This is a genomic window from Aquibium pacificum (genome assembly GCF_040839445.1).
GTDB classification, from domain to species: domain Bacteria; phylum Pseudomonadota; class Alphaproteobacteria; order Rhizobiales; family Rhizobiaceae; genus Aquibium; species Aquibium pacificus.
Map to the genome: position 1 here is coordinate 113926 of NZ_JBDPGJ010000002.1, position 224246 is coordinate 338171.

The window sequence follows — 224246 nt, forward strand, 5'->3', positions numbered from 1 at the left end:
TCGCGGAAGCTGAGCACCTCCGGGCCGCCCAGATCGTAGACCTTCCCGCCCGCGACCTTGCCGTCCACCGCGCGCGCCACGGCCTCCGCCACATCGCCGACATAGACGGGTTGGAATTTTGTCTGGCCGCCACCGATCATCGGAAGCGCCGGCGAGAAACGCGCCATCTCCGCGAAACGGTTGAAGAAGCTGTCCTCGGGTCCGAACATGATCGACGGTCTCAGCACGACCGCTTCCGGGACGGTTTCCATGACCGCAGCGACGCCGGCTGCCTTTGTCCTCGCGTAGCCGGACTCCGAGACCGCGTCTGACCCGATAGCGGAGACCTGGGTCATGCCGATCCCGTTCGCGCGCGCCACTTCGGCGATCGCGCGCGCGCCGAAATCCTGCACTGCCGTGAAGGTCTGGCGTCCGTTTTCGGCCAGGATGCCGACGCAGTTCACGGCATGATCCGATTCGGCCAGCGCGCGCTCGATGGACCAGCGGTAGCGCAGATTGGCCTGGATGGCCTGGATCTGCCCCACATTGCCCAACGGCTGCAAGTGTCCCGCGAGATCCGGCCGGCGGCAGGCCACGCGGACGAGATAGCCGCGCCGTGCCAGGGCCCGCACGACGTGCCGGCCGAGGAAGCCGGAGCCTCCGAAAACCGTCACCATCTTCGGCGTGGATGCGATCAGCGCCATCGGAAAATCCCCGTCAAAATTCCGGCCGTTCGTTCCCGCCAAACCTGGCAGGGCAAGTCAGCGATGTCATAGTCGGTTTCGCACCAAAGGCAAAGCGTGGCGAAGCGATCCTCGCCGCGGCACGATGCGCGCGGAAATCCCTCCTTCAGGCTTGGAGACGGGCGGGAGAAAGCGCCCGCGGATCGAGCCCCTCGTCGATGATGTCGCCCGGCAGGGTCTCGCCACCCACCAGGGCGGCGGCGAAACGCGACAAAGCCGGCGCGGTCTGGATACCGTAGCCACCCTGCCCCGCCAGCCAAAAGAATCCGGGCAGGCGGGGATCGAATCCCGCCACGGGGGTCTTGTCCGCCACGAAGCTCCGCAGGCCCGCCCACTTGTTCTCCACCCGGTGAATCGGGAAATCGAATGCCGTCCCGATCCGGTCGATGCAGATGGCCACGTCCAGCTCCTCCGGCTGGGCGTCGCATGGCTCGGAGGGCGTCTCGTCGGCGGGCGACATGAGGAAGCGTCCGGCATCCGGCTTGATGTAGAACTCCTCGTCCACATCCACGACCATCGGCCACTGGCCGATCGCAGCGCCGTCCGGTGCGGCGACGATGAGCGCGGTACGGCGCTTCGGCACGAGCCCGATCGGGTGCGCGCCCGCCTGCGCGCCGATCGCGTCCGCCCATGCGCCGGCGGCGTTGACGACGATATCGGCCCGTATGTCGAGATCGCGAGTGTGGATGCGCCAACCTCCCGCATCCCGTTCGATGCCGAGGATTTCCGCATCGGTCGCAAGCCTTCCGCCCGCGGCGCGGAACTGGCGAAGATATCCGTGGTGGAGCGCATGGACGTCGATGTCGCGTGCGCTCGTGTCGTGGATCGCACCGGCGACGTAGCTGTCCCGCAGCAAGGGCATCAGTTTCGATGCCTCGGCCGCGGACACGCGTCGGACCTTTTCCCCCACTGGAAATGATGAATACTCTCGTTCGAGCGCCTCGACCTGATCGCTGCGAGCAACCGTCAGCACGCCACGCGGCGACAGGATCCGGTCAGATGTGAAACCGGCCGGGGGGCCGTCGAAGAAAGCCCTCGATGCGCGCGACAGCGCCCTGATCTGTGGCGGCCCGTAGGTCTCGGAGAACAGCGCCGCGGAGCGTCCGGTCGTGTGATATCCCGGCTGGCTCTCACGCTCGGCCAGTATCACGCGATGCTTCCTAGCGAGTTCGAAAGCAACCGATGCCCCGGCCATCCCCGCGCCGATGACGAGAATATCGCATGTTTCGACAGATGCTGCCGCCAATGGCCGAACTCCCCTGTTGGAAGACCAAGCACTAGCAGAGATTTTCCGATCGGAAAATGAGATGGACGAACCGTGCTGGCCTTCGTACCTTGAGCGGATGGATCAACAGGCTCCACGACGGACGGACGCGGCGGACCGGCGAGTGCGCATGGGAGAAAGGCTGCGGCAGCTCCGGCGCGGTCGCGGGCTCACGCTGAGCGACGTCGCGCGACTCTCGGGGCTCGCCGTCTCGACCGTGTCCAAGGTCGAACGCGGCCTGATGGCCCTGACCTACGACCGTTTCAGCCAGCTGGCGGACGGTTTGGGCATCGACCTGATGGAACTCTTTTCCGAACATGGCTCCCGGTTCCGGCCCGGCGAGGTCGCCATCGCGCGCGAGGACGAATTCCGGCTTCACGTGACGGAAAACTATTCCTACGAGATGCTGTTTCCGGAACTGCGGGGCAAGGCGATGACGCCGATGCTGGGCACGCTCCAGCCATTCGAACGCATGCGCTTCGATCGTTTCGTCAGCCATGCCGGCGAGGAATTCCTGATCGTGCTCGCAGGAAGCGTGACCGTTCATCTGGAGAACCGCTCGCCGGTAACTCTCGGGACCGGCGAAAGCCTCTATTTCGATTCGAGCCGCGGCCACCTCTACGCTTCAGCGGGGCCGCAGGACGCACGCATCCTCGTGGTCTGCACCCGATCGAGGGATGCCGGGCAAGCCGCGGAGCCGCAGGAAGCGGTCGCGGTGGTTCCTCCCGAAGCCGTCTAAGGCAAATTTAAGGTCTCCCGCCTATTTTCCCGTTGAGGCAGGAGAAGGCTCCCGGGTTTTGTTTTCAACGTTGCGAGCGTGCGCTTCGAAATTTTCGACCCTGGTCCGCCGCCCGGCCAATGCCACGGCAGCAATCGCATTCGTCGTGATCATCGCGGCGGGCATCTTCGCGGAATACCAGAACCAGCAGGTGTTCGAACGCGAGCTCCGCGCCAAGGTGTTCAACGAAGCCAGCCTGGTTCGCGCCCGGCTCGAAGGCAACATCAATGGCAATGTGCAGCTGGTGCGTGGGCTCGTGGCCACCTTGTCGGCCAATCCTGACATCGATCAGGAAGGGTTCTCGCTGCTCGCCGCGAAGCTGATGGCGGAGCGGTCGCAGTTGCGAAACATCGCAGCGGCGCCTGATCTCGTCATCTCAATGATGTATCCGATCGAGGGCAACGAGCGCGCAATCGGGCTGGACTACAGGGAATCGAAACCGCAACGCGAAGCGGCATTTCGTGCCCGCGACACCGGCGAACTCGTGCTCGCCGGCCCTCTCGATCTCGTCCAGGGAGGGAAAGGACTGGTTGCCCGCTTTCCAGTCTTCGTCGACGAGCCGGAAGACCGCCACTTCTGGGGCATTGTATCGGCCGTCATCGACGTTCCCCGCCTTTACGCCGACAGCGGTCTAAATGCTTCGGACCTCTCGATCGAAATCGCGATCACCGGCACGGATGCTCTCGGCGCCGACGGGACGCGGTTCTTCGGAAGCGGGCAGATCACGCAGGACAATCCGGTCGAGCTCGACGTCGAACTGCCGTCGGGGGGCTGGCGCATGGCCGCGATCCCGAAAGGCGGCTGGGATTCCTCGCCCCCGAACGTCTGGTGGCTCCGTGCCGTCATGTTCATCGGAGGCGCCTTCATCCTCGTGCCGATCTTCGCAAGCGGTCGTCTCATGGAAGAACGGCAGCGGAACATCGGAGAACTTCATCGCCGCGAAATGCAGCTCGCTCGCCTGTCCCGGCGGCTCAGACTGGCATTGGACACCTCGAAGGTCGGTGTCTGGGAGATGGATATCGAGTCCAGGAGCCTGTTCTGGGACGACCGTATGAACGAGATCTACGGTTATCCGGCGGACGGCGAGCCGCGGGACTACACGTCCTGGGCGCGGCGCCTGCATCCGGAGGACACCGACCGGGCGAAGGAGGAGTTTCGCGACGCGATCGAAGTGAGCGGGAAATATCTGTCCGAATATCGCCTCGTCCTGCCCGGCGGCGAAATCCGCCATATCCGGGCGATCGGTGCGGTGTACCGGGATTACGGCGAACCTGCCCGGATTGTGGGGGTCAACTGGGACGTATCGGCCGACGCTGCCCTGAACGACGAACTCAAGCGCGCCAACACGCTCACCGAGGCGCGCAACCGGGAACTGGTCGCAGCAAAGGAACGGATCGAGTTCATCGCCCTCCATGATGCGCTGACGGGACTGCCGAATCGCCGCTACCTCGACCACGTGCTTGCCGAACATGCCGCATTGTTCGGTGCCGGGATCGAGACGGCCGGGTTGCTGCACATCGATCTCGACCGATTCAAGCAGATCAACGACACTCTGGGGCACTCGGCAGGCGACGCCATGCTCGTCCATGCCGCCGGAGTCCTGCGAAGCTGCGTCCGAAGCGGCGATTTCGTGGCGCGAGTAGGCGGGGACGAGTTTGTGATCGTGTGCCGCCGCACCAGGGCGGGCGAAGAGGAAGGGACGCACTATCTCGCGGACCTGGCCGAGCGCCTGATTGCGGAAATGCAGCGTCCTGTCCCCTACGAAAGCCACGAGTGCCGGTTCGGGGTCAGCATCGGCATCGCCAGCGACACCGATTCCTACGCTGATCCGACGCAGCTCCTGGTACACGCGGACATCGCCTTGTACCGGGCCAAGAGCAGGGGACGGAATCGCTATCAGTTCTTCAACGACGCGCTGCGGACGGAAATCGTTACCACCAAGCGGGTCGCCGACGACATCCTGTCGGCGATCGAAAAGACGCAGTTCGTCGCCCACTACCAGCCGCAATTCGATTCCGACACGCTGGAAATCGTCGGTGTCGAGGCGCTTGCCCGATGGGAGCACCCGACGGAAGGCCTTCTCCAGCCTTCCGCCTTCATGAAGATCGCCGAGGAACTCAACGTGGTCGACGTCATCGATCGCATCATCCTCGAGCAGACGCTCGCCGATCTGAAGGATTGGGACGCACGCGGGCTGGCGATCCCGAAGGCTTCGGTGAACGTGTCGGCGCGGCGGCTGCACGACGAGGAACTGGTCAGTAGCCTGCGCGAACTGGCGATCGAGCCCGGTCGCATCTCCTTCGAACTGGTGGAATCAATCTTCCTGGACGAGCAGGACGAGTTGGTCGCCTGGAACGTCGATCTCATCAAGGAACTCGGGATCGATATCGAAATCGACGATTTCGGCACGGGCTATGCATCGATCGTCAGCCTGATGAAGCTGAAGCCCAGCCGGCTCAAGATCGACCGGCAACTGGTGCTGCCCATCTCGCAGTCCCGCGCGCAGTGCCAGCTCGTCGGCTCGATCATCGAGATCGGCAAGTCGCTGGGCATCGAGGTCCTGGCCGAGGGCGTGGAGACGATGGAACATGCGCGCATTCTGAACAAGCTCGGCTGCAATGCGCTGCAGGGATATGCATTCGCCCGGCCGATGCCGTCGCGGGAACTCTCCGAATTCGTTACTAGCCGGCGCTGGCGCCGCGCTTCCTGACGCCGTCCCATGTCCGGGACCGACGGTCAGCTCTCAAGCATCCGCGCCAGGCGCTCCGCCTCTTCCAGATCGCCGGGCGAATTGACGTTGAGAAACGGATCGATAGGCCCCTCGACCCATGGCACCGACACGGTGCGATAGCGGGAGGTCCACAGGGCGACCTTGCGCAGACGTTCCGCGACGATCGCCTGGCGCAGGTGGTCGCGCAGAGCGACGGGCCAGAGGCCCACGACATTATGCGTCCGTCCACCGGACGCGGCCAGCGCGATGTCTGCGACCTGCGCGCGCCGTGCTTCGGACAGGCGCGACACGAGATCGCGCGGCAGGAACGGGCAGTCGCCAGGTACGGTCGCGATCAACTCCGCGGCCGGGAGTTCCCGCGCCGCCCAGTCCATCCCCGCGAGGATCCCGGCGAGGGGACCGACGAAACCCGTGACCGGATCAGCGACGACGGGCAGCCCGTAGTTCGCGAAACGCGCGGGGTCCCCGTTCGCGCTCAGCACCATCCGGCTGCATTGCGGGGCAAGGCGTTCGAGAACGCTGTCGAGCATTGGGCGTCCGGCTAGGGTGAACAGCGGCTTGTCACCGCCGCCCATGCGACTCGCCATGCCGCCGGCGAGGATGACGCCGACCACTGCCTCGCCGACGCTAGTAGACATAGATCTTCTGCGGGCCCTCGAACCCCTTGAACGGGACTTCCGCGACGAGTTCAGGGCTGGTGCATAGGAATCCCGCGATGTCCGCCGAGGCGACGCGTCGTAACGACAGCGCCGATGCCGCCGCAAGCAGCCGCGCGGCGTAGTTCACCGGGCGGCCGATCGCCGTGAAGTCCAGCCGGTTGGCTCCGCCAACGTTGCCGTAATGGAACCGTCCGGCATGCAGGGCGGATCGGAAGGCGACCGTTTCTCCGACCCGCGACTCGGCGAGCCTGGCTTCTCCTTCCAGGACCGTTTCGCTGGCCGCCTTCGTCGCTTCCTCGAGGCGCATCGACTTCCCGAAGGGGAAGATCGCGAAGAAACCGTCGCCGAGGAACTTCAGGATCTCGCCGCCATGCGCCTCCACAGGCGGCACGACGATATCGAACGCATCGTTCAGCATGGTCACGATCTGCGGCCCCGAGAGCCGGTTGGAAAGTTCCGTGAACCCGATGAGGTCGGTGAACAGGATCACCGCGTCGATCTCCTCCCCGTCGCCGCGATGGACGCGTCCCTGCAGGATCTGTTCGCCGCCGCCGCGCCCGACATAGGTCGACAAGATGGAAGCCGCATTGAGCCGCAGGAGGTAGACCTCCACGAGGCGGGCCAGCGGTTTCTGAACGCGTTCGAGCGCCTCGATCTGCGGTTCGGAGAATCCGTCAGGATCTTTGGTCGAGAAGGTCGCGGCATGCGTTTCACCGGTGGTGAAGATCAGCGGCTGCGCCAGATAGTCCGTAAAACCCTCGGCCCGCAGTTCGCCCAGGATGATGAACTCGGCCAGCGCATCGGGGTCGGTCAGCCGGCGACGTATGGTCACCTGTCCGGCGGTCACCGTCGGCAGCGGGTTCCTGATGTACTGGTCCTCCGAGAAGAGGCCGATCGCCCCCTCCCCCATCTTCACGCCGTCCGCCGCCGTCCAGGTGAAGCGGCGGGCGGCGACGTTGGGATGCAGCGTGTTGATGAAGAGCGCGAAGCGGTCGATCGGAACACCGGCCGCCACCAGCCGGCGGCAGATGCCGTCAATGATGGTATGCGCGCTGGCACTCGGACGCGCACCGTCGATCATCCAGTTGACGAGCGATTCCACGGCGCGGGAATCGACCTGCCGGCTCCGTTCGCGTCGAACGGCAGCGTTCCTGGTTCTGGCGACTTTGGTGGTCGAAATCATCCGGATGCCTCAGCCGGCTAGATACCACGGCCGGCAAGGGAGGACCAACAGCCGCGGCAAGCGCGGGGCCGGGAAGTCCGTTGATGGAGCGTCACCGGCTTTGATACGAGTGGGCCTACGCCGCCTCGCGCACCTGATAGTCCTTGATCGCCGCGAAACGGATCATCTTCCATCGCTCGGCCTCGTAGTTAAGCCCGAATTCGTGCGGGGCGAGGAACACCGGGTCGCCGTCGAGATCGCGGGCGATGTCGCCCTTGTGCGCGTCGACGAAACGCTCGAGCTCGGCGCGCGAATCCGCCGAGATCCAGCGGCAGACCGAAAACCGGGCCATTTCGAAATCGACCGGCAGGCCGTATTCGGCATCGAGCCGCTCCTTGAGCACGTCGAGCTGCAGCGCGCCGACGACGCCGACGATCGCCGGAGAGCCGTCCTCGGGCGTGAAGAGCTGGACGACCCCCTCCTCCGCCATCTGCTGCAGCGCCTCCTTGAGCTTCTTTGCCTTCATCGGATCGCCGAGCCTGACGCGGCGAAGGATTTCCGGCGCGAAATTCGGAACCCCCCGGAACAGGAGTTCCTCGCCCTCGGTCAGCGTGTCGCCGATCCTGAGCGTGCCGTGGTTGGGGATGCCGACGACATCGCCGGCGAAGGCCTCGTCGGCGGTCACGCGGGTGCGGGCGAAGAAGAACTGCGGCGCGGACAGGCTCATCGGCTTGCCGGTGCGCACGAGCTTGGCCTTCATGCCGCGCTCGAGCTTGCCCGAACAGACCCGGACGAAGGCGATGCGGTCGCGGTGGTTGGGGTCCATGTTGGCCTGGATCTTGAAGACGAAGGAGGTCATCTTGTCCTCCGTCGCATGGATGGTGCGCGTGTCGGCCTCCTGGTCGCGCGGACTGGGTGCCCAGGCGCCGAGCGCCTCGATGAGATCGCGTACGCCGAAATTCCGCAGCGCCGAGCCGAAGAAGACGGGGGTCAGATGCCCGTCGCGGAAAGCGGAAAGATCGAAGGGCCGGCACGCCTCGCGCGCCAGTTCCATCTCCTCTACGAAGGCGTCGCGCTCGTTGGCCGGGAGCATGCCCGATACCTGCTCCGACTGCGGGCCGTTGACCTTGATCCAGTCCTTGTCGGCGTCGCCGTGACGGATGGCATTGTCTGCCAGATGATAGGTGCCGCCAAAGCTCCGGCCGCGGCCGATCGGCCAGGTGACTGGCGCGGTGTCGAGCGCGAGCTTCTCCTCCACCTCGTCCAGGATTTCGAACGGATCGCGCGTCTCGCGGTCCATCTTGTTGACGAAGGTGACGATCGGTATGTCGCGCAGCCGGCAGACCTCGAACAGCTTCAGCGTGCGCGGCTCGATGCCCTTGGCCGCGTCGATGACCATGACCGCGCTGTCGACGGCGGTCAGCGTGCGGTAGGTGTCGTCAGCGAAATCCTCGTGGCCCGGTGTGTCGAGCAGGTTGAAGACGTGATCGCCGTACTCGAAGGTCATCACCGAGGTGACGACGGAAATGCCGCGCTCGCGCTCGATCTTCATCCAGTCGGAACGCGTCTGGATCTTGTCCTTCTTGGCCTTGACCTCGCCGGCGAGCTGGATCGCTCCGCCGAAAAGCAGCAGCTTTTCGGTCAGCGTGGTCTTGCCCGCGTCGGGGTGCGAAATGATCGCGAAGGTGCGGCGGCGCGCGACCGCCTTTTCTATGGCTTCCGTCATGTCTGCGATGTCCGTTGATTGCGCGGGCTTATAGCGGGGCGGAAAAGGACTGTCGAACGCGAATTTGGCGGGGGCATCATTCGCGTCGGCCGGTGCGCGGCCGGGAGGTCAGTCGAACGTGCAGGGCCAGGAAGCGGAAGGCGAAAGTCCGGCCGGGAGCTTCGTATCGCCGTCGCCGCAGGTGAGATCTACCTGCGCCTGGGCAAGACCGCTGGCGGACGACAGATCCAGACCTTCGATCCTCGTCAGGTACATGAAGGCGTTCTCGAAATCGACTGCGCCGTCCAACTCGGCACCGACGAAGTTGGCGCGCGAAAGGTTGGCCAGCGTGAAGCGCGCTCCCCCCAGGCGGCTTTTCTCGAAACTGGCGCGTCCGAGCTCCGCCTTCTCGAAATTCGCGTTTGCCAGTATCGCGCCGGAGAAATCGGCGCGCTGCAGTTCCGCGCCGGCGAAGCTCGCACCGTCCGCCTGCATTCCGGCGAAGCTCGTCCGATAGGCCTCCGCCCGTCCGAAGTTCGCACCCGCCGCATTGGCGCCGGCGAGCGAGGAACGCACCAGGGTGGCCTTCTGGAGGTCGGCTTGCCGCAGATCCGCGTCGCGCAGGTCGGTCAGGGTAAAGTCGCCACCGGCCAGGGTTGCGCCCCCGAGCTTCGCCCCCCTCATGACGATATTGCTCTTGGTGCAATCCTCCCAGTTAACCTGCGGAGCGGGCATGCTCTTGCAGTCCGCCGCCATCGCGGAAGCGCCGGGGTAGACAAGCGCCAGCAGCAGGACGGCGAACCACCCGGCCTTCACTCCTGCTCCCGACGACGTCGAGGCCTCTGCGTGGGGCATGGCAAACGATCCCGTTCTATCGGCGGTCCCACCGGCCGCCGTTCGCCATCGTCTCATACATGCAAACGGCACCAACCGGAAGCTGCCCATCGCTCGGGATGGAGTAGGTGCCGCGACCGCGAGGCGGTTCGGACCGCGTCTGTCCGGGGAACCGGCGCGATGAAGCGCCCTTTCCGAGACCGATCCATTTTTTGGTCGGCGCCCGCAAGAATGCCGAAACCGGACGGATCGAGGCCCTCCTGCTCGACGGGAACCGCGAAGCGGCGGGTGATTTCTTTATCGACTGCACCGGTTTCAGGCGAAGGCTTATCTGCGGCGAGATGGGCGCAGAATGGGTCTCCTACCGGTCGACGCTGCCGGTAAACCGCGCCATGCCGTTCTGGCTCGACCACGAGGACGGGTCGGAGATGTCTCCCTTCACGCTTGCTTTGGCGCAGGAGGCGGGCTGGATGTGGTCGATCTCGACGCAGGACCGGATCGGCTGCGGCTATGTCTACTCCGACCATTTCCGGACGCCGGACGAAGCCAAGGCCGAGATCGAACGGACGCTCGGCCGAAAGATCGAGCCGGCTCGGGCGCACCAGTAGCAGGGTCAGTCCATGTGGGCTGCGGCCGGAGCGGCGGCGACGGCCCTCGGCTTGCGCAGGAGCAGGGCCAGTGGAATGGCGCACAGCGTGACGATCATCATCAGCTTGAAATCGTCGATGTAGGAAATCATCAGAGCCTGGGCGTTCACGAGCTGGTCGATCTGCGACAGCGCAGCGGGATCACCGTTGGCCGCGGCCGGCGAAATGGCGCGCAATGCCGGGCTGAACGGGTTGATGGCGGTCGACAATTCCGCATGGTTCACCTGCACGTTCCGCGTGAGCATGACGGTGACGACGGAAATTCCGATCGACGAACCGATGTTGCGCACGAGGCTGAAGAGGCTCGCGGCGTCGGTGCGGAACCGCGGTTCGAGCGTGGCGAAGGCAACCGTCGACAGGGGCACGAAGACCAGCCCCAGGCCGAGCCCCTGGACGACGCCGGAAACGATGATGAGCCGGTCGTCCATCTGGGGCGAAAAGCCCGTCATGTCGTGCAGCGACCACGCCGTCAGAGCGAGGCCGGCCACGACCAGCAGGCGTGCGTCGACGATCCGCACCAGCCGCCCGACGAGGATCATGGAGATCATCGTGCCGACTCCGCGCGGCGCCATGACCAGGCCGGTGCGGATGGTCGAGTGGTCGAACAGCCGCGACAGCATCGGCGGGAGCAGCGCCAGGCTGGCCAGCAGGATGATGCCGACGATGAAGATGAAGACGAGGCCGGTGACGAAGTTGCGGTCGCGGAAGATCGCGGGATCGATGAAGGTCTCGCTGCCGGTAAGCAGGTGGATCGCGAAGATCCAGAATCCGGTGATCGACAGGCCGAGTTCGATCCAAATCTCGGCGGCCGAGAACCAGTCCACCTCGCCGCCCCGGTCCAACATGAGCTGTAGCGCTCCGACGCCCAGCGAAAGCATGGCGAAGCCGAAGAAATCGAACCCGCGAAGCCGCTTGGCCACCCGCGGCAGGTAGGCGGCGCAGCCGAGGAAGGCGATGATGCCGACCGGCAGGTTGATGAAGAAGACCCAGCGCCAGTCGAGCGTCTCGGTGAGCCAGCCACCGAGCGTCGGGCCGATGATGGGGCCGACCATGATGCCGGCGCCCCACATGGCCATCGCCGAGCCGTGGCGTTCCTTCGGATTGATGTCGAGCAGGAAGGTCTGGGAAAGCGGCACGATCGCGGCGCCGAAGAGCCCTTGGGTCACCCGGAACAGCACCATCGACTCCAGGTTCCAGGCCAGGCCACAGGCCATGGAGGAGACGGTGAAGCCGACGATCGTGACGAGGAAGAGTTCGCGCCGGCCGATCCGGTCCGAGAGCCAGCCGGTGACCGGCGTCATGATCGCCGCGGCCACGATATAGGACGTCAGCACCCATGTGATGGTGTCCTGGCTCGCGCCAAGATCGCCCGTCATCGTCGGCAACGCGACGTTGGCGATCGTGGTGTCGAGCACCTGCATGATCGTGGCGAGCATGATCGATAGGGTGATCAGCCCGCGATGCGGCACCTCGGTGAAGGAATTTTCCATCGTTCTCTGCCCTCGTTCCCTCCTGAGAGGGAAACGGCGCTACTCGGCGGCGACCGCGCTGCCGAACAGGGAGGCGAAGTCCGGCAGGCCGCGCGCCTTGCCGGTGTCGACCTCCACCGTGGCGCTCATTCCCGTGCGAAGCGCGGCGGCCAGGTCGTCATTCGCTTCGAGCCTGAGACGGACCGGGATTCTCTGGGTTACCTTGACCCAGTTGCCGGTGGCATTCTGCGCCGGCAACAGCGAGAATTCCGCGCCCGTGCCCGCGCCGATCGAATCGATCGTCGCCTCGAGGGGACTGTCCGGGAAAGCGTCGATCCAGACCTCCGCCTTCTGGCCCTTTTTCATGTGGGTCAGCTGGGTTTCCTTGAAGTTGGCGTCGATCCACGAATCGCCGGTCTCGACCAGGGTGAAGAGCGCCGTCCCGGCCGAAACCATCTGGCCTTCCTTGAAGGACGACGCCTGCGCGATCACGCCGTCTCCGGCCGCGACCACCGTCGTCAGCCCGAGCTTCCATGCGGCATTCTCCCGCGCGGCGAGCGCAGCCATCACCGCCGGATGATCGTCGGTCTCGATGTCCGGATTGCCTGCAAGGGCTGCCCTGGCGCTTGCGATGCCTTGTTGAGCAACGGCGTACTGTTCCTTTGCCTTGGTGAGATCGTGACGCGCGGAGTCGAGCGCCGACTTGGTGCCGATACCCTTGTCGGTGAGCGATTCCTGACGCCCCAGCTCGCTTTGCAGGTAGTCGACCTCGTTGCCGGCCACATCGGCCTCCGCGACGGCCTTCTGGTATCCTGCCCGAAGCTGCTCGACCTGAAGCCGCGCGGCCGCCAGGGCGGCATCCGCCTGCGCCAGCGCGATGCGATAGGGCTCGGGATCGATCTCGAACAGAACGTCGCCGGCCCGCACATGCTCGTTTTCGGAGACGTTGGCCTCGATGACCCGGCCTGAAACCTCGGCCGTCACCGAAATCCGCGCCTGGCGCAGATTGGCGTTCTCGGTCTCCTGATAGCGCCCGCCGGTGGCCCAGACATATCCCCCGCCCACCACGAGTGCCGCGGGAACGGCAATCATCAGGAGAAGGCGCGAAGCACGACGCTTCTTCTTCGGTGTCGCGGCTTCGGGCGTTTGCGGGGTGCTCGCCTCGTTCATCTTCAACTCGATTTTTTCCGCCGTCTCGTCGGCCTTCGTCCTGGCGTTCATCCGTGTGTACCTTCCTCTGCTTCCGGCACCCGCTCGCCAACCGTCTTCTGCTCCGCCGGTACCGGCTCGCACCGCGCTCCCGACTCGCCGTCCGCCAGGTTGGCGAGAATCGTTTCCAGGCCACGCACGAGTGCGCTCCGCTCGGCCGTGGACATACCTTCCAGTGCCTCCTGATAGATGGTCCCCGCCACCTCCTTGACGGCGCCGAACGTCGCGCGGGCCTTCCCGGTCGGATAGACGACGCGGACGCGGCGATCCGAGGCCGACTGACGGCGCTCGATCCATCCGCCCTCTTCCATCCTGTCGAGCAGACGCGAGACGCTGATGGGTTCGATCTCGAGCAGTTCCGCCAGTCTCGCCTGGGCCATTCCCTCTTCCTTGACGAGACGGAACAGGAGCCGCCACTGGGCGGCCGACAGACCGTGTCCGGCCGCCCGCATCTCGAACCGCTTCCGCATCAGGCGCGCCGCATCGTGGATGAGGAATCCGAGTCGTTCCGTGCCGTCACCGTGTTTCATGAGCGCCATATATAATGAGCATGCTTACCTTTCAAGTTCGGCGACATTGGGGAGCCATGCCGGACGGACAGGTGAGACATGCAAGTGGTGCATGGCGGACGCCGAACGTTCCGGGAGCTATTGACGCATGCACGGACCCCGGCCAAATGACGCCATGTCCATCGTTCTCCCGATCGTCCGTCTGCCGCATTCGCAAGGCCTCACCTTGCCCGCCTACGAGACCGCGGGCGCGGCCGGCATGGATCTGCGGGCGGCGATCCCGGAAGACCGCAATCTGATCATCCTGCCGGGGCGCCGCGCCCTCGTCCCCACCGGTCTGGTCTTCGAGATTCCTGCCGGTCACGAGGGCCAGGTGCGGCCGCGCTCGGGGCTGGCGCTGAAGCATGGGATCACCTGTCTCAACACGCCCGGCACCATCGACAGCGACTATCGGGGCGAGGTGCAGGTTCTGCTGGTGAACCTGGGCGACGAGGATTTCGCGCTCACCCGGGGCATGCGCATCGCCCAGCTCGTCATCGCGCCCGTGGTCCAGGCGACAGTCGAGGAAAGCGTGGTGGCGCAGGAGACGCCGCGCGGCGCGAGCGGCTTCGGCTCGACGGGCGCCCGATGAGGCCGCCCGGCCTCGTGATCTTCGACTGCGACGGCGTCCTCGTCGACACCGAGACGCTGGCCAACCGCAAGCTCTCCGAATGGCTGACGCAGGCCGGATTCCCCGTCACCTACGAGGAATGCCGGGGCCGCTTCTGCGGGCGGTCCATGCGATCGGTGCAGGAGGAGATCGAGGCGGCGGGCGTCGATCTCGGCGCCGATTTCGTCGACCGGTGGAACGCGGGACTACCGGACCTTTTCGCGAACGGGGTCGAGGCCGTTCCGCATGTGGAAGCATTTATCAGAGCGCTCGGCGCGGCCGGAATTCCCTTCTGTGTCGCATCCTCGGCGCGCCTCTCCAAGATGCACATAACGCTCGGTGCGACCGGACTGCTGCCCCACTTCGAGGGTGCAATGTTCAGTTCCACCATGGTTGCCCGCGGAAAGCCGTTCCCGGACCTCTTCCTGCACGCCGCCGCGACGATGGGATTCTCTGCCGAGAACTGCATCGTGCTTGAGGATTCCGTCGCCGGTACGGCTGCCGGCATCGCGGCCGGCATGCGCGTCTACGCCTATTGCGGCGACCCCCTTTCGGACCGCGAAGGTCTGGCAAGGGCCGGCGGCATTCTGTTCGACGACATGCGGCGGGTGTCAGGAATGATCGGCCTGGACCAACCGACCGGCTTTGCCGCGCCCGGCGCGAGCGGCTAAAATGCCGCCTGCGGGTTCACGGATTCAGGAACGGCCATGGACAGGAGCAGGGACATCGGCGCGGTCTTTCGCGCGCTGCATTCGTCGGCGGACGCATTCGTCATCCCAAATCCCTGGGATGTCGGCACCGCGAAATTCCTGGCCTCGCTCGGCTTCAAGGCGCTCGCCACCACGAGTGCCGGCTACGCCTTCTCGCGCGGACGGCCGGACGGCGGCATCGCGTTCGACGAGATGATCGCCCACTGCAAGGAACTCGTCTTGGCCACCGACCTGCCGGTCTCGGCGGATCTGGAGAAGGGCAAGGGAGACGCGCCGGACTTCGCTGCCGAGACGGTGTTCGCCGCCGAAGCCGCCGGTCTCGCCGGCTGCTCGCTCGAGGATTTTTCGGGCGACGAGACGAATGCGATCTACGATTTTTCGCTCTCGGTCGAGAGGGTCGCCGCCGCAAGCGAAGCGGCACGGTCGCTCCGGCGCGACTTCGTGCTGACGGCGCGCGCGGAGAATTTCCTGCACGACCGTCCCGACCTCGACGACACGATCCGCCGTTTGCAGGCATTCGAGCAGGCGGGAGCCGACGTGCTCTACGCGCCGGGACTCACCAGCATCGAGCAGGTGAAGGCGGTCTGTTCGGCTGTCACGAAGCCGGTCAACATCCTCGCGGTTCCGAGCTTTTCCGTGCAGGAGCTCGCCGAAGCCGGTGCCAAACGCATCTCGCTCGGGTCGAAGCTCACCACTGCGGCCTTCGGCGTGGTGGAAGCGGCGGCGCGCGAGATGCTGGATCAGGGGACATTCGAGTTCTCGCGCAAGGGCTATTCCTTCGCCCGGCTGCAGGCGCTGTTTTCGGACTGACCCCCGCCCCTCGCAGAGGCGCCGAACAAAAACGCATCTGGGGCGTTCTCCTGCGTCACCATTCAGCAGGAGCAATATCATGCCCGACATCGCGCAATCGAGGATCGCGATCCTCGCCACCAACGGCTTCGAACAGTCGGAACTCGAGGTCCCGCTGTCGAAACTGCGGCAAGCGGGCGCAACCGTCGAGGTCGTGTCGCTAGAGAGCGGCGAGATCAAGGGGTGGGACAAGAAGGACTGGGGCGAGCCCGTTGCAGTGGACCGCGTCCTCGATCAGGCGAACGCTGCCGACTATGACGCCATCGTCCTGCCGGGCGGACAGATCAATCCGGATCTGCTGCGCGTCGAGAAGAAGGCGGTGGATTTCGTGAAGGCCTTCTCGCGCGCCGGCAAGCCCGTCGCGGCCATCTGCCATGCACCATGGCTCCTCATCGAGGCAGACCTGGTCAAAGGCAAGCGGGTGACCTCGTACCACTCGATCAGGACCGACATGATCAATGCCGGTTCGAAGTGGGAAGATTCCGAAACCGTGCGCGACGGCAACCTCATCACCGCGCGCAATCCCGGCGATCTCGACGCCTTCGTCAAGGCGATCGTGGCCGCCGTCGAGGGGATTTCGGAAAAACGTTCCGCCGCGGAGTAGCGGATCGACTCCAGCGGCGGCGGATGCGGCGCCGAGGCTTTTTCCTCGGCGCCGTCTTCGCTTTGCCGCGCATCTTGAGAAAACTATTCCTTGCCGAACGCTGGTCATTGAGGTTTCGTAGCGCAGGTTGACCTCCCGCAGGTCGATGGAGGAGCAGAGCCATGAGCGAAATCGACAAGGCCGCACGCAAGCCGGGGCGGGGACGGATCTACTCTTCCATAACCGAAACGATAGGCGACACACCGATCGTGCGGCTGGACAAGTTCGCCAGGGAGAAGGGGATCGTCGCCAACCTGCTGGCAAAACTCGAGTTCTTCAACCCCATCGCCAGCGTCAAGGACCGCATCGGGGTCGCCATGATCGAGGCGATGGAAGCGGACGGCCGCATCAAACCAGGCGAGACGACACTCATCGAGCCGACGTCGGGCAACACCGGAATCGCGCTCGCCTTCGCGGCGGCGGCAAAGGGCTACCGCCTGATCCTGACGATGCCGGAGACCATGTCCATCGAACGCCGCAAGATGCTTGCGCTGCTCGGCGCCGAACTCGTGCTGACCGAAGGTCCCAAGGGCATGAAGGGGGCGATCGCCAAGGCCGAGGAACTCATGTCCACCATTCCCGGCGCGGTCATCCCGCAGCAGTTCGAGAACCCTGCGAACCCCGAAATCCACCGCAGAACGACCGCCGAGGAGATCTGGAACGATACCGGCGGCGAGGTCGATATCTTCGTCTCCGGCATCGGCACCGGCGGGACGATCACGGGTGTCGGTCAGGTGTTGAAGCAGCGCCGGCCGGGGCTGAAGGTGATCGCGGTCGAACCCGAGGCGTCGCCGGTACTGTCCGGCGGACAACCCGGACCGCACAAGATCCAGGGCATCGGCGCCGGCTTCGCACCGAAGATCCTGGACACGTCGGTCTACGACGAGGTGATCGCCGTCTCGAACGAGGACGCTTTCGCAAATGCGCGGCTGCTTGCCAGGATCGAAGGGGTGCCGGTCGGAATCTCTTCGGGTGCGGCGCTTCAGGCGGCGGTCGTGGTGGGAAGCCGCGCCGAGAACGCCGGCAAGACCATGGTCGTCATCATCCCCTCCTTCGCCGAGCGCTATCTGTCGACCGCGCTCTTCGAAGGATTGGGCTGATCCGCGGCTATCAGGAGAATCTCACCCGTGAATCGACGGTAACCGGCCGCTGGCGGCGCGCGCATGCAGGCCCCGGACCGCGCATGTAGTGCCGTTCCGGCCGATAGCTCGGCATCACGAATTCGCGGATTGCGCAGGCGCAACCGAAGATGCTGCTCAAGAACGTCATTGTCCCGTGTCCCGATGTCCGGATGTCCCTTCCGAAACATGCACATCCTACCAGCCGATTCTGAACGCCCGGTGAATCGCGCCGGTAACGAATGTGTCCGTGCTGACGAATCGTAGCTTTTTCGTGAACGCCGGACGGATTTCCGAGGGCTCCGGCGGCGCCCTTCCCAACCGGCGGTACGCATCCTAGAAGGCGTGCGGCGCCAGCGAGACAGAAACGGAGCCTTCCAATGCCGAAACAGACCCTGACGTTCGAATCCATGGGCGGTCTCCTCGGGGAGGAACTCGGCGTCTCGTCCTGGATCGCCGTCGATCAGGACATGATCGACCGGTTCGCCGACACGACACAGGATCGTCAATGGATCCATGTCGACGTCGACCGCGCCCGCCGCGAAAGCCCGTTCGGAACCACGATCGCTCACGGATATCTGACGTTGTCGCTCATTCCGGTCATGAGCTACGAGATCGGCGCCCGCCCCGCGGGCGTCGCGGCCACGCTGAACTACGGCCTGGACAAGGTCCGGTTCCTGACACCGGTTCGTGCGGGATCTCGCGTGCGCATGCGCACGAGGCTCTTGTCGTTCGAACCGAAGGGCGCCGGTCAGTTCCTGATGAAGTCGCTGAACACGATCGAGATCGAGGGCGAAGAGAAACCTGCCCTGATCGCCGAAACCCTTGCCCTGCTCATACGGGACGCCGCGACATAACGGCGCGGCCCGGTCTTCCCCCGGCCGTAACCGCCCGGCGGGGAAGTCGCGGAAAACATGACATTTCCACTCAAGTCAGTTTAGAATTGTTCTAAACTATTGATTTGAAAACATTTTATCCCCCCGCCTGGAATTGACAGGAGTCGGAGGTGGAGTCTTTATGCCGCGACCACGGGTTGCTCGCGGCGCCACGCAGCGTGCGGCCGCCTGTTTCCACCCGCAACCTAGGAGGAGACAATGCCTAGCTCTGCAATCTATACGACGCGTCGCATGGCGGCTTGCGCCGTCGCCGCGATCATCCTTTCGCCAGCCGCGAACGCGCAGACGGACTATCGCCCGGTCCTCGAGACCTACTCGGACATCGCGCTGGCAAAATACGAGGATTCGCTCGCGGCCGCGAAAGCGCTCGACGAAGCGGCGGATGCGCTCATCGCGGAACCGTCCAAAGAGACGATGGAGGCGGCGCGGTCGGCCTGGAAGACCTCCCGCATCCCCTACCAGCAGACCGAGGCCTATCGCTTCGGCAACCCGATCGTGGACGACTGGGAAGGCCGCGTGAACGCCTGGCCGCTCGACGAAGGCCTCATCGACTACGTGGATGCGGGCTATGGCACCGAATCCGACGACAACGCGCTCTACACCGCCAACGTGATCGCCAATCCCGCCATCGAAATCGGCGGATCGGCGGTGGACGCAAGCGAGATCACGCCCGATTTCCTGGCGGCAACGCTGCAGGAAGCCGGCGGCGTCGAAGCCAATGTCGCCACCGGCTACCACGCGATCGAGTTCCTCCTCTGGGGCCAGGATCTGAACGGCACCGGACCCGGCGCCGGGGACCGGCCCTACACGGACTTCGACACGGCGAACTGCACCGGAGGAAGTTGCGAGCGCCGGGCGCAGTACCTCGACGCCGCGACGGACCTCCTTGTGTCGGATCTGGAGGAGATGGTCGGCAACTGGCAGCAGGGCGGGGCAGCGCGCCAGAACCTTCTGGACGGCGATCCGAAAGCGGGCGTCGCCGCCATCCTCACCGGGCTCGGCTCACTCTCCTATGGCGAACTGGCCGGCGAGCGCATGAAACTCGGCCTCCTGCTGCACGATCCGGAGGAAGAGCACGACTGCTTCTCGGACAACACGCACATCTCCCACCTCTACGACGCGGTAGGCATCCGCAACGTCTACCACGCCAAATACTCGCGCACGGACGGCAGCACGGTGGAGGGTCCTTCCGTGTCCGATCTCGTCAAGCAGGTCGACCCCGCGCTCAACGAGGAGCTTTCCGGAAAACTCGACACGACCGTCGCCGCGATGGAGGCCATGGAGGAGCGCGCGAAGGGCGGCGAGGCCTATGACCAGATGATCGGCGAGGGCAACGAAGAGGGCAATGCCGCCGTGCAGGCGGCGATCGACGCGCTCATCGACCAGACCCGATCCATCGAACGCGCCGTGGCCGCCCTGCAACTCGACGGCATAGCGTTCGAGGGGTCGGACAGCCTTGACAATCCTGACGCCGTATTCCAGTGAGCGAGCGTGGTAATGTTATTACATAACATACTGCCAGATTCATCGGGGAACGTTCGGGCATGAGGATACTTCGCACCACTTCGCTGTCGGCCGCCTGTGCCGCGGCTTGCACGATCCTGCCGGGCAGCGTTCTCGCAGCCGATCCGGCGAAAGTCCCGATCGTGGTCGAGACCTACCGTTACATGGAGGGGACGCTCGATCTGGAGTTCGGCAACGACTGGGTGTTCCGTGCCGACGATCCCGGCGCGGAGGTCGATGACCTCTATTTCCTCGGCGAACTCGGGGTCAGGCTTGGACTGACGCCGATCTTCGCGATCAACCTCGGGCTGACCGCCGAATCCGTTCTCGATCCGGAGCCCTTCGAGGGCCGGGCCTTCGGCGACATCGGCCTTTACGTCGACACGCTGAACCTCGAAGCGCAACTCGGCGCGGCAAAGCTGTTCGCCGGAAAGTTCGGCCCGGCTTTCGGCACCGCGTGGGACATCACCCCGGGCGTCTACGGGACCGAGTTCGCAGAGGACTACGAGCTTTCCGAGCAGATCGGCTTCGGCGCGGCGTACGAGTTCGACGCCGGAACCGCGGGAAAGCACACGCTGGGCGGTCATGTCTTCTTCGTCGACACGACCTTCCTTTCGGATTCGATCTTCACCCGCCGCGGCAGGGTCGGTATCGACGACGGCGGGATCGCAAACACCGAGACGCTGAACAACTTCTCGATCACGCTCGACGGCACCGAGATCGAGGCCCTGCCCGGCTTTTCCTACAATCTCGGCTACCGCCACCTCTCGGCCGGCGCTACCGAGACGGCGGACGAGGACGGGTTCGTGGCCGGTCTCGCCAAGGAGACCGCGTTCGCGAACGGCATGGTCCTTGGCTTGAACGGCGAGATCGCTTATTTCTCGGATGCGGCCGGCGTGGCCGGCGACGACGCCGTGTACACCACTGTGGGGCTCTCGATCGCGAACGGACCCTGGCATGGCGAACTGGCCGGAACCGTCCGCAGGTTCGATTTGGCCGGGGCTGGATCGACGAGCGATCATATCGCCCAGGTCTCGGCCGGATACGGGTTCGAGAACGGGATCGACGTCAGCGCCGGCTACGCACATGTGCGCGAAGCCGACCTCGACTACGACATCATCGGACTGAGGTTGACGAAGAGTTTCGAGTTTACGAGCCGCAAATAGGAAGACCATGCTCGTCTGTCATTGCAACATGATCACCGAAAAGGAGATCGAGCAGACCATCGTCGGCCTGCTCGATGCCGATCCGTGGCAGCTGATCGTGCCTGCGAAAGTTTACCACGCGCTCTCGAAGCGCGGACGCTGTTGCGGCTGTTTCCCAAATGTGGTGGAAACGATCATCCGGGTAACCGAGGACTACCACACGCGTTCGGAGGCGAACGCCGTGGAAATCGTTTCACACCTAGACCGCGTACGCGGATTGCGCGGTCAATACGGGAGCAGGCGTCATGAAGGGCGAACCACAAATCATAGAGCGGCTTAACGAGGCCCTGTTTCTGGAACTCGGTGCCGTCAACCAGTACTGGCTCCACTATCGTCTACTGGAAGACTGGGGATATCTGAAGCTCGCAAAGAAGGAGCGCGAGGAATCGATCGAGGAGATGCATCACGCCGACAAGCTGGTCGCGCGCATCATCTTCCTCGAAGGCCACCCGAACCTCCAGTCGGTCGGGCCGCTCCGGATCGGCGAGAACGTCAGGGAAGTGCTGGAATCGGACCTTGCCGGGGAATACGACGCCCGCACCTCCTACAAGAAGTCGCGCGAGATCTGCCAGGAACTGGGTGACTACGTCACCATGAACCTGTTCGAGGAACTGCTGAAGGACGAGGAAGGCCATATCGACTTCCTCGAGACGCAACTCGACCTGATGAAGTCGCTCGGCGAGGAGAAGTACGGCCTCCTCAATGCCGGGCACGCCAACGAGGACGACTAGGACGTGAGCGCATGCGGCCCCTGAGATCATATGCGTGCCGCACGCGCTTTTCCGTCTCGCGCCTGGACCAAATCCGGGTTTCTGCCGGAACGACCGGCTTCGCCTTTGCCGTCGCCGCCTTAGCGGTGGCGGCAAGCGCCTTCGCGGCGGAGATCGCTGCCATTCCTTCGACGCGCGGCGATCTTTCCGCCGAGGATATCGCCCGCGTCGAGAGGGTGACGCGTCCGACGGACGACTTCTCCGCGCCGGAGAAATTCGAGAACATGCAGGGCGGCGCGGCAACCTCGCGCAAGCTCGTCAACGCCGACGCCTTCTCCAATTTCTCGGCCAACCTCACCTTCGCCGAAGAAGAGACGTTCAAGCTCGGCAACGCCCTGTTCCGCAAGCTGTGGGTATCGTCGCCCTCTTCCACACAGGCCTCCGACGGCCTTGGACCGCTGTTCAACGCCCGCGCCTGCCAGAGCTGTCATCTCAAGGACGGTCGCGGCCATCCACCGGCAGGCGGCGACGCAACCTCCATGCTGCTTCGCCTGTCGCGGGCGCCGCGAACGCCTCAGGAGCAGGCGCTCCTGAAGGACAAGCAGCTCCTCAACCTGCCGGACCCGGTCTATGGCGGCCAGCTGCAGGATCTGGCGGTTCCAGGCCTCAGATCGGAGGGCAAGGTCGATGTCGCCTACGAAGAAGTCGCGGTCACCCTCGGCGACGGAACCGTGATTTCGTTGCGGCGGCCGGACTATTCGGTCTCCGATCTCGCGTACGGCCCGATGGACGTCAGCACGACGCTGTCGCCGCGCGTCACGCCGCCGATGATCGGCCTTGGCCTCATTGAGCAGATCCATCCGGCCGACATCCTGGCGCTGGCCGATCCGGACGACGCCGACGGGGACGGCATCTCCGGACGGCCGAACGTCGTGCGCGATGCGGCCGGCCAGCTGACCCTCGGGCGCTTCGGCTGGAAGGCGCAGACCGCCTCGATCCGGCAGCAGGCGGCGAACGCGTTCGCGGGCGACATCGGCATCTCGACGCCCGACGTGCCCAACCATTGGGGCGAATGCACGGAGACGCAGACCGATTGCCTCGCAGCGGCGAGTGGCGTGCAGGAGCGTCTGGGCGATACCGAAGCGCCGGATCCGGTGCTCGACCTCGTGACCTTCTATTCGCAGAACCTGGCTGTGCCGGCGCGCCGCGACGTCGCTGTTGTGCAGGTGCTGCGTGGCAAGGAGATGTTCTATGCCCTTGGCTGCACTGGCTGCCACACGCCGAAATACGTCACCCGGCGCGACGCGCCCAACAAGGCGCAGGCGTTCCAGCTGATCTGGCCCTATTCCGACTTCCTGCTGCACGACATGGGGGCCGGCCTCGCGGACTGGCAGCCGGTGGGCGACGCGCGCGGCGGCGAATGGCGCACGCCGCCGCTCTGGGGCATCGGCCTTACCGAGACCGTCAACGGCCACACCTTCTTCCTGCACGACGGACGGGCGCGGAATCTCACCGAGGCGATCCTTTGGCACGGCGGCGAAGCGGAAGCGGCGCGCGACGGCTTCAAGGCTATGCCGAAGCAGGACCGCGAGGCATTGATCCGGTTCCTGGAGTCGCTCTGATGCGTTTGCGTTTCCTGGTTGCCCTGGCCGGCCTCGGGCCGGCCTTCTCCACGCCCGCCTTCTCGCAATCCCAGGACGACGCCGTGGCAATGGTCACCGGCGCTCTCCACGGCTACATCCAGCCCGCCTACCAGGCCTTCGCGACGGCGGCGGACGAGTTGCACAAGCAGATCGGAACGCTCTGCCAGGATCCGTCCGCAAAAACGTTGGAAGCGGCGCGCGCCGGTTTTGACGAAGCGGTACAAGCCTGGGCCGGCATCGAACTCGTCCACTTCGGGCCGGTGACACAGGACAACCGTCTCGAACGCATCTTCTTCTGGCCGGATCGCCGCAGCATCGGCCTCAAGCAGGTGCAGGGTATTCTCGCCACCGAAGACGCGTCCGCCACCAGCCTCGACACGCTGGTGCAGAAGAGCGTCGCCGTGCAGGGTTTCGGCGCCCTGGAGTTTTCGCTGTTTGGAACCGGCAGCGAGAACCTGGCGGAACAGGCTGGCTTCCGCTGCGATTACTCGCGCACAGTCGCCGCCAATCTGGACGAGATCGCCGGCAAGCTCAGCGCCGGCTGGAACGACGGGGAAGGCATCGCCCGGCTGTGGACCGAGCCCGGCCCGGACAATCCGCTATACCATAGCGGCGAGGAATCGCTGTCGGACCTGATCGACATCGCCATCCACGGTCTCGAACTGGTTCGGGACGTGCGGATCAACGGATTCCTCGCCGAACTATCGGACGAGGACCAACCCAAGCAGGCGCTGTTCTGGCGTTCGTGGCAGACGATCCCGGCAATACGATCGAACCTCCGGTCTATCGGCGGGCTGCTCGACGCGGCCAGGATTGAGGAGCACCTTCCGGAAGACAATAGCTGGATCGCCGGTTCCATCCGGTTCGAACTCGCCAATGCCGACCGCGCGCTTGCGGCACTCGGTGACGAACCGATTGCCGACATCCTTGCCGATCCGGAACGGCGCGCGAAACTCGACTACGTGCGCATCGTCACCTCCGGCCTGTCGGACCTGATCGGCCGACAACTGAGCGGCGAGTTCGGACTGACTGCGGGCTTTTCCTCGCTCGACGGAGACTGACCGTGCGCGCGCCGAAGCACGGGTTGATCGACCGCCGCCTCTTCCTCAAGGCCGCTGGTGCCGGGTTCCTCGCGAGCCTCGCGCCTGAAGCGGCTATGGCCGCCCTTTCCGCCGACGCGGTGTTCGCCACCGCCTTCGTCGATCGCGACCAGCGCTACGGCGTCGCGGTTCTCTCGGAACGCGGCGAGATCCTGCACCGCCTCGACCTTCCGGACCGAGGCCACGATGTGACCTTCGATCCCGTCACCCGCCGCTCCGTCGCCTTCGCGCGGCGGCCGGGCACATTCGCGGTCGTGTTCGACCATGCCGGCCGCACCGAACCCGTGACCATCGCCAGCGCTGCCGGCAGGCACTTCTTCGGCCACGGAGTTTTTTCGCCGGACGGCCGGCTGCTCTACGCGACGGAGAACGATTTCGACGCGGCAGCGGGGATGATCGGCATCTATGACGCGACGGATGGTTTCAGGCGGATCGGGGAGTTTTCCACGCACGGCATGGACCCGCACGAATTGCTTCTCATGCCTGACGGGCGCACGCTCGCCATCGCCAACGGCGGGATCGAGACGCATCCGGATTTCGGCCGCGCCAAGCTGAACATCGCCACGATGGAGCCATCGCTCGTCTTCATCGACCGCGAGACGGGCGATCTCGTGGAAAAGCACAGGCTTCCTTCCGCCCTGCACAAGCTGTCGATCCGGCACATTGTGATCGACAATGCGGGATCGATCTGGTTCGGCTGCCAATACGAGGGGCCGGCGCTGGACCAGCCGCTGCTGGTCGGAACCGCGCGGCCCGGCGACGAGATGCGCCTGATCGACATGCCTCCAGACGTGCTCGCCGGCTTCCGGAACTACATCGGTTCGGTCGCGGCCAATGGCGACAGCGGCACCGTCGCCGTCTCCTCCCCGCAGGGCAACCAGATGGCCGTCATCGACGCCGTGACGGGCAAGATTGTCGCCCGGCGGGACATGTCCGAGGTCTGCGGACTGGCCCCGGACGGCGCTGATTACCTCGCCACCACTGGCGAGGGCCGCGTGGTCTGCGCGTCGTCGGGCGGCGACCGGACGCTGCCCGAATACGTCTGGGACAATCACATCCTGCGGATCGGCTGATATTTCCGGCTCGGTGCCGGAGGGGTCAGAGGTCCAGCGGCGCCATCGAGAGTTCGGCAGCGGCGCTGATCGCGGAAATCAGCGCCTCGCCCGCGTCCTCGATGGAGCCATCATTGGCGATCGTAGCGAACGCGCCGGAAACTCCCAGGCTTGGTTCCGTGCTGCGCGAAAGGCGCGCCGCCACTTCCTCCGCGCTTTCGCGGCCTCGCGCCATCAGACGGGCGGAAAGCGTCGCATTGCTGGCGACGACAGCCACGACCGAGACGTTCCGGTAGCGCGTCCGCAGCGCCGGTATCGCCTTGCGCGACAGGTTGGCGACGACCGTATCCCCGGCCGAGATATGCCGGTCGACGCTTTCCGGCAGGCCGTAGCGCAGTCCGTGCGCCTCCCAGGAGAGCGCGAAGGCGCCATCAGCCTCGGCCCGCTCGAACGCCATGGGAGAGAGCGTGTCGTGGTCTTCGGTCGATCCGTCCGCCGCCCGCGTGATGACGCGCCGCACGAAGTGAAACCGGCCCCGGCCCTTCTCCGCAAGCCGCGCCTTCGCATAGCCGATCAGCGTGTCCTTGCCGGCCCCGCTGGGTCCGACGACCGCCACGAACGCGCCCTGCCGCTCGCGCGCGTCGAGACCGTTCCTGCCTCGTGAAGCCGGACGTTCCATCAGGCGACGCGGCGTCCTTCCCGCCAGACCGAACGAACCACCGGGATATGTTCGTCGACGCGCACGCGTACGAGGTCGGCCCGCTTGCCGATCGCGATCTCGCCCCGGTCGTCCAGCCCCGTCGCCGCGGCCGGGTTCCTGGAAACCATCGCCACCGCCTGCGGCAGCGAGATCTGGTCGACCACTTCCCCAAGGAAGAAGGCAGACTGGATCAGGCTGAAGGGGATGTAGTCCGACGAAAGAATGTCCAGGCAGCCGCGTTCGGCGAGTTCGCGGGCCGAGACGTTGCCGGAATGCGAACCCCCGCGCACGACGTTGGGCGCGCCCATCAGCACCCCCATGCCGGCGCGCTTGGATGCGCTTGCCGCTGTGAGCGTCGTCGGAAACTCGGCGACCGCTATCCCCTGCCCGATTGCTTCCTCGACGTGCTCGGCCGTCGCGTCGTCATGGCTCGCCAGCACGATTCCCCGCGACTGGCACGCCTGCGAAAGCGCGACACGGTGGCGTGCAGAATTGCGCGCAGACTCGTTCATCCGCTTCTGGCAAAACGCTTTGAACGCCTCATCCGTCAGCTTCAACTTACCTTGATAATAGGAGGCGTAGTTTTCCAGGTTCACGAACTGGCGCTGGCCCGGTGCATGGTCCATCAGGGAGACGAGCCTGACGCGCTCGTCGCCATCAAACAGCGCGAAACCTTCCAGGCAGTCGTCGGCCGAAACCTCGCACCGCAGATGGAGAAAATGGTCGGCGCGCAGGCGGTCCTTGCGCACTCCGTCCTCGATTGCATCGGCCAGATGGCGCACCTCGGCGGCGTCGATGTCGGCATCCTCGCCCAGCCCCACACGCAAGGCATCGAACACGGTCGTGATGCCGGACGTCGCCACCTGCGCATCGTGCGCCAGAACGGCGGCGAGCGGATTCCAGCGAACCTTCGGGCGCGGCGCATAATGGCCTTCAAGGTGATCGGTGTGGAGTTCGACCAGCCCCGGGATCAGGTAGTCGCCACCGAAATCCTCGCCTGACGCCACCTTGCCGGGCGAGACGTCTGCGACCAAGCCGTCGCGGATGACGACCGATCCATCGACGATCTCGTCGGCGAGAACGATCCTTGCATTGGACAATACGGTTTCGGCGGTCATTCAGGCGGACTTTCGTTGCTGCATCTGCCCCAACGGGCGGTGCGCCAGCACGGTGAACGGCGCGCCCGGTTCCGGCTCCACGAAGAGCGCGAGCGATGCGATGTCAAGCGGCTCGCCCAGCAGGGGACCGAAGAAGGCTTCCACCGCTCCGCTGAAGCGCGGGGCATCGGCATCCGATATCCGGCCCGAGAGGGTCATGTGGAAGAAGAAGGATTCGAAGACGTACGGGTATCCCCACTGGTGGAGGTACTTCAGTTCGGCCGGCTTCAGCGATTCGGGATTGCGCCGCGCGATGTCCGCATCGGTCATGGGCGCGCGAAAGCGATCGAATGCGACGACGACGTCGCTCGCCAGACGCTCCAGCGCCGGGCTCCGGTCGGCAGGCGTCAGTGCGAAGAAGCGGCTGATCTGCCTCAACTTCATGGCCGGGAGATATACTGGTTCGACGCTGGCGGAAAAGGTATCGAAGGCGGCAAGAAGTGCAGGCTCGCTCTCGCCTGGGGCCAGGGCAAACGGCGCCTTGAGCGTGGCGTGGAAACCGTAGCGACGCGCAGACGCCGTATGGTAGGCGAGTTCTTCCGCCGAAAGTCCGGGCACCGAAGGAGCCGGAACAGACGCGCCGGTGAAGGGATCGCGCCCGAGCCAACGCGCCGCCGCCTGCGTCAGCGGGTCGTCATGAGGCGGCGTGAAATAGATGGCATAGCGCATGGGAAACGGTCCTCGCCGAAGGCGACGGGATAGGCGATTTTCGTGACAAAATGACGAAGCCGCCGACGGCTACGGCCAGATAGCAAATCGGTCCGGCAAAGTCATCAAGAGCGGGACGAGCCCTCCATCAGGCGCTGGCGGAAAAAGTTCGAGATGTTGTCGAAGACGAAGACGACGATCAGGATGAGCACGACCATGTAGGCGACGTTCTCCCAGTCCTGGTTGGTGCGCATCGCCTCCCACAACTTCAGGCCGATGCCTCCCGCGCCGACGGCGCCGATGATGGTCGCCGAGCGCGTGTTCGATTCCCAAAAGTAGAGAGACTGACTGAGAAACACCGGAAGCACCTGCGGCAGGACGCCGTAGCGCTGCACCACTGCCGGGGCCGCGCCGACCGATCGGACGCCCTCGCGCTGCTTGTCGTCGATGTTTTCCAGCGTCTCGGAATAGAGTTTCCCGAAGGTGCCGGTGTCGGTGAAGAAGATCGCCGAGATGCCGGCCAGCGGGCCGGGGCCGAAGGCACGGGTGAAGAACAACGCCCATATCAGCATGTCGACGGAACGGAGAAAGTCGAACAGGCGCTTGAAGACCTGATTGGCGAAGAAGTTGGGCGTGATGTTGCGCGCCGCCGCGAAGGCGAGCGGAAATGCCAACAGCGACGCGAAGACCGTCCCCACGAAGGCCATGACGATGGTCTGCAGCAGCTTGATCCATACGTCGGCATGCTGCCATTCGGCATTGTAGAGGATGTTGTTCACGGCAAGAGCAAAGTTGGATATTTCGGGGACCAGCCGCGGTCCCGCCGCGATCAGCGACACGACTTCTCCGAAGGATTTGCCCCAGAAAGGCGAGTTCGTGTCGAAGACGAAGTTCTCCCAGCCCCAGAAACGGTGGCGGATCTTGACTTCGTCGCTCTCGATCTCGGCACGTCCCGAGAAACCGAAGCTGACGATGATCTTCCCACCGGTCGCGCGCTGCTGGGCCCAGGCAGGCAGGGGAGCGCGTGGGATCACGCTCTCGTTGCGCACGATGTCGACATCGAGGATTTCGGTCCCGCGCGTGACGGTGACGCGTCCTGGGCGGATATCGATCGCGGCCGTCGGACCGATCTCGACGACGGTCCGCACGATCTCCTCCTCGCGGACGGTTTCCGGCCCCCGTTCCGGGCTCTCTGGCGTCGCCGCCGGTTCGCGTTCCGCGGCGGGCGCGGTGTCCCCTCCGACCGGCCCGAGCAGGCTGCCGAACGAACTGTCCTGCCCGCCACCCGAACCTTTCGAGGTGTCCGGACCATTCACGACGCGTTCGACGACGGCGCGTTCGGTGGTCACCCAGCCCGGCTGCGGATTTTCTCCAAGCGGAGAGAAGCGCGGATAGGATATCACCAGGTGGCTTTCCGCGAATTCCACGTCCGGCCGGACTTCGTAGGAAACCCAGTCGGCGAGGTAGTTGCCGGCGATGTCCCAGTTGCCGTTCGACAACACCGTCCCGATGGAGAAGAACCACCAGGCGAAGACGAGGTAGAGCGCGATCCCGGCGGCGACCAGCGAGCCGGTGAACCGCTGCGCGAACGAGCGCTTAAAGAGCGCGGGATGGCGCGCAGCCACTTTGCCTATCTCGGATGCGGACAGCAGCGCCATGGTCTCAGGCCCCCCGACCGAACTCGAAGGCTTGCGAACCAACCAGGCGCTTGCGCATCCAGGCGGAGAACTGGTCGACGACGACGATCGTGGTGAAAAGGAGAAGGACGATGGCGAGCGTCTTGGCCTCGTGGCCGCGGCTGATCGAAAGCCTCAGCGCCTCGCCGATGCCGCCGCCGCCAACGGCGCCGATAATTGTCGAGGCGCGCACGTTGATCTCGAAACGCAGCAGGCCGTAGCTCAGGAAGTTCGGCAGCACCTGCGGGACGATGCCGAACCAGACCCGCTCGGTCCAGTTGCCCCCGGCGGCGCGCAGGCCCTCTTCCGGGCGCATGTCGGCGTTTTCGACCACCTCGAAGAACATCTTCCCCAGGGCCCCGATGGTATGGATCGTCACCGCGATCATCGCGGGTACGGCACCCAGCGAGAAGATCGCGAGAAAAAATCCCGAAATGACGATCTCGGGAAAGGCGCGCAGGATTTCCATGAAACGACGCACGAAGAAGCGCAGCCAGCGGTTCGCCACGAGGTTGCGCGCAGCGAGGAAGCAGAGCAGGAACCCCGCGCCGAAACCGATCAGGGTCGAGACCGCCGCGATATTCAGCGTTTCGATCATCTTGTAGAAATATTCGGGAAGATAGAGCGTCTCCGTGAGGTAGACCCGCCCTTCCGGATAGTCGAACTTCAGGCTTCCGTCGAAATGGGGCGAGGGCAGATCGAACATCGCCCGCCAGACTTCCCATCCGTCGCGCGGGACGAGCATGGAAATGAAATCGAAGAAATAAGGCAGCCGGTCGAAGAATTTGCCGGCATTGGTCTCGTTCGCGAACCAGAGCGACGCCGTCATGGCGGCAATGAAGACCCCGAACCCGAGCAGGGTGTACATGCGGCGGCGGCCCGCCAGTTCCCGCCAGTGGCGCTCGACGAGATGGCCCGTCTCGGAAAGCGGCGTCGCCGTCATGGTGGCCGTCATTTCGATCCCGCGCTGAACATACCTTGTCCGAACATGCAAGACGCGCCGCCCGCTGGTTCGCGGACGGCGCGTCCGGTTGGCTGATGCTTACGAGCCGATCTGCGCCTTACGGACGTCGATGATCGGCTGATAGAAGGCCGGAGTCACTTCCGTGAAACCCTTGAAGTCGCCGCCCTGGATGGCGGAGAAGCAGGCCGGATCGCTCTCGGGCAGCGCCAGCATGAAGTCCTTGAACTTGGTCTTCATGTCGTCGTTCATCGACGTGCGAACGACGATCGGGCCGTTCGGGATCAGCGGCGACTTCCAGATCTCGACGAGATCGTCCATGTCGAGGATGCCCTTGTCGACCATCTTGCGCAGGTTGCCGGAGGTATAGCCGTCCTTGAATTCGCCGACGCCCGAAGCCCAGGTGGTGCCGGCGTCGAAAGTGCCCTTGACGACTTCGAGAACCAGGTTCTCATGGCCGCCGCCGAAACCGGTCTCGGCGAAATAATCCTTCACGGCGACGCCGCCGAGGTCCTTCGGCAGGGTGACGACCGGCACGAGGTAGCCGGAGGTGGAGTCCGGATCGGCGAAGCCCAGCTTCTTGCCCTTGAGGTCGTTGAGCGACGTGAGGCCGGAATCGGCTCGGGCGACCATCACGGAGTGGTAGCCGGTGGAACCGTCGGTCTGGATCGTCGTCAGGATCGGGTCGACCGCTTCCGGGTTCTCCAGATAGACCTTGGCATAGCCCGAAGCGCCGAGTTCGGCGTAGTCGAGCGTGCCGCCGAGCAGACCCTGGATCACGCCGTCATAGTCGGCCGCCGGGAACAGCGACACCTTCTCGACGCCGAGAACGCCCGGGAGCTTGTCGACCATGCACTGGAAGTTGCGCAGCCGATCGGCCTCGTTCTCGCCGCCGAGAATGCCGATGCGGAAGTCCTTCAGATCCTCCGCCTGCGCCGAACCGACTGCGAGGGCGGCGAGCGCGACGGCGCCCATCAGTGCCTTTTTGAACATCGATGTCTCTCCTGTTGGATCCGGCTCGCGCCGGTTGCCTGGATTTCGTGGAGGCCCGTTACGCGGGCTACTCGATCCCGCCCGTCAAAAGCCAGCCAATGCCGGTTCCAGCGATGCGGTGGATGCCTTGACCTTCGGCCGGCGCGTATCGATGCTGGTCGAGGTGATTTCTTCAGAGATGTCCGATCCGTCGCTAACGGCGCCATAGATCATGCGGACGGCTTCGGTCGTCAGGTCCTCGGCCGGGCCGTCGAAGACGACCTCGCCAGCGGCCATTCCGACCACCCGCTCGCAATAGTTCCGCGCCGTGTCGAGCGTGTGCAGGTTGGTCACGACGGTGATGCCTTCGCGCCGGTTGATGTCGGCGAGCGAATCCATGACGATCTTGGCGTTCATCGGATCCAGCGACGCGATCGGCTCGTCGGCCAGGATGACCTTCGGCTGCTGCATGAGGGCGCGGGCGATCGCCACGCGCTGCTGCTGCCCGCCCGACAAGGTGCCGGCGCGCTGCAACGCCGCCTGCGCGATCCCGAGGCGCTCAAGCGCTGCTATCGCCGACGCGCGTTCGGCATCCGAGAAGATGCCCATCAGGTTGAGCGCGGTGGAACGGTGATTGAGACGCCCAAGGAGGACGTTGGTCAAAACGTCGAGCCGGGGCACGAGGTTGAACTGCTGGAAGATCATGGCGCAGTCGCGCTGCCACGCACGCAGCTTCGCACCCCGCAGGGCCGAGACTTCGACGCCGGAGAACTTGATGACGCCCTCGGAAGGGTCGATCAGGCGGTTGATCATGCGCAGCAGGGTCGACTTGCCCGCCCCCGAGCGCCCGATGACGCCGACCATCTGGCCGTTGGGTATGTCGAGCTCGACATTCTTGACGGCGACGTTACCGCCGAAGCGGCGCGTCACCTTGCGCATTTCAAGCATACGGCTCCCCGTTGTCGCGCTTTTTCGCGTCTACGGGAGAACCGGGTATCGAAGTTGGATGAAGCGGGGATGTCAGGCGGATGACGGTTTCGTTACAGTCCACAGCCGCGAGGGGCTGACGGTCAGCCGCCGTGCTTCTCAAGGAAGGCCTCGGCCGACAGGGCGCGAAAGTCCTCGAGTGCCGTGCGAAGCCGGTCGTGATCCCAGTTCCACCAGGCCAGCGCCTGGTAGCGCTCCGCGGTTCTGCGGTCGAAGCGCTCGCGGATCGGTTTCGCGGGGACGCCGCCGACGATCGTATAGGGCGCGACATCCTTCGACACCACCGCTCCGGCGCCGATCACCGCCCCGTCGCCGACGGTGACGCCGGGAAGGACCGTCGATCCATGCCCGAGCCAGGTGTCGTGGCCGATCGTCACCTTGTTGCCGCGCCGCCATTCGAAGAAGGCTTCCTCGTGGCCGGCGTCCTCCCAGTAGTCGGAGGCGCGGTAGGTGAAGTGGTGCAGCGTCGGCCGCCAGGTCGGATGGTTGGTGGCGTTTATGCGGACGGCGGCGGCGATGTTGGAGAACTTGCCGATCTCGGCGCACCAGACGCCGCAATCCTGCATCAAGTAGGAATAGTCGCCGATCACGCTCTCGCCGATGCGACAACGTTCGGCGACCTCCGTATAGCGGCCGAGCGTCGTATCGCTGACCTCGGCGGTGGGATGGACCAGGGGTTCGAGGGAAAGCCTGGTGCTCATGCCGCCACTTTTCCGGGTGCGAAGCGGGTGACGTCGATGACGGCGTCGGCGACCGCGTCGCGCACGTCCTGGTCGTGGAAGATGCCGAGCAGGGCGACGCCGGCCGCCTTCTTCTCGCCGATCATCTCCATCACGACGGCGCGGTTCCTGGCGTCCAGAGAGGCGGTCGGCTCGTCCAGCAGGAGCACCGGATGATCGGTGATGAAACCCCGCGCGATGTTGACGCGCTGCTGCTCGCCGCCGGAGAACGTGGCGGGCGGCAGCGACCACAGCATCTCGGGCAGGTTCAGCCGCGCAAGCAGTTCCCGCGCCTTGGCACGCGCATCCTCCCGATCAACGCCCCTGACCGCGAGCGGTTCAGCTACGACGTCGACCGCGGAGACGCGCGGGACCGTTCTCAGGAACTGGCTGACATAGCCGATCGTGTCGCGGCGCACTGCGAGTACCGTGCGCGGCGAAGCCGAGGCGAGGTCGATGAGGCGGCCGGCATGCTGGACGATGATCTGGCCGGTATCGGCGGCGTAGTTACCGTAGAGCATCTTGATGATGGAACTCTTGCCAACACCCGAGGGTCCGCCGAGCACGGCGCATTCGCCCGTCTTCAGGGCGAAGGACACGTTTTCCACGACCGGAAGCCGCAGCCCGCCGCGCAGATGCATGAAGAAGCTCTTGGAGACTTCCGAGACGACGAGGGGCGTTGGCATCGTCACACCTGCAGGATCGAGGATACGAGAAGCTGGGTGTAGGCCTCGCGCGGATCGTCCAGCACCCGGTCGGTGAGGCCGGTCTCGACCACGCGCCCGTCCTTCATGACCATCATGCGGTGCGACAGCAGCCGCGCCACCGCGAGGTCGTGGGTGACCACGATCGCCGCCAAGCCGAGATCGGTGACCAGTCCCCGCAGAAGATCGAGCAGGCGCGCCTGCACGGAGACGTCGAGGCCGCCGGTCGGCTCGTCCATGAAGACGAGGCGTGGACCCGTGACGAGATTGCGCGCGATCTGCAGGCGCTGGCGCATGCCGCCGGAAAAGGAGCGCGGCTCGTCGTCGACCCGGTCCGCTTCGATCTCGACTCGACCCAGCCAGTCGAGCGCGGTGGCGCGGATGTTGCCGTAGTGCCGGTCGCCCACTGCCATCAGCCGCTCGCCGACATTCGCACCCGCCGAGACCGTCATGCGGAGACCGTCGGCGGGGTTCTGATGGACGAAGCCCCAGTCCGTTCGCATCAGGAAACGCCGCTCGGCCTCGCTCATGCGATAGAGTTCGCGCCAGTCCCCGCCGCGCATGCGGTAGGAGACCGTGCCGGATGTCGGCAGCAGGCGCGTCGAGATGCAGTTGAGCAGCGTTGTCTTGCCGGAGCCGGATTCGCCGACCACGGCCAGGACCTCGCCGGGCCACAGTTCGAACGAAACGTCCTGGCAGCCGATGCGCTGCCCGTAGGACTTTGAGACGGCGGAGACGCGCAGAAGGGGCGTATCGGCGGTCATGGCAGCACTACCTTCTTCTCCTCCTCCTCCCTGGCGGGGGAGGAAAGCCGCCTCTCCTCGCAGAAGTCGGTATCGGAACAGACGAACATCCGTCCGCCGCGGTCGTCGAGAATCACCTCGTCGAGGTAAACCCCCTCGGCGCCGCAGAGCGCGCAGGGGCGGTCGAATTTCTGGATCTCGAAGGGATGGTCCTCGAAGTCGAGACTGACCACCCGGGTGTAGGGCGGGACGGCGTAGATGCGCTGCTCGCGGCCGGCGCCGAAGAGCTGGAGCGCGGCCGACATGTGCATCTTCGGATTGTCGAATTTCGGCGTCGGCGAGGGGTCCATCACGTAGCGCCCCTCTACCTTCACCGGATAGGCATAGGTGGTGGCGATGTGCCCGTTGCGGGCGATGTCCTCGTAGAGCTTGACGTGCATGAGCCCATATTCCTCGAGCGCGTGCATCTTGCGCGTCTCGGTCTCGCGCGGTTCGAGGAAGCGCAAGGGTTCGGGGATTGGCACCTGGTAGACCAGCACTTGGCCCTCCTTCAGCGGACGCTCGGGGATGCGGTGGCGCGTCTGGATGATCGTGGCTTCGGCGGTGTGGGTTGTCGTCTCGACGTCCGCGACCTTGCGGAAAAAGGCGCGGATCGAGACGGCGTTGGTCGTGTCGTCGGCGCCCTGGTCGATGACCTTGAGGACGTCGTCAGGCCCGACGATCGAGGCGGTCACCTGCACGCCGCCGGTACCCCATCCGTAGGGCATCGGCATCTCGCGGCTGGCGAACGGCACCTGATAGCCGGGAATGGCGATCCCCTTGAGGATCGCGCGTCGGATCATGCGCTTCGTCTGCTCATCGAGATAGGCGAAGTTGTAGGTGGCGAGGGCGCTCATGGAGTCACACGGTATTGCCGATCGCACAAAATTGTGCGAATTTGCTCGGAGGTGGAGACGGATGCGGATGAAGCGGGAAGCGCTGATCCGGGAACTGCGCGCCCTGGCCCGCAGGCGGGGGCTCGCCTTCGAGGTATTCACCGACAAGGGCAAGGGTTCGCACTACCGGGTTCGCCTTGGCGACCGCATGACCACGATCTAGTCGGGAGAACTGTCGAAGCTGATGGTGCGGACGATCAAGCGACAGCTCGGTATCGACTCCGACTGAGCCCACACGATGGAGGTCGCTATGGAATATGTGTATCGCGCCAGGATTGAAACCGATCCCGAAGGCGGGTTCTTGGTCACCTTTCCCGATGTTCCGGAAGCCATCACTAGCGGGAACACGACGGAGGAAGCGCGGGCCAATGCCGTCGAGGCACTCGGCCTTGCGCTTCGCGGCATCGTCGCGATGGACCGGCGATTGCCCCAACCCGTGGCAGGAAGCACCGCGCTGGTGCCCATCGCCGTCGATCCGGCGACGGCGCTGAAGCTGGCCGTCATCGACGCCTTTCGAGACTCGGGACTGACCAAGAGCGAGCTTGCCCGAAGGATCGGCCGCGCCGAGAACGAGGCACGACGCATCCTCGATCCGGATCATCCCAGCAAATTGCCGTTGCTCAGGGCCGCGCTGTCGGCTTTCGGCAAGGACATCGTCGTATCGGTGCGCGACGCCGCCTGATCTCCGCACGCCGCTCATTCGGCCGCTTCCTTGCGATCGTCCGGCTCGCTCGTGCCCCGCTCCTCGAATTCCCGGCGCATGCGGCGCACGAGGTCTAGCTCGGCCTGGAAGTCGACGTAGTGGGGCAGCTTCAGGTGCTCCACGAAGCCGGTCGCCTGGAGGTTGTCGGAATGGGCGATGACGAATTCCTCGTCCTGAGCGGGCGCCACCAGATCCTCGCCGAACTCGCTCGCCCTGAGCGCCCGGTCGCAGAGCGACATGGCCATGGCCTTGCGCTCGGACTGGCCCATGACCAGTCCGTATCCGCGGGTGAATTGCGGCGGCGCCTTCATCGACCCCTTGAACTGGTTCACCATCTGGCACTCGGTCACCCGGATGCGGCCGAGCGAGACCGGGAACGGCAGTTCCGGCACATCGAGCTCGATCTCGACCTCGCCGATCCTGATCTCGCCGACGAAGGGATGTGAACGGCCGTAGCCGCGCTGCGTGGAGTAGGCGAGCGCGAGCAGAAACCCCTCGTCGCCCCGCGAAAGCGCCTGAAGGCGGACGTCGCGCTGCATGGGATACTCCGCCGGCCTGCGCGTGATGTCGCCCGGCTCCTTTTCCGACGACATCGCACCGTCTGGTTCGATCAGCCCCTCGCCGGCCAGGATCTCCGTCACGCGCGGCATCGGCCCCGGTTCCGCCTCGCGCGTGGCCGGTTCGTCGACCGGCGCGTCGGTTGCGAGTAAGGGATCGAGGAGCCGGTGCGTGTAGTCGAAGGTCGGCCCGAGCACCTGCCCGCCGGGCAGATCCTTGTAGGTCGCCGACACACGGCGCTCGACCAGCATGGCCGCGGTGTCCACCGGGCGCGAGTAGCCGAAGCGCGGCAGCGTCGTGCGGTAGGCGCGCAGCAGGAAGATCGCCTCGATCATGTCGCCGCGTGCCTGCCGGATGGCGAGCGCGGCGAGTTCCCGGTCGTAGAGGGAACCCTCGGCCATGACCCTGTCCACCGCGAGCGCCAGTTGCTCGACGATCTGGTCGAGCCGGAGCCCCGGCACCTGCCGGTCGCCGCGGCGCCGGTCGGCCAGCAGGCGGTGGGCATTGGCGATGGCGGCTTCGCCACCCTTGACGGCGACATACATGGCGTCAGCCTTCCGTTGCGCGGATGCGTGTGGTGCGGGGTAGGCAGGCGACGCCTTCCGGCGACGCCAGGATCAGGTCGACGCCGCGCGGGAAGCGGGCATTGTTCTGCCGCCACTGCTCGCAGAAGTGCCGGGGGAGCGGGGTCGGCGCCAGGCTCGCAACCTCCTCAATGCCGGGTCCCTCGAGCCGGAGATCGCGACCGGCCGTAAGGCTCTCTACCTGGAGGATCAGCGTCGTCGACCGGTCGGGATATTCCTGCGTCCCCTGCGAGAAATTCTCCAGCGCGATCATTTCGGCAGGATTGGCAATCAGCGCGAAATGCGCGTCGGCGGGTATGCGGGCGGTCGGAGAACCGCAGTGGAACCCAAGCCAGCCCCGGACGTCGGCGGACGCCTCCAGGGCCGGATCGAGCCAGAGAGGCGTGTCGTGGTCGCAAAGGGTGAGCACGACCGCTCCGGCCGTCCCCGACAGCGGAGCCGGGGGGACGACCCGCGCCGTGACCGGGCGGAGCGTGCCCGGCCTCGCCATGGCATCCATGATCGCGCGGAACACCGACTGCGAGGCGAGCGGCGGATTGTCGAAGCCGCCCTCCACCGGCGCGGCCTCGAAAGACGGCACTGGACGTTCCATCAGTCTTCGCCTCTCACCATGGTGAAGAAATCGACCTTCGTGGCCGCGGTTTCGGCGCTTCGCCTTGCATCGGCCTCGGCCAGCCGGAACCGCAGCGGCGCAAGGATCCGCGTTTCGATTTCCGCCCGGCTCTCGGCACGCTGCCAGAGCGCGTCTATGGTCGCCGATATGCTGGCTTTTTCCTTGTCGGAGCCCAGAGCGTAGGAATGCCCGATCTCGCCGGTCGGCAGCTTGACGGTCGCCCGGGTCACGGTGGCTTCGCCGAAATTGAACGGCACGCCACCGCCGCCGATCCGCCCCCGCAACGTCACCAGTCCCGTCTCGGGACCCCGCAGCGGTTTCGCCTCGATCTCGATGTCGATGTCTCGCCAGACCTCGAAGAGCATCTCTCCGGGCGCGGCCGCAAGCGTCGCCATAGCCTTGCGGCGGCGCGCATTCTCGTCTCTCTCGCGGCCTCTCTCGTTCATGCTCGCCTCGCGCAATATTTGTCTATTGATATAGACAAGTAGACAACATATACCGTCTCTTATCGATTGTCCATGACGCGCGCGTGACAGAGGTGACACCATGCCGGCAAACACCGCCAATGCGATGGAGAGGAAAACCGGCATCGCGCTCTGGCGCCAGGTCGCCGACCGCATTCGCCAGGGTATCGGGTCGGGCGAGTTCGACGGCGACGGCCGCCTCCCTCCGGAAACGGCACTGGCCGAGAGGTTCGGCATCAACCGCCATACGGTTCGCAGCGCCATCGCAGCGCTCGTCCAGGAAGGCGTCCTTCGCGCGGAGCAGGGGCGCGGTACGTTCATCCAGCGCCGCCGCCGCTTCACCTACCCGATCAGCGCCCGCACGCGCTTCTCGGAAGGGCTTCGCGACCAGGCGCGGGATCGGCGCGGCCATCTGCTGGCGCATGCGCGCGAGACGGCGAGCCCCAGGGTCGCCGAGGCACTCGGTATCCCGGAAGACGACCCGGTGATCCGGCTCGAGACCCTGAGCGAGGCGGACGGCAGGCCGGTGTCGCGGGCGACGAGCTGGTTCCAGGCGGAACGGTTTTCAGGCATCGCCGATGCCTTCGCCAGTTCCGGATCGATCACGGTTGCCCTGCGCGACCACGGTGTGGCGGACTACCTGCGCAAATCCACCATCGTCTCGGCACGGCATGCCGAAAGCGCCGATCTCGCCGACCTGAAGCTGGCGCCGGGCGCGATAGTGCTCGTCGCGGTCGCTCTCAACGTCGATCCGGATGGGCGGCCGGTCCAGTTCTCCGAAACCAGGTTCGCCGCCGACCGCGTGGAACTTTCGGTCTCCGAATGAGCCGTCGGCATCCACGCGCGATCAGGAATTGTCCGAATGTCCTTCAGGCGGGTCCTTCCAGGCGATGAAGAAGCTCCATACGCCGTAGGCGGTCACCGCCGCGGCGATAGCCGCCCAGCCCTGCTGCCCGCTGAGCCACTCCAGAACCGCCCAGCCGGCGCATGCGGCGACGATGGCGATGCGCCGCCACCGCGGGCGGAAGAATGCCTGCCCCGAACCCTGCATCCCTTTCCCCGCTTCCGAATCCTTCGTCCCGTTGTGTATAGCGGGCTCACGACCGAGTCACGGTGAAGTGACGCGGCGTGTCTCCCGCTTGATTGACCCTATTTGGCCACCCATGCTCAATCCGGCGAAGGGAATTCCGCCCCAGGAGGACGAGCGTGAAGACATCGCTTCTTACTGCCATCTCACTCGTCTCCCTGACGCTCGGGGCCGTCGCGGCCGACCCCGACCCGAAGGGCTGGGACGAGATTCTCGCGGATGCCAAGGGCGAAACCGTCTACTGGAACGCCTGGGGCGGCTCGGAGAATATCAACGCCTACATCGAGTGGGCCGGCGAGGAACTGAAGCAGCGCTACGGCGTCGAACTCGTGCACGTGAAGCTCGACGATACCGCCAATGCTGTCGCGAAGGTGGTGGCGGAGAAGGCGGCTGGAAAGAACCAGGGCGGCTCGGTGGACCTCATCTGGATCAATGGCGAGAATTTCGCATCCATGAAGGAGCAGGGCCTGCTGTTCTCGCCCGGCTGGGCGGAAGACCTGCCGAACTGGCGGTATGTCGACATCGAGAACAAGCCGACCATCCGGACCGACTTCACCATTCCGGTCGAAGGCCTCGAAAGCCCGTGGGGCATGGCCAAGCTGGTCTTCTTCTACGATCAGGCGCGAACGGACGCCGCGGCGCTGCCGACGGACGCGCGTTCGCTGCTCGAATGGGCCAAGGCCAATCCCGGGCGGTTCTCCTACCCTCAGCCTCCGGATTTCATCGGTTCGTCCTTCCTCAAGCAGATCCTGTCGGAACTGGTGGAGGACCGCTCGGTCTTGATCCAACCGGTGGACGATGCGACGTTCAACAGCACGGTGGCGCCGCTCTTTGCCTATCTCGACGAACTCCATCCGCTCATGTGGCGGTCCGGCCGCGCCTATCCGCAGAATTATCCGGCCATGAAGCAGATGCTCGCCGACGGCGAGATGGACATCATATTCGCCTTCAACCCCTCGGAAGCCTCCAGCGCGATCGCCAATGGCGAGCTGCCCGACACGGTGCGTTCCTTCACCTTCCCGGCAGGCACGTTGTCGAACACGCATTTCGTCGCGATCCCCTACAACGCCGCCTCGAAGGCCGGCGCGCTGGTGACCGCCGACTTCCTGATCTCGCCGGAGGCGCAGGCGCGCAAGCAGGCTCCGGAGGTCTGGGGCGATCCGACGGTGCTCGCGATGGACAAGCTCGGCCCGGCCGACCGGGCGCGTTTCGCGGCGCTCGACCTCGGCGTGGCGACATTGCTGCCGGACGAACTCGGCCCCGCGATCGACGAGCCGCATCCCACCTGGCTGGAGCGCCTTGAAGGCGAATGGAAACGGCGCTACGGCATCGGCAATTGACGACCGCCGGTCCTTCTTCCTTAATCGGGGAGGACCGCGCTTGCTGACCCGCGTCGGGCCGCCGCTGGCGGTCCTTCTCCTTTCGGGACCGATCCTCGCCGGACTGGCGGGAACGGTCCTGCCCGCCGTCGGCTACTTGCCGGCGCTCGGCGGCTCGGCATTCTCGCTTGCGCCCCTGCGGGAACTCGCAGCGGCGCCGGGCATACCGCACTCCGCCCTTCTCAGCCTCTTCGCCGGCCTCGCTTCCGCGGCGCTCTCCCTGGTCGTGGTGATGCTCTTCGTCGCCGCATGGGCCGGTACGACGCTGTTCTCCCGCATCCAGCACCTGATTTCCCCGCTCCTGTCGGTGCCGCATGCGGCCGCCGCCTTCGGGCTGGCCTTTCTCATCGCTCCCAGCGGATTCCTCGTCCGTCTCGTCTCGCCGGAACTGACCGGCTGGACCCGTCCGCCGGACTGGCTCCTGGTCAACGACCCCATGGGCCTGTCGATGATCGCCGGGCTGGTCGTGAAGGAAATTCCGTTCCTGCTCCTCGTCACCCTCGCCGCCCTGCCCCAGGTGCCGCTGGCGCGCACCCGGATGCTCGCAGCCTCGCTCGGCTACGGCCGCGTCGCCGGCTTCCTCTTGTGCGTCTGGCCGGCGATCTACCGGCAGATCCGGCTGCCAGTCTTCGCAGTGATCGCCTTCGCCTCCTCGGTCGTTGACGTCGCGATCATCCTCGGCCCATCCGCGCCGCCGACACTGGCGGTGCGGCTGGTGGAATGGATGAACGATCCCGACCTCTCCATGCGCTTCCTCGCTTCGGCCGGAGCCCTGCTGCAGCTCGCCGTATCCGCGCTCGCCATTCTTCTCTGGATCATGCTGGAACGCAGCGGCGCCGTATTGCGCGACAGGCTCGCAACCGCCGGCAGACGATGCGCGCGCGATCTCCTGGTCAGGATCGTCGCGCTGGTCTCGATGCTCGCCTCGGCCGCGGTGGTGTTCGCGGGTCTCGCGACACTCGTCATCTGGTCGATTGCCGGGCTCTGGCAATTCCCCGACGCCTTGCCGCGAAGCGTCACGCCGCGCACATGGGCCGCGGCCCTCCCGCGCGTCATCGAACCGATCGCCACGACCGTCGCGGCAGGACTCGTCTCGACGCTGATAGCCCTCGTCATAACCCTGCTGTGCCTGCTGCGCGAGGATGAGACCGGCAGGGTCGGGCGCGGGTCGGCGCTGCTGATCTATCTCCCCCTTCTGGTTCCGCAGGTCGCCTTCCTGTTCGGCCTGCAGCTGCTGTTCCTTCTCTCCGGTGCCGTCGCCGGCCTTCCCACGCTGATCTTCGCCCACCTGATCTTCGTCATGCCCTACGTATTCCTGTCCCTTTCCGACCCTTGGAGGGCCTTCGACCGCCGCTACGAGGCGATCGCGGCCGGGCTCGGCAAATCGCGGCTGAGAACCTTCCTTTCGATCCGCCTGCCCATGCTGACCCGTCCGGTCCTCACCGCACTGGCGGTCGGGTTCGCCGTCTCGGTCGGTCTCTATCTGCCGACCGTGCTGATCGGCGCGGGGCGGTTGACGACGATCACGACCGAAGCCGTGGCGCTCGCATCGGGCGGCAACCGGCGCGTCATCGGGGTCTACGCCTTCCTCCAGATGGCGCTTCCCATGATGGGCTTTGTCGTTGCCACTCTCGTCCCGGCGCTGCTATTCGGGCGCTTCCGTGCGATGCGGGTGTGAACGGCAGGGCTGATGGGAGACGGACTGAGACTGGAAGGCGTGACGATCGCGCTCGGCGGCCGCGTGCTGATCTCGATCACACATGAGGTCGAACCGGGCGAGGTGCTGACCATCATGGGGCCGTCCGGTTCCGGCAAGTCGACGCTGCTCGCCTATGTCGGCGGCTTTCTCGACAAAGCCTTCGAGGCAAGCGGCAGGGTCAGCGTCGGAGACGTCGAACTGACTGCGGCCCCTCCCGAAGAGCGCCATGTCGGCATCCTCTTCCAGGATCCGCTTCTCTTCCCGCACATGTCGGTGGCCGGAAACCTCCTGTTCGCCATCCCCGCCGCCTTAAGGGGAAAATCCGAGCGGATGAGACTGGCCCGGGAAGCGTTGGCGGGAGTAGAACTCGACAGTATGGAAAGCCGCGATCCCGACACGTTGTCGGGGGGCCAAAGGGCACGTGTCGCGCTGGCCCGTGTTCTCCTGTCCTCGCCGAGGACCCTGCTGCTCGACGAGCCCTTCTCCAAGCTGGACACGGATCTGCGCCAGCAGATGCGCAGGTTGGTCTTCTCCAAGGCCCGCGAGCGCGGGCTTCCGGTCCTTCTGGTGACACATGACGAGGCGGATGCGCAGGCGGCCGGCGGTGCCGTCGTGCGGATCGGCGGCTGATGAAAGCCGGCCTGCCGCAACTGCCCGTCACCGAGGCGCTTCCTGAACTTCTTTCGGCGCTCGCGAACGGCAATTCCGCCGTCCTGGTTGCCCCGCCGGGAGCGGGAAAGACCACGCTTGTTCCTCTCGCCTTGCTGGACGAGGCCTGGCGCGGTGACCGCACGATCCTGCTCCTGGAGCCCCGCCGCCTCGCCGCCCGAGCCGCGGCCCGGCGCATGGCGGAACTCCTCGGCGAGGAGCTAGGCCGCACCGTCGGCTACGCGATGCGAATGGAAAACCGCACCTCCAGAGACACCAGGATCCTGGTCGTCACCGAAGGCATCCTGTCGCGCATGATCCTCGACGATCCGGAACTGCCGGGAATCACAGCCGTATTGTTCGACGAGTTCCACGAGCGTTCGCTGGACGGCGACTTCGGCCTCGCGCTGGCCCTCGACGTCCAGGGCGCGCTCAGGCCGGACCTGCGGCTCCTGGTCATGTCGGCCACGCTCGACGGCGCGCGTGTCGCCCGCCTGCTCGGCAATGCGCCGGTGATCGAGAGTGCGGGCCGCAGCTTTCCAGTCGACATCCGCTACCAGGAACGCCTGCCCGAAACACCGGTCGAGGACGCGGTCGCGCAGGCAATCCGTGGCGCGCTCGCCGGCGAGCAGGGCAGCGTGCTGGCCTTCCTGCCCGGCCAGCGCGAGATCGAGCGCACGGCGGAGCGTCTGGCCGGCAGGGTCTCCGCCGATACCGACGTCATCGCGCTCTTCGGCAACATGGAAAGCCGGGCGCAGGATGCGGCGATCCGGCCCGCGCCGGCCGGGCGGCGCAAGGTGGTGCTGGCGACGTCGATCGCCGAGACGTCGATCACCATCGACGGCGTTCGTGTCGTCGTCGACAGCGGACTGTCCCGCCTGCCGAGATACGAGCCGGCGACAGGATTGACGCGACTGGAGACGGTCCGGGTCTCCCGTGCCTCGGCAGACCAGCGCGCGGGCCGTGCCGGCCGCACCAGCCCCGGCATCGCGATCCGTCTGTGGCGCGCCGAGCGGACGGCGGCGCTGCCCGCCTTCACGCCGCCGGAAATCCTGGAGGCCGATCTTTCCGGCCTCGTGCTCGACGGCGCCGCCTTCGGCGTCTCCGATGTGCAGACGCTCTCGTTCCTCGACCCGCCGCCCAAGGCTGCGCTCGCCGAGGCGCGGACCCTGCTCCTCGATCTCGGCGCGATCGACAAGGACGGCCGCGTCACGGCGGATGGCGAGGCGATGCGCCGGCTGGCCCTGCCCGTCCGGCTGGCGCATATGGTCGCCAAGGCCGCGAGCAGGGGCGAAGCCGCCATGGCCGCCGAACTCGCCGTCCTGATGACGGAGCGCGGCCTGGGCGGCAACAGTGTCGATCTGGAAACGAGGCTTTCGCGGTTCCGCAGCGAACGCGGCCCGCGCGCCGACGGCGCACGATCCCTCGCCCGGCGCCTGGCCGGCACCGCGTTCACCGCCCAGTCCGACGCGTCGTCAGGCGCAAGCATCGGCGCCCTCCTTCTCGACGCCTGGCCCGACCGCGTCGCCAGGGCGCGCGGCGCGCGCGGCCGCTTCGTGCTCGCCAATGGCAGGGGCGCCGTCATCGACGAGACGGACCCACTCGCCGGGCAGGAGTTCCTGGTCGTGGCGGACTTGCAGGGAAAGGCGCAGAACGCCCGCATCGTCTCGGCCGCCGTCGTGAGTGAAGCCGACATCCGGCAGAAACTCTCGCACCGGATCGAGCGACAGATCCGGTCGGGTTTCGATCCGGAGAAGAAGGCGGTGCGGGTCCGGGAGACGGCGCGGCTCGGCGCGATCGTCCTGTCGGAACGCCTCCTGCCCGCTCCGCGCGGAGAAGAGGCCGACCGGGCGGTGCTCGACGCAATCCGCGAGAACGGGCTGGCCATTCTTCCCTGGGGAAGGCCGTCGACGGCGTTGCGGCACCGGCTCGGATGGCTCTTCGAGGGCCTGGGCCCGCCGTGGCCGGACATGGCCGACGATGCACTGCTCTCGGTGCTGGATACCTGGCTCCTCCCCTTCCTGCGCGGCGAGGCGAAGCTTGCCGCCCTGCCTGAGCAGGCGCTCTGCGACGGGCTGCGGTCGCTGGTTCCCTACGATCTCCAGCGGCGGATCGATGAGCTCGCGCCGACGCATTTCGACGCGCCGAGCGGCAGCCGCGTTCCCATCGGCTACGAAGGCGAGCACCCGGTGCTGTCGATCCGCGTCCAGGAACTGTTCGGGCTGGACCGGCATCCGTCGATCGCCAGCGGCACCGTACCGCTGACGGTGGAACTCCTGTCGCCGGCGCATCGCCCGATCCAGACGACGCGCGACCTGCCGGGTTTCTGGCGCGGCTCGTGGGCCGACGTCCGGTCCGACATGCGCGGCCGCTATCCCCGGCACGTGTGGCCCGAGAACCCGCTGGAAGCGCAGGCCACCTCGCGCGCCAAGCCCCGCGGCACCTGACGACGGAATTTGCACGGATGACATTCCAATGGCGGCGCTCCCCGGCGAGATCGTTTCAATCCGGACCGGAATGGCATTATAGCTTTCCGATGCCGAAAGACCCCCGGACCCTGAACTACCAGCAGAGCAGACGTCTTCGCCTCAACACGCTGATCAGGCTCCGCTGGCTGGCAATCATCGGCCAGAGCGCGGCCATCCTCGTGGTGGCCTACTGGTTCGAGTTCTCGACGCCCGTCGGCGCCTGCTTCGCGCTCATCGCCGCTTCGGCGTGGATCAATCTCTATCTGGCCTTCCGCTATCCGGCGACGCATCGCCTCCAGCCGGTGGCCGCGCTGGCGATCCTTGTCGTCGATGCGCTGCAGTTGGCCGGGCTGCTCTACCTGACGGGCGGACTGGCCAATCCGTTCGCAATCCTCATGATCGTCCCGGTCGTCATTTCGGCGACTTCACTGCCGCTGATGTACACGGCTTTGCTGGGACTTCTCGTCGGCGCGGCTGCGTCGCTGCTGGTCGGATATCATCTTCCGCTGCCATGGTACGAGTTGACCGGGCTCGCAGTTCCCTTCCTCTATGTGATCGGAGTGTGGATGGCGATCCTGTCGACCATCGCCTTCACAGCGATCTATGCCTGGCGCGTGGCCGAGGAGGCGCGCCAGCTCGCGGCGGCGCTGTCGGCGACCGAACTCGTCCTGCAACGCGAGCAGCATCTCTCCGCGCTCGACGGCCTCGCCGCGGCAGCCGCCCACGAACTCGGGACGCCGCTGGCCACCATAGCCCTCGTGGTGAAGGAGATGCAGCGCACCCTGGAGCATGATCCGAAGCTGCACGAGGACCTGGCGCTGCTCCGCTCCCAGAGCGAGCGCTGCAAGGAGATCCTGAAGCGGCTGACCAGCCTGTCATCGCAGAGCGAGGAACACCTGGCACGGCTGCCGCTCACGTCGCTGATCGAGGACGTGATCTCGCCCCACCGCGATTTCGGGATCGAGATCCGGCTGGAGCCGGGCAAGACGATCGGGCCGGAACCCGTCGGAAGGCGCAATCCGGGCGTCATCTACGGGCTCGGCAATCTCGTCGAGAACGCCGTCGACTTCGCGCGCGAGAGCGTTGCCGTCCGCTGGGACTGGGATCAGGACCGCGTCAGGATCCGCGTCAGCGACGACGGGCCGGGATTCCCGCCGGAGATCATGGATCGCATCGGCGAGCCCTACATGACGACCCGATCCGGCGCGCAGCTCGAAGGCGGCGGCGGCTTGGGGCTCGGCGTCTTCATCGCCAAGACGCTGCTCGAACGATCCGGCGCAGCAGTCGCCTTCCGCAACGGCTCGGAGCCCGGACAGGGCGCCGAAGTGGAGATCACCTGGGCACGCGAGGTCTTTCTCAGCCAGGGAGGACTGGCGGAAGCAGCCGGATGACGACTGCCCGAATGGACATAGGGCAATTTTTGAATACATAAGGGGCAAAGCTTCCGGATGACAAAATCATGACCGCAGAAACAGACGAGGCACTCGGCGAGGATCGTTCGCTCCTGATCGTCGACGACGACAAGCCGTTCCTGACCCGCCTTGCCCGTGCGATGGAGAGCCGGGGATTCGTGGTGGAGACGGCCGAGAGCGTCGAGGAGGCCCAGGCGAAAGTGAAAGCCGCCGCGCCGGCCTACGCGGTCGTCGACATGCGGCTGGGCGACGGCAACGGGCTCGACGTCGTCTCGGCGATCCGCGAGAAGCGGGCGGATTCCCGCACGGTCATCCTCACCGGCTACGGCAACATCGCAACGGCGGTGACCGCCGTGAAGCTCGGCGCGATCGACTATCTCGCCAAGCCCGCGGATGCCGACGAGGTCTATGCGGCGCTGACCCGGACGAAGGGCGAGAAGATCGAGCCGCCGGAAAACCCGATGTCGGCCGACCGCGTGCGCTGGGAACACATCCAGCGCGTCTACGAAATGTGCGACCGCAACGTCTCCGAGACGGCGCGGCGGCTCAACATGCACCGCCGCACGCTGCAGCGCATCCTGGCGAAGCGGGCGCCCCGCTGAGGCCGGAACGGACGGTACTTCCTACCGCGCCTTTTCGTAGATCCCGGCATACTGCTCGCGCAGCACGTTCTTCTGCACCTTGCCCATGGTGTTGCGCGGCAGATCCGCGACGAAGATCACCCGCTTCGGCTGCTTGTATCGCGCGAGCCTGTCCTGCAGGCTCGCGATGACGGAGGCCTCGTCCAACACGGCGCCGGCTTCCCTGACCACCACAGCCGTCACGCCTTCGCCGAAGTCGGGATGCGGAACGCCGATCACCGCGCTCTCGACCACGCCGGGAAGCTGGTCGATCTCGGTCTCCACTTCCTTCGGATAGACGTTGTAGCCACCCGAGATGACGAGGTCCTTGCCGCGCCCGACGATCTGGACGTAACCGCGCTCGTCGATGGTGCCGAGATCGCCGGTGATGAAGAAGCCGTCGTCGCGGAACTCCGAAGCGGTTTTCTCCGGCATGCGCCAATAGCCCTTGAAGACGTTGGGACCCTTCACCTCGATCATGCCTGTCTCGCCCTGCGGTACCGCCGCGCCGCTCCCCGGATCGACGATCCGCAGATCGACGCCGGGCAGCGGAAAGCCTACCGTCCCGGCGATCCGGTCCCCGTCATAGGGATTTGACGTGTTCATGTTGGTCTCGGTCATGCCGTAGCGTTCGAGGATCGCGTGACCGGTCCGGTCCTCGAACTGGCGGTGCGTTTCGGCCAGCAGCGGCGCGGAACCCGACGTGAAGAGCCGCATGCCCGCCGCCGTTTCGCGGTTCAGGCCCGGATGCTGCAGGAGCCGCGTGTAGAAGGTCGGTACGCCCATCATCGTCGTGGCAGCCGGCATGAGGCGCAGCACCTCGTCGGGATCGAATTTTTGCAGGAACACCATCGAACCCCCGGAAAGCAGCACCACGTTCGACGCGACGAACAGGCCGTGCGTGTGGAAGATCGGCAGCGCATGGATGAGATGGTCATCCGACGTGAAGCGCCAGTAGTCGACGAGGGTGACAGCATTCGACAGGAGATTGTCGTGCGTCAGCATCGCGCCCTTCGAACGGCCGGTCGTGCCGGAGGTGTAGAGGATGGCCGCCAGATCGTCGGCGCCTCGCGCGACATCGCGGAAATCGCTTGCCGACCCGTCCAGCCCGTCCAGCAGCGAACCGCCGCCATGGACGTCGAGCGTGTCGAGACGGGCGCCATGTCGATCGGCCACCGCATTCGCACCGGCCGCCTTCTCCGGCGCGACCACGAGCAGGCGCGGTTCGGCGTCTCCGACGAAGTAATCGAGTTCGGAAAGCGTGTAGGCGGGGTTGAGCGGCAGGTATACGGCGCCGGCCCGGAGGCAAGCCAGGTAGAGCATCAGAGCCTCGACGCTCTTCTCGGTCTGCGCGGCGACCCGATCACCCGGCCGCACCCCACGCTCGATCAGCCGGCCGGCAAGCCGGCCCGCATCCGCCAGCATGTCGCCATAGGTCCAGCGGCGGCCGTCGGTCGTCTCCACGAAGAGCGCCCGTGGCTCCGTGGCGGCCTTTCGGATCGCGTCGAACATGTGGTTCGTCATTCGGATCTCCCCCGCGACCGGCAGTTCCCGGCCTCACATCACATCGGCCGCAAGACCTACAGCAGGAACGCCTTCCTTGAAAAGGCAACGGCGAACCGCTGCCGGGCCAGGGAGACATCCGCGCGCCATCCGGCCGCTGAACCCAATCTGAACGGCGGGTTCAGGTTTGGTTCCGGACCGCTCCTCTAGAACTCGGACCGTCAGCAAGCGGTAACGGCCGCACCAACGAGAAAGAGGAAATCGAGATGACCCGCAAGTTCTTCATCACCACCGCAGTCGCCGCCGTCATGGGCATCGTTTCGGCTCCCGCCATGGCGAACCAGGTCAAGATCCAGCAGTTCGGCTGGGGCCATGCCGCCGGTGGAGCGCAGACCGGCAAGCACAACCAGATCGGCGTCTACCAGAAGGGCGGCCGCAACACCGGCATCGCCAACCAGACCGGCCGGCGCAACCTCTCCGCCATCGGCCAGGAAGGATACAACAACTACGCCGACACCTGGCAGCGCGGCAGGGCCAACGCGGCCGGCATCGGCCAGTTCGGCAACAACCACAATGCGATCATCACCCAGGACGGCAACGGCAACATCGCCGCCGGCGTGCAGGTCGGAAACGGCTGCGACGCCAACGTCTCGCAGGGCGGCAACGGCAACGTCGCGGCATTCGTCCAGACCTGCCCGTGACGGCTTCGAACGAAGCTTCGCTGGCCGGGGGAAGCGAACGGCTTCCCCCGGCATCACCGATGACGAAAGGAGACAGGACAATGTATTCGACAGGCAGACGCATGCTCATTCCCGCCGCTACGCTGCTGATCGCGGCCGGAGCCGCCGCGACGACCGTCGGCGCCGGGCAGGCCGGCTCGTCCGGCGGTTCGGTCCGCTGCGAGATACAGGCTACGACCTCCGGCGGCATGGTGACGCTGCAAGGCGTCGTGCGCGCGGACAAGGCCGTCAGCGGCTCCTACGCCTTCCGGGTGGAGAGCGCAGGCGGATCGGGCAGTTCCGATATTTCGCAGGGCGGTGACTTCTCCGCGAAGGCCGGCAGCCCCACGACCCTCGGCCAGGTAATGCTCGGCAGCCATGGCTCGGTCTACGACGCCAGGCTGGAAGTCACCGCCGGCGGCAAGACCTATCGCTGCGACGAGCGCGTCGGCGGCGCCACCTGAGCGACCATGTCGGCTCCTTCGCGAGGGCTCCGGGACCACCCGGGGCCCTCTTTCTTGCGTCCGCGGCCTACTCGATCCGAATCGGGGTCCGGCGTCATGAACGCCTCCTGAATGCGCGGTTCCGGTTCGGTTCAGTGAAAGCGGGGCAAACTCCCTTCATCGACTGGACGAGAACCGGCACCAGCAAAAAGCGACTGTAGCGAAAAGGAGAGAAACCATGACCAAGCTCATCAGGACCGCCACGGCAAGCCTCGTGGCCCTCACCATCGGCACGGCCGGCCTGACCGTCCCGGCTTCCGCGGGCGGCTCGGTGTCGTTCAGCATCGCCCCCGGCAATACCCAGGATGCGCAGGCGCTGCGTGCGGGATTGCAGATGTACTCGCTCTACAACGGCATCAAGAACGGCGGCATCAAGCAGCGTGGCTCCGGAAACATTGCGGGCCTGCTTCAGAACGGCGGCGGCAACCTCGGTATCATCCATCAGGAGGGCAGCGGCCACAACGGAACCGTTCAGCAGAACGGCAGCGGCAATTCCTACGGCCTGTTCCAGTTCGGCAGGAACACCAACGGCCATGCCGTCCAGAACGGCAACGGGCGCACCGGCGCGACCATCCAGTTCGGCTGGTAGATCGTCTTCAAGCCGGCGCGAACATCACGCGCGGCGGCCGATCCGGGGCCTCGCCGCCCGGAGGCGGCGGAGGTTTCCCCAATGGACGTCAGCCGGAGCATTGCTGCAATATTTTCCTCCTGCGGAACAAACTGCGACGATTTCATCCTCCTCCGCGCCGAATTCCGGCTCAGCCGGCCTCGCGGACTTCGCCGAAAGCGCTATTATCCGGCGAATGCATCCGGGCCGCAGATGCGGCCCCACAGAGAAGGAGACGCACCAATGGGCCTGCGCATCAACGACACCGCGCCGGACTTCACGGCCGAGACCACCCAGGGAACCATCGACTTCCACGACTGGATTGGCGACGGCTGGGCCGTCATGTTCTCGCATCCGAAAGATTTCACGCCGGTGTGCACGACGGAACTCGGAGCCATGGCCGGCTATGCGAAAGAATTCGAGAAGCGCGGCGTGAAGATCATCGGCATTTCCGTCGACCCGGTCGAGAGCCACCAGAAGTGGAAGGACGACATCAAGGTGGCAACGGGCCACGCCGTCGACTATCCGCTGATTGCCGACAAGGACCTCAAGGTCGCCAAGCTCTACGACATGCTTCCGGCCAGCGCGGGCGACTCCTCCGAGGGCCGCACGCCGGCCGACAATCAGACGGTGCGCTCCGTCTTCGTCGTCGGGCCGGACAAGAAGATCAAGCTCACGCTGAGCTATCCGATGACCACGGGCCGCAACTTCGCCGAAATCCTGCGGGCGATCGATTCGATCCAGCTGACGGCCAGGCACCAGGTCGCCACGCCGGCCGACTGGAAACAGGGCGAGGACGTCATCATCACCGCCGCGGTCTCGAACGAGGACGCGAAGAAGCGCTTCGGTTCCTTCGATACCATTCTTCCCTACCTCAGGAAGACGAAGCAGCCGTCGGCCTGACGGCCTGCGCCGCACTCTCGATCGGAAACTGCGGGGTGAAACGGAAGGCGGGCCCGAAGGGGCCCGCCAATCCGTCAGCTCACATGATACCGGGATATCTGGTCAGGCGACCTGTTCGACCTGCTGGACCTCGGGGACGAAGTGGCGGAGCAGGTTCTGGATGCCGTGCTTGAGCGTGGCCGTCGAGGACGGGCAGCCAGCGCAGGCGCCCTTCATGTGCAGGAAGACCGTGCCGTTCTCGAAACCGCGGAAGGTGATGTCGCCGCCATCCTGGGCAACGGCGGGGCGCACGCGCGTATCGAGAAGCTCCTTGATTGTGACGACGATCTCCGAATCGGCCTTGTCGTAGAATTCCTCGCCGCTCTCGGCATCCCCGGTGCTTTCGGGTGTGGCCATTACGGGAGCGCCGGACATGAAATGCTCCATGATGGAGCCGAGGATCGCGGGCTTCAGGTGCTGCCATTCCGGCCCGTCCTTGGTGACGGTGACGAAATCATAGCCGAAGAAGACGCCGGTCACTCCCGGGACGTCGAAGATGCGGGCCGCCAGCGGCGACGCCACGCGGGCGGTGTCGGCGTCCCGGAAATCCGCGGTTCCCTCGTTGAGGACGACCTTCCCCGGCAGGAACTTGAGCGTCGCCGGGTTCGGCGTGGCTTCCGTCTGGATGAACATGGCGGGATCTCCTGCCTTTGTAGTTTTGAATAGTTCTAAATAGGCGCAACGGCCGGTCTTATCAAGCAATTCCGCACCGCTCCGGACGGGCGAAGCGGAATGTCTTTTCAGGCGAGGCTTTCGATGTCCTCGTCGGTCAGGTTCGCCGGAACCACCGTCACCGGGATCTGGAACGACGCGCCCTTGCCCGAAATCGACGAGACGAGCGGGCCCGGACCCTCCTTGGAGGAGCCCGCGGCGAGAATGAGAATCGCGATGTCCTGATCTTCCTCGATCAGCGCGTGGATCTCCTCGGAAGGATCGCCTTCGCGGATGACGAGTTCGGCTTCGATGCCCGACCTCGCCCGCACCTTGGACGCCGCCGCGTCCAGCGCCGCCGATGCCGTCGCGTTCGCTTCCTCCCGCATGATCTTTTCGACGCCGAACCATTGCTGGAAATCGCCCGGTTCGATGACGAAGAGGAGGACGAGCGCTCCGCCCGTGCTGACGGCGCGACGGGATGCATACGCCACCGCCCGCTCGCATTCGGGCGTGTCGTCCACGATGGCAAGGAACTTGCGCCGGTGTCCGGCTTCCCGGCTCAGTCGTTTCGAGACCATTCAGTCATCCCGCATCGTTGACGACGACCGCAATCTGCCATCGCGGTCGGGTAGCCGCAAGCTGCCGCAGGAACTCTCCTGTCGCGGTCTCAATCCGTCAGGAGCCCTATGATCTCCCGCACGCCCTTCATCGTGGCTTCCGCCTGCGCGCGAGCGCGCTCTCCGCCGTCGCGCAGGACGCTGTCGACGAAGGCGCGGTCTGCGGAGATGCGGCGCATCTCTCCGGCGATCGGAGCGAGCTTCTCTACCGCGAGGTCGGCGAGCGCCGGCTTGAAGGCCGAGAACTGCTGGCCGCCGAACTCGCCGATCACCTTCTCGCGCGGGCATTCCGCCAGCGCCGCGTAGATGCCGACGAGATTTTCTGCCTCCGGCCTGCCCGTGAGCCCCTCGAGGTCCGACGGTAGCGGCTCGGGGTCCGTCTTGGCTTTCCTGATCTTCTTCGAGATCGTATCCGCATCGTCGGTGAGATTGATGCGGGAGAGGTCCGACGGGTCGGACTTCGACATCTTCTTCGACCCGTCACGAAGACTCATGACGCGCGTGGCCGGGCCTTCGATCAGCGGCTCCGTCAGGGGGAAGAAGCCGTTCACCGTCTCCTCGCCCACTTCCATCTCGACGCCCAGACCGAGCGAAGCGATCCTGGCGGAGAAATCATTGTTGAACTTGGCCGCGATGTCGCGCGTGAGTTCGAGATGCTGCTTCTGGTCGTCGCCAACCGGCACGTGGGTCGCGCGATAGACGAGGATGTCGGCCGCCATCAGGCTTGGATAGGCGAGCAGGCCGAGCGAGGCGTTCTCGCGGTCCTTGCCGGCCTTGTCCTTGAACTGCGTCATCCGGTTCATCCAGCCGATGCGCGCCACGCAATTGAATATCCAGGCGAGTTCGGCATGCTGCGGGACGCGGCTCTGGTTGAAGACGATGTGCTTCTGGGGATCGATACCGGAGGCGAGGAACGCCGCCGTGATCGAACGGGTCTGTTCGGCGAGATCGTCGTGGACGAGCTGCGCCGTGATCGAATGCAGGTCGACGACGCAGTAGATGCAGTCATGCGTCTCCTGCAGCGCCACGAACTTGCGGATCGCGCCGAGATAGTTTCCGAGATGGAGGTTTCCGGTCGGCTGGACGCCGGAGAAGACGAGCGGCTTGAAGGCGGACATATATTCCTCGTGGCTTGTGGAGGGCCGTTTCGCGCGCGGCGAAAATCGAGCGGGCTTATGGGCCAAGGCGAGGAGGGGCGCAAGGGGGCGATTGCTTTCCATAACGCAGTGCGTTATACATGAGATCGATGATCCGCAGCTTCGCCGATCGCATTACTGAGAACCTTTGGCGTGGCCTAGGATCGCGGTGATTGCCGCCCGAGATCGCGGACAAAGGCTTGGCCAAGCTTCGCGTGGTGGATGCCGCAGTTTCCCTTGACGACCTGCGCAGCCCTCCGGGCAACCGCCTCGAACTGCTGAAAGGTGAGCGAAAGGGGCAGTACTCGATCCGGATCAATGACCAATGGCGTATTTGTTTCCGCTGGAAAGATGGTGGCGCGAGCGATGTCGAAATCACCGATTATCACCGATGACGGGCACAGGGTGCACAACCCTCATGCCGGCGAAATTCTCCGGTCCGAATTCCTGGAACCACTGAGTTTGTCCCAGAATGCGCTGGCTCGCGCAATTGGGGTCTCACCGCGACGCATCAACGAGATCGTGCTCGGCAAGCGCGCCGTGACCGCCGATACCGACCTGCGGCTCGCGCGCTATTTTGGCATGTCCGAGGGGTTTTTCCTGAGACTGCAGACGAGCTACGATCTTCTGGAGCGCAAACGCGCCCTGGGCGACACGCTCGACAAGATCACGCCCCGGGCGGCTTGATCCGGAATCACCTCTTCCGCCGCCGCACCATGCCCATCAACTGCCTGCGGTCTAGCGCGCCCGTCGCAATTACAATCCCGAAATAGACGATCGCACCCGCAGCGATGATTCCGAGCACGGTCGCGAGCCTTACGATCAGCGTGCCTTCGAGCCATGGTGCCAGCGTCACCTGCAATACCCAGAGGGCGCCGCCCATGACCAGGCCCGCGAGGACGATCAGGCCGCATCGCCGCAGCGTCGCGGGCGAGGGGCGAAAGGCGTCGCGGCGCCAGAGCGTGACGGCAAGCAGTATCACGTTGATCCAGGCCGAGATCGACGTGGCGGCCGCGAGGCCGACATGGCCGTAGAACGGGAACAGCATCAGGCTGCCGGCAATGTTGACCGCGACCGCGATCATCGAAAACCACATCGGCGTCCTCATATCCTCTCTTGCGAAGAAGCCGGGCGAGAAGACCTTGATCAGGACGTAGGCGGGAAGACCGGCCGCAAAGGCGGCCAGTGCCGCCGCCGTCAGCCGTGTCGTCTCACCGGTAAAGGCGCCTCGCTCATAGAGCAGGCTGACGATCGGCTCCGGCATGACAATGAAGCCGACGGCGGCGGGGAAGGTGAGGCCGAGGGCGAATTCCAGCGAGCGGTTCTGCAGGTGCTGCACGTCCTTCTCGTCGCCCGCACCGAGTGCGCGGGAAAGCTCCGGCAGCAGAACCACTCCCACGGCGATGCCGATGACGCCGAGTGGCAGTTGGTTGATGCGGTCGGCATAGTTGAGCAGCGCGATCGCCCCGTCCTGCGCCGATGCGATGATCTGGCCGACGAGCAGGTTTATCTGCGTCACGCCGCCGGTCAGCATGGCCGGCCCCATCAGGAGAAGCAGGCGCTTGACGCTCGGCGTCATCCTCGGACGGCGGAAGCCCATGGAGTAGCCCTCGCGCCCGACTCCCAGGATCAGGAACAGGAGTTGAGCGATGCCGGAGGCGAGCACGCCCCAGGCGAGCCAGACGCCGGTGGTGCGCGAGCCGATGCCGGCGTAGAGCGCCGCGATGAGCACCAGCGACAGGATGACGTTGAGGAGCACCGGCACGATGGCCGCGAGGAAATAGCGCCGCATCGAATTCAGTATCCCCGACAGCATCGCCACCAGCGACATGCAGAAGAGATACGGAAACATGATCCGGGTCATCAGGACCGTTAGGTCGAATTTCTCCGGCGTATCGGCGAAGGCCGGCGCGACGATCGTCCCGACGAGGGCGGGCATGAAGAAGATGGCGAAGACGGAAAGGACCAGCAGCGCGACGACCAGCACCGACAGCACCTCTTCCGCGAAACGGCGCGCGCCGTCCATCCCGTCCGCTTCCAGCTCCTTTGCGAAGAGCGGGATGAAGGCGGTATTGAACGCGCCTTCGGCAAAGAGCCGTCGGAAGAGATTGGGAAAGCGGAAGGCGGCATAGAAGGCGTCAGCGACCGGACCGGCGCCAAGGGCCGCTCCGATCAGCGCCTCGCGCACGAAGCCGAGGACGCGGCTTGCCATCGTCGCCCCGCCGACGCTGGCGAACTTGCCGACGAGGCTCATGACCCTGTTCCGCCTCCCGTGGCGATTTGCCGGACCTGCAGCATCATTCGGCGGCGAGCTTCAGCTTCTGCCCGCGACTGGCGCCGCCGAGTGTTGCGATGAGCCGTTCGCGGATGGCGTCCTGGCGAGTCGGGTTCTCGACCTTCTGGCCGGTCAGATCCGTCACGTAGAAGGTGTCGATCACCTTCTCGCCAAAAGTCGTGATGTGCGCCGAGGTGATGTCCAGCGAAAGGTCCGAGATCGCCCCGGTGATCTCCGACAGCAGCCCCGGGCGATCCAGGCCTTCGACCTCGATCACCGAGAAGCGGTTCGAGAGCGTGTTGCGGATCTCGGCCCGCGGCTCGATGCGGAACGTCTTGTGGCTGCGCTTGGGTTTGGCGCGTTTCTCGATCATTTCGGGCAGCTGGCTGCGGCCCGAAAGCACATCCTCGATGAGCCGTCCGACGCGCGCCCCGCGACGCTGTTCGTCCTCGTCGCGCTCGAATTCGCGGTTGATGAGGATGGTGTCCAGCGCACGGCCGTCCGTGGTGGTGAAAACCTGCGCATCCACGATGTTTGCGCCGGCCGCCGCGCAGGCACCCGCGACAACGGAAAGCAGGCGGGGATGATCCGGCGTCAGGACCGTTATCTCCGTCACCGCCTCGAACGCACGCATCGTCACCGCGGCGTTGAACACCTTTCTCTCCCCATCGGCATGCCGGATGAACTCGGCGTGCCGTACCTGATCTGCCAGATCCACCGTCAGAAGGTAGTTGTCGTAGTGGAGCCTGAGGACGTTCGCACGTTCCCGCTCCGGCCAGCCCGAGAGCGCTTCCGCGAGCTGTTCCCGCGCCTGCTCGGCCCGCTTGGCGCGCGAGACTTCCGAGAACCCGCCGGTCAGCAGGAGTTCGGTCTCGTAGTAGAGAGTGCGCAGCAGCTGTCCTTTCCAGCCGTTCCAGACGCCTGGCCCCACGCCGCGAATGTCGCAGACGGTCAGCACGAGCAGCATCTTCAACCGCTCCACCGACTGCACGACGTCGGCGAAGTCGTCGATGGTCTTGCGGTCGTTGAGGTCCCGCGTCTGAGCCGTCATCGACATCAGGAGGTGATGCTCCACCAGCCAGGCGATCGTCTCGGTCTCGGAGGCCGAAAACCCCATGTGGGGGCACAGCTTGCGGGCGATCTTGGCACCCGCTTCCGAGTGGTCCTCCGGGCGGCCTTTCGCGATGTCGTGCAACAGCAAGGCCGTATAGAGCATCTCGCGCTGCGGCTTCAGGCCGGGCATCAGCTTGTGGGCGAGAGGATGGGCTTTCCCGCCCTCGCCCCGCTCGATCTCGGCCAGCACGCCGATGCAACGCAGCAGATGCTCGTCGACCGTATAGTGGTGATACATGTTGAATTGCATCATCGCGACGATCTTGCCGAAATCGGGGATCAGTTTTCCGAGCACGCCGGCCTCGTTCAAGCGCCTCAGGTTCAGTTCCGGGTTCCGGCCGGAAGTCATCACGTCCATGAACAGCCGGTTCGCTTCCCGGTCGCGGCGAAGGTTGCGGTCGATCAGGTTCAGCGAGCGCGTGACCAGCTTGAGCGCGTCGGGGTGGAACTCCAGCCCGTGCTTGTCGGCGAACCAGAACAGGCGCAGGAGATTGACCGGATCGCGCTCGAAGACCCCCTCGCTGGCGATATTGATGCGATCATTGTCGATGATGAAATCCGACGTTCCCGCGAGCTTGCGCCGCCGGCGCTGGAAGCTCTGGAGCAGGCGGTTGAAGCCCGGGACGTGCTTGGCCTGCTCCTCCTCGAGCGCGGCGCAGAAGATGCGGGTCAGGTCGCCCACCTCCTTGGCGATCAGGAAGTAGTGCTTCATGAAACGCTCGACCGCCGACAGCCCGGGATGGCTCGTGTAGCCGAGCCTTTCGGCGATATCGCGCTGGATGTCGAAATGCAGGCGCTCCTCCGCCTTGCCCGTCTGGAAATGGAGGTGGCAGCGCACCGCCCAGAGGAAATCCTCCGCCTTGCGGAACTGGAGATATTCCTTGCGCGTGAAGACGCCCTTCTCCACGAGCTCCTCGCCGGTGCGGACGCGATAAAAGTACTTTGCGATCCAGAACAGCGTGTGCAGGTCGCGCAGCCCGCCCTTGCCGTCCTTCACGTTGGGTTCGACCAGGTACCGGCTGGCGCCGACCTTGCGGTGACGCTCGTCGCGTTCGGCGAGCTTCGCCTGCACGTATTCGGCGCCCGTGGAACTGACGACCTCCCGGTCGAAGCGCTTCACAAGTTCTTCGAACAGACCGGTGTCGCCCCAGATATAGCGCGCCTCCAGCACGGCAGTGCGGATGGTGACGTCCGTGCGGGAAAGGCGCACGCATTCGTCGATGTTGCGGGTCGCATGGCCGACCTTCAGGCCGAGGTCCCACAGCATGTAGAGCAGGTATTCGACCACCTGTTCGCCCCAGGGCGTCTGCTTGTAGGGCAGGAGGAAAAGCAGGTCGATGTCGGAACCTGGTGCCAGTGTACCGCGGCCATATCCACCCACCGCAACGACCGTCATCCTCTCGCCTACCGACGGGTTCTTGGACCGGTAGACGTGCGTGACCGCGAAGTCGTAGAGGGCACGAATGACCTCATCCATCAGGTGCGACAGCCGGGCGGCGCAAGCCGTTCCGCCACCATCTTCCATCAGCATCGCCTCGGCCTTGCGATGACCCGCGGCCAGTGTCTCGCGCAGCTTCAGGAGAACGGAGGCGCGTATTGCGGGCGTCGATCCGTCGCCGCTGTCCGCCACGGTCAGCGCGGTCAAATCGCGGCGAAGCGCCTCACCGTCGATCATTTCTTCCAGCTTGAGGGATGTCTTCGCCATCAGTGCCGCGTCGTCCGAATGTCTGGGCGCGGTCTATAGCGCGAAACATGGAAGATGGATACGGGAGGGGCCGGCGCGTCAGGCGGCGTTTCGACGGGGAACGGTTTCGAAGGACCTGGTGCGCACGAAGCGCGAAAAGCGATCGCAATCCAGCGGACACGAGATGAGATACCCTTGCGCGAAGTCCACGCGCGCGGTGTCCGCTTCCAGTTGCGCCAGCCGTTCTGCGGTCTCGACACCTTCCACAACGATTTTCCGGCCCGCCGCGTGAACCATGTCGATGGCGTGCCGAAGCATCTCGGACATGATGCTGCCGATGGGAGCCATGGCGAAGGAGCGATCCAGCTTGACGCCATCCACGTCGAGTTCGGCGAGGTGCCTGAGGGTGGAATAGCCGGTGCCGAAATCATCCATGTAGACCTTGAACCCCGCCTGGCGGAGCGCGCGGATATGTGACTGACCTTCTCCGATGTCGACGTCATCGCACTCGACGATCTCGAGCACCAGTTCGAAACGGTCCTTCGCCGCCTCGAAAATGGAGAAGGTGCGTATGAGTGACGCGGCATCCAGTTCACGGGGGAAGACGTTGAAATTCACCTGAAGACAGCGGTCGCCGAACGGCGCCTCGCTCAGATCGCGGTACGCCCTGTCCACGACGAGACCGGTAAAGTGTGACGTGAGATTGTGCTTCTGCACGAATGGCAGGAAGCGATCCGGGGAGACGATCGTATCGTCGATGTCGCGCCAGCGGGCGAGCACCTCGCACCCGACCACCGCCCTGGTCTTCACCTCGATGATGGGTTGGTAGACGCAAACGATCGAGCTTTCGTCCAGGGTTCGCAGGAAACGCGCCTCGAACGACCAGTAGCGGCGCAGGAACCCGAGCGAGATCCGCGTGATCCAGCTGGCGATGGTGCCGGCAAGAATAAGGAGGACCGCCACCGGAAGCTTGCTGTTCGCCACCAGTTCCGCGACCGACGCCCGCGTCGCGATGCAGTGGAACCCTTCGGGCACGCAGACAGTCTGGCGCAGGGCGGAAAGCCCGTCGATCCATCCCAGCCGTTGCGAAAGCTGTACGTCCTGATGGACCCACTCGTGACCGCTTCGATGCCACCAGCGACCATTGGGCGCGACAAGGACCGCCTCGGCCTTGATCCAGGTAGGCAGCGGAAGCTTGAGATCCTGGCGCGGTACCACGGTGGCGAACTGATCCTGGAGGACGATGGTGCCGGCCAGCCCCGGCAGCCCGGCGAAACTTACGTCGCGATCGATCCAGAACGCCTTTCCGTCCCCGGTCGTGAAGTCGGGCTCGCCAAGTTGCACCGGTTCGGTAAAGCGATTGGCGTTCAAGGAGCAGTGGACCTCGCCCCCGGGCGCGTAGAAGAACTCGTTGAGCCCGTCCGGCAGATAGGCGACCTTCCTCATATGCAGATAAAACTCCGGCGAGCACGGCGTGGCCGTGACATCCGCGCGAAGCGCCTGGAAGGCGGATTGGATGCCTTCTTCGAGGCGGGCGAACTGCTCGAGCCCCACCTGCGCATCCTGTCGCATCGCCTCGCGGACCTGCATGTAGCTGAACGCCGCGAGCAGCAGGGCGACGCCGATGAATGAGGCGACCCACACGGCCAGCCCGATCAGCTTCAGGTTGCGCGTCGAAACGAATATGCCGGCGAGCTTGGCCATCAAGAAATCCCCTGCCGGCGAGCCTGCCCCGAAAGGCTCAAGACCGAGTTAATGTCTGAATGTTCTCGCGCTGATTGAAATTGCCCGGCAGATGCGGCGCCGGGCGGTCTTCGGACAGCTCGCTCAGGGCCGAGCCAGATTCCAATCACGCGTCGCTCATAAAGAGTTGAACGCCGTGCGGTCGCCATCGGAGCGCGACCGCCTACCCTTAGCGCGAGGGGATTGATGCCGCCCGGCAACGGCCCCTGGACATTCAGCCAACGGAGTACGCCATGCACATCACCCGACGCGGAACGCTCTTGCTCGGACTATCCGGTCTTGCGACGATCGGCGGGACGACCATCATGCCCTACGCGGCACGCGCCCAGGACGGTCTGGGCGACACCTATGAGACCGACAGCGGCCAGATCACCATCCGCCCGATCTCGCACGCCTCGTTCGTCATGACCACGCCTGGCATGACGATCTACAACGATCCCGTGGGCGGAGCGGCGGCCTACGAGGGACAGCCCGCGCCGGATCTCATCCTCATTACCCACGAGCATGGCGATCACTACGACGCGGAAACGCTTTCCGCGATCGTCGCCGACAATACCCGCCTCGTGACGAACCCTGCGGTCTACGACATGCTTCCCGAGGGCCTTAAGTCGAAAGCCACCGCGATCGGCAACGGCGAGAGCACCACGGTGGACGGCATGGAGATCAACGCGATCCCCGCGCACAACACCACGGAAGGCCGACTCCAGTACCATCCCAAGGGCCGCGACAACGGCTACGTGCTCTCGATCGACGGGCGGCGCGTCTACATCGCCGGCGACACGGAAGACATTCCCGAGATGCGCGCCCTGGAAGACATCTTCATCGCCTTCGTACCCATGAACCTGCCCTATACGATGGATGTGGACCAGGCCGCCTCTGCGGTTGCCGAGTTCGCACCGCAGTATGTCTATCCCTATCACTATCGCGACAGCGATCCCGATGCGTTCGCCGCGAGGGTCAGGGAGTCGGAAGCGGAAACAGACGTCGTGATGGGACCCTGGTACGGTTGACGAGGCTGGCCGGCGGAACGGCGTTCGCCGCCGTTTCGCCTGCCGCTGACTGAAAGCTTTTCAAGTACCTGCGCAAAAAACCGGCCACCCAGCGGTTGCCGCGTTCGGAACCGCCAGGGCTCCCAGTCTGTTGTCCACGGCAACAGGACAAGGAGCCCTTTTCAATGGACGTGATCAGGATATTGGCAGCCATCATCCTCCCGCCCCTAGGCGTTTTCCTCCAGGTCGGGATCGGCCTGCATTTCTGGCTCAACATTCTCCTCACGCTCCTGGGCTACATACCCGGCATCATCCACGCGATCTGGGTGGTCCTGCGCAAGTAGCGGGAGCGACAGCCGGCGAGCGCGGGCTCAGCGACGATCCTCGTCGGGGCGGAGCCAGACGAAATCGTATGGTGCGAGACTGAAGCTCTCGCCACACGTGACTGGATTGCGGCCGCTCGAGCCGGTCAGGATCGGCACCAGCCGCTCGCCGCCTTCCATGACGTCGATCTTTGCCTCGATCGTCTCATCCGACAGGTTGTGGACCGTCACGATACTGTTGCCGCGCCACGAACATTTCAGCCCCAGCAACCGCGAATCGAGTTCCAGAACCTCCCATTTCCCCCAGCCGATATCCGGCACCGCCCGGCGGGTCCTGATCAGGCTGCGGATGAAGTTCAGCAGCGAATCCGCGTCGTTGTTCTGGGCGTCAATGTTGACGCGGGCGTAGCCGTAGTCGCCCTCTTCCGTCATTTCACGAACGAGTTCGTCGGGTCGGCAGACGGAAAAGCCGCCATTTTTCCGGGACGACCACTGCAATGGCGTACGGACCGCCTCGCGCTCCTTGAGATCGAGGTTCTCGCCCATGCCGATCTCCTCGCCGTACCAGATGACGGGCGTACCCGGCAGGGCGAACATCAGGCTGTAGGCGAGCCTGAGCCGGCGCGGGTCGCCTTCCAGCATCGGCGCCAGCCGCCTGCGAATGCCGCGATCGTAGACGGTCATGCCCGGATCGGGCGCCATCGCATCGAAGACCTCCTGACGCTCCAGGCTCGACAGGCGCCCGAGATCGAGTTCGTCGTGGTTCCGCAGGAACGTGCCCCACTGACCCTCGACCGGCAGGTCCGGCATCATGGCAAGGACACGCCGGATCGGCTCGGCATCCTTGCGGACGAAGCCGAGGAACATGTGCTGGTTGAGCATGAAGTTGAAGACCATATGCATGCGATCGCCGTCCGCGCCGAAATAGTCGGTGACCTCCTTCATGGTCACGTTGGCTTCGGCAAGCATGACCGACTCGGCGCGGCGCCACGAGAGCAGGCGGCGCAGGTCGGACAGGTAGTCGGCGGGGTTTCCCTCGGGCCGCTCCTTCAGCCCCTTGTACTCGATCAGGAACGGGACAGCGTCTATCCGAAAGCCCGAGACGCCGAGCTGGAGCCAGAAGCCCATGATCTTGTCGATCTCTTCCCGCACTTCGGGATTGGCGGTGTTGAGATCGGCCTGATGCCTGTAGAAGCGGTGCAGGTACCAGCTCTTCGCCTTGCGGTCGTAAGTCCAGATCGCCTTCTGTACGCCGGGGAAGACGACGCCTTCGTGGATGTTCTCCGGCTTTTCGTCCGACCAGACGTACCAATCCCTGTACGGCGAGTTCGGGTCGCCGCGCGCGCTCTGGAACCAGGGATGGTCGATGGAGGTGTGGTTCACGACCAGATCGACGAGGACGCGCATGCCCCGGTCGTGTGCCGCGCGGGTGAAGGCTACGAAGTCGCCCAGAGAGCCGAGCCGCGGATCGACGCCGTAGAAATCCGAGATGTCGTATCCATTGTCCCGGTTGGGGCTCGGATAGAACGGCAGCAGCCAGATGCAGTTGGCGCCGAGCGACTCTATATAGTCGAGCCGGTCCGCGAGCCCGCGGAAATCGCCGACGCCGTCGCCGTTCGAATCCATGAAGGCGTCCACGTCGACGCAATAGATGACCGCGTTCTTGTACCAGAGGTCCAGCATCGGCAAACCCGTCCCGTTTCAATGTGGCATGACAACGGTTCCCGCGCGGTCACGTTCCGGTGCTCGGAGGGCACTTCGATTGGTCAAACCTCACCGAGCGTCACCAGAATCCCCTCGTTCGGCCGCAGCGCCACCGAACCATCCAGTTCCTCGCCGGTGCGGTCCAGAGCCGTGGAAAGCACGATGCGTGCCTTCGTTCCGCGGGGCAATGCGCTGGAACGGTTCTCCTGGCTGAAGTTCAGGGCGATGCGGAAGCGCTCGTCGCCGTGGCGGCGCTCGTAGGCAAGGACATTTCCCTCGGTGCCGCCGAGTTCGAAGGAACCGACCCTCAAGGCGGCATGGCTTTGACGGAAATGGATCAGCTGGTGATAGAGCGCCAGGATCGAGTGCTCGTCCTCGCGAAGGCAGGCGACGTTGCATTCCCGGTGATCCATGGCGAGCGGGAGCCAGGGCTTTCCTCCGGTGAAACCCGCATTGTCCGTGGGTTCCCACTGCATCGGCGTCCGGGCCGGATCGCGCCCCAGGCCCAGACCCGGCTCGTTCTTCTCCCACGGATCCTGGACGGCCTCGGGCGGGATCTGGACGTTACCGAGACCGATCTCTTCGCCGTAGTACATGGTGGGCGTTCCGCGAAGGGTCAGGAGCAGCATCCCGGCGAGCCGCGCCTGTTCCAGCCCAACGCGGGTGGCGATCCTCTTCTGGTCGTGGTTGCCCAGGACCCAGTTCGGCCAGCCGCCGTAGGGGAGCTTGTCCTCGTATTCGACAATCAGCCTGGCGATCTCCTCCGCGCGCCAGCTGGCCTGGAGTAGCTGGAAGTTGAACGGCAGGTGCGCGCCCTTCAGATCCGCGCCATAATAGGCGACAAGCCGCTCGAGTGGCAGGTAGATCTCGCCGATCAGGACACGTTCGGGATATTCCTGCAGGACCGACCGCATCTCGGCGATCACCTCATGCACCTCCGGCTGGTCCGCGGAGTAGACCTGCAGGAACCGGTTGATTTCCGCCTGGCCGGGCTGGAAGGAGGGGTTCGGCGGGTTGTCGCGGAACCGCTCGTCCTTGATGAGGTGCCAGATGACGTCGACGCGGAACCCGTCGACACCGCGGTCGAGCCAGAAGCGCATGGCATCGTACATGGCTTCGCGGACTTCGGGATTGCGCCAGTTGAGGTCGGGCTGCTCTTTCAGGAATGCGTGATAGTAGTACTGGCCGGTGGCCTCGTCCCACTGCCAGGCGGAGCCGCCAAAATTGCTGATCCAGTTGTTGGGCGGGCCGCCATCGGGAGCGGCGTCGCGCCAGATGTACCAGTCGCGTTTGTCGTTGTCCCGCGACTGGCGGCTTCGTTGAAACCAGGGATGTTCCTCGGAGGTGTGGTTCGGCACGAAATCGAGGATCACCTTGAGATCGCGGGCGTGCGCATCTTCCACCAGCCGCTCGAAGTCCTCCATAGTCCCGAACATCGGATCGACGCCACGATAGTCGCAGACGTCGTAGCCGAAATCGGCCATGGGCGAGGGATAGAAGGGCGAGATCCAGATGGCCTCGACGCCGAGCCAGGCAAGATAGTCGAGCCGGCGGCGAATGCCTTCCAGGTCGCCGATCCCGTCTTCGTTGGTGTCCTGAAAGGATCGCGGATAGATCTGGTAGACGATCCCGCGCTTCCACCAGGTCTGGTCCGGCATGTGAGCACTCCCGTGGCTGTTCACAGGATGCAATACACCGCGCCCGCAAACTGTTCCGAGCGGAATGCGCCTGAATGACCCATCGGGTCACGCGATCGTGCCGGACCCTTGCCGGATCCGGCACGATCGAAGGGTTGTCGCCGTGATCGGGCAACCCAGGCTTTTCCTAGAGGACGATGACCTTGGCGCCGTTCTCGGCCCGCTCGTAGAGGTCGATGATGTCCTGGTTGATCAGCCTGATGCAGCCCGACGACATCGCCTGGCCGATGGAATTCCACTCCGGCGTGCCGTGCAGGCGGTATCCGGTATCGCCGCCCTTGTTGAACAGATAGAGCGCCCGTGCGCCAAGCGGGTTCATCAGACCGGGCGGCATGCCGCCGCGCCATTTTGCAAGCTCCGGCTGCCGGCCTATCATTTCCGACGGCGGGGTCCAGGTCGGCCACTCGCGCTTCATGGCCACCCGCGCGGTGCCCTTCCACTCGAAGCCCTCGCGCCCGACGCCGATGCCGTAGCGCATTGCCTTGCCTTCCGGCATGACGAAATAGAGGAACTTCTCGTTCGTATCGACGATGATGGTGCCCGGCTTCTCCTTGGTGTCGTAACGGACGGTCTGCCGATGATACTTCCGCGGCACCTTCGAGATGGGGATGGACGGCAGCTGGTAGCCGGAATCCTTCTTCGATCCGTACGAAGAAGAAAACATGCTGATGGTGCCGTCGGACGTACAGCCCGCGAGTGCCGTCGCCAGTGCCAACCCCGCCGCGACGACGATTGCTCTTGTTCTCATGCTTCGATCCCGATTGAAGGCCCTGCCCGATTCGAGCCATGATTAGGTCCGAAATCTTAACGGCAGTTTACCTTGATTTTGCCAAGCCTCATCGGCACCGGCGCGTCCCCACGGGCGGAATTCAGCCACAATTATTGCAGATCGGCAACATTTTCGTTCCCCGAGCCCCGACCGGTCCCGCGACCGGCGCCATGGCAGGAGCTTTTATGCACCGGCTGGGCGGAAGGTTTCGCTTCGAACCCGTTGGTGGCATTCTGCGCCGATGCCTATTGTCTCGCCGATTCCTTACAATCCCCTCGCCGACGGCCGCCAGTCGGAACGCGCCCTTCTGGTCCGGCGCGGCGTGCAGCGCATGCTCCTGCAGATGAACGCGCACGTCCTGCCGGAGCTTTCGCTCGCGTCCGGCCGGCGGGCCGATCTGATCGCGATCACCCGCAATGCCGAGATCTGGATCATCGAGATCAAGTCCTCGGTGGAAGATTTCCGCGTCGACCGGAAATGGCCGGAGTACCGGCTTAACTCGGACCGCTTCTTCTTCGCCACGCACCCCGAGGTCCCGGCGTCGATCTTTCCGGAGGAATGCGGGTTCATCCTGTCCGACGGCTACGGCGCGGAGGTGGTCCGCGACGCCCCGGAGCATCGGCTGGCGCCGGCGACCCGTAAGTCTCTTTTGATGCGGTTCGCACGGGCGGGTGCCTCGCGACTGCTCGCCGCCGAACTGGCCGGCGTTCCGGTGCCGTCGATCGAAGGCGAGAGCGACTGACCGCAACGGCACGCCGCCGGACCGTCCAATTCGGGAGAGGCCACGGACGCCGTAGCGTCGGGAAGACGCGCTTTTGAAGCACCGCCTGACCGATGCGATCATCGAACCCCGGCCGGTCCAGCGGAATGCTCGGCGCGTCCAGCGGCGAACCTGAATCAGCGGCCGCTATCCCGGCGTATTTCCGGGCGGGAAGGCGTTGACGCGTAGCCGAAGCTCGATTATAAGCCCGCACCACTGAGGCGGCCCATCCGGCCGCCCGTTTGTTTTCGCGCCTGCCGGCACCGGAGTGGCGCGGACCGTTTGACAACGAGAGAGGCACCATGGCCAATACGAGCTCGGCCAAGAAGGCTACGCGCAAGATCGCCCGCCGGACCGAAGTTAACAAGAACCGCCGTTCGCGCGTGCGGACCTTCGTCCGCAAGGTCGAGGAGGCGCTGGCTTCCGGAGACAAGGCGGCGGCCGAGATGGCTTTCAAGGACGCGCAGCCTGAGCTGATGCGCGCCGCGACGAAAGGCGTCCTGCACAGGAACACCGCGTCCAGGAAAGTGTCCCGGCTGGCGCAGCGTTTGAAGGCTCTTGGCGCCTGACGCATCGTCACAACGGCTAAGCAATTCTTGATGAAGCCCGGCGGCGACGCCGGGCTTTTCGTTTGCGTACAAGGGCTTGCATATGGCTATATGGGGCGGTCCGAAAACCACGCGCGATTTCGTTTGCCGGCATAACCATCCGGCGCAGTCAGGTAGGGACGGGTGCCCTTGAACCCCGCAAGTGACACGCCGGATTTATTGAACGAAAACAGTGTCTTGCGGAAGGATGTCCACAGCTTGTTCATCGAGCGTCCCGCCCCCGCGTGAATTAAATATGTCAAGTAGAAAATTATCATTTTTTTAATAGCCGCATACGCAAAATACCCGGTTTGGGAAAAGGTTGATTCACAAAGCAATTATCCGAACGGTTGAGTCGGGCACCACGAATTCAACCCCTCCGGCTGCCGTGATTCGTTAAAAAACCATGGCTCTCGGACTTGCCCTTCAGGGCTGCATTTCCTAAACTTCAAAGCATCGAAAGGGACAGGGCCGAGGGCCTTCATACCCAGAAAATTCGAACCGTTCGAACGCCGGATCATTCCGGCGAACGCTAGAGTTTTGCCCTTTCGAGGCGGCGGTCAGCGTCGCGTTCAGCGTAAGGTGAGGACGAGTGTCTCTTGGCGTATGCGCCAGGACGGGGTTCTTGCGCTGTCCGGAACTGGGAAGGCGCGGGAGCGCCAAAGAGAGTGGGCACATGCCGCCTCGAGGGGCGGCATAGAAACGGGGACGCGTAACAACGAGTGCGGTCTCAGGCCGCGTAAGAAAATCGAGGACGTTCGCGACTGTTCGGTTGCGAGCGAGAGGGTAGCTTTGAGGAATGAAGAGGAACGAGGACATGTTCGGCGGGATTGAAACGGGGGACCGTGCGGGGCTCCCTTTCATTATCAACAACGGTGGAGAAAGCACGATGCGCGGCGGAGCCTCGGAAGCCCACTCCATCTTCGAGAGGTTGCGGGCTCAGTTGCAGGCGCGCGTTGGCGCGGATGTCTATTCGAGCTGGTTTGGCCGGATGAAGCTAGCGGAAGCTTCGCGCGGCGTGGTCAGGCTGTCAGTCCCGACCGCGTTCCTGCGTTCCTGGATCAACAACCATTATCTGTCGCTCATCACCGAACTCTGGAAGAAGGAGCAACCGGAGATCCTGCGCCTGGAAATCGTCGTTCGTAGCGCGACCAGGTCGGCACCCGGACTGATCGAGGCCGAGCCGGCCCCTGCCAAGCCGGCCACGCGTGCGCCGCAGACGGCGCTGGGCAGCGGCGTCCTGGCGGCGCCGAAGCAAACCCAGCCTCGTGCCGCCGTCAGGGACAGTGCTCCGCGGCAGAGCGTTCTCGGATCCCCGCTGGACGGACGTTATACGTTCGACAGTTTCGTGGACGGCCCTTCGAACCGGGTCGCATTCGCGGCCGCGCGCACAGTGGCGGAGAACGCCTCGACGTCGATCCGTTTCAATCCGCTCTTCGTCCACGCTTCGGTGGGGTTGGGCAAGACGCATCTGCTCCAGGCGATCGCCGCCGAGTCGCTCGCTCGGCGCCCCGGCTCGCGCGTCGTCTATCTGACGGCGGAATACTTCATGTGGCGCTTTGCCACCGCGATACGCGACAACAACGCCCTGACCCTCAAGGAACAGCTTCGCGACATCGATCTGCTCATCATCGATGACATGCAGTTCCTGCAGGGGAAGTCGATCCAGCACGAGTTCTGCCATCTGATCAACATGCTGCTCGACAGCGCCAAGCAGGTCGTCGTTGCGGCCGACCGTCCCGCCTCGGATCTGGAATCGCTGGAACCGCGCGTCAGGTCGCGGCTGCAGGGCGGCGTGTCGCTCGAGATGTCGGCCCCGGATATGGCGATGCGTCTGTCCATGCTCAGGCAGCGGCTGGAAGCGGCCCGATCGGAAGACCAGACGCTGGCGATCCCGGACGAGATCCTGGAGCATGTCGCGCGGACCGTCACCGGAAGCGGCCGCGAGCTCGAAGGCGCCTTCAACCAGCTCCTGTTCCGGCAGTCGTTCGAACCTCAGCTGACGATCGATCGCATCGACGAACTGCTCGGCCACATGTTCCGCTCGGGCGAGCCGAAGCGGGTGCGGATCGAGGATATCCAGCGCATCGTGGCGCGCCACTACAACGTGTCCAAGACCGAGCTGCTCTCCAACCGGCGCACCCGCACGATCGTCAAGCCCCGGCAGGTGGCGATGTATCTGGCCAAGGTGATGACCCCGCGCTCCCTGCCCGAGATCGGGCGCCGGTTCGGAGGTCGCGATCACACGACCGTGTTGCATGCGGTGCGCAAGATCGAAGGTCTCTCGGGCACCGACGAGAAGCTGGAGCAGGAACTGGAGCTGCTGCGCAGGCTCATCAACGACCAGGCGGCCTGACCGCTCGCGGCGATGCGGCGGACCCGGGCGCTTTTCCCCCGGTGAAAGCCTGTGCGAGGCCGCGAAGGCCTTGCGCGGGCTTGCGTTTGCCGCGCTTTTCCTGTCATTTTGACCCTCGTTGTCGGCCCGTTTCGGGCCGTTCGTTTCTGCGCTTCGCGCTCGAAGCACCCCTGATCACGAGACCGGTCCGTCATGCGCGTCACACTCGAACGTTCCAACCTTCTCAAGTCGCTCAATCACGTGCATCGCGTGGTTGAGCGTCGCAACACGATTCCGATCCTGTCGAACGTGCTGCTGAAGGCCGACGGCGCGGTTCTGGAGCTGAAGGCCACCGATCTCGATCTCGAAGTCACCGAAGCGACCGCCGCGCAGATCGAGCAGGCCGGGGCGACGACTGTTCCGGCGCATCTGCTCTACGACATCGTGCGCAAGCTGCCCGACGGCGCCGAGGTGATGCTGAAGACCGACGCGGAAGGTCACACCATGTCGGTGATCTCCGGCCGGTCCAGCTTCAAGCTGCAGTGCCTGCCGCAGTCGGATTTCCCGGAGCTGACCGCGGGGTCCTTCTCGCACATCTTCCGCCTCGAAGCGCCGGCGCTGAAGGGCCTGATCGACAAGACGCAGTTCGCGATCTCCACGGAAGAGACCCGCTACTATCTCAACGGCATCTTCCTGCACACGCACGAGAGCGGCGGCAAGCTCATGCTGCGCTCGGTCGCCACCGACGGTCACCGGCTTGCGCGCGCGGAAATCGAGGCTCCGGCCGGTTCCGAGGGCATGCCGGGCATCATCATCCCGCGCAAGACGGTCAGCGAGCTCCAGAAGCTCGTCGACAATCCGGACGTGAAGGTTGTCGTGGAATTGTCGGACACGAAGATCAGGCTGACGATCGGGAGCGTCGTTCTGACCTCGAAGCTCATCGACGGCACGTTCCCGGACTATCAGCGGGTCATTCCGTCGGGCAACGACAAAAAGCTCGTCATCGATCGCCAGAGCTTCGCGGCGGCGGTCGACCGCGTCTCCACCATCTCCTCGGAACGCGGGCGCGCGGTCAAACTGTCGATCGCCGACGGCCAGGTGACGCTGACGGTCAACAATCCGGATTCCGGCAGCGCGGTCGAGGAGATCGCGGCCGACTACGATTCGGATCCCGTCGAGATCGGCTTCAACGCCCGCTACCTGCTCGACGTGGCGGCGCAGCTCACCGGATCGGAAGCCCAGTTCATGCTCGCCGATGCCGGCTCGCCGACCCTGATCACCGACCTCGCGGACGAGCAGGCACTCTACGTCCTGATGCCGATGCGCGTCTGAGGCCGTGGCCGACGGGCATCGCGACGGAGCCTCCGGGCCTTCCGCGGCCGCGATCAGACGGCTCAAGCTGACGGATTTCCGCAACTACACGGGCCTTTCGGTCGATTTCGCGCCGGGCGCCGTCGTGCTTTCCGGAGAGAACGGCGCGGGCAAGACCAATCTGCTGGAAGCGATCTCGCTCCTGTCGCCCGGACGGGGGCTTCGCCGCGCGCCTTACGCGGAACTGGTACGCGAGGGCGCTCCCGGGGGCTTTGCCGTCCACGCGCGGGTCGAGAGCCCGTCGGGAGAAGCCGAGATCGGCACCGGCGCGGGTGAAGCCGCCGCAGAAGGAGACGGGGGGCGCAAGGTCCGCATCAACGGCGCGCCCGCGCGGTCGGCCGACGAGATGCTCGAATGGCTGCGCGTCATGTGGCTGACGCCGGCGATGGACGGGCTCTTCACGGGACCGGCTTCCGAGCGTCGGCGCTTCCTCGACCGGCTCGTGCTGACCATCGATCCGGCCCATGGCCGCCGCGCGCTCGACTACGAGAAGGCGATGCGCGGCCGCAACCGCCTGCTGGCGGAGAACGCGCGCGACGCTGCGTGGTTTTCAGCTATCGAGGCCCAGATGGCCGAGACGGGCGCCGCGATCGCGGCGGCGCGCTTCGAGATGGTGAGGTTGCTCAAGGCCATGATCGAGCGGGCGCCCGACACGGGTCCGTTCCCGAAGGCCGACCTGGCGCTTTCCGGCATGCTGGAGGAAGGACTGGCGGCCGGAGCGTCCCTCGACGCGGAAGAAGCGTTCCGCCGCCGCCTGGCGGAGGGGCGGGAACGCGACCGGGCCGCCGGCCGCACGCTCGAGGGGCCGCACCGGTCGGACCTCCTCGCGCGCCACCGCCCCAAGGATATGCCCGCGGAACTGTGCTCCACCGGCGAACAGAAGGCACTGCTGGTCGGGCTCGTGCTGTCGCATGCGCGGCTGACCGGAGAGATCGCGGGCATGGCGCCGGTGCTCCTGCTCGACGAGATCGCCGCGCATTTCGACCACCGCCGCCGCGCCGCCCTGTTCGACATTCTGGAGGACCTCGGCTGCCAGGTCCTCATGACCGGGACCGAGCGCGAACTCTTCTCCGCGCTGGAGGGACGGGCACAATTCCTGTCCGTGTCGGGAGGCACAGTTCGCGCGGACGAGCCCGGCTGACTTTCCCGGTGCGCGCGCTTATGATCCCCTCATGACACAGAGCCGCGCCGAACCGCTGACCCCCGAGGAACTGGAGCGCTATGCGCGCCACATCGTGCTGCCGGAGATCGGCGGACCGGGCCAGCAGAAGTTGAAGCGCGCCCGCGTGCTGGTGATCGGGGCGGGAGGGCTCGGCGCGCCGGTGCTGGAATATCTCGCCGCCGCCGGCGTCGGTACGCTCGGCATCGTCGACGACGACACCGTCTCCCTCTCCAATTTGCAGCGACAGGTGATCCACGATACCGGCGCGGTCGGGAAGGCCAAGGTCGACAGCGCAGCGGAGACCATTGCGAGGATCAATCCGCATGTCGCGGTGGAACGGCATCGGGTTCGCCTCGACGCCGGGAACGCCGGAAAGCTGGTCTCTGCATACGATCTCGTCATCGACGGTTCGGACAATTTCGATACCCGGTACGTGGTCGCTGACGCCTGCGCGGCGGCGGGCAAGCCTCTGGTGGCGGCGGCGGTGGGACGTTTCGACGGGTCGCTGACGGTGCTGAAACCCTTCGAGAGAGGGCCGGACGGCGAGCCCCTTCCCTCGTATCGCGACCTCTTTCCCGAACCGCCGCCGGCAGGCCTTGTGCCCTCATGCGCGGAAGCCGGCGTGCTCGGCGCGCTGACGGGCGTGATGGGGACGCTGCAGGCCATGGAGGCGATCAAGCTCATCGCGGGCATTGGCGAGCCGCTGGTCGGCCGCCTGCTGCTCTACGACGCGCTCGGCGCGCGCTTCGACGTGATGCGCTACCGCGCCCGGCGCGAGGCGGCCGAGTAGGAGAGTGGCGCTCGACCTCACCGACGAGGAACGCGCGGTCGCGGCCGGCCGGGACGGAGAAGGCGCGGCGATGGCCATGCGCATCCTGGCCGAGAGCGCGCGGCTCCTCGGCGCGACGGAGCTGATCCCGGTCAGGTCGGCTCATATCGACGGCGCGCTCTATCATGGCGATTCCGGAACTCTCTTCGCCGAAAGGCTGGTAGCCGGCGGGGCGAAGGTCGCGGTGCGGGCGACGCTGAACGTCGGCGCGCTGGACCTGACCGGCAGCTGCCGGGTGCGGCTCGAAGGGGCCGAGCGCGACATGGCGCGGCGGATGATGCGGGCGTATCGCGAACTCGGCTGCGAACCCTCCTGGACCTGCGCGCCCTACCAGGCCGGGCATCGGCCGGAGAAAGGCACCGACGTTGCCTGGGGGGAATCCAACGCCGTCGTCTTCTGCAACTCCGTTCTCGGCGCGCGCACAAACCGGTACGGCGATTTCCTCGACATCGCCTGCGCCATCGCCGGGCGGGCGCCGGACACCGGGCTGCACCGGGTGGAGAACAGGCGGGCGCGGGTCGTGTTCGACGTCTCCGCCCTGCCCGCGCCGTTCCTGTCGTCGGAGATCGCGTGGCCGGTGCTGGGGAGTCTTTTCGGGCGCGAGATCGGCAGCGCGGTCGGGGTCGTCACGGGAATCACCGGCCACCCGGGCGAGGATGCGCTGAAGGCCTTCGGGGCGGCGGCGGCTTCGACGGGGGCGGTGGGGCTGTTCCACATCGCGGGCGTGACGCCGGAGGCGCCGGACCTCGAGGCGGCGCTGGGCGGGCAGCCGGCGGTGGCGACTGTCGCGGTGACACCGGCCATGGCGCTCGACGCGCAGCGGCGGCTGTCGACCGCGGAAAGGGCCGACCGGATCGACGCGGTGGCGATCGGCAGCCCGCATCTTTCGCCCCGCGAACTGGACGCGCTGGAGCGGCTGGTGGCCGGGCGGCGGCTCGCCGTGCCGCTCTTTGCCTGCACCGGACGGCATGCCCTCGACGCCTTCGGCCCCGACCGGCGCGCGGCACTGGAGCGGGCGGGGGTGGTTATCGTCGCCGACACCTGCGTGGTGGTGACGCCGATCATGGCGGAGGTGGCGGGCGGCGTGCTGATGACGAATTCGGGAAAATTCGCCCAGTACGCGCCGGGAAACACGGGATACGCGGTGCTCTACGCATCGCTGGCCGACTGCGTGGAGAGCGCGGTGACGGGACGTCCGGTGCTGCGGGAGCTTGCCGCGTGATGGCGGCGCGGGGCGAGGTGCTGGTCGCGGGCGCGGCCGGCAGCGGGCCGGCGCTGGTGCTCGACCAGCCGATCAGCTTCTGGGGCGGCGTCGATCCCAAGACCGGCGGCATCGCCGACGTGCGCCACCCGCAGCATGGCGAAAACGTCGCCGGGCGGGTGCTGTTCCTGCCCGGCACGATCGGCTCGTCCTCGGCGTCGGCCGTGCTTCTGGAACTTGTGCGGGGCGGCAGGGCGCCGGCCGCGATCGTCATGCACGAACCGGACGCGATCCTGCTGCTCGGGCTGATCGTCGCGAGAGAGATGGGCTGGCCGGCGCCGGTGGCGGTCAGGCTCGACCGAGCGCAGCATGCCGGGTTCGCAGGCAACATCGTGGCGGTAGAGCCCGACGGAACGGTCGCTTCCCGGGCGTCCCACGTCCCTGGAGCCTGATCCGCCGTTTCGGATCCCGGCGATGGCGAGACGTGGCGCAGACCGGCGACAAAGACAGCCGCTCCGCTGGTCGGTGATGGCGGGTGCATGTCCCGTGATGGCCGCCGAACCACGGGCACGACGCATTGTTCCCGCGCGGCGGCGACTTGGCCGCACGGGTCGTTGTGACGGGTCGATCGGACTGCGGCGGCCGGTCAAGACGTGTCCGGACCGGCGAGCGCTTGGTGGGCGAACCAGTGCAGGTCGCGCAAGACTTCGTGGATTTCATGGTCGAGCGGGCGGCTTGCGCTACGCGCGCCTGGCGGGCGGCCGGAGCGCAGCGGCGAGATGCGGAACTTCAGCCCCCGCGCTCGCGCGCGGGCGCGCAGCGCCTGCCAGCGCACGAAGCGCCGGGCCTGGCGCGGCAGGTCGTCGAGCGCGGCGGCCAGCGCCCGCAACCTCAGCACCAGCCGCGTCGCGTCGAGGCGGTCGTTCGGCGTCGGTGGCGGCGGCAGGCGATGGGGCACGGCGCCCTCGAAAGAGAGGATGCGGGGCGCCGCGTGCGGCGGAACGGTGCGAAGGCGCGGGCCCGGGTTGCGTAGCCGGTCGGCGAGCGGCAGCGCGATGGAGGCCGGGGGACGGCGGACAGCCGGGACGGAGCGCCGGGGCGCAAGGACGGTGGAGGGCGGAATCACGATAGCGATGCCGAGGCTGCGCAGGACGGACACCGCGGCATTCGGCTGCGTCCCGCCGGGGCGCGGCGCCGGTCGCGCGGGCTCGGGCGCCGGCGGCGCCTGGGGAAGGGTTTTTGCGGCCACGATGATCAACCGGCGGGCAGCGGACTCCGTCGGGCGCAGCAGGCGCAGCACGGCGCGGTGGAGACGGCGGGGGAGAGTGGGGCGGCCTCCCGCCGGGTCCCCGCTGCCTCCGGCAGCGTCCCGGCCTTCTCCGCCTGTTGCCGAGCCACCGGCATGGCAACTTTGCGCCTCCGGCGCAAACCGGCGGTCGAAGCCAGCCATGGCGATGAGCGCGGCGAGCACGCGCCGCAGTGCCGCCCTGTTCCGCTCGATTGCCACCTGCCAGTCCATTGCCGCCTTTTCCATTGATCCGGGCGGCGGAAGTATGGGGTGGGGTGGCGAGGCGTGGATGAAAAAGCGCTCGTCTGCAGTGGGCAGTCGACAGTCGGCGAAATGAAATCCGAAGCTTGGAGCCGGAGATCGCACGCAGCGGGAAGAATCTCGTCCACGGAGCACAGGGAGCAGCTACCTTTTCGGGCGATGGCCGACTGCGCATGTGGAAAGGCAGACTTCCGGATCGGTGAGCCTCCCGTTTTCCCGGAATCGGGAAAATAGGGCGGTGCGAACCGGTCGCGCGGCGAGCTCCCATCGTCTTCCGACTTCTAGTCAACTTGCATAGGAACTGTTCTCGACTATTAAGAGCTTGTTAGTCTTTGGTGCCATCAATTCCATCGAAGGTAGCATGAGTGATTGCGATAAAATCTCTTGGTTGTCCCATCTCGAAATTCCTCACCTGAAACAAATATTTACTTGACGACCATTCAGTTTTTCTGACCTCTATGCTTGCGAATTAACTAGCGGTACGTCGGCGCGAAAGCATCGTCAGAATCCCTTCAGTTTGCAGCCCGATGGATCGTGCACCGGCGGAGAGCTGCTGTGGATCCCTTCAATCGACTGAACGTTCGTCCCAACTTCCGCCGGGAAAACCTCCCCTGCGACGGCAAGGTCGGTGACCTCGTTGTCCTCTCGCCGCTGGCCGAGGGAGAGTACGACGGTTCCGCGTCCGGCCTCGCGAGCGTCTGGATATGCGTCAAGGGCTCGATGACCTCCGAAGGCGAGCAGAAGGCGCTCTGGGCCCGCGTTCAGTTCGATGGCGTCGGGGAATGCGAATTCCCGATCTCGAAGCCTCCGCAGGACCTCCCGCCCCTTACGCGCGGCTGAACCGCGATCGCCTCATTCATCACGACAGGAGGTCAACTTGGCCAGCTTCACCAGCACGAACAGTTCCGACCCGACGACTTCGGCAATCGACGCATTCTCGGTTGGGGAAGGCATCCATGCGGAATCGACCTCCTCGAACGTGGCGGCCGTAGCCGCCTTCCAGCAAGCGACCGGGCCTGGCACGACGGGCGCCGCCGTCTTCGCGCTGACGAACGGCGACGGCCCCGGGACCTATACCGAGGCGAAGGGCAAGGGCGATGCCCTGGTGGCGCGCCAGACCGCGCTGGACAGCACGGGCGCCGCGGTGTCCGCGGTGGTGGCCGGCCAGGGACACGCCGTGTTCGCGAAGGTCGACAATCCGAACGGTACCGGAATGGCGCTGTGGGCGGAACACACCGGCGGGCCGGGTCACGTCGTGGCCCAGTTCCACGGAGACGTGGTGGTCACGGGCGACGTCTCCTTCCCCGGCATGGATTGTGCCGAAGAGTTTCTCGTCCTCGGCAGCCAGATCGCGGAACCCGGAACCCTGATGGTCATCGGCGCCGACGGCGTGCTGGAAACCTCCACGATGGCTTACGATCGGAAAGTGGTCGGGGTGGTGGCCGGGGCGGGCGACCTCAAGCCGGGCATCGTCATGGGCAAGGGTCGGTACCTTAGCGCCGCCAGCCGCCCCATCGCGCTCGTCGGCCGCGCCTGGTGCAAGGTCGACGCGTCCCACGGCGCCATCGGCGTCGGCGATCTGCTGACCAGTTCGCCCACGGCGGGACATGCGATGATCGCGAACGACGCCAAGCGTGCCTTTGGCGCCGTCATCGGCAAGGCGCTTGCGCCTCATGCAGAGGGCTTGGGCCTCGTTCCCATCCTCATCGCGCTGCAGTAGCGGGGGCTGCCATGGAGTTCGTGCGCCACCACGTCGCAGCCAGCGGCAGCACGTCGCTCAAGGGTTTCTACGCCTCCGAGAACGTCGACTACGATCCGCCGAGCAACAGCCTTCGCGAGAACATAAAGAAAGCCAAGTGCCAGCGCGTCTACACCCTGGCCAGCGGTGCCACGGGCGACGCGGAGGAGCGCGAGATCCGCGACACGATGGTGTCCGCGAACAGTAGCAAGGAAATGATCCGCATGTTCTTCGCCATGCGCGGCTGGGAAGGGCTCGACGACGAACTCGAGGAAGCCTACCTCGATCCGATCGCGGCGCGCACCGCCGAAGTGCTCGACTGGCGCGACTACATACCCTGGCAGCTGATCCGCCAGCATCTGCCGCTGCTCGACCACAACGGCCCCCTGAACCTCGGCGACGTCTTTCTGAAGATCCGCACCTGGCCCCTGCCGTACCAGCCGTTCGGCCTGGACCGCATCCTCGGGACCCGTCCCGAGATATACAGGCGCATCGCGAGCGCGACGATGCGTCGGCGGGAATCCATGACCCAGGCCGCGCGCGTCCCGGCTTTCGTCATCACCGCCTACGACACCGCAGCGCCGCCCGTTCACCGCCGGAACGAGCTGTTCCAGATGATGCATCAGATCAACTACACAACGCGGATCTGCGTCCAGCTGGAGATCCCGCGCTACGACGACCTCTACAACGTCCTGCTCGACATGGCAGACCCCGCGATCGACGCCCGCCAGCGTCTCGCCTGCCACGACGCCGTCGATTTCCTGAAGCTCGAGTTCGCGGCCGCGCAGGACGCCGTGAAGTTCGCCGGCGAGAACAGCGCGAAGACGCTCGTCCAGAGCTTCATGACCGCGCGGCAGGCCGCGCTCGATGCCTGGGCGCCCAACGTTCCGCCGGGCACGATCCTCACGGCTCTTATCAACGCCATCCAGCCGGCGCTGACCACGCTGAACCAGTTGCGGACCTTCGTGGTGAACATCCCCGACATCGCCAGCGAGATCACGCTGCCGAAGCTGCTGGACACGGATGGCGACGACGTGGCGCGAAACTTCGTCTCGTCCGCAAAATCCCAGAACTGGCTCGACCGGGTGGCCGCGCGCGTCAAGGTAAAGGCCATCCAGGCTTGCCTGGACGGCTCCACGGGCGACGACGACGAGATCGCGATCCTGTCCTGCCTGAGCGCGGCGAAGGCCTACGACCAGGCCGAGTTGTACCAGCTCGCGGCGGCGGCCACATGGGAAGCACTGTATTCCAGCATCGACGGGGACGAATACGACCAGCTGGAGACCCTGCTCGACCAGCCGACCTAGCCCGACGAAATCCCGGCGGTCCGGCCGAATGACGAACCGCGGCCAGGCGTCATCGGCTGGTCGCAGACCCGGGGAAAAGGAAGCGGCGCGGGCCGGAGCCCGCGCCGCATCATCCGTTCAGGGGACCGGCTGGTAGAAGCAGGGCTGCGCCATCGCGCGGAACTGCGTGCCGCTGCTGGTGGCCTGGGGGACGATCGACTTGTTCTTCGCACCGACCCAGTGAGCCCACTTGTTGCCGAACTTGCTGGCGACCGAAGCCTGCCAGATCTGCTGGGCCATCGCCGGGTTGGCGCCGAACACCATCTCGTAGTTGCCCTTGCAGTCGCCCGGCTGGGGCCCCGAGGCCATCTTCATCTGGCTGACCGGCGTTACCGTGTTGCGCTGCGCCTGGGCGCTTCCGATCGTTACCGCCGCGACCGCGCCGAGCATGACGATGCCGTGGATGATCCTGGATGTCGTTCTCATGTTGCTTGTCCTTGTCTTGATAGCGGGAGGCTTTCCGGGGGAAAAGCGCCCGCAGGCTTCTGTCGAAGACCAGTCTCTTCTTCCGGTCTCTCCGTCTTTCGACGATGCAAGGACTATCCACCCGGCCTGCTGCCTGCGTGTTTCACTGGACCGGACGGGATATTTCAGTTGTTTCAGCCCGCGGACGAGCCCGTCGCGGCAAGCACACCCGCGACGATCCGGCGCATCTCCGCCGGCACGAACGGCTTCTCGATGACCGGCCTGTCACAGCCGTCGAGGAACAGCCGCGCGGCCGGGCCCAGGGCATCGCCCGTCACGAAGACGGTGCGGCGGGCAAGATCAGGATGGCTCTTCTCCAGCCAGCGGAAGAACTCCGCGCCTCCCGCGTCGGGCATCCGCAGGTCGGATATGACGGCATCGAAGCCGCCACGCGCGGAAACCAGTGCCTCGGCTTCCCGGCCGGTCCGGGCGGTTACGCACACGCAGCCGAGCGTCTCGAGGATCTCGCCGATGACCTCCGCGACCTCCGTCTCGTCATCCACCACCAGCACGCGCCACCGTCCGGACGGCGCCTCGCTCGACGAGACCTCGGCCTCCGGGAGGCCCGCCACGCCTTGTGAGGACGCGGCCGGGAGGGTCAGCTCGAAGACGGCGCCCTGTCCTTCGGTCGCGGCCAGCAGCAGCTCTCCGCCGTTCGCCTGCGCAAGTCCACGCGACACCGAAAGACCGATGCCGGTTCCCAGCCCGTGGGGCTTCGTGGTGAAGAAGGGATCGAAGATGCGACCGGCGATCGCGGGCGGCACGCCGGGTCCGTTGTCGGAGAACCGGAGGGACAGGACGCCGCGTCCGGCCCTTGCCGCGATGGTGATCCGCTTTTCCCCGACCTGCCGCTCCATCGCCTGTCCAGCGTTGACGAGCAGATTGATGACGATCTGCTGGACCTGGTCAGGGTCGGCGAACACCATGGGCAAGTCGGTCCCGTAGTCCCGCACGATTTCCACACCGCCGCTCTGCAATCCGTAGATGACGAGATCGATGGACTGGTCGAGCAGGGGCGCCAGGTCGAACGCCTGCCTGGCCGCCTCGCGCTGGCGCGCGATCGCGAGGAAGGAGCGGACAACGCGGGCGCATCGCTGCGCCGCGGCTTCGATCCGCTCCACGCGCTGGGCCGCGACGGCACGGTCGCCGGGAGCCGCGATCTCCTCGCGCAGCATCATGGCCTGCCCCAGCACGACGGAAAGCGGGTTGTTCAGTTCATGCGCGACTCCCGCAAGCAGCGAGCCCAGCGCGGCGAGCTTCTCGCTCTGGTGCAGCAGGCCTTGCTGGCGATTGATCTCGCGTTCGGCGGCCCTGGCTGAGGAAAGATCGCGCAGGTTGGCGGTGAAGAGACGCTGGTCGGGAAGCGAGACCTCGGTGATCGCCAGTTCGACGGGGATGATGCGCCCGTCCTTGCAGGCCGCCTCCATAGCCACGCGCTTGCCAAGGACATGGGGGACGCGCGTGCGCTGGTAGCGTGCCATCCCGTCATCATGCGCCGTCCTCAGGTGCTCGGGCACGATGAGGGAGGCGATCGACCGGCCCTGCGCTTCTTCCCGCGAATAGCCGAAGGTCGTCTCGGCGGCGGGATTGATGGTGACGACGATGCCCTTCTCGTCCGTCACGATGACGGCGTCGAGCGCCGATTCGACGACCGCGGCGAGGACGGCGGCGTGGACTTCCGGGGCAGGCGCATGCCCCGGCGCGACCGCATCGGGGGCGGTCCCCGGCATCGTCAGGCAAGGTTTCGGGGTGGAACGTATATGTAGCCGGCGTTGCGGACCGTCCTGATGACGCGGGGCTTGGCCGGATCGACCTCGGTCTTCTTGCGCAGACGCGCGATGCGAATGTCGATGCAGCGCTCACCCGCGCCGTCGTCGAGATCGAGGAGCCGCGATCGTGACAGGACGGTGTTGGGGTTGCGAGCAAAGAGTTCCAGCAGCGCGAATTCGGTCGCGGTGATCGCGATCCTCGCACCGGACCCGTCCGCAAGGCAGCGGTTTTGGAGATCGAGCCAGACGCGGCCGAAGCCGACATGTTCCCCAGGGCTCGCCGAGGACGGTGAAGGCACCGGCGGAGCGGGCGTCGCGCGACGCAGCACTGCGCGCACGCGCGCGGCGAGTTCGCGCAGGTCGAACGGCTTCGTCAGGTAGTCGTCCGCACCGATCTCAAGCCCGACCAGCCGGTCGACCACGTCGTCCAGGGCCGTCAGCATGATGATGGGGACCGACCCGGCTGCGCGCAGGCGGCGCGCGATGGAGATGCCGTCTTCGCCGGGGATGAGGACGTCGAGCACGATCAGGTCGGCGGGACCGGCGTCTAGCGCCGCGTCCAGTTCGGCTGCATTGGCACAGCAGTCCACGGTCACCTCGTCGCGGCCGAGGTACTCACACAGCATGTGCCGGATCTCAGGTTCGTCGTCCACGACGATGAACCGGAGACCGGGACGCGGCCAGAACATGCTCTTCGCGAAACCGGCTGTTTGCAACATGCGAGATCCAGCCTTGACTGATCCGATTTAGCGGATAGCTTATTTCGTGAAAATTTGATTTTGTCAATCGGTGATTCCATGGCTCGCTCCTACAGGATGGAGAAGCGCGAACAGGCGATGAAAGAGATCCGCGACCGGATTCTCCAGGCGACCATCCAGCTCCATGACGAGAAGGGGCCCGCCTTTACCACGTTCGCGGATATCGCCGAGCGGGCCGGGGTGGGGCAGGCGACGGTGCACCGGCACTTCGCGACGACCGGAGACCTGGTGCGCAATTGCGGGATGCATGTCTGGGCGGAGATGCGGCCGCCGGTGCCGGAGGATGCGGAAGCTTGCTTCGCCGGCCTTCATACACGGGAAGAGAAACTGGCGCGGCTGATCGCCGAGACGGACGCCTTTTATGAGCGAGGCTGGCAGCGCCTCACGCTGGCAGCGCGGGACAGCGACATGATCCCGGAACTCGACGGCTTCCTGAGGGCCGTCGGAGCAGGCATCGAAGCGCTGGTCAGGGAGGCTCTCTCGCCACCGCATCCCGATCCGAGGGCGGTCGGCGTGGTCACGACGCTGGTGAGCCTTCCGGTCTGGAAGGATCTGAACCGTCTCGAAATGGCGCCATCCGAGCTGGCGGCCCTGAAGCTGCGGCTTCTCCTATGCGGCATCGCTGCAGCCGAGGCGGCATAGGCAAGGCAGTCCCTCGCCGTTCACATCCTCGCCGGCAGCACCCGGTCTGGAGGCCGATGACCATCCGCCCAGACGCGGATGTTGATGATGACCTTGTCGCCCATGTCGACGCGGCCCTCGATGGTGGCGGAGCCCATGTGGGGCAGGAGCACGATCTTGCCCTGGGCGGCGAGCTTGACGAGCTTGGGGTTGATCGCCGGCTCGTGCTCGAAGACATCGAGACCGGCGCCGGCGAGCCGGCCGTCCCGGATCATCTGGATCAGCGCCGCCTCGTCGATGATGTCGCCGCGCGCGGTGTTGACGATGTAGGCGGAGGGCTGCATCAGCGCCAGCCGGCGCGCCGACAGCAGGTGGAAGGTGGCGGGCGTGGAGGGGCAGTTGACCGAGATGATGTCCATGCGGGCGAGCATCTGGTCGAGGCTCTCCCACCAGGTCGCCTCCAGCTGGTCCTCGATGGCGGGCGCCACGCGCTTGCGGTTGTGATAGTGGATCGATAGTCCGAAGGCTTTCGCACGGCGCGCGACCGCGGTGCCGATGCGGCCCATGCCGACGATGCCGAGCCGCTTGCCCCAGATGCGGCGGCCGAGCATCCAGGTGGGCGACCATCCGGACCACTTGCCGCCTTCCCTGATGAGAACGCCGGCGCCCTCGATCAGCCGGCGCGGCACGGTGAGAATGAGCCCCATCGTCATGTCGGCCGTGTCCTCGGTGAGCACGTTCGGCGTGTTGGTGACGGTGATGCCCTTCCTCGCGGCGGCGTCGACGTCGATGTGCTCGACGCCATTGCCGAAATTGGCGATGAGCTTCAGGTTCGGTCCGGCCTGCTCAATCAGCGCGGCGTCGATGCGGTCGGTGATGGTGGGGACCAGCACGTCGGCGGTGCGCACCGCGGCGACGAGCTCGGGCTGCGTCATGGGACGGTCGTCGACGACGAGGCGGGCGTCGAACAGTTCGCGCATGCGCGTCTCGACCGGATCGGGCAACTTGCGCGTGATGACGACGAGAGGCTTCTTCTTGCCCGCCATGATTTCCTCGTTCCCGGGTCCTGTTGAGACCTCTTTAACCAAGACGGGCGATAATCCAAACCCTGTGACCGGCCCTCCCCTGTCTAGCAACAGGGCGGGGCCAAGACAAAGAAAAACGGGATCGCATGAGGTCCGCCCGCCGGACCGGCGAGACATGGAAGTCGAGGTTCGTATCGTGTCCCTTCCCTCCGCTTTCCGCATGGCCGCCGCGCTGGCGCTGGCCGGAGCAACCTTCCTCTCGCCGCAGGGCGCGCCGCCGGCAAACGCCGCGGCCGGAGCCGAGCCGGTGACGCTGGGGCCGAGCGGCCTGCCGCTGCCGCGGTTCGTCAGCCTCAAGGCCAGCAAGGTGAACCTCCGGATCGGGCCCGGGCTGAACTACTCGGTCGACTGGATGTACCTGAAGCCGGGGCTGCCGATGGAAATCGTTCAGGAGTACGACACCTGGCGGCGGGTGCGCGACGCCGAGGGCGCGGAGGGCTGGATCAACCAGTCGCTGCTGTCGGGCAAGCGCACCGCGCTCGCCGCCCCCTGGCAGCAGGGCAAGCAGATCGAGATTCCGCTGCTCGCCAAGCCCCAGGACGACGCGCGCGTCGTGGCCAAGCTGCAGCCCGGGGTCATGGGCTCGGTGGAATCGTGCGACGGCGAATGGTGCCGGATGAGCTTCGACGGCCATGACGGCTGGATCGCTCAGTCGCTGGTGTGGGGCGTCTATCCGGGCGAAACGGTGGAGGACTGAGGTCCTCGCCCAGCCGTCGACGCGGAAGCCGTCATGAAAAAGCCGCCTCGCGGGCGGCTTTCGTCGTTGCGGATGACGCAGGCTCTCAGCGCGATGTCTTCGGGCGCAGGCGCACGACGATGTCGACGTTGACGATCTCCATGCCCTCGGGCGGCTCGGGCAGGTTGTGCACCGTGACCGGGCCGTTGGCGATGTCGATGACGGTGTTGGCCCCCTCGACGTAGAAGTGGTGGTGGTCCGAGGTGTTGGTGTCGAAATAGGTCTTCGCACCCTCGACGGCGAGGATGCGCAGCATGCCGGCCTCGGTGAACTGGTGCAGCGTGTTGTAGACGGTCGCCAGCGACACGGGGACGCCGGCCTGCACTGCTTCCTCGTGCAGTTCCTCGGCGGAGATGTGACGGTCGCCCTTGGCGAAGAGCATGTCCGCCAGCGCGACGCGCTGCCGGGTCGGGCGAAGACCCGCCTCACGCACCTTGCCGACGATGCCAGCCATTGTCTCTTGCATTAACGTCTTCCAGTGTTCGTGCCCCGCGGACCCGGAGGATCGCGCAATATGCCAGCCACATGATATATTCGTTCCACCCGCCGAGATCAATACATGGCGGCGGGGCCGCAGGGCGAGCGGCGGGAGCGGCCGAGGCGCGCCAAGCCCGTCCCCGCGGCGAATTTCGGCACGCCTCGCAGTCCGGGCGCCTCAAACTTCTTGAAATGCGTCGCGGGAACCGGTATATAGCGGTCAAATTCTTGGTCGTACGGCGCAAGAGTGGGTCCACCCGGTCCCGCTCTTTTTTGTTACCCGCGCGGCCCTTCCGGAGACATACGCACGGGAATGACGGACCAGACGACCGAGGCGGACGACCGCATCATCCGCGAGACCGGAACAGACCAGCGCGTGGCGCTGCTCATCCAGCCATTGCTGCGCTCGATGGGATACCGGCTGGTGCGGGTGCGGCTGTCGGGACAGAACGGCCTCACCTTGCAGATCATGGCCGAGCGCCTCGACGGCACGATGACGGTCGAGGACTGCGAGGAGGTGAGCCGCGCGGTGTCGCCGCTGCTCGACGTCGAGGACGTGATCGACAAGGCCTATCACCTGGAAGTCTCCTCGCCCGGCATCGACCGGCCGCTGGTGCGCAAGAGCGATTTCGGCCACTGGGCCGGGCATCTGGCCAAGCTGGAGACCTCGATGCCGGTGGCCGAGAAGAAGCGGTTCCGCGGCAAGATCGCCGAGGCGACCGAGACCGAGGTGGTGATCGAGCGCGACCAGGCGAGCTACGGCGACGAGCCGGTGGTGCGCATCCCGTTCGACGTCATATCCGAGGCCAGGCTGGTCCTGACGGACGACCTCGTGCGCGAGGCGCTCCAGAAGGACAAGAAGGCGCGCCAGGAACGAAAGAAACGCCGCGGCGAAGAGCCGGACGGCGAGGACGAACAACAAACGCAAGATTGAATTCGCGGCGCGGCCACAGGGCCGGCGCGAAGCAAGGGAGACCATCATGGCAGTCAGTGCAAACCGGCTGGAGCTTCTGCAGATCGCGGACGCCGTGGCCCGCGAGAAATCGATCGACAAGTCCATCGTCATCGCGGCGATGGCCGACGCGATCCAGAAGGCGGCCCGCTCGCGCTATGGTCAGGAGACCAACATCCGCGCCGACATCAACCCGACCACGGGCGAGATGAAGCTGCAGCGGCTGATGGAGGTGGTCGAGGACGTCGAGGAGTTCGGGCGCCAGATTTCGCTGCGCGACGCGCGCGACCGCAACCCGGACGCGCAGGTGGGCGACTTCATCGCCGAGCAGCTCCCGCCGATGGATTTCGGACGCATCGCGGCGCAGTCGGCTAAGCAGGTGATCGTGCAGAAGGTGCGCGAGGCCGAGCGCGACCGCCAGTACGACGAGTACAAGGACCGCATCGGCGAGATCATCAACGGCACCGTCAAGCGCGTCGAATACGGCAACGTGATCGTCGATCTCGGCCGCGGCGAGGCGATCATCCGGCGCGACGAGTTGATCCCGCGCGAGAACTACAAGTACGGCGACCGCGTGCGCGCCTATGTCTACGACGTGCGGCGCGAGCAGCGCGGACCGCAGATCTTCCTGTCGCGCACGCATCCCCAGTTCATGGCCAAGCTCTTCCAGATGGAAGTGCCGGAGATCTACGACGGCATAATCGAGATCAAGTCGGTCGCCCGCGATCCCGGATCGCGCGCCAAGATCGCGGTGATCTCGCGCGACAGTTCCATCGACCCGGTCGGCGCCTGCGTGGGCATGCGCGGCAGCCGCGTGCAGGCGGTGGTCGGCGAGCTGCAGGGCGAGAAGATCGACATCATCCCCTGGTCGCAGGATGCGGCGTCCTTCATCGTCAACGCCTTGCAGCCGGCCGAAGTCGCCAAGGTGGTGCTCGACGAGGATGCCGAGCGCATTGAAGTCGTCGTCCCGGATGACCAACTATCGCTTGCGATCGGCCGGCGCGGACAGAACGTTCGCCTGGCCTCGCAGCTGACCGGCTGGGACATCGACATCCTCACCGAGCAGGAGGAGAGCGAGCGCCGTCAGAAGGAGTTCGTGGAACGCTCCACCCTGTTCATGGATGCCCTGAACGTCGACGAGATGGTCGGCCAGGTCCTGGCTTCCGAAGGTTTCACCTCCGTGGAGGAAGTCGCGTACGTCGATGCCGACGAGATTTCGTCCATCGACGGGTTCGACGAGGACACGGCGTCCGAGATCCAGGCCCGCGCGCGGGAATATCTCGAGCGCATCGAGGCCGAGCACGACGCAAAACGGCGTGAACTGGGCGTCGAGGACGCGTTGCGAGAGGTGCCCGGCATGACCACCGCCATGATGGTCACGCTCGGCGAGGACGGCGTGAAGACGGTCGAGGATTTCGCCGGCTACGCCGTCGACGACATCGTCGGCTGGAAGGAACGCAAGGACGGCGAGACCAAGATGTTCCCCGGTGTCCTTTCGGACCACGGGGTGAGCCGCGCCGACGCCGAGCAGATGGTGCTCGCGGCGCGCCTGAAGGCAGGCTGGATCACCGAAGACGACCTCGCCGGGGAGACCGACGAGGCCGAACTGGAAGAGCAGCCGGCCGAAGCCTGAGCCGGACAATGGAACGGCGGCTGACCGGAGAGTTGTTTGGACGAGATGGCCGAACGCACATGCATCGTGACGCGCCGCGCGGGCGAGCCGGAAGGCCTGATCCGCTTCGTGGCGGGTCCCGACATGTCGGTCGTGCCGGACCTGAAGAGGAACCTGCCGGGGCGCGGCTGCTGGGTCACCGCTGAGCGGACCCGTGTCGAGGAAGCGGCTCGCAAGAACCTCTTCCGACGCGCGCTCAAGGCGGAGGTAAACGTCGACCGGGACCTCGCCGGAATGGTCGACGCTCTGCTGACCAAGTCCCTGCTGGGCGCGCTCGGGCTTGCGCGCAAGGCCGGTGCCGTGGCATTGGGCGCAGCCAAGACGGACGCCGCCATCCGCTCGGGAAAGGCTCTCGTCGTGCTTCACGCCAAGGAAGCGGCCGAGGACGGCATTCGCAAGCTTTCCCAGGCGCGCAAGGCGACCGTCCATCTGGGCGGTCCGGATATCGAGGCCTACAAACTCCTTTCGGAGGCCGAAATGGGTTTGGCATTCGGGGCCACAAATGTGATACATGCTGCCGTGCTCGCGCAGGACGCGGGCAAGGCGGCTTTCAGGCGCGTGGTTGCGCTTGACCGTTACCGGGGCGGCTCCCCGGATGGCCGGGCGGCAGTTGACGGCCCGCCGGCACAGACGGCGCCTAACAAGGATACGGAATGACGGATACGAAATCGGGCGACGACAAGACGCTGACCGTGAATACGAAGAAGACCCTGACCCTGAAGCGGCCGGGGGTCGAGCAGGGAACCGTGCGCCAGAACTTCTCGCATGGGCGGACGAAGTCCGTCGTCGTCGAGACCAAGAAGCGCAAGTTCTCCATCCCGGGCGAACGCCAGGAACAGGCGCCGCTGGCGCTGAACCCGCGCCCGCAGCCGGCCGCCCCGCGCCCAGCGCCGCCGCCGCAGGCACCGGTCGCCCGCCAGCCGCAGCCGCCGCAGCGCGAGGCTCCGCGCGCGCCGGCCCAGGCGGACCGCTCGGGGGTCGTGCTGAACGACCTCTCCGGCGAGGAGATCGAAGCGCGTCGCCGCGCCCTCGAGGAGTCGCGCCATCGCGAGATCGAAGAGCGCAAGCGCGCCCAGGAAGACGCCCTGCGCCGCAACGAGGAAGAAGAACGCCGCCGCAAGGAGCGTGAGGAATCCGCGCTCCGGCAGGCCGAGGAAGAAGCGCGCCTGCAGCGCGAGGCCGAAGCCCGGCGCCGCGCCGAGGAAGAAGCGCGCCGCCGCACGCCGCTGGTGGAGCCGGAGGTCGCGGACGAGCCCGAGGTGGTCAAGAGCAAGACCAAGCCCGGCCTGCCGCCCAAGCGCATCCCGACGCCGGAAGTTCCGCGCCCGACGCGCGGACGCGACGAGGACCGACGCCGCGGCAAGCTGACGCTCAACAGCGCCCTTTCGGGCGACGAGGCCCGCGGCCGCTCGCTGTCGGCCATGCGCCGCCGCCAGGAGAAGTTCAAGCGCGGCATGCATCAGGAACCGCGCGAGAAGATCGCGCGTGAAGTGATCCTGCCCGAGACGATCACCATCCAGGAACTCGCCAGCCGCATGGCCGAGCGGGCGGTGGACGTCGTGAAGTACTTCATGAAGCAGGGCCAGATCATGAAGCCCGGCGACCTGATCGACGCCGACACGGCCGAACTGGTCGCGTCGGAGTTCGGCCACACGGTCAAGCGCGTGGCGGAATCCGACATCGAGGAAGGGCTGTTCAACATCGCCGACAAACCGGAGAACCAGGAACGGCGTCCCCCGGTCGTCACCATCATGGGCCACGTCGACCACGGCAAGACGTCGCTGCTCGACGCCATCCGCGAGGCCAACGTGGTTTCGGGCGAGGCCGGAGGCATCACCCAGCACATCGGCGCCTACCAGGTGGAGAAGAACGGCCAGAAGATCACCTTCATCGACACGCCGGGCCACGCCGCCTTCACGGCGATGCGTGCCCGCGGCGCACAGGCGACCGACATCGCGGTCCTGGTGGTCGCGGCCGACGACAGCGTGATGCCGCAGACGATCGAGTCCATCAGCCACGCCAAGGCGGCGGGGGTGCCGATCATCGTGGCGATCAACAAGATCGACAAGCCCGACGCCGACCCGCAGAAGGTACGCACGCAGCTGCTCCAGCACGAGGTGTTCGTGGAATCCATGGGCGGCGAGGTGCTCGACGTCGAGGTTTCCGCGACCAAGAAGACCAACCTCGACAAGCTGCTCGAAGCGATCCTGCTGCAGGCAGAACTGCTCGACCTGAAGGCCGATCCGGAGCGTACTTCGGAAGGCGTCGTCATCGAGGCCAAGCTCGACAAGGGCCGCGGTCCGGTCGCGACCGTGCTGGTGCAGACCGGCATGCTGCTGCCTGGCGACATCATCGTGGCCGGCAACGAATGGGGCAAGGTGCGCGCGCTGGTCAACGACCGCGGCGAGCAGATCAAGGAAGCCGGACCATCCACGCCCGTCGAGGTGCTGGGTCTCCAGGGCACGCCGCAGGCAGGCGACCGCTTCGCCACCGTGGAAAGCGAGGCACGGGCACGCGAGATCACCGAGTACCGCCAGCGTCTGGCACGCGAGAAGGCGGTGGCCAAGCATGCCGGCCAGCGCGGCTCGCTCGAGCAGATGATGTCGCAGCTCCAGACTTCGGGGCTCAAGGAGTTCCCACTGGTCATCAAGGGCGACGTCCAGGGCTCGGTCGAGGCGATCGTGGCCGCGCTCGACAAGCTCGGCACCGACGAAGTGCGCGCGCGCATCGTCCATTCGGGCGCCGGCGGAATCACCGAGAGCGACGTGTCGCTCGCCGAGACCTCCGGCGCGGCAATGATCGGCTTCAACGTGCGCGCCAACAAGCAGGCGCGCGACGCGGCCGAACACGCAGGGATCGAGATCCGCTACTACAACATCATCTACAACCTCGTGGATGACGTGAAGGCGGCGATGTCGGGCCTCCTGTCGCCGGAACGCCGCGAGACCTTCCTCGGCAACGCGGAGATTCTCGAGGTCTTCAACATCACCAAGACCGGCAAGGTCGCGGGTTGCCGCGTCACCGAAGGCAGGGTGGAGCGCGGCGCGGGCGTGCGCCTGATCCGCGACGACGTGGTCATCCACGAAGGCACGCTGAAGACGCTGAAGCGGTTCAAGGACGAGGTTCCCGAAGTGCCCGCCGGACAGGAGTGCGGCATGGCCTTCCAGAACTACGAGGACATCCGCGCCGGCGACATCATCGAGTGCTTCCGCGTCGAGATGGTGACGAGGACGCTTTAGGGCGTCCGGTCTGCCGCATGAGCGGGACGGCCGGTGCCGTCCCAAGCAACCACAAAGACGTGCGGCGCGGTTCGATTCCGCGCCGCACTCTTCGGGATATTTGAAACGATGCCACCTTCCGGTTCCGGCCCTTCCCAGCGCCAGCTTCGCGTCGGCGAGCAGGTTCGCCACGCGCTTTCCGACGTGCTCGCGCGCGGCGAGGTGATCGACGACGTGATTACCAGCACCGTCATTTCCATCACCGAGGTCAGGATGTCGCCCGATCTCAAGATCGCGACGGCCTATGTCTCGCCGCTCGGCGTGCAGGACGGGCAGGCGGTGATCAAAGCGCTGGCGCAGAACGCGAAGTTCATCCGCGGCCGGGTCTCGCCGGCGCTGCGGCAGATGCGGTCGATGCCGGAGTTCCGCTTCCGGCTCGACACGAGCTACGACAACATGGCGAAGATAGACGAGCTTCTGCGCTCGCCCGAAGTGGCGCGAGACCTCGACAAGGAGGACGGCGACTGATGGCGCGGCGCGGCAAGAAGAAGGGCCGGCCGATCTCCGGCTGGGTGGTGTTCGACAAGCCGGTCGGCATGGGCTCCACCGAGGCGGTCTCCAAGATCAAGTGGCTGTTCAAGGCCGACAAGGCCGGACACGCGGGCACGCTCGATCCGCTGGCGTCGGGCATGCTGCCCATCGCGCTCGGCGAGGCGACCAAGACCGTGCCTTACGTCATGGACGGCGCGAAGGTCTACCGCTTCACGGTGACCTGGGGCGAGGAACGCCTGACCGATGATCTCGAGGGACCGGCGACGAAGACCTCGGACCAGCGTCCCGCGGAGGAAGAGATCCGGGCGCTGATGCCGAAGTACACCGGCCTGATCATGCAGGCTCCGCCGCAGTTCTCGGCCATCAAGATCGCCGGCGAGCGGGCCTACGACCTCGCCCGCGAGGGCGAAGTGCTGGACATCCCGGAGCGTGAGGTCGAGATCGGCCGGCTCGAACTGGTCGAGCGGCCGGACGAAAATCGCACGGTGTTCGAGGTCGAATGCGGCAAGGGCACCTATGTCCGCTCGCTCGCGCGCGACATGGGCCGAGACCTCGGCTGCTACGGCCACATCTCGGAACTGCGGCGGATCGAGGTCGATCCGTTCACCCCGGAGGACCTCGTCACCCTTCCCGAACTCGAAGCGGCGGCCGCCGAAGCCGCGCCGCGCGGGGAAGCCGACGAGGACGGCCGCATCAACGATCCGCGCAGCGAGAAGGAGCGCTTTGCCCCGCTGGACGCCCTGCTGGTGGAGACTGGCGCGGCACTCGACTGCCTGCCGCAGATCGCGGTGTCGGACGACGCCGCGACCAAGATCCGGCTCGGCAACCCCGTCATCATTCGCGGCCGCGACGCGCCCGCCGAGGCCGACGAAGCCTGCGTGACCGCGCGCGGGCGGCTGGTGGCGATCGGCGCCGTCGAGGCCGGGATGTTCAAGCCGAAGCGCGTCTTCGTGCGTTAGGGTCCGATGAGGATCCACTCGCCGCGGACTTGCGAACGGCGGCGAATTGTCCCGTAGTGCGCGCATGGCGAAGAAGAAGAAGTCCAGACTGGTGTCCAGGCGCCGCGCGCCTGTCGGCTCTCCGCCGGGAACCCTGCTGCCGGACGAGGGGGCGTCGCCGACAAGCGTCCGGCTGACGATCATCGAGGACGACGCCGTCGAGCACGTTCCCGATGCTTCGATCGCGGTCGTCGAACGGACATTGCGCTCGGACAAGCGCGTGTGGGTCGATGTCATCGGACTGGCCGACCTCGACTACCTGAAGGCGATCGGCGAGCTGTTCTCGATCGATCCGCTGGCGCTCGAGGACATCGCCAATACCAACCAGCGACCGAAGGTGGATACTTACGCCGATCATGCGCTGGTCGTCGTCCACATGTTCGACGGGGTCAGCGTGTCCTCCAAGGAACAGTTCGCGATCCTCTTCGACGACCGCCATGTGGTGACGTTCCAGGAGCGACCGGGGGACTGCCTCGAGCCGGTGCGCAAGCGCCTGGAAATGCCGGCCGGGCGCATCCGCCAGCGCGGGGCGGCCTATCTGGTGTACGCGCTCCTCGACACGATCCTCGATGCCTATTTCCCCGTGCTGGAGAAGATCGGCGAGGAACTCGAGGAACTCGAAGACAAGATCACCAACGATCCCGAGCCGGAGGACGTGACGCGGCTGCATGGGCTGAAGCGGGACCTCCTGGTGATCAAGCGCGCGCTCTGGCCGGCGCGCGAGATGCTGTCGGGGATGAGCCGCGAGGAGCTGGGCCTCATCCCCCAGGACGTGCAGCACTTCCTGCGCGACACCTACGACCACGCCATCCAGCTGATCGACATCGTCGAGACCTACCGCGAGCTCGCGACGGGGCTGCTCGACCTCTACCTCTCAAGCGTCTCGACCCGCATGAACGAGGTGATGAAGGTGCTGACGATCATCTCGACGATCTTCATCCCGCTCGGGTTCCTGGCCGGCGTGTGGGGCATGAACTTCGATCGGGAGGCGTCGCCCTGGAACATGCCGGAACTCGGCTGGCGCTACGGCTATCCGACGGCGCTGGTGGTGATGGCGGCGATCGCGCTTGGGCTGCTTTATCTGTTCCGGCGAAAGCGGTGGTTGTGATGGTCACCGCTTAACGCGTAGCTGGGTCCGTACGCCGAATGCGAACGGAACAAACCGGGGACTTTTCACCATGCGCGCTCTTGCCATTGCCATCTTTGCCGTCGCTTCATCGTCTGCCCTCATTGCACCGCCCGCCCTGGCCTGCGGCGGCCCGCCGGTCTGCACGGTCGTCGATCCGACCGGAACACCGCTCAACGTCCGGGCCGGCCCGAACGGAAAGATCCTGTCGAGCCTGAAGAAGGGGTCGATGGTGGAGGTGATCGAGCACCGCGACCACGACGGCAAGCGCTGGGCGCTGGTGGCGAAATATGCCGAGGCCTGGGGCTGGGTCTTCGGGGCGTATCTGAAGTGTGAAGGCGAGGACGAGATGGGACGGATCTGCACCGTGGCTGACCCGACCGGCACGCCCCTCAACATCCGCGAGCAGCCCAACGGCCCGATCCTGGGGACGTGGAACAACGGCGTGCGCGTCCGACCGTACGAGGAGAAGAGCCACAACGGAAAAGTCTGGTACGCCGTGGAACGGGTCGCAGACGACAATGCCGAAGGGTGGGTCTTCGACCCGTACCTTCAATGCGAGGAAGATGAGGGCCATTGAGCTGAATCGATCGGCAAGAACCAAGGGCGACAATCGCACGAACGATGCTGGCAATCACCGCTCCGGCTCCGGCACGTCGCCGGTGCCGTAGTCGTGCACCTGGCTTTTACCGCTGGCATTCGCACGGATTTTGCACTATATGCGCCGCACATCGCGCGATTGGCGCCATGTGTACCGGCCCCCGCTGGACGACATCCCGGCCGTGGGCGACCTCATTCCTCATATGTATCGAAAGGAACACGATGTCGATTACTGCCGAACGCAAGCAGGAATTGCTCAAGGAATACGCGACCGCGACGGGCGACACGGGTTCGCCCGAAGTCCAGGTCGCCATTCTGACCGAGCGTATCAAGAACCTGACGGAACACTTCAAGGGCCATGCCAAGGACAACCATTCCCGGCGCGGCCTCCTGAAGCTGGTCTCGCAGCGCCGCTCCCTCCTCGACTATCTGAGGGGTAAGGACGAAGGGCGCTACAAGACGCTGATCGAAAGACTCGGCATTCGTCGCTAGAATTATCCGTCCGGCGGCGTTCCGCAAGGAATGCCGCCGGATGGCTTTCGGGCCAAGACGAACGAGGCCCGCCCGGTTTCCGACAAGACGTGGCTGTCGCGGAAACCGCCCATGGACCGGTCATGGGGCAGGATTGCAGGATGCCCGCCGCGCCTCATGCGCATCGCCGGACCTCCCGCTGTCTTGCCCGTGGCTCGGCCCGAACGCAGCCAAGGGGGAAAGGCAGCCCGCGCCGAAAGCGCGCGGCCCTTTCCGCATATGAAAGACGAAACATGTTCAATCACCACAAAGTGGAAATCGAATGGGGCGGCCGTCCGCTCATCCTCGAAACCGGCAAGATCGCGCGCCAGGCTGACGGCGCGGTGCTTGCCACCTACGGCGAGACCGTCGTTCTCGCCACCGTCGTGTCGATGAAGGAGCCGAAGCCCGGCCTCGACTTCTTCCCGCTGACCGTCAACTACCAGGAAAAGACCTTCGCGGCCGGAAAGATTCCCGGCGGCTTCTTCAAGCGCGAAGGCCGTCCGAGCGAGAAAGAGACGCTGACGTCGCGCCTCATCGACCGGCCGATCCGCCCTCTCTTCGCCGATGGCTACAAGAACGACACCCAGATCGTCGTCACAGTGCTCCAGCACGACCTCGAGAACGATCCCGACATCCTGGCGATCGTGGCGACCTCCGCGGCGCTGACGCTTTCGGGCGTGCCCTTCATGGGTCCGATCGGCGGCGCCCGCGTTGGCTTCATCGCCGGCGAGTACGTGCTTAACCCGCACATCGACGAAATGCCTGAATCGAAGCTCGACCTCGTCGTGGCGGGCACCTCCGACGCCGTCCTGATGGTCGAGTCCGAGGCCCAGGAGCTCGCCGAGGACGTCATGCTCGGAGCCGTGATGTTCGGCCACAAGGCGTTCCAGCCGGTGATCGACGCGATAATCAAGCTGGCCGAAGTGGCGGCCAAGGAGCCGCGCGACTTTACGCCCCCGGACTATTCCGCACTCGAAGCCGAGATGCTGAAGATCGTGGAAGACGAATTGCGCGCCGCCTACAAGAACGTCGACAAGCAGCAGCGCTATGCCGCCGTCGACGCGGTGAAGGCGAAGGTGAAGGCGGCATTCGCGCCGGCCGAGGGCGAGGAAACCAAGTGGACGTCCGAGCAGATCGGCACCGTCTTCAAGGAACTCCAGGCCAAGATCGTGCGCTGGAACATCCTCGACACGGGCTCGCGCATCGACGGCCGCGACCTGAAGACGGTCCGTCCGATCGTCTCGGAAGTGGGCGTCCTGCCGCGCACGCACGGTTCGGCCGTGTTCACCCGCGGCGAGACGCAGGCGATCGTTGTCGCCACGCTCGGCACCGGCGAGGACGAGCAGTTCGTGGATGCCCTGACCGGCACCTACAAGGAGACCTTCCTCCTGCACTACAACTTCCCGCCCTATTCGGTGGGCGAGACCGGCCGCATGGGTTCGCCCGGGCGCCGCGAGATTGGCCATGGCAAGCTGGCCTGGCGCGCCATCCGTCCGATGCTTCCGAGCCCGGACCAGTTCCCATACACGCTGCGCGTGGTGTCCGAGATCACCGAGTCGAACGGCTCGTCCTCGATGGCGACCGTCTGCGGCACCTCGCTGGCGCTGATGGATGCCGGCGTTCCGCTGGCCAAGCCCGTCGCCGGCATCGCCATGGGCCTGATCAAGGAGGGCGAGCGCTTCGCGGTGCTCTCCGACATTCTCGGCGACGAGGACCATCTCGGCGACATGGACTTCAAGGTGGCCGGCACGAATGGCGGCATCACGTCGCTGCAGATGGATATCAAGATCTCCGGCATCACCGAGGAGATCATGAAGGTGGCGCTCGACCAGGCCCGCGGCGGCCGCGAGCACATTCTCAAGGAGATGGCAAACGCGATCACCGAGGGCCGCTCGGAGCTCGGCGAGTTCGCCCCGCGCATCGAGGTGATGAACATTCCGACCGACAAGATCCGCGACGTGATCGGCTCGGGCGGCAAGGTCATCCGCGAGATCGTCGAAAAGACCGGCGCCAAGATCAACATCGAGGACGACGGCACGGTGAAAATCGCTTCCTCGAACGCCAAAGAGATCGAGGCGGCGAAGAAGTGGATCCACACCATCGTGGCCGAGCCCGAAGTGGGCGAGATCTACGAGGGAACGGTTGTCAAGACCGCCGACTTCGGCGCCTTCGTCAACTTCTTCGGCCCGAAGGACGGCCTCGTCCACATCTCGCAGCTGGCGTCGGAACGCGTCCAGAAGACCACCGACGTGGTGAAGGAAGGCCAGAAGGTGTTCGTCAAGCTGATGGGCTTCGACGAGCGCGGCAAGGTGCGCCTCTCCATGAAGGTCGTCGACCAGACGACCGGCAAGGAGATCGTCCGCGAGAAGCGCCAGGACGGCGAGGAAGACGCCGCCTAGGGCTTCGCGCGACAGGATTTACAAGCGGGCGCGCCTCTGGTCGCGCCCGTTTTTCATTGGCAGGGCTGCATGTCCGGTAACGCTTCGAAGACCCTCTTTCATCCCTTCGAGACCGGCGCGCTCTCCGCGCCGGAGGGCACGCGCGCGATCTTCCTCGGAGCCGCTCCCGGCTCCCGTCCGTCCGCGGGCTTCGGTTCGCACCTCGTCGCCGTCCAGGGATTTCGTCCTGACTTCCTGGCGCTGGAGCGGGAGGGTGTCGACGTGCTGCCGCAGGCGGAGGGAGAGGACTACGACCTCGCACTCATCCTTCTCGACCGGCACAGAGGACAGAACGAAGCCTGGCTGCGCGAGGCTCTGGGCAGGACGAAGCCCGGCGGCCTGATCGTGGTTGCCGGAACGAAGCAGGAGGGCGTGGACAGTTTTCGAAAGCGCGTTTCCGGTATGGTTCCGGTCGAGCATCTGTCCAAGCATCACGGGGTGGTCTTCTGGCTCTCCCGGCCAACCGACGCCGACCTTGCGGATTCCGGACTCATGCGTATCCCCGAAGCGACGCTCGTGGACGATCGCTTCCACACCGCGCCCGGCATGTTCTCGCACGACCGGATCGATCCGGCCTCCCGGTTGCTGGCGCAGACCCTTCCGCCGGCCATCGCCGGCCGCGTGGCGGATTTCGGCGCGGGATGGGGATATCTTTCAAGCGAGGTGCTGGCGCGCGACGGCGGGATCACCGGGCTCGATCTCTTCGAGGCGGACTTCGACTCGCTGGAGGCGGCGCGCCGCAACCTCGCCGCGGCCGGTTCGTCCGTGCCGCAGGGTTTCTTCTGGCGGGACCTTTTGCAGGAGAAGGTGGAGCGGAACTACGATTTCGTCGTGATGAACCCGCCGTTCCATCACGGGCGGGCGGCGGAGCCGGGGATCGGCCAGGGCATGATCCGCGCCGCGTCGGCGGCGCTTAAGCCGGGAGGGCGGCTGTTCCTGGTGGCGAACCGGGGGCTGCCCTACGAGGCGGCGCTGGCCAGCGGATTTGCCGCATCGGGCGAAATCTGCCGCGACGAGCGCTTCAAGGTGTTGTGGGCGAAGCGGTAAGCTGAAGCTTGTCGCGGATTCGTAAGATTCGCTCCCTGCGCTTCAGGTGTCTGTCTTGCACATGTCTACTTCCCGAGACCGGTCCCCACGTTCGGGAGACTGGCGGTCAGTGCACTGCCACGCGCCGCACTTCGATCGCCTCGCCGTCGCGGATGACGAGCGGAGCGGGCTTGCCATAGAGATAGCCCTGGAACACGTCGCAGCCGGCGGCGCGCAGGAGCGTCGCCTGGTCCTCGGTCTCCACGCCCTCGGCGATCGTGTGGACGCCCAGCGCACGCGACAGGCCGACGATTGTGGACACGACCGCCCCGCCATTGTCCTTCTCGATGCGGCTGACGAAGGACTTGTCGATCTTCAGCTTCTGGAAGGTGAAGTCCATGAGGTAGGACAGGTTCGAGTATCCCGTGCCGAAATCGTCGACGGCGACCGAAATGCCGAGCTCGGAGAGTTCGCGCAGGATCGCGGCGGCGCGCTCCTTGTCCTGCATCATCGCCGTCTCGGTGACTTCCAGCTCGAGCCTGCTCGCGTCGAGACCGGTCTTTTCGAGGACCGAGCGGACGTAGCGGACGAAATCCTTGGTCATGAACTGGACGGGCGAGATGTTGACCGCGACGAAGCAGTTTTCGGGCAGGACCCTGGCATCCTCGCAGGCCTTGTGCAGCACCCACTCGCCGATCGGGCCGATCATGCCGGTCTCTTCCGCGATCGGCACGAATTCCATCGGGGAGATCGCGCCGCGCTCGGGGTGGTTCCAGCGCAGGAGCGCCTCGTAGCCGACGATCCGGCCTTTCAACAGGTCGACCTGCGGCTGGTAGTGAAGATCGAAGTCGCCGCGCTGGAAGGCCGCGTGCAGTTCGGACTCGATCCACTGCCGGTGTTCGGCCACTTGCCCCATGTCGGAACTGAACACGGCCCAACCGCCGATGCCGGAGGCGCGCGCGTTCTGGAGCGCGAGGTTCGACCGGCGAAGCAGCATGACCGGGTCGTTGCCGTCCTTCGGCAGGGCAACCAGACCGGCCGAGAGATTGACCGTCTGCTGGTGCGTGGGAAGGCGATAGGGCTTGGTCATCTCGTCGATGAGGCGGTCGATCATCCGGTCGATGCGGTCGACCACCTTGCCCTCCGGCACGAGAATGGCGAACTCGCCGGCGCCGATGCGCCCAAGGACGACGCCGTCGGGAAGGCTCTTCTTCAGCCGGCGCGAGAAGGCGCGGATGAGCTGGTCGCCCTGGCTGTAGCCGATCGCGTCGTTGATCTGCTTGAACCGGTCGATGTCGACGTCGATCATGTAGACGGGCTCGCCGGTGCGGATCGTGCCGATGGCGGCTTCGGCGATCTTGCCGATCATGGCGGTGCGGGAATGGAAGCCCGAGAGTTTGTCGACCTGCGTCTCCTGGAAGACGAAGCTGGCCGATTCGTCGACGCCGGCGAAGAAGGAAAGCGCGGTACCACCGGCCGCGAGCGCGCACAGGGCAGCGATGATGCCTCCGATCATCTCGGGCGGCATGTCCCTCAGATTCTCCCCGAGACCGAACTCGAACGCCCACAGCCCTATGATGAGGCTGCCCAGCCCCGCGCTGGCGATCGTGATCAACCTGAAAATCGGTGATCGATTCGGATTCTTCACTGGCTGCATCTGCAAAATGCCTTTCGCTTGCACATGCAAACTAGTGGAAGAGTTTTGAAGATTCGGTTCTTCGAAGTCTAGAATTTTACCGACCCGGCCGTTCCTCGTCAGTCCAGCTTCTTCAACTGGTCGAGCACGGGCATCGACACGATGTGATAGCCGCTGTCGACGTAGTGGACTTCGCCGGTGACGCCGCTCGAAAGATCCGACAGGAGATAGAGTGCCGATCCGCCGATCTCGTCGATGTTGACCGTGCGGCGCAGCGGCGAATTGCGCGCCTGATAGGAGAACATGTGGCGCGCGTCGCTGATCCCGGCGCCGGCCAGGGTGCGGACGGGCCCGGCCGAAATCGCGTTGACGCGGATGCCGCCCGGTCCGAAGTCGTTGGCGAGGTAGCGGACGCTCGCTTCCAGGCCGGCCTTGGCGACGCCCATGACGTTGTAGTTGGGCATCACGCGCATGGAGCCGGCATAGGTGAGCGTCAGCATCGCACCGTCGGCTTGCATCAGTTCCGCCGACCGGCGCGCCACCTCGGTGAACGAGAAGCACGAGATCACCATGGTGCGCACGAAATTCTCGCGCGTCGTGTCGGCGTAGCGGCCCTTGAGCTCGTTCTTGTCCGAGAAGCCGATCGCATGAACGATGAAATCCATGCCGCCCCACTCGCTCTTCAGGGTCTCGAAGACCGAATCGATGGAAGCGCCGTCCTCGACGTCGCAGGGCAGGACCAGCTTCGCCCCGACCTCTTCGGCCAGCGGCTTCACCCGGCGGCCGAACGCTTCGCCCTGGTAGGTGAAAGCCATCTCGGCGCCCTGCCCGCGCAGGCGCCGGGCGATGCCCCAGGCGAGCGAGTGGTCGTTCGCGACGCCCATGACGAGCCCGCGCTTGCCTTTCATCAGGTCCTGCATGACGAAGAAGTCCTATGCGTAGCGCTGGAAGACGAGGGTCGCGTTCGTTCCGCCGAAGCCGAACGAATTGGACAGAACGGTATCGATCTTCGCGTCGTCGATCCGCTTGCGTACGATCGGGAGGCCCTCGAACTCGGGATCGAGTTCCTCGATATGGGCGCTCTCTCCGATGAAGCCGCCCTGCATCATCAGGATGGAGTAGATCGATTCCTGAACGCCCGCGGCGCCAAGCGAATGTCCCGTGAGCGACTTGGTGGAGGAGATGTTGGGGATCTCGTCTCCGAACACCTCGCGCACGGCACCCATCTCGCGCTGGTCGCCGACCGGCGTGGAAGTGCCGTGCGTGTTGATGTAGTCGACCTTGCCGTCGACGGTGGCGATGGCCTGCTTCATGCAGCGAACCGCGCCTTCCCCCGAGGGCGCGACCATGTCGTAGCCGTCCGACGTCGCGCCGTAGCCGACGATCTCGGCGTAGATCTTGGCGCCGCGCGCCCTGGCGTGCTCCAGCTCCTCGAGGATCAGGACGCCCGCCCCGCCGGCGATGACGAAGCCGTCGCGGGCGACGTCGTAGGCGCGGGAAGCGACCGGGGCACGGTCGTTGAACTTGGAAGACATGGCGCCCATTGCATCGAAGAGGTTCGACATCGTCCAGTCGAGATCTTCGTGACCGCCGGCGAAGACAACGTCCTGCTTGCCCCACTGGATCAGCTCGTAGGCATTGCCGATGCAGTGCGCCGAGGTGGAGCAGGCCGACGAGATCGAATAATTCACGCCATGGATCTTGAACCATGTGGCGAGCGTCGCCGAAGCGGTCGACGACATCGCCTTCGGCACGGCGAAAGGCCCGATTCGCTTCGGGCTGCCGTTCTTCACGGTCGTTTCGGCGGCTTCCACGATCGTCCTGGTGGACGGTCCGCCCGAGCCCATGATGATGCCGGTGCGCTCGTTCGTGATGTCGGAGGCCTCAAGGCCCGCATCCGCGATCGCCTGCTCCATGGCGACATGGTTCCAGCCGGCGCCCTTGGAGAGGAAGCGCATCGCCCGCCGGTCGACGTGTTCGGCGGGATCGAGGGAGGGATTGCCCCAGACCTGGCAGCGGAAACCGTGTTCTGCGAAGGAATCGGAGAAGCTGATGCCCGAGCGGGCATCGCGCAGGGACGCCTGCACCTCGCCGGCATTGTTGCCAATCGAGGACACGATACCAAGACCGGTCACCACGACGCGTCTCATGTTGGGCTCCTTCCCGCTGCGCGGCCTCGTAAACCGCGGCTGCGACCTGAACTCATCGATGGCCGGATCAGGCCGCGCTTTGCTTTGACAAGCCGACCTTCAGATCCGATGCCTGATAGATGGTCTCTCCATCGGCCTTCAACCACCCGTCCGCGATTCCCAGCACCAGCCGCCCGCGCATCACGCGCTTGAAGTCGACGCCGTATTCGACCAGCTTCACCGACGGCGTGACCATTCCCTTGAACTTCACCTCGCCGGTGGACAGCGCCATGCCCTTGCCGGGCTCGCCCAGCCAGCCGAGATAGAAGCCGGTCATCTGCCACATGGCGTCGAGGCCCAGGCAGCCGGGCATGATGGGATTGCCGATGAAATGGCAGGCGAAGAACCACAGGTCGGGCTTTATGTCGAACTCCGCACGTATGTAGCCCTTGCCGTGCTCGCCGCCAGTTTCGGAGATGTCGGTGATCCGGTCGAACATCAGCATCGGCGGAGCCGGCAATTGCGCATTACCGGGCCCAAACAGCTCGCCGCGTGCGCAAGCGAGCAGATCCTCATAACCGTAGCTCGATTTCCGGTCCGCCATGTATTCTTCCCGCTACCGCCGGCGAAGCGCCGATCCGTCCTGCCGTTCCCGCCCTGCCTCCAGCGGGAAAATCGACGCTTGCGCTTATCGCGATGAGGTGCACGGGTCAATGTGCGCCCTCTCCGCGTGCCTTGATACCATCGAACGACTTCCCGGCGAAACGCGATGCTGAAGCGTCACGCTTGACAGGGAACACCGGCGGGATTGTGGTGACTGGGCGTGGCGGAGGGTGTCGATGTGAACGAGACGGGTGCGGCCGGGGCGGAGATGCCACCGGCGGGCGGGCGTGGCCGATCGCCGGGCCTGATGGCGTTGCCTGTCGCCTGGATCGCCCTGATCGTCCTTTGGTCCGCCTACGGCATCGTCGCTTCGTGGCCAGCGACCTACGAGTACGGACTGCCCGACATCGTGGTCTACTGGGTGTATTTCGGCATGGCGGTCAGGGCGATCAACATTTTGTGGGGTGCGTGGCTGCTGGCCCATGCCTACCGCCGCGCGGCGGGATTTCCGCGCGCCTTCACGCTCTGGCAGGTCTTCAACATAGCCGTCAGCCTGCTTTCGCTCGCGATCCTGTTCGCAAGCGACGTCTTCGTCGTAACCGGATGGTCACTCGCCCCGCCGCTGGCGGAGATCGCCGCGGGGTCAGCGTTGATCCTTCTCGTGTCGCGATCGAAGGAAGCGCCTCTGGTCTTCTACGATGAGGGAACGACGGAGCCGCCAGGGCTCGTCGTCGCGGTCAACGCAATTCTCGGCGCCATCCTGGGCGGGATCGGCGGATTGGTTATCGGCTTCGCGGTCGGAGCCATGCTCGTCGAGATCCTCGATGTTTCCTGTTTCGAAGGCGGCTGCGGCTACTTCGCCGCGGCGATCGGGCTGCTTGGAATGCTCCTGGGGGCGGTGGCGGGGGCCGTGGTGGCCGTCTGGCGGACGCGGAGACGCGGCCGGACGGCACGGGCCGCGACTTGACAAAACATCGTGATCCGATTGAACCGCCACGGCGGCTGTCATATCTCGGGAGCCAAAGGGCGTGCCGTCCCGGACGGTGGCAAGATCAATGGCAGTCATCAGATTCCTATTTCGGCTCTTCTCGGTGCTGGCTCTCGCCGTCGCCGTGATCATGGCGGTGATCGACGCGACCCGGTCGGTCGCGGCGAACGACGTCGTGCTGACGCCGCTCGGCTCGAGCTGGTATGCGGTTTCCCCTGACACGCTGAACCTGGCGCAGGCGGTTGTGCAGCGGTATCTTCTGCCCGCGATCTGGGACCCGGTCATCGTGACGGTGCTGACCCTGCCGGGCTTTGCCGTCTTCCTGGTGCTGTCCCTGCTGTTCTATCTCATCGGTCGCCGACCCGTCCGGCGCCTCGGCCGTCTCGGCCACGTCGGCGGCTGAGGCAAACAATGGAGCGACGAAATGTTCTTCCTGGGTGATCTTCTGAACAAGAAACAGAACATGCCAAAGCCGGAAGACGCGCTTCGCGGCCGCGACAAGCCGATCCCGACCGCCACGAAGCACTTCATCAACGACCGGCCGATCCACGGTCCCTATCCGGAAGGGCTGGAGACCGCCTATTTCGGAATGGGCTGCTTCTGGGGCGCGGAGCGCCTGTACTGGCAGACGCCGGGCGTCTGGGTGACGGCCGTCGGGTACCAGGGCGGCTTTACGCCGAACCCGACCTATCAGGAGACCTGCACAGGCCTGACCGGCCATGCGGAGGTGGTGCTCGTGGTCTACGATCCCAAGGAGGTCTCCTATGCCGAACTCCTGAAGATCTTCTGGGAGAGCCACGATCCGACCCAGGGCATGCGCCAGGGCAACGACGTCGGCACGACCTACCGCTCGACGATCTATGCGGCGACCCCGCAGCAGCTCGAACAGGCCCTCGCCTCGCGCGACGCCTATCAGGCGGAACTGAAGCGGGCCGGGCGTGGGAAGATCACCACCGAGATCGCGGAGGCTCCCGAGTTCTACTTCGCCGAGACCGAGCATCAGCAATATCTCGGCAAGAACCGCGGCGGCTATTGCGCACTGCGCGGCACGGGCGTGTCCTGCCCGGCGCCGAGCGTAGCCGCCGAATAGGTCCAGCGCGCGGTAACCGCCTTTTCCGGAAGGTCAAATTTCCGCGTGAATTTTGCGCGCCGACATGCAACATTGAGAGCGAGCGGGGGCAATCCCTGCCCGGTCCCGCGCCAGCCGTAGCGCGCTACGGACCGCAAGAACAACCGCAAGAAACCAACAGGGTGTGGATCATATGAAGCGTTTCGTCATCGGCCTGCTGGCCGCAACCGCATTGTCCGTTCCGGCACTGGCCCAGGACGAGGTCGCTCCCGCGATCATCTACGATCTCGGCGGCAAGTTCGACAAGTCCTTCAACGAGGCCGCCTACAACGGCGCCGAGAAGTTCAAGACCGAAACCGGCGTCGAGTATGTCGAGTTCGAGATCTCCAACGACGCGCAGCGCGAACAGGCCCTGCAGCGCTTTGCCGACGACGGCCGCAACCCGATCGTCATGGCCGGCTTCTCCTGGGCCGCGGCGCTGGAGAAGATCGCTCCCGAGTACCCGGACACCGACTTCGCTATCATCGACATGGTCGTCGAGGCGCCGAACGTCCGCTCGGTCGTCTACAAGGAGCAGGAGGGATCCTACATCGTCGGCGTCATGGCGGCGATGGCTTCCGAGTCCAAGAAGGTCGGCTTCATCGGCGGCATGGACATCCCGCTGATCCGCAAGTTCGGCTGCGGCTACGTTGGCGGCGCCAAGTCGGCCGGCGCCACCGAGGTCATCCAGAACATGACGGGCGACACGCCGGCCGCGTGGAACGACCCGACCAAGGGCGGCGAGATCGCCAAGTCGCAGATGGACCAGGGCGCCGACGTGATCTACGCAGCGGCCGGCGGCACGGGCGTGGGCGTTCTCCAGGCGGCGGCCGACGCCGGCAAGCTCGGCATCGGCGTCGATTCCAACCAGAACGGCCTGCAGCCCGGACACGTGCTGACCTCGATGGTCAAGCGCGTCGACGTGGCGGTCTACAATGCGTTCATGGACGCCAAGAACGACAAGTTCACCTACGGCTTCAACAGCCTCGGCCTCGCCGAGGACGGCGTCGGCTACGCCATGGACGACAACAACAAGGACCTCGTTTCCCAGGAGATGATCGACGCCGCCGAGAAGGCCAAGGCCGACATCATCGCCGGCACGATCCAGGTGCACGACTACATGTCGGACAATTCCTGCCCGTACTAATTTTTCGCGGGAAACAGCCGAATTCAGTTCCGCCGGGCATCGCCCGGCGGATTTGTTTTTGGCAGGGGCCGGCAAAGGGCCGCTCGCGAACGGCGCGACACCGAACGGTTACTCGCCGCGGGGACAGTCGTCCCGGGGTGGACAAACGCTTGCGGAGGCCTTGCGCCGCAGAGGACGAAAAGCTCGGAGCATCATGACCGGAAACGCCCGACGCCTCGCCGCCCTCGCGCTGCTGCTGCTTGCAGGGATTCTGGCCGGCGCCCAGCTCGGCAAGATCGCACCGCTGGTGGGCTGGTACCATTCGCAGGCCGGCCTTTCGCTGGTGATGGTCGGCTGGCTGACCTCCACCCTCGGGGTCTTCGTGGCGCTGGCCGCCCTTCCGGCGGCATTCGCGATCGACCGGGCGGGCATGTACGCCTCCTTCGTCGCCTCCTCGGCCGCGCTCGCGATGGGCGGCGTGATCCTTGCCATGTTCCAGTCGCCGGCGCTGGTGCTGGCCGGCCGGCTCGTGGAGGCGATCGGCTATCTCGTGATCGTGATCGCCACCCCTGCTCTCCTCGCGGCCCTGGCCCCGCGGCGGCTGAAGGCGCCGGCACTGGCGATCTGGGGCGGGTTCGTGCCGCTCGGCTACGCGGTGGCGGATTTTTCGGCCGCCGCCATGCTGCCGGGCCTGGCTCCCCAGATCTACCTCCTGGCGATCTCGCTGGCCTTCGCGGGGTTTGCCCTGGCGGCATCGCTCCTGGCCTTCGGCCTGCAACCGATCGGCCACACGGCGGACCCGACGAAGCAGGCGCCGCTGTCGGCGACCTTCACGACGCCCGTCGGCGCGGTCGCCGCCGCGTTCGGCGCCTATGTCATCCTCTCCCTGGGTTTCTTCAGCTTCCTGCCGACATTCGCGAACGACGGGAGGGCGATCCTGCTTTCGGCCGGCGCCGTGGCGCTCCTGGTGCCGTTCGGCAACGTGCTGGCCGGCTTCCTCGTCGAGGGCCGCGATCCCCGCTTCATCGCCTGGCTCACCGCAGCTGCGTTCGCCGTCAGCGCCGCCGCCGCGGTGCCGTTCTTCTCGTCTTCGAACGTGGCCGTGGCGACCGGTGCCGCGGTCGTGTTCTCGATAGCGGGCGGAGTCATCGCCTCGTCCCTGTTCGCCAGCGTTCCCTCGGTCGTGCCTGCCGGCGGATCGGTGGCGGTGGGAATCGGCCTCGTGGCCCAATCCGGCGGTATCGGTACGCTCATCGGCCCGCCGATCGCCGGCTATGTCATCTCGGATTTCGGCTGGGCCGGGTTCGGCTGGTTTCTCTCGGCGCTGTCCGTCGTCGGGATGGTGTGCCTGATCCCGCTGGTGCGGCGGCAGAAGGTACCGGACTGGCAAACCTGAACGAAACAGTCCGCGCGAACGCCGCGATCAGGGGCGCGGCAGCCGCTCCGCCGTGCCCCGGAAGAGCGTCTCGCCGAAAGGTTTCCCCGGGATCGCGTCCGCCGGAGAGGCGGCCGTGACACTGTAGGTCTGACCGGGGACCGGCGGCGGAAGGTGGGGACCGCGCCAGCGCAGCGGCCCGGCGTGCGAGACTGTTCCCAGCCGCACCGGTCCGGCGGCCTCGTCGAAACTCGTCCAAAGCTGCAGTACCCGCCCGTCGGCGGGCTGGCCCGTGTCCAGCGGCAGGTAGCGCAGAGCGTCGCCTTCGGAGATCTCGAGGATGCCGGCGGTGTTTCCCTCGGCGTCGGAAAGCCGAACGAGCGCGACCGGGTCGGCCGGACCGGCGAACCAGCCTCCGGCGACGTAGCCAGCGCCGCCGACCGCCACCAGGGCGGCGATCAGGGCGGCTCCCCGCCACCCGCCGAGCGGGGCGTATGACGCGGCTGCCTGCGACGGCGCGGCGCTGGGCGCGAAGGGGTGGACGAGAGGCGCGTCGCGCATCTGGGGCAGACCGGCGATGCTTTCCTGCACGGAACGCCAGAGATCCGTCTGGTGCGCCTGCGTGCTCGACCGAAGGCGTTCGGCAAGGCGGATCACGGTTTCGCGGAACTTCGGGTCGCGCTCGAGATCGCGTTCGGCGCGTTCACGCTCGGCCTGGGTCATGCGGCCCATGATGTAGTCGCCCGCGCGCTCGATGCGATCAACTTCGCTGCTCATCTTCGGCACCCGGATTGAAGCTCGTCCCAAAGCGAAATTGTAAGGCATACCGTTCCTGCTGGGAACTGGCAGGTCGATGCCGATGCCGAAAATCGCGCCGGAACGCTACCAGTGCGGCGGCCGGGTGACCGGCACATCAGGCGCGGTGCGTTCCTCGACCGCCAGAAAGCGCTCCGTGAGGGCATCGAGTTTCCTCTTCATGCCGTCGATGGTCTTCCACTGTCCGGCGATCTGGCCCGACAGTTCCTCGATGGTCCGCTCCTGCTCGGCGCAGAGCGCCTCGAGCTTCACCAGGCGTTCTTCCTGCGAACTCATGCGCTGATCTCCTCGAGCGCGCCGCGCAGGGCGTCGCCCAGCGGTTTCGGGCGGCGCGTCCGCCCGTCAACGTAGACATGGACGAAGAAGCCCTCCGCCGCCGCCAGGTTCTCGTCGTTGCGGAAGAGGCCGACCTCGTAGCGGACCGAAGAGCCGCCGAGCCGGGCGACACGAAGTCCGGCGGTGACGACGTCGGGAAACGCCATCTCCGAGAAGTATCTGCAACCGGTCTCCACCACGAGACCTATCTGGTCGCCGCCATGGATGTCGAGCACACCCTTTTCGATCAGCCAGCCGTTCACGGCGGTGTCGAAGAGCGAATAGTGAACGACGTTGTTCATGTGGCCATAGACGTCGTTGTCCATCCAGCGCGTCGTGAGGGTGCGGAAGGCGCGGTAGGCCGAACGCGCGGAGGGGGCGGGGCGGGTCACCGGGGCCGGCCGCTCACCACGCGGCCCGGTAGATCGCCAGCGCGTCCGCCTCCGCCACCTCGCGCGGATTGTTGACGAGGAGCCGCGTCTGCTTCATCGCGTCCGCGGCCATCTTCGCCAGATGCTCCTCGCCGATGCCAACATCGCGCAGGCGCGGCTGGAGACCGACGCGGGCCGACAGCGCGGCGAGCGCCTCTATGAAGGCGGCACAGCGGCCCTGCGTTCCTTCCTCGTTCGAGAGATGCGGGAAGGCATCCGCGGCGATCTCGGCATAGAGATGCGCGGCTTCAGGGGCATTGAAGCGCAGCACGTGGGGCAGGACCAGCGCATTCGACAGCCCGTGCGGCACGTGAAAGGTGCCGCCGATGGGATAGGCCAGCGCATGGACGGCAGCCACCGGCGAATTGGCGAAGGCCTGGCCGGCGAGCATGGAGCCGAGCAGCATGGCGCCGCGCGCAGCGATGTCCCTGCCGTCGTTCACGGCGGTCTCGATGTTGGCGCCGAGCAGTTGCAGCGCCTGGCGCGCCAGCGCGCGCGACAGCGGGTTGTTGTTGGCGCTTTTCGAGGCGTACGCCTCGATCGCATGGACCATGGCGTCGACACCGGTGGCGGCGGTGATCGACGGTGGCAGGCCGAGTGTCAGTTCCGGATCGAGCACGGCGACGTCGGGCAGGATGACGGGCGAGGAGACGCCGCGCTTTTCCTCCTCGCCGACGGTGATGATCGAGACCGGCGTGACCTCCGACCCGGTGCCCGACGTGGTGGGCACAAGTGCCAGCGGCAGCCGCGGACCCTTCGCGTTGCCGACGCCCCAGGCCTGGTCGAGGTCCTCGCCGGAGCCGATCAACAGCGCGGCGAGCTTGGCAACGTCCAGCGAGGAGCCGCCGCCGAAGCCGAGGACGCCGGTGGCGCCTGCCGACCGGCCGGCCTCGACCGCCGCCAGCAGTGTCTTCAGCGGCGGGTCTGCCTCGACCTGGTCGAAGATCGCGACCTCGATGCCTGCCTCACGCAGGGATGCGAGCGCGGGGTCGCACAGCCCGAGCGAGCGAAGGCCAGGATCGGTGACGAACAGCAGCGACTTGCCGAGCCTGTGCGCCAAAAGCCTGCCGATGCGGCCGGCGACACCGTTCTCGAAGACGATCGAGGGTGTCGTGTTGAAGGTGAAGGGTGCGAATGCCGGATTTGTCATGGCGCGGAAATTGACAAGGTGCCGCGCTTTTGTCGAGAGTGGGGGCGGGAGATTGGCAACCGTTCCTGGTCATGATAGCAACTTTGACCAAACGATAAAAAATCGAGGGGATACGGTTGCATGGCGCAAGCTGCAATCGAACTCAAAGGCATCAACAAGAGCTTCGGCGCGGTTCGCGCCAACCGCGACATCGACATCGAAATCCCGCAGGGCACGATCCACGGCATCATCGGGGAGAACGGCGCCGGCAAGTCGACGCTGATGTCGATCCTCTACGGCTTCTACCAGGCCGACAGCGGCGAGATCTTCGTCAAAGGCCAGAAGGCTTCCATCCACACGCCGAACGACGCCATCGCCGCCGGCATCGGCATGGTGCACCAGCACTTCATGCTGGTCGAGAACTTCACGGTGCTCGAGAACATCATCCTGGGCGCGGAAGGCGCGTCGCTGCTCAACAAAGGCATCGCGAAGGCCCGCTCGGAACTGCAGCGGCTCGAGAAGGAATACGGACTGGAGGTCGATCCGGACGCGGTGATCGAGGAACTGCCGGTCGGCCTGCAGCAGCGCGTCGAGATCCTGAAGGCGCTCTATCGCGGGGCGGAAATCCTGATCCTCGACGAGCCGACGGGGGTGCTCACGCCCGCCGAGGCCGACCATCTGTTCCGCATCCTGCGCATGCTGAAGGACCAGGGCAAGACGATCGTTCTGATCACCCACAAGCTGCGCGAGATCATGGCGGTGACCGACAATGTGTCGGTGATGCGCCAGGGCACGATCGTGGCGACGCGCAAGACGGCCTCGACGACGGTGGAGGAACTGGCCGAGCTGATGGTCGGGCGCCGCGTGCTCCTGCAGGTCGAGAAGGGCAAGGCCAAGCCCGGCGATTTCAAGCTGTCGGTCAAGAACCTGACGGTGAAGGACGGGCGCGGCGTGACCATGGTCGACGACGTGTCGTTCGACGTGCGCGCCGGCGAGATCGTCGGCATCGCGGGCGTGGCCGGCAACGGCCAGTCGGAACTGATCGAGGCGATCGCCGGCACCCGCAGGGCCGAGTCCGGTTCGGTCACCATGAAGGGCAAGCCGATCGACGTGACGGGCACGGCCGACCCCGCCGAACTGCGCAAGCGCGGGCTGGCGCACGTGCCGGAAGACCGGCACCATGTCGGGCTGGTGCTGCCCTTCGAGGAGAACGAGAACGCGATCCTTGGCTACCACGACGACCCGAAGTTCCTGAACGGCGCGTTCCTCAACATCGACGCGATCCGCAGCGACGCGCGCGAGAAGATCGAGAAGTACGACATCCGCCCGGCGGACTGCCGGCTGCGGACAGCGAACTTTTCGGGCGGAAACCAACAGAAGATCGTTCTGGCGCGCGAGATGGAGAACGATCCAGGCGTGCTGATCGTCGGCCAGCCGACGCGCGGCGTCGACGTCGGCGCCATCGAGTTCATCCACAAGCAGCTGATCGCCATGCGCGACCGCGGCAAGGCGGTGCTTCTCGTCTCCGTGGAACTCGACGAGATCCGCTCGCTGTCGGACCGCATTCTCGTGATGTTCGACGGTCGCGTCGTCGGCGAGCGCGGCCCGGACGCGACCGAAGGCGAACTCGGCCTTCTGATGGCCGGCGTCGAAGCGCAGGAGGCGGCGGAGTAGATGGCGACACCCTACGCGAAGCTGCCGGCCTGGGCCGACTACGGCCTGATCCCGCTCATCAACCTCGTGGTCGCCTTCCTCGTGGCCGGCCTCGTCGTGCTGCTCGTCGGCGAAAGCCCGATTCAGGCCGCAACGCTTCTGATCAAGGGTGCCTTCGGCTCGGGGGCCGGCATCGGCTATACGCTCTACTACGCGACCAGCTTCATCTTCACCGGGCTGGCGGTCGCCGTCGCCTTCCATTGCGGGCTTTTCAACATCGGCGGCGAAGGCCAAGCCTATGTCGGCGGTCTCGGCGTAGCGCTGGTCTGCCTCGGGTTCGACACGGTGTTTCCCTGGTGGATAAACTTCCCGCTGGCGATCATCGGAAGTGCCGCGATCGGCGCCTTCTGGGCGATGATCCCCGCCTATCTGCAGGCAAAGCGGGGCAGCCACATCGTCATCACGACGATCATGTTCAACTTCATCGCGGCCAGCCTGATGGTCTACCTGCTCGTCGGGCCGCTGAAACCGCTGAACTCGATGGCGCCGCAGACGCGCACCTTCGCAGTGGACGCGCATCTGCCGAAGCTCGACTGGCTGCTCGAGATGTTCGGCGCGACGATCCGCTCGACACCGCTGAACCTCTCCTTCATCCTGGCGCTGGTGATGGCCGTGGCGGTGTGGGCGCTGATCTGGCGCACCAAGCTCGGCTACGAGATCCGCACGATGGGCTTCAGCCCCAAGGCGGCACGCTACGCCGGCATCGGCGAGGCGCGCATCATCGTCATCACCATGATGATCTCCGGCGCGCTGGCGGGCATGATGGCGCTCAACCCGGTGATGGGCGACCAGCACCGCCTGCAGCTCGACTTCGTCACCGGCGCGGGCTTCGTCGGCATAGCGGTGGCGCTCATGGGACGATCACACCCGGCCGGCATCGTGCCAGCGGCGATCCTGTTCGGCATGCTCTACCAGGGCGGCGCGGAAATCTCGTTCATGATGCCGAACATCTCGCGCGACATGATCGTCATCATCCAGGGCCTGGTGATCCTGTTCGCCGGCGCGCTCGAAAACATGTTCCGTCCCGCCATGCAGGCGGCATTCGCGAGCTTCAGCCCACGATCGATGGGCATGGGCACGGCAAAGCGCGAGGGAGCCTGAGATGGATACACTCGTCCAGCTTCTCGATGCCACCATCCGGCTCTCGGTGCCGCTGCTGCTCGCATGCCTGGCCGGGCTCTACTCGGAGCGGTCCGGCATCTTCGACATCGGGCTCGAGGGAAAAATGCTTGCCGGCGCCTTCGCCTCGGCGGCCGCGGCGGCAGCCACCGGCTCCGCCTGGATCGGGCTGGGCGCCGCCATCATCATATCGGGAATGCTGGCGCTCGTGCACGGCTTCGCCTCGATCACCAATCGCGGCAACCAGATCGTCTCGGGCGTCGCCATCAATTTCATTGCCGCGGGAACGACCATCATTCTCGGCCAGGGCTGGTTCCAGCAGGGTGGCCGCACACCGTCATTGCCGCCCGCGGCGCGGTTCGGCGCGATCGATCTTCCCGGCGCCGAAGCGATGCGTGACGTTCCGGTGCTGGGACCGATATATTCCGACATCATCTCCGGCCACTCGCTTCTGGTATACTTCGCCTTCTTCATGGTGCCCTTCACCTGGTGGGTGCTGTTTCGCAGCCGCTTCGGCCTGCGCCTGCGGGCCGTCGGCGAAAACCCGGCAGCCGTCGACACCGCCGGCATCTCCGTGACCTGGCTGCGCTACCGCGCCGTCATGATCACGGGCGTGCTCACCGGGTTTGCCGGAACCTACCTGGCGCTCGCCATGAACGCCGGCTTCGTCAAGGACATGACGGCGGGACGCGGCTTCATCGCGCTTGCCGCGCTGATCTTCGCCAAATGGAAGCCGGTCAACGCCATGTTCGCCTGCCTCCTGTTCGGCTTCCTCGACGCCTTCGCGATCCGCTACCAGGGCGCGGAATTCCCGATGATCGGGCGCGTGCCGGTGCAGTTGATGCAAGCCCTTCCCTATATTCTCACTGTCATCCTGCTCGCCGGCTTCATCGGAAGGGCGATCCCGCCGAAGGCGGGCGGGGTGGCGTATGTGAAGGAGAGGTAGTTCGTGCGTAGACGGTAGTTGGTGGTTGGAAGTGGGTAACTGGCCCCCTAGTTACGCCACTACGCACCACGGACCATTCGCCGCTTTTCCACGCACAGCCGCCATTCGACCCGGAGCCCCATGTCCCACGACCTCTTCCAAGCCGCCAGGGCGGCGATGGCCAAGGCCTACGCTCCGTATTCGAAGTTTCCCGTCGGAGCTGCCATCCGCACGACCGACGGCCGCGTGTTTTCCGGTGCCAACATAGAAATCGCGTCCTATCCGGAGGGCTGGTGCGCCGAGACGACGGCGCTCGCCCATTTCGTGATGGGCGGAGGCGGCGATATCGCGGAGGTGGCGGTGGTGGCGGAGCGCATGGCGCGGGTAACGCCGTGCGGCGGCTGCCGACAGCGGCTCGCGGAGTTCGGTCGGCCGGACACGAGGCTGCATTTGTGCGACGAGAAGGGTATAGTCGAGACCACGACGCTGGGCGCCATGCTACCGCTCGGCTTCCAGGGAGATATCCTGAAATGAAGTACCGGCTGCAGACATGAAGACGGCGGTCGATCATCTCGTCGAGAAGCTGAACGGGCTTGCGCCCGAGATCGCGCTCGTTCTCGGCTCGGGCCTGGGCGGACTGGTCGAGGAGGTGTCGGAGCCGGTGCGGGTGCCATACGGCGAACTGCCGGGCTTTCCGAAGAGCGGCGTCTCTGGCCATGCCGGCGAGATCGTCGCCGGACTGTTCTCGGGCGTGCCGGTGCTGATGCTGGCCGGGCGCTCCCACTATTACGAGCACGGCAACGCGGCCGCCATGCGCCCGGCGCTGGAGGCGCTGGCCGGCGTGGGGATCAGAAAGCTGATGCTGACGAACGCCGCCGGATCGCTGCGCCCCGAAATGGGGCCGGGTTCGGTGATGCTGATCACCGACCACATCAATTTTTCGGGTTCGAATCCGCTGTTCGGCGAGCCGACCGATCGCCGCTTCGTCGGCCTGACCGGGGCCTACGACGCGGACATGCGCGGCGTGCTGAAGAAGGCGGCCACGGACACGGATACGCCACTGCATGAAGGCGTCTACATGTGGTTTTCGGGCCCCTCCTTCGAGACGCCGGCCGAAATCCGCATGGCGCGCACCTTCGGCGCAGACGCGGTGGGCATGTCGACGGTGCCCGAGGTGATCCTCGGCCGCTTCCTCGGCTTGCGTGTCGCCGCCTGCTCGGTCGTCACCAATCTTGCCGCCGGCATGACCGGCGCGGAACTGTCCCACCAGGAGACGAAGGACATGGCGCCGCAAGGCGGCGCCCGCCTCGCCGCGATCCTGCGCAAGGCGATCGGAGACCTGTGATGAACATGAGAACCGGAGAGCCCGTCGCTACAGCGGCCGGGCCCGTAAAGCTCCACCAGCCGCATGCCCGCAACGACGGTACGCCGCTCAATCCCGACTGGTTCGATGCGGCCGAGGTGAACCTGTCGGCCGCCGAACGCCGCGCCGCGACCATCGGCACGCGCCGCACGGTGAAGAAGCAGTGGCAGGCGGCATGGCTGGTGAAGGCGATCCAGTGCATCGACCTGACGACGCTGGCCGGCGACGATACGCCGGGCCGCGTCGAGCGGCTCTGCGCCAAGGCGCGCCACCCGCTGCGCGACGATCTCGTCGAGGCGCTGGGGCTGACCGGACGGCGGCTGACGACGGGCGCGGTCTGCGTCTACCCGTCCATGGTGCGCACGGCCGTGAAGGCGCTCGACGGCAGCGGCATCCCCGTCGCCTCGGTTGCGACCGGGTTTCCGGCGGGACTGACGCCTTTCGAGCAGCGGCTCGCCGAAATCCGCTACGCGGTGGCGGAGGGCGCGCAGGAGATCGACATCGTAATCACGCGTGCCCACGTGCTGACCGGCAACTGGCAGGCGCTTTACGACGAGACGCGCCTGATGCGCGAGGCCTGCGGCGCCGCGCACATGAAGGCGATCCTGGCCACGGGCGAACTGAAGACGCTGACCAACGTCTACCGCGCCTCGATGGTGACCATGATGGCCGGCTCCGACTTCATCAAGACCTCCACTGGCATGGAGGGCGTCAACGCGACGCTGCCCGTCAGCCTCGTCATGGTGCGGGCGATCCGCGACTACCTGGCGCTTTCCGGGCTCCGCGTCGGCTTCAAGCCGGCCGGCGGCATCCGCGCGGCGAAGGACGCGCTCACCTGGCTGTTCCTGATGAAGGAGGAACTCGGCCGCGACTGGCTGGAGCCGGACCTCTTCCGCTTCGGCGCCAGCGGCCTCCTGACCGACATCGAGCGCCAGATCGAACATTTCGTCACCGGGCGCTATTCGTCCGCCGACCGGCACGGGATGGCGTGAACATGAACGAGATCGTGAACATCCTGGACAGCATGGAATACGGCCCGGCACCGGAGGAGGACGGTCATATTCGCGCGTGGCTGAAGCGTCATGACGGCCGGTTCGGCCAGTTCATCGACGGCAAGCTGACCAAAGGCGGCAAGGAGACCTTCGAGGTCCGCAACCCGGCCGACGGCGAGAAGCTGGCCGACGTGGCCGAGGCCGGCGAGAAGGAGGTCGACGCCGCCGTGAAGGCCGCGACGTCCGCCTTCGCCAGGTGGTCCGGCCTCTCGGGGACCGAGCGGGCGCGGCATCTCTATGCGATCGCGCGCCAGGTACAGAAGCACGCGCGCTTCCTCGCCGTGCTGGAGAGCATGGACAACGGCAAGCCTATCCGCGAGACGCGCGACATCGACATTCCGCTGGTCGCCCGGCACTTCTACCACCATGCCGGCTGGGCGGAACTGCGCGACGAAGAGTTTCCCGACCACGTGCCGGCGGGCGTGTGCGGGCAGATCATCCCGTGGAACTTTCCGCTGCTGATGCTCGCGTGGAAGGTGGCGCCGGCGCTGGCGGCGGGTTGCACGGTTGTGCTGAAATCAGCCGAGCACACGCCGCTGTCCGCGATCGCCTTCGCCGAGATGTGCGCCGAGGCGGGGCTGCCGGCGGGGGTCTTCAACCTCGTCAACGGCGGCGGCAGCACCGGCGCGCTGGTCGCGGGCCACGCGGGGCTGGCCAAGCTCGCCTTCACCGGCTCGACCGAGGTCGGCCGCATCCTGCGGCGCCAGACGTCGGGGACCGGCAAGAAGCTGTCGCTCGAACTCGGCGGAAAGTCGCCCTTCATCGTCTTCGACACCGCCGACATCGACGCCGCGGTCGAGGGCGTGGTCGACGCGATCTGGTTCAACCAGGGGGAAGTCTGCTGCGCCGGCTCGCGCGCCATCGTTCAGGAAGGCATTGCGGAAAAATTCCATGCCAAGCTGAAGGCGCGCATGGAGACGCTGCGGGTGGGGCCGCCGCTCGACAAGTCGACCGACATCGGTGCGGTCGTGGCGCCGGTGCAGATCGCCTCGATCCGGGCCAAGGTCGAGGCCGGCGTGAAGGAAGGGGCGAGCCTCTGGCAACCATCCTGGGCGAACGACGACTTCACGAAGGCCATGGAGAAGGGCTGCTTCTTCCCGCCCAGCCTGTTCACCGGCGTGTCGCCCGCCTCGAGCCTCGCCCAGGAGGAGATCTTCGGGCCGGTGCTGGTCTCCATGACGTTCCGCACGCCGGGCGAGGCGGTGACGCTCGCCAACAACAGCCGCTACGGGCTTGCAGCGTCCATCTGGTCGCAGAACCTCGACGTCGCCTTCGACGCGGCGCGCAAGGTCAAGGCCGGCGTCGTGTGGATCAACTCGACCAACCTCTTCGACGCGGCGGTGGGCTTCGGCGGCTACAAGGAAAGCGGCTTCGGGCGCGAGGGCGGCCGCGAGGGCATGCTTGAATATCTGGTGCCTGCCTGGGAGAAGAAGGCGAAGGCCCTGCCTGCCGCGACGCCGCTGCCGGCACCGCTCCCGGTCGACGACGACGCCGGACCGGGTGGGGCAAGCGCGAGCCTCGACCGCACGGTGAAGCTTTATGTCGGCGGCAAGCAGGTGCGGCCGGATTCGGGCTACTCCTATCCGGTGTTGGACGCCAAGGGGCGGCTGATCACCGAGGCCGGCTACGGCAACCGCAAGGACATCCGAAACGCGGTGGAAGCGGCGCGCAAGGCCGACGCCTGGTCCGACATGACCGGGCATGCGCGCGCGCAGGTGCTGTGGTTCCTGGCCGAAAACCTGGAACTGCGGTCGGAGGAGTTCGCGGGGCGGATCGCGCAGATGACGGGCGCGTCGCAGAAGCAGGCGGGCCGCGAAGTGGCGGCGTCGGTGGCGCGGATCATCCACTACGCGTCCCGCGCCGATAAATACGACGGCCGCGTGCGCGCGCCGCAGCCCCGCATGCTGGCACTGGCGCTGCCGGAGCCGTTCGAGGTGATCGGGATCTCCTGTCCCGACGAGGCGCCGCTGCTCGGTTTCGTGTCGCTGGTCGCGCCGGCGATCGCCATGGGCAACCGTGTCGTCGTCACGCCCTCGCAGCATCACCCGCTGGCGGCCTGCGACCTCTACCAGGTGCTCGACACGTCTGACTTGCCGGACGGGGTGATGAACATTGTCACCGGCGACCGCGACCAGCTTGCCGGCGTGATGGCCAAACACGACGACATCGCAGCGTGCTGGTACTTCGGCTCGGCGGAGGGCAGCGCCATGGTGGAACGCGAGTCGGCGGGCAATCTGAAGGCCACGTGGGTGAACAACGGCAAGGCGCGCGACTGGCACGACGGGGCCCAAGGCCAGGGCGAGGAGTTCCTATTCCGGGCGACGCGCATCAAGTCGATCTGGACGCCGTTCGGGGTGTGAGGCGGGCTTCATGGCGGCGCGCAGATTTACCCCCCTCTGCCCTGTCGGGCATCTCCCCCTCAAGGGGGGAGATCACTTGTCGCAACTGCTTTCGCTACTCACAGGCATTTCGGTAGACGCAGGGAAATCGGAGCTGCCGATCTCACCATCCGAGGGAGAGGTTCCCTCTCTTCGACAAGACCTTCGGAGGCAGAGGTGGGTTACTGCCGCTTCCAGCTCCTTTTTCCGCCCATGCTTCGGGGTGTGACGTGCTCCCGCAGGAAATCATCCGCAAGAAGCGCGACGGGAAGGCTCTGACGGCGGACGAGATCGCCTTCTTCGTGAAGGGACTGGCGGACGAGAGCGTCACCGAGGGCCAGGTCGCGGCGCTCGCGATGGCGGTGTTCTTCAACGGCATGGGCCGCGACGAGGCGGTGGCGCTGACGCTTGCCATGCGCGATTCGGGCGACGTGCTGTTGTGGGACGATCTCGACGGGCCGATCGTCGACAAGCATTCGACGGGCGGAGTGGGCGACAACGTCTCGCTGATGCTTGCTCCGATCGTGGCGGCCTGCGGCGCGTTCGTACCGATGATCTCCGGACGCGGGCTCGGCCATACCGGCGGGACGCTGGACAAGATGGATTCCATTCCCGGCTACGCCAGCCAGCCGGCGAACGAGACCTTTCGCAGGACCGTGCGGGAGGTGGGCTGCGCCATCATCGGCCAAACCGGCAACCTTGCGCCGGCCGACAAGCGCTTCTACGCCATCCGCGATGTCACCGCGACGGTGGAGTCGATCCCGCTCATCACCGCCTCGATCCTTTCGAAGAAGCTCGCCGCCGGCCTGAAGGGTCTGGTGCTCGACGTGAAGTCCGGCAACGGCGCCTTCATGACAAAGGGACGCGACGCGGTGGCATTGGCGACGAGTCTCGTCGAGGTGGCCAACGGCGCGGGGCTCGCCACGACGGCGCTGCTGACCGACATGAACCAGCCGCTCGCCTCGGCGGCCGGAAACGCGCTGGAGGTGATCAACGCGGTCGATTTCCTCACGGGACGCGCCCGCGACCGGAGGCTGGAGGAGGTGACGCTCGCGCTTGCCGCCGAGATGCTGGTTTCGGCCGGGCTCGCGGGTTCGCGCCAGGACGGCGAGGCCGCCGCGCGGGACGCGCTGAACGGCGGCAAGGCGGCGGAGACCTTCGGCCGAATGGTGTCGAGCCTTGGCGGGCCGGCGGGTTTCGTGGATGACTGCCGCGCGCATCTTCCGACCGCGCCGATCGTCCGGCCGGTCCCGTCACCCTCCAGCGGCTTCGTCACCGGCATCGACACGCGCGCCGTCGGCGTTGCCGTCGTGGCGCTGGGCGGAGGCAGGACCAGACCCGGCGATGCCATCGACCCTGCCGTCGGTCTGAGCGGATTGCTGCCCGTCGGCGCGGAGTTCGGACCCGGCGATCCGCTGGCGATGGTGCACGCGCGCGACGAAGCCGCGGCGGAAGCTGCGGTCGCGGCAGTGCATCAGGCCTATTCGATCGGCGAGAGGCGGCCGTCCCGCGGAAAGCCGGTGCTGCGCCACATCGGCGCGCAATGAGGGGACGCCGGTCGTCTACTGCTCCAGCAGCATCGACCCATTCTCGACCTTGAACTTGTCGAGGCGGTTGAGGAAGCTCATCCCGATGAGGATGTCGTTGAGCGCGCGGTCCTGCAGCACCACCGCCTTGACGCCCTCGACACGGATCCTGCCGATCTCGAGCGATTCCAGGTCGGCCGATGCGGCCAGCGCAACGCCGTTCGCCGTCTCGATCCGGTAGCGGAAATCATCGGGAGAGAGTTTGATCCCGACCTTGCGCGCCGTGGATTCGTTGAAGGCGACCAGCGTCGCCCCCGTGTCGATCATCGCCTCGACGCGGCGCCCGTTGATCCTGAAGTCGCCCATGAAGTGCCCGCGCGCGCCCATCGTCAGTTCCACGCGGCGGCCGGTGAGCTGCTTCTGGGAGGGCAGGGTCGCCAGGTTGACGACGGGGATCGGCCGTTCCTCCTCGGGCGCGGCCGTGATCTGCGTCAGTCCCCCTGAGGCGAGGTTGTGAAACAGTGCCGGATTGGCCTGATAGACCAGCGGCACGGACGCCGCCAGACCGACCGAGACACTGAGTGCAAGCAGCTTGCGCGTCATGATCCACCTTTCTGGTGCGGCGATCATGGCGGCGCAGCCTTGAAATCGGCTTAAGCGGAATGTGAAAGCGCGCGCCGCAACCCCGTTTCGGCGCCGGTGGTTAGCGGAAGGTGAACGGCCTACTTGGTGCCGTACATGCGGTCACCGGCATCGCCGAGGCCGGGCACGATATAGCCCTTCTCGTTGAGCCGCTCGTCGATGGATGCGGTGAAGATCGGCACGTCGGGATGCGCCTTGGTGAAACGCTCGATGCCTTCCGGCGCGGCGAGCAAGCAGAGGAACCGCAGGTTCGTCGCACCCCGCTGCTTGAGCTTCTCCACCGCCGCGATGGCAGAGTTCGCGGTGGCCAGCATCGGATCGACGACGATCACCAGCCGGTCGGCGAGGTCGCTCGGCGCCTTGAAGAAGTACTCGATCGCCTCGAGCGTGTCGTGGTCGCGGTAGAGTCCGACATGGGCAACGCGCGCGGCCGGCACGAGGTCGAGCAGGCCTTCCAGCAGTCCGTTGCCCGCGCGCAGCACGGAGGCGAAGACGAGCTTCTTTCCTTCGAGGGTCGGGGCCTCCATGGTCTGGAGCGGCGTCTCGATCGTCGTCGTCGTCAGTTCCAGCTCCCGCGTGACCTCGTAGCCCAGAAGCAAAGAGATCTCGCGCAGCAGGCGGCGGAACCCGGCCGTCGAGGTCTCCTTATTGCGCATGATGGTGAGCTTGTGCTGCACCAGCGGGTGACTGACGACGGTCACATTCTGCATCGGGCATTGCTCCTTTCGGCGGACCTGGGCATCCAAGCAGGCTTAGCGCATGAAGGGCCGCTGCGATATGCGCGTTTGGGCGAAACCAACAGGCTCGTGACTGGTCAGCGCGGCCGGACGGCATCGAGGCGGGCGAGAAGAGCCGCCTTCGTCTTCTTGTCGACATAGGCGGCCTCGATGGCGGTGCGGGTAACGGCCGTCAGCGCCTTGTCGTCCATGCCGAAATGGTCGCGCCCGATCTCGTATTCGCGTTTCAGGCTGGTCCAGAAATAGGGCGGATCGTCCGAATTGAGCGTCACCTTGCAGCCGGCGTCGCGCAGCTTCGGGAAGGGATGGCTTTCGAAGCCGTCGAAGACGCGGAGCGCGATGTTGGAGCCGGGACAGCACTCCAGGACCACGCCCTCGTCGGCGATCCTGCGCACGAGGTCCGGGTTCTCGATGGCGCGAACGCCGTGGCCGATGCGCGTCGGCCTGAAATGGTCGAGGGCCGACTGCACGCTCTCCCAGCCGCCGAACTCGCCGGCATGGACGGTGATGCCGAGCCCCGCCTCGCGGGCGATCTCGAAGGCGCGGACGTAGTCCTCCGGATCGCCGAAGCGCTCCTCGCCCGCCATGCCGAAGCCGGTGACGAGCGGCTCGCCGCAACGGGCGGCGAAACGCGCCGCCTTTTCCACCGACTCGACGCCGAAATGGCGCACGCCGGTGACGATCATGCGGCTCTCGATGCCGGTCTTGGCCTTGGCGCGCCTCATGCCTTCCGCCAGCCCGGCGGTGTAGGCCGCGGCCGAAAGTCCGGCGCGCTCGGCGTGGTCGGGCGAGGTGAAGAATTCCGAATAGATGGCCCCGTCGCGGGCGAGGCTGGAGAGATAGGTTTCGGCGAGGCGGGCATAGTCGCCCTCGTCGCGGAAGAGATCGGCGGACTGGTCGTACGCGGCGAGGAAACTGGTGAAATCGTCCCAGACGAAGGCGCCGTCGCGGATGAAGCCGGACACGTCGGCACCGTATTTCTGGGCCTGTTTCACGACGAGGTCCGGCGAGGCGGCACCTTCGATGTGACAGTGAATCTCCGCCTTGAGGACCATTTTGTTTCCTTCTTCGTTCTCAATTCGGCGCGGCGGTTCACCGCGTCCACAACAATAGCGCCCGCCAGCCGCATCGGCTATGGTCCCGGCGCATTCGACGGATGACCAGATGACAGAACCAAGAACGACCGCGCGCGGCGGCATGGAAAACTCCTTCGGCTTTCGTAGCGTTCCTGCCGGCGAGAAGCAGCCGCTCGTGGACGAGGTCTTCCACAAGGTGGCCAAGCGGTACGATCTCATGAACGACCTGATGTCGGGCGGGCTCCACCGGCTGTGGAAGGACGCGTTGGTTTCTTGGCTCAATCCGCCCCGGCGCGCCGGCTGGACATGCCTCGACGTGGCGGGCGGCACGGGCGACATCGCCTTCCGCATCGTGGAGGCATCGGGGAACGCCGCCCACGTGACGGTGCTGGACATCAACGGGTCCATGCTGGCGGTCGGACGGGAGCGGGCGGCGAAGCGCGGGCTGTCCGAACATGTCAGTTTCGTGGAGGCGAATGCCGAAGAACTGCCGTTTCCCGACGAGAGCTTCGATGCCTACACCATCGCCTTCGGCATCAGGAACGTGCCCAGGATCGACCGGGCCCTTTCGGAAGCCTACCGGGTGCTGAAGCCCGGCGGCCGTTTCCTGTGCCTGGAATTCTCGGAAGTCGACATGCCCATGCTGGACCGGGCCTACGAGGCCTGGTCGTTCAACGCCATCCCCGCGATCGGCAAGGCGGTGACGGGGGACGAGGATTCCTATCGCTATCTCGTGGAATCGATCCGCAAGTTTCCCAACCAGAACGACTTCGCCAGGATGATCGAGGCGGCGGGCTTCGAACGGGCCACGTTCCGCAACCATTCCGGCGGGATCGCGGCGCTCCATTCCGGCTGGAAGCTTTGAAGGCCTTGATCCGATGACGACCGTCGGCGCCTATTTCCGGCTTGCCCGGGCCGGCTGGATCATGGTTCGCGAGGGCGTGGTGGCAGCCTTGCCGGGCGACCAGCTGACGGGTCCGCCCAGGACCGCGTGGCGCGTGGCGCGGCTCCTGGCGCGCCGCCACTCGGCCGATCGCGATCGCTCCGAGCGTTTTGCCAAGGCGGCGACGCGGCTCGGTCCATCCTACGTCAAGCTCGGGCAGTTCCTCGCCACCCGGCCGGACGTGGTCGGCACCGAGATCGCGCTCGATCTCGCCAACCTGCAGGACCGGATGGACAAGTTCCCGCAGGCGGAAGCCGTGGCGGCCATACGGGATTCGCTCGGACGTCCGATCGAGGATCTCTTCGAGGAGTTCGGCGAGCCGGTCGCCGCGGCGTCAATCGCCCAGGTGCATCCCGCCACGGTTCCCGGCAGCAGTCGGCGCGTCGCGGTGAAGGTGATCCGCCCCGGCGTCCGCAGGCGCTTCTTCCACGACCTCGAGAGCTACTTCGTCGCCGCGCGCTTGCAGGAGCGCTTCATCCCCTCGACGCGGCGGCTGCGGCCGGTGCAGGTGACCGAGACGCTGGCGCAGACGACCAAGATCGAGATGGACCTGCGGCTTGAGGCGGCGGCGCTTTCCGAGATCGCGGAGAACACCAGGGACGATCCGGGCTTCCGTGTCCCGACCGTGGACTGGGAGCGCACCGGCCGCGACGTGCTGACGCTGGAATGGATCGACGGCGTCAAGATGTCGAACATCGAGGGCCTGCGGGAGGCGGGGCACGACCTGCCGGCGGTGGCCGCCAATCTGATCCAGAATTTTCTGCGCCACACGCTGCGCGACGGCTTCTTCCATGGCGACATGCATCCCGGCAACCTGTTCGTGGAGGCGGACGGGACGATCGTGGCGGTCGACTTCGGCATCACCGGGCGGCTCGGCAAGAAGGAGCGCCGGTTCCTGGCCGAAATCCTCTACGGTTTCATCACGCGCGACTACCGTCGCGTCGCCGAGGTGCATTTCGAAGCCGGATACGTGCCGGCGAAACACGACGTCGCCGCTTTCGCACAGGCGATCCGGGCGATCGGCGAGCCGATCCACGGCCAGCCGGCCGAGACGATCTCCATGGCCAAGCTGCTGACGCTGCTTTTCGAGGTGACCGAGCTCTTCGACATGGCGGCGCGGCCGGAACTGGTGCTGCTACAGAAGACGATGGTGGTGGTCGAAGGCGTCGCGCGCAGTCTCGATCCGCATTTCAACATGTGGAAGACCGCCGAACCTGTCGTCGGCGACTGGATCGCCGCCAATCTCGGGCCGCGCGGGCTTCTCACCGATGCGCGCGACGGCGTCAATGCACTCGTCGCGCTCGCCCGCCAGGCGCCGGAACTCGCGGCGCGCACCGAAAGGCTGTCGCGCGAGATCGACGCCATGGCCGAGCACGGCCTGCGCTTCGACGAGGGCACCGCGCGCGCGATCGGCAAGGCGGAGGCTCGGCACACGCGGTCCGGGCGGGTGGCGCTGTGGGTGATCGCGCTGACGCTGGTGTGGATCGCCTGGCGGATCGCGTGATTGCATTGACTGCATTGCAGGCAATGCATACATTGCGATCATGGCTGGTGGAACGATCCCATGTCCAACCTGACGATCCGAAATCTAGATCCGGAAGTGAAGCACAGCCTGCGCCGGCTCGCGGCCGAACGCGGCGTATCGATGGAACAGGAAGCCCGCGAGCGCCTTGCCGAGAGCGTCAACCGCGCCACCCGGCGCAAATCATCCATCTTCGATGAACTCACGAAGCTTGGCGCCGCGCCCGAACAGCCCTTCGATCAGAAGAAGGCCACCGACGCGATGTGGGACGAAAGCTTCCGGTGAGTGGCTTCGTCCTCGACAGTTCGGTCCTCATCGCGATCCTGGCGGCAGAGCCGGACGCGGACCGCTTCAAGCGCTACATCGACGACGACATCAATGCCCAGATCAGCGCCGCGACTGTGCACGAGGCCTTCTGTGTCGTGTCAGGGGAGCGGTTCCGGAATGGCGCGGCGCGGCTGGACAGGATGCTCGGCCTGATCGGTCCCGTCATCGTTCCCTTCGACGCAAGCCAGCTGTCTGCCAGCCGCGAAGCCTATGTCCGTTTCGGAAAGGGATCGGGCCATCCCGCGAATCTCAACATGGGCGATTGCTTCTCCTATGCTCTCGCCAAGACCCGCAATCTTCCCCTGCTTTTCAAGGGGAACGATTTCATCCATACCGACATCGAGCCGGCGTTGAAGCCAGCCTGACGAGGCGACCGACGCCATGACCCTCATCGACAAACGCATCCTTCTGATCGTCGGCGGCGGCATCGCGGCCTACAAGGCGCTCGACCTGATCCGGCGGCTGCGCGAGCGGGGGGCGAAGGTGCGCTGCGTCATGACGCGGGCGGCGCAGGAATTCGTGACACCTTTGTCGGTCGGGGCACTGTCGGCCGATCACGTCTTCACCGACCTCTTCGACCGGCAGGACGAGCACGACATCGGGCACATCCGTCTGTCGCGCGAGGCCGACCTCATCGTGGTCGCGCCGGCGACCGCCGACCTGATGGCCAAGATGGCGAACGGCCATGCCGACGACCTCGCCTCGACGGTGCTGATGGCGACGGACAAGCCGGTGCTGATCGCGCCGGCGATGAACCCGCGCATGTGGTCGCACCCGGCGACGAGGCGGAACCTCGACACCCTGAAGCGCGACGGCATCGGGCTCGTCGGGCCGGGCCGTGGCGAGATGGCAGAGAGCGGCGAGGCCGGCGACGGCCGCATGGCCGAGCCGCTGGAGATCGTGGCGGCGATCGAAGGCATGCTCGACGGCCGGCCGAAGCCGCTCGCCGGCAGGAAGATCGTCGTGACCTCGGGGCCGACGCACGAGCCGATCGACCCGGTGCGCTACATCGCCAACCGCTCCTCGGGCAAGCAGGGACACGCGATCGCCGCCGCGATCGCCGCTCTCGGAGCCGACGTGCACCTCGTGTCCGGGCCGGTCAACGTTGCGGACCCGGCCGGCGTCGGGACGGTGCATGTCGAGACGGCGCGACAGATGCGCGATGCGGTGATGGATCTCCTTCCGGCGGACGCTGCGATCTTCGTCGCGGCGGTCGCGGACTGGCGCACGGCGGATTCGGCCGGTGAAAAGATCAAGAAGGTCCCGGGCGGCGGCCCGCCCGCGCTGCAGATGGTGGAGAACCCGGACATCCTCGCCACCGTCGGCCATCACGAGAGGCGGCCTGCGCTGGTGATAGGCTTCGCGGCCGAGACCGAGAACCTTCTGGCCAACGCGCAGGCAAAGCTCGACCGCAAGGGCGCCGACCTGATCGTCGCCAACGACGTCTCGCACGGGAGCGGCGTGGGGCCCGGCGGCGTCATGGGCGGCGACCGGAACCGGGTGCGGATCGTATCGCGGTCGGGCGTCGAGGAGTGGCCGGAGATGACCAAGCAGGACGTGGCGGAGAAGCTTGCGGAACTCGTCGCGGAACGGCTGTCGGGGAACGGCGCGTCAGCGCGGTAGAATTCACCATCCGGGAACGACATCACCATGGATGCGCCTGTCTTCACCTGCGCGCCCGTCATCGAGACGGAGCGGCTGATCCTGCGCGCGCACGCGGCGAGCGACCACGAGGCCTATGCGGCGATCTGGGCAGATCCGGAGGTGGTCCGCTACACGAGCGGCAGGCCGCTGTCGCGCGAGGAGAGCTGGATACGGCTCTTGCGACAGATCGGTCACTGGCGGGTGCTCGGCTTCGGCTTCTGGGCGATCGAGGACCGGTCGAGCGGCAGGCTGGCGGGTGAGGTCGGCTTCCACGACCTGCGGCGCGACATCGAGCCGTCGTTCGACGGAACGCCGGAAGCCGGATGGCTGCTCGCGCCCGAATTCCACGGCCAAGGTCTGGCGCGGGAAGCGCTCGTAGCCATCCATGCGTGGGGCGACGCTCACCTGCGCTCGTCGACGACCGTGTGCATCATCCATCCGGATCACGAAGCGTCGCTTCGGGTGGCCCGGCAATTCGGCTACGGCAACCCGGTCCCCACCCGGTACCATGACGCCCCTAGCCTCATTCTGACGCGGGACAGGCCGTCGGATTCCTAAGTGTCGCCGGGTAGCGGCCGTTCCGGGGAAGCGTCTCACGCGGATGTCGGCCGAATGAGCGCCAGCCCGGACTGCGGATCATGCCGCCTGCGCAGATGCGCCGGTGCCTCGCGCACCACCACTTCGAGCGTCGGGCGCACGTGGGCGCGGGCAACGTCGCCGGCCATGGCGGAGCCGTCGCGCTTGCCGATGACGAGGTGGACGTGGACCACCGGACCGTCGTCGGACTCGGCCACGTCTCCGAGCAGCGACGCAACCTCGACCTGTTCGTGGACGGGGATCTCCTCATAGTCCTTCTTCTCCCAGCTGAAATATTTCAGCACCACGTCGCTGAAGGCACCAATGCCGGTGATCTGGGCGGCGGAAAGCCTCTGCTTTCCGGCGAAGGTGCGCAGCCCCTCCACCATTTCGTCGCCGGTCTCGAAGACCACTGCCCAGGTCCGCTCACCATGGGCCTCGTGCAGAAGCTGGGATTGCATGGATTTCCTCCTGTCGAGTTGTCCTTGCCCGACCAACCACCGAATCCAAGGCCGGTTCCGTCTTGGCGGGGCCGGCATCATGGAACATCGTTCGGGGCTTGCGGTTACCGGACCATGCACGCACATCGCGGAACCGCGCCCGGTATGGCCGATCTGACCGCAGCAAGAAATCCTCGTCGAGACCCACCGCGCCGGGCCGGCTGGTGTCCCACAGACGCGAAGGAACCGCAGCATGTCCGAACTCAGCAATTTCGAACTGGAAGGCCGGCTGAACGCGCAACGGGAGTTGATCGCGATGCTCCTAGCGCGGCTGACCGACGGCCCGGACGATCCGCTCTGGGCGATCGTGGAGCAGACGTTCGAGATTCAGGATCATCAAGAAGACCCCGGCGCGGTGCCGGACGCGGCCTTCACGGCAGAAGCCGAGATGGCGCGCGAGTTCAGGCTGATCGTGGAACGGGCGAAATACCGGGAGGCACGATCGCAGACCGGATGAGCTAGCTGCCTTCCCGGGACCGCTCGCGCGTCGGGCTCGCTGCATGGTCGAGGTTGAGTGCCGTACCGGCCAGCGTCAGATGCGACAGCGCCTGCGGGAAATTGCCCAACTGGGTCTTCGTGCGCGGATCGTACTCCTCAGCCAGGAGGCCCAGATCGTTGCGCAGCGAGAGCAGATGCTCGAAAAGCCTCTTCGCATCGCCATATCTTCCCTGCAGGATGTAGTTGTCGGCCATCCAGAAGCTGCAGGCGAGGAACACGCCCTCTCCGGGCGGCAACCCGTCGTCGGTGTGCTCGGTCCTGTAGCGAAGGACGAGCCCGTCGACCGCCAGTTCCTTCTCGATCGCCCGGACAGTGCCGGCGACCCGCGGGTCGTCGGCCGGCAGGAAGCCCACCAGCGGTATGAGGAGCGTGGAAGAATCCAGTTCCTTCGAGCCGTAGGACTGTACGAAAGCGCCGCGCTGCGCATCGAAGCCCCGTTCGCATACCTGCGCGCGGATCTCGTCCCTGATGCGCGACCATTGCCCGACGGGACCTTCGAGGCCGAAACCCTCGATCGCCTTGACGGCGCGGTCGAATGCGACCCAGGCCATGACCTTCGAGTGGACGAAGTGGCGCGGGCCGCCGCGCACTTCCCAGATCCCCTCGTCGGGCTGGTTCCAGATCTCTTCCAGATAGCTGACGAGGGAAGTCTGCAGGGTCCAGTCGGCCTCGCGCAGCGTGAAGTTCGAGCGGCGGGCGTGGTGCATGACGTCCATCACCTCGCCGAAGACGTCGATCTGGCGCTGCCGGAAGGCGTCGTTGCCGATGCGCACCGGCCGTGCGCCGTTGAAGCCGGCGAGGTGATCGGCTTCCCGCTCGCCCAGCCAGTTTTCGCCCGCGACGCCATAGACCGGCTGCACCTGATGCGAGGATCCAGCGACGGCCCGCAGCAGCCAGTCGGTCCAGGCCTCGGCCTCCTGGCGATAGCCGGCCGACATCATCATCAGGAGCACGAAGGTCGCGTCGCGCAGCCAGCAGTAGCGATAATCCCAGTTGCGCGAGCCGCCCGCCTGTTCGGGAAGCGAGGTGGTCGGGGCCGCGATGATACCGCCCGTGCGGCCGTAGATCAGCGCCTTGATGGTGATCAGCGAGCGCCTGACCGGCTCCCCCCACGCCCCCTGATAAGCGCAGCATTTGCACCATTCGTCCCAGAACCGTTCCGTCGCCTGCATGGCGGACGCGGCATCGGGCAGATCCCGCGGCGGCTCGAAAGAGGGGCCATAGGCGAGGACGAAGTCGAGCCGCTGTCCCTCGCAGACGGAAAACCTCCCAATGGCGGAGTGATCGTCGATGGCGAAATCGACCGTGCTTCTCAGCACGGCGGCGTGCGGACCCGAGATCGCCTTCATGTCGCCGGACGCTTCCTTGCGCAGCCATGGCGCGCGCGCGCCGTAGCCGAACCGCAGGCACAGGTTCATGCCGACGGGAACCGTGCCGCGGATGCCCTCGACGATGCGAACGAGCGCCGGCATTTCCTGGTTGACCGGCATGAAATCGATGATGCGGATCGCGCCGCTCGCGGTTTCCAGCGTCGTCTCCAGAATGGGCGTGTCGCCCCTGTACCGGCGGCTGCGCAACGTGACGGGCGCATCGGGCACGATCGACCAGCAGCCGTTGCCGGGATTGCCCAGCAGCGCGGCGAAGCAGGCTTCGGAGTCGAAGCGGGGCCAGCACAGCCAGTCGATCGAGGCATCGCGGCCGACGAGTGCGGCCGTCTCGCCATTGCCGATTAGTCCATAGTCCTCGATGCGCATCGGTTTCACGGATGACAGACCCGAGGCCCAGTGTCGACCACGCTTGTCACGACCTGCGGCTGATCGCACCTTGGAGGAGCATTCCGGCGGCGAGGCCGAGGCCGATCGCGGCTACGGCGGCCGTCGTGCGTGAACCGCGTTCCGAAACGGCGATGGCGGAGCCGCTCGCCTCGGCACCGAAGGAGCCCCGGGTGCGGTGGAGCGCAGTGACCGGGCCGAACAGGTTGTCGGGCCTTTCCGGCACGACGGGCCTGTCGGTCGCCTGTCCCTCATAGGCGTTGCGCGCGAGGTAGCGGTCGACGAACCAGGGGGCTAGCGCATTGCCGAGGATGACCTCGATGGTGCTCTTGCCGATCCAGAGCTCGCGGCACCGGCCGTGGGCGGCCTTGTGGATTTCGGCCGCGATGACCTCCGGCTGGACGACCGGCGGCACTGGTCGCGGCTCGTGGTCCATATGCGTGCGCGCCCAGTCGAACTGCGGGGTGTTGACCGCCGGCAGGTGCGCCATGACCAAGTGGACGGCGCTGCCGTCGTGAATGAGCTCCGTGCGCAGGGAATCGGTGAAGCCGCGGATCGCGTGCTTGGCGCCGCAATAGGCGGCCTGGAGCGGGATGCCGCGATAGGCGAGCGCAGACCCAACCTGAAGGATGGTGCCCCGGTTGCGGGCCGACATGTGCCTGAGCGCCGCCATCGTGCCGTGGACGAAGCCGAGATAGGTCACCTCCGTGACCCGCCGGAATTCCTCCGGCGTTATCTTCGCCACGGGCGAGAAAACCGTCGCCATGGCGTTGTTGATCCAGATGTCGATGCCGCCGAACCGCTCGACTGCCTCGTCCGCCGCCGCGAAGAGTGCTGCTGCGTCTGCGACGTCGGCGGCGATGGCGATCGCCTCGCTTCCGAGATCCTCAATCTCCGAAAGGGTTTCCTTGAGCGCGGCGGGGTCCCGCGCGATCAGGACGAGCCGCGCGCCAGTCCTGGCGAAGCGCCGGGCGGTGGCGCGGCCGACACCGGCGGTGGCGCCGGTGATGACGACAACCTCCGCCGGACCGTACTTCTCGGATCGGGGCATCTCTTGCCTCTCGGGGTGAGTTTTCTCTTGGCCCGTTTGCCGCCGGTGAGCGAACCTGCGCCAGCGTACGCGCCTCGGAGATAACAGGTGAAATCCCGGCCGGTTCCGGCCAAATCCCGTCTAGACTTTCAGCGTGCTCGCAACGGGATTGACGAGCGGGAAGCGAACCTCGAAATCGAGGCCACCCTCCCCTTTCAACCTGTGCTCTCCCTCCAGCTGGCGTACGAAGCTGTCGATGAGCCGCATGCCGAGGCCGGACCTCTCACGCGGCTCGCCGAAGCCGACTCCATCGTCGAGGATGGCAAGGCGTATGTCGTCGCCGTCGGTATCCAGCCTGATCGTGATCGTTCCCTTGGCGTTGCCGGGAAAGGCGTGCTTGAGCGAGTTCGAGACGACTTCCGTGACAAGAAGACCGACCACCATGGACCGCTCAGGGTCGAGCGCGAGCGACTTCATGTCGAAGCGCAACTCGCTGACGCCGTCGAAGGACGAGCGCACGCCTTCGGCAATGTTGCGGATGTAGTGATCGAGCTTGATGGCCTCGAGGCGGTCGGAGCGGTAGATCTGTTCGTGGACGGCGGCCATGGCGGCGATGCGGCCGGCCAGATCCCGCTTGGAATCCGGCGGCAGCGGTTGCAGCCTGATGAGCGAGGTGACCGTCTGGAGGTTGTTCTTGACGCGATGGTGGACTTCGCGGAGCAGGAGCCGGTTCTGCGCCAGCGCATCCTCCAGCTCCTCGCGGCGACGGCTGTCGTGGGAAAGAAGACGGAATACCCAGCCCGCAAACCCGGCAAGACCGAGGAAGATCGGAACCGCGCCGAAGCCGATCCTGAACATCCGCATACGGAAATCGCTCAAGACGGTTTCGGTCGAGACCGCCGCGACGGCCACAAGGGGTGCGCCCGCCACGCGGTAATAGCCTACAAGCCGCGACGCGCCGTCGGCCGGCGACGCTTCCGAACGGTAGGTGCCTGACGGAGCTTCGGGAAGATAGTGCGTGAAGAGGACATGGTCGCTCAGGCTGATCGAGCGCTCCAGCGACGGGAACCGCGTGACGACCCAGCCGTCGTCGCCGACGATGCTCGCGGACGAATCGCGGCCGAGGTTCAGGGACACCCAGAAATCGGCGATGAGATCGGAGGGGACGACGATCGCCGCGATGCCGGCGAACTCCCCGTCCCTGACGAGGCGTCGTCCGATGACGAAGCTCTGGTGGTTCGTCGCCCGGTCGACGAGCAGCCTCGATATGACGAAATTCTCCCCGCCGCGCAGTGCCTGAAAATACTCGCGGTCCCCGATCTCTACCTCGTCCTCCGTGGGAGCGGTCGACAGAAGCTCGTGGCCGGTGCGGTCGAAGACGCGAACCACGACATTGGCCGGCAATCCGGCTACGGCATTGTCCATGTCGCCGAGCTCGGCCGAACCCAGGAGTTCGGGCCGGAAGCCGATCGTATCGTCGATGCGGCCCAGAGATTGCCGGCTGGCTTCGACTATCCACTGGAAGTGCGCGGCGATCGTCTTGGCCGCCGCCGCCGCACGCTGTTCGCCCTGGTCGAGCGTGTCGCGGTATCCCTGCCACACGAACAGGCCGCTGATGAAAATGACGAAGAGGAAAAGCGCAAGCGCAAGCCCGAGCGCCGCCAGCGGCGTCCTCATTCTCATGGCACCTCGTCCGATCCTGCTTATTCGAATCGGGAAGGTAGTGCCTTTCATCGACGGTTTGAAGCCGTTACGTCCTTCCACTCGCGGCGCACCCTTTCCGATGCCCGCGAGAACCCGTGCGGCCACTGCCTAACGGTGATTCGCGTGAACCTTTGCCCCCACAGCGAGTTCTGTCGAGGACAGACAACGATCGAGCCGAGCGGCCCGCAATCGGCCGCCCGGCGAGAAAACCGGAGGTTCTCATGCCTGCCAAATCCAAGTCCCAGCAGAAGGCGGCCGGGGCCGCGCTTGCCGCGAAGCGCGGCGACATCAAGAAGAGGGAGCTCAAGGGCGCGTCCAAGAGCATGGAGAAATCCATGACCGAGAAGGAACTCCATGACATGGCCTCGACCAAGCGCAAGGGAAAGCCGGAGCACAAGTCGGACTCCTGACGACCGCGAGACCGCGTCTTTCCGACTGAACAAGTCTTGGAATGGGATAACAGATGCAGACGACAGCGACGAAGAGCCTGGAGCCGTTTCGCGGCACGGTGAACGTGATGTTCCGCGATGCCATGATCGCGTCGACGGACCGGGCCATCGTGGTCAAGGAGCCTGGCAGGGCGTCACTCTATTACATTCCCTTCGACCACATCTATTTCGAGTTCCTCAAGCAATCGCCGACCACACGGAAGCTGGAGGAGGGCGAGGCGCGGTTCTGGAACGTCAGCGCGGTCGGAGAATCGGCCGACGACGTCATGTGGGCCTTTGATGCGCCCGCCGTGGACTACGGCCTCCTGCGCTCCCACGGCGCCTTCGATTCAGACAAGGTTACTGTCGAGGCGATCGAAGAGCCCGATACGGAACACCGCGTCCACTGGCCGCGCTGAAGTCCCGCCCTGCCCACATTTCGCCCGCCGCTGCCCGGCACTACTGGTGCCGCGCGCGCAGCCAGCGCAGGACGGTCGATTCGTCCTCGTCGAGACCCTGAAGGGGCTTTCGCGTGCGGCGGCGGATTTCGGCGATTTCTTCCGACAGCCTGCCCTGTTCCCAGCTCTCGATGACGATCGGGTGGATGTAGCACCGGCGGCAGACGGCGCGCGTGTTGCGCAGCCGCGCCGCCACCTTGTCGATCACCTCGTTGGTCGTTCGGGTCAGTTCGCGTTTGGTCGACGGATGTTCCTTCTGCGCGAACATGTCGGCGGCGTAAATGGTTGCCGACCACGTGCGGAAGTGCTTCGAGCTGAAATCCGGCCCGGCCGTCTCGTGGATGTACCGGTTGACGTCGTGCGAGTGGACGGGCCGCCGCGTGCCCTCCTCGTCGAGATACTGGAACAGGTGCTGACCCGGCAGTTCCTCGATGGCACCGACGATGCGCGCGATGCGCCTGTCGGTAAGCTGCAGCTTCCATTCCTGGCCCGACTTGCCGACGAATGAAAAGCGGATGCGCTGGCCCTCGACCTCCACGTGACGGCTGCGCAAGGTCGTCAGGCCGAAGCTCTTGTTGTCGCGCGTGTAGGCGTCGTTGCCGATACGGATCAGCGTGTTGTCGAGCAGCCAGACGATGGAGGCGAGAACGCGCTCGCGCGGGGTACCGCGCCGGCGCAGGTCCTGGTCCACGCGCTCCCTGATCCTGGGCAGGGCGCCGGCGAAATCGACCAGCGAGGAGAACTTCGCCTCGTCGCGACAGGCCGTCCACCCCGGATGGTAGCGGTACTGCTTGCGCCCTTTCTGGTCGCGGCCAGTCGCCTGAATGTGCCCCGCAGGGTCCGGCGAGATCCACACGTCGGTCCAGGCCGGCGGAATGGCGAGCGACTTGATGCGGGCGATTGCGTCCAGGTCCCCCAGCCGCCGCCCCTCGGGCGTGAAAAAGGTAAAACCCTTGCCGACGCGACGGCGGCGGATGCCCGGCTCGATGTTGCTGACATAGGCGAGGTCCGCCCGCGCAGCCGACAGTTCGCGCGCGGCGCTGGCGGTGGGTACCGTATCCATCCTGCGCAGGTCAGTATCCCCCGATGATCGGCAGGATCTCGCCGGTGATGTAGCTGGAGCAGTGGGACGAGGCGAAGAAGACGTAAGCCGGCGCGATCTCCTCCGGCTGGGCTGGGCGCTTCATCTTCGTCCCGGCGCCGAACTGTTCGACCTGCTCGGGCGGGCGTTCGGACGGGTTAAGCGGCGTCCAGACGGGACCGGGCGCGACGGCGTTGACGCGGATGCCGCGCGGCAGAAGGTTGGACGACAGCGCCTTGGTGAAAGCGTGGATGCCGCCCTTGGTCATGGAATAGTCGATGAGTTCCTTGCTGCCGTCGATGCCGGTTATCGAGCCGGTGTTGATGATCGTCGAACCGGACGTCATGTGCTCGACGGCGGCCTTCGCCATGTGGAAATAGCCGTAGAGATTGGTCTTGAGGGTCGTGTCGAAATGCTCTTCCGTGAGATCGCCGAGGTCGGAGGCGTGGTACTGGAAGGCGGCGTTGTTGACGAGGATGTCGAGATTGCCGAACTCGCGCACCGCCTTCTCGACCGCCTGCCGGCAGAAATCCGCCTCCGTCACGTCGCCGGCGATGAGGAGGCAGCGGCGGCCCTCGTCGACCACGGCCAGCCGCGTCTCCTCCGCGTCGTCGTCCTCGCTCAGATAGACGATAGCGACATCTGCGCCCTCGCGCGCGAAGAGGACGGCCACGGCGCGGCCGATCCCCGAATCGCCGCCGGTGATGAGCGCGACCTTTCCTTCCAGCTTCTTCGATCCGAGATAATAAGGCGCGTCATACATGGGCGCCGGGTCGAGCGCGGCTTCGTCGCCGGGCTTGGGCTGGTGCTGCCTGGGAAAGGGCGGCACCGGATACTCCCGTGCACCGACCTGCACGGCGCCATTCGAAGAGGAGTTGCCGCGGTCGGCGTCCGCCTTGTCCACCTGACGCTGGATCGAGCGCTGCCTGGAGACTTCGTCGGCTGCGTCCTTGCGAAATTCGCCATCGGCCATGTTGTATTTTCCTCTCGTCTCCCGGCAAGGAAACTCCAGCCGTCGTGATCGTTCGTCTCCGAGGAACAGAAATCGTTTTGGGCGATGCTTGTTCCCGAAGGGCATCCGGAGAGACGGAGACGCCCGACGGTGGCCGGCACCAGCGGTCGAGTGGCGGAGAAGAGAAAGAAACTTCATGAGCAACGCGTTCGATGCGAGATTCTACGACCGTCACGTCGCGGACGTCGCGCAGCGTCTGATCGGCGCCGCGCTTTCACTCGACGGCGTGGGCGGGATGATCGTGGAGACGGAGGCCTACGACCGGGACGATCCCGCCTCGCACAGCTTTGCCGGGGCGACCGCGCGCAACGCCGCGATGTTCGGTCCGGCCGGGCACGCCTATGTCTACCGCTCCTACGGGCTGCACTGGTGTTTCAACATCGTGTGCCGCCCGGGCGCGGCCGTGCTCGTACGGGCGCTGGAGCCGGTGAGCGGCATCCCCGCGATGATCCGCAGACGCGGCATGGAGGATCTGCGCTCGCTCTGCTCCGGACCGGGGAAATTGTGCCAGGCTCTCGCGATCGGCGGCGAGCACAACGGGCTGCCGCTCGCGCACGGATCGCTGCGACTCGAACTTCCCGACAGGCCGTGCGAGGTGACGGCGGGAACGCGGATCGGCATCAGCAAGGCCAGGGATCACAACTGGCGCTTCGGCCTCGCCGGGTCGAAATTCGTAAGCAGGGCCTTTCCGACGACGCGCTAGCGGGTCAGGAACGAGAGCGCGCCTGCCGACGACCTCGGATGCGGGAAGCCACCGCCGCGGTTAGCATCGCGGCCACGCCGCTGATGGAGGGTCATCGTCGTCAGGGGGCGACCGCGCCGTCTTGCCATGCATCTGGCGCTCCAAGCCTATAGGAGATGCCGCGGGCCGCCTGTCATCCCTTCACGTCCGTCTCCGGGCGTGCGTCCCCAGAGGCCTGCTCCTCGTGCCAGGTGCCGCTCTCGTCCTGGTATTCGATCGCCGCGTTCTCACCGGCCAGGCGATGTTCGGCAGCGGCACCTCGGGCTGCTTCCGCGGCTTCGTCGTGGGAGGGATACGTCTCGGAAAAGACGTCGCCGACCTTGTACGCCCAGGCGCCATCGTGCTCGACGACTTCGTAGGTGATGCGCGTCATGTCGCTTGTTCCTCGTAGGTTGCAGTTGCCACCGGAACAGGATGAGGCGACGATTGTTCCTGCGTAGGCGTTCAGGAACAATGCACGTCCGGCGTCGTTACCGGCGGTGAAAGGGATTCGGCCGTGGCAGCAAGAGCAGTCTGGAAGGGGTATCTCCAGGTCGCCGAACTCAGTTGCGGCGTCGCGCTCTATGCGGCGGCCTCCACGTCCGAGCGCGTCTCCTTCAACATCCTCAACCGCAAGACCGGGCACCGGGTGCAGCGCCAGTACGTCGACGAACAGACCGGCAAGCCGGTCGAACGCGACGACCAGGTGAAGGGCTACGAGGTGGCCGACAACCAGTACATCGTGCTGGAGCCGGAGGAGATCGCCGAGGCCGTTCCGCAGGGCGACAAGACGCTGAGCGTGGACACCTTCCTCAGCTGTCCGAACATCGATACCGTCTACTTCGACAAGCCCTATTACGTCGCGCCGGCCGACGAGGCGGCGGAGCAGGCCTTCGCCGTCATCCGCGAAGGCATGCGGGCGAAGAACGTCGCCGCGCTGGCGCGCGCGGTGCTGTTCCGCCGGGTGCGCACCGTGCTGTTGCGCGCCCAGGGACCGGGACTGATCGCGAACACGCTGAACTTCGACTACGAGGTGCGGTCGGCGCGGGAGGCCTTCTCCGACATCCCGGAGATGAAGATCAAGGGCGAGATGCTCGATCTCGCGAAGTACATCATCAATACCAAGAAGGGCGAGTTCAAGCCGGACGAATACGACGACCGTTACGACGCGGCGCTCGCCGAACTGGTAAAGGCGAAGATGGAGGGCCGCGAGATCAAGGCGCCCGAACGCAAGCCCCAGGGCAAGGTGATTGACCTGATGGAGGCGCTGCGCCAGAGCGCGGCGGCGACGGACGCGGGCGGCAAGAAGAGCGGCGGCAAGAAAGCCTCCTCCTCGAAGCGTTCCGCGAAGGGTGGCCAGGCCGAGCAGCGCAAGAAGGCAAGCTGATCCATGGCGCTCGAGACCTACAATCAGAAGCGCAACTTCGAACGAACCTCCGAGCCCAAAGGCGCCGCGAAGGCATCCAAAGGCGGCAACAGGTTCGTGATCCAGAAGCACGACGCGACGCGGCTGCACTACGATTTCCGGCTGGAGATGAACGGCGTGCTGGTGAGCTGGGCCGTGACGCGGGGCCCCAGCCTCGTGCCGGGCGACAAGCGTCTCGCGGTGCAGACCGAGGACCATCCGCTCGAATACGGAGACTTCGAAGGGACCATCCCGAAGGGCGAGTATGGCGGCGGCACCGTGCTGTTGTGGGATCGCGGGACGTGGAGCCCGGTCGGCGACCTGAAGAAGGGCCTCGTCAAGGGCCACCTCGAATTCGAGCTTTCGGGCGAAAAACTGCACGGGCGCTGGCACCTGGTCCGGATGGCCAAGCGCGGGCGCGAAAAGCGCGACAACTGGCTGCTGATCAAGAGCGACGACGAATTCGCGCGTGAGGAGGACGACACCGACATCCTGGAAGAGGCGCCGAGATCGGTGAAGACCGGCCGCGACATTCCCGAGATCGCGCAGGAGGCGCCGGGGTGGTCCTCGAAGACGGGGAGGATCGACAAGACGACCGCGAAGGCGGCCCCGAAGGCCAAACCGGCGAAGAAGGCAGGATCGAAACCCACCACCGCTGCAAAGAAGGCGGAAGTATCTGCTGAACCTTCCGCGACGAGCTTTCCGAAAGGCAGCCGCAAGGCCGAGCCGCCGGGCTTCGTCGAGCCGCAACTCGCCACTCTGCGGCCCGAGGCCCCGGCCGGGGCGCGCTGGATTCACGAGATAAAGTTCGATGGGTACCGCCTGCAGGCGCACCTCGCAGACGGCAAGATCAAGCTCCTGACCCGCAGCGGCCTCGACTGGACCGACAAGTTCGGAACCGCGGTGGCCGATGCCTTTGCCGGGCTGTCGGCCTCGCAAGCCGTCATCGATGGCGAACTGGTGGTGGAGGCCGGCGGAGGCGCATCGGACTTCTCCTCCCTGCAGGCCGATCTCTCGGAGGGCCGAGCCGACCGCTTCGTGTTCTATGCCTTCGACCTCCTCTACCTCGACGGGCACGACCTGCGCGGGGCGGCGCTGATCGACCGCAAGGAGACGCTGGCAAGGCTGATCTCCGGCGCACCGCAGAGCCTGCGCTACAGCGATCATTTCGAGGAAGACGGCGAGATGATCCTGCGGCATGCCTGCCGCCTCAGCCTCGAAGGCGTGGTCTCGAAGCTTCGTGACGGAAAATACCGCTCGGGCCGCGGCCGGGACTGGATCAAGTCGAAATGTTCGGAACGGCAGGAGTTCGTGATCGCCGGCTACGTGCCGTCGACCACCTCGGACACGGCCATCGGCTCGCTGGTGCTCGGTCACTATGACGGCGACAGGCTCGTCCATGCCGGGCGCGTCGGCACCGGCTTCTCGCGCAAGGTGGCCGAGGACCTGTTCCGCAAGCTCGACGAGATCCGGCGCGACAAGTCGCCTTTCGATGCGCCGCTCGACGCAGTCTCCAAACGGGGCGTGAAGTTCGTCGAGCCGCAGCTCGTCGCGGAGGTCGAGTTCCGGGCCTGGACCGCCGACGGGATCCTGCGCCATGCCTCGTTCCGAGGCCTGCGCGAGGACAAGCCACCGACGGAGATCGTGCGCGAAGAGAAGGCTTCCTCCAAGGAAAAGCTGCCGCGCTGGACGGTGAAGCTGACGCATCCCGACCGCATCTACTGGAAGGATGCCGGGGTGACGAAGGAGGGGCTGGCCGAGTACTACAGCCAGGCCTGGAGGTTCATGGCGCCGCTGGTCGTCAACCGGCCGCTGGCGCTGCTGCGCTGCCCGAACGGCTATGACGGGCAGAGCTTCTTCCAGAAACATGCGTGGAAGGGGATGAGTTCGAACATCCTCACCGTCCACGACCCCAAGGACAAGTCCGGCCAGCCGATCGTGGCGATCGACGGGTTCGATGGGCTGATCGGGCTCGTGCAGGGCGGCGTGCTCGAAATCCATCCGTGGCAGGCCTCGCTGCACGACCTTGAGCGACCGGACCAGATCGTCATGGACCTCGATCCCGGCGACGGCGTGGAGTGGCAGGCAGTCATCGAGGCGGCGAACGAGGTGCGGGAGCGGATGGAGGTCGAAGGCTTCGCCTGCTTCCTCAAGACCTCGGGAGGCAAGGGCCTGCACGTGGTGAGCCCGGTCAAGCCCTCGGCGGGATGGGACGAGCTAAAATCTTTCGCCAAAGGCATCGCCGACGCGATGGCGGGCGACAGTCCAGACCGATTCGTGGCCACCGTCACCAAGTCGAAGCGGCGCGGCAAGATCCTGATCGACTACCTGCGCAACGGGCGGGGAGCGACCGCAGTGGCGCCCTATTCCACCCGCGCACGCGCCGGCGCGCCGGTGTCGATGCCGCTGGCGTGGGAAGAGCTTTCCGGAGAGATCGGGCCGGCCTACTTCACAGTGCCCAATGCACCGGCGCGGCTCGCCAACCTGGGGACCGATCCGTGGGAGGATTTCCGCAAGGCGGAAGTGCCGCTCGGCAAGAGCCCGCCGAAGCGAAAGCGGAAGAAGGCGGCCTGATCAGGGCGTTGCCTTGCGCTTGCCCTTCTCGGACTCGACGCTCTTCTTCAGCGCGTCCATGATCGAGACGACGTTGCTCGGCGTCTCCTGCGGCTCGGCCTTCGCGGAGCCCTTTTTCGCCTTCGCGGGCTTCTTCTTCTTTTTCGCCTCGATGATCTCGAGAAGCTTGTCCTGGACCGGATCCTCCACCATCGAGGGGTCCCAGTCCTTCGTACGCTCCTCGATCAGCTTCCCGACCAGCCGCATCAGCTTCTGGTCCGGCTTGTCGCGGTCGATGTCGGCGAAATAGTCCTTCGCATCGCGGACTTCGTCGCCGTAGCGCAGCGTCCAGGCGAGGATTCCTTTGCCGCAGGGTTCGAGCATGACCGCGCGCTCGCGCCGGAAGAGCACCACGCGCGAGATGCCCACCATGTCCGTCGACTGCATGGCGTCACGGATGACCGAGAAGGCCTCCTCGCCGACCTTGTCGTCGGGCGTCACGTAGTAGGGCTTGTCCTGCCAGATCCAGCCGATGGAATCGCGCGGGACGAAGGTCTCGATGTCGATCGTGTGGGTGCTTTCCAGCGCGACGGCGTCGAGTTCGTCCTCTTCCATGACGATGAAGCTGTCCTCGCCGGTGGGATAACCCTTGACCTGGTCCTCGTCGGGCACCGGCTTGCCCGTGTCGGCATCGACGTACTGGTTGCGGACGCGATTGCCGGTCTTGCGGTTGATGGAGTGAAAGCGGACCTTCTCGGCCTCGCTGGTGGCCGGAGTCATCGCCACCGGGCAGGTGACGAGCGACAGCTTCAGGTAGCCCTTCCAGAAATTGCGCGGAGCCATGCTCTTCCCGCCTTTTCGAACCGACAGGAACGCCGCATCGGGCCGGCTTGTTCCGCAAGCGACGAAGGGAGGGATGCGGACCCCGCCGCGCCAGACGCTCCTGTCTGACCGTCCTCAACTCCGAGCCGCGACCCGGTTCGGGCGGAAGAAGGCTTGCGGTACAGGCGGCCCGTTCCCAACACTTCCCTCAGCGGGCGACGATCTCGTGGAAGCTCTCCCGAACACCCGGGACATCCTTCGCGACAACAAGGCCGAGATTGCGGCGGTCGAATATTTCGAACCACTCGTCCCACTCGACGATTTCCGGCGCGCCGAGGTCGGTCGGCCGGTCCTGGCCCTGATCCTGATCCTCGTAGGCGCGCTGGTCGAAGACGATGAGCAGGAACGGCTCGTTGTTTCCGATGGCAGCCGACGCCTGACGGATGGCGGGTGCGCCCATCCTGGCGGCCGCCCAATCACGAATCTCGTCGTGGCCGGTCAGCATCCGGGTTTCCGCCATGTCGTCGTCTCCTCGAAGTCTTGTGGTCGATCAGGGTTTCGTGCGGGCCGGCTTCTTCGGCTTCGGCGCGGGCGATGCCGGCTTCGCGGCGGCGGGCTTCTTCACCGGCACGTCGGCGACCATTCCCGCCGTCTCTTCCGGGGCACCTGGCTTCTTGCGACTGCGAGTAGCCTTCGGCTTTTCGGCGACTTCACCGTCAAGTTCGCGCTGGGCCTGCGCCCAATGCTCGTCGTGCATTCCTTCGGGGCGGCCTTCGCGCTCCCAGATCTCGTAGGCCTTCTGCTTCAAGGCTTCGCTGCGGTCCTTCGCCATTCCCATAAACCTCCGTCGCTCACCGGTTTTGATCACAACGTCGCTGCTGCCGAATTGTTCGGAAATGCCAGCCGGGGTCAGGATACCACCGGCGTGCCCGGTGCACCATTGCGCCATGCCGTCACAATGGAGGTCGCCGGCATCTGGATGGGCGCCCCGGGTTGGGCGATCTGGCCGCGCGGTTCGGAAAAGATGATGTCGCCGTCGATCGAGGGAGCCGGGCGAAGGCGGTCCGACATGTTCGCGCGCATCATCAGCGTCGCGCCGCCGAGATTCCAGTCGATGGCGATCAGTCCGTCCGTCGCGGAGACGACCCGGCCCGAGTTCGGGCCCGCGTTCTTGAGCGCCGGCACGAGGAACTCCCTGCGAAGCCCGAGCAGTTCGCGGATGTACTCCATCCAGATGCGTCCTGAACCGACCTCGGTCTTGCGCCAGTCGAGGCGGGAAGCCTCGAATGTCTCCGGATCATTGGGATCGGGGATCGTCTTCAGTTCGTCGGGCGCGTGGAAGGCGGAGAACTTCGCGAACTCGCGGCGCCGGCCCTCCGTCACCGCCTTGGCGAGATCGCCGTGGAAGTCGGTGAAGAACAGGAAAGGCCGATCCTCGGCGAATTCCTCGCCCATGAAGAGCAGCGGGATGTGGGGCGAAAGGAGAAGCACCGCATAGAGCACGCGCAGCATGTTGGGCTCGGTCAGTTCGCCGAGGCGCTCGCCATAGGCGCGGTTGCCCACCTGGTCGTGGTTCTGCAGGAAGTCGACGAAAGCGGTAGGCGGCAGATGCGCGCTCGGCTCGCCGCGCGGCTCGCCGTGCTGCGGCGAGACCTCGCCCTGGTAGGCGTATCCCTCCGCCAGGCAGCGGGCGAGCTTGCCCCAGGAATCGTCCACGAAGTCCACGTAGTATGCTTCGCGCTCGCCGGTGGCGATCGCATGGATGACGTTGTGAAAGTCGTCGTTCCACTCCGCCGTGTAGGCTATGACGCTTCCGTCCTCGCCACGCTCGTGGAAAAGGGTGACGTTGCGGTTGTCCTCGGTCGTGAGGTGGATCGGCTTGTCCCATGCCTCGGCGCGGATGCGGGCAGCGATCTGTTGCAGCAGCGCGTCGTCAGCGTGATCGACGGCATCGAGCCTCAATCCGTCGAGATTGTATTCCTCGAGCCAGTAGAGCGCGTTTTCCGCGAAGAAGCTCTGTACCGGGTCCAGTTCGTAGGAAATGGCCACACCCCAGGGGGTGAGCCGCTCGGGATGGAAGAATTCGGGCGCGTAGAGGGCCAGATAGTTCCCGTCGGGGCCGAAGTGGTTGTAGACGACGTCGAGAAGCACCATCAGGCCACGCGCGTGGGCCTCGTCGACGAACCATTTGAAGTCGTCCGGCGAGCCGTAGGCCGGATGCGGCGCATAGAGCAGCACGCCGTCGTAGCCCCAGCCGCGATTGCCCGCGAACTGGGCGACCGGCATGATCTCGACGGCGGTGACGCCGATGCTGGCGAGATGGTCGAGCTTCTCAGCCGCGGACCGGAACGTGCCTTCGTCGGTGAACGTACCGACGTGCAGCTCATAAATGACCGCTTCCTCCCACGGGCGGCCGGCCCATCCTGGATGGCGCCAGCGGTAGGAAGTCGGATCGACGACAAGGGAGGGACCGTGCACGTCGCCGGCCTGGGCACGGGACGCGGGATCGGGAACGACCTCGCCGTCCGGCAGCACGAAGGAATACTCGGCGGCGGCCTCCACCCCGATCGCGACACGCTCGAACCAGCCGTCTTCCCCCCGCGCCATCGGGAGGTCCTCGCCATTCAGCCGCAAGGTGAGACGGTCGAGGCCGGGAGCCCAGAGGCGGAAGCGCACCTCGCCGTCGCGTACGAACTCCGAACCCCAGCTTTTTGCGAAGGACCGAAATTCCTTCGGCTGCGTGTCATTCACGCCCGCGTCTCCATGAGCAGCAGCGCACGCGCGTCGGCGCGAACAGTCCGGCCTTCGAGCGGACCGGCATGGGCGTCGTCCTCGGTGTCCAGCAGCAGGCTCCAGCCTCCCTTCATCGGCTCCGGCAGCACGAATTCCATCTCCTCGTAATGAGCATTAAGAACGATCATTAGCTTCTGATCGGCATTGGCAAGCACGAGCGCGAAGGAATGCGTGTGCGGATTGTCCCAATCGGCCCGCTCAAGCTGCTTTCCGTCGGGCCGAAACCAACCGACCTTCGTGCCGCCGTTGCGCTCCAGATCGCCGTGCAGGAACAGGCGCTGCCGCAGCAGCGGCTGGTTCTTGCGTAGCTTGACGATGCGGCGGACGAAGGCGAAGAAGGCCTGGTCGCGCTCGCCGACGTCCTGCCAACGCAGCCAGTTCATCTCGGTGTCCTGGCAGTAGCTGTTGTTGTTTCCGCCCTGGCTGCGCCCGTTCTCATCGCCCATCAGGATCATCGGCGTGCCTTGCGAGAAGAGGACGGTCGCGAGCAGATTGCGGCGCATGCGATCGCGCAGGTCGAGCACCTGCTGGTCGTCGGTTTCCCCCTCCGCACCACAGTTCCAACTCAGATTGTGCGAATGGCCGTCGCGGTTTTCCTCCTTGTTGGCCTCGTTGTGCTTGTCGTTGTAGCTGACGAGGTCGGTCAGGGTGAAACCGTCATGGGCGGTGATGAAATTGATGCTGGCCCAGGGCCGGCGGCCGCGCTTTTCGAACAGTTCCGAGGAACCGAGCAGCTTTCCGGCGAGATCCGGCGCCTGGCCGTCGTCGCCCTTCCAGTAGCCGCGGGTCGTATCACGGTACTGGTCGTTCCATTCGGCCCACATGGGCGGGAAGTTGCCGACCTGATAACCGTCGGGACCCGTGTCCCAGGGCTCGGCGATGAGCTTGACCTGCGAGAGGACGGGATCCTGGCGGATGGCGTCGAGGAATACCGCGTTCTGGTCGAACACGTCGCGGTCCCTGCCGAGCGAGCTGGCGAGATCGAAACGGAAGCCGTCGACGTGGCATTCCTGGACCCAGTAGCGCAGCGAATCCATCACCATCTGAAGCACGCGCTGGTTGCGCAGGTTCACGGTGTTGCCGCAGCCGGTGGTGTCGAAGTAGTAGCGCGGATCGTCGCCGAGCAGGTAGTAGCTGGCATTGTCGATGCCACGGAAGGAGAGCGTCGGGCCCATCTGGTTGCCCTCGGCCGTGTGGTTGTAAACCACGTCGAGGATCACCTCGATGCCGGCTTCGTGCAGGCGGCGCACCATCAGCTTGAACTCGTGGATGCCGGCGCCGGGCGAAATGTAGCGCGTGGCCGGCGCGAAGAAGCCGATCGTGTTGTAGCCCCAGTAGTTGACGAGGCCGCGCTCGATCAAGTGGCGGTCGTCGAAGAAGGCCTGGCACGGCATGAGCTCGACCGCAGTCACGCCGAGCTTGACGAGATGCTCGATCGTGCTCGGATCGGCGAGACCGGCGAACTTGCCGCGAAACTGTTCGGGAAGGTCCCCGTTCAGCGCCGTCATGCCCTTCACGTGGGCCTCGTAGATGATCGTGTCCTCCCACGGGATTTTTGGGCGGATGTCGGGTCCCCAGGTGACGGCGGGATCGACGACCACGCATTTCGGCATCACGAAGGCGGAGTCGCGCCGGTCGAAGGAAAGATCGTCGCGCGGGTGGCCGATGCGGTAGCCGAAGACCGCGTCGTGCCAGCGGATATCCCCGCGCAGTTCCAGCGCGTAAGGGTCGAGGAGGAGCTTGTTGGGATTGAACCGGTGGCCGGCCGAGGGCTCGTAGGGCCCGTGGACGCGGTAACCATAGAGCTGTCCCGGCCTGACGTCGGGCAGGTAGCCGTGCCAGACCTCGTGGGTGAACTCGGGGAGTTCGACCCGTTCGAGTTCGCGCCGTCCGGCGAGGTCGAAGAGGCAAAGCTCCACCTTCGTGGCGTTCGCGGAGAACAACGCGAAGTTGACCCCGGAGCCATCCCAATGGGCGCCCAATGGGAACGGCGTCCCGGGCTGAATCTGTCTTGTGCGGCGCATGAGGACCTTACTCGGCAGGAGCGAGGACAACCGCTGCGAGCGGTGGCAGATCGAGCTCCAGCGATTGCGGCCTGCCGTGCCACGTAACGGCCTCGGTTTCCACTTGTTCCGTGCTGCCGGCGCCCGAACCGCCATATTCGGCGGCGTCGCTGTTGAAACGAACGGCCCACTTGCCGGCGCTGGGCGCGCCGACGCGGTAGCCGGGCCTCGGCATCGGGGTCATGTTGCACAGGACGATCACGGGAGAGCCGTTGCGGCCGCGGCGGACGAACGAGTAGACGCTGTTCTCCGCGTCGTCGGCGCCGAGCCAATCGAAACCGGCGGGGTCGCAATCCAGTTCGTGCAGGGCGGGAAGGTCGCGATAGAGCATGTTCAGATCGCGCACCAGCGACTTTACACCCGCATGCATCGGATCGTCCAGCAGGTGCCAGTCGAGCGACTGGTCGTGGTTCCACTCGCGCTCCTGGCCGAATTCGCAGCCCATGAAGAGCAGTTTCTTGCCGGGATGCGTCCACATGAAGGACAGGTAGGTGCGCAGGTTGGCGAACTTCTGCCAGCGGTCGCCAGGCATCTTGCCCAGAAGCGAGCCTTTGCCGTGCACAACCTCGTCGTGCGAGATCGGAAGGACGAAGTTCTCCGAGAAGGCGTAGACCAGCCCGAACGTCATCTGATGGTGATGGTGTTTGCGATGCACGGGATCAAGGCTGATATAGGCCAGCGTATCGTGCATCCAGCCCATGTTCCACTTGTAGTTGAATCCGAGACCGCCATCGCCGACCGGCCGGCTGACGCCGGGCCATGCGGTGGATTCCTCCGCGATCGTCAGCGTGCCGGGATGAAGGTCGGCGATCCGCTGGTTGGTGTCGCGCAGGAAGGCGATGGCGTCGAGATTTTCGTTGCCGCCATGCCGGTTGGGGATCCACTCGCCCGCCTTGCGGCTGTAGTCGAGGTAGAGCATCGAAGCGACAGCATCCACGCGCAATGCGTCGATGTGGTACTGGTCAAGCCAGAACAGGGCGCTGGCCTGGAGGAAGTTCGAGACTTCCACGCGACCGAAATTATAGATCAGCGTGTTCCAGTCCTGATGGTATCCGAGCCGCGGATCCTCGTGCTCGTAGAGCGCCGTCCCGTCGAAGCGCACCAGACCGTGCGCGTCGGACGGAAAATGCGCCGGCACCCAGTCGATGATGACGCCGATGCCCGCCTGGTGCAGCGTGTCGACGAAATGGGCGAACTCCTTCGGCGAGCCGAAACGGCTGGTGGGGGCGAACAGCCCGATCGGCTGATAGCCCCAGGACCCCGAGAAGGGATGCTCGCTGATCGGCAGCAGTTCGACATGGGTGAAGCCCATCTCCTTGACGTAGGAGACGAGCAGTTCCGCGAGCGCGTCGTAGTCCAGCGTCTCGCCGCCGGCGCCGCGACGCCAGCTGCCGAGATGGACCTCGTAGATCGACACGGGCTCGGATTTCGCATGCCGCGCCGCGCGCTGCGACATCCAGCCATCGTCGCCCCACTCGTACTTGGGCAAGCCGCAGGCGATGGAGGCGGTTGCGGGCGGAACCTCGGACGCGAAGGACAGCGGATCGGTCTTCAGCGGCAGGAGTTCGCCATGCACGCCCAGGATCTCGTATTTGTAGCGATGGCCGGTACCGATCCCCGGCACGAACAGTTCCCAGACGCCGACGCCAAGGCGCTTTCGCATCGGATGGCGCCGTCCGTCCCAGCCGTTGAAGTCGCCGACGACGCTGACGCGCCGCGCGTTCGGCGCCCAGACGCAGAAGACCACGCCCTGCACGCCGCCGACCTCGGCCGGATGCGCGCCGAGGCGCTTGTAGAGCTCAGCATGGCGGCCTTCGCCCAGGAGGTACTCGTCGAGTTCGCCGAGGATCGGTCCGAAGCTGTAGGGATCGTCGATTTCCCAGCGATGATCCCCCGCCGTCATCGCCAAACGATAGGCAAAACGCTCCTTGCGGCCCGGCAGTATCGCGGAGAAGAACCCGTCGGGATGGATGCGTTCGAGCGTCTCTACCGGCGTGTTGCCTTTCCGGTCGAGGACCGTCACCTCGCCCGCCTCCGGAGCGAACACGTTGACAACCAGGGGCTGATCGCCGCCTCCCTGCATGCCGAGCACGACGAAGGGATTGCCGTGGCGACCGCTCACGATGGCGTTGATGTCGGCCGACGGCGCGGCCCTGGGGTTTGCGCCTGCCGCGTTCATGAGCCTGCTCCATTCTTGTCGTTGACGAGATCGAGCAGCCCGCGAAGGGGAATGTCCACCCAGGTCGGGCGGTTCGCAAGTTCGTAGCTCACCTCGTATGCTGCTTTCTGGATGAGGAAGAGATCGAGGAGATCGCGCGCGAACGCCTCGTTGTCCGGGTGCGTCGGGCTTCCCTCGATGGCGGCATTGTATGCTTCGAGGAAGCCCGCGCGCGATTGCTGACGCCACAATTCGGCGCGTGCGAACGCGCGATCGTCCACCGGCACCGCCATGGGGCCGCGGCGGCGGATGGCATCGGCCGCCAGGTAGTCGATCGAACGGAGCATGCCGGCGACGTCGCGCAAGGGCGACATCTTTGCCCGGCGTTCCTCGATCGAGCGGCGCGGTTCGCCTTCGAAGTCGATGATGACGACGTCGTCGGCCGCCACCAGCACCTGGCCGAGATGGTAGTCGCCATGGATGCGCGACCGGCCGCCGGAGGGCGTGTGCGACAGGCAGGCATCCAGGCGCTTGGACAGGTCGCCGCGCAGGTCGATGATATTGCCGATCAGTTCGGCGGTCTCGTCGGAGTAGCGCGAACGCGCGGACTTCAGCGCCTTCATCATCTCGTCGAGATCGGCGCGGGCGGACTTGATCCAGTCCTTCACGTCGGACTTGCCCGTCTTCACGGCCTTGAAGGCTTCATCGTCGGTCTCTGTCGCGAGCGCCCGGTGAAGTTCGGCCGTGCGACGGCCGAGCGTCTCGCCGAGATTGAGGGGGAAGAAGAATGCGTTCTCCGCCTCGTCCGTCACGGGAGCGGCGGTCGAGATGAGATCCGCGTTCTCCATGTCGCGATGGAGCGCCGAGGACATCACTTCCCAGGCGTCGCCCTGGTTGCGCACGAACTCGAACGCGCTGGCGAGGACCGCAGACCCTTCTCCGTCCTGTGCGAACTCGATGGCGCCGAGATAGGACGGCATGTTTCCGAAACGGCCGACATTGGTGAGGAAGCGGGCCATCTCGACCTCGGGCTGCACGCCGCTGCGCAGCCGTCGGTAGACCTTCAGGATGATGGAATCACCGAAGGCGATGGAGACGTTGCTCTGTTCCACGCCGAGCGGACGGGGGGTTCCGGCCTCCGCGAAGGGGGATGGATTGCCGTTGTTGTCGAACGTGACGGTGCCCGCAGTTCCGTTCAGGGACGCGCCTTCCTGCATGGCCGTCAGGACGGTCTTGCCGAACGCCTCGTCGTGGACGCTGTCGAGAAGCGCACCGAGCTTCGGACCCTGCCGCAGCTTGGCCAACGTGTAGGAGAGTGTCGGCGCGCCGAAGGCGAGGTTTTCCTCTCCCCACCTGGCGGATAGCGGCATCAGATAGCGCTGCACGCCTTCGCCGAAGTCGACGCTGCATTCGGCGAGCAGATGACGGCCGCCATCCATTTCGGCGAGCGGGAGGATCTTCGCGGACTTGATGGTCTGATCCTTTGCCGCAAACCAGCGCTGCAGGCGCAGGAATTGCGGCAGGGCCTCGCTTTCCAGCGTGGCTCCGGCGGATCCGGACAGCGCCGTGCTGACCTTTCCGTCGCGGGTCGTGAGCGTGATGAATTCCGGCAGGATTTCCGGCACTTGCTGGTGCCAGCTCGGCGCTTCCGCCTCCTCGGCGAGTAGCAGCCAGTAGAACCCGTAAGCCGGCAAAGTAAGCAGGTACGGCAGGTCACCGACTGGCGGGAACGGCGAGCGCCCGGTGAGTTCGATCGGTACCGCGCCTTTCCATTTGGAAAGATCGAGTTCGACCGCCTGCGCCTGGCGCGAGAGGTTGGCGACGCACAGGATGCGGTCGTTGCCGTATTCGCGGATGTAGGCGAGTACCTTGCGGTTGCGCGGATAGAGCAGCGTGAGGGTGCCGCGCCCGAAGGCGGCGTGCTGCTTGCGCACGCTGATCAGCTTGCGCATCCAGTTGAGCAGCGAGGACGGGTCGCGCTGCTGGCTTTCGGCATTCACGGCCTGGTAGCCGTAAATCGGATCCATGATGACCGGCAGGTAGAGCTGCTGCGGATTGGCGCGCGAGAAGCCTGCATTGAGGTCGGGCGACCACTGCATGGGCGTGCGTACGCCGTCGCGGTCGCCGAGATAGTAGTTGTCGCCCATGCCGAGTTCGTCACCGTAATAGACGATCGGCGTGCCGGGCATCGACATCAGGAGCGAATTCAGGAGTTCGATCTTGCGCCGGTCGTTCTGCAGCAGTGGCGCGAGGCGACGGCGGATGCCGAGGTTGATCCGCGCGCGCTTGTCCTCGGCATAGGTGCGCCAGAGATAGTCGCGCTCCTGGTCGCTGACCATCTCCAGCGTCAGCTCGTCGTGGTTGCGCAGGAAGATGCCCCACTGGCACCCTTCCGGGATTTCCGGCGTCTGGCGGATGATATCGGAGATCGGATAGCGATCCTCCTGCGCCAGCGCCATGTAGATGCGCGGCATCAGGGGGAAATGAAAACCCATGTGGCATTCGTCGCCATCGCCGAAATAGGGCCGCGTGTCTTCGGGCCACTGGTTGGCCTCGGCGAGCAGCATGCGATCGGAATAATGCGCATCGAGTTCGGTGCGGATCTTCTTCAGGACCACATGAGTCTCGGGAAGGTTTTCGTTGTTGGTGCCTTCGCGCTCGACAAGGTAGGGGATGGCGTCCAGCCGCAACCCGTCGACGCCGGCGTCGAGCCACATGTGCATGACCTTCAGCACTTCCCGCAGCACGCGAGGATTGTCGAAGTTGAGGTCCGGCTGGTGCGAATAGAAACGGTGCCAGAAGAACTGTCCAGCCACCGGATCCCAGGTCCAGTTCGACGTCTCGGTGTCGAGGAAGATGATGCGGGTTTCGGGGAACTTGGTGTCGGTGTCGCTCCAGACGTAGAAGTCGCGCGCGGCCGACCCCGGCTTGGAGTTGCGGGCCTTCTGAAACCAGGGATGCTGGTCGGAGGTATGGTTGATGACGAGTTCCGTGATCACCCGCAGCCCGCGCCGGTGCGCCTCGGCCACGAAGGCCTTGAAGTCGCGCATGGTGCCATAGGACGGGTTGATAGAGCGGTAGTCGGCGATATCGTAGCCGTCGTCGCGCAGGGGCGAGGGATAGAACGGCAGGATCCAGATCGCAGTTACGCCGAGATCCTGGATGTAATCCAGCCGCCGCATCAGGCCGGCGAAGTCGCCCATGCCGTCGTCGTTTGAATCCTGGAACGCCTTGACGTGCATCTGGTAGATGATGGCGTCGCGATACCAATCGGACTGGCTGCGGTCGATCGCGCCGTCCATCTTGTTGCTGATCGACTTCATGCCTGGGTCACCGGTCCGAGGAGACGCCAGATGGCATAGGGCCGCGAATGCGGATCGAGGGCCAGCCTGTGATGCTTGCCGTACCAGGCGAAGGTGTTGCCGTTGACGAGGTCCTGCACCTCGATCGATCCGTCATCGGGGATGCCGAATTCCCACAGCGGCACCTCGAAGTCGAACTCGTGCGCGTTGTGCGGGTCGAGATTGACGTGGAACAGGAGATAGCTTCCCGACTTCGGGTCTCCTTTTGAATAGTAGAGCACGTTGTCATCCCATGCATTGTGGAAGCGCAGCGAGGTGAAGTCGCGCAACGCCGGGTGCTCCGCCCGCAGGCGGTTGATGAGGCGGATGTCGTCCTTGATGTGGAAGGACTGGTCGAAATCCCAGTGCCGGATCTCGTATTTCTCGGAGTCGAGATACTCTTCCTTGCCCGGCATCGCCGCCGCGTCGCAGATCTCGAAGCCGTTGTAGATGCCGTAACTGCCCGACAGCGTGGCCGCCATGATCAGGCGCGTGCGAAAACCCGGTCGGCCGCTCTGCTGGAGGAAGACGGGATTGATGTCGGGCGTGTTGGTGAAGAAGTTCGGCCGCATGTAGTGGCGGCACTCCTCCTGGGTGAGTTCGGTCAGGTACTGCTCCAGTTCCCACTTGAGATTGCGCCATGTGTAGTAGGTGTACGACTGGGTGAAGCCGACCTTCGCGAGCCGCTTCATCACCTTCGGACGGGTGAACGCCTCCGACAGGAAGATGACGTCCGGATGCTGGGCTCGAATTTCCGCGAAGACCCATTCCCAGAACGGGAACGGCTTGGTGTGCGGATTGTCGACGCGGAAGATCTTCACACCATGGTCGATCCAGTAGAGGAAGACGTCCCGCAGCGCATACCAGAGCCCGGGAATCGAATCGCGGTAGAAATGGACGTTGACGATGTCCTCATACTTCTTCGGCGGATTTTCGGCGAACTTGATGGTGCCGTCCGGGCGCCAGTCGAACCATTCCGGATGCTCCTTGATCCAGGGATGGTCGGGCGAACACTGGATGGCGAAGTCGAGCGCGATCTCGAGGCCGTGATCGGCGGCTTCCTTCACCAGCCGATCGAAATCCTCGATCGTGCCGAGTTCGGGATGGATGGCGTCGTGACCACCCTCGGCGGAGCCGATCGCGTAGGGACTGCCGGGATCGTCCTCGGTCGGAGTGAGCGTGTTGTTGCGGCCCTTGCGGTTGGTCTTGCCGATCGGGTGGATGGGCGTGAAGTAGAGAACGTCGAAGCCGAGGTCGCGCACATAGGGCAGCCGGGCGATGACGTCGTCGAACGTGCCGTGGCGGTTGACGTCGAAGGACTGCGAGCGAGGAAACATCTCGTACCAGGCGCCGAAGACCGCTTTTTCGCGCTCCACGATGACGTCGAGCGCCCGCTCGTAGCGGGTCAGGCTGTTGCGGGGCGCGGCCGCCCTCATCAAAGCCGCCGTCTCGTCGCTCAAGAGCAGCGAAAGCTTATGTTGCTCATCGGCTTCGCCCTGCAGGGAACTCGCGAGGCTCTCCAGCGCGGCGGCGCCGTCGGGATCGCGGGGGTGCGCCGCGGCATCGGCGACCATATGACCGGCTTCGGTGATTTCGAGGCTTACATTCTGCGAGGCGGCAATTTTCTTGCGCACATCGCGGGCCCAGCCGCCAAAGAGGTCGCGCCAGGCGATGACCGTGAATTGGTGGTCGCCAATGTCGGGAAACACGATTTCGCCGCGCCAGCGATCGTTCTCGACGAACTCGAGCGGCGCCTCGGTCCATCCCTCGTCGCCCTTGCGGCGCCACAGGAGCGCGGCGTCGATGGCGTCGTGGCCTTCGCCGAAAACGTCGGCTTCAATGACGAACGAGGTGCCGGCAACGGTCTTGGCGGGAAAACGTCCGCCGTCGATTTCGGGATCGATGCCCTCGATTGCCAAGCGGCGATCCGCGAGGTCGTAGAGGCGTTCGCGCTCTGACGAACCTTCCTGCGGGACAAAGGGTTTCGTCTTTTTCGCGATCCTGCTTCCGCTCACTGCCTTGATGACGCTCTTCATCGGGCATCCGGAACGAAGGAGTCGAAGAAACGGGCGAACGCGGAATGTGCGGCGCCCAAGGCGTTTTTCGAAGGATTCGTGTGTCGCCCTAGCATCAGTGTCTCCCGGCCTATGTAACTTGAAACAGCACCACCCGTCAAAAGTTCCGCCTCCCGTCGGACCGACTCGCGAGCCCCGCGTGAATTTCGATTCGCTCATGGAACAAGGATAATCGCCCTGCGTTATCGCGTTGCGCGGGCAGTGCGCCAAGAAACCGCCGGGAGGATTTCATGAACATGTTGAGCCGCCGGTTCGCGGGCGAGGGCAAACCGCTCTCTGCCATCGATGAGCCGGAATCCACGATTCGCTTCGCTACCACCTGCGGCGCCACCGTGACGATCGACGTCACCGAGGGCGCGCGCGCCAGCCAGGAAGACGTCCTGGTTCGCGCCAAGGAGGCCGTGAAGCAGCTCGCCGCCGCTTTCGAAGCCGCCGATGCGGAGCGCAAGAGGTCGGAACTGCGCCGTCCCAACGAGATAGATGCCGGCGCGCTGTTCCGTTCCTGGGCCTATCGCTGAGTGAATCAATCGAGGGGTCCGCGGATGTCCGTTGCGACCCCTCCTCCCCTTGCGTCTTCGAAGCGGTGCCGCCGTCCGGCGGCACGTTCTCGTTCAGGCGGTGCCGCGATCGGCACCTTCCGAGGTGTGGGTCCGCGCTTGCGTCTCTTCCACCGGGCGGCTCAGTCCGCCGGCCGGGCTGGCAATCGTTTCGTGGGATGTCGTGCGCCGCTTGTGCCCTGTCCCCTGGCGGGCGACGCGCGATACGATTTCGTAGGCTGCCTCGATGACTTCGTCGCGGCTGTACGCGTCTTCCCTCGCCGCCAGCCGGCATTCGACCGTGACATTCTCGCCGGCGTCGCCGATGAACTGGACGGAATAGTGTGGGGTAGCGGCGTCGCTGTGATGGATTACATGCGGCTCGAACTGGGCCATGGTGGAACCTCGATCTCGTTCCGGGCTACAACCCCGCCACGCCCGGCAAGTTCCCCAGGCCGGGAGCTTGTAGTCGGCCACTGAAGCGCAAACGAGTGTGGACAATCAATTCATGAACGAGACACAGGAAGCGGCCGACTTTGCTTCGATGTCGCTTGACCCGGCGAGGACGGCATTCTTCTTCGACTTCGACGGCACTCTTGCCGAGATTGTCGACGACCCTAAAGCGGTGACGATCGGCGACGACGTCCGCGATGCACTCGTGGCCATCCGCGATGCGGCGGGCGGGGCCCTGGCGGTCATCTCGGGCCGGGAGATCGCCGCGATCGACCGCTTTCTCGCGCCGCTCACGCTACCCGTCGGTGGAGCGCACGGGTCGGAACGCCGGGGCGTCGCGGGCGAGGTGCATCGCGCCGCCGTCGATCCGCGCGACCTCGACCGGCTGGCGGAGCGCGTCGCGGATTTCGCCCGCGGCGTTCCAGGCACCACGGTGGAGACTAAGCGGACCTCGGTCGCGCTGCACTACAGGCGCAATCCGTCGGCCGAACGGAACTGCATCGCCTTCGCAGAAGAACTGGCGGGCGAATATGCTTCGGCTTCCCTGCTCGCAGGCAAGATGGTGCTGGAATTCAAGTTCAGCGCCCGCACGAAGGCCGACGTGATCGGCGACTTCATGGCGGAGGAGCCGTTTTGCGGACGCCGCCCGGTTTATTTCGGCGACGACGTGACGGACGAGGATGCGTTTCGCGTCCTGCCGGAATGGGACGGGTTGGCGGTCAAGATCGGCGAGGGACCGAGTATCGCCCGATACCGCCTCGCCGACCCGGCGGCGCTGCATGCATGGATGAAGCGCCTGGCGAAGGGCGAGAGCCGATAGCGCGGAACGGATCGGTCCGCGAGGCTGTTACACTTGCAGGTAGGACGAAACACGGAGACGAGTAAATTGGGGAGAACCGAACGATGAGCCGGGTTGTGGTGGTCTCGAACAGGGTGGCGGACCTTCGCAAGACGACACAATCGGGCGGACTGGCCGTTGCGGTCGCCGACGCGCTGAAGGCCAAGGGCGGGGTGTGGTTCGGCTGGGACGGCAACACGCTGGAGGACGAGAGCGAAAAACTCGTAGTCGATACCATCGGAAGCGTCGACGTCATTTCCACACCGATGACGATCGAGGACTACACGCAATACTACATCGGATATTCCAACAGCGTATTGTGGCCCCTCTTCCACTACCGGACCGACCTCGTCGACTACCGGCCCCAGTATTTCGAAGGCTATATGCGGGTGAACGGCAAGTTCGCCTTCCTTCTTAAGCCCTTCCTCTTGCAGGACGACCTGGTCTGGGTCCACGACTATCACCTGATCCCGCTCGCGGCGCGTCTTCGCACGCTGGGATGCCAGCAGAAAATCGGCTTCTTCCTGCACATTCCCTTTCCCCCACCTGACATCCTCGCCGCTTTGCCCAACCATCTGGCGCTGGTGGAATCGCTGCTCCAGTACGACCTGGTAGGATTTCAGACTTCGGCCGACATGAACAATTTCCATCGCTGCGCGGAGGATTTCTTCCCGGATTCCATCGGGGAAGACGGCGAGATCACCTACAAGGGTCGACGAGTGCGCCTGCTGCGCCTGCCGATCGGGATCGACGTCGATTCATTCATCGAAATGGCGAGGTCCGGCGTGGAGGAGGTCAGCATCGACCGGATGCGCCGCGCCATCCTTGGCCAGCATCAGGTCATCGGCGTGGACCGCCTCGACTACTCCAAAGGCATTCCGGAACGTTTCGAGGCCTTCTCGCGGATGCTCCATCTTCATCCAGAGCTCGAAAAGACAGTTTCCTTCCTGCAGATCGCCCCGCCGACGCGGGAAGACGTGACGGCCTACTCGGAGATCCGCGAGAAGCTCGAAGGCCTGGCAGGGTCGATCAACGGCAAGTTCGCCGATTTCGACTGGACGCCGATCCGCTACATCCACCGGCCAATCCAGCGCCCAATCCTGGCCGCCATGTTCCGCGCCAGCCAGGTGGGGCTCGTGACGCCGCTTCGCGACGGCATGAACCTGGTTGCAAAGGAATACGTGGCAGCTCAGGACCCCGAAGATCCCGGCGTTCTGATCCTGTCGCAGTTTGCTGGAGCCGCCGAGGAACTGCACGAGGCCCTCATCGTCAATCCGCACGATACGGACGAGATGGCGAAACAGATGTATCGCGCCATCAAGATGCCGCTCGAAGAGAGAAGGTGGCGCCACGAAAAGCTGCTCGAACGGGTGAGGGAGAGCGAGGCCGGAACCTGGATGCAGAACTTTCTCGACGTTCTCGAGGGCGACAACGCGCAGGGCGCGTCCCACTAGGCCGGCCGGAAGAAATCGGAACGAGGCCGACGGTCGCCGCAGACACGGCTGCGACCCGCACCTCCCTTTGCCAACGAATAGCCGGCGGCCGCAGCCGCGTGCCGGCCATTGCCCGCGTGCATTGCACCACCGGCAAGCTGCGCACCTGGCTTCGTTCCCTCACCGCAGCGGGAAAGTTCCGGCGCTGTGGAACACCCAAGCGTTCCGCGGGTTGTAGCCGCAACACGATCTCGACATCCGGAGGTGAACCCATGAATTCCATAATCTATCTGATCGGTTTGATCGTCGTGGTCCTCGCGGTCCTGTCTCTCTTGGGCCTGGCATAAGGAGTACTGACGATGATTGACGAAAACAGAACGACGAGCGCCTCATCCGGCGGTGACGCGGAAGCCTTGAAGGGCCGTCTGCAGCAGGAAAAGGATTCCGCCAACCGCGTCGCCAGCGACGCAGTGGGCGCGATCAAGAAGGACGCCATGTCGATGGCGGAAGGCGCCCGAGATGAGGCTCTTGCGCGCGGCGAACAGATCAAGAGCGAGGCGGCCGACGGCCTTCACACCTTCGCAGATGCAGTGCGCAAGGCGCGAGACGAACTAGACAAGGACGGAAGCCCGGTCTCGGGCTTCGTCGGCCAGGCGGCCGATGGTCTGGAACGCCTGTCGCGCAGCCTCCAGAACACCTCGGGCCCCGAAATGCTCGAAAGCGTGCGCGAGTTCGGCCGGCGCAACCCGATGAGCTTCGTCGCCGCCAGCGTGCTTGCCGGCATCGCACTCGGAAGGTTCGCCCAGAGCAGCTCGCGCCATGCCCAGCGTCCGTCCACCGGCACGCGCGGGACCGACGCCTATCCGACGCCTGCGCCTTCCACTTCGGCTGCACCCGCACGGGCCTACCCGGCCGGCGAAAGCGCGGTGACGCCAGCTCGCACGACGGGAGGTCCCCTATGAGCATCGATCAGGATCCACGTTCCCTGGGGACCCTGGTGACGGATCTCGTCAACCAGATGTCCGAACTGGTGCGGACCGAAGCGCGCCTCCTGCGCTCCGAAATGCAGGAGAAGTTGTCGAAAGTCGGCACCGGCGCGATGGAGATCGCCGCAGGCGCAGTGTGCCTGCTGGCCGCCCTCCTGGTGCTGCTGCAAGCCCTCGTCGTGGCGCTGGCCGAACTCGGCCTCGGAGCCGGTTGGGCTTCGCTGCTCGTCGGCTTGGTCGTAGCCATCGTCGGCTACATGTTGATCCGCCGCGGCTCGACGAACATGTCGCCGTCGGAACTTACCCCGGAGAAATCCATGACACAGGTGCGTCGTGACATCGGCGTTGCAAGGGAGCAGGTGCGATGACATCCTCAAGCGAACATGAGCGCCACGCCGAAGAGGTGCGCGCCAAGATGGCCGGAACAGCCGAAGAAATCCGCGAGCGCATGGCGCCTGGCCAGCTCTTCGAGGAAGCGCTCCACTTCATACGTGATTCGAACGGCTCGGCCGCGGTCTCCAATCTCGGTCGCCAGGTGCGGGACAACCCGCTGGCACTCGCGCTGATCGGCGCAGGCGTCGCCTGGCTGTTCGCAGGTCCGCGTCCGGTGCGCCGCGAATACTATCCCTATCCGGACGATCGCCTGGGCTACGAGGACGATCTTTATCCCTATCCGGACACGGCGACCGCCGACGTTACCGGCTATCCCGCGGGATATCCATATGATGACGACGCTACGCGCGCCGAAGGCGTAGGCTACGTCGAGCGCGACGGCAGCAGCGGTAGTTCCTGGAAAGACCTGACTGGCGCTGCCAAGGACAAGGTAGGCGGCGTTGCCGCAGACGCCTCCAGCCGCGTCGGCAGTACTGCCTCCTCGGTATCCGCCTCGGCAAAGAACGCTGCCTCGGGCGTGGCCCATGCAGCGGGTAGCGCTGCCGAAACCGCGAGCCGGATGGCGTCTCGCGCCAGCAGCTACGCCGCGGATACCGCCCGCGAAGGCGGCCGCTACGCCAACTCCGCCGTGCGCGGCGCGGGGCGCTACGCTTCAGACGCTGGGGAATATGCCAGCCGCGGCGCAAGCCAGGCCCGTGACGGCTTCATGACGGTGCTCGACCGCGAGCCGCTGGTCATCGGAGCGATAGGCCTGGCGGTCGGGGCTGCGGTCGGCGCAATGCTTCCCAGCACCCGCATCGAGGACGAGACCTTCGGCAAGACCCGCGACGAGTTGCGCGACGAGGCCGAGCGTCGTCTGAAGCGCGGCTACGAGGACGCCAAGGACGTGGCCGCCAAGAGCTACGCCGCCGCCAAGTCCTCGGCAGACGATGAAGGCCTGATGCCGAAGGACGGCAGGTCGGTCGCCGAGAAGGTCGAAACCGTGGCCGCGGCGGCTGCCAAGACCGCGAAGGATTCGGCCATGGAGAAGGTGGGCGCATCGAGCACCTCGTCAACTTCGGGGACGAGCACGCCCGCAAGCACCATCGGCAAGCCGATCTGATGCTCAAGCCAGATCGCAACTAAAATGACCCCGCCCTCACGGGCGGGGTCTTCTTTTGCGCGGCTTCAAGCCGGGGCTGTGCCGGTGCGGTCAACAGGGGTTGCGTCAGCGCGATGCACACCGCCGCCCCTTGACCGAACGAGTGGGCGAACATCCTCGCCAGAGTCCCTGCGAAGATGCCGCCCGCAGGAGGGCGGAGCGACATCAGCGAACGATCACAGTTCACTCCCTGAGAAGTCTGAATGCCAGGACGATGCCTCCGAAGAGGTAAGGGAGCCCTCCGAAGACCGCCATCAGCGCGCCGCCCAGCCTCTGGTCCTCCAGCGGCTCGAAGCCCCATGCACCGAGGCAGTACATGGGAGCATAAATGAGGTCCGGCGCCAGGGAGAGCAGGATACCGAGCATCGCCATGTGCATGAAGGTGAACATCATGGCGAGCACGCCGATGCCGGCCGAGGCGCGCGACGCACCCGCAAAGCTGACCGTCCAGATGCCGAGGCCGGCGGCGAGGAAGCTCAACTGCTGCGCGACGAACACCGGATCGCGCGCCGCTGCCGCCTCGTGAGCGGCAGGCGCGTGCCAGCCCCACACGACGATCAGTTCGAACAGCGATGCAGCCACCGCCAGCAGGAGCGGCCGGCTCGATCCGGCCAACGGTTTCCCGAGATTGAGCAGCCCCACCGCGATCAGCGGCGCCGCGACCACCGTGACGCCGAGGTGAAGGATCATGTGAGGCGAGAACGCACGCCGGCTCATTCCGGGGAGCGGCGACAGCCAGAGCGCGCAGAGAATGAGGATGCCGGTGGCGAGCGCCGCAATTGCCCAGGACCGCCGTCGCGCAATCCGAAAGCCGCCCTGCTCAGGGGCGATGTATCGCCCTGACACCTTACCGCGCTTCCCCGATCATCCGCCAGGCCATCGCGGCTGCCAATCAGCATCCAGGCGGTCGCCAAGGCTGATTTGCGCTGGCTCCGGCGCGACGTTCATGGTCCCGCGCCTCGACGCGTCACCGGAGGAACCCGGCATGCATGCGCAGGTTCGCCATCAGTGATTTCAGCATCTTCGGCGGCTGCTCTGGGTCGAGGAAATCGCTGTCGGCCAGTTCTTCCTCGACGGCATTGATCTCTTCGGGTTCGAATGGACAGAGCGTTCGTCCTTCGCCGCGCAGGGTCTCGATCGTTGCGATCAGCGACCCCCCGCATTGCTCGCGCGTCTCCCGCACCTCGACGGGATCGGCGCCGAGATGCTCGGCAACGAGATCGTGGCAGACGTCGAGAATCTTCTCGCGCAGCGGGGCAGCATCTTCGGTCACCTCGATCACGAGATCCGATTCCGTGTCGAAGCCCATCGAGCGGTTGTTGAGATTGGACGAGCCGATCTTGAAGAAGCGGTCGTCGACGATCAGTATCTTGGCGTGGACGTAGATCGGCCGGCCGGCATCGGTCACCGGGGTGTAAATCCGGAAGCGGTCGCCGTAGCGGCTTTTCTTCACCTTCCGCAGCATCTTGAACCGTGCCGAATCCATCACCTCCGCTTCGAGAAATCCGTCGGCCGATTCCGGGTTCACGACGATGATCTCGGGGCCGTCGTCTTCTTCGAGCCTGGCCGCGATCGCTTCCGTTATCGCCCGGGAAGCGAAGTACTGGCTTTCGCAATAGATTGTCTTGCGGGCGCTGGAAATCGCGTCGAGATAGAGCTTCTCGATCTCGGACACCTGCTCGGCCTCGCCGTATTCGGGGATCGTTCGTGCGACCGCGACCTTCACGTCGGTGAAGGTCGGCTTCACGTCCTCCGGCCACACCGGAGAGAGCGGTGGAGGTGGCTCGAGTTGCACGCCAGTCGCCCTCTTCCAGCGGTCGCGTGCGAGTTCGCCGAGGGCGGCGGCCGCATCGCCGTCGACCGCGGCGGTCGCATCGTGCCAGGGTCCGTAGCTCGAACCGCCGGGCCTCTTGCGCCGGTCATCCTCGTCAAGGTGGGCGCGCGTGTCCCAGCGGTCGCTCGTCATGTCGATCCCTCCGCAGAAGGCCAGCACGTCGTCCACGACGACGACCTTCTGGTGATGCGCGGCTCCGGGCGGGTGCATCCGGTCGAGCTTGAAACTCAGGCGCTTGCTGGTGGTCAAGCCCAGAATGGCGAAGGGGGTCGTGCCCCGTCCCAGCGAATAGACCGTGCCGAGATCCCACTTGAGGACGTAGACGCGCAGTTCCGGCCTTTCCTTGACAAGCCAGCGGAGGAAGCCGCCGAGCTTGTTCGGCCCCTCGAGCGTACTGCCTTCGGGCTCGAACTTGATCCGGGTGTCGAAATCCCATCCGATGAGATAGATCGAGTGCCGCGCGGAGAGGAAGGCCTCCTTGACCGCCTTGAAATATCCCGCAGCGTCGACGAGAAGGGCGAAGCGGTCGGCGTGATCGATCCGCCAGCAGTTGCGTCCCGGTTTCAGCATTGGTTCCGTTTTTTCAAATGCCATGTTTTCCCCTGCCGACCCGCTCACAACAGCGGATGGACATATGTGTTCCCTGACAGGAACCAAACATGCCTTTCGGGCGGTAAACGCGGTTTTGCCTGCCTCGTTGCATGGTCCGACCTCCGAGAGATACCAGATCCCGATCGTCAGCGGATGACGCTGATGGAGCCGTCGCTCTCGAGGATGACGGCGCTGGTGTCCTCGACTTCGCGGCCGCCATTCGCGCGGATGGCGCTTTCGACCTCCTCCTCGGTCACCCGCTCCTGCTTCATCGCGTTCCGGCAGAACTCTCCGTTGCGCGCAAGCAGGGACGGTTGCGAGCGGACCACGCGGGCGAAGCCGCTCCAGCGGACCGAGGTGAACGCCACGAGATACTGCATGAGGATCAGAAGCCCCAGCGCGGAGGCGCCTTCGGCCAGCGCGATGCTCTCCTGCAGCAGGATGGCAGAAAGGGTCGAACCGAGGGCGACGGTGACCACCAGGTCGAAGGCGTTGAGCTTCGCCAGCGTCCGCTTGCCGGAGATGCGCAGGAAGCAGACGAGGCAGATGTAGGCGAGCAGGCCCACGAAGAGCGTGCGCACGATACCTTCCCAGTCCTGGAAAAGCATGTTCCCCCAATCCATTTCTATCTCTCCTGTCAGGCAATGCGCGAGCGCACCGGTAAAAGGAAACCGGAGGCCGAGGTGGCCTCCGGTCGGAGTTTTCGATCAGTCAGGCGGGCACATCATGCCTCGATGACGATCTCGACCTCGTCGTCCTGGCCGAGTTCCCGGCCAGCGTCGCCGTTCCAGCGCGGCATCGCGTCGATGTCCTGCTGATTCAGTCCCTGGAGGACGAGTTCGTCGTCGCCACGGACGCCGGTGATGCGATCCAGAGGAAGAGCGACCTCACGGCCACCCATTCCAAGGAACCCGCCATCGGAAAGGACGATGTAGGTGCGGTCACCCTGCACCACGAGGCGGTCGACCTCGCCGAGGTCCTCGCCGCGCCGATTGACAACGTCCCGGTCGATCAGGTCGCCGACCGCGACGCGCATCGCGTCGCCCTGCGGTTCACGGTCGCCCTGCAGACGCGTCATGGCATCGGGAGACATCTCCTGATCGATGCTGGCGGTCTGCTCCTGATCCGAGGAAGCCTCCTGGTTGCCTCCCATACGCTCGATGCGCACGTTCGGCTCGCCAGTGCGGTTGAACGTCACCTGCGGCTCGCCGGCCTGCTGGAACTCGACCTTCGGTTCGGCCGGCTCGTAGCTTACGCGCGGCTGGGCCCGCTCGATGTTGACGGCAGCCTGCTTTTCGCCACCTTCACGCTCGACGATCGGCTGATCGCGCTGGATCTGGACCTCGGCTTCATCCCGGCCCTCGACGTTCACCTCGGGCTGGTCCATCTGGACGCGAACCTGGGGCTTGCCCTGCTCGACCTGGACGTCGGGCTTGGCCTGCGAAACCTTGAACTCCGGCTCGGGCACGTTCACTGCCACGTCGGGCTGCGGCATGCGCACGATGATTTCCGGCTGAGGCTGGTTGATCGTGATCTGCGGACGGGGCATCTCGACGCGAACGGTCGGCTGCGCCTGGCGCACGATCACCTGCGGGGTACCTTGGTCGACGTCGACCTGAGCCTGGGGCTGCGAATATGTGATGCGCGGCGCGTTCTGCTCCACCGTCACGCGAGGCTCCGGCTGGTCGACGATGATGCGGCTATGGTCCGTGTCGGCCTGCATCTGCTGCTGGCCAGCGTCGTTCTGCGCCATGCGGTCGCGGCGGTCGAGTTCGGCGATCCCCTTCTCGGCCTGTGCCACGTAGCGGGCGCATTCCCTGCGGCCGGCATCGTCGATCACGCCGTTGGCGCGGTCGATCCACTCGGCGCGGAAACGGTCCTCATAGTCGTTGACGATGACCTGGAGACGCTGGCAGGCCTGCGCGGCCGCCTTCTGGTCTGCTTCCTGGGCCGTTGCGGGAATGGCGGTGCCGCATAGAAGGCCTGCGGCGAACATGAGTTTCGTTCCGTTCTTCATGTCGATTTCCTCTCGATCTGTCTTTTTCTGAAGTATTGAGGTGGATTCGAGCGGCATCCGCTTCCGTGAACTTCGAACTTCCACGTGAAGCGCATTGTGCGATGCTCCATTGGCGAACGATCCGATCTTTGAAGTGTTCCGGAAAAAATCACGCAATGTTGCATCGATCACGAAAGCGGGCTGCCGCGGGAGTTCTCCGGCTCGTGGGTCCATGGTGATGGCGGCGGCGGCATGCCGACCGTTGACCGCCAACGGGGGCGCGCACATGACCAGCGCGCCTTATGGAAGGAAACCTTGCTCCCTGCCCTGCTCGGGACTAGCGTTGCGCGGAGCATGGGAGGACATCCGCAATTGTTGAAGGGCGATCGCCCCGGGTTCGAGCTCGACCGCCGGCTCGACAAGGACAGCGTGCCGCTGATGTGGCTGGGGCTGTGCGAATTGCGTGTCATGGACGACCGGCGCTGGCCCTGGCTCATCCTGGTGCCGCAGCGGCCTCGAGCGGTCGAGATCCACGACATGACGCCGCTCGACCAGGCGATGCTGACCTTCGAGACAAATCTGGTTTCCGAGGGACTGAAGAAGGCGACCGGATGCCTGAAGATCAACACCGGCGCTCTCGGCAATGTGGTGCGGCAGCTGCACGTGCATGTCGTGGCGCGCTCCGAAGGCGATCCCAACTGGCCCGGCCCCGTCTGGGGCTTCGGGCAGCGCGAGCCCTACCGGCGCGAAGACATGCACCGGTTTGCCGAGACGATCCGAAAGGCGCTATGACGGCTCGCTCACAGGAAGGCCCTTCATGAACTTCAGACTATTCGATGCGCCGGAGCGCGAACCGAGCCACTTCGTCGGCTTCGCCGGCAACCGGATCGACCGGCAATCGGAAAACCGGCGCGACGACTGCGTGACGGAGGCGCTGGAGGAACAGGCCGCCCGCATCATCCTGATCCGTTCGGGGCGCATGCATCTCAAGCAGAACGGTGCCGGGTTCGAGGCATGGTACTCGCGAGCCGAGGCGGAGGCGCTTTCGGCCAAACTGGAACACGCCGTCCTGCTCGGCCGGGACGAAGCCGGGCCGGTGCTCGCCGCGCCCGCGGGCGTCGAGGCCGAGGACTTGCCAGAGAAGATGAAGGCGCTGGACTTCCGCTCCGTCTACACGCAGGGCCTGCTCGACGACGGCGCGCTCGGCGCCCTGGCGCAGGGGGCGGCGCTGCTCGCATGGCACCAGAACCACCGGTTCTGCGGCCGCTGCGGTTCCCCAACGGAAATCCGGATCGGCGGCTACAAGCGCGCCTGCACCAATTGCAGTGCCGAACATTTTCCGCGCACGGATCCCGTGGCGATCATGCTCGCGGTCACGCGCGAAAAATGCCTGCTCGGCCGCAGCCCGCATTTCCCGCCGGGCATGTATTCCTGCCTCGCCGGCTTCATCGAGCCGGGCGAGACGATCGAGGCGGCGGTGCGCCGCGAGACATTCGAGGAGGCCGGCATCCGCGTCGGCCGCGTGATCTATCACGCCAGCCAGCCTTGGCCGTTCCCCTATTCACTCATGATCGGCTGCTTCGGCGAGGCGGTGAGCGATGCAATCGATGCGGACCGGACGGAGCTAGAGGACTGTCGCTGGTTCTCGCGCGAAGAGACGCTCCGCATCATCGCCGGCGATCATCCCGAAGGCATCAAGGTGCCGCCCAGGATGGCGATCGCCCACCACCTGATCCGGGCCTGGGCGGAGTCGGACTAGGCCGCGCCTACTCCTCGTCCTCGCTCTGGGTGTCGCGGAAGGGGTGCGCCTCGTAGACGCCGAGGATGCGCACCTCGCGCGAGAAGAACTGCAATTCCTCCAGCGCGAGGGCGACGTTGCGGTCGTCGGGATGACCCTCGATGTCGGCATAGAACAGCGTCGAGAAGAATTTGCCGCCGAGCTGGTAGCTCTCCAGCTTGGTCATGTTGACGCCGTTGGTGGCAAAACCGCCCATCGCCTTGTAGAGCGCCGCCGGGACGTTGCGCACACGGAAGATGAAGGTCGTCATCATGCGTGCGTCCGGCGCGGTGCGTTCAGCCCAGCGCTTCGACTTCGACAGCACGACGAAGCGGGTGACGTTGTTTTCCGTGTCCTCGACGTTCTCGGCGATGATGTCGAGGCCGTAGAGTTCAGCCGCCAGCCGTGGCGCGAGCGCCGCGTTGGAGCGCACGGCTTCCTCGGCGACGACCCGCGCCGCGCCGGCGGTGTCACCCGCAACGACCGGTTTCCAGCGGTGCTTGCGGATCACCTTGCGGCACTGGCCCAGCGCGTGGATGTGGCTGTAGACGGACTTGATCTCTTCCAGCCTGACGCCTGGCAGCGCCATCAGCTGGAAATGGATCGGCAGGAAATATTCGCCGACGATGTGGAGCTTCGATTGCGGGAGCAGATGATGGATGTCGGCAACGCGGCCCGCGATCGTGTTCTCGATCGGGATCATCGCCAGGTCCGCCTTGCCGGTCTCGACCGCATTGAAGGCGTCTTCGAAGGTCGGGCACGGCAGCGGCTCCATGTCCGGAAACATGTTGCGGCACGCCGTGTCGGAGTTGGCTCCGGGTTCCCCCTGGAAGGAGATCTTGTTGGTCTTCGGCGGCATTGTCTGTTTCCTCAGGCGGTCAGTATACGGCGCGCGCGTTCGAGTTCCCCGGGTGTATCCACCCCGAGCGGCACCGTGTCGACGAGCTGGACATCGATGCGCATGCCGGCCTCCAGCGCGCGAAGCTGTTCCAGCCTTTCCCGTTGCTCCAGAAAAGAGGCGGGCAGCGACACGAAGCGCCGGAGCGCGGCGCGCCGGTAGGCGTAGAGGCCGACGTGATGATAGAGCGCGCCATCGCCCCAAGGGGCGGTGGCGCGGGTGAAGTAGAGCGCGCGCAGCCGGTCAGGCGCGAGCGGCGTGCCGACGATCTTCACCACGTTGGGATTGGTCCTCTCCTCCTCGCGGGCGATCTCCACCCCCAGCGTGGCGATGTCGACGGCCGGTTCCTCCAGAGGCTTCAGCGCGGCGGCGACGATGGCGGGATCGATCGTGGGCAGGTCGCCCTGCACGTTGACGACGACCTCCACCCTGCCGTCCGGATCGAGGGCCTCGAGCGCCTCGAAGATGCGGTCCGAGCCGGAGGCGTGGTCGCTCCGCGTCATGATCGCCTCGAATCCGTTGGCGCGCACCGCATCGAGGACGTCAGCGCTGTCGGTCGCCACGACCGTACGCCCGAGACCGCTGGCAAGGGCCCGTTCGGCGACGTGCACGATCATCGGCCGCCCGGCGATGTCGGCCAGCGGCTTGCCCGGAAGGCGCGTCGAAGCCATGCGCGCGGGGATCAGAACGAGAACGGACATGCGGGAAAACGCGGGCGAAAGTGGCAAAAGGTCTCACGTGGTGGAGCCCTTATAGGAGTTGCAACGCCAGAGCAAAAGACCTAGTTTCCGCGCGAATTTGACCGGCTCCGACCGGTCGGAATGCGAGCGCGCGGGCGAATTCCGGCCGCGTTCAGGAGCTGCGGGATCAATGGATTCATTCGAACTCAACAAACTGCTCGGCGGATTGCTCGGCGCGATCTTCGTCGTCTTTTCGATCGGGCTCCTGTCGGATGCGATCTTCGCCAGCCCGGCTCCGGAGAAGCCCGGCTACGCAATCGAGGCCGTCGAGAGCGAGAGCGCGGGCGGACCCGAGGCGCCCGAGATCGTCCCGATCGCCGTGCGGCTGGCGTCGGCGGACGTCGGCGCGGGCGAGGCCACCTTCAAGAAGTGCGCCGCCTGCCACACCATGGAAAAGGGCGGCGCCAACAAGGTGGGCCCGAACCTCTGGGGCATCGTGATGCGCCCGATCGCCTCGCATGAAGGCTTTGCCTATTCCGGCGCACTCAAGGAATTTTCCGAGGGCGGCTCGGTTGTCTGGGACTACGAGCATCTCGACGAGTTCATCCATTCGCCCAAAGGCCTCGTGCGTGGGACCGCGATGTCCTTCGCCGGCCTGAAGGACGATCAGGACCGCGCGAACGTGATCGCGTTCCTGCGCGAACACGCCGATACGCCTGAACCGCTCCCGGTGGCCGAGGAAAGCGAAGCCGCCGAGGCCCCGGCCGGCGAAGCCGCGCCAGCCGAAGGCGGAGAAGCGGCCCCCGCGGAAGGAACCGAGGCGGCCCCGGAAGCCGCGCCGGCCGCGCAGGGCACCGAAGCCCCCGCTGCCGGGACCGCTCCGGCAACCGAAGGCGAACAGCCTGCCGCGACCCAGCAGCCCGCGGCGACCGAGGAAGCCGCTCCGGCACAGGAGGCTCCGGCCACCGAACAGCCGCCAGCGCCTACCGAAGCCGCTCCGGCAACCGAGACGCCCGCGGAACAGCCCGCCGCTCCGGAAGGGGCAGCGGCGCCGACGGTGGTTCCCGCCGAGCCGGCCCAGCAGGAAGAGAAGCCAGCGGCTCAATGACCGCTAGCGAGGCACGACATCTGAAAGAGCCGGGTTCGCCCGGCTTTTCTCTGTCTAAGCTGTTGATTTAGTTCTCCTGCTAGGCGGAACGAAAGGAGATAGGCACCGCTTGCACTAGGTGTGGGGGTGCGTTCCCAGATGCCTCCGATCGCAAATGTCGTCGATGGCTTGAATTTTCCAGCATATGCCGAGGGCCGCTTCGTTTTCGGCTGCAGGCACTCTGCCGCTATAAACCCCTACAAACTCCATCGCGCTCTCGCCGAGAGCTATGTCTTTCCTACTCCAGAAGTTCGACGACGCAGGATCGACTTCTGCATAGGGATCGGACATATCCCACTTTCCGAAATACCGCGCAAAAACCGGTGATCCGGACATGCCTCGTCTGGTGGCTGCGTCCAAGAAGAAGGCTGGGATTGATATGCCACCTTCAAGTCCACCACCATCGCGGACTTTCCCAAAGAGCGTGACGTCATAGTGGGGTTCCGAGGCGATGTAGCCCGATTTCCAGAGCGGCAATCCAAAGCCTATCGAAAGGCCGGATGGAAATCCGATGATGAACACTTGGTTCCCTGGCTCGACTGGTATCCGGATTGTGGATATTTTGTCTGGGCGATTGTGCATGAAAGGAGGCATGTTGTCGGGGCGAGCGAACGGAATTGCCACTACGTCACATTTTGGGCCCAGGGTCGGATGCTCGAACCAACGGGTTTGCTGGAGATCGTCGGAGTAGATTGGGACTTCCAATCCGATCAATGCAAAAAGACGTGGATCAAGGTTGTTGATCCATTGACTCAACTTTGCAACGATTCGTGTTGGGCGTCTATGCTTGGAATCGAGAAGATTTCCTGTATAAGGATCAATACCAGTAACATTGTGCCAGTTCGTAATGATGTACTCCTTTTGATGCTGTGCGTAGAAAAACCCTGTTCCTGTTGATATCACAACATCGTTTTCATACATCAACAATTGAAATGGGCATTGCGAATAGGTGCTACGAACACCCTTCTCTGGCATGACGCTTCCTCGCTAAATTTTAGTCATAAGCGAAATATGCGATTCGTCTACCATGGCGAGGAGCTTAGAAGAAGGCTGAGGTTTGTCATTCGCGGACGGTCACCAGCATATTTCTCGCTGCAGGCTACTGTAGTTGGCGCGGAAAAAGGGGATCATCTCAGATCGAGAGGATCATACTAATTTATGCGGATAATCACGTGAAAACCCGCATTCAGCGTTGCTTCCGGAAGGAAGCAGGCTCCGGAAGACGCTCTAGCGTTTGTCGCGCCGGGAGCATTTCGGTGCCGGATATCTTCTTCTCGACAGCGACGGATTGGGAGTGCTCGGGTTCGACTACAGCTTCAGCCCTACTCCGCGACGATTGAGGAGGTTTCAAGAGTTCCTCGCTGAACTTTAGGCTGCCTCGGATGCCGGTGCGGATATAGTGTCCTGCAACGCTAACCCATTTTCACTTCCGCCTCCTTCGCCGCGCGGCTCCTGGCCTCGCCGTCGATCTCTGGCGCCTTATCGCTAATCTGTCCCCTCAATGACGAAATCGTAATGCAGACTCCTTGAAAAAGCCGGGTTCCGCCCGGCTTTTTCTTTGCCTAAGGCACTGATTTCGTTGATGGCTCAGGTGGAACAAAAGGGGATAGGCACCGGATTAGGCACCGAGCGATGCGGCTCTCTAACTTCCGCCTAGCGCACGGTTGGCCGCGCGGTACAGAGCTACGCCGGCATCACGAAGGGATATCAAGACCTCCTCGATGTAACTCGAATCGAATTTGATCTGACTACCCAGAGGCTCAATTGAAGAAGTATTTTCCTGAAACCACTTATCCACAATTCCGCGCCTGTGGACGATCAAATTCCTCTGCTGATATATCATCCAGTACTTGCTGCCGTTGAGAATTTGATCAAATTCCTTACTTCCTAGCAAAATCGAACACACTTCACGCATTTTCTCAATGCTGTCGATACGGTACTTATCTATAAATATATCGCCCATACAATTGGATATATCAAAGCCGTTCGTCTTTATATGATTGATAATTGTGGATCCACTAGTTATTTCCCTGAAACGGGAATTCTCGTTCATCCGAAATATCAATTCACCTCTGGAATTCAATGTTTTTCTGAGAATGTCGCTTACGAATGACTCAAATGCGCCCCAGGCCACAATTAATACCTGCCGCAGCAGTTCTTCCGCTGACAACGCAAAGCCGCCAATTGAGAGGTGCTCGTCAAGGCGGTTGAGAGTTTCTTCAGCATGAAGCGCGATGATTTCTTCGCGGCGTAGCTCTTCTGACATTCGTTTTCTGGCTATTTCGCGGGCACGCGCCTCCCCCTCTTCATCTCTTTCACCGTTTTCCATGTGTTTGACGTTTAGTATCCTTTCAGCAGTTAGGAGAGAATGGAACCGCTGTCGAAGAACAGCCCCATGAGCCAACTCATACGGAATGTTGGCAATTTGGATCGCTGAATGGAGATTGGATTTGAACGCGAGGAGGGATTCGTTTAGCGGGCTCTCTGCCGAGCCAGCAAATTCCGGTACCGCATAGAAATCTTCCGGCTCTCCGAACAGGAAGCCTGCGTGCGCATTTCGGCGTACTGCCGACTTGTTCATATTCCCTCGACTTTTTTGCGACTGCTCACAAGTGGCTCTTGCGGCGCATTAACCTTAGAGACGGATTGATGCTGCAACAACGCACCGAAAATGAGAATAGTCGATAGGCGACCAGATCGCAGACGGTCCCCGGCATATCTCCCGCTGCCGGACACCGTCCTTGGCACGGAAAACAGGGATCATCTCAGATCGAGAGGATCATGCTATGCTGTGCGATAAGTCACGTGAAAACCGCATCCGCCGCCGCTTCCGGATGGAAGGGTATAGGCTCCGAAAGACACCGGCGCGTTCGTCGCTCCGGGAGCACTTCGGTACCGGCTATCTTGTTCTCGACAGCGACGGATTGGGTGTGCTCGGGTTCGACTACAGCTTCAACCCGTACTCAGCGACGCTTGAGGAGGTCGAAGAGTTCGTAGCTGAACTCTAGGCCGCATGCGGGGCCGGAGCGGGTGGCGCAGCGTGCTGCGCTCCAATTTCGCTTCGGCCTCCTCTGCCGCGCTTCGTGAACATACGGTCCGAGAGCGCAAGACAGTGAAGCACGACTGACCGGCTCAGAGGAACCAGCCTGACCGGCCGATCCAGTCGGAAATCGTGCTCACATCCGCAAATAGCGCCACGATGTCGATCAGACACACCCAAAAAACAGCGATGAGTTTGCGGCGGGACTTGGGGGAAGGTTCGGCCATGACATAGGTCTCCATTTAAAAAATCTTTTGGAGACGGTTCTTTCGGGCCGATTTCTTTTGTTGGCACTTTCCGCGGGAGGCGTCAAACAGGAACGGTTGGATACCACGAAGTGCTCTCCTGCGCAGCTCGCGTCGGTTGGTGCGACTTCATGCAGGTTGGTGCGCATTCGTGCGGGATCGTGCAGGTTCGTGCGCGCCCAGACGACCCAGAAACCTGTGGACAACGTCGGATCGCGTTAGGTGGTCGGCTCCAGAGCGAGTGGCGCGGTGTCTTGCAACGCCAATCCCAACTTAGCTTCGGCCTCCTTCGCCGCGCGGCTTCCGGCCTCGCCGTCGACTTCAGCTTGCTTATCTCTCAGCTTGTCGGCCGATCGGGAGAACTGCTGGTAGGTGAGTTCGAGGTGTTCGAGCGCGGCGTTGATTTTCGACACCTTCGCGGCTTCGTCGGGTGCCTGTTGTTCGACAAACTGCTGGATGAGCGTGGCGAGGGGAACTGTCGTATCGCCGATCAGGAGCGGGTGGGCGTCGTGGATCGCCGCCATGACCTCATGGTCGCCGGACGCGATCGCCGTCATCAGCGTCTCGTCCCGCTTCGCCTTGGACATGGTTCGAAGGACGCCTTGTAGCGCGGCCTTATTGGTGAAGGTGGCCTTCAGTCCGGCGCGACCAAGAGCGTCGTGCTGCGCCTTCTCGCGAGCCGACATGAGAGCGTCGGCGGCGCGCCGAACCTCGCCGGTGGCGACCTTCGCTGCCTTCTCGAATGCAACTTTGTATTCTAGCGCTTGGGCTTGCGGCGTCTTGAGCGGATTGTTCGCCGATCGGACAGCAGACAACCCGTCCCAAATGTCCCGCAGCTTATCGATGGCCGAGAAGACGCTGTCGAGTTCGCTCCGTTCTGGCTGACTGTCGATGCCGTTCGGAAGGAGGTTGTCCCTCGCGATCCGGGAGTTCAGAAGCGGCGGCCGGGTAACGGTGATGCGGGTCATGAGAAGTCCTTTCAGCCGATTTTCCAAGGCGGCGCGATGCGCATCATGCCCGGGAGAGAGATTTCCTGCTTCGTCATCGGCTGCGTCCCGGCCATGTGGCCGACGCGGCGGAGGTATTCGTCACGAACGGGATCGCGTCCGCCTGCTGTAAGCGGCGCGAACAGCGATGATTCGCTCTGCGGTTCAGGCGGCGGGGGAAGATCGTCGTCTTCGGTCATGTGGCATTCCTTTCATCGTCCATAGAGCATGCGCGCCGGTACCGGCCGGTTGAGCGTGGATTGGTAGAGGCACCCGACCAGCGCATTGGCCATGTCGTCGGAGCCATTCTGAGGATGATCGACGCTGTCGCGGCCGGAGCGAGAGACACGCCGCTCAAGGAGCCGAAGCTCGCGTATGAGAGGTGCATAATTCGGGATCGTGATGGCGCGTCGGGCGAAGTGCTGGACGGCTTCGAGATACAGCTGCGACTTGTTCAGGCGGGACGTGTGGTAGCGGACGCCTGCCTTGTTGAACGCCTCACTGACCCAATTGCCCGCGTAAGCGTCGCCAGTGAGATGGCTGACCCCATAGAAGCGCGCTAGAGCGGCATATTCGCCCGCGACAATGGCCGGATCGAAAGGTGGCCGGGTCGCGCGGAGAACGTCCAGGACGAAGTGTTCGTTCTCCTCATATTCGTTTTCCAGATGGCCGATCGCGAGAGTGAAGGAGTCGTGCTTGCCGGCGCTGGCGTCCGTGAACGCGAAGTATCGGTGATGTCGGGAACGCGGCAGATCGACCGGCCGGACAAGATCGATCGCGTCGTCGATCATGTAGTCATCGAGAAGTGCCGAAATGTCGGTGCGGAAATTGCCGTCCCATTCCGCGCTCGCCGCTTCGGCATCATCCTTCTTCGCCCGGTCGATGATGCGCCGGTCGATGAGGGGATTGAGGGTGGCGGTAGCGCCTTGGATCACGAGGACATCGGGAGCGTCCGTGTTGTAGAAGTCGCGGTGACGCGCGTGGAGAAGGCCGACCTTCCGATATGGTGAGCTGATCCCCACGAGGAGCCCGCCTGTCGTCGCGAGTGCCGGGGTGACGGCTCGATAGGTCTCCAAGTCCGGGAGCGCGGATGACTCATCGCGCCAGAAGGCTGATTCATCGAAGATGCAGGCGATCAGCGTCCGGCCGCGAACCGTCCTGAACGAGTTCGGATGGATCGCGATGACGATGTTGCCCTGTAGCCGGATTTCCTCGGAATTGGCCTCCATGACGAGTTGCCGGAGAACCGGCGAGGAGGCGAAGAAGGCCTGCACGTAGGAGGCGATCACCTTCGACTGGTCGCGGGTGGGCGAGAGGATCAAGACATACCCGACTTCGCCGGGTGCCAGTTTGCCGGAGTGGTCTTCGAAGGCCGCGATGTAGGAAGCGATGAGCGCCGCCACGCGGCTCTTGCCGCTACGGCGTCCGGCGATAGCCCACAGTTCCGAGACGCGAGCGGTAGGAGGAGAGCGCCGGGGACCGGCGAGGGCTTCCAACGTGTCGAACTCTTCGTCTGTGTGCAGAGGGAGCCCGAAGGCTGCGCGGAGCACGACGCGCCACGTCGCCCATGACGAGAGGTCGCGGTCGAGAGCTGCGCCTAGGAGGAGGCGATCGGAAAGGGCTTCATCGATCGTGGTCACGATACCGCTGCCTTCCGCTTGGCTGCGAGGTACGTCTTGAGGTCTGGTGGAGACACGTCCTTCGCCTTGCGCACTAGGCCGATGCTTTCGAGGATACGGCGCTGATGAGCGGCCAGCCTGCCATAGAGGTCGAGATCCACCGGCAAGCCTTCGGCAAGGCGACCCTCCATCCGTTCCAGTTCGGTGCCGAGAGCCGCGCCGCGTCGGATGAGCGCGCGCTGACCTTCCGAGAGGCAGTCGCTGCCGCCCAGATCGGAGATGTGCCCGGCGACCAGATCGCGGAACCGCTTCGCCCAAGAGGACCGGCCGTCCGCTTCAAGGAAAAGGGCAGTTCCATTGCTGACCGCGCTCCGGCCCTTGCTCTTCGGATCGTGTGTGGAGGTTCTATCCTCGCTCAATTCTTTCAGCCTTTTCAGCGCTAGAAGGTGTCTAAACCCGGTGTCTAGGATCGAACTCGCGCTCGATCGATCGCGCCAAGTAGCTGAATTATAAGGGAAATCTGGAGGACGAGAAACCGGTTAGAGACCGGCTTTCTTTCGCGGGAACTGGGAAGGGTCGCGGCAGGAAAAGAGCGGCGAAGTGGCGTTTGCCTTGGGCTGGGAAAAGAGGCCTGAGAAGGCCACCTCCGAAGGATACGAAGGCAAGCTCCTATATCGACGTCCTAGGCGCGCGCGGGTCTATACGCCGATAAGGGGGGCTGCCTTCGTATCCTTCGGAGGTCTCCTCTTCATATCCTCCGGACGATGCCGCGATACCCCGTCCGCCCTCTGGCATTCCTGAACCGCTCCAACCCGCGATCCTCAAGCCTCTGACCGAACTGCTTCTGCGAACCCGGCCGCTCCCCGTTGTTTTCGGCCCACTTCGACCAGTCCTTGTAGAGCTCAGTCGCGCCGTCTTCTGCGTCCTTCGCAAGACCGCAGCATTCCCCGATCCAGAGGCCAACAGCGTCCTCAGAGGCCAGGTAATCGTCGGTCGCCTCCATCACTGCCTTCGGCGACTGCAAGCCGATCCGTTGCCACTCAAGGCATCCCTCTATCATCCACTGCAAGATGCCCGGCCATTCCGCCTTCAATTTCTCAGACAGGTCTGGGTCTTTCTCCGCATCCGAAATCTTGACCGCAAACGGGATCAGGTTGAACCGGCGACGGATAGCGTCATCCACAGAGCGCAATCCCGGCTTGTGATTCCCGGAGATCATGAGCTTGAAGGCAGGGGTGAACTCGAAAAAATCCTGCCGCATGAAGCGGGCAGATATCCGGTCGCCACCTGTAAGCGACTTGATCTTGGCTTCCGCCCACCGCCGACCTTGCTCGGTCTCGGCAGCGGTCACCGCTCGCGCGCCGACCAGTCCTGCCAGTTCGGTGGGGTGCTGATCCGTGGCCACCTCGGTGAAGGTCGTGATCGGTGCGGCGCGGTGGTAGTCGTTCAGGATACCGGCGATCGTGCCGACGAAGACACCCTTACCGTTGCCACCGTGGCCATAGAGGAAAAACAACGCGTGCTCAGTCGTCTTGCCGGTGAGCATGTACCCACATACGCGGCGAAGATACGCCACCAACTCCTTGTCGCCAGCCATGACGTGGTCGAGGAAGGCGAGCCAGCGCGGACATTCGCCACCGGGCACAGCCGCCGTGACCTTGGTCATGTAGTCCTCGCGTCGATGGGGAAGAAGCGATCCGGTGGTGAGGTCCACGACGCCACCCGGCGTATTCAGCCGCATCGGATCGGCATCCCACTGATCGATCGTCGCGGCAAGCCGACGATCGGCCTTCGCAAGGGTGACGGTCGCCGCGACGGTCCTGGCTGAGGCGAGCGCCTTGGCTTCCTTCGCTCGCGTCTGGGCATTTCCGCCATTGATCTGGTTCGCCTCGCGGCGCACGATCTTCCGGGCAAGGTCGAAGGCCGCCAGCGTGTCGTCCGGATGCCAGACATGCTCCCGCCATTGATACCAGCGGTTCCAAGCGGCCACATATCGGAGGTCGCGGCGGTACTCGGTGGCAAAAAGGATAGCCATTTTCTCGTCTGACTGCGGAGGGACAAGGGCCTCATCCGGATCGAGGATGTCGTCACTGAAATCGCGGTCGGTCACGACGCCCTCCGAACTTCGATCGACGCCGTGTCCGCCAGCCGCCGTAGCTCTTCCACGGTGCCGCCCAGATCGAGCCAGTCGCTGACATCGCCCTTCGGAGGCAGGTTCGGGAGCTTCAGCACCCGCACACGGACAGCGGTGCGGCGCAGAGACCGCCAGACCATGTCGGCGTGTTCCCATCCACGCGGATCATTGTCCGGCAAGATCACGCAGTCGCGGCCGGTCAGTGTGTCCGAATACTCATCCGCCCATTTGCCCGCCCCACCGAAGTTCGTCGTGGCGATAAGGCCGCGCCGGATCAGCGACATGGCGTCCTTTTCGCCTTCGGCGATCCAGACCACTTCATCGCGCCGCGTAGGATCGACAAGGGCAGGCAAGTTGAAGAGCACGCGGCGGACGCCCCTCATATCGTGGTACCAGTCCCGCTTGTCCTCCGGTTCCAAGCGATCCGAGAAGTTCAGCAAGTTGGGCCTTCGGACCATGAAGACCTTTTCGCCAAGTTCGTTCACGCCCTTTCGAACCTGGAAGAGCAGTCTGCCTGCCTCGTCTTCGAAGTCGAATTCACCAGTGGCCAACGTTCTTTTTGTCCAACGCGGTCTTTCGGCATCATCTATATTGTAGGAACCAAAGTGATTTCTCTGGAGGTAATGCATATCCCCGCCGCTTTCCCCGGATTTTCATGTCCGCGGCAGGTTTCGGTGCTAGACTGGGCCTCGAAACCCAGCTATATTTGCCTCCGAACCGCCGCAAGGGTTCACCTTTTTGGAATACCCGCCCGCTCAGCCGCCCGGATCATCCAGTCCGGGCGGTCTTCTTTGTGGGATTTCAACATCGGACGCTGACGCGATCGGGCGCGCGCGCGAGGGAGCCGACCGACTTTCGACAACCCGCTCCCATGTCTCGGCTCGCTTCGCCTCGATTTCCTTCGGCGACAGGCCGACGATCGGCGAGGGGAAGAGCTTATCCACGAAAGGCGTCGCGTCCTTCCGACCGGACTTCGTAAAATGGGCGACTGCGAGCCGCTCGCGGGTCGCTTTGGGCCGCACCTTGTTTCCAAACCCGAGCGCCTCATCCATGAGCTTGTGCTCGGCTTCGAGAAACGTCTGTCGGTACTGACCAGCGTTGAACCGCTTGCTGGAAAGCGGCACGGAACCGTCCCGCAGCAGCATGACGACCGCAAAGCCTTCGATTATAGTTTGCCGGCTCATGCGACCCTCCGCGCCTTCCGGCTCTCCAAGAATTCCCGGATTTGGCGCGGTGACCAGAGGCGGACCCGTTTAGATGGACGATAGGGTGCGGGGAATTCCCCAGTTTTGATCAGGGCGCGAAGCTGCGTATTCTTCCAAGGACAGCCAAGCCTCGGCAGATCGTCACGGGTGATTGTGGGGATATCGTCCATCGGACCCGGCGCGAGGACTGGCCGGGACGTCTCAGAAGCCGAATTCTCGATCGCTTCCATGTCGCTCTCCTTCGTTCGATCGCGAGCGCCGACGCGCGCTAGCGATTGAACTAGAGAGGAAGTCGGCTCGATTATCCGGAACTAAATCGCTCCATGTTTCATCGCTTTAGCAACCAGCGGGCGATAGTTCGTCTCATCATCGATCTCGCCATTCAACGAAGCCGCGACACGAGCGATGAGAGCGATGGTGATTTTTGGGGGTGGGCTGAGGTCAAGCAACTGCTTGGCAAAATAGATGGCTAACCGGCGATCCGTTCGATCAACGTTTCCGGTGCCTTCACTGGGTGTATTCGCCAGCGCTTCTGTTTCGATAGACAGAGCGAATTCACTCAAACTCTCAAGGGCATTGCGCGTTACGGGAGGATAGCGCGTCGCCAATTTCGCTTTAAAGGGTGTGAGCTCGCCCTTGAAAATGAGCGCAATCAACCGATCAGTGGTCCTGCGAACGTTACCGGCCAGCGCCTTGTCCTTCTTTCTCACCCGGTGGAACTGGTAGGAACCGTTGTAGTGGTTAAAGCGTCCGACCATTTCTTCCACCTGCTTCGGATCAATCTCAGATGGAAGAAGCCGCCTTACAGCGGCCACCTGTTCCTTGCTCATCCGACAGCCTTCCTCATCAGCACGACGTTCGTTCCGGACGGTGGGTTGACGATCGTCCGCAGCCGATCCGCCCAAGCTTGAAGCGCGTCGCGCATTTCCGGCAGATAAGCGTGTTGGTCGTACACGCGCGCCAAACCCTTTTTCCCATGACCGATCGTCAGTTCGGCGACAACATCCGGGACGCGCAATGCGGACAAGTTCGACCGGACCACGCGCCGGAGGTCGTGCAAGACGAAGTGCCGAACGTTCTCCGGTTCCGGCTCACCCCGCTCGCGGGCGATCTTCCGCAACTCAACCAGCATAAGCGCGTCCAACTCCTTCTTCTTCGCGCCCATGGCGGTTGCGGGAGTGCGCCCTTGCTTCACCGAAAAGACGAAAGGTCCGGCCGGACCGCGCGGCAGGTCGGACACGATCTCCATAGCGAGGTCAGACAATGGAATCGGATGGGTGGCGTTGCTCTTGAACCGTTCGGGCGGGATGACGAGCAACTTCTCGGCCAGGTCGAACTCCGGCCAGGACGCGCAAGCGATCTCGTTCAACCGCTGGCCGGTCGTCATGAGCAGCCGGAAGAGACTGCCCCATGGATACCCCATCTTTCCGGCCGCGAGCCAATACGCACGAATTTCCTCCGGGGACAGAACTGTCTGCCGTACCTTCCGCTTGATGCCGAAATCCTTGATGCGAAGGTGGGCGATCGGATCGAACCTGAGCCCGAATGACTTGCGCCGCTCCGGCCGCATCGCCCATACGAAAATCGCACGCAGATGATCGAAGGTGTTGACCGCGACAGCCGGAGCGCCGTCCTTCGCGCGACCAGTGGTGTAGGCCAGCTTACGGTCACGGATCGCGACGATGAGCGCCACCACATCCTCATCATCGATCTCGGATATCTGGCGATCGACCCACTTGTTTCGCTTCGGGTCCAGAAGCTCGCGTCGGATGGCCTTTTCCGATTTCTCGGCGCGACGCTGATTCCGGAAGTCCGGGCTCACGAGGTAGGCTTCGACTACGGCCCGGAAAACGCCGGCCCTAGCGGCTTCGGCTGCGGCCGCAGTCTCCCGGACTGCGCGCTCCCTTTCCGCACGCTCCGCAGCCCTTCTCGCGGCCGGATCCACACCTCCGCGCCGGAGCCTATCCCACTCCCGGACTTTCTCGCGCGCTTCGGCGAGCGTCAGATACACCTTGTCGCCGTTTTCGTCGCGCTCCTCGCGCGCTTCCTCGGTGAAAACGCCTAGCGCGCGCGACGTGGCGGACGATGCGCCCTTCTGCCATCGAGCGGTCATGTAGAAAACCTTCGAAGTGGCCGACACCCGGACGCGAAGAGCCTTCGTTTCCTTGTTTGCGTCGGAGGCCTCATAGAAACCTCCATCAGTGGACAGCTTTAGGCCAACGATCTCCTTGACCCGCGAGAACTCGATACTCGGCATTTGGGGAACTCCTCTCGGATTTCTAGGCACCGGGTTAGACACCTTTTCGGAGCGACTGTTAGCGTCGCCTCCCGAGCAATATAGCGCCTCCGCACCTGTCGAGGGAAGTCTGAAAATCGGCGATTGCCTAATGATATTAGATACTTAACTGACGTTTAGCGCGCTCTAGCGACGGATAACGTGTTCAACCGACGTGACGAAAAAGTAATCCGAATGCCCCACTTTCGTCGGGTTCCGCCCGGCTTTTTTTGTTAACGTCGGCTTGAACGGCCGTTGGGGTTTCCCCACTCGCCGCGTGGCCTAAGTTCTCACGAAGGAGTCTCCAGCTGGTGATCATCGGAATGGCTTTTCGCAAGACGCTCGCGACCTCGCTCGCCGCCGCCGCGCTCGTCGCGCTCCCCGCCGGACATGCGGCCAGGGCCCAGGACACCAAGGCACAGGACGGCGAATGGCACAGGACCACGTCGCTGATCGGCGAATCCAAGTATGGTGACGACTTCGCCCACTACGACTACGTGAACCCCGACGCGCCGAAGGGCGGGACGCTGAGTTCGGCCGCCTACGGCACCTTCGACAGCTTCAATCCCTTCATCGTGCGGGGCACCCCGGCGGCGGGCTTCACCGAGTTCGGCGGACTCCTGTGGGACACGCTGATGCAGCAGTCGCCCGACGAACCCGGCACCAGCCATCCCCTGATCGCGGAAGCGTACAAATATACTGACGATTATTCCTCGGCCACCTACCGGATCGATCCGCGGGCGCGCTGGCACGACGGCGAGCCGATCACGGCCGAGGACGTCGTGTGGTCGTTCGAGAAGCTGACCGAGATCAGCCCCGCCTACAACCGCTACTATGCCAACGTGACCGACGCGGTGGCACTTTCGGAGCGCGAGGTCGAGTTCACCTTCGACCAGAAGGGCAACCGCGAATTGCCGCACATCATGGGCGACCTCGCCGTGCTCCCTAAACACTGGTTCGAGGGCGAGGACGCTTCGGGCAAGAAACGCGACGTCAGCCAACCGACGCTCGAGGCGCCGCTAGGGTCGGGCGCCTACCGGGTCGAGAGCTTCGATCCGGGGGCGCGCATCACGTGGAAGCGCGTCGAGGACTACTGGGGCGCCGATCTTCCCGTCAATGTCGGGCGCAACAATTTCGACCGGCTGACCTACACCTATTTCCTCGACGACAATGCCGAATTCCTCGCCTTTAAGAAGGGCGGCATCGAGGACGTTCGCCGCGAGGTCAGCACCCGCCGCTGGTCGTCCGAATACGACTTTCCGGCCGTGCAGGCCGGCGACGTCATCAAGCGCGAGTTCGAATCCGGCACCATCCAGGGCATGCAGGCCTTCGTCTTCAACATGCGCAAGCCGCGCTTCCAGGACCGGCGCGTGCGTGAGGCGCTGACGCTGGCCTACAATTTCGAGGACCAGAACCGCACCCAGTTCTTCGGTCTCAACGAACGCTTCGGCAGCTATTTCGAGAACTCCGAACTCGCAGCCACCGGCGTTCCCGAAGGCCTGGAACTGGAGTTGCTCGAACCGTTCCGGGACAAACTTCCGCCGGAGCTCTTCACCGAGGAATTCGCGCTGCCGGTCAACGACACGCCGCAGGCGGAGCGCCAGCATCTGCGCGAGGCAGTCAAGCTCTTCGCCGAGGCGGGCTGGGTGATCCGCGGCGGCAAGATGGTCAGCGAAGAGACGGGCGAACAGTTCGCGATAGAATTCCTCGGCGCCTCGCCGACGTCGGAGATCATCGCCGGCGGCCTCATCGCCAACCTGCGCAAGCTCGGCATCGACGCGACGCTGAGGATCGTCGACACGTCGCAGTACATCCAGCGCTACCAGTCGTTCGACTTCGACGCCGCCACCGCCCGCTTCGACCAGTCGATGTCGCCCGGCAACGAACAGCGCGACTTCTGGAGCTCGCATGCCGCCGACACGCCCGGCTCGCGCAACATGGCCGGGATCAAGGACGAGGTCGTCGACGCGCTTGTCGACAGGATCATCCTGGCGGCAGGCCGCGAGGAACTGGTGGCGGCGACCCGCGCGCTCGACCGCGTGCTCCTGTGGAACTACTACGCGGTGCCGCAGTACTTCCAGCCGACGATGCGCTATGCGTATTGGAACAAGTTCGGCATCCCCGAGAAGCAGCCCGAATATCTCGGCATCGACACCTTCTCCTGGTGGATCGACCGCGAGAAAGAGGCCGCGCTCGCGGCCAAGTACCGGAGCCAGAACTGATCTTTGGGGCAACGACCATGAACGGATTGGCGCGCCGCGAATTCCTGGCCCTTTCCGGCGCCGCGATGCTGTCGCCGATTCTGGGACGGCGGGGCTTCGCCGGCGTTCCGACGGGAGAGCCGCTGCACGGGCTGTCGGCCTTCGGCGCACTGAAGTACCAGCCGGGGTTCACGCATTTCGACTATGCCAACCCGGAGGCGCCAAAGGGCGGCACCTTCAACTTCTCGCCGCCGAACTGGGCCTTCAACCAGAACGTCCTGACCTTCAACACGCTCAACACCTTCGTGCCGCGCGGCGATGCGCCCCCGCGCATGGAGATGTGCTTCGACAGCCTGATGACGCGCGCGATCGACGAGCCGGACGCGGTCTACGGGCTGCTGGCCGAGAGCGTGACGCTTTCGCAGGACCGCAATACCTTCGAGTTCAGGCTGCGCCCCGAGGCGCGGTTCCACGACGGCTCGCAGGTGACCGCGCAGGACGCCGCCTTCAGCTTCAACATCTTCAAGGAGAAGGGCCATCCGAGCCTGCAGCTGCCTCTGTTCGAGATGAAGGAAGCGGTGGCCATCGACGACGCCATCCTGCGCCTGGTCTTTTCCGGCAACCAGTCGGACCGGATGGTGCTCAGCGTCGCTTCCTATCCGATCGTCTCGAAAACCTGGTTCGAGGCGCATCCCTTCGACGGCTCGCAGATCCTCGCCCCGCTCGGCTCCGGACCGTACAAGGTCGGGCTGGTCCGGCCGGGGCAGACCATCGAATACGACCGGGTCGAGGATTATTGGGGACGCGACCTGCCCGCGAACCGCGGGCTCTACCATTTCGACCGCATCCGGATCGAGTTCTACCGCGACAGGCAGGCGGCGTTCGAGGCTTTCAAGAAGGGCAACATCCTCTATCGGCAGGAGTTCACCTCGCGCGTCTGGGCGACCGGGTACGACTTTCCGGCGCTCACCGAAGGCAAGGTGGTGAAGCGCGAATTCCCGAGCGAGCTGAGGCCGTCCATGCAGGCGTGGGCTCTCAACCGGCGCCGCCCGCGTTTGGCCGATCCGCGCGTGCGCGAGGCGATCGGGCTCTGCTTCGATTTCGAGTGGACGCGCCGCAACCTCTTCTACGGTTCCTACGAACGCTCCCAGTCCTGCTTCGAGCAATCGCTCTACAAGGCCGAAGGCGTGCCCGGCGAGGCCGAGCTCGCGCTCCTGGAGCGCTTCCGGGGACGCATACCGGAAGAAGCGTTCGGCGAACCGGTGACGCAGCCTGTTTCGGATGGAACAGGCCGCGACCGCTCGCTGCTCAGGCAGGCGGCGAAGCTTGCCGGCGAGGCCGGATGGAAGCGCGAGGGCGATTTCCTGCGCAACGCCGCCGGCGAGACACTGGCGCTGGAATTGCTTGTGCAGGACGAGGTCTTCGTGCGCGTCGCGTCACCCTTCGTGGAGAACATGCGCGCGATCGGCATCGACGCCACGATCCGGCTGGTGGATGCCACCCAGTACCAGGCGCGCCAGCTTGAGTTCGACTACGACATGATCTCGATGGCGGCGTCCTTCACCGCCACGCCGACCGGCGACGAACTCTCCAACTACTTCCATTCGCGCTCGGCGAACCTGCCCGGCTCGCGCAACCTGCCGGGGACGTCCGATCCCGCGGTGGACGAGCTGATCGCCATCATCGAGCGCGCCGAGGACCGGGATTCCTTCACCGTCGCGATGCGCGTGCTCGACCGGGTCTTGCGCGCGCGGCGGGACTGGATTCCAAACTGGTACGCGGCGAATCACCGCGCCGCCTTCTGGGACATGTTCGGCTTCAGGGAACCGAAGCCCGACTACGGGTTCCCCGTCGAGGCGTTGTGGTGGATCGACGAGGACAAGGCGAGGGCCATTGGCAAGGCATAGGGGCAGCATGGGGAAGACGGGCCGGGGAGGCCGCGGCTGATGGGCGCCTACATCCTGAGGCGTCTGCTCCTGATGATCCCGACGCTGTTCGGGATCATGGCGATTTCGTTCACCGTCATCCAGTTCGCGCCGGGGGGCCCGGTGGAGCAGGTCATCGCCCGCGTCACCGGCCAGGGCGGCGACGCCACCGACCGCATATCCGGCGGCGGAGGGGACACGGGAGGCCAGAGCTTCGACGCGGGGGGCGACGCGACCAGCCAGTATCGCGGGGCGCAGGGCCTCGACCCGGAGTTCATCCGCCAGCTCGAAGTGCAGTTCGGTTTCGACAAGCCGCCGCTCGAGCGTTTCTTCAACATGCTGTGGGACTATGCCCGCTTCGATTTCGGCGAGAGCTTCTTCCGCGACATCTCCGTGCTCGACCTCATCATCGAGAAGATGCCGGTCTCGATCTCGCTCGGGCTCTGGCTGACACTGATCTCCTACGCGATCTCCATACCGCTCGGCATCCGCAAGGCGGTGAAGGACGGATCGACTTTCGACGTGTGGACCAGCGGAGTCGTCATCGTCGCCTACGCCATTCCCGGCTTCCTCTTCGCCATCCTCCTGATGGTGCTCTTCGCGGGCGGGTCCTTCTGGGACTTCTTCCCGCTGCGCGGGCTGACGTCGGAGAACTGGGACGAGCTGTCGCTCGGGGGCAAGGTCCTAGACTATTTCTGGCACCTGACGCTGCCGCTGACCGCAATGGTGCTGTCGGCCTTCGCCACGACGACGCTCCTGACCAAGAACTCCTTCCTGGAGGAGATCCGCAAGCAGTACGTCATCACGGCACGCGCGAAAGGCCTGTCCGAGCGGCAGGTGCTTTACCGCCACGTGTTCCGCAACGCCATGCTCATCATCATCGCCGGATTCCCGGGCGCCTTCATCTCGGCCTTCTTCACCGGGTCGCTGCTGATTGAGAACATCTTCTCGCTCGACGGGCTCGGCCTGCTCGGCTACCGCTCGGTGCTCGACCGCGACTATCCGGTCGTCTTCGCCAACCTCTACATCTTCTCGCTGATCGGCCTCGTCGTCAGCCTCATTTCTGACCTGACCTACACCTGGATCGATCCGCGCATCGACTTCGAGCGGCGCGAGGTCTGAGATGTCGGAGGTCATCACCAAAGGCGAGGTGGAGACGGTTCGCGAGCGCGTGCAGCGCCCCTGGCTGTCGCCGCTCAACAAGCGGCGCTGGCAGAACTTCAAGGCCAACCGGCGCGGCTACTGGTCGCTGTGGATCTTCCTCGTCCTGTTCGTTCTGTCGCTGTTTGCCGAATTCATCGCCAACGACAAGCCGATCATCGCCTCCTACAATGGCGAGATCCTATTTCCCGTGCTGGTCGACTATCCGGAGGAGAAGTTCGGCGGCTTCCTCGCCATCACCGACTATCGCGACCCTGTGATCCACGAGGAGATCGAGGCGAACGGCTGGCTGATCTGGCCGCCGATCCGCTATTCCTACCGCACCGTCAACAACGAGATCCCGGAGGCCGCACCGGCCAAGCCCTCCTGGCTCTACGACCGCGAGACGCGGTGTCAGCGCTATCCGATGGGAGTGGACGATCCGAGCTGCACGATCGGCAACTGGAACTGGCTCGGCACCGACGACCAGACGCGCGACGTGCTCGCCCGCGTCATCTATGGCTTCCGCATATCGATCCTCTTCGGGCTCGCGCTGACGCTGGCGTCGGCCGTCATCGGGGTGTCGGCCGGCGCAGTCCAGGGCTATTTCGGCGGCTGGACGGACCTGCTGTTCCAGCGCTTCATCGAGATCTGGTCGTCCATCCCGGTGCTCTATTTGCTGCTCATCATCGCGGCGGTGCTGCCGCCGGGCTTCTTCATCCTGCTCGGCATCATGCTTTTGTTCTCCTGGGTCGGTTTCGTCGGCGTGGTGCGGGCGGAGTTCCTGCGCGCGCGCAACTTCGAATACGTGAACGCCGCGCGGGCGCTGGGAGTGTCCAACCGCACCATCATGTTCCGGCATCTGCTGCCCAACGCCATGGTGGCGACGCTGACCTTCCTGCCCTTCATCCTGAACGGGTCGATCACGACCTTGACCTCGCTCGACTTCCTCGGCTTCGGCCTGCCGCCTGGATCGCCATCCCTTGGTGAGCTCCTCAAGCAGGGGCAGCAGAACCTCAACGCGCCGTGGCTCGGCCTGTCCGGCTTCATCGTGATCTCGCTGATGCTGTCGCTGCTGATCTTCATCGGCGAGGCGACGCGCGACGCGTTCGATCCGCGGAAGACGTTCAGGTGAGCGGGCGGGCATGGTATAAGTCGAGCGGTCTTCAAATATGGAGAGCGTCATGGGCATGAACATCGAGAGCGAACGGATCGAGCAGCTTGCGCGCCAGCTGGCGGAGCAGACCGGCAAGTCGCTGACCGATGCAATCGAGCAGGCGCTGGACGGCGAACTCCAGCGGCTTCGCAAGGATGCCAGCTACGAGGAACGGAAGGCGCGCGTGAAGGAGATCATCAGGCGTTCGGGGCCGACGCCGCCGGGTCTGACCAGCGATCATTCCGACCTCTACGACGAAATCGGTCTGCCGAAATGATCGTTGATGCATCGGCAATCCTGGCTGTCCTTCTGGAAGAACCGGACGGAGACGCGATGGAGGATATCCTCCTTGAGCCCGCAAGAAGGCACCTGATATCGCCGGTCAATTACCTTGAAGCGGCGATCCGCGTGGATGGTCTCAAAGAAAGCGCGAAGGGACAGGAGCTCGATCCGCTGCTCGAAAGCCTTGGAATATCGCTCGCGGCGATTGATGCTGAACAAGCCCATCTCGCACGCGAGGCCTATCGACGCTTCGGCAAGGGCAATCATCCGGCGAAGCTCAACATAGGCGACTGCTTCGCCTATGCGCTGGCAAAGGCACGGGACGAGCCGCTGCTCTTCAAGGGCGGGGATTTCCAGCTGACCAACGTCGAGGCGGCACTGTGAGGACAGACGCTCCTCTCCTTTCCGTGTGCGACCTCTCCGTTGCCTTCGCGCAGGGCGGGCGGGAACAGCTCGCGGTCGACCGCGTGTCCTTCGACATCGGCAAGGGCGAGACGGTGGCGCTGGTCGGCGAGTCCGGTTCGGGCAAATCGGTCTCGGCGCTGTCGGTCCTGAAGCTCCTGCCCTATCCGGCCGCCAGCCATCCGTCTGGCTCGGTCCTGTTCCAGGGCGAGGACCTGCTTGCCAAGGACGACACCGAGCTGCGGCGGGTGCGCGGCAAGGACATCACCATGATCTTCCAGGAGCCGATGACCTCGCTCAATCCGCTCCACTCTATCGAGCGGCAGATCGGCGAGGTGCTGAAGCTGCACCAGGGAATGAGCGACAGGCAGGCACGCGACCGCGCGATCGAACTCCTCAACGAGGTCGGCATCCGCGAACCGGAGAAGCGGCTCGGCGCCTATCCGCACCAGCTGTCGGGCGGCCAGCGGCAGCGCGTCATGATCGCCATGTCTCTCGCCAACGAGCCGAAGCTCCTGATCGCCGACGAGCCGACGACGGCGCTCGACGTGACCGTGCAGGCGCAGATCCTCGAACTGCTCGACGGACTCAAGGAGAAGAACGGCATGTCGATGCTGTTCATCACCCACGATCTCGGCATCGTGCGGCGCATCGCCGATCGGGTCTGCGTGATGACGAAGGGCAAGATCGTGGAGAGCGGACCGACAAAGGAAATCTTCGAGAACCCGCAGCACGACTATACCCGCCACCTGCTTGCCGCCGAGCCCAAAGGCGAGCCGCCCGCCACGGACCGTTCGGCGCGCGAGGTCATGAAGGGCGAGGAGATCAGGGTCTGGTTCCCCATCAAGCAGGGCTTCCTGCGCCGCACGGTCGACCATGTGAAAGCGGTGGACGGGATCGACATCACGATGCGGGCCGGCCAGACCGTGGGTGTGGTCGGGGAATCCGGTTCGGGCAAGACGACGCTCGGCCTGGCGCTCTGCCGCATGATCTCGTCGAAGGGGCGCATCGAATTCGCCGGCCGCGAGATCGACACATTGTCTTTCAACCACATGCGGCCGCTCAGGAGCGAGCTTCAGATCGTCTTCCAGGACCCGTTCGGGTCACTCAGCCCGCGCATGTCGGTCTCCGAGATCATCGAGGAAGGCTTGCGTATCCATCAGCCGAAGCTCTCGGCGGATGAGCGCGACGCGCTGGTGATCGATGTGCTGAAGGAAGTCGGCCTCGATCCCGCAACCCGCTTCCGCTACCCGCACGAATTCTCCGGGGGACAGCGCCAGCGCATTGCGATCGCGCGGGCCATGGTGCTGAAGCCGAAGTTCGTCATGCTGGACGAACCGACCTCGGCGCTCGACATGAGCGTGCAGGCGCAGGTGGTCGACCTCCTGCGCGACCTGCAGAAGCGGCACCAACTCGCCTACCTCTTCATCAGCCACGACCTCAAGGTGGTGCGTGCGCTGGCCAACGAGGTGATCGTCATGCGCAACGGCAAGATCGTGGAGGCTGGACCATCGGAACAGATCTTCCGTAGCCCGAAGACCGACTATACCAAGGCGCTGATCGCAGCCGCGTTCGACATCGCTACCGCGCCCGCTGGCGTCGTCAGCGAGTAAGAGTCAAGAATTCGCGAGTTCGCAAATGTCCGATCCGAATAAAGGTCGCATCCTCCTGTCCGTGACTGGGTTCAATCCGCGGCGCTGGCACGAACTGCTTTCGGTTCGCCGCGAGGTGGTGCTGGAGCCGGCAGGGGAAGCCGATCCGTCGATCGAATACGCCGTCGTCTGGAAGCAGAAGCCGAATGTGCTTTCCAGGCTGCCGAACCTGAAGGCGGTCTTCTCGATCGGCGCCGGCGTCGATCACCTCTTTGCCGATCCGGGGCTGCCCGAGGTGCCGATCGTGCGCGTCGTGGCCGACAATCTTACCCAGTACATGACCGAATATGTCTGCTGGCGCGTGCTGGATCACCATCGCCAGGGACGACTCTACCGCGACCAGCAGAAGCGCAAGGTCTGGCACGAGCCGCCGCAGCCGCCGGCCGGCGCGGTTTCGGTCGGCATCATGGGGCTCGGCAATCTGGGGCGCGCCGCCGCGAAGGTGTTGCTAGCGCTCGGCTACACGGTCAAAGGCTGGAGCCGAACCGGCACGCGCATGGACGGCGTCGAGACCTTTGGGGGCGCAGGGGAACTGGACGCTTTTCTCGCCGGCACGGATATCCTCGTCGTCCTCCTGCCGCTGACGCCCGAGACGACGGGCATCATCGACTTCGAACTGCTTTCCAGGTTGCGCCGCGACAACGCGATCGGCGGCGCAGTGCTGATCAATGCCGGCCGCGGCAGGCTTCAGAAGGACGCCGACATCGCGCGCGCGCTGGACGAGGGGATGCTCAGGGAAGCGAGCCTCGACGTCTTCGAGACCGAGCCGCTGCCGCTCGAGAGCCCGCTCTGGGTGCATGAGAAGGTATTCGTCACCCCGCACGCCGCCGCTACGTCCGACCCAGCGCATCTTGCGGGTCCGATGCTCGACCAGATGGACGCATTCGACCGGGGCGAACCGCTGCGCAACCTGGTGGACCGCGAAGCCGGCTACTGAACCTTCGGGGTCAGGGGCGCCGGAAGCCGGTTGGCTGGCCGTAGAGATAGCCGATGCGGGAGACGGCCCGGGCGAGGGGCTCCCGCGACACCAGCATGGTGTGGCCGTTGGCGTGAATGATGTTCTCGGCGTCGGTCATGATCGCGACGTGGCCTTTCCAGAAGACCAGATCGCCGCGTTGCAGCCCGTCCAGATCGGTACCGGGATCGATCGCGTCACCTATCGTGGCCGCCTGCATGTCGGAATCGCGCAGCACGTCCCTGCCCGCCATGCGCATGGCGAGCTGGATCAGGCCGGAGCAGTCGATGCCGAAACCCGAGGTCCCGCCCCAGAGATACGGCGTGTGCTCCAGCGTCTCGGCGACCGCCACCCAGTCGGAGGCATGCTCGCCGACCGGTCGGATATGGGCTTCGACCACGGCCTGGCCATCGGGCAGGATCGCGAAGCGGGTGCCGCGGGTCTCCGCATGACCGGTGACGGTCAGCCGCGAGCCCATGGACAGGGCGTCGCCGCGCGGCTTCTTCATGTCCGGTTCGCGATAGAGAAAGGTACGCGGCGCCGACACGACGTGGTTCGCGGCCTCGCCGGGCAATGACAGCGCCTGCGCGTCGACATAGCCGACATAGCCGTCGTCCTGCGCCTGCGCCCAGGCGAAGCCGTCGCGCGTGTCGAAGACGGATACCGGTGCGCCGAGAAGTAGCTGCGTATTGACGCCCGCGTCGGGTCCGGGCGCGGCAAGCATGTCGACGACAGGCCGCGCGACCTGCATGGGCGCACCCGAGACGAATCGATCCGCCTCGACACGGCCGGCGAGGCGTTCGTCGGCGAGATCGGCGCGGAATGCATGCAGTCGCTTGTCGAGGATCGTCATGGAAAGTGTCCGTTGCGGGCCGAAGATATCACCGCATAGGGGCGCGATACAGGGGCGGTTCGTGACCGCCCCGGCACGCAGGCTCAGGAATAACGCTTGGCCAGCAGCGTCTCCAGCGCCCGGATGGCCTGGGCCTCGCCGCCCGCCGGTCCATGCGGGCGCGCCGCCGGATTCCAGGCGAAGATGTCGAAATGCGCCCAGGCTTTCGCCTTCTCCACGAAGCGCTGCAGGAACAACGCAGCGGTGATGGAGCCGGCGAAGCCGTCGGTCGTGACGTTGTTCATGTCGGCGATCTTCGATGAGAGCTTCTCGTCGTAGGCGGCCCAGAGCGGCATGCGCCAGACCGGGTCGGCGGCCTGTCGGCCCGCCTCTTCGATAGCCGCTGCGAGGCCTTCGTCGTTGGCGTAGTACGGCGCCAGATCTGGACCGACGGCAACGCGGGCGGCACCCGTGAGCGTCGCCATGTCGATCATGATCGCCGGTTCCTCCTCGTCGCCGAGCGCCAGCGCATCGGCCAGCACCAGCCGGCCTTCCGCGTCGGTGTTGCCGATTTCCACGGTTGGGCCCTTGCGGCTCTTCAGGACGTCGCCGGGACGGAAGGCGTTGCCCGCGATGGCGTTCTCGACGGCCGGAATCAGCACGCGCAGCCGAACGTTCATGCGAGCGGCCATGATCATCGATGCGAGGCCGAGCACGTTGGCCGCGCCACCCATGTCCTTCTTCATGATCAGCATGCCGCTGGCGGGCTTGATGTCGAGGCCGCCGGTGTCGAAGCAGACGCCCTTGCCGACCAGCGTCACCTTCGGGGCGTCATCTCGGCCCCAGCGCAGATCGATCAGGCGCGGTGCTTCCGTGGAGGCGCGGCCGACCGCGTGGATCATCGGGAAATTTTCCGCAATCAGCGCATCGCCGATGATCGACCGCACTTCCGCGTCGTGGGCCGCTCCGAGCGTGCGCACGGCCTCTTCCAGCTGCGCGGGGCCGAGATCGCCGGTCGGAGTGTTGACGAGATCGCGCGCCAGGAAGACGCCCTCGGCAATGCGGCGCACCCGCCCGGCATCAACCCCCTCGGGGACCGCGAGGCGGACTGCGTTGCCCGGCTTACCGGAATAGCGGGTGAACCTGTAGCCGCCGAGAACGGCGCCGAGCAGCGCCAGCGCGGGATCGGCCGGCTGGGCGGCGAAGTGCCAATCCCCCTCGGGAAGTTCCTTTCCCAGCGCGCCGCTGATCAGCGGCGCGTGGCCCTCGCTCCCGGCGGATATGCCGAGGAGGGCGCCCGCCGCGCCGCGCGGTCCGGGCAGGAGCAGTACGCGGCCGGGCTGGCCGGTGAAGCCGTTCGCCTTCGCCCATTCCACGACGTCCGGCGCAAGCCCTGCCTCCTCGATCCGTCCCTTGGTGACGAAGTGGATCGGGAGAGCGGTTGCGGATTTCGTCGCGGTCAGTTCGACGGGCATGGCGGGGGCTCCTCGGTTGCTTCGACGGCGCGGGCCTGCGCCTCCTTAACCAACCATTAGGGTTAACGGAATATTCCTTTGCCTCGTCCGGCACGAAGAGGCGAAGCGGAGAAGGCGGCATGTTGACCAACACGGGAGCGAACGCAACTGCCAGATCGTGGCAGACAGGGGCCATGGCCCTGGTGTTTGCCGTAGCGCTCTCCGGTTGTGCCAATTCGAAACTCACGACCGGGTCGATCGGGCGCGATAGCGGCAAGCCGATCGCGCAGATGTCTTCGCAGGAACTCGACACCGCGGCGGGAACGCTGGGGCGGAGCTATGCCAAGGATCCGGCGAACAAGGCGGTGGCGCTTCGCTATGCATCGGTTCTCCAGATGGACGGACGCACCGACCAGGCTCTGGCGGTAATGCGCAAGCTCGCCATCACGCATCCGAAGGACCGCGACGTTCTCGCCGCCTACGGCAAGGCGCTGGCCGCCGCCGGACAGCTCGAGCCGGCGCTGGATGCCGTGCGCAGGGCGCAGACGCCGGAGTATCCGGACTGGCGGCTTCTTTCGGCCGAGGCCGCGATCCTCGACCAGCTCGGACGGCAGGGCGACGCCCGCGCGCTCTACCGCCGCGCGCTCGACATGAAGCCCAACGAGCCGTCCGTGCTCTCCAACCTCGGCATGTCGTACCTGCTGGAAGGCGACCTGAAGTCGGCCGAGACCCACATGCGCGCGGCCGCGACCGCGCCCGGCGCGGACAGTCGCGTGCGCCAGAACCTCGCCCTCGTCGTCGGCCTCCAAGGCCGCTTCGAGGAAGCGGAGACGCTTGCCCGCCAGGAACTCTCCCCCCAGCAGGCGGAGGCCAACGTGACCTATCTCCGCTCTATGCTCGCCCAGCAGAACGCCTGGAGCGAGATCAAGGACGAGGAAAAGAACACCAACTGAGCGCCGACAGCGCCGGCTTCCCCTGACGAACGGGTCGGGGAGGCGCGCGCCTGCGCCTTGCGGACACCGAGGGCGTCCAAAAAGGCGACGGTTCGCGCCCGGTCGTCCGCCTCGTGAAACCACTCCACCTCCTGAAACCCCGGCTCGACCATCGCTGCAGGTCTCGGACCGGGCCCGTATCATCGTCTTGCCGTTTCGGAGAGGGCCAAGGCGGTATCGCCGACCAACCTCCGCAAGGCAACTTCCCAAGAAAGAATTCGGCGCGGCACCTCCGGGTCCGCCGGTGCATTCGTCCTCGTCTTCGGCGACCGGCTTGGCAAGCCGCCACCGTTGCGCGTCGACCCAGACGCCGTCGCCCTCACGTCCGGACCGAGCGTCACGCGAGGGCGATGGGAGAATCAGTAGGTGTAGATGCGGGGCGGATGAAAAGGGAGCGATCCGGAGGGCTGGCGTCGATAGTCCAAGCCGGTACCAGGAATTCGGTGCGAGTGGGGGCGTCGGGCTCTCCGCGCGCGAGAGCCGCGAACGGCGGTCCTCATGCACCGTACCGAGAGCCTCGGTTTCCCGCGCTCGCCCTTACTGTTGGGCGGTCGACTCTCCCTTGTCGCCGAACACGCCCTGTTCGCTGAACTGCATGATGGCGGGGCCGAGAATCACGGCGAACAGGACCGGCAGGAAGAACAGGATCATCGGCACGGTAAGCTTCGGCGGGAGGGCGGCGGCCTTCTTCTCGGCCTCGTTCATGCGCATCTCGCGGCTCTCCTGGGCGAGCACGCGCAGCGCGTGCGCGATCGGCGTGCCGTAGCGCTCCGCCTGGATCAGCGCCTGGCTGACGCTCTTGACCGATTCGAGGCCGGTGCGGTTCGAGAGGTTCTCGTAGGCCTGGCGGCGCTCCTGCAGGAAGGAGAGTTCGGCATTGGTCAGCACGAGTTCCTCGGCGAGTTCCACCGACTGGACGCCGATCTCCTCGGCGACCTTGCGGAACGCGGCCTCGATCGACATGCCCGATTCCACGCAGATCAGCATCAGGTCGAGCGCGTCGGGCCAGGCCTTCTGGATCGCCTGCTTGCGCTTTGACGCCCTGTTGTTGATGTAGACGACCGGGGCGTAGAAGCCGCCATAGGCACAAACGACGATGACGAAGGCCTTGATGAACAGAGGCTGTTCGGGAAGCCCGTTGAACAGGAAGATGTAGACGGCGCCGAGCAGCAGGCCGACGAACGGCAGGACGAGCCGGAAGAACAGGAATCGTGTCAGGGGGTTCTGGCCGCGGAAACCGGCCATCTTCAGCTTCGAAAGCGTCGCCTCGTCGGCAAGCGCGCGTCTCAGGTCGAGCCGGTCGACGATGTTGCGCATGCCCAGCGACTGCTCTTCGCGCAGGCCCTTGCGCCGCCGTTCGGCATCCGCCGCCAGCCGCGCGCGCTGCTTGGCGCGAAGCTCGTCGCGCTCGAGCGCCACGGTCTTCATCCGGATCTTCAACTCGTTGCCGCCGAGCGCCGGCAGCGCCGTAAATATCGTGGCGAAGACCGCGACACCCACGAGCAGCGCGATGAGGAAGGAAGGATCGAATAGCACCTTGCTGATTTGTTCGGTCATCGCTTCCGCTTCCACTCCAAGGCGCGTCTCGGTCGTTCAGATGCGCATGTCGCGCTTCAAATTCATGTTTCCAGCATGCTGTCCCGAAACCGGTTCCCGCCTTCGGGCGACACGCGCTAGATGTCGAAATTCATCATCTTCTTCATCACGAAGATGCCAACGGACATCCAGACCAGCGAGCAGCCGATCACCAGATGTCCCGTGCTCGTCGTGAAGAGCGGCATGATGTAGGACGGGCTCGAAAGGTAGACGAGGAACGCGACGATGAACGGTAGCGCCCCGATGATCGCGGCCGACGCTTTCGCTTCCATGGACAGCGCGGCGATCTTGGCCTTCATGCGCTTGCGGTCGCGCAGCACGCGCGAAAGATTGCCCAGCGCCTCGGAAAGATTGCCGCCCGCCTGGCTCTGGATCTGGATCACGATCCCGAAGAAGCCGGCTTCCGCGCAGGGCATGGTCTCGGACATGCGCATGGCCGCCTCGGGGATGGAGAGCCCCAGCTGCTGCGCTTCGACGATCCTGCGGAATTCGGTGCGGACCGGGTCGCGGGCCTCGCTGGCGATCAGCCGGACGCCGTCGTTTAGCGGCAGACCCGACTTCACCGAGCGGACGATGATATCGAGGGAATTGGGCAGTTCGTCGAGGAAGGCCCTGATCCGCCGGCCGCGCATGAAGGCGATCACCCAGCGGGGAACGCCGAGGCCGCCGGCCAGGGCCGCGCCGGGCAACACCCACCAAGGCGCTCCCAAGGCGAAGGCGAGGACCGTGAAGACCAGCGCCGAAATGGTTGAATAGACATAGAAGCGTTGGAGAGAGGTCTCGAGCCCCGCCTGCTTGATCTGGACCTTGAGCGGCGGCTTCTTGATGTTGAGGTCTTTTTTCTTCTGCTTCTCGTCCAGGTCCTTGAGGGAATCCTGCACGGATTTGCGGCGCTTGGCAGCTTCAGCCAGCCGGTCGCGCGAGGCCTTGACCACGGAGCGATCGGTCTCGGCCTTCTTGATCGTTTCGAGCCGCTTGCCGGCCTTGCGCTCGTTGGTGATCGAGTTGAACATGAACGCATAGGCGAGCGCGCCGGCTGAAAGGCCGGCGAGTGCTATGATCGCCAGGACCGTCGTATCAATTCCGAACATTGCGCGGCGCCCCGTTCACTACCATCCGCCCTCAGCCAACCTGCTTTTCCATCGCCTCTAGGGCGGTGGCGAGGCGTGATTCCTCATTGTAGTAGCGCGCGCGTTCCCAGAATTTCGGCCGGCCGACGCCTGTCGAGACGTGCTTGCCGATGAGGCGGCCGTTCTGATCTTCCCCCTGGATGTTGTAGAGGACGATGTCCTGCGTGATGATGACGTCGCCTTCCATGCCCAGCACCTCGGTGATGTGGGTGATGCGGCGCGAACCGTCGCGCAGGCGCGCGGCCTGGATGATGACATCGACGGATCCGACGACGATCTCGCGCACGGTCTTCTGCGGCAGGGTGTATCCGCCCATGGCGATCATGGATTCGATACGGTTCAGACACTCGCGCGGCGAGTTGGAGTGGATGGTGCCCATCGAGCCGTCGTGACCGGTGTTCATCGCCTGGAGCAGGTCGAACACCTCGGGTCCGCGGACCTCGCCGACGATGATCCGCTCGGGACGCATGCGCAGGCAGTTCTTGACGAGGTCGCGCATGGTGATCTCGCCCTCGCCCTCGAGGTTCGGCGGGCGCGTTTCAAGGCGCACGACGTGCGGCTGCTGGAGCTGGAGCTCGGCGGAATCCTCGCAGGTGATGATGCGTTCGTCGCGGTCGATGTAGTTGGTCAGGCAGTTGAGCAGCGTCGTCTTGCCCGAACCGGTGCCACCCGAGATGACGACGTTGCAACGCACGCGCCCGATGATCTTCAGCACCTCCGCGCCGTCCGCCGAAATGGCGCCGAACTTCACGAGCTGGTCGAGCGTGAGCTTGTCCTTCTTGAACTTGCGGATCGTGAGCGCGGTGCCGTCGATGGCGAGCGGCGGCGCGATGACATTGACGCGGGAGCCGTCGGGAAGGCGCGCGTCGCAGATCGGGCTCGATTCGTCGACGCGACGGCCGACCTGGCTGACGATGCGCTGGCAGATGTTGAGCAGCTGCTGGTTGTCGCGGAAGCGGATAGCCGTCTGCTCGACCTTGCCGTTCACCTCGATGTAGACGTTCTTGGAGCCGTTCACCATGATGTCGGCGATGTCGTCGCGCGCCAGGAGAGGTTCGAGCGGTCCGTAGCCGAGGACGTCGTTGCAGATGTCCTCGAGCAGTTCCTCCTGCTCGGAAATCGACATCGCGAAGTTCTTGATCGCGATGATGTCGTTGACGATGTCGCGGATTTCCTCGCGTGCGCTATCGGGTTCGAGCTTGGCGAGCTGGGACAGATCGATCGTGTCGATCAGGGCCGAGAACACCTGGCTCTTGGTGTCGTAGTAGCTGTCGCTGCGCTCGCGCGGCGCCTTCTTCGGATCGGCCGCGAGCGGGGGCGCCTCGACGACGCGCCGCGGCTGTTCGGCCGGTCGCGGCGGAGCGGCGGGCGCAGCCGGTCGTTCGGCGGGACCTACCGGCTGCGCGGCGGGTGCCGGTCGCGGTTCCAGTGTCGTCCTGTTGCCGCCGTCGCTGCCTCTTTTTCCAAACATGTCCCAAGCACCAGTTTCGCTGGAATTCCGACTACTTCTTCTTCGGCCTGAACTTGCCGATCAGGTTCGCCAGGCCTGGTTTCGGCTTCGCCTTCAGTTCCGCCCTGCCCGTCAAGATGTGCGCGATCTCCGAGATCGACTTAACGATCGCGTGCTGGGCATCCATCTCGCCGAGCATCCGGCCGTTGTTGGCGGCGTTTCCGAACAGCTGCGCCTCAAAGGGGATGACGGCGAGCGGCATGAGGCCGAGCGGTTCGGCGAAATCGGCGGCGCTGATCTCGGGCCGCTTCGGAACGCCTGCCTGATTGATGACCAGATGCGGCGGCCGGTCGTTCGGACGCAACTTCTTGAGCGTGTCGACGAGGTTCTTGGCGTTGCGCAGGTTCGCGAGTTCCGGTGTTGCCGTGATCACGACCTCGTCCGCCTCGGTCAGCGTGTTGCGCGTCCAGCCGTTCCAGACGTGCGGTACGTCGAGGACCAGCAGCGGCGCGCTGCGCTGGACCGTGTCGATGATTTGCATGAAGGCTTCCGGATCGAAGTCGTACACCCGGTCAAGGCTGGACGGCGCGGCGAGAAGCGAGAGGTGCTCCGCACACTGCGCCAGCAGCCTGTCGAGATAGACCTCGTCGATCCGTTCCGGCGCGAAGACCGCCTCGGCGATGCCTTGCGCGGGATCCTGGTCGAAATTGATGTTGGCGGTGCCGAACGGCAAGTCGAGGTCGGCGACGACCACTTCGGATTCGAAGCTCGTCGACATGGTCCAGGCCACGTTGTGCGCAATGGTCGAGGAGCCGACACCGCCCTTGGCGCCGATGAAGGCGATCGCCTTGCCGAGCGGCGCGGCTTCCGGATTGACGAAGATGCGCGAAATGTTGGCGACGACGTCGGCCAGCGAGATCGGCGCCACGACATATTCGGATATGCCGAAGCGCAGCAGCTCCCTGTAGAGCCCCACGTCGTTGTAGTGGCCGATGACGATGACCTTCGTGGAGGGATCGCAGACCTCGGCGAGCTTCTCCAGCGACTGAAGAAGCTGCTTCGGCTCGGCCCGGGATTCCAGGATGATGAGGTTCGGGGTCGGCGTGGTCACGTAGTAGTCGAGGGCGGATTCGAGCCCGCCCATGACCACGCGCATGTGCGCCTTCGACAGTCGCCTGTCCTCGCCGGCGCGCTCGATCGGCTTCGACACGCTTTCCGTCTCGCAGAAGGCATGGATCGAGATCCGGGGAACCGGCCGCATTGCATTCAGTTGGGCGATCTCTTCAGCGGTCGCGCTTCCGAGAACATCGGTATCGTAGGCAAGATTGCTCATCGCGATCGGTCCCGCATCTGCTTATCAATAAGTGACTTCCGACGTCGCGATGAACTCGGGCGCGATCTGGCGCTGCTTGTACTGGTCGAGCGCATTGCCGCGGTTCTCCGCATCGATCTCGCCCGGCTCACGCGGGCCGAGAAGGTCCGCGGGGTTGGCGACCTGCGCCGCCAGATTGTTCTGATAGGCGCAGCCGAAGTTGGAATAGTGCCTGTTCTCGCTGTTCTTCAGGATGTCGTCGGGCCAGCGTCCGCACTGGTCGGTGCTCGCCCGCATCCTTGGGTAGACGATCCTCAGCGGGGCGGCCACGTCCGGCGCTCCCGAGCTGTAGGGCACGGTCACTATGTTCCCCGCCGGGACCCCCCTGGCGTAAAGATACGCCGCGATGTCGTGGGCGACCGCGCTGGCAGCAGCAGAGTTTGCCGCGCCGGCGGGCACCATGATCGAGACGGGCGCGGCGGCCCGACGATCGTAGTGGGCGATGTAGCCCGCGACCACGGCGCGGTGCACCTCCGTCATCCGCCGGTCGCCTACACCGACCGGCAGGTCGAGGATCTCGTCCCTCTCGGCCACGACGATGGGGTGATTGGTGCGGTAGTCATCCGGAACCGAACCGACGGTAATCGAATCGCGCTTGGCGCAGCCGGTGAGAGCGGCGGCGATGCCGATCACCAGAAGCGCGTGGGGCGCCGAGAGCGCGCGTAGGCGTCCCGCGGAAGACATCTTGTTGAAGGCGCTGCGCATGAGGTCCGTCCCCCGGATCACTTGTAGATGAAGCCGACGACGCCGTGGTAACGGCCGTTCGGTCTTTGCGTGTTCATGGTGCCGTAGACGCGGTTGACCCGGCCGAGGAATATGCCGGCGCCGTCGCTCGGCGCGTTGAAGTTGTCGTCTGGGCGCGCGAGTTCCTGTCGCGCGACCGGCCGCGTGAGATACGGCGTCACGATGATCACCAGTTCGCTTTCGTTGCGCACGAAGTCGCGGCTGCGGAAGAGCGTCCCAAGAACGGGAATCTTTGCCAGCCCGGGCAGGCCGGCGGAGACCTGGCGGATGTCGTCGCGGACGAGGCCGGCGATCATCATCGATCCGCCCGAGGGCAGTTCGACCGTCGTGTCGGCGAGGCGCTTGCGGATGGACAGGATGTTGGTTCCGTTCCTGCCGCCGCCGGTGCCCAGCGCCACCGAGCCTTCGGTGGTCGGCTCCGAGACGGAGGTTCGTATCTTCAGACTGATGCGGCCGGGCGACAGGACGACCGGCTGGAACTCCAGGCCGATGCCGTAGTCGATCTTCTCGATCTCGTAGGTGATGAGCCCCTCGTCGTCGACGTCCTGGCCGGTAATCAGGTTGAACTCGCCGCCCACCTTGAAGGTGGCCTTTTCACCGGAGACGGCGGTCAGCGTCGGCTCGGCGAGCGTCTTCATGACGCCGGCCTGCTCCATTGCGTTCAGGTAGGAGTTGATGGTGGTCGAGCCGAAGGCGGCTCCGAGCTGGAGCTGCGATCCCGAAAGCTGCTTGCCGAGGCCCGATATGCCGTCGCTGATCGCGCCCCAGGTGATGCCGTCGGACGAACCGCTTCCGATGAGGTTGACGCCGAGCTGCTTCATGACGACGCGGCTCACCTCGGCCACCGTCACCTTCAGCGTGACCTGATCCTCGCCGGTGATCTTGATCATGTTGATGATCGCGCTCTTCTGGCGTTCGGAATCCGGATTGTTGATGTCGACGCCGCCGCCGTCCGTCGGAGCCGCCGCGGTCTGCGAATACTGGCCGGTCGTGGCCTCGCCGCCGGTGACGAAGGCCTGCGCAAGCTGCACGGCACGGGCCGCATCGAGCGGCGTCTCCACGGTACCCGTCAAGACGACGTTGTCGTTGAGCAGTTCGACGCGGATGTCGGAGCCGGGAATGAAGCGCGCGAGGTAATCCTCCAGGCCTGCCACATCGCGCTCGACGTTGAGATCGAGGCTGGCGATCTGTTCGCCATTGGCCCCGAAGACGAAGATGTTGGTCTCGCCCACCTGCTTACCGAACAGGTAGATGCGGCGCGCGGTGCGCGTGACCGCGTCGGCGACCGCCGGGTTGGCGACCAGGATGTCGTACGCGTCCTGCGGCAGGTCGATCACGACCGACTTGTTCAGGCCGAGCTTGATGCGCTCGGTACCGTGGGTCGAGGACTTGATCACCGTCTCCGCGAAGGCGGGTGCGGCAGCCGTGATCGCGCCGACGGAACCGGCGGCCAGAAGCACCGCGACCATGCGGGCCGTCACTTTCGTGATGCCGCGGGCCGGATGGCCGAAAACTGCTCGTGACGTCATTTGCGCGCCCCCACTTCGCTCACTTCCCCGGACCGGATGACGCGCACGGTTCCCCGCCGCCCATTGCCGGAAACCAGGTACTCGGCATCGTCGCCCTGCTTGTCCTGGGCGTCCGCGACGGGTCGCAGCGCCAGGGTGAGACGGTCCGCCAACTGCTGGGCGACCGTGATGATTTCGGATTGCTGCGGCGTGAGCTCGAGCGTGGCCGTTTCGCCGACCTTGACCTTCTTGCCTTCCTCGTCCTCCTGGATCATCTGATCGATGGCGAGGACGCGGATGTTCTTCAGGATGGTTTCGGTGATGAAGCCGTTGCTGCCGCCCGATTCCGCCCGCCGCGTCATGATGACATCGACATTGTCGTTGGGGAGGATGAAACCGCCGGCCGAGGTGTCGGCGGAGATCTGAGTCGCGACCGCCCTCTTGCCGGAGGGCAGGATCGCCGACATGAAGCTCTGGCCTTCGCCGATCAGCTTGGAGCGCCGGACCGGCTCGCCGGCATACATGGCCAGCCGGGCGATCGAGCCCTGGAGCTTCTCCATCGCGTCGGCTTCCTCGCTTCGCAGGATGAAGCCCTCGCTCACCGCCGATTCGGGCCATGATTGCCAGCGCATCTGGTTTTCGAGCGGCTGTCCGACCGGAACGTCTTCGCCGAGGACGAGAACATCGGTGAGTTCGATCGCAGGCGCCGGCGGCGCTGCCGCGACTAGATCCGGCGGCGGCGACGACGTCATGTTCTTGGCGATGTAGCCAGCGCCACCCGCGGCAACAGCCGCGACGCCCAGAATGATCAAGCGTGAAGTATTCATCGACCCGCACCTTTACCCGGCGATTTTTTTCACCGGACGGAGAATGGGGCACGAATCGTCAAATTAGGGTTAATGCAACGCTTACGATCGTACTTAATCGAACGTTACGTCAGTTCACGTAAATTAACGTTTGCTAAAGAGCCTCAGAGGCCGCCCAGCTGGGCGAGAGCCCACGCCGCGAGGGGCGTATCGGGGAAGACGAAAAGGCCGCCGATACCGAGCGCGATACCATAGGGTACCCCCTTGGCCGGATCCGCGAGGTTCCTGAGAAAGATGTTGCTGCCGGTGCAAACCTCCAGCGCCGAGCCGCGATAGGCCAGGATCGCAATCGTCAGCAGGCCGCCGATCCCTGCCGATACCAGAAGATATGTGAAGAGCACCGGGCCGAAGCCCATCCATATCGCGGTCGCGGCGATCAGCTTGGCGTCGCCGCCTCCCATACCGCCCAGGGCGAACATGGTGAAGGTGACCGACAGCACCATCGCGAACGCGGCGAAGTGCATCCCGTAGACCGACCATTCCATTCCGGTCATCGGAGCGAGCACGGCGAAGGTGCCGACCAGGACCAGCGCGACCCGGTTGGCGATTGTCATCGAAAGCAGGTCCGAGACAGCCGCGAAGGCCATACAGAAGGGAAAGACGACTAGTATCGAAGCTACGAGCATTTTCGGTTCGCCTCAGCGGATAGCCACGAGACACGCCCCTCGACAGGGGTCATCGACAAACGAATAAAGCAGGACCGCCCGAAGGAGCGGCCCTGCAAACATTCCGCCGGAAGCGGATGCGGACTTACGAGCCGCTGACCTTGGTGGCGATCGTGTTGAACTTCGTGTCCAGCGCATCGCCGAGCGCACCGGCACCAACCATGATGGCGACAGCGATCAGAGCGGCGATGAGGCCGTACTCGATGGCGGTTGCGCCGGACTCTTCCTTGACGAAACGTGCGAAAAGCTTAGTCATTTCCTGAACTCCTACTCGACGTTGGTTACAGCATTACCGTCAACTGTTCTGCGGCGTGTTGATCGGATGAGGGCAATCTAGGCGGAAGGAATTTCGATCGACTTAAGAAATTGCCTTACCGAAATCCTAACGGGCGCCACTGCTTTCGGGTGGTTAACGGGCCGATAAAACGGGGGCCGGCAAGATGGCACGACAGCCTCGGACGATCTCGCGCCTATTCCGGGACGCCCGCCGCCTATAATGATTCGCGCGAGGGGCACTTAACCGATCATTCACCATTCCGGGCGCATCTTAAGGACTGATCCCAGGTGGAGACGATCGATGGCCCGGAAGTCCGAAATACGCGTGCGACCGCTCTTGAGCGTCGTGTTCCTGGCACTGCTGACCGGGTACGCCGCGCCCGCCCGCGCCGACGCCGGCATATCCATACTGATGAACGAGGCGAAGATCGTGAAGCTGGCGCGTCCGGCCGACACGATCGTGGTCGGCAATCCCGAGATTGCCGATGCGTCCGTCCAGGATGCGACGACGATCGTGCTGACCGGCAAGGGCTTCGGCGTCACCAACCTGGTGGTTCTCGACATGGAGGGCGCGCCGATCGTCGACGAGCAGATCTACGTCAGCCGCCAGGACGCGAAGTCGGTGCGCATCTATCGCCGCTCGGAAGTCCAGACGCTCTCCTGCACGCCTTATTGCGAGGGCTCTTACAAGAGCGAGGCGGAACGGATGTCCGAAGCGGAAATGAATGTGAGCCAATAGCTCGCGAACGCCCCGACCCGCCGCGCACGGCGTCGTCCGGACGGCTGCAGATCTCCGGTTAAGAAGCCGTTGACAAAAAGAAGACAATTGCTCCCGACAGGCAAACGGGAATTCAACAGCCGTCCGGTATGGTCCCTTTCAATCTGCACGGGGTTAGCAGGTATCGGATCATGTCAAGACGGATCAAGCTACTCAGGATGGGCGCAAAGCCGGGCGTGCCTCGTCGGTCCTTCGTCCGGTTCTCTCGGGACGAGGACGGCGCGGTCGCCATCGAATTCGCGGCACTCGCCATTCCATTTTCCATGCTGGTCTTCGCGATCCTGGAAAGCTGCATCTCATTCGCGGGACAGCAGATCCTCGTCAACACCACCGACGCCATCGCACGGCAGATACGCACGGGCCAGCTCAAGGCGGCCGACGTCAACGCAACCTCGCTGAAGGCGGCCATCTGCGAAGACCTCGAGATCATCGTGGCTGCGGGATGCCCCGGGCTGGTCGTCGACCTTCGCCAGTACGCGACGTTCGCCGATGCTGCAAAACAGCGCATCAAGCTCACCTCCGACGGCGACATCGACACGACCGGCTTCGACGTGAAGCCGGGCCCCTCTCTGAGCAAGAACATGCTGCGGGTTTTCTACCGCTGGCCGGTCATCACCGATTTCATGCGCAAGTCCATGTCCAACATCAAGGGCGGCTATACGCTGCATTTCGCGACGGTGACCTGGCAGAACGAACCTTTCAACGACTGACGGACATCGCGGGCACGGACCACCGTGCGGGGAAAAGGCGTGACCACCATGATCGAGACAGATCGGAACAAGACGGGCATCTTCATGCGTGTCCGCGACCAGATCGGCAGGCTGGCGAAGGACGATCGTGGCGTCGCCGCCATAGAATTCGCGTTCGTCGTGCCCGTGCTGCTCGCACTCTACTTCATTACCATGGAAGTGTCGCAGGGCCTGGAGGCAAACAAGAAGACGTCGCGTGTCGGCATCATCGTCGGCGACCTGATCACGCAGCAACAGACGATCGTGAAGGCGGAGGTCGATGCAATCATGCGGGTCGGAGAGGCGGTGGTCCAGCCTTACAACCGGTCTTCGCCAGGGATCTACGTGACCGCGATCCAGATCACCAACGAGTCCGTCCCCAAGGTAAAAGTGGCCTGGTCCCGCAAGCTCGAGAACGGCACGGCGAGCGGCTATCTTTCGAAAGACACCACGACGACCGTTCCCGCGGCGCTCAAGGTGCCGGGCAGTTTCCTCGTTCGCACCGAGGTCAAGCTGGACTACAAGCCCGTTCTCACCTGGAGCGCGTCGCAGAAGAAGACGCTTGGCCTGGCCGCCGCTTTCGACGACATCCAGATGGACGAGATCTATCACCTTCGCCCGCGCATGAGCCAGGAAATCCCCTGCGGGGACTGCTGACAGTCGACCGGCAAACCTAAACGCTCATCGACACTCGGCTCGGCTGACGAAAAACATGGTGGTCCGCCGAGCCCGGGGCTTTCACGGGCTTTACGATGCCCGAGCGACGACCTGACCTTTGCGCATCGTGGTCCCCTTTTCGACGATCGTCGTCTGTCGGCTCGCGAAAAGCGCTCTCCTAGAAAGACAAGTCATCCAGCCGGCCTGCACCAGCGCAGGGCACGTCACGCGCAAGGTAGAGGGTGTGGCTCGTTCCCTGCCGGCATCGCTTTGCTTGAAGCGAAGGTGGCGATCCGGTACAAGGCCGCGCGCCCGGACGGCACGACGCCCCGGGCGGATTGCGCGGCGAGAAGGCTGTCCTGTGACAAGGATGGACCCGCAATCGAGATGATCACTCCGGGGGATCGCTCATGACCGTTTCCCATACCGGCGGCTGCCGCTGCGGCTCGGTGCGCTTCGAAGCCTCCGTCGAGCCACACCACATCAGCTACTGCCACTGCGCGGATTGCCGCCGCGCGACCGGCGCGCCGGTGTCGGCCTTCGTCGGCTTTCGGGCCGACGCAGTGTCGTTTTCCGGCGAAGAGCCGCAGGTGTTCGGGAACGGGCCGGCAAGCCGCAGCTTCTGCGGCAATTGCGGCTCGCCGATCGCCTATGTCGACGAGCGCCTGAAAAACCAGATCTGGTTCATGCTCGGCGCCATGGACGAACCCGCGAATTACAGGCCCACGCAGCACGCCTACGTGCGCGAGCAGCTTCGATACGTCCACATGCCCGACGGCCTGCCGCGCTATGTTAAGTCGAGCGTCGAGCGGCCGGAGATGCAATGACGGAAATGCCGCGCACGCCGCGGGACGGTTCAGACATGCCGACATTGCTCGTGTGGCGAGGGCACAAGTTCCGGTTCGACGCGTCCGACGTGCCCCGAACCGCCGCATGGGCACGTCATGAAGGACGGCAAGGCTGCGAAAGTCTGGCTGCGGAGCCTGGAGTTCCGGACTGACACGCTTCTGACGGTGGACTCGCGTCCGGCCGATCTGTATCGGTCGCCGCGCGCGACCAGTTGGAAACCACGACAATGAAACTGACCCTCTCCTGGCTGAAGGAACACCTCGAAACCGAGGCCTCGCTCGACGAGATATGCGAGCGGCTGACGATGATCGGCCTCGAGGTCGAGCATGTCGACGACAAGAGCGCTTTGAAGCCCTTCGTCATCGCGAAAGTGCTGACTGCCGAGAAGCATCCGGATGCCGACAAGCTGCGGGTGCTCTCGGTGGACACCGGCGACGGCAAGCCGGTCCAGGTCGTCTGCGGCGCCCCCAACGCGCGGGCAGGGCTGATCGGCGCCTTCGCCGCGCCCGGCACGTATGTGCCCGGCATCGACGTGACGCTCTCGGTCGGCAGGATTCGCGGCGTGGAGAGCCACGGCATGATGTGCTCGGAGCGCGAGCTGATGCTGTCGGACGAGCATGACGGCATCATCGACCTGCCGGCCGACGCGCCGGTCGGCCAGTCCTTCGCATCGTGGGCGAAACTCGACGACCCGGTGATCGAGATCAACCTGACGCCCAACCGTCCGGACGCCACCGGCGTGCACGGCATCGCGCGCGATCTCGCGGCGGCCGGCCTCGGCACGCTCAAGTCCGGCGCGGTCGAGCCGGTCGGCGGCGCCAGCGAATGTCCCGTCAAGGTGACGATCGAGGCGCCGGACCTGTGTCCCGGCTTTGCGCTGCGCCTGGTGCGCGGGGTCAGGAACGGCGCGTCGCCGAAATGGATGCAGCAGCGGCTGATGGCCATCGGGCTTCGGCCGATCAACGCGCTGGTCGACATCACCAACTACATCACCTTCGACCGCGGGCGCCCGCTGCACGTGTTCGATGCGGCGAAAGTCAAGGGCGACCTCACCGTGCGGCGTGCCCGCGAAGGCGAGACGGTGCTGGCGCTCGACGGGCGCGAATACACGTTGTCCTCCGAGACATGCGTCATCGCCGACGAAAACGGCGTCGAATCGATCGCCGGCATCATGGGCGGCGAACATTCGGGTTGCGACGCGAACACCACCGACGTGCTGATCGAATCGGCGCTGTGGAACCCGCTCGCCATTGCCCGCACGGGACGCGAACTCGGCATCGTCACCGACGCGCGCTACCGTTTCGAGCGCGGCGTCGATCCGGAGTTCATGGGCGCCGGGCTGGACCTCGCCACCCGCATGGTGCTGGAAATCTGCGGCGGCGAGGCTTCGCGGGAGGAGATCACCGGTTATCGGGGCCACCACGACAAGACGATCTCCTTCCCGATTGCGGAGGTGAAGCGCCTGACCGGGCTGGACGTTCCGCGTGAAACCATCGTCGATATCCTGAACCGCCTCGGTTTCATGACAAGGGGCGAAGGCGAGGTGCTGGACGTCACGGTGCCGTCCTGGCGCCCGGACGTCGAGGGCAAGGCCGATCTCGTCGAGGAAGTCATGCGCATCCACGGGGTGGAGAAGATCGCGCCGCAGCCGATGACGAGCGACGAGGCCGTCAGCGGAAAGATCCTGACGACATTGCAGCTGCGCACCCGCGCCGCGCGCCGGGCGCTTGGCGTGCGCGGCATGATGGAGGCCGTTACCTGGTCGTTCATCCCGGCGAAACATGCCGAACTGTTCGGCGGCGGACAGGCTTCGCTGAAGCTTGCAAACCCGATCGCGGCCGACATGTCGGACATGCGGCCCTCACTGCTGCCCGGCCTGCTGGCCGCGGCGCAGCGCAATGCCGACCGCGGCTTCGCCGATGTGGCGTTGTTCGAGGTGTCCGGCACCTACGAAGGCGACCGCGCGGGCGAGCAGCGCCGGGTGGCGGCTGGCGTGCGCCGGGGAACCGCGCGAATGGAAGGCTCCGGCCGCGCCTGGTCGGGCAATGCGCCGTCCGTTGGCGTGTTCGACGCAAAGGCGGACGCCCTCGCGGCGCTCGAAGCCTGCGGCGCCCCGGTCGACAAGCTCCAGGTCGAGGCGGGCGGTCCGGCCTGGTACCATCCGGGACGGTCCGGAACGATCAAGCTCGGACCGAAGGTCGTTCTCGCCACCTTCGGCGAGTTCCACCCGAGGACGCTGGAGGCGCTCGACGTTTCCGGTCCGCTCTGCGGCTTCGAGGTCTTCGTCGATGCCGTTCCCGAGCCGAAGGCGAAGCCGACGCGTACAAAGCCGCGCCTCGACCTCTCGCCTTTCCAGGCGGTGCGGCGCGATTTTGCCTTCGTCGTCGACCGCGGCGTCGAGGCCGGCACCGTGACGCGCGCCGCGCTCGGAGCCGACAAGAAGCTGATCACCGGCGTCTCGGTGTTCGACGTCTTCGAAGGTACCTCGCTCGGTGAAGGCAAGAAGTCGGTCGCCATCGAGGTATCGATCCAGCCCGTCGACAAGACGCTGACGGACGAGGATTTCGAGGCGCTGGCCGGGCGTATCGTCGACAACGTCAGGAAGCAGACCGGCGGCGTGCTGCGGGGCTGAGGCTCTGCGGCACCGCCCGTGCCACGTTCGCAGGGCGGGACGTAGCATCCGCTCTTTTCGCAGCCGTAGTTTTATGTGCGCTTATCATTTTTGAACGCACGCGCGCTCGAATCCGCCTAGAGGCGGTTCATTCCGACCCGGTCGGACTGAGCCCCTTCCGGGTGGAGGCGAGATGGAAAGTGCTATTCCTGCATCGTTGCTGGCGATGCTGGATCGACGCGATGCGATGTCCCCGGCCGAGCGTCAGGCGTTCGCCGGTCTTCCGTGGCGGCTCCAGTCCTTCCAGGACGGCGCCGAGATCGTCCCCGAAGGGCACCGGCCGACCGAGAGCTGCGTTCTCCTCAGGGGCTTCACGGCCAACGTGCGCTATCTTGCCAACGGCGACCGCCAGCTCACCGCGATCCACGTTCCGGGCGATTTCTTCGACCTCCATGGGCTCTTCCTGAAGGTGCTGGATCATGGCGTGGTGGCGCTGACGGAGTGCCAGGTCGCAATGGTGAAGCACGAGCATCTGAAGCGGCTGGCGGCAGACCACCTGCGCCTGGTTTCGATGTTCGCGGCATCGATCGCGCGGGAAGGCGCGCTGCAGAGGACCTGGATCGTGTGCATGGGGCGTAAGGATCCGGTCCGGCGCATCGCCCACCTCGTCTGCGAGATGTACCGCCGTCTCGAGCGCGCCGGCGGCGCCCGCGACTTCCAGTTCGAATTTCCCGTAACGCAGGCGGAGATCGCCGACCTGGCCGGCCTTTCGGTGGTCCATACCAATCGCGCCCTCCAGGAGCTGCGCGCGACCGGACTGATGAGCTGGCAGGGGGCCGAGATCAGGATCAGCAACTGGGCCTCGCTTGTCGCATTCGCGGGTTTCGACGAGACCTACCTGGGGCTTCAGTTGGACGAACAGTAGGGGTCCGGCACATCGCACCTGTGCCACAGGTTGGAAGCGGCCCGGCGAAATCGCAGGCGCGAAATAGTGCTTGATCGCCGGGATCGGCGCGATACGGTCCCGACCCGGAACATACAGGCATCCACCATGAAATCGCTTGGAACCCTGCTCGCGCTCTTTGGTCTTTCGCTGGCTCCGTCGCCCGCCGCGGCCCAGGCATTGGCCGACCAGATGACCTGCGACCAGGCGATCGCCTATTACGAGAAGCACGGCGTCATCTATGTCCTGGCGAACGGAAAATTCGCGGTGCCGTTGCGTGTCGGCGTTCCGGTTTCCCAAGCCGGCACACTCCAGTGCCATGACCGGGGAACAACGCCACGTCCCTATACTGTCAGCACGAAGGATACATGGCGCTGCACGATCGCGGTGAGCTGCTGATCCCCGCGCCGGCAACGTCTCTTCGAGGCCTCTCTTTTCCGTCCCTGTCGTGCGCAACCCATCGGCTTGCCAGCGGCGAAGCGTTATGTTTGTATGAATATATCGCTGCGCCTCGCGCCGCACGTCCTGTTGGAGACGCGCCATGCCTGGTTCTCTGTCGTCCGCCTTTCGCAGGCTCGCCACGCTCGTTCTGGCGGCGGCTGCGCTGTCGGCCGCGAACCCGACGATCTCGACCGCCCAGGAAAAGGTGGTGATCTTCGCGGCGGCGAGCCTCAAGAATGCGGTGGACGACATCGTCGAGGACTGGGAAACCCGGACCGGAAAGACGGCGGCCGTTTCCTATGCAGGGTCGTCCACGCTGGCGAAGCAGATCGAGCAGGGAGCGCCGGCCGATATTTTCATGTCCGCCGACCTCGAGTGGATGGACTACCTTTCCGGCAAAGGGCTGACGGTGAAGGAGAGCGAGCGGGTGCTGTTGGGGAACCGTCTCGTGCTTGTCGCCCCCGCTGATTCGCAAGTCACTGCAAAGATATCGCCCGGCTTCGATCTCGCCGACGTTCTGGGCAACGGCCGCCTCGCCATGGCCAACGTCGATGCCGTGCCGGCCGGCAAATACGGGAAGGCGGCGCTGGAGACACTCGGCGTCTGGGACTCGGTTTCCGGCAGGTTCGCCCAGGCCGACAATGTCCGCGCGGCCCTGGCTCTCGTCGCGGCGGGCGAGACGCCGCTGGGCATCGTCTACGAGACCGACGCGGCGGCGGAACCGGCCGTGCGGATCCTCGACCGGTTTCCCGAGGATTCGCATCCGCCGATCCTCTACCCGGTCGCGCGGATCGCCGGCTCGGAGAACCCGGGTGCCATGGATCTGATGGAATTCCTGCTGTCGTCCGCGGCGCGCCGCTCCTTCGAAAGGCAGGGTTTCACCTGGCTCGGACCGATAGAGTCGAACTGAATCCGCCGCGCCATGGATTGGCTGAGCCTCAGTCCCGATGAGTGGAGCGCCGTCCGGCTATCCCTTAAGGTCGCGACATGGGCGATGCTGGCGAGTCTCCCTTTCGGCGTCGCCGTCGCGCTTCTCCTGGCGCGGCGAGACTTCTGGGGCAAATCGCTCGTCGACGGCTTCGTCCACCTGCCGCTTATCCTGCCGCCGGTGGTCACGGGATACCTGCTTTTGCTTGGCTTCGGACGGCGCGGCCCGATCGGCGGTTTCCTTGAGGAGCATTTCGGCATCGTCTTCGCCTTTCGCTGGACTGGTGCTGCGCTGGCCTGCGCGATCATGGGTTTTCCGCTGATGGTGCGCGCCATCCGGCTCTCGATCGAGGCGGTGGACCGGCGCCTGGAGCAGGCCGCGGGAACGCTCGGCGCCAGCCGGATGAGGGTGCTCGCCACCATCACGCTGCCGCTCAGCCTGCCCGGCATCATCGCCGGCATGATCCTCTCCTTCGCCAAGGCCATGGGCGAGTTCGGCGCCACGATCACATTCGTCTCGAACATTCCCGGCGAGACGCAGACGCTGCCCTCGGCGATCTACACCTTCCTGCAGATTCCCGGTGGCGAGGCGGGGGCCATGCGTCTGACGATCGTCTCGATCGCAATCGCGATGGGCGCGCTGATCCTTTCCGAATGGCTCGCCAGAAGAGCGACGCGCGCAAAGAGCGGCCCGTGACGATCTCGATCGACGTCCGGCACGGTCTCGGCAGCTTCGAGATCGACGCGGCCTTTGAGAGCGAAGGCCGGCTGACGGCGCTGTTCGGCCCGTCGGGATCGGGTAAGACCACGCTGGTCAACATCGTTGCCGGCCTGATCCGGCCCCGCGAGGGTCGCGTCGTGGTCGACGGGCGGGTGCTGGTGGATTCGGCGGCGAATGTCCACGTGCCGTTCCACAAGCGGCGCATCGGCTACGTCTTCCAGGATGCGCGGCTGTTTCCGCACATGAGCGTGCGGCGCAACCTCGACTACGGGCGCCGCCTCACGCCGGTCCGGGATCGCTATGCGGATTTCGGCAAGGTGGTCGACCTGCTGGGAATCGGTCACCTTCTCGACCGTAAGCCGGACGGGCTTTCGGGTGGCGAGAAGCAGCGCGTCGCCATCGGCCGGGCGCTGCTCGCCAGCCCGCGCCTGCTCCTCATGGACGAGCCGCTGGCCTCGCTCGACGATGCCCGGAAGGCCGAGATCATGCCCTATGTGGAGCGCCTGCGCGACGAACTGCGAATCCCGATCGTGCTGGTCAGCCACTCGGTGGCCGAGGTGGCGCGGCTCGCGACCGACATGGTGGTGCTGGACAAGGGTCGTGTGGTCGCCGCCGGACCGCTGAACGACGTCCTCCAGCGGCTCGACCTCCTGCCGGAGGACCAACGCGGCGAGGGCGGCAGCGTGCTGGAGATGACGGTGGTCGGGCAAGACGAGAGGTTCGCCATGACCGTACTAAGCTCCCCGGCCGGCGAAATCCGAATACCGCGAAGCGGCGCGCTCCAGGCCGGCAATGTCGTGCGCGTCAGGATCAGGGCGCGCGACGTGATGATCGCGACGGAACCGCCGCGGGGCTTGAGCGCGCTCAACGTCATCCCCGGCACCGTCGCGGCCCTCACCGCTTCCGGAACCTCGCTTTTCGACGTCTCGGTGGATTGCGGCGGACAGCCGATCCTGGCCCGCATCACGAGGCAATCCGTTCACGTGCTCGGCCTCACGGTCGGGCAGCCGGTCTTCGCGGTTGTGAAGACGGTCAGCTTCGATACCGCCAGCACCCGGCGCGTCGCCGAGGGCTGAACGGGATCGCCCTGCCCGATCGCAGCCCGAACTGATACAATGACCCACGAACCGGACGAACATCGGACATGCCGTCACTCAGCCTTCGCATCGATCTCGACCCCGACGGGCGCGTCGGGCCCGGCAAGATCGCCCTGCTCGAGCAGATCGAGGCCACGGGATCGATCTCGGCCGCCGCCCGCGCCGTCGGCATGTCCTACAAGCGCGCCTGGGACCTTGTGGAGGAGAGCAACAGGATATTCGGGAAGCCACTGGTTTCCACACAGGCCGGCGGCAGGCGCGGCGGCGGCGCGGAACTGACGGCCGCCGGAAGCGCGGTGGTGCGGCGCTACCGGGCGATCGAGGAGGCCGCCGGCAAGGCAGCCGCGCGGCACATCGAGGCGCTGCAGGCGGAGATCGACGGCGCCTGACCGGCCATGGCGGCTGGGTCGTCCCTTGTCCTTGCCGTTGATAGTTACATTTTCGATGGTTACGACCGCAACGAATTCGCCGCGACCATCCAGAGAGGGAGGCGACCTTTGGCCTATTCTTATATGCCGGGTTTCGGCAATGATTTCGAGACGGAGTGCCTGCCCGGCGCGCTGCCGCAGGGCATGAACTCGCCGCAGCGCCCGGCCTACGGGCTCTATGCCGAACAGTTGTCGGGCTCGCCCTTCACCGCGCCGCGCGGCACCAACGAGCGCTCCTGGCTCTATCGTATCCGGCCCAGCGTGAAGCATCACGGCCGCTTTTCGGCGGCGAGCTATCCGCACTGGAAGTCGGCGCCCAACCCCGACGACCACGACCTGCCGCTCGGGCAGTTGCGCTGGAACCCGGTGCCTATGCCCGCGGAGCCGACGGATTTCATCGCCGGCATGCGGACTGTCACCACCGCCGGAGACGTGTTCGGGCAGGCGGGCATGGCCGCGCATGTCTATGTCGCCAATACCGACATGGTGGACGACCACTTCTTCAACGCCGACGGCGAGATGCTCGTCGTGCCTCAGGTGGGCGGACTGCGCTTCGTCACCGAGATGGGCGTGATGGAAGTCGCGCCGGGCGAGGTCTGCCTCTTGCCGCGCGGCCTCACCTTCAAGGTCGAACTGATGGACGACCAGGCCCGCGGCTACGTCTGCGAGAACTACGGTGCAAAGTTCACCCTGCCGGACCGCGGCCCGATCGGCGCCAACTGCCTGGCAAACCCGCGCGACTTCAAGACGCCGGTCGCCTGGTTCGAGGATAAGGAGACGCCCTGCCGCCTGACCGTGAAATGGTGCGGCGGCTTCCATATCACCGAAATCGACCATTCGCCGCTCGACGTGGTGGCCTGGCACGGCAACTACGCGCCCTTCAAGTACGACCTGTCGACCTTCTCGCCTGTCGGCGCCATCCTGTTCGACCATCCCGATCCGTCGATCTTCACGGTACTCACGGCGCCCTCGGGCGAGGAAGGCACGGCCAACATCGACTTCGTGATCTTCCCGCCGCGCTGGCTCGTGGCGGAAAACACCTTCCGCCCGCCCTGGTACCACCGCAACATCATGAGCGAGTTCATGGGGCTGATCCACGGCAAGTACGACGCCAAGGAGGAAGGCTTCGTGCCGGGCGGCATGAGCCTGCACAACATGATGCTGGCCCACGGTCCCGATGCCGACGGTTTCGAGAAGGCCTCGCGGGCCGACCTCAAGCCCGTGAAGCTCGACAACACAATGGCATTCATGTTCGAGACGCGTTTCCCGCAACTCCTGACGCGGTTTGCCGCTGAACTGGACACGCTGCAGGACAACTACATCGACTGCTGGAGCGGACTGAAGAAGCGCTTCAACGGTACGCCCGAGGGCGATTGGAGCTGACCGGCCAAGGCCGCGCAATGGCTCCGTCGGAGCAAACGGGAGGACATCATGGCGCATCTGGAACCGCTCGACCGGGAGAGCCTGCCGCAGTTCGCGGACAGGTTCGAGCGCTACGACCGCATTCGGGGCTTCCTGCCGAACTCGATCCTGACGATGAGCCGGCGCCCGGCAATCGCAGAGGCATTCATGCAGCTCAACCAAGCCATCCTCTATGAGGGCACGGTTCCGGAAGCGCTGAAGATGATGGTCGCCTACATGTCCAGTTCTGCCGCCGGGTGCCGCTACTGCCAGGCGCACATGGCGAACCTGTCCAGCGTCTACGGCGTGTCCGACGAGAAGCTTCAGGCGATGTGGTATTTCGAGGAGAGCGACCTCTTCCCGGAATCCGAGAAGGCCGCGTTGCGGCTGGCGCTCAATGCCGGCGGCGTCCCGAACACGGCCGATGAGTCCCACTTCGACGAATTGAAGAAGCATTTTTCCGAAGCCGAAATCGTGGAGATCGTCGCGTCGATCGCGCTGTTCGGCTATCTGAACCGCTGGAACGACACCATGGCCACCGCGATGGAGGACGTTCCGCAGAAACTCGCCGAGCGTGCGATCGGGCCGGCCGGATGGCAAGTCGGCAAGCATGCCGCCAGCGCGCGGCAACCCAAGGAGAATGAAGACAATGGCTAAATCCTTCGCATCGGCCGGCGACATGGCGGAGAAGAAGATCACCTTCACCGAGGTCGGCCGCGACCTCTGGGCCTTCACGGCGGAGGGGGATCCCAACACTGGCGTGATCATAGGCGACGACTCGGTCATGATCGTCGACGCGCAGGCGACGCCGAGGCTCGCCAACAAGGTGATCGAGAAGATCCGCGGCGTCACCGACAAGCCGGTCAAGTACGTCGTGCTGACGCATTACCACGCCGTGCGCGTGCTCGGCGCATCGGCCTACGGCGCCTCAGAGACGATCATGTCCCAGACCGCCCGCTCGATGGTCGTGGAGCGCGGCCAGGAGGACTGGGATTCGGAGTTCGCCCGCTTTCCGCGCCTGTTCCAGGGGCATGAGTCGATCCCCGGCTTGACCTGGCCGACCCTGACCTTCGGCGATTCCATGACGCTCTACCTCGGCAAGCGCCGCGTCGATCTCGAATTCCTCGGCCGCGGCCATACGGCCGGCGACATCGTCGCCCACGTGCCCGACGCCAACGTCATGTTCACCGGCGATCTCGTGGAGTACCACTCGGCCTGCTACTGCGGCGACGCGCATTTCTCCGACTGGCCCGAAACGCTGGAGATGATCCGCTCCTTCGGGCTGGACGCCATCGCGCCCGGGCGCGGCGACGCGCTGGTGGGTGAGGACAAGGTGAACGACGCGCTGGACAAGACGTCCGACTTCCTGGAATCGACCTATCGCCCGATCGCGCGCGTTGCCCAGGGCGGCGGCTCGCTGAAGGAAGCGTGGGACGCGGCCAGAGCCGTCTGCGACCCGAAGTTCTCCTCCTACGCGATCTACGAACACTGCCTGCCGTTCAACGTCGCGCGCGCCTACGACGAGGCACTCGGCATCGACACGCCGCGCATCTGGACGGCGGAGCGCGACAGAGAGATGTGGGAGCGGCTGCAGGGCTGAGGCGTGCGGGGAGGAGACGGAAGTTGGGTCAGCGGTCAGAGGACGGCGACGTCGTAGTCGCGGAAGGCGCGGTCGACGGTGAGGATCGTCAGGTTCTCGAGACGCGCCTGAGCGATCAGCATGCGGTCGAAGGGATCGCCGTGGTGGAGGGGCAATTCCGCGCATTGCATGGCGTGCTCGGCCCGAATCGGGAGCCCTTCGATATCGCTCTCCCCGAGAACTTGCAAAAGCCGGTTGGGCATTCGGAGCTTGCCGATCGCGGATTTGATCGCAATTTCCCATATGGTAGCAGCGCTGACAAACTTCGGAACGTCGCCATCCAATGCTCGTCTGTGGTCGGGCGACAGACGCGGACTATCCATCAGTTCCCAAAGCAGTACGTGCGTATCGATGAGGAGGCCCTTCGCGCTCACTTCAAATACTCATCCCATTCGGGACCGAGTTCGTCAAAATCGGGTGCGATCCAGATTTCGCCCTTCATCGCACCACGAATTCTGCGTCGCGGCGCACCAACTCCGGCTGCCGCCAGTTCGACCACCGGCTTTCCGTCGCGCGTGATCTCGATGCGCTCGCCTGCTTCGGCGCGGCGCAGCAGTTCGCCTATGCGCGCCTCCGCCTCTTCCGCCGTCACGCTCATTGCCTTGCCGGACCGTGTGTGCTCGTTCATCGGGCGCATCCTCTGGTCCACCAATCTACGTCATTCCCGGCTCCCCGACAAACGGGCTGCCGCCGCTGGACCGTCGCCAATCCGATGACACGCATCTTCGAAACGCCCCTCTATCCCTACCAGCGTTCGGCCGATCAGGACGCGGCCGTGCCGGTGCGCCATCCGGCGATCGTCGTCGGTGCCGGCCCGGTCGGACTGGCTGCCGCGATCGATCTGGCGATGCACGATGTTCCCGTGGTTGTGCTCGACGACAACGACAAGGTCTCCTTCGGCTCGCGCGCCATCTGCTTTTCCAAGCGGGCGCTGGAGATCCTCGACCGGCTCGGAGTCGACCCCGCCATGGTCGACAAGGGCGTCACCTGGAACCTCGGCAAGGTGTTTTTCGGCGAGCGGCAGGTCTACGAGTTCAACCTCTTGCCCGAGGCAGGACACAAGCGCCCCGCCTTCATCAATCTGCAGCAGTACTATCTGGAGCAGTATCTCGTCGAACGCGTGAACCGGCTTGCCGCCGAAGGCAAGGCGATAGAGATCCGCGGCCGCAACCGGGTGACAGCCGTTTCGCCTGCTGATCACCATTTGGCGCTGACGGTGGACACGCCGGACGGACCATACGACGTCGAGGCCGATTGGCTGATCGCCTGCGACGGCGCCAACTCGCCGATCCGTGCCATGCTCGGCCTCGATTTCGTTGGACGTATCTTCGAGGACAACTTTCTGATCGCCGACGTGAGGATGGACGCGGAATTCCCGACCGAGCGCTGGTTCTGGTTCGATCCCCCTTTCAACAAGGGCCAGTCCGCCCTCCTTCACAAGCAGCCCGATGGCGTCTGGCGCATCGATCTCCAGCTCGGCTGGAACATCGACAAGGAGAAGGAGAAGCAGCCGGAAAATGTCATCCCGCGCCTCAAGGCGATGCTTGGCGAGGACGTCCAGTTCGAGCTGGAGTGGGTATCCATCTACACCTTCCAGTGCCGGCGCATGGAGAGCTTCCGCCATGGCCGTGTTCTCTTTGCCGGCGATGCCGCCCACCAGGTCTCGCCGTTTGGCGCACGCGGTGCGAATTCCGGCATTCAGGACACCGACAATCTCGTCTGGAAGCTGAAGCTGGTGATGGACGGCGCAGCGCCCGAAAGCCTGCTCGACACATACGATGCCGAGCGCCTGCACGGGGCTGACGAGAACATCCTCAACTCGTCCCGCTCGACGGACTTCATCACGCCGAAATCAGACACCAGCCGGCTGTTCCGCAATGCCGTGCTTGATCTGGCGGAAAAGTTCGAGTTCGCGCGGCCGCTCGTCAATTCCGGCCGTCTCTCGGTGCCCTGCGCCTATGACGCCTCGGCGCTGAACGGACCAGACGCCGAAGGCCTGCCCGCACGCACGCGTCCCGGAACGCCGGTCCCGGATGCGCCTGTCGGCGGCGACTGGCTGACCGACATGGTCGGTGGCCGTTTCCAGCTCCTTACAATCGATGTCGGCGCGGCGGAACGGATGGAGGTTGACGGTGTCCGCGTGGAACGCCTGGCGCTTTCGGCCACGGACGATCCGGGCGGGATGCTTGCGGAGCGGTTCCTGGGCGGTGCTTCCGGCGCGGTCTATCTGCTTCGGCCGGACCAGCACGTTGCTGCGCGCTGGACCGCATTCGACGAGAGCGCGGTGGCGGCCGCGGTCCGCACCGCGCTCGGACGGGCATGAGGGGGATGGCAATGGCGAAGCTCGTTACCCGACCCAACATCCGCGCACCGGACGATTTCTACGCCGACCTGCTCGCGCTGCACGAAGGCCGCAGCAAGGAGGAGAGCGACGCCGTCAACGCGCGGCTGATCCTGATCCTCGCCAACCACATCGGCGACCGCGAGGTACTAGCCGAGGCGATGGAGGCCGCGAAGGTGGAGTAACCGGTCTCGGGCGTCGCCACCTGCTCGCCTGTCCGGCTAGCGTTTTCCGCTGGTCAGCGCCTTGAGCCGGTAGACTGCTTCCAGTGCCTCCTTCGGCGTCATCTCGTCCGGGTGCAGCGACGCAACTGCCTCGGACAGGGCATCATTCTTAGCCGGCTTTTTTTCTTCGCGACGAACGGCGGCTGAGAACAGCGGCAGGTCATCGATCAGGCGGTTGGTCCTGCCCGAAACCTCTCCCTGCTCAAGCTGTTCGAGCACCGCGCGCGCGCGCGTCACGACCGCCTCGGGCAGGCCGGCCAGCCGCGCGACCTGCACGCCATAGGAGCGGTCGGCCGCTCCCTTGCCGACCTCGTGCAGGAACACGACGTCGCCTTCCCATTCCTTCACCCGCATGGTCACGTTGGAAAGGCGCGGCAGTTTATCCGCCAGCGCCGTCATCTCGTGGAAGTGCGTGGCGAAAATGGCGCGACAGCGATTGTGCTCGTGCAGGTATTCCACCGCGGCCCAGGCGATCGACAGGCCGTCGAACGTGGCGGTGCCTCGCCCGATCTCATCAAGGATCACCAGCGAACGCTCGCCCGCCTGGTTCAGGATAGCCGCCGTCTCCACCATCTCGACCATGAAGGTCGACCGCCCGCGGGCGAGATCGTCCGAGGCGCCGACGCGCGAAAACAGCCTGTCGACGACGCCGATATGGGCGCTCTGCGCCGGAACGTGGCTGCCCATCTGGGCCATCACAGCGATCAGCGCGTTCTGGCGCAGGAAGGTCGACTTGCCGCCCATGTTCGGGCCGGTCAGGAGCCAGATGGCGCCATGCTTTGATCCCTGCGCAGGAGAGAGATCGCAGTCGTTGGCGACGAAGGGTTCCGCCGCCTGCCGCCGCAGCGCCTGCTCGACCACCGGGTGACGGCCGCAGTCGACACGGAATTCGAGGCTCAGATCGACGCTCGGGCGGCAGTAATTCTCCTCCTCGGCAAGGACAGCGAGCGCGGCCGACACGTCGAGCGTGGCAAGCGCCGCCGCGGCATTCCGCAAAGTCTCGGCCGCCGCGACCGCTTCGGCAACAAGCGCATCGAAGATTTCCAGTTCGATTGCCAGAGCGCGTTCGGCGGCGTTGGCAATCTTCGTCTCCAATCCGGCCAGTTCCGTCGTCGTGAAGCGCATGGCGTTGGCCATCGTCTGGCGATGGATGAAGCGCGCTTTCGCCGCGTCCGACCCCATCATGATGGCCTGGTGGTTGGACGTCACCTCGATGTAGTAGCCGAGCACGTTGTTGTGCCGGATCTTCAGCGACCGGATGCCGGTCTCCGATACAAGCGCCGCCTCCATTTCGGCGATCACCCGCCGGGCCTGGTCGCGCAGGCCGCGCATCTCGTCGAGTTCGGCATGACAGCCGGCACGCACGAAGCCGCCGTCGCGCTTCAAGAGCGGCATCTCGTCGGCGAGCGCGGCGCCGAGATGTTCCCCGAACGGCCGTGGGAGGGAGCGCAGCCCGCTCACTGCGTCCGTCGTTTCCCCGGGAAGCGCTAGGCCTTGGAAAAGTGCGGCGACCTCGGCCGCCGCCTCCATGCCGGCGCGCAGGGCGCCGAGGTCGCGCGGGCCGCCGCGATTGAGCGCCAGCCGGGAAAGCGCGCGCGGCATGTCGGGAGTGCCCTTCAGCGCCGCCCGCACGCTGTCGGCAAGCGTCCGCTCGGCCCGGAAGAAGGAGACCGAGTCCAGACGTCGGCCGATTTCGTCCCGATCGGTGGAGGGCGAGGTGAGGCGCTCGGCAAGCAGGCGTGCGCCACCGCCGGTCAGCGTCCGGTCGATGGCCTCGAAGAGCGCACCGCTGCGGCTGCCCGTAAGCGTCTTCACCAGTTCGAGATGCGCGCGCGTCGCAGGGTCGATGAACAGCGTCGACGCACCGTCCTGCCGGGACGGCGGCGTGAGCAGCGGCCGCTCGGCCTTCTGCGTACGCTCGACATAGCCGATCGCCGCGCCGATCGCCGAGAGTTCGGCGCGCGAGAAAAGCCCGAACCCGTCCAGCGTCGAGACGCCGTAGAAGCGGCCGGCCCGTTCCTCACAGGCGGAGGAATCGAACAGGCTCGGCGGCAGCGGCGTGACAGCGCGGCCGAGAACGTCGAACACCGAGCGGAACTCGGGATCGTGGAAGACCGGCTCCGCCACGATCAGTTCGCGCGGGTCGATGCGCATGATGTCGGCGAGCAGCCTGTCGCGCGTCGTGCCGGCCACGAGGAAAGAGCCGGTGGAGATGTCGATCCAGGCCAGCGCCAGATCCTCCTCGCCGCGAACACGGCCGAGCGCCATCAGGTAGTTCGACTCCGACGGCGCGAGCAGCTTCTCCTCGGTGATGGTGCCCGGCGTCACCAGCCGCACCACGTCGCGCTTCACCACGGATTTCGCGCCGCGCTTCTTCGCCTCGGCGGGATCCTCGATCTGCTCGCAGACGGCGACGCGATGGCCGAGGCCGATCAGCTTCTGCAGGTAGTCGTCCGCCGAATGCACCGGCACGCCGCACATCGGGATGTCCTGGCCGAGATGCTTGCCACGCTTGGTCAGCGTGATGCCGAGCGCCCGGCTCGCCACCTCCGCGTCCTCGAAGAACAGCTCGTAGAAATCGCCCATGCGATAGAACAGCAGCGAGTCCGGGTTGGCCGACTTGATCTCGATGAACTGCTCCATCATCGGCGTCGGAGCCGAGGCAGGATCGGGGCGGATCGGGCGTTCCTGGTTCAAGGGGCGGGGCCGTCGGCTGTGAACGGGTCGCACGAAAGCGTGCGCTCGTTCCTGCTTGGCGATTTACAGAGGCGAAGTGTAGCCTTAATCCGGTTGCTCCACAAAAGAAGCATGCACGCGCCGCAATGGCGCGGCTTGGGAGGGAAAGCCAATGCCGGTCAAGGACACCAGCGAACAGGGACCGTCGGTCAGCGCTCAGGAGGCGCTGGAGTTCCACTCCATGGGACGGCCCGGCAAACTGGAGATCAACCCGACCAAGCCGATGGCGACCCAGCGCGACCTGTCGCTCGCCTATTCGCCGGGCGTCGCCGTACCGGTCAAGGCGATCGCCGAAGACCCCAGCCGCGCCTTCGACTACACGACGCGAGGCAACATGGTGGCGGTCATTTCCAACGGCACCGCGATCCTCGGCATGGGCAATCTCGGCGCGCTCGCTTCCAAGCCGGTGATGGAAGGCAAGGCGGTACTGTTCAAGCGCTTCGCCGACGTCGATTCGATCGATCTCGAGGTCGACACCGAGGACGCCGACGAGTTCGTCAACTGCGTGCGCTTTCTCGGCCCCTCCTTCGGCGGCATCAACCTCGAAGACATCAAGGCGCCGGAGTGCTTCATCATCGAACAGCGGCTGCGCGAACTGATGGATATCCCCGTCTTCCACGACGACCAGCACGGGACGGCGATCATTTCGGCGGCCGGCCTTATCAACGCCCTCGAGATCACCGGCCGCGACATGAAGACGGCGAAGCTCGTCTGCAACGGCGCGGGTGCGGCCGGCATCGCCTGCATCGAACTGGTCAAGGCGATGGGCTTCTCGCCGCAGAACGTCATCCTCTGCGACACCAAGGGCGTCGTCTACCAGGGCCGCGAGGAGGGTATGAACCAGTGGAAGTCGGCGCACGCGGTGAAGACCGACAAGCGCACGCTGGCCGAGGCGCTCGACGGCGCCGACATCGTCTTCGGCCTATCCGCGAAAGGGGCACTCACCCCGGCCATGATCCAGTCCATGGCCAAGGACCCGGTCATCTTCGCCATGGCGAATCCCGATCCCGAGATCACGCCGGAGGAAGTGGCGGAAATCCGCACCGACGCCATCATGGCGACGGGACGGTCGGACTATCCCAACCAGGTCAACAACGTGCTGGGCTTCCCCTACATCTTTCGCGGTGCGCTCGACGTTCGCGCCACCACCATCAACGACGCCATGAAGGTGGCTGCGGCCGAAGCGCTCGCGGCACTTGCGCGGCAGGACGTGCCGGACGACGTCGCCGCCGCCTACCAGGGCAACCGGCCGAAGTTCGGCCGCAACTACATCATCCCGGTTCCCTTCGACCCGCGCCTGATCTCCGCCATTCCCGTGGCGGTCGCCAAGGCGGCGATGGACACGGGCGTAGCGCGCCGGCCTATCCTCGACATGGAGAAATACGCGCAGGAACTGTCGGCCCGCCGCGACCCGATCGCATCCACGCTCCAGCGCATCTACGACCGCGTGCGCCGCCAGCCCAAGCGGGTCGTCTTCGCCGAGGGCGAGGAGGAGCAGGTCATGCGCGCCGCAGTCTCCTACGTGAACCAGCGGCTCGGCACCGCGATCCTCGTCGGCCGCGAGGATCAGATCAAGGAGACCGCCCGCAATGCCGGCGTCGACCTGAACAAGCCGGGCATCGAGATCATCAATGCCCGCCTTTCACGCCGCAACGCTGTCTATGCAGACTACCTCTACGAGCGCATGCAGCGAAAGGGTTACCTCTTCCGCGACTGCCAGCGGCTGATCAACAACGACCGCAACCATTTCGCAGCAACCATGGTCGCGCTCGGCGACGCCGACGCCGTGGTGACCGGTGTCACGCGCAACTATTCGACCGCGCTGGACGACATAAGGCGTGTCATCGACGCCAAGCCCGGCCACCGGGTGATCGGCGCCTCCATCGTGCTGGCGCGCGGACGCACCGTCATCGTGGCAGACACCGCAGTGCACGACATGCCGAATTCCGAACAGATAGCCGACATAGCGGAGGAGGTGGCGAATTTCGCCCGGCGTATGGGTTACGAGCCGCGCGTGGCCATGCTCGCCTACTCGACCTTCGGCCATCCGCCCGGCGAACGTTCGGAGCGGGTCATGGAAGCGGTCAAGATCCTCGACAAGCGCCGCGTCGATTTCGAATATGATGGCGAGATGGCGGCTGACGTGGCGCTCAACGCCAAGCTGATGCGGCAGTATCCGTTCTGCCGCCTGTCGGGCCCGGCGAACGTGCTGGTCATGCCGGCCTTCCATTCGGCCTCGAT

General features: G+C 65.2%; 218 protein-coding genes (2 of these 218 only partly in view). 118 read left to right on the plus strand and 100 right to left on the minus strand.

The features are described 5' to 3' along the window. Window positions 1–683, minus strand: partial view of a complex I NDUFA9 subunit family protein gene (locus tag ABGN05_RS06825; protein ID WP_367953259.1) — the 5' portion only. The gene continues 295 nt to the left of window position 1, outside the view; 683 of the gene's 978 nt are visible here — the first part of the coding sequence; it begins with the start codon at window positions 681–683; its stop codon lies beyond the left edge, outside the window. Between the two features lie 145 nt (window positions 684–828). Beyond that, the gene (locus tag ABGN05_RS06830; RefSeq protein WP_367953260.1) at window positions 829–1968 is read right to left on the minus strand and encodes an NAD(P)/FAD-dependent oxidoreductase; all 1140 of its coding nucleotides are present in this window, start codon (window positions 1966–1968) and stop codon (window positions 829–831) included. A gap of 148 nt (window positions 1969–2116) precedes the next feature. Between ABGN05_RS06830 and ABGN05_RS06835 the strand changes: the two genes are divergently transcribed. Together ABGN05_RS06835 and ABGN05_RS06840 are read left to right on the plus strand one after the other, a co-directional pair. Continuing rightward, entirely contained in the window at window positions 2117–2725 is a 609-nt protein-coding gene (locus ABGN05_RS06835; RefSeq protein ID WP_367953261.1) for a helix-turn-helix domain-containing protein, read from the plus strand. Between the two features lie 145 nt (window positions 2726–2870). Further along, on the plus strand, window positions 2871–5474 hold the full coding sequence (locus tag ABGN05_RS06840) for a bifunctional diguanylate cyclase/phosphodiesterase (RefSeq protein ID WP_367953262.1): 2604 nt from the start codon (window positions 2871–2873) through the stop codon (window positions 5472–5474). Window positions 5475–5500: 26 nt separating this feature from the next. Here the strand turns inward: ABGN05_RS06840 and mobA are convergent, their stop codons facing one another. The 4 genes from mobA to ABGN05_RS06860 form a co-directional block, all read right to left on the minus strand. Further along, complete coding sequence (gene mobA, locus ABGN05_RS06845; protein WP_367953263.1) at window positions 5501–6133, minus strand: molybdenum cofactor guanylyltransferase MobA; 633 nt, start codon at window positions 6131–6133, stop codon at window positions 5501–5503. Continuing rightward, complete coding sequence (locus tag ABGN05_RS06850; RefSeq protein ID WP_367953264.1) at window positions 6123–7256, minus strand: adenylate/guanylate cyclase domain-containing protein; 1134 nt, start codon at window positions 7254–7256, stop codon at window positions 6123–6125. Before ABGN05_RS06850 ends, mobA begins: the two co-directional genes overlap by 11 nt. A gap of 196 nt (window positions 7257–7452) precedes the next feature. Beyond that, window positions 7453–9042: a peptide chain release factor 3 gene (locus tag ABGN05_RS06855; RefSeq protein ID WP_367953265.1), complete on the minus strand. Its 1590-nt coding sequence runs from the start codon at window positions 9040–9042 to the stop codon at window positions 7453–7455. Window positions 9043–9150: 108 nt separating this feature from the next. Next, window positions 9151–9876 (minus strand): pentapeptide repeat-containing protein, encoded by a 726-nt coding sequence (locus ABGN05_RS06860; RefSeq protein ID WP_367953266.1) that lies wholly within the window; start codon window positions 9874–9876, stop codon window positions 9151–9153. Between the two features lie 191 nt (window positions 9877–10067). Here ABGN05_RS06860 and ABGN05_RS06865 point away from each other — a divergent pair, with 191 nt between their 5' ends. After that, on the plus strand, window positions 10068–10463 hold the full coding sequence (locus tag ABGN05_RS06865; protein ID WP_367953267.1) for a tryptophan 7-halogenase: 396 nt from the start codon (window positions 10068–10070) through the stop codon (window positions 10461–10463). 5 nt (window positions 10464–10468) lie between these two features. Here ABGN05_RS06865 and ABGN05_RS06870 read toward each other — a convergent pair whose 3' ends face one another. The 3 genes from ABGN05_RS06870 to ABGN05_RS06880 are packed head-to-tail and all read right to left on the minus strand — an operon-like array spanning window position 10469 to window position 13719. Beyond that, window positions 10469–11992 carry a DHA2 family efflux MFS transporter permease subunit gene (locus ABGN05_RS06870; protein ID WP_367953268.1) on the minus strand — a complete coding sequence of 508 codons (1524 nt, stop codon included), beginning with the start codon at window positions 11990–11992 and terminating at the stop codon, window positions 10469–10471. Window positions 11993–12031: 39 nt separating this feature from the next. Continuing rightward, window positions 12032–13192, minus strand: coding sequence for an HlyD family secretion protein (locus ABGN05_RS06875; RefSeq protein WP_367953269.1), 1161 nt, complete (start codon window positions 13190–13192; stop codon window positions 12032–12034). Then, a complete protein-coding gene (locus ABGN05_RS06880) occupies window positions 13189–13719 on the minus strand; it encodes a MarR family winged helix-turn-helix transcriptional regulator (RefSeq protein ID WP_367953270.1) in 531 nt (176 codons plus the stop codon). Before ABGN05_RS06880 ends, ABGN05_RS06875 begins: the two co-directional genes overlap by 4 nt. A gap of 145 nt (window positions 13720–13864) precedes the next feature. Between ABGN05_RS06880 and dut the strand changes: the two genes are divergently transcribed. The 13 genes from dut to ABGN05_RS06945 all read left to right on the plus strand — a co-directional run bounded on the left by dut (window position 13865) and on the right by ABGN05_RS06945 (window position 25788). Next, complete coding sequence (gene dut / locus ABGN05_RS06885; RefSeq protein WP_373695904.1) at window positions 13865–14320, plus strand: dUTP diphosphatase; 456 nt, start codon at window positions 13865–13867, stop codon at window positions 14318–14320. Beyond that, a complete protein-coding gene (locus ABGN05_RS06890) occupies window positions 14317–15009 on the plus strand; it encodes an HAD family hydrolase (RefSeq protein WP_367953272.1) in 693 nt (230 codons plus the stop codon). Before dut ends, ABGN05_RS06890 begins: the two co-directional genes overlap by 4 nt. A gap of 36 nt (window positions 15010–15045) precedes the next feature. Further along, complete coding sequence (locus tag ABGN05_RS06895; RefSeq protein ID WP_367953273.1) at window positions 15046–15858, plus strand: isocitrate lyase/PEP mutase family protein; 813 nt, start codon at window positions 15046–15048, stop codon at window positions 15856–15858. Window positions 15859–15937: 79 nt separating this feature from the next. Then, window positions 15938–16501 carry a type 1 glutamine amidotransferase domain-containing protein gene (locus ABGN05_RS06900; protein WP_367953274.1) on the plus strand — a complete coding sequence of 188 codons (564 nt, stop codon included), beginning with the start codon at window positions 15938–15940 and terminating at the stop codon, window positions 16499–16501. A 161-nt stretch (window positions 16502–16662) separates the two neighbouring features. Next, complete coding sequence (gene cysK, locus ABGN05_RS06905; RefSeq protein ID WP_367953275.1) at window positions 16663–17640, plus strand: cysteine synthase A; 978 nt, start codon at window positions 16663–16665, stop codon at window positions 17638–17640. Between the two features lie 398 nt (window positions 17641–18038). Further along, a complete protein-coding gene (locus ABGN05_RS06910) occupies window positions 18039–18515 on the plus strand; it encodes a MaoC family dehydratase (RefSeq protein ID WP_367953276.1) in 477 nt (158 codons plus the stop codon). 270 nt (window positions 18516–18785) lie between these two features. Beyond that, window positions 18786–20039 (plus strand): imelysin family protein, encoded by a 1254-nt coding sequence (locus ABGN05_RS06915; RefSeq protein ID WP_373695920.1) that lies wholly within the window; start codon window positions 18786–18788, stop codon window positions 20037–20039. Window positions 20040–20098: 59 nt separating this feature from the next. Beyond that, window positions 20099–21223: a hypothetical protein gene (locus ABGN05_RS06920; RefSeq protein WP_367953278.1), complete on the plus strand. Its 1125-nt coding sequence runs from the start codon at window positions 20099–20101 to the stop codon at window positions 21221–21223. A gap of 7 nt (window positions 21224–21230) precedes the next feature. Then, complete coding sequence (locus tag ABGN05_RS06925) at window positions 21231–21542, plus strand: (2Fe-2S)-binding protein (protein WP_367953279.1); 312 nt, start codon at window positions 21231–21233, stop codon at window positions 21540–21542. Next, window positions 21508–21993, plus strand: a complete 486-nt coding sequence (gene bfr / locus ABGN05_RS06930) for a bacterioferritin (protein ID WP_367953280.1) — start codon at window positions 21508–21510, stop codon at window positions 21991–21993. The genes ABGN05_RS06925 and bfr overlap by 35 nt, the downstream gene beginning before the upstream one ends. Before the next feature lie 11 nt (window positions 21994–22004). Continuing rightward, window positions 22005–23594 (plus strand): di-heme oxidoreductase family protein, encoded by a 1590-nt coding sequence (locus ABGN05_RS06935; RefSeq protein ID WP_367953281.1) that lies wholly within the window; start codon window positions 22005–22007, stop codon window positions 23592–23594. After that, window positions 23594–24676, plus strand: a complete 1083-nt coding sequence (locus ABGN05_RS06940) for an imelysin family protein (protein WP_367953282.1) — start codon at window positions 23594–23596, stop codon at window positions 24674–24676. The genes ABGN05_RS06935 and ABGN05_RS06940 overlap by 1 nt, the downstream gene beginning before the upstream one ends. 2 nt (window positions 24677–24678) lie before the next feature. Further along, on the plus strand, window positions 24679–25788 hold the full coding sequence (locus tag ABGN05_RS06945) for a DUF1513 domain-containing protein (RefSeq protein ID WP_367953283.1): 1110 nt from the start codon (window positions 24679–24681) through the stop codon (window positions 25786–25788). Between the two features lie 25 nt (window positions 25789–25813). Here ABGN05_RS06945 and phnN read toward each other — a convergent pair whose 3' ends face one another. The 11 genes from phnN to ABGN05_RS07000 all read right to left on the minus strand — a co-directional run bounded on the left by phnN (window position 25814) and on the right by ABGN05_RS07000 (window position 35930). Beyond that, the gene (gene phnN / locus ABGN05_RS06950; protein ID WP_367953284.1) at window positions 25814–26446 is read right to left on the minus strand and encodes a phosphonate metabolism protein/1,5-bisphosphokinase (PRPP-forming) PhnN; all 633 of its coding nucleotides are present in this window, start codon (window positions 26444–26446) and stop codon (window positions 25814–25816) included. Then, window positions 26446–27585 (minus strand): alpha-D-ribose 1-methylphosphonate 5-triphosphate diphosphatase, encoded by a 1140-nt coding sequence (locus ABGN05_RS06955; RefSeq protein WP_367953285.1) that lies wholly within the window; start codon window positions 27583–27585, stop codon window positions 26446–26448. The genes phnN and ABGN05_RS06955 overlap by 1 nt, the downstream gene beginning before the upstream one ends. Continuing rightward, window positions 27586–28293 carry a DUF1045 domain-containing protein gene (locus tag ABGN05_RS06960; RefSeq protein WP_367953286.1) on the minus strand — a complete coding sequence of 236 codons (708 nt, stop codon included), beginning with the start codon at window positions 28291–28293 and terminating at the stop codon, window positions 27586–27588. Between the two features lie 104 nt (window positions 28294–28397). Further along, window positions 28398–29930 carry a phosphonate ABC transporter, permease protein PhnE gene (phnE, locus tag ABGN05_RS06965; RefSeq protein WP_367953287.1) on the minus strand — a complete coding sequence of 511 codons (1533 nt, stop codon included), beginning with the start codon at window positions 29928–29930 and terminating at the stop codon, window positions 28398–28400. Window positions 29931–29934: 4 nt separating this feature from the next. Continuing rightward, on the minus strand, window positions 29935–30903 hold the full coding sequence (gene phnE, locus ABGN05_RS06970) for a phosphonate ABC transporter, permease protein PhnE (RefSeq protein WP_367953288.1): 969 nt from the start codon (window positions 30901–30903) through the stop codon (window positions 29935–29937). 87 nt (window positions 30904–30990) lie between these two features. Beyond that, the gene (gene phnD, locus ABGN05_RS06975) at window positions 30991–31902 is read right to left on the minus strand and encodes a phosphonate ABC transporter substrate-binding protein (RefSeq protein WP_367953289.1); all 912 of its coding nucleotides are present in this window, start codon (window positions 31900–31902) and stop codon (window positions 30991–30993) included. An 84-nt stretch (window positions 31903–31986) separates the two neighbouring features. Continuing rightward, window positions 31987–32829, minus strand: a complete 843-nt coding sequence (gene phnC / locus ABGN05_RS06980) for a phosphonate ABC transporter ATP-binding protein (RefSeq protein ID WP_367953290.1) — start codon at window positions 32827–32829, stop codon at window positions 31987–31989. A gap of 122 nt (window positions 32830–32951) precedes the next feature. Next, entirely contained in the window at window positions 32952–33569 is a 618-nt protein-coding gene (locus tag ABGN05_RS06985) for a DapH/DapD/GlmU-related protein (RefSeq protein ID WP_367953291.1), read from the minus strand. Next, on the minus strand, window positions 33566–34273 hold the full coding sequence (gene phnL / locus ABGN05_RS06990; RefSeq protein WP_367953292.1) for a phosphonate C-P lyase system protein PhnL: 708 nt from the start codon (window positions 34271–34273) through the stop codon (window positions 33566–33568). Before phnL ends, ABGN05_RS06985 begins: the two co-directional genes overlap by 4 nt. A gap of 2 nt (window positions 34274–34275) precedes the next feature. Then, entirely contained in the window at window positions 34276–35055 is a 780-nt protein-coding gene (phnK, locus tag ABGN05_RS06995) for a phosphonate C-P lyase system protein PhnK (protein WP_367953293.1), read from the minus strand. Then, on the minus strand, window positions 35052–35930 hold the full coding sequence (locus ABGN05_RS07000) for an alpha-D-ribose 1-methylphosphonate 5-phosphate C-P-lyase PhnJ (RefSeq protein WP_367953294.1): 879 nt from the start codon (window positions 35928–35930) through the stop codon (window positions 35052–35054). Before ABGN05_RS07000 ends, phnK begins: the two co-directional genes overlap by 4 nt. Window positions 35931–35997: 67 nt before the next feature. On the opposite strand from ABGN05_RS07000, the gene ABGN05_RS07005 reads away from it, so the two are divergent. Both ABGN05_RS07005 and ABGN05_RS07010 read left to right on the plus strand, forming a co-directional pair. After that, window positions 35998–36132, plus strand: a complete 135-nt coding sequence (locus tag ABGN05_RS07005) for a hypothetical protein (RefSeq protein ID WP_367953295.1) — start codon at window positions 35998–36000, stop codon at window positions 36130–36132. Window positions 36133–36219: 87 nt separating this feature from the next. Further along, entirely contained in the window at window positions 36220–36651 is a 432-nt protein-coding gene (locus tag ABGN05_RS07010) for a type II toxin-antitoxin system HicB family antitoxin (RefSeq protein WP_367953296.1), read from the plus strand. A 14-nt stretch (window positions 36652–36665) separates the two neighbouring features. On the opposite strand, the gene ABGN05_RS07015 is transcribed toward ABGN05_RS07010, so the two are convergent. The 3 genes from ABGN05_RS07015 to phnG are packed head-to-tail and all read right to left on the minus strand — an operon-like array spanning window position 36666 to window position 38873. After that, window positions 36666–37775, minus strand: a complete 1110-nt coding sequence (locus ABGN05_RS07015; RefSeq protein WP_367953297.1) for a carbon-phosphorus lyase complex subunit — start codon at window positions 37773–37775, stop codon at window positions 36666–36668. A 4-nt stretch (window positions 37776–37779) separates the two neighbouring features. Beyond that, entirely contained in the window at window positions 37780–38406 is a 627-nt protein-coding gene (phnH, locus tag ABGN05_RS07020) for a phosphonate C-P lyase system protein PhnH (RefSeq protein ID WP_367953298.1), read from the minus strand. Continuing rightward, window positions 38406–38873, minus strand: coding sequence for a phosphonate C-P lyase system protein PhnG (gene phnG, locus ABGN05_RS07025; RefSeq protein ID WP_367953299.1), 468 nt, complete (start codon window positions 38871–38873; stop codon window positions 38406–38408). The genes phnH and phnG overlap by 1 nt, the downstream gene beginning before the upstream one ends. A 100-nt stretch (window positions 38874–38973) precedes the next feature. On the opposite strand from phnG, the gene phnF reads away from it, so the two are divergent. Then, window positions 38974–39717 carry a phosphonate metabolism transcriptional regulator PhnF gene (gene phnF, locus ABGN05_RS07030; protein ID WP_367953300.1) on the plus strand — a complete coding sequence of 248 codons (744 nt, stop codon included), beginning with the start codon at window positions 38974–38976 and terminating at the stop codon, window positions 39715–39717. A gap of 21 nt (window positions 39718–39738) precedes the next feature. On the opposite strand, the gene ABGN05_RS07035 is transcribed toward phnF, so the two are convergent. Next, a complete protein-coding gene (locus ABGN05_RS07035) occupies window positions 39739–39942 on the minus strand; it encodes a DUF3329 domain-containing protein (RefSeq protein ID WP_367953301.1) in 204 nt (67 codons plus the stop codon). A gap of 194 nt (window positions 39943–40136) precedes the next feature. On the opposite strand from ABGN05_RS07035, the gene ABGN05_RS07040 reads away from it, so the two are divergent. The 6 genes from ABGN05_RS07040 (at window position 40137) to ABGN05_RS07065 (ending at window position 48186) form a co-directional block, all read left to right on the plus strand. Continuing rightward, complete coding sequence (locus ABGN05_RS07040) at window positions 40137–41318, plus strand: ABC transporter substrate-binding protein (RefSeq protein ID WP_373695921.1); 1182 nt, start codon at window positions 40137–40139, stop codon at window positions 41316–41318. A gap of 40 nt (window positions 41319–41358) precedes the next feature. Further along, window positions 41359–43035, plus strand: coding sequence for an ABC transporter permease (locus ABGN05_RS07045; protein WP_367953303.1), 1677 nt, complete (start codon window positions 41359–41361; stop codon window positions 43033–43035). Window positions 43036–43047: 12 nt separating this feature from the next. Then, on the plus strand, window positions 43048–43686 hold the full coding sequence (locus ABGN05_RS07050; protein ID WP_367953304.1) for an ATP-binding cassette domain-containing protein: 639 nt from the start codon (window positions 43048–43050) through the stop codon (window positions 43684–43686). After that, window positions 43686–46151, plus strand: coding sequence for an ATP-dependent helicase HrpB (gene hrpB / locus ABGN05_RS07055; RefSeq protein ID WP_367953305.1), 2466 nt, complete (start codon window positions 43686–43688; stop codon window positions 46149–46151). Before ABGN05_RS07050 ends, hrpB begins: the two co-directional genes overlap by 1 nt. An 89-nt stretch (window positions 46152–46240) precedes the next feature. Beyond that, on the plus strand, window positions 46241–47563 hold the full coding sequence (locus ABGN05_RS07060; RefSeq protein WP_367953306.1) for an ActS/PrrB/RegB family redox-sensitive histidine kinase: 1323 nt from the start codon (window positions 46241–46243) through the stop codon (window positions 47561–47563). A gap of 68 nt (window positions 47564–47631) precedes the next feature. Beyond that, on the plus strand, window positions 47632–48186 hold the full coding sequence (locus tag ABGN05_RS07065) for an ActR/PrrA/RegA family redox response regulator transcription factor (protein ID WP_367953307.1): 555 nt from the start codon (window positions 47632–47634) through the stop codon (window positions 48184–48186). 21 nt (window positions 48187–48207) lie between these two features. Here the strand turns inward: ABGN05_RS07065 and ABGN05_RS07070 are convergent, their stop codons facing one another. Then, window positions 48208–49728 (minus strand): malonate--CoA ligase, encoded by a 1521-nt coding sequence (locus ABGN05_RS07070; protein ID WP_367953308.1) that lies wholly within the window; start codon window positions 49726–49728, stop codon window positions 48208–48210. A 245-nt stretch (window positions 49729–49973) separates the two neighbouring features. On the opposite strand from ABGN05_RS07070, the gene ABGN05_RS07075 reads away from it, so the two are divergent. From ABGN05_RS07075 to ABGN05_RS07090, 4 genes are all read left to right on the plus strand, one after another. Beyond that, a complete protein-coding gene (locus ABGN05_RS07075) occupies window positions 49974–50408 on the plus strand; it encodes a curlin (RefSeq protein WP_367953309.1) in 435 nt (144 codons plus the stop codon). Between the two features lie 80 nt (window positions 50409–50488). Continuing rightward, entirely contained in the window at window positions 50489–50890 is a 402-nt protein-coding gene (gene csgH, locus ABGN05_RS07080) for a curli-like amyloid fiber formation chaperone CsgH (protein ID WP_367953310.1), read from the plus strand. 217 nt (window positions 50891–51107) lie between these two features. Continuing rightward, complete coding sequence (locus tag ABGN05_RS07085) at window positions 51108–51518, plus strand: curlin (RefSeq protein ID WP_367953311.1); 411 nt, start codon at window positions 51108–51110, stop codon at window positions 51516–51518. 261 nt (window positions 51519–51779) lie between these two features. Continuing rightward, window positions 51780–52439 (plus strand): peroxiredoxin, encoded by a 660-nt coding sequence (locus ABGN05_RS07090; RefSeq protein ID WP_367953312.1) that lies wholly within the window; start codon window positions 51780–51782, stop codon window positions 52437–52439. Window positions 52440–52541: 102 nt separating this feature from the next. Here the strand turns inward: ABGN05_RS07090 and ABGN05_RS07095 are convergent, their stop codons facing one another. From ABGN05_RS07095 to trpS, 3 genes are all read right to left on the minus strand, one after another. Next, window positions 52542–53111 carry a NifU family protein gene (locus ABGN05_RS07095; protein WP_367953313.1) on the minus strand — a complete coding sequence of 190 codons (570 nt, stop codon included), beginning with the start codon at window positions 53109–53111 and terminating at the stop codon, window positions 52542–52544. A 107-nt stretch (window positions 53112–53218) separates the two neighbouring features. Further along, window positions 53219–53710 (minus strand): universal stress protein, encoded by a 492-nt coding sequence (locus ABGN05_RS07100; protein ID WP_367953314.1) that lies wholly within the window; start codon window positions 53708–53710, stop codon window positions 53219–53221. Window positions 53711–53799: 89 nt separating this feature from the next. Continuing rightward, entirely contained in the window at window positions 53800–54867 is a 1068-nt protein-coding gene (trpS, locus tag ABGN05_RS07105) for a tryptophan--tRNA ligase (RefSeq protein ID WP_367953315.1), read from the minus strand. A gap of 191 nt (window positions 54868–55058) precedes the next feature. Here trpS and ABGN05_RS07110 point away from each other — a divergent pair, with 191 nt between their 5' ends. Further along, on the plus strand, window positions 55059–55280 hold the full coding sequence (locus ABGN05_RS07110) for a type II toxin-antitoxin system RelE/ParE family toxin (protein ID WP_367953316.1): 222 nt from the start codon (window positions 55059–55061) through the stop codon (window positions 55278–55280). Continuing rightward, on the plus strand, window positions 55252–55572 hold the full coding sequence (locus ABGN05_RS07115) for a HigA family addiction module antitoxin (RefSeq protein WP_367953317.1): 321 nt from the start codon (window positions 55252–55254) through the stop codon (window positions 55570–55572). The genes ABGN05_RS07110 and ABGN05_RS07115 overlap by 29 nt, the downstream gene beginning before the upstream one ends. A gap of 7 nt (window positions 55573–55579) precedes the next feature. On the opposite strand, the gene murJ is transcribed toward ABGN05_RS07115, so the two are convergent. The 3 genes from murJ to ABGN05_RS07130 all read right to left on the minus strand — a co-directional run bounded on the left by murJ (window position 55580) and on the right by ABGN05_RS07130 (window position 61661). Further along, window positions 55580–57139 carry a murein biosynthesis integral membrane protein MurJ gene (murJ, locus tag ABGN05_RS07120; protein WP_367953318.1) on the minus strand — a complete coding sequence of 520 codons (1560 nt, stop codon included), beginning with the start codon at window positions 57137–57139 and terminating at the stop codon, window positions 55580–55582. A 43-nt stretch (window positions 57140–57182) separates the two neighbouring features. Next, window positions 57183–59978 carry a [protein-PII] uridylyltransferase gene (locus ABGN05_RS07125; RefSeq protein WP_367953319.1) on the minus strand — a complete coding sequence of 932 codons (2796 nt, stop codon included), beginning with the start codon at window positions 59976–59978 and terminating at the stop codon, window positions 57183–57185. A 78-nt stretch (window positions 59979–60056) separates the two neighbouring features. Continuing rightward, window positions 60057–61661, minus strand: coding sequence for an EAL domain-containing protein (locus ABGN05_RS07130; protein WP_367953320.1), 1605 nt, complete (start codon window positions 61659–61661; stop codon window positions 60057–60059). Between the two features lie 272 nt (window positions 61662–61933). Here ABGN05_RS07130 and ABGN05_RS07135 point away from each other — a divergent pair, with 272 nt between their 5' ends. Then, window positions 61934–62710: an MBL fold metallo-hydrolase gene (locus ABGN05_RS07135; protein ID WP_367953321.1), complete on the plus strand. Its 777-nt coding sequence runs from the start codon at window positions 61934–61936 to the stop codon at window positions 62708–62710. A 164-nt stretch (window positions 62711–62874) separates the two neighbouring features. After that, on the plus strand, window positions 62875–63033 hold the full coding sequence (locus ABGN05_RS07140) for a YqaE/Pmp3 family membrane protein (RefSeq protein WP_367953322.1): 159 nt from the start codon (window positions 62875–62877) through the stop codon (window positions 63031–63033). A 27-nt stretch (window positions 63034–63060) separates the two neighbouring features. Here ABGN05_RS07140 and ABGN05_RS07145 read toward each other — a convergent pair whose 3' ends face one another. From ABGN05_RS07145 to ABGN05_RS07155, 3 genes are all read right to left on the minus strand, one after another. Further along, window positions 63061–64695, minus strand: a complete 1635-nt coding sequence (locus ABGN05_RS07145; protein ID WP_367953323.1) for an alpha-amylase family protein — start codon at window positions 64693–64695, stop codon at window positions 63061–63063. Window positions 64696–64778: 83 nt separating this feature from the next. Then, window positions 64779–66374: an alpha-amylase family glycosyl hydrolase gene (locus ABGN05_RS07150; protein ID WP_367953324.1), complete on the minus strand. Its 1596-nt coding sequence runs from the start codon at window positions 66372–66374 to the stop codon at window positions 64779–64781. Between the two features lie 166 nt (window positions 66375–66540). After that, window positions 66541–67161: a L,D-transpeptidase gene (locus ABGN05_RS07155; RefSeq protein ID WP_367953325.1), complete on the minus strand. Its 621-nt coding sequence runs from the start codon at window positions 67159–67161 to the stop codon at window positions 66541–66543. A 262-nt stretch (window positions 67162–67423) separates the two neighbouring features. Between ABGN05_RS07155 and ABGN05_RS07160 the strand changes: the two genes are divergently transcribed. Together ABGN05_RS07160 and rpsT are read left to right on the plus strand one after the other, a co-directional pair. Then, complete coding sequence (locus tag ABGN05_RS07160) at window positions 67424–67924, plus strand: MmcB family DNA repair protein (RefSeq protein WP_367953326.1); 501 nt, start codon at window positions 67424–67426, stop codon at window positions 67922–67924. A 320-nt stretch (window positions 67925–68244) separates the two neighbouring features. Then, window positions 68245–68511, plus strand: a complete 267-nt coding sequence (gene rpsT / locus ABGN05_RS07165) for a 30S ribosomal protein S20 (RefSeq protein WP_367953327.1) — start codon at window positions 68245–68247, stop codon at window positions 68509–68511. A gap of 86 nt (window positions 68512–68597) precedes the next feature. Here rpsT and ABGN05_RS07170 read toward each other — a convergent pair whose 3' ends face one another. Beyond that, window positions 68598–68756: a hypothetical protein gene (locus tag ABGN05_RS07170; RefSeq protein ID WP_367953328.1), complete on the minus strand. Its 159-nt coding sequence runs from the start codon at window positions 68754–68756 to the stop codon at window positions 68598–68600. A gap of 572 nt (window positions 68757–69328) precedes the next feature. Between ABGN05_RS07170 and dnaA the strand changes: the two genes are divergently transcribed. The 6 genes from dnaA to ABGN05_RS07200 all read left to right on the plus strand — a co-directional run bounded on the left by dnaA (window position 69329) and on the right by ABGN05_RS07200 (window position 75879). Then, window positions 69329–70885 (plus strand): chromosomal replication initiator protein DnaA, encoded by a 1557-nt coding sequence (gene dnaA, locus ABGN05_RS07175; protein WP_373695905.1) that lies wholly within the window; start codon window positions 69329–69331, stop codon window positions 70883–70885. 192 nt (window positions 70886–71077) lie between these two features. Continuing rightward, window positions 71078–72196 carry a DNA polymerase III subunit beta gene (gene dnaN / locus ABGN05_RS07180; protein WP_367953330.1) on the plus strand — a complete coding sequence of 373 codons (1119 nt, stop codon included), beginning with the start codon at window positions 71078–71080 and terminating at the stop codon, window positions 72194–72196. Window positions 72197–72200: 4 nt separating this feature from the next. Further along, window positions 72201–73376, plus strand: a complete 1176-nt coding sequence (gene recF / locus ABGN05_RS07185; RefSeq protein ID WP_367953331.1) for a DNA replication/repair protein RecF — start codon at window positions 72201–72203, stop codon at window positions 73374–73376. Window positions 73377–73407: 31 nt separating this feature from the next. Next, window positions 73408–74187 carry a molybdopterin-synthase adenylyltransferase MoeB gene (locus ABGN05_RS07190; protein WP_367953332.1) on the plus strand — a complete coding sequence of 260 codons (780 nt, stop codon included), beginning with the start codon at window positions 73408–73410 and terminating at the stop codon, window positions 74185–74187. A 4-nt stretch (window positions 74188–74191) separates the two neighbouring features. Further along, entirely contained in the window at window positions 74192–75448 is a 1257-nt protein-coding gene (locus ABGN05_RS07195; protein ID WP_367953333.1) for an aconitase X, read from the plus strand. After that, the gene (locus ABGN05_RS07200; RefSeq protein ID WP_367953334.1) at window positions 75448–75879 is read left to right on the plus strand and encodes an aconitase X swivel domain-containing protein; all 432 of its coding nucleotides are present in this window, start codon (window positions 75448–75450) and stop codon (window positions 75877–75879) included. Before ABGN05_RS07195 ends, ABGN05_RS07200 begins: the two co-directional genes overlap by 1 nt. 194 nt (window positions 75880–76073) lie before the next feature. Here the strand turns inward: ABGN05_RS07200 and ABGN05_RS07205 are convergent, their stop codons facing one another. Then, window positions 76074–76946: a hypothetical protein gene (locus ABGN05_RS07205; RefSeq protein WP_367953335.1), complete on the minus strand. Its 873-nt coding sequence runs from the start codon at window positions 76944–76946 to the stop codon at window positions 76074–76076. 585 nt (window positions 76947–77531) lie between these two features. Between ABGN05_RS07205 and ABGN05_RS07210 the strand changes: the two genes are divergently transcribed. The 3 genes from ABGN05_RS07210 to ABGN05_RS07220 are packed head-to-tail and all read left to right on the plus strand — an operon-like array spanning window position 77532 to window position 80021. Further along, window positions 77532–77816 (plus strand): hypothetical protein, encoded by a 285-nt coding sequence (locus ABGN05_RS07210; RefSeq protein WP_367953336.1) that lies wholly within the window; start codon window positions 77532–77534, stop codon window positions 77814–77816. A gap of 37 nt (window positions 77817–77853) precedes the next feature. Next, window positions 77854–78696: a hypothetical protein gene (locus tag ABGN05_RS07215; protein WP_367953337.1), complete on the plus strand. Its 843-nt coding sequence runs from the start codon at window positions 77854–77856 to the stop codon at window positions 78694–78696. An 11-nt stretch (window positions 78697–78707) separates the two neighbouring features. Further along, the gene (locus ABGN05_RS07220) at window positions 78708–80021 is read left to right on the plus strand and encodes a hypothetical protein (RefSeq protein ID WP_367953338.1); all 1314 of its coding nucleotides are present in this window, start codon (window positions 78708–78710) and stop codon (window positions 80019–80021) included. Window positions 80022–80138: 117 nt separating this feature from the next. Here ABGN05_RS07220 and ABGN05_RS07225 read toward each other — a convergent pair whose 3' ends face one another. The 3 genes from ABGN05_RS07225 to ABGN05_RS07235 all read right to left on the minus strand — a co-directional run bounded on the left by ABGN05_RS07225 (window position 80139) and on the right by ABGN05_RS07235 (window position 83013). Then, window positions 80139–80486 carry a hypothetical protein gene (locus ABGN05_RS07225; protein ID WP_367953339.1) on the minus strand — a complete coding sequence of 116 codons (348 nt, stop codon included), beginning with the start codon at window positions 80484–80486 and terminating at the stop codon, window positions 80139–80141. A gap of 173 nt (window positions 80487–80659) precedes the next feature. Beyond that, on the minus strand, window positions 80660–82255 hold the full coding sequence (locus tag ABGN05_RS07230) for a PAS domain S-box protein (protein WP_367953340.1): 1596 nt from the start codon (window positions 82253–82255) through the stop codon (window positions 80660–80662). A gap of 2 nt (window positions 82256–82257) precedes the next feature. Further along, window positions 82258–83013, minus strand: coding sequence for a response regulator (locus tag ABGN05_RS07235; RefSeq protein ID WP_367953341.1), 756 nt, complete (start codon window positions 83011–83013; stop codon window positions 82258–82260). 78 nt (window positions 83014–83091) lie between these two features. Here ABGN05_RS07235 and ABGN05_RS07240 point away from each other — a divergent pair, with 78 nt between their 5' ends. Further along, window positions 83092–83694, plus strand: coding sequence for a TetR/AcrR family transcriptional regulator (locus tag ABGN05_RS07240; RefSeq protein ID WP_367953342.1), 603 nt, complete (start codon window positions 83092–83094; stop codon window positions 83692–83694). Between the two features lie 20 nt (window positions 83695–83714). Here the strand turns inward: ABGN05_RS07240 and ABGN05_RS07245 are convergent, their stop codons facing one another. After that, entirely contained in the window at window positions 83715–84719 is a 1005-nt protein-coding gene (locus ABGN05_RS07245; protein ID WP_367953343.1) for a 2-hydroxyacid dehydrogenase, read from the minus strand. Window positions 84720–84873: 154 nt separating this feature from the next. Here ABGN05_RS07245 and ABGN05_RS07250 point away from each other — a divergent pair, with 154 nt between their 5' ends. Beyond that, window positions 84874–85455: an SH3 domain-containing protein gene (locus tag ABGN05_RS07250; RefSeq protein WP_373695906.1), complete on the plus strand. Its 582-nt coding sequence runs from the start codon at window positions 84874–84876 to the stop codon at window positions 85453–85455. A gap of 85 nt (window positions 85456–85540) precedes the next feature. Here the strand turns inward: ABGN05_RS07250 and irrA are convergent, their stop codons facing one another. Next, window positions 85541–85960: an iron response transcriptional regulator IrrA gene (irrA, locus tag ABGN05_RS07255; RefSeq protein WP_367953344.1), complete on the minus strand. Its 420-nt coding sequence runs from the start codon at window positions 85958–85960 to the stop codon at window positions 85541–85543. 324 nt (window positions 85961–86284) lie between these two features. Here irrA and rimP point away from each other — a divergent pair, with 324 nt between their 5' ends. From rimP to ABGN05_RS07310, 11 genes are all read left to right on the plus strand, one after another. Then, window positions 86285–86905, plus strand: a complete 621-nt coding sequence (rimP, locus tag ABGN05_RS07260; protein ID WP_367953345.1) for a ribosome maturation factor RimP — start codon at window positions 86285–86287, stop codon at window positions 86903–86905. A 46-nt stretch (window positions 86906–86951) separates the two neighbouring features. Then, on the plus strand, window positions 86952–88556 hold the full coding sequence (gene nusA, locus ABGN05_RS07265) for a transcription termination factor NusA (protein ID WP_367953346.1): 1605 nt from the start codon (window positions 86952–86954) through the stop codon (window positions 88554–88556). A gap of 45 nt (window positions 88557–88601) precedes the next feature. Then, window positions 88602–89252 (plus strand): RNA-binding protein, encoded by a 651-nt coding sequence (locus tag ABGN05_RS07270; protein ID WP_367953347.1) that lies wholly within the window; start codon window positions 88602–88604, stop codon window positions 89250–89252. Continuing rightward, on the plus strand, window positions 89249–91834 hold the full coding sequence (infB, locus tag ABGN05_RS07275) for a translation initiation factor IF-2 (protein ID WP_367953348.1): 2586 nt from the start codon (window positions 89249–89251) through the stop codon (window positions 91832–91834). Before ABGN05_RS07270 ends, infB begins: the two co-directional genes overlap by 4 nt. Before the next feature lie 108 nt (window positions 91835–91942). Next, on the plus strand, window positions 91943–92341 hold the full coding sequence (gene rbfA, locus ABGN05_RS07280; RefSeq protein ID WP_367953349.1) for a 30S ribosome-binding factor RbfA: 399 nt from the start codon (window positions 91943–91945) through the stop codon (window positions 92339–92341). Next, a complete protein-coding gene (truB, locus tag ABGN05_RS07285; RefSeq protein ID WP_367953350.1) occupies window positions 92341–93324 on the plus strand; it encodes a tRNA pseudouridine(55) synthase TruB in 984 nt (327 codons plus the stop codon). The genes rbfA and truB overlap by 1 nt, the downstream gene beginning before the upstream one ends. A gap of 64 nt (window positions 93325–93388) precedes the next feature. Next, window positions 93389–94471, plus strand: coding sequence for a magnesium/cobalt transporter CorA (gene corA / locus ABGN05_RS07290; RefSeq protein ID WP_367953351.1), 1083 nt, complete (start codon window positions 93389–93391; stop codon window positions 94469–94471). 70 nt (window positions 94472–94541) lie between these two features. After that, window positions 94542–95069 carry an SH3 domain-containing protein gene (locus ABGN05_RS07295; RefSeq protein ID WP_367953352.1) on the plus strand — a complete coding sequence of 176 codons (528 nt, stop codon included), beginning with the start codon at window positions 94542–94544 and terminating at the stop codon, window positions 95067–95069. A 167-nt stretch (window positions 95070–95236) separates the two neighbouring features. After that, window positions 95237–95581 (plus strand): 30S ribosomal protein S15, encoded by a 345-nt coding sequence (gene rpsO / locus ABGN05_RS07300; RefSeq protein WP_367953353.1) that lies wholly within the window; start codon window positions 95237–95239, stop codon window positions 95579–95581. 272 nt (window positions 95582–95853) lie between these two features. Beyond that, window positions 95854–98001 carry a polyribonucleotide nucleotidyltransferase gene (gene pnp, locus ABGN05_RS07305; protein WP_367953354.1) on the plus strand — a complete coding sequence of 716 codons (2148 nt, stop codon included), beginning with the start codon at window positions 95854–95856 and terminating at the stop codon, window positions 97999–98001. Window positions 98002–98070: 69 nt separating this feature from the next. Beyond that, entirely contained in the window at window positions 98071–99087 is a 1017-nt protein-coding gene (locus tag ABGN05_RS07310; protein WP_367953355.1) for a methyltransferase, read from the plus strand. Between the two features lie 106 nt (window positions 99088–99193). Here the strand turns inward: ABGN05_RS07310 and ABGN05_RS07315 are convergent, their stop codons facing one another. From ABGN05_RS07315 to fabA, 4 genes are all read right to left on the minus strand, one after another. Beyond that, on the minus strand, window positions 99194–100723 hold the full coding sequence (locus tag ABGN05_RS07315; protein WP_367953356.1) for a putative bifunctional diguanylate cyclase/phosphodiesterase: 1530 nt from the start codon (window positions 100721–100723) through the stop codon (window positions 99194–99196). 98 nt (window positions 100724–100821) lie between these two features. Continuing rightward, window positions 100822–101622 carry an enoyl-ACP reductase FabI gene (gene fabI / locus ABGN05_RS07320; RefSeq protein WP_367953357.1) on the minus strand — a complete coding sequence of 267 codons (801 nt, stop codon included), beginning with the start codon at window positions 101620–101622 and terminating at the stop codon, window positions 100822–100824. A 12-nt stretch (window positions 101623–101634) separates the two neighbouring features. After that, window positions 101635–102852 (minus strand): beta-ketoacyl-ACP synthase I, encoded by a 1218-nt coding sequence (fabB, locus tag ABGN05_RS07325; RefSeq protein WP_367953358.1) that lies wholly within the window; start codon window positions 102850–102852, stop codon window positions 101635–101637. A 67-nt stretch (window positions 102853–102919) separates the two neighbouring features. Continuing rightward, window positions 102920–103435, minus strand: a complete 516-nt coding sequence (gene fabA / locus ABGN05_RS07330; RefSeq protein ID WP_367953359.1) for a 3-hydroxyacyl-[acyl-carrier-protein] dehydratase FabA — start codon at window positions 103433–103435, stop codon at window positions 102920–102922. Between the two features lie 237 nt (window positions 103436–103672). Here fabA and ABGN05_RS07335 point away from each other — a divergent pair, with 237 nt between their 5' ends. From ABGN05_RS07335 to ABGN05_RS07355, 5 genes are all read left to right on the plus strand, one after another. Beyond that, the gene (locus ABGN05_RS07335; RefSeq protein WP_367953360.1) at window positions 103673–104401 is read left to right on the plus strand and encodes a hypothetical protein; all 729 of its coding nucleotides are present in this window, start codon (window positions 103673–103675) and stop codon (window positions 104399–104401) included. 88 nt (window positions 104402–104489) lie between these two features. After that, the gene (locus tag ABGN05_RS07340; protein ID WP_367953361.1) at window positions 104490–104825 is read left to right on the plus strand and encodes a hypothetical protein; all 336 of its coding nucleotides are present in this window, start codon (window positions 104490–104492) and stop codon (window positions 104823–104825) included. Between the two features lie 21 nt (window positions 104826–104846). Further along, window positions 104847–105512 carry a peptide-methionine (S)-S-oxide reductase MsrA gene (msrA, locus tag ABGN05_RS07345; RefSeq protein ID WP_367953362.1) on the plus strand — a complete coding sequence of 222 codons (666 nt, stop codon included), beginning with the start codon at window positions 104847–104849 and terminating at the stop codon, window positions 105510–105512. Window positions 105513–105684: 172 nt separating this feature from the next. After that, window positions 105685–106677 (plus strand): BMP family lipoprotein, encoded by a 993-nt coding sequence (locus ABGN05_RS07350; protein ID WP_367953363.1) that lies wholly within the window; start codon window positions 105685–105687, stop codon window positions 106675–106677. A 193-nt stretch (window positions 106678–106870) separates the two neighbouring features. Continuing rightward, window positions 106871–108052: an MFS transporter gene (locus ABGN05_RS07355; protein WP_367953364.1), complete on the plus strand. Its 1182-nt coding sequence runs from the start codon at window positions 106871–106873 to the stop codon at window positions 108050–108052. A 27-nt stretch (window positions 108053–108079) separates the two neighbouring features. Here the strand turns inward: ABGN05_RS07355 and ABGN05_RS07360 are convergent, their stop codons facing one another. The 4 genes from ABGN05_RS07360 to ABGN05_RS07375 all read right to left on the minus strand — a co-directional run bounded on the left by ABGN05_RS07360 (window position 108080) and on the right by ABGN05_RS07375 (window position 110743). After that, window positions 108080–108808, minus strand: a complete 729-nt coding sequence (locus ABGN05_RS07360) for an anti-sigma factor domain-containing protein (protein ID WP_367953365.1) — start codon at window positions 108806–108808, stop codon at window positions 108080–108082. 105 nt (window positions 108809–108913) lie between these two features. Continuing rightward, a complete protein-coding gene (locus tag ABGN05_RS07365) occupies window positions 108914–109123 on the minus strand; it encodes a SlyX family protein (protein WP_367953366.1) in 210 nt (69 codons plus the stop codon). Then, window positions 109120–109488: an acyl-CoA thioesterase gene (locus tag ABGN05_RS07370; RefSeq protein WP_367954333.1), complete on the minus strand. Its 369-nt coding sequence runs from the start codon at window positions 109486–109488 to the stop codon at window positions 109120–109122. The genes ABGN05_RS07365 and ABGN05_RS07370 overlap by 4 nt, the downstream gene beginning before the upstream one ends. A gap of 79 nt (window positions 109489–109567) precedes the next feature. Next, window positions 109568–110743 (minus strand): iron-containing alcohol dehydrogenase, encoded by a 1176-nt coding sequence (locus ABGN05_RS07375; protein WP_367953367.1) that lies wholly within the window; start codon window positions 110741–110743, stop codon window positions 109568–109570. A 120-nt stretch (window positions 110744–110863) separates the two neighbouring features. Here ABGN05_RS07375 and ABGN05_RS07380 point away from each other — a divergent pair, with 120 nt between their 5' ends. The 8 genes from ABGN05_RS07380 to deoA all read left to right on the plus strand — a co-directional run bounded on the left by ABGN05_RS07380 (window position 110864) and on the right by deoA (window position 120819). Further along, a complete protein-coding gene (locus ABGN05_RS07380) occupies window positions 110864–112396 on the plus strand; it encodes an ABC transporter ATP-binding protein (protein WP_367953368.1) in 1533 nt (510 codons plus the stop codon). Beyond that, on the plus strand, window positions 112397–113536 hold the full coding sequence (locus tag ABGN05_RS07385) for an ABC transporter permease (protein WP_367953369.1): 1140 nt from the start codon (window positions 112397–112399) through the stop codon (window positions 113534–113536). Between the two features lies 1 nt (window position 113537). Continuing rightward, window positions 113538–114500 (plus strand): ABC transporter permease, encoded by a 963-nt coding sequence (locus tag ABGN05_RS07390; protein ID WP_367953370.1) that lies wholly within the window; start codon window positions 113538–113540, stop codon window positions 114498–114500. 75 nt (window positions 114501–114575) lie between these two features. Further along, entirely contained in the window at window positions 114576–115013 is a 438-nt protein-coding gene (gene cdd / locus ABGN05_RS07395) for a cytidine deaminase (RefSeq protein ID WP_373695922.1), read from the plus strand. Window positions 115014–115029: 16 nt separating this feature from the next. Continuing rightward, window positions 115030–115824 carry a purine-nucleoside phosphorylase gene (locus ABGN05_RS07400; protein ID WP_367953372.1) on the plus strand — a complete coding sequence of 265 codons (795 nt, stop codon included), beginning with the start codon at window positions 115030–115032 and terminating at the stop codon, window positions 115822–115824. A gap of 5 nt (window positions 115825–115829) precedes the next feature. Further along, a complete protein-coding gene (gene deoC, locus ABGN05_RS07405; RefSeq protein WP_367954334.1) occupies window positions 115830–116834 on the plus strand; it encodes a deoxyribose-phosphate aldolase in 1005 nt (334 codons plus the stop codon). Between the two features lie 2 nt (window positions 116835–116836). Next, window positions 116837–119254, plus strand: a complete 2418-nt coding sequence (locus ABGN05_RS07410) for an aldehyde dehydrogenase family protein (protein WP_367953373.1) — start codon at window positions 116837–116839, stop codon at window positions 119252–119254. A gap of 248 nt (window positions 119255–119502) precedes the next feature. Continuing rightward, entirely contained in the window at window positions 119503–120819 is a 1317-nt protein-coding gene (gene deoA / locus ABGN05_RS07415) for a thymidine phosphorylase (protein WP_367953374.1), read from the plus strand. Window positions 120820–120834: 15 nt separating this feature from the next. Here deoA and ABGN05_RS07420 read toward each other — a convergent pair whose 3' ends face one another. The 3 genes from ABGN05_RS07420 to ABGN05_RS07430 form a co-directional block, all read right to left on the minus strand. Then, window positions 120835–121401, minus strand: coding sequence for a TIGR02281 family clan AA aspartic protease (locus ABGN05_RS07420; protein WP_367953375.1), 567 nt, complete (start codon window positions 121399–121401; stop codon window positions 120835–120837). Between the two features lie 119 nt (window positions 121402–121520). Next, complete coding sequence (upp, locus tag ABGN05_RS07425; protein ID WP_367953376.1) at window positions 121521–122150, minus strand: uracil phosphoribosyltransferase; 630 nt, start codon at window positions 122148–122150, stop codon at window positions 121521–121523. Window positions 122151–122254: 104 nt separating this feature from the next. Further along, a complete protein-coding gene (locus ABGN05_RS07430) occupies window positions 122255–123232 on the minus strand; it encodes an adenosine deaminase (RefSeq protein ID WP_367953377.1) in 978 nt (325 codons plus the stop codon). 109 nt (window positions 123233–123341) lie between these two features. Between ABGN05_RS07430 and ubiE the strand changes: the two genes are divergently transcribed. From ubiE to ABGN05_RS07460, 6 genes are read left to right on the plus strand one after another with little or no spacing between them, the layout of a single operon-like run. Continuing rightward, window positions 123342–124118, plus strand: a complete 777-nt coding sequence (ubiE, locus tag ABGN05_RS07435; RefSeq protein WP_367953378.1) for a bifunctional demethylmenaquinone methyltransferase/2-methoxy-6-polyprenyl-1,4-benzoquinol methylase UbiE — start codon at window positions 123342–123344, stop codon at window positions 124116–124118. Window positions 124119–124131: 13 nt separating this feature from the next. Next, complete coding sequence (ubiB, locus tag ABGN05_RS07440; RefSeq protein ID WP_367953379.1) at window positions 124132–125700, plus strand: 2-polyprenylphenol 6-hydroxylase; 1569 nt, start codon at window positions 124132–124134, stop codon at window positions 125698–125700. A 60-nt stretch (window positions 125701–125760) separates the two neighbouring features. After that, window positions 125761–126003: a FitA-like ribbon-helix-helix domain-containing protein gene (locus tag ABGN05_RS07445; RefSeq protein WP_367953380.1), complete on the plus strand. Its 243-nt coding sequence runs from the start codon at window positions 125761–125763 to the stop codon at window positions 126001–126003. Next, window positions 126000–126410: a type II toxin-antitoxin system VapC family toxin gene (locus ABGN05_RS07450; protein WP_367953381.1), complete on the plus strand. Its 411-nt coding sequence runs from the start codon at window positions 126000–126002 to the stop codon at window positions 126408–126410. The genes ABGN05_RS07445 and ABGN05_RS07450 overlap by 4 nt, the downstream gene beginning before the upstream one ends. Before the next feature lie 16 nt (window positions 126411–126426). After that, on the plus strand, window positions 126427–127668 hold the full coding sequence (gene coaBC / locus ABGN05_RS07455; protein WP_367953382.1) for a bifunctional phosphopantothenoylcysteine decarboxylase/phosphopantothenate--cysteine ligase CoaBC: 1242 nt from the start codon (window positions 126427–126429) through the stop codon (window positions 127666–127668). A gap of 27 nt (window positions 127669–127695) precedes the next feature. Further along, on the plus strand, window positions 127696–128247 hold the full coding sequence (locus ABGN05_RS07460) for a GNAT family N-acetyltransferase (RefSeq protein ID WP_367953383.1): 552 nt from the start codon (window positions 127696–127698) through the stop codon (window positions 128245–128247). Between the two features lie 35 nt (window positions 128248–128282). On the opposite strand, the gene ABGN05_RS07465 is transcribed toward ABGN05_RS07460, so the two are convergent. Then, window positions 128283–128726 carry a PPC domain-containing DNA-binding protein gene (locus ABGN05_RS07465; protein WP_367953384.1) on the minus strand — a complete coding sequence of 148 codons (444 nt, stop codon included), beginning with the start codon at window positions 128724–128726 and terminating at the stop codon, window positions 128283–128285. A 232-nt stretch (window positions 128727–128958) separates the two neighbouring features. Here ABGN05_RS07465 and ABGN05_RS07470 point away from each other — a divergent pair, with 232 nt between their 5' ends. After that, window positions 128959–129222: a hypothetical protein gene (locus tag ABGN05_RS07470; protein WP_367953385.1), complete on the plus strand. Its 264-nt coding sequence runs from the start codon at window positions 128959–128961 to the stop codon at window positions 129220–129222. Between the two features lies 1 nt (window position 129223). Here ABGN05_RS07470 and ABGN05_RS07475 read toward each other — a convergent pair whose 3' ends face one another. The 3 genes from ABGN05_RS07475 to ABGN05_RS07485 form a co-directional block, all read right to left on the minus strand. Beyond that, window positions 129224–131086: a glycoside hydrolase family 15 protein gene (locus ABGN05_RS07475; RefSeq protein WP_367953386.1), complete on the minus strand. Its 1863-nt coding sequence runs from the start codon at window positions 131084–131086 to the stop codon at window positions 129224–129226. Beyond that, a complete protein-coding gene (locus ABGN05_RS07480; RefSeq protein WP_367953387.1) occupies window positions 131064–132086 on the minus strand; it encodes an SDR family oxidoreductase in 1023 nt (340 codons plus the stop codon). The genes ABGN05_RS07475 and ABGN05_RS07480 overlap by 23 nt, the downstream gene beginning before the upstream one ends. A 120-nt stretch (window positions 132087–132206) precedes the next feature. Next, window positions 132207–133748 (minus strand): sensor histidine kinase, encoded by a 1542-nt coding sequence (locus ABGN05_RS07485; RefSeq protein ID WP_367953388.1) that lies wholly within the window; start codon window positions 133746–133748, stop codon window positions 132207–132209. Window positions 133749–133990: 242 nt separating this feature from the next. Here ABGN05_RS07485 and ABGN05_RS07490 point away from each other — a divergent pair, with 242 nt between their 5' ends. Next, window positions 133991–134179 (plus strand): DUF3008 family protein, encoded by a 189-nt coding sequence (locus ABGN05_RS07490; RefSeq protein ID WP_367953389.1) that lies wholly within the window; start codon window positions 133991–133993, stop codon window positions 134177–134179. A 53-nt stretch (window positions 134180–134232) separates the two neighbouring features. Further along, window positions 134233–134616: a DUF427 domain-containing protein gene (locus tag ABGN05_RS07495; RefSeq protein WP_367953390.1), complete on the plus strand. Its 384-nt coding sequence runs from the start codon at window positions 134233–134235 to the stop codon at window positions 134614–134616. A 40-nt stretch (window positions 134617–134656) separates the two neighbouring features. Here ABGN05_RS07495 and ABGN05_RS07500 read toward each other — a convergent pair whose 3' ends face one another. Together ABGN05_RS07500 and ABGN05_RS07505 are read right to left on the minus strand one after the other, a co-directional pair. Further along, the gene (locus ABGN05_RS07500; protein WP_367953391.1) at window positions 134657–135718 is read right to left on the minus strand and encodes a DNA topoisomerase IB; all 1062 of its coding nucleotides are present in this window, start codon (window positions 135716–135718) and stop codon (window positions 134657–134659) included. A 10-nt stretch (window positions 135719–135728) separates the two neighbouring features. After that, window positions 135729–136709 carry an SDR family oxidoreductase gene (locus ABGN05_RS07505; RefSeq protein WP_367953392.1) on the minus strand — a complete coding sequence of 327 codons (981 nt, stop codon included), beginning with the start codon at window positions 136707–136709 and terminating at the stop codon, window positions 135729–135731. 175 nt (window positions 136710–136884) lie between these two features. Between ABGN05_RS07505 and ABGN05_RS07510 the strand changes: the two genes are divergently transcribed. Next, window positions 136885–137451: a DNA-3-methyladenine glycosylase gene (locus ABGN05_RS07510; protein WP_367953393.1), complete on the plus strand. Its 567-nt coding sequence runs from the start codon at window positions 136885–136887 to the stop codon at window positions 137449–137451. 172 nt (window positions 137452–137623) lie between these two features. Here the strand turns inward: ABGN05_RS07510 and ABGN05_RS07515 are convergent, their stop codons facing one another. Further along, window positions 137624–137863, minus strand: coding sequence for a DUF2188 domain-containing protein (locus ABGN05_RS07515; protein ID WP_367953394.1), 240 nt, complete (start codon window positions 137861–137863; stop codon window positions 137624–137626). A 123-nt stretch (window positions 137864–137986) separates the two neighbouring features. Here ABGN05_RS07515 and ku (ABGN05_RS07520) point away from each other — a divergent pair, with 123 nt between their 5' ends. Then, window positions 137987–138856 carry a non-homologous end joining protein Ku gene (ku, locus tag ABGN05_RS07520; RefSeq protein WP_367953395.1) on the plus strand — a complete coding sequence of 290 codons (870 nt, stop codon included), beginning with the start codon at window positions 137987–137989 and terminating at the stop codon, window positions 138854–138856. Window positions 138857–138859: 3 nt separating this feature from the next. Next, on the plus strand, window positions 138860–141448 hold the full coding sequence (ligD, locus tag ABGN05_RS07525) for a DNA ligase D (protein WP_367953396.1): 2589 nt from the start codon (window positions 138860–138862) through the stop codon (window positions 141446–141448). On the opposite strand, the gene ku (ABGN05_RS07530) is transcribed toward ligD, so the two are convergent. The 8 genes from ku (ABGN05_RS07530) to ABGN05_RS07565 form a co-directional block, all read right to left on the minus strand. Then, on the minus strand, window positions 141449–142270 hold the full coding sequence (gene ku, locus ABGN05_RS07530; protein WP_367953397.1) for a non-homologous end joining protein Ku: 822 nt from the start codon (window positions 142268–142270) through the stop codon (window positions 141449–141451). A 187-nt stretch (window positions 142271–142457) separates the two neighbouring features. Next, entirely contained in the window at window positions 142458–142769 is a 312-nt protein-coding gene (locus ABGN05_RS07535; RefSeq protein ID WP_367953398.1) for a hypothetical protein, read from the minus strand. Between the two features lie 30 nt (window positions 142770–142799). Next, window positions 142800–143081, minus strand: a complete 282-nt coding sequence (locus tag ABGN05_RS07540) for a DUF2934 domain-containing protein (RefSeq protein ID WP_367953399.1) — start codon at window positions 143079–143081, stop codon at window positions 142800–142802. 77 nt (window positions 143082–143158) lie between these two features. After that, window positions 143159–145000: a malto-oligosyltrehalose trehalohydrolase gene (gene treZ, locus ABGN05_RS07545; protein WP_367953400.1), complete on the minus strand. Its 1842-nt coding sequence runs from the start codon at window positions 144998–145000 to the stop codon at window positions 143159–143161. Next, complete coding sequence (glgX, locus tag ABGN05_RS07550; RefSeq protein ID WP_367953401.1) at window positions 144997–147066, minus strand: glycogen debranching protein GlgX; 2070 nt, start codon at window positions 147064–147066, stop codon at window positions 144997–144999. The genes treZ and glgX overlap by 4 nt, the downstream gene beginning before the upstream one ends. A gap of 7 nt (window positions 147067–147073) precedes the next feature. Beyond that, entirely contained in the window at window positions 147074–149284 is a 2211-nt protein-coding gene (gene glgB / locus ABGN05_RS07555; protein ID WP_367953402.1) for a 1,4-alpha-glucan branching protein GlgB, read from the minus strand. Continuing rightward, the gene (gene treS, locus ABGN05_RS07560; RefSeq protein WP_367953403.1) at window positions 149281–152586 is read right to left on the minus strand and encodes a maltose alpha-D-glucosyltransferase; all 3306 of its coding nucleotides are present in this window, start codon (window positions 152584–152586) and stop codon (window positions 149281–149283) included. The genes glgB and treS overlap by 4 nt, the downstream gene beginning before the upstream one ends. Continuing rightward, a complete protein-coding gene (locus tag ABGN05_RS07565) occupies window positions 152583–154640 on the minus strand; it encodes an alpha-1,4-glucan--maltose-1-phosphate maltosyltransferase (RefSeq protein WP_367953404.1) in 2058 nt (685 codons plus the stop codon). Before ABGN05_RS07565 ends, treS begins: the two co-directional genes overlap by 4 nt. A gap of 269 nt (window positions 154641–154909) precedes the next feature. On the opposite strand from ABGN05_RS07565, the gene ABGN05_RS07570 reads away from it, so the two are divergent. Further along, a complete protein-coding gene (locus ABGN05_RS07570; RefSeq protein ID WP_367953405.1) occupies window positions 154910–155197 on the plus strand; it encodes a hypothetical protein in 288 nt (95 codons plus the stop codon). Window positions 155198–155290: 93 nt separating this feature from the next. Here the strand turns inward: ABGN05_RS07570 and ABGN05_RS07575 are convergent, their stop codons facing one another. Further along, window positions 155291–155611 carry a hypothetical protein gene (locus ABGN05_RS07575; RefSeq protein WP_367953406.1) on the minus strand — a complete coding sequence of 107 codons (321 nt, stop codon included), beginning with the start codon at window positions 155609–155611 and terminating at the stop codon, window positions 155291–155293. 112 nt (window positions 155612–155723) lie between these two features. On the opposite strand from ABGN05_RS07575, the gene otsB reads away from it, so the two are divergent. The 5 genes from otsB (at window position 155724) to ABGN05_RS07600 (ending at window position 160420) form a co-directional block, all read left to right on the plus strand. After that, window positions 155724–156488 carry a trehalose-phosphatase gene (gene otsB / locus ABGN05_RS07580; RefSeq protein WP_367953407.1) on the plus strand — a complete coding sequence of 255 codons (765 nt, stop codon included), beginning with the start codon at window positions 155724–155726 and terminating at the stop codon, window positions 156486–156488. An 83-nt stretch (window positions 156489–156571) separates the two neighbouring features. Beyond that, window positions 156572–157960, plus strand: coding sequence for an alpha,alpha-trehalose-phosphate synthase (UDP-forming) (locus ABGN05_RS07585; protein WP_367953408.1), 1389 nt, complete (start codon window positions 156572–156574; stop codon window positions 157958–157960). A 338-nt stretch (window positions 157961–158298) separates the two neighbouring features. Then, on the plus strand, window positions 158299–158901 hold the full coding sequence (locus ABGN05_RS07590) for a hypothetical protein (RefSeq protein ID WP_367953409.1): 603 nt from the start codon (window positions 158299–158301) through the stop codon (window positions 158899–158901). Then, entirely contained in the window at window positions 158898–159293 is a 396-nt protein-coding gene (locus ABGN05_RS07595) for a phage holin family protein (RefSeq protein ID WP_367953410.1), read from the plus strand. The genes ABGN05_RS07590 and ABGN05_RS07595 overlap by 4 nt, the downstream gene beginning before the upstream one ends. Further along, entirely contained in the window at window positions 159290–160420 is a 1131-nt protein-coding gene (locus tag ABGN05_RS07600; RefSeq protein WP_367953411.1) for a hypothetical protein, read from the plus strand. Before ABGN05_RS07595 ends, ABGN05_RS07600 begins: the two co-directional genes overlap by 4 nt. A 222-nt stretch (window positions 160421–160642) precedes the next feature. Here the strand turns inward: ABGN05_RS07600 and ABGN05_RS07605 are convergent, their stop codons facing one another. From ABGN05_RS07605 to ABGN05_RS07620, 4 genes are all read right to left on the minus strand, one after another. Continuing rightward, window positions 160643–161305, minus strand: a complete 663-nt coding sequence (locus ABGN05_RS07605; protein ID WP_367953412.1) for a cytochrome c oxidase assembly protein — start codon at window positions 161303–161305, stop codon at window positions 160643–160645. Between the two features lie 121 nt (window positions 161306–161426). Beyond that, entirely contained in the window at window positions 161427–162863 is a 1437-nt protein-coding gene (locus ABGN05_RS07610) for a phospholipase D-like domain-containing protein (RefSeq protein ID WP_367953413.1), read from the minus strand. Window positions 162864–163030: 167 nt separating this feature from the next. Next, the gene (locus tag ABGN05_RS07615; protein ID WP_367953414.1) at window positions 163031–163507 is read right to left on the minus strand and encodes a DUF421 domain-containing protein; all 477 of its coding nucleotides are present in this window, start codon (window positions 163505–163507) and stop codon (window positions 163031–163033) included. Window positions 163508–163608: 101 nt separating this feature from the next. Further along, window positions 163609–164901 (minus strand): PRC-barrel domain-containing protein, encoded by a 1293-nt coding sequence (locus ABGN05_RS07620; RefSeq protein ID WP_367953415.1) that lies wholly within the window; start codon window positions 164899–164901, stop codon window positions 163609–163611. A 333-nt stretch (window positions 164902–165234) separates the two neighbouring features. On the opposite strand from ABGN05_RS07620, the gene ABGN05_RS07625 reads away from it, so the two are divergent. Both ABGN05_RS07625 and nudC read left to right on the plus strand, forming a co-directional pair. Further along, window positions 165235–165672: an HIT domain-containing protein gene (locus ABGN05_RS07625; protein WP_373695907.1), complete on the plus strand. Its 438-nt coding sequence runs from the start codon at window positions 165235–165237 to the stop codon at window positions 165670–165672. A 25-nt stretch (window positions 165673–165697) separates the two neighbouring features. Beyond that, complete coding sequence (gene nudC / locus ABGN05_RS07630; protein ID WP_367953417.1) at window positions 165698–166639, plus strand: NAD(+) diphosphatase; 942 nt, start codon at window positions 165698–165700, stop codon at window positions 166637–166639. A gap of 7 nt (window positions 166640–166646) precedes the next feature. Here nudC and ABGN05_RS07635 read toward each other — a convergent pair whose 3' ends face one another. Both ABGN05_RS07635 and ABGN05_RS07640 read right to left on the minus strand, forming a co-directional pair. Next, entirely contained in the window at window positions 166647–167516 is an 870-nt protein-coding gene (locus tag ABGN05_RS07635; RefSeq protein WP_367953418.1) for a prephenate dehydratase, read from the minus strand. Between the two features lie 11 nt (window positions 167517–167527). Then, window positions 167528–168256: a 3-deoxy-manno-octulosonate cytidylyltransferase gene (locus tag ABGN05_RS07640; RefSeq protein ID WP_367953419.1), complete on the minus strand. Its 729-nt coding sequence runs from the start codon at window positions 168254–168256 to the stop codon at window positions 167528–167530. A gap of 169 nt (window positions 168257–168425) precedes the next feature. Here ABGN05_RS07640 and ABGN05_RS07645 point away from each other — a divergent pair, with 169 nt between their 5' ends. Further along, window positions 168426–169343: a c-type cytochrome gene (locus ABGN05_RS07645; protein WP_367953420.1), complete on the plus strand. Its 918-nt coding sequence runs from the start codon at window positions 168426–168428 to the stop codon at window positions 169341–169343. A 114-nt stretch (window positions 169344–169457) separates the two neighbouring features. On the opposite strand, the gene ABGN05_RS07650 is transcribed toward ABGN05_RS07645, so the two are convergent. Then, window positions 169458–170357, minus strand: coding sequence for a S1 family peptidase (locus ABGN05_RS07650; RefSeq protein ID WP_367953421.1), 900 nt, complete (start codon window positions 170355–170357; stop codon window positions 169458–169460). Between the two features lie 667 nt (window positions 170358–171024). Then, window positions 171025–171963: a hypothetical protein gene (locus tag ABGN05_RS07655; protein ID WP_367953422.1), complete on the minus strand. Its 939-nt coding sequence runs from the start codon at window positions 171961–171963 to the stop codon at window positions 171025–171027. 205 nt (window positions 171964–172168) lie between these two features. On the opposite strand from ABGN05_RS07655, the gene ABGN05_RS07660 reads away from it, so the two are divergent. Then, window positions 172169–172390: a hypothetical protein gene (locus ABGN05_RS07660; protein ID WP_367953423.1), complete on the plus strand. Its 222-nt coding sequence runs from the start codon at window positions 172169–172171 to the stop codon at window positions 172388–172390. Between the two features lie 124 nt (window positions 172391–172514). On the opposite strand, the gene ABGN05_RS07665 is transcribed toward ABGN05_RS07660, so the two are convergent. The 10 genes from ABGN05_RS07665 to ABGN05_RS07710 all read right to left on the minus strand — a co-directional run bounded on the left by ABGN05_RS07665 (window position 172515) and on the right by ABGN05_RS07710 (window position 180304). Next, window positions 172515–172649, minus strand: a complete 135-nt coding sequence (locus ABGN05_RS07665; protein ID WP_367953424.1) for a hypothetical protein — start codon at window positions 172647–172649, stop codon at window positions 172515–172517. 236 nt (window positions 172650–172885) lie between these two features. After that, complete coding sequence (locus ABGN05_RS07670) at window positions 172886–173635, minus strand: hypothetical protein (RefSeq protein ID WP_367953425.1); 750 nt, start codon at window positions 173633–173635, stop codon at window positions 172886–172888. An 11-nt stretch (window positions 173636–173646) separates the two neighbouring features. Then, on the minus strand, window positions 173647–173853 hold the full coding sequence (locus ABGN05_RS07675) for a hypothetical protein (protein WP_367953426.1): 207 nt from the start codon (window positions 173851–173853) through the stop codon (window positions 173647–173649). Between the two features lie 12 nt (window positions 173854–173865). After that, entirely contained in the window at window positions 173866–175293 is a 1428-nt protein-coding gene (locus tag ABGN05_RS07680) for a terminase large subunit domain-containing protein (RefSeq protein ID WP_367953427.1), read from the minus strand. Further along, on the minus strand, window positions 175290–175691 hold the full coding sequence (locus tag ABGN05_RS07685) for a hypothetical protein (RefSeq protein WP_367953428.1): 402 nt from the start codon (window positions 175689–175691) through the stop codon (window positions 175290–175292). Before ABGN05_RS07685 ends, ABGN05_RS07680 begins: the two co-directional genes overlap by 4 nt. A 329-nt stretch (window positions 175692–176020) precedes the next feature. Beyond that, the gene (locus tag ABGN05_RS07690; protein WP_367953429.1) at window positions 176021–177382 is read right to left on the minus strand and encodes a phage/plasmid primase, P4 family; all 1362 of its coding nucleotides are present in this window, start codon (window positions 177380–177382) and stop codon (window positions 176021–176023) included. Then, window positions 177379–178035, minus strand: a complete 657-nt coding sequence (locus tag ABGN05_RS07695; RefSeq protein WP_367953430.1) for a hypothetical protein — start codon at window positions 178033–178035, stop codon at window positions 177379–177381. The genes ABGN05_RS07690 and ABGN05_RS07695 overlap by 4 nt, the downstream gene beginning before the upstream one ends. 126 nt (window positions 178036–178161) lie before the next feature. Further along, window positions 178162–178590 carry a hypothetical protein gene (locus ABGN05_RS07700; protein ID WP_367953431.1) on the minus strand — a complete coding sequence of 143 codons (429 nt, stop codon included), beginning with the start codon at window positions 178588–178590 and terminating at the stop codon, window positions 178162–178164. Between the two features lie 332 nt (window positions 178591–178922). After that, window positions 178923–179441 (minus strand): hypothetical protein, encoded by a 519-nt coding sequence (locus tag ABGN05_RS07705; protein WP_367953432.1) that lies wholly within the window; start codon window positions 179439–179441, stop codon window positions 178923–178925. Beyond that, complete coding sequence (locus ABGN05_RS07710; protein ID WP_367953433.1) at window positions 179438–180304, minus strand: site-specific integrase; 867 nt, start codon at window positions 180302–180304, stop codon at window positions 179438–179440. Before ABGN05_RS07710 ends, ABGN05_RS07705 begins: the two co-directional genes overlap by 4 nt. Before the next feature lie 905 nt (window positions 180305–181209). Here ABGN05_RS07710 and ABGN05_RS07715 point away from each other — a divergent pair. Genes ABGN05_RS07715 through ABGN05_RS07750 form a run of 8 tightly spaced genes read left to right on the plus strand, consistent with a single transcriptional unit; the run spans window position 181210 to window position 190581 of the window. Then, the gene (locus ABGN05_RS07715) at window positions 181210–183108 is read left to right on the plus strand and encodes an extracellular solute-binding protein (RefSeq protein ID WP_367954335.1); all 1899 of its coding nucleotides are present in this window, start codon (window positions 181210–181212) and stop codon (window positions 183106–183108) included. A gap of 17 nt (window positions 183109–183125) precedes the next feature. Next, on the plus strand, window positions 183126–184994 hold the full coding sequence (locus ABGN05_RS07720; RefSeq protein WP_367953434.1) for an extracellular solute-binding protein: 1869 nt from the start codon (window positions 183126–183128) through the stop codon (window positions 184992–184994). A 39-nt stretch (window positions 184995–185033) separates the two neighbouring features. After that, the gene (locus ABGN05_RS07725; protein ID WP_367953435.1) at window positions 185034–186134 is read left to right on the plus strand and encodes a microcin C ABC transporter permease YejB; all 1101 of its coding nucleotides are present in this window, start codon (window positions 185034–185036) and stop codon (window positions 186132–186134) included. Window position 186135: 1 nt separating this feature from the next. Then, window positions 186136–187287 (plus strand): ABC transporter permease, encoded by a 1152-nt coding sequence (locus ABGN05_RS07730; RefSeq protein WP_367953436.1) that lies wholly within the window; start codon window positions 186136–186138, stop codon window positions 187285–187287. 49 nt (window positions 187288–187336) lie between these two features. Beyond that, window positions 187337–187585 carry a type II toxin-antitoxin system VapB family antitoxin gene (locus tag ABGN05_RS07735; RefSeq protein WP_367953437.1) on the plus strand — a complete coding sequence of 83 codons (249 nt, stop codon included), beginning with the start codon at window positions 187337–187339 and terminating at the stop codon, window positions 187583–187585. A 56-nt stretch (window positions 187586–187641) separates the two neighbouring features. After that, window positions 187642–187974, plus strand: coding sequence for a type II toxin-antitoxin system VapC family toxin (locus ABGN05_RS07740; protein ID WP_367953438.1), 333 nt, complete (start codon window positions 187642–187644; stop codon window positions 187972–187974). Next, the gene (locus ABGN05_RS07745) at window positions 187971–189605 is read left to right on the plus strand and encodes an ABC transporter ATP-binding protein (protein ID WP_367953439.1); all 1635 of its coding nucleotides are present in this window, start codon (window positions 187971–187973) and stop codon (window positions 189603–189605) included. The genes ABGN05_RS07740 and ABGN05_RS07745 overlap by 4 nt, the downstream gene beginning before the upstream one ends. 25 nt (window positions 189606–189630) lie before the next feature. After that, entirely contained in the window at window positions 189631–190581 is a 951-nt protein-coding gene (locus ABGN05_RS07750; protein ID WP_367953440.1) for a 2-hydroxyacid dehydrogenase, read from the plus strand. A 10-nt stretch (window positions 190582–190591) separates the two neighbouring features. Here ABGN05_RS07750 and ABGN05_RS07755 read toward each other — a convergent pair whose 3' ends face one another. Both ABGN05_RS07755 and ABGN05_RS07760 read right to left on the minus strand, forming a co-directional pair. Then, window positions 190592–191452 carry a C40 family peptidase gene (locus tag ABGN05_RS07755; RefSeq protein ID WP_367953441.1) on the minus strand — a complete coding sequence of 287 codons (861 nt, stop codon included), beginning with the start codon at window positions 191450–191452 and terminating at the stop codon, window positions 190592–190594. Between the two features lie 83 nt (window positions 191453–191535). Further along, entirely contained in the window at window positions 191536–192906 is a 1371-nt protein-coding gene (locus ABGN05_RS07760; RefSeq protein WP_367953442.1) for a leucyl aminopeptidase family protein, read from the minus strand. A gap of 119 nt (window positions 192907–193025) precedes the next feature. Here ABGN05_RS07760 and ABGN05_RS07765 point away from each other — a divergent pair, with 119 nt between their 5' ends. Continuing rightward, on the plus strand, window positions 193026–193838 hold the full coding sequence (locus ABGN05_RS07765) for a tetratricopeptide repeat protein (protein WP_367953443.1): 813 nt from the start codon (window positions 193026–193028) through the stop codon (window positions 193836–193838). A 576-nt stretch (window positions 193839–194414) separates the two neighbouring features. Here ABGN05_RS07765 and ABGN05_RS07770 read toward each other — a convergent pair. The 9 genes from ABGN05_RS07770 to ABGN05_RS07810 form a co-directional block, all read right to left on the minus strand. Next, window positions 194415–195434, minus strand: a complete 1020-nt coding sequence (locus ABGN05_RS07770; protein WP_367953444.1) for a type II secretion system F family protein — start codon at window positions 195432–195434, stop codon at window positions 194415–194417. Window positions 195435–195550: 116 nt separating this feature from the next. Then, entirely contained in the window at window positions 195551–196564 is a 1014-nt protein-coding gene (locus ABGN05_RS07775) for a type II secretion system F family protein (RefSeq protein ID WP_367953445.1), read from the minus strand. A 31-nt stretch (window positions 196565–196595) separates the two neighbouring features. Next, window positions 196596–198074: a TadA family conjugal transfer-associated ATPase gene (locus tag ABGN05_RS07780; protein ID WP_367953446.1), complete on the minus strand. Its 1479-nt coding sequence runs from the start codon at window positions 198072–198074 to the stop codon at window positions 196596–196598. Window positions 198075–198105: 31 nt separating this feature from the next. Continuing rightward, window positions 198106–199386, minus strand: a complete 1281-nt coding sequence (locus ABGN05_RS07785) for a CpaE/TadZ family protein (protein WP_367953447.1) — start codon at window positions 199384–199386, stop codon at window positions 198106–198108. 24 nt (window positions 199387–199410) lie between these two features. After that, a complete protein-coding gene (locus ABGN05_RS07790; RefSeq protein ID WP_367953448.1) occupies window positions 199411–200130 on the minus strand; it encodes a CpaD family pilus assembly protein in 720 nt (239 codons plus the stop codon). 17 nt (window positions 200131–200147) lie between these two features. Then, the gene (locus ABGN05_RS07795; protein WP_367953449.1) at window positions 200148–201698 is read right to left on the minus strand and encodes a type II and III secretion system protein family protein; all 1551 of its coding nucleotides are present in this window, start codon (window positions 201696–201698) and stop codon (window positions 200148–200150) included. After that, the gene (cpaB, locus tag ABGN05_RS07800; RefSeq protein ID WP_367953450.1) at window positions 201695–202504 is read right to left on the minus strand and encodes a Flp pilus assembly protein CpaB; all 810 of its coding nucleotides are present in this window, start codon (window positions 202502–202504) and stop codon (window positions 201695–201697) included. Before cpaB ends, ABGN05_RS07795 begins: the two co-directional genes overlap by 4 nt. Before the next feature lie 143 nt (window positions 202505–202647). Then, window positions 202648–203169 (minus strand): A24 family peptidase, encoded by a 522-nt coding sequence (locus ABGN05_RS07805; RefSeq protein ID WP_367953451.1) that lies wholly within the window; start codon window positions 203167–203169, stop codon window positions 202648–202650. Window positions 203170–203293: 124 nt separating this feature from the next. Next, window positions 203294–203464 (minus strand): Flp family type IVb pilin, encoded by a 171-nt coding sequence (locus ABGN05_RS07810; protein ID WP_367953452.1) that lies wholly within the window; start codon window positions 203462–203464, stop codon window positions 203294–203296. Between the two features lie 321 nt (window positions 203465–203785). Between ABGN05_RS07810 and ABGN05_RS07815 the strand changes: the two genes are divergently transcribed. The 14 genes from ABGN05_RS07815 (at window position 203786) to ABGN05_RS07880 (ending at window position 216665) form a co-directional block, all read left to right on the plus strand. Then, window positions 203786–204223 (plus strand): pilus assembly protein N-terminal domain-containing protein, encoded by a 438-nt coding sequence (locus ABGN05_RS07815; protein WP_367953453.1) that lies wholly within the window; start codon window positions 203786–203788, stop codon window positions 204221–204223. Between the two features lie 170 nt (window positions 204224–204393). Beyond that, window positions 204394–204972, plus strand: coding sequence for a TadE/TadG family type IV pilus assembly protein (locus ABGN05_RS07820; RefSeq protein WP_367953454.1), 579 nt, complete (start codon window positions 204394–204396; stop codon window positions 204970–204972). A 48-nt stretch (window positions 204973–205020) separates the two neighbouring features. Beyond that, window positions 205021–205647, plus strand: coding sequence for a TadE/TadG family type IV pilus assembly protein (locus ABGN05_RS07825; RefSeq protein ID WP_367954336.1), 627 nt, complete (start codon window positions 205021–205023; stop codon window positions 205645–205647). A 410-nt stretch (window positions 205648–206057) separates the two neighbouring features. After that, window positions 206058–206474, plus strand: a complete 417-nt coding sequence (locus ABGN05_RS07830; RefSeq protein WP_367953455.1) for a GFA family protein — start codon at window positions 206058–206060, stop codon at window positions 206472–206474. A gap of 248 nt (window positions 206475–206722) precedes the next feature. Continuing rightward, entirely contained in the window at window positions 206723–209128 is a 2406-nt protein-coding gene (pheT, locus tag ABGN05_RS07835) for a phenylalanine--tRNA ligase subunit beta (protein ID WP_367953456.1), read from the plus strand. A gap of 172 nt (window positions 209129–209300) precedes the next feature. Beyond that, window positions 209301–210032, plus strand: a complete 732-nt coding sequence (locus ABGN05_RS07840; RefSeq protein WP_367953457.1) for a Crp/Fnr family transcriptional regulator — start codon at window positions 209301–209303, stop codon at window positions 210030–210032. 126 nt (window positions 210033–210158) lie between these two features. Continuing rightward, window positions 210159–210449: a hypothetical protein gene (locus ABGN05_RS07845; protein ID WP_367953458.1), complete on the plus strand. Its 291-nt coding sequence runs from the start codon at window positions 210159–210161 to the stop codon at window positions 210447–210449. A 142-nt stretch (window positions 210450–210591) separates the two neighbouring features. Continuing rightward, a complete protein-coding gene (gene modA, locus ABGN05_RS07850; protein ID WP_367953459.1) occupies window positions 210592–211401 on the plus strand; it encodes a molybdate ABC transporter substrate-binding protein in 810 nt (269 codons plus the stop codon). 12 nt (window positions 211402–211413) lie between these two features. Further along, a complete protein-coding gene (modB, locus tag ABGN05_RS07855; protein ID WP_367953460.1) occupies window positions 211414–212115 on the plus strand; it encodes a molybdate ABC transporter permease subunit in 702 nt (233 codons plus the stop codon). After that, a complete protein-coding gene (gene modC, locus ABGN05_RS07860) occupies window positions 212112–213215 on the plus strand; it encodes a molybdenum ABC transporter ATP-binding protein (protein ID WP_367954337.1) in 1104 nt (367 codons plus the stop codon). The genes modB and modC overlap by 4 nt, the downstream gene beginning before the upstream one ends. A gap of 68 nt (window positions 213216–213283) precedes the next feature. Beyond that, window positions 213284–213625, plus strand: coding sequence for a winged helix-turn-helix domain-containing protein (locus tag ABGN05_RS07865; protein WP_367953461.1), 342 nt, complete (start codon window positions 213284–213286; stop codon window positions 213623–213625). A gap of 108 nt (window positions 213626–213733) precedes the next feature. Further along, the gene (hmgA, locus tag ABGN05_RS07870) at window positions 213734–215047 is read left to right on the plus strand and encodes a homogentisate 1,2-dioxygenase (RefSeq protein ID WP_367953462.1); all 1314 of its coding nucleotides are present in this window, start codon (window positions 213734–213736) and stop codon (window positions 215045–215047) included. A 48-nt stretch (window positions 215048–215095) separates the two neighbouring features. Continuing rightward, window positions 215096–215722 carry a carboxymuconolactone decarboxylase family protein gene (locus ABGN05_RS07875; protein WP_367953463.1) on the plus strand — a complete coding sequence of 209 codons (627 nt, stop codon included), beginning with the start codon at window positions 215096–215098 and terminating at the stop codon, window positions 215720–215722. Beyond that, window positions 215715–216665 carry an MBL fold metallo-hydrolase gene (locus tag ABGN05_RS07880; RefSeq protein WP_367953464.1) on the plus strand — a complete coding sequence of 317 codons (951 nt, stop codon included), beginning with the start codon at window positions 215715–215717 and terminating at the stop codon, window positions 216663–216665. Before ABGN05_RS07875 ends, ABGN05_RS07880 begins: the two co-directional genes overlap by 8 nt. Before the next feature lie 35 nt (window positions 216666–216700). Here ABGN05_RS07880 and ABGN05_RS07885 read toward each other — a convergent pair whose 3' ends face one another. Both ABGN05_RS07885 and ABGN05_RS07890 read right to left on the minus strand, forming a co-directional pair. After that, complete coding sequence (locus ABGN05_RS07885; protein WP_367953465.1) at window positions 216701–217078, minus strand: type II toxin-antitoxin system VapC family toxin; 378 nt, start codon at window positions 217076–217078, stop codon at window positions 216701–216703. Further along, window positions 217075–217332: a type II toxin-antitoxin system Phd/YefM family antitoxin gene (locus tag ABGN05_RS07890; RefSeq protein ID WP_367953466.1), complete on the minus strand. Its 258-nt coding sequence runs from the start codon at window positions 217330–217332 to the stop codon at window positions 217075–217077. Before ABGN05_RS07890 ends, ABGN05_RS07885 begins: the two co-directional genes overlap by 4 nt. An 84-nt stretch (window positions 217333–217416) precedes the next feature. Here ABGN05_RS07890 and ABGN05_RS07895 point away from each other — a divergent pair, with 84 nt between their 5' ends. Then, the gene (locus ABGN05_RS07895) at window positions 217417–219027 is read left to right on the plus strand and encodes an FAD-dependent oxidoreductase (RefSeq protein WP_367953467.1); all 1611 of its coding nucleotides are present in this window, start codon (window positions 217417–217419) and stop codon (window positions 219025–219027) included. A gap of 11 nt (window positions 219028–219038) precedes the next feature. Next, window positions 219039–219230 (plus strand): DUF2783 domain-containing protein, encoded by a 192-nt coding sequence (locus tag ABGN05_RS07900; RefSeq protein WP_367953468.1) that lies wholly within the window; start codon window positions 219039–219041, stop codon window positions 219228–219230. 36 nt (window positions 219231–219266) lie between these two features. Here ABGN05_RS07900 and mutS read toward each other — a convergent pair whose 3' ends face one another. Beyond that, window positions 219267–221915, minus strand: coding sequence for a DNA mismatch repair protein MutS (gene mutS / locus ABGN05_RS07905; protein ID WP_367954338.1), 2649 nt, complete (start codon window positions 221913–221915; stop codon window positions 219267–219269). Between the two features lie 202 nt (window positions 221916–222117). Here mutS and ABGN05_RS07910 point away from each other — a divergent pair, with 202 nt between their 5' ends. Continuing rightward, on the plus strand, window positions 222118–224246 hold the 5' portion of the coding sequence (locus tag ABGN05_RS07910) for an NADP-dependent malic enzyme (protein ID WP_367953469.1). It continues 154 nt past the right edge of the window; only the first 2129 of its 2283 coding nucleotides appear in the window; its start codon is at window positions 222118–222120; its stop codon lies off the right edge, out of view.

What these genes read in the sequence shown, in the direction of transcription:
- ABGN05_RS06835 (WP_367953261.1), top strand. Translation starts at nt 2,117, where the DNA reads ATGGGAGAAAGGCTGCGGCAGCTCCGGCGCGGTCGCGGGCTCACGCTG.
- mobA (WP_367953263.1), bottom strand. Translation starts at nt 6,133, where the DNA reads ATGTCTACTAGCGTCGGCGAGGCAGTGGTCGGCGTCATCCTCGCCGGC.
- ABGN05_RS06855 (WP_367953265.1), bottom strand. Translation starts at nt 9,042, where the DNA reads ATGACGGAAGCCATAGAAAAGGCGGTCGCGCGCCGCCGCACCTTCGCG.
- ABGN05_RS06860 (WP_367953266.1), bottom strand. Translation starts at nt 9,876, where the DNA reads ATGCCCCACGCAGAGGCCTCGACGTCGTCGGGAGCAGGAGTGAAGGCC.
- ABGN05_RS06870 (WP_367953268.1), bottom strand. Translation starts at nt 11,992, where the DNA reads ATGGAAAATTCCTTCACCGAGGTGCCGCATCGCGGGCTGATCACCCTA.
- ABGN05_RS06875 (WP_367953269.1), bottom strand. Translation starts at nt 13,192, where the DNA reads ATGAACGCCAGGACGAAGGCCGACGAGACGGCGGAAAAAATCGAGTTG.
- ABGN05_RS06880 (WP_367953270.1), bottom strand. Translation starts at nt 13,719, where the DNA reads ATGGCGCTCATGAAACACGGTGACGGCACGGAACGACTCGGATTCCTC.
- dut (WP_373695904.1), top strand. Translation starts at nt 13,865, where the DNA reads ATGTCCATCGTTCTCCCGATCGTCCGTCTGCCGCATTCGCAAGGCCTC.
- ABGN05_RS06890 (WP_367953272.1), top strand. Translation starts at nt 14,317, where the DNA reads ATGAGGCCGCCCGGCCTCGTGATCTTCGACTGCGACGGCGTCCTCGTC.
- ABGN05_RS06895 (WP_367953273.1), top strand. Translation starts at nt 15,046, where the DNA reads ATGGACAGGAGCAGGGACATCGGCGCGGTCTTTCGCGCGCTGCATTCG.
- ABGN05_RS06900 (WP_367953274.1), top strand. Translation starts at nt 15,938, where the DNA reads ATGCCCGACATCGCGCAATCGAGGATCGCGATCCTCGCCACCAACGGC.
- cysK (WP_367953275.1), top strand. Translation starts at nt 16,663, where the DNA reads ATGAGCGAAATCGACAAGGCCGCACGCAAGCCGGGGCGGGGACGGATC.
- ABGN05_RS06910 (WP_367953276.1), top strand. Translation starts at nt 18,039, where the DNA reads ATGCCGAAACAGACCCTGACGTTCGAATCCATGGGCGGTCTCCTCGGG.
- ABGN05_RS06915 (WP_373695920.1), top strand. Translation starts at nt 18,786, where the DNA reads ATGGCGGCTTGCGCCGTCGCCGCGATCATCCTTTCGCCAGCCGCGAAC.
- ABGN05_RS06920 (WP_367953278.1), top strand. Translation starts at nt 20,099, where the DNA reads ATGAGGATACTTCGCACCACTTCGCTGTCGGCCGCCTGTGCCGCGGCT.
- ABGN05_RS06925 (WP_367953279.1), top strand. Translation starts at nt 21,231, where the DNA reads ATGCTCGTCTGTCATTGCAACATGATCACCGAAAAGGAGATCGAGCAG.
- bfr (WP_367953280.1), top strand. Translation starts at nt 21,508, where the DNA reads ATGAAGGGCGAACCACAAATCATAGAGCGGCTTAACGAGGCCCTGTTT.
- ABGN05_RS06935 (WP_367953281.1), top strand. Translation starts at nt 22,005, where the DNA reads ATGCGGCCCCTGAGATCATATGCGTGCCGCACGCGCTTTTCCGTCTCG.
- ABGN05_RS06940 (WP_367953282.1), top strand. Translation starts at nt 23,594, where the DNA reads ATGCGTTTGCGTTTCCTGGTTGCCCTGGCCGGCCTCGGGCCGGCCTTC.
- phnN (WP_367953284.1), bottom strand. Translation starts at nt 26,446, where the DNA reads ATGGAACGTCCGGCTTCACGAGGCAGGAACGGTCTCGACGCGCGCGAG.
- ABGN05_RS06955 (WP_367953285.1), bottom strand. Translation starts at nt 27,585, where the DNA reads ATGACCGCCGAAACCGTATTGTCCAATGCAAGGATCGTTCTCGCCGAC.
- ABGN05_RS06960 (WP_367953286.1), bottom strand. Translation starts at nt 28,293, where the DNA reads ATGCGCTATGCCATCTATTTCACGCCGCCTCATGACGACCCGCTGACG.
- phnE (WP_367953287.1), bottom strand. Translation starts at nt 29,930, where the DNA reads ATGGCGCTGCTGTCCGCATCCGAGATAGGCAAAGTGGCTGCGCGCCAT.
- phnE (WP_367953288.1), bottom strand. Translation starts at nt 30,903, where the DNA reads ATGACGGCCACCATGACGGCGACGCCGCTTTCCGAGACGGGCCATCTC.
- phnD (WP_367953289.1), bottom strand. Translation starts at nt 31,902, where the DNA reads ATGTTCAAAAAGGCACTGATGGGCGCCGTCGCGCTCGCCGCCCTCGCA.
- phnC (WP_367953290.1), bottom strand. Translation starts at nt 32,829, where the DNA reads ATGCTTGAAATGCGCAAGGTGACGCGCCGCTTCGGCGGTAACGTCGCC.
- ABGN05_RS06985 (WP_367953291.1), bottom strand. Translation starts at nt 33,569, where the DNA reads ATGAGCACCAGGCTTTCCCTCGAACCCCTGGTCCATCCCACCGCCGAG.
- phnL (WP_367953292.1), bottom strand. Translation starts at nt 34,273, where the DNA reads ATGCCAACGCCCCTCGTCGTCTCGGAAGTCTCCAAGAGCTTCTTCATG.
- phnK (WP_367953293.1), bottom strand. Translation starts at nt 35,055, where the DNA reads ATGACCGCCGATACGCCCCTTCTGCGCGTCTCCGCCGTCTCAAAGTCC.
- ABGN05_RS07000 (WP_367953294.1), bottom strand. Translation starts at nt 35,930, where the DNA reads ATGAGCGCCCTCGCCACCTACAACTTCGCCTATCTCGATGAGCAGACG.
- ABGN05_RS07005 (WP_367953295.1), top strand. Translation starts at nt 35,998, where the DNA reads ATGAAGCGGGAAGCGCTGATCCGGGAACTGCGCGCCCTGGCCCGCAGG.
- ABGN05_RS07010 (WP_367953296.1), top strand. Translation starts at nt 36,220, where the DNA reads ATGGAATATGTGTATCGCGCCAGGATTGAAACCGATCCCGAAGGCGGG.
- ABGN05_RS07015 (WP_367953297.1), bottom strand. Translation starts at nt 37,775, where the DNA reads ATGTATGTCGCCGTCAAGGGTGGCGAAGCCGCCATCGCCAATGCCCAC.
- phnH (WP_367953298.1), bottom strand. Translation starts at nt 38,406, where the DNA reads ATGGAACGTCCAGTGCCGTCTTTCGAGGCCGCGCCGGTGGAGGGCGGC.
- phnG (WP_367953299.1), bottom strand. Translation starts at nt 38,873, where the DNA reads ATGAACGAGAGAGGCCGCGAGAGAGACGAGAATGCGCGCCGCCGCAAG.
- phnF (WP_367953300.1), top strand. Translation starts at nt 38,974, where the DNA reads ATGCCGGCAAACACCGCCAATGCGATGGAGAGGAAAACCGGCATCGCG.
- ABGN05_RS07035 (WP_367953301.1), bottom strand. Translation starts at nt 39,942, where the DNA reads ATGCAGGGTTCGGGGCAGGCATTCTTCCGCCCGCGGTGGCGGCGCATC.
- ABGN05_RS07050 (WP_367953304.1), top strand. Translation starts at nt 43,048, where the DNA reads ATGGGAGACGGACTGAGACTGGAAGGCGTGACGATCGCGCTCGGCGGC.
- hrpB (WP_367953305.1), top strand. Translation starts at nt 43,686, where the DNA reads ATGAAAGCCGGCCTGCCGCAACTGCCCGTCACCGAGGCGCTTCCTGAA.
- ABGN05_RS07060 (WP_367953306.1), top strand. Translation starts at nt 46,241, where the DNA reads ATGCCGAAAGACCCCCGGACCCTGAACTACCAGCAGAGCAGACGTCTT.
- ABGN05_RS07065 (WP_367953307.1), top strand. Translation starts at nt 47,632, where the DNA reads ATGACCGCAGAAACAGACGAGGCACTCGGCGAGGATCGTTCGCTCCTG.
- ABGN05_RS07070 (WP_367953308.1), bottom strand. Translation starts at nt 49,728, where the DNA reads ATGACGAACCACATGTTCGACGCGATCCGAAAGGCCGCCACGGAGCCA.
- ABGN05_RS07075 (WP_367953309.1), top strand. Translation starts at nt 49,974, where the DNA reads ATGACCCGCAAGTTCTTCATCACCACCGCAGTCGCCGCCGTCATGGGC.
- csgH (WP_367953310.1), top strand. Translation starts at nt 50,489, where the DNA reads ATGTATTCGACAGGCAGACGCATGCTCATTCCCGCCGCTACGCTGCTG.
- ABGN05_RS07085 (WP_367953311.1), top strand. Translation starts at nt 51,108, where the DNA reads ATGACCAAGCTCATCAGGACCGCCACGGCAAGCCTCGTGGCCCTCACC.
- ABGN05_RS07090 (WP_367953312.1), top strand. Translation starts at nt 51,780, where the DNA reads ATGGGCCTGCGCATCAACGACACCGCGCCGGACTTCACGGCCGAGACC.
- ABGN05_RS07095 (WP_367953313.1), bottom strand. Translation starts at nt 53,111, where the DNA reads ATGTTCATCCAGACGGAAGCCACGCCGAACCCGGCGACGCTCAAGTTC.
- ABGN05_RS07100 (WP_367953314.1), bottom strand. Translation starts at nt 53,710, where the DNA reads ATGGTCTCGAAACGACTGAGCCGGGAAGCCGGACACCGGCGCAAGTTC.
- trpS (WP_367953315.1), bottom strand. Translation starts at nt 54,867, where the DNA reads ATGTCCGCCTTCAAGCCGCTCGTCTTCTCCGGCGTCCAGCCGACCGGA.
- ABGN05_RS07115 (WP_367953317.1), top strand. Translation starts at nt 55,252, where the DNA reads ATGTCGAAATCACCGATTATCACCGATGACGGGCACAGGGTGCACAAC.
- murJ (WP_367953318.1), bottom strand. Translation starts at nt 57,139, where the DNA reads ATGAGCCTCGTCGGCAAGTTCGCCAGCGTCGGCGGGGCGACGATGGCA.
- ABGN05_RS07125 (WP_367953319.1), bottom strand. Translation starts at nt 59,978, where the DNA reads ATGGCGAAGACATCCCTCAAGCTGGAAGAAATGATCGACGGTGAGGCG.
- ABGN05_RS07130 (WP_367953320.1), bottom strand. Translation starts at nt 61,661, where the DNA reads ATGGCCAAGCTCGCCGGCATATTCGTTTCGACGCGCAACCTGAAGCTG.
- ABGN05_RS07135 (WP_367953321.1), top strand. Translation starts at nt 61,934, where the DNA reads ATGCACATCACCCGACGCGGAACGCTCTTGCTCGGACTATCCGGTCTT.
- ABGN05_RS07140 (WP_367953322.1), top strand. Translation starts at nt 62,875, where the DNA reads ATGGACGTGATCAGGATATTGGCAGCCATCATCCTCCCGCCCCTAGGC.
- ABGN05_RS07145 (WP_367953323.1), bottom strand. Translation starts at nt 64,695, where the DNA reads ATGCTGGACCTCTGGTACAAGAACGCGGTCATCTATTGCGTCGACGTG.
- ABGN05_RS07150 (WP_367953324.1), bottom strand. Translation starts at nt 66,374, where the DNA reads ATGCCGGACCAGACCTGGTGGAAGCGCGGGATCGTCTACCAGATCTAT.
- ABGN05_RS07155 (WP_367953325.1), bottom strand. Translation starts at nt 67,161, where the DNA reads ATGAGAACAAGAGCAATCGTCGTCGCGGCGGGGTTGGCACTGGCGACG.
- ABGN05_RS07160 (WP_367953326.1), top strand. Translation starts at nt 67,424, where the DNA reads ATGCCTATTGTCTCGCCGATTCCTTACAATCCCCTCGCCGACGGCCGC.
- rpsT (WP_367953327.1), top strand. Translation starts at nt 68,245, where the DNA reads ATGGCCAATACGAGCTCGGCCAAGAAGGCTACGCGCAAGATCGCCCGC.
- ABGN05_RS07170 (WP_367953328.1), bottom strand. Translation starts at nt 68,756, where the DNA reads ATGAACAAGCTGTGGACATCCTTCCGCAAGACACTGTTTTCGTTCAAT.
- dnaA (WP_373695905.1), top strand. Translation starts at nt 69,329, where the DNA reads ATGAAGAGGAACGAGGACATGTTCGGCGGGATTGAAACGGGGGACCGT.
- dnaN (WP_367953330.1), top strand. Translation starts at nt 71,078, where the DNA reads ATGCGCGTCACACTCGAACGTTCCAACCTTCTCAAGTCGCTCAATCAC.
- ABGN05_RS07190 (WP_367953332.1), top strand. Translation starts at nt 73,408, where the DNA reads ATGACACAGAGCCGCGCCGAACCGCTGACCCCCGAGGAACTGGAGCGC.
- ABGN05_RS07200 (WP_367953334.1), top strand. Translation starts at nt 75,448, where the DNA reads ATGGCGGCGCGGGGCGAGGTGCTGGTCGCGGGCGCGGCCGGCAGCGGG.
- ABGN05_RS07205 (WP_367953335.1), bottom strand. Translation starts at nt 76,946, where the DNA reads ATGGACTGGCAGGTGGCAATCGAGCGGAACAGGGCGGCACTGCGGCGC.
- ABGN05_RS07220 (WP_367953338.1), top strand. Translation starts at nt 78,708, where the DNA reads ATGGAGTTCGTGCGCCACCACGTCGCAGCCAGCGGCAGCACGTCGCTC.
- ABGN05_RS07225 (WP_367953339.1), bottom strand. Translation starts at nt 80,486, where the DNA reads ATGAGAACGACATCCAGGATCATCCACGGCATCGTCATGCTCGGCGCG.
- ABGN05_RS07230 (WP_367953340.1), bottom strand. Translation starts at nt 82,255, where the DNA reads ATGCCGGGGACCGCCCCCGATGCGGTCGCGCCGGGGCATGCGCCTGCC.
- ABGN05_RS07235 (WP_367953341.1), bottom strand. Translation starts at nt 83,013, where the DNA reads ATGTTGCAAACAGCCGGTTTCGCGAAGAGCATGTTCTGGCCGCGTCCC.
- ABGN05_RS07240 (WP_367953342.1), top strand. Translation starts at nt 83,092, where the DNA reads ATGGCTCGCTCCTACAGGATGGAGAAGCGCGAACAGGCGATGAAAGAG.
- ABGN05_RS07245 (WP_367953343.1), bottom strand. Translation starts at nt 84,719, where the DNA reads ATGGCGGGCAAGAAGAAGCCTCTCGTCGTCATCACGCGCAAGTTGCCC.
- ABGN05_RS07250 (WP_373695906.1), top strand. Translation starts at nt 84,874, where the DNA reads ATGGAAGTCGAGGTTCGTATCGTGTCCCTTCCCTCCGCTTTCCGCATG.
- irrA (WP_367953344.1), bottom strand. Translation starts at nt 85,960, where the DNA reads ATGCAAGAGACAATGGCTGGCATCGTCGGCAAGGTGCGTGAGGCGGGT.
- rimP (WP_367953345.1), top strand. Translation starts at nt 86,285, where the DNA reads ATGACGGACCAGACGACCGAGGCGGACGACCGCATCATCCGCGAGACC.
- nusA (WP_367953346.1), top strand. Translation starts at nt 86,952, where the DNA reads ATGGCAGTCAGTGCAAACCGGCTGGAGCTTCTGCAGATCGCGGACGCC.
- ABGN05_RS07270 (WP_367953347.1), top strand. Translation starts at nt 88,602, where the DNA reads ATGGCCGAACGCACATGCATCGTGACGCGCCGCGCGGGCGAGCCGGAA.
- infB (WP_367953348.1), top strand. Translation starts at nt 89,249, where the DNA reads ATGACGGATACGAAATCGGGCGACGACAAGACGCTGACCGTGAATACG.
- rbfA (WP_367953349.1), top strand. Translation starts at nt 91,943, where the DNA reads ATGCCACCTTCCGGTTCCGGCCCTTCCCAGCGCCAGCTTCGCGTCGGC.
- truB (WP_367953350.1), top strand. Translation starts at nt 92,341, where the DNA reads ATGGCGCGGCGCGGCAAGAAGAAGGGCCGGCCGATCTCCGGCTGGGTG.
- corA (WP_367953351.1), top strand. Translation starts at nt 93,389, where the DNA reads ATGGCGAAGAAGAAGAAGTCCAGACTGGTGTCCAGGCGCCGCGCGCCT.
- ABGN05_RS07295 (WP_367953352.1), top strand. Translation starts at nt 94,542, where the DNA reads ATGCGCGCTCTTGCCATTGCCATCTTTGCCGTCGCTTCATCGTCTGCC.
- rpsO (WP_367953353.1), top strand. Translation starts at nt 95,237, where the DNA reads ATGTGTACCGGCCCCCGCTGGACGACATCCCGGCCGTGGGCGACCTCA.
- pnp (WP_367953354.1), top strand. Translation starts at nt 95,854, where the DNA reads ATGTTCAATCACCACAAAGTGGAAATCGAATGGGGCGGCCGTCCGCTC.
- ABGN05_RS07310 (WP_367953355.1), top strand. Translation starts at nt 98,071, where the DNA reads ATGTCCGGTAACGCTTCGAAGACCCTCTTTCATCCCTTCGAGACCGGC.
- ABGN05_RS07315 (WP_367953356.1), bottom strand. Translation starts at nt 100,723, where the DNA reads ATGCAGCCAGTGAAGAATCCGAATCGATCACCGATTTTCAGGTTGATC.
- fabI (WP_367953357.1), bottom strand. Translation starts at nt 101,622, where the DNA reads ATGCAGGACCTGATGAAAGGCAAGCGCGGGCTCGTCATGGGCGTCGCG.
- fabB (WP_367953358.1), bottom strand. Translation starts at nt 102,852, where the DNA reads ATGAGACGCGTCGTGGTGACCGGTCTTGGTATCGTGTCCTCGATTGGC.
- fabA (WP_367953359.1), bottom strand. Translation starts at nt 103,435, where the DNA reads ATGGCGGACCGGAAATCGAGCTACGGTTATGAGGATCTGCTCGCTTGC.
- ABGN05_RS07340 (WP_367953361.1), top strand. Translation starts at nt 104,490, where the DNA reads ATGGCAGTCATCAGATTCCTATTTCGGCTCTTCTCGGTGCTGGCTCTC.
- msrA (WP_367953362.1), top strand. Translation starts at nt 104,847, where the DNA reads ATGTTCTTCCTGGGTGATCTTCTGAACAAGAAACAGAACATGCCAAAG.
- ABGN05_RS07350 (WP_367953363.1), top strand. Translation starts at nt 105,685, where the DNA reads ATGAAGCGTTTCGTCATCGGCCTGCTGGCCGCAACCGCATTGTCCGTT.
- ABGN05_RS07355 (WP_367953364.1), top strand. Translation starts at nt 106,871, where the DNA reads ATGACCGGAAACGCCCGACGCCTCGCCGCCCTCGCGCTGCTGCTGCTT.
- ABGN05_RS07360 (WP_367953365.1), bottom strand. Translation starts at nt 108,808, where the DNA reads ATGAGCAGCGAAGTTGATCGCATCGAGCGCGCGGGCGACTACATCATG.
- ABGN05_RS07365 (WP_367953366.1), bottom strand. Translation starts at nt 109,123, where the DNA reads ATGAGTTCGCAGGAAGAACGCCTGGTGAAGCTCGAGGCGCTCTGCGCC.
- ABGN05_RS07370 (WP_367954333.1), bottom strand. Translation starts at nt 109,488, where the DNA reads ATGGACAACGACGTCTATGGCCACATGAACAACGTCGTTCACTATTCG.
- ABGN05_RS07375 (WP_367953367.1), bottom strand. Translation starts at nt 110,743, where the DNA reads ATGACAAATCCGGCATTCGCACCCTTCACCTTCAACACGACACCCTCG.
- ABGN05_RS07380 (WP_367953368.1), top strand. Translation starts at nt 110,864, where the DNA reads ATGGCGCAAGCTGCAATCGAACTCAAAGGCATCAACAAGAGCTTCGGC.
- ABGN05_RS07385 (WP_367953369.1), top strand. Translation starts at nt 112,397, where the DNA reads ATGGCGACACCCTACGCGAAGCTGCCGGCCTGGGCCGACTACGGCCTG.
- ABGN05_RS07390 (WP_367953370.1), top strand. Translation starts at nt 113,538, where the DNA reads ATGGATACACTCGTCCAGCTTCTCGATGCCACCATCCGGCTCTCGGTG.
- ABGN05_RS07400 (WP_367953372.1), top strand. Translation starts at nt 115,030, where the DNA reads ATGAAGACGGCGGTCGATCATCTCGTCGAGAAGCTGAACGGGCTTGCG.
- deoC (WP_367954334.1), top strand. Translation starts at nt 115,830, where the DNA reads ATGAGAACCGGAGAGCCCGTCGCTACAGCGGCCGGGCCCGTAAAGCTC.
- ABGN05_RS07410 (WP_367953373.1), top strand. Translation starts at nt 116,837, where the DNA reads ATGAACGAGATCGTGAACATCCTGGACAGCATGGAATACGGCCCGGCA.
- ABGN05_RS07420 (WP_367953375.1), bottom strand. Translation starts at nt 121,401, where the DNA reads ATGACGCGCAAGCTGCTTGCACTCAGTGTCTCGGTCGGTCTGGCGGCG.
- upp (WP_367953376.1), bottom strand. Translation starts at nt 122,150, where the DNA reads ATGCAGAATGTGACCGTCGTCAGTCACCCGCTGGTGCAGCACAAGCTC.
- ABGN05_RS07430 (WP_367953377.1), bottom strand. Translation starts at nt 123,232, where the DNA reads ATGGTCCTCAAGGCGGAGATTCACTGTCACATCGAAGGTGCCGCCTCG.
- ubiE (WP_367953378.1), top strand. Translation starts at nt 123,342, where the DNA reads ATGACAGAACCAAGAACGACCGCGCGCGGCGGCATGGAAAACTCCTTC.
- ubiB (WP_367953379.1), top strand. Translation starts at nt 124,132, where the DNA reads ATGACGACCGTCGGCGCCTATTTCCGGCTTGCCCGGGCCGGCTGGATC.
- ABGN05_RS07445 (WP_367953380.1), top strand. Translation starts at nt 125,761, where the DNA reads ATGTCCAACCTGACGATCCGAAATCTAGATCCGGAAGTGAAGCACAGC.
- coaBC (WP_367953382.1), top strand. Translation starts at nt 126,427, where the DNA reads ATGACCCTCATCGACAAACGCATCCTTCTGATCGTCGGCGGCGGCATC.
- ABGN05_RS07460 (WP_367953383.1), top strand. Translation starts at nt 127,696, where the DNA reads ATGGATGCGCCTGTCTTCACCTGCGCGCCCGTCATCGAGACGGAGCGG.
- ABGN05_RS07465 (WP_367953384.1), bottom strand. Translation starts at nt 128,726, where the DNA reads ATGCAATCCCAGCTTCTGCACGAGGCCCATGGTGAGCGGACCTGGGCA.
- ABGN05_RS07470 (WP_367953385.1), top strand. Translation starts at nt 128,959, where the DNA reads ATGTCCGAACTCAGCAATTTCGAACTGGAAGGCCGGCTGAACGCGCAA.
- ABGN05_RS07480 (WP_367953387.1), bottom strand. Translation starts at nt 132,086, where the DNA reads ATGCCCCGATCCGAGAAGTACGGTCCGGCGGAGGTTGTCGTCATCACC.
- ABGN05_RS07485 (WP_367953388.1), bottom strand. Translation starts at nt 133,748, where the DNA reads ATGAGAATGAGGACGCCGCTGGCGGCGCTCGGGCTTGCGCTTGCGCTT.
- ABGN05_RS07490 (WP_367953389.1), top strand. Translation starts at nt 133,991, where the DNA reads ATGCCTGCCAAATCCAAGTCCCAGCAGAAGGCGGCCGGGGCCGCGCTT.
- ABGN05_RS07495 (WP_367953390.1), top strand. Translation starts at nt 134,233, where the DNA reads ATGCAGACGACAGCGACGAAGAGCCTGGAGCCGTTTCGCGGCACGGTG.
- ABGN05_RS07500 (WP_367953391.1), bottom strand. Translation starts at nt 135,718, where the DNA reads ATGGATACGGTACCCACCGCCAGCGCCGCGCGCGAACTGTCGGCTGCG.
- ABGN05_RS07505 (WP_367953392.1), bottom strand. Translation starts at nt 136,709, where the DNA reads ATGGCCGATGGCGAATTTCGCAAGGACGCAGCCGACGAAGTCTCCAGG.
- ABGN05_RS07510 (WP_367953393.1), top strand. Translation starts at nt 136,885, where the DNA reads ATGAGCAACGCGTTCGATGCGAGATTCTACGACCGTCACGTCGCGGAC.
- ABGN05_RS07515 (WP_367953394.1), bottom strand. Translation starts at nt 137,863, where the DNA reads ATGACGCGCATCACCTACGAAGTCGTCGAGCACGATGGCGCCTGGGCG.
- ligD (WP_367953396.1), top strand. Translation starts at nt 138,860, where the DNA reads ATGGCGCTCGAGACCTACAATCAGAAGCGCAACTTCGAACGAACCTCC.
- ku (WP_367953397.1), bottom strand. Translation starts at nt 142,270, where the DNA reads ATGGCTCCGCGCAATTTCTGGAAGGGCTACCTGAAGCTGTCGCTCGTC.
- ABGN05_RS07535 (WP_367953398.1), bottom strand. Translation starts at nt 142,769, where the DNA reads ATGGCGGAAACCCGGATGCTGACCGGCCACGACGAGATTCGTGATTGG.
- ABGN05_RS07540 (WP_367953399.1), bottom strand. Translation starts at nt 143,081, where the DNA reads ATGGCGAAGGACCGCAGCGAAGCCTTGAAGCAGAAGGCCTACGAGATC.
- glgX (WP_367953401.1), bottom strand. Translation starts at nt 147,066, where the DNA reads ATGCGCCGCACAAGACAGATTCAGCCCGGGACGCCGTTCCCATTGGGC.
- glgB (WP_367953402.1), bottom strand. Translation starts at nt 149,284, where the DNA reads ATGAACGCGGCAGGCGCAAACCCCAGGGCCGCGCCGTCGGCCGACATC.
- treS (WP_367953403.1), bottom strand. Translation starts at nt 152,586, where the DNA reads ATGAAGTCGATCAGCAACAAGATGGACGGCGCGATCGACCGCAGCCAG.
- ABGN05_RS07565 (WP_367953404.1), bottom strand. Translation starts at nt 154,640, where the DNA reads ATGAAGAGCGTCATCAAGGCAGTGAGCGGAAGCAGGATCGCGAAAAAG.
- ABGN05_RS07570 (WP_367953405.1), top strand. Translation starts at nt 154,910, where the DNA reads ATGAACATGTTGAGCCGCCGGTTCGCGGGCGAGGGCAAACCGCTCTCT.
- ABGN05_RS07575 (WP_367953406.1), bottom strand. Translation starts at nt 155,611, where the DNA reads ATGGCCCAGTTCGAGCCGCATGTAATCCATCACAGCGACGCCGCTACC.
- otsB (WP_367953407.1), top strand. Translation starts at nt 155,724, where the DNA reads ATGAACGAGACACAGGAAGCGGCCGACTTTGCTTCGATGTCGCTTGAC.
- ABGN05_RS07585 (WP_367953408.1), top strand. Translation starts at nt 156,572, where the DNA reads ATGAGCCGGGTTGTGGTGGTCTCGAACAGGGTGGCGGACCTTCGCAAG.
- ABGN05_RS07590 (WP_367953409.1), top strand. Translation starts at nt 158,299, where the DNA reads ATGATTGACGAAAACAGAACGACGAGCGCCTCATCCGGCGGTGACGCG.
- ABGN05_RS07595 (WP_367953410.1), top strand. Translation starts at nt 158,898, where the DNA reads ATGAGCATCGATCAGGATCCACGTTCCCTGGGGACCCTGGTGACGGAT.
- ABGN05_RS07600 (WP_367953411.1), top strand. Translation starts at nt 159,290, where the DNA reads ATGACATCCTCAAGCGAACATGAGCGCCACGCCGAAGAGGTGCGCGCC.
- ABGN05_RS07610 (WP_367953413.1), bottom strand. Translation starts at nt 162,863, where the DNA reads ATGCTGAAACCGGGACGCAACTGCTGGCGGATCGATCACGCCGACCGC.
- ABGN05_RS07615 (WP_367953414.1), bottom strand. Translation starts at nt 163,507, where the DNA reads ATGGATTGGGGGAACATGCTTTTCCAGGACTGGGAAGGTATCGTGCGC.
- ABGN05_RS07620 (WP_367953415.1), bottom strand. Translation starts at nt 164,901, where the DNA reads ATGAAGAACGGAACGAAACTCATGTTCGCCGCAGGCCTTCTATGCGGC.
- ABGN05_RS07625 (WP_373695907.1), top strand. Translation starts at nt 165,235, where the DNA reads ATGGGAGGACATCCGCAATTGTTGAAGGGCGATCGCCCCGGGTTCGAG.
- nudC (WP_367953417.1), top strand. Translation starts at nt 165,698, where the DNA reads ATGAACTTCAGACTATTCGATGCGCCGGAGCGCGAACCGAGCCACTTC.
- ABGN05_RS07635 (WP_367953418.1), bottom strand. Translation starts at nt 167,516, where the DNA reads ATGCCGCCGAAGACCAACAAGATCTCCTTCCAGGGGGAACCCGGAGCC.
- ABGN05_RS07640 (WP_367953419.1), bottom strand. Translation starts at nt 168,256, where the DNA reads ATGTCCGTTCTCGTTCTGATCCCCGCGCGCATGGCTTCGACGCGCCTT.
- ABGN05_RS07645 (WP_367953420.1), top strand. Translation starts at nt 168,426, where the DNA reads ATGGATTCATTCGAACTCAACAAACTGCTCGGCGGATTGCTCGGCGCG.
- ABGN05_RS07650 (WP_367953421.1), bottom strand. Translation starts at nt 170,357, where the DNA reads ATGCCAGAGAAGGGTGTTCGTAGCACCTATTCGCAATGCCCATTTCAA.
- ABGN05_RS07655 (WP_367953422.1), bottom strand. Translation starts at nt 171,963, where the DNA reads ATGAACAAGTCGGCAGTACGCCGAAATGCGCACGCAGGCTTCCTGTTC.
- ABGN05_RS07660 (WP_367953423.1), top strand. Translation starts at nt 172,169, where the DNA reads ATGCTGTGCGATAAGTCACGTGAAAACCGCATCCGCCGCCGCTTCCGG.
- ABGN05_RS07665 (WP_367953424.1), bottom strand. Translation starts at nt 172,649, where the DNA reads ATGGCCGAACCTTCCCCCAAGTCCCGCCGCAAACTCATCGCTGTTTTT.
- ABGN05_RS07670 (WP_367953425.1), bottom strand. Translation starts at nt 173,635, where the DNA reads ATGACCCGCATCACCGTTACCCGGCCGCCGCTTCTGAACTCCCGGATC.
- ABGN05_RS07675 (WP_367953426.1), bottom strand. Translation starts at nt 173,853, where the DNA reads ATGACCGAAGACGACGATCTTCCCCCGCCGCCTGAACCGCAGAGCGAA.
- ABGN05_RS07695 (WP_367953430.1), bottom strand. Translation starts at nt 178,035, where the DNA reads ATGCATTACCTCCAGAGAAATCACTTTGGTTCCTACAATATAGATGAT.
- ABGN05_RS07700 (WP_367953431.1), bottom strand. Translation starts at nt 178,590, where the DNA reads ATGAGCCGGCAAACTATAATCGAAGGCTTTGCGGTCGTCATGCTGCTG.
- ABGN05_RS07705 (WP_367953432.1), bottom strand. Translation starts at nt 179,441, where the DNA reads ATGAGCAAGGAACAGGTGGCCGCTGTAAGGCGGCTTCTTCCATCTGAG.
- ABGN05_RS07715 (WP_367954335.1), top strand. Translation starts at nt 181,210, where the DNA reads ATGGCTTTTCGCAAGACGCTCGCGACCTCGCTCGCCGCCGCCGCGCTC.
- ABGN05_RS07720 (WP_367953434.1), top strand. Translation starts at nt 183,126, where the DNA reads ATGAACGGATTGGCGCGCCGCGAATTCCTGGCCCTTTCCGGCGCCGCG.
- ABGN05_RS07725 (WP_367953435.1), top strand. Translation starts at nt 185,034, where the DNA reads ATGGGCGCCTACATCCTGAGGCGTCTGCTCCTGATGATCCCGACGCTG.
- ABGN05_RS07730 (WP_367953436.1), top strand. Translation starts at nt 186,136, where the DNA reads ATGTCGGAGGTCATCACCAAAGGCGAGGTGGAGACGGTTCGCGAGCGC.
- ABGN05_RS07735 (WP_367953437.1), top strand. Translation starts at nt 187,337, where the DNA reads ATGGGCATGAACATCGAGAGCGAACGGATCGAGCAGCTTGCGCGCCAG.
- ABGN05_RS07740 (WP_367953438.1), top strand. Translation starts at nt 187,642, where the DNA reads ATGGAGGATATCCTCCTTGAGCCCGCAAGAAGGCACCTGATATCGCCG.
- ABGN05_RS07750 (WP_367953440.1), top strand. Translation starts at nt 189,631, where the DNA reads ATGTCCGATCCGAATAAAGGTCGCATCCTCCTGTCCGTGACTGGGTTC.
- ABGN05_RS07755 (WP_367953441.1), bottom strand. Translation starts at nt 191,452, where the DNA reads ATGACGATCCTCGACAAGCGACTGCATGCATTCCGCGCCGATCTCGCC.
- ABGN05_RS07760 (WP_367953442.1), bottom strand. Translation starts at nt 192,906, where the DNA reads ATGCCCGTCGAACTGACCGCGACGAAATCCGCAACCGCTCTCCCGATC.
- ABGN05_RS07765 (WP_367953443.1), top strand. Translation starts at nt 193,026, where the DNA reads ATGTTGACCAACACGGGAGCGAACGCAACTGCCAGATCGTGGCAGACA.
- ABGN05_RS07770 (WP_367953444.1), bottom strand. Translation starts at nt 195,434, where the DNA reads ATGACCGAACAAATCAGCAAGGTGCTATTCGATCCTTCCTTCCTCATC.
- ABGN05_RS07775 (WP_367953445.1), bottom strand. Translation starts at nt 196,564, where the DNA reads ATGTTCGGAATTGATACGACGGTCCTGGCGATCATAGCACTCGCCGGC.
- ABGN05_RS07780 (WP_367953446.1), bottom strand. Translation starts at nt 198,074, where the DNA reads ATGTTTGGAAAAAGAGGCAGCGACGGCGGCAACAGGACGACACTGGAA.
- ABGN05_RS07785 (WP_367953447.1), bottom strand. Translation starts at nt 199,386, where the DNA reads ATGAGCAATCTTGCCTACGATACCGATGTTCTCGGAAGCGCGACCGCT.
- ABGN05_RS07790 (WP_367953448.1), bottom strand. Translation starts at nt 200,130, where the DNA reads ATGCGCAGCGCCTTCAACAAGATGTCTTCCGCGGGACGCCTACGCGCG.
- ABGN05_RS07795 (WP_367953449.1), bottom strand. Translation starts at nt 201,698, where the DNA reads ATGACGTCACGAGCAGTTTTCGGCCATCCGGCCCGCGGCATCACGAAA.
- cpaB (WP_367953450.1), bottom strand. Translation starts at nt 202,504, where the DNA reads ATGAATACTTCACGCTTGATCATTCTGGGCGTCGCGGCTGTTGCCGCG.
- ABGN05_RS07805 (WP_367953451.1), bottom strand. Translation starts at nt 203,169, where the DNA reads ATGCTCGTAGCTTCGATACTAGTCGTCTTTCCCTTCTGTATGGCCTTC.
- ABGN05_RS07810 (WP_367953452.1), bottom strand. Translation starts at nt 203,464, where the DNA reads ATGACTAAGCTTTTCGCACGTTTCGTCAAGGAAGAGTCCGGCGCAACC.
- ABGN05_RS07815 (WP_367953453.1), top strand. Translation starts at nt 203,786, where the DNA reads ATGGCCCGGAAGTCCGAAATACGCGTGCGACCGCTCTTGAGCGTCGTG.
- ABGN05_RS07820 (WP_367953454.1), top strand. Translation starts at nt 204,394, where the DNA reads ATGTCAAGACGGATCAAGCTACTCAGGATGGGCGCAAAGCCGGGCGTG.
- ABGN05_RS07825 (WP_367954336.1), top strand. Translation starts at nt 205,021, where the DNA reads ATGATCGAGACAGATCGGAACAAGACGGGCATCTTCATGCGTGTCCGC.
- ABGN05_RS07830 (WP_367953455.1), top strand. Translation starts at nt 206,058, where the DNA reads ATGACCGTTTCCCATACCGGCGGCTGCCGCTGCGGCTCGGTGCGCTTC.
- pheT (WP_367953456.1), top strand. Translation starts at nt 206,723, where the DNA reads ATGAAACTGACCCTCTCCTGGCTGAAGGAACACCTCGAAACCGAGGCC.
- ABGN05_RS07840 (WP_367953457.1), top strand. Translation starts at nt 209,301, where the DNA reads ATGGAAAGTGCTATTCCTGCATCGTTGCTGGCGATGCTGGATCGACGC.
- ABGN05_RS07845 (WP_367953458.1), top strand. Translation starts at nt 210,159, where the DNA reads ATGAAATCGCTTGGAACCCTGCTCGCGCTCTTTGGTCTTTCGCTGGCT.
- modA (WP_367953459.1), top strand. Translation starts at nt 210,592, where the DNA reads ATGCCTGGTTCTCTGTCGTCCGCCTTTCGCAGGCTCGCCACGCTCGTT.
- modB (WP_367953460.1), top strand. Translation starts at nt 211,414, where the DNA reads ATGGATTGGCTGAGCCTCAGTCCCGATGAGTGGAGCGCCGTCCGGCTA.
- ABGN05_RS07865 (WP_367953461.1), top strand. Translation starts at nt 213,284, where the DNA reads ATGCCGTCACTCAGCCTTCGCATCGATCTCGACCCCGACGGGCGCGTC.
- ABGN05_RS07875 (WP_367953463.1), top strand. Translation starts at nt 215,096, where the DNA reads ATGGCGCATCTGGAACCGCTCGACCGGGAGAGCCTGCCGCAGTTCGCG.
- ABGN05_RS07880 (WP_367953464.1), top strand. Translation starts at nt 215,715, where the DNA reads ATGGCTAAATCCTTCGCATCGGCCGGCGACATGGCGGAGAAGAAGATC.
- ABGN05_RS07890 (WP_367953466.1), bottom strand. Translation starts at nt 217,332, where the DNA reads ATGAACGAGCACACACGGTCCGGCAAGGCAATGAGCGTGACGGCGGAA.
- ABGN05_RS07895 (WP_367953467.1), top strand. Translation starts at nt 217,417, where the DNA reads ATGACACGCATCTTCGAAACGCCCCTCTATCCCTACCAGCGTTCGGCC.
- ABGN05_RS07900 (WP_367953468.1), top strand. Translation starts at nt 219,039, where the DNA reads ATGGCGAAGCTCGTTACCCGACCCAACATCCGCGCACCGGACGATTTC.
- mutS (WP_367954338.1), bottom strand. Translation starts at nt 221,915, where the DNA reads ATGATGGAGCAGTTCATCGAGATCAAGTCGGCCAACCCGGACTCGCTG.